This is a genomic window from Planobacterium oryzisoli, from assembly GCF_015354315.1.
GTDB classification, from domain to species: Bacteria; Bacteroidota; Bacteroidia; order Flavobacteriales; family Weeksellaceae; genus Planobacterium_A; species Planobacterium_A oryzisoli.
Window position 1 is genome coordinate 1 of the sequence record NZ_JADKYY010000004.1, and the last position, 201,441, is coordinate 201,441.

193 protein-coding genes, 5 tRNA genes and 1 pseudogene are annotated in these 201,441 nt (G+C 46.0%); 117 read left to right on the plus strand and 82 right to left on the minus strand.

Features of this window, described 5'->3' with window-relative positions; genetic code table 11:
* Positions 1–149: 149 nt before the first annotated feature.
* The 30 genes from IC612_RS03870 (at position 150) to IC612_RS04015 (ending at position 29,917) form a co-directional block, all read left to right on the plus strand.
* On the plus strand, positions 150–1,316 hold the full coding sequence (locus IC612_RS03870; RefSeq protein ID WP_194738865.1) for a nucleotide sugar dehydrogenase: 1,167 nt from the start codon (positions 150–152) through the stop codon (positions 1,314–1,316).
* 23 nt (positions 1,317–1,339) lie between these two features.
* Positions 1,340–2,536 carry a glycosyltransferase family 4 protein gene (locus IC612_RS03875; protein WP_194738866.1) on the plus strand — a complete coding sequence of 399 codons (1,197 nt, stop codon included), beginning with the start codon at positions 1,340–1,342 and terminating at the stop codon, positions 2,534–2,536.
* Between the two features lie 315 nt (positions 2,537–2,851).
* Complete coding sequence (locus tag IC612_RS03880; RefSeq protein WP_194738867.1) at positions 2,852–3,748, plus strand: O-antigen ligase family protein; 897 nt, start codon at positions 2,852–2,854, stop codon at positions 3,746–3,748.
* 9 nt (positions 3,749–3,757) lie between these two features.
* Entirely contained in the window at positions 3,758–4,366 is a 609-nt protein-coding gene (locus IC612_RS03885; RefSeq protein WP_194738868.1) for a sugar transferase, read from the plus strand.
* Complete coding sequence (locus IC612_RS03890; protein ID WP_317173992.1) at positions 4,366–4,977, plus strand: acetyltransferase; 612 nt, start codon at positions 4,366–4,368, stop codon at positions 4,975–4,977. Before IC612_RS03885 ends, IC612_RS03890 begins: the two co-directional genes overlap by 1 nt.
* The gene (locus IC612_RS03895) at positions 4,967–6,100 is read left to right on the plus strand and encodes a DegT/DnrJ/EryC1/StrS family aminotransferase (RefSeq protein ID WP_194738870.1); all 1,134 of its coding nucleotides are present in this window, start codon (positions 4,967–4,969) and stop codon (positions 6,098–6,100) included. Before IC612_RS03890 ends, IC612_RS03895 begins: the two co-directional genes overlap by 11 nt.
* A gap of 4 nt (positions 6,101–6,104) precedes the next feature.
* On the plus strand, positions 6,105–6,650 hold the full coding sequence (gene rfbC, locus IC612_RS03900) for a dTDP-4-dehydrorhamnose 3,5-epimerase (protein ID WP_194738871.1): 546 nt from the start codon (positions 6,105–6,107) through the stop codon (positions 6,648–6,650).
* A gap of 11 nt (positions 6,651–6,661) precedes the next feature.
* Positions 6,662–7,762, plus strand: coding sequence for a dTDP-glucose 4,6-dehydratase (gene rfbB / locus IC612_RS03905; protein WP_194738872.1), 1,101 nt, complete (start codon positions 6,662–6,664; stop codon positions 7,760–7,762).
* Between the two features lie 21 nt (positions 7,763–7,783).
* Positions 7,784–8,641: a glucose-1-phosphate thymidylyltransferase RfbA gene (gene rfbA / locus IC612_RS03910; protein ID WP_194738873.1), complete on the plus strand. Its 858-nt coding sequence runs from the start codon at positions 7,784–7,786 to the stop codon at positions 8,639–8,641.
* Positions 8,642–9,005: 364 nt separating this feature from the next.
* Positions 9,006–10,427, plus strand: coding sequence for a relaxase/mobilization nuclease domain-containing protein (locus IC612_RS03915; RefSeq protein ID WP_194738874.1), 1,422 nt, complete (start codon positions 9,006–9,008; stop codon positions 10,425–10,427).
* Positions 10,424–11,029 (plus strand): ParA family protein, encoded by a 606-nt coding sequence (locus IC612_RS03920; RefSeq protein WP_194738875.1) that lies wholly within the window; start codon positions 10,424–10,426, stop codon positions 11,027–11,029. Before IC612_RS03915 ends, IC612_RS03920 begins: the two co-directional genes overlap by 4 nt.
* Positions 11,030–11,041: 12 nt before the next feature.
* Positions 11,042–11,902, plus strand: a complete 861-nt coding sequence (locus IC612_RS03925) for a hypothetical protein (RefSeq protein WP_194738876.1) — start codon at positions 11,042–11,044, stop codon at positions 11,900–11,902.
* A 103-nt stretch (positions 11,903–12,005) separates the two neighbouring features.
* On the plus strand, positions 12,006–12,332 hold the full coding sequence (locus tag IC612_RS03930) for a DUF4134 domain-containing protein (RefSeq protein ID WP_194738877.1): 327 nt from the start codon (positions 12,006–12,008) through the stop codon (positions 12,330–12,332).
* Entirely contained in the window at positions 12,332–12,616 is a 285-nt protein-coding gene (locus IC612_RS03935; protein ID WP_194738878.1) for a DUF4133 domain-containing protein, read from the plus strand. The genes IC612_RS03930 and IC612_RS03935 overlap by 1 nt, the downstream gene beginning before the upstream one ends.
* The gene (locus IC612_RS03940; protein WP_194738879.1) at positions 12,613–15,606 is read left to right on the plus strand and encodes a TraG/VirB4 family ATPase; all 2,994 of its coding nucleotides are present in this window, start codon (positions 12,613–12,615) and stop codon (positions 15,604–15,606) included. Before IC612_RS03935 ends, IC612_RS03940 begins: the two co-directional genes overlap by 4 nt.
* Before the next feature lie 226 nt (positions 15,607–15,832).
* Positions 15,833–16,489 (plus strand): hypothetical protein, encoded by a 657-nt coding sequence (locus tag IC612_RS03945; protein WP_194739044.1) that lies wholly within the window; start codon positions 15,833–15,835, stop codon positions 16,487–16,489.
* Positions 16,489–17,181 carry a hypothetical protein gene (locus IC612_RS03950; RefSeq protein ID WP_194738880.1) on the plus strand — a complete coding sequence of 231 codons (693 nt, stop codon included), beginning with the start codon at positions 16,489–16,491 and terminating at the stop codon, positions 17,179–17,181. Before IC612_RS03945 ends, IC612_RS03950 begins: the two co-directional genes overlap by 1 nt.
* 4 nt (positions 17,182–17,185) lie before the next feature.
* Positions 17,186–17,860, plus strand: a complete 675-nt coding sequence (locus tag IC612_RS03955) for a hypothetical protein (protein ID WP_194738881.1) — start codon at positions 17,186–17,188, stop codon at positions 17,858–17,860.
* 4 nt (positions 17,861–17,864) lie between these two features.
* Positions 17,865–18,710 carry a hypothetical protein gene (locus tag IC612_RS03960; protein WP_194738882.1) on the plus strand — a complete coding sequence of 282 codons (846 nt, stop codon included), beginning with the start codon at positions 17,865–17,867 and terminating at the stop codon, positions 18,708–18,710.
* Complete coding sequence (locus tag IC612_RS03965) at positions 18,707–19,861, plus strand: hypothetical protein (protein ID WP_194738883.1); 1,155 nt, start codon at positions 18,707–18,709, stop codon at positions 19,859–19,861. Before IC612_RS03960 ends, IC612_RS03965 begins: the two co-directional genes overlap by 4 nt.
* Before the next feature lie 42 nt (positions 19,862–19,903).
* Positions 19,904–20,518 (plus strand): conjugative transposon protein TraK, encoded by a 615-nt coding sequence (gene traK / locus IC612_RS03970; protein ID WP_194738884.1) that lies wholly within the window; start codon positions 19,904–19,906, stop codon positions 20,516–20,518.
* Entirely contained in the window at positions 20,518–20,886 is a 369-nt protein-coding gene (locus IC612_RS03975) for a hypothetical protein (protein WP_194738885.1), read from the plus strand. Before traK ends, IC612_RS03975 begins: the two co-directional genes overlap by 1 nt.
* Positions 20,861–22,045: a conjugative transposon protein TraM gene (gene traM, locus IC612_RS03980; protein WP_194738886.1), complete on the plus strand. Its 1,185-nt coding sequence runs from the start codon at positions 20,861–20,863 to the stop codon at positions 22,043–22,045. Before IC612_RS03975 ends, traM begins: the two co-directional genes overlap by 26 nt.
* Positions 22,046–22,254: 209 nt before the next feature.
* Positions 22,255–23,079, plus strand: a complete 825-nt coding sequence (locus IC612_RS03985; RefSeq protein WP_194738887.1) for a DUF4138 domain-containing protein — start codon at positions 22,255–22,257, stop codon at positions 23,077–23,079.
* Positions 23,080–23,094: 15 nt separating this feature from the next.
* Positions 23,095–25,089, plus strand: a complete 1,995-nt coding sequence (locus IC612_RS03990) for a TraM recognition domain-containing protein (RefSeq protein WP_194738888.1) — start codon at positions 23,095–23,097, stop codon at positions 25,087–25,089.
* 69 nt (positions 25,090–25,158) lie between these two features.
* The gene (locus IC612_RS03995; RefSeq protein WP_194738889.1) at positions 25,159–26,100 is read left to right on the plus strand and encodes a M23 family metallopeptidase; all 942 of its coding nucleotides are present in this window, start codon (positions 25,159–25,161) and stop codon (positions 26,098–26,100) included.
* A 160-nt stretch (positions 26,101–26,260) separates the two neighbouring features.
* The gene (locus IC612_RS04000) at positions 26,261–26,947 is read left to right on the plus strand and encodes a hypothetical protein (protein WP_194738890.1); all 687 of its coding nucleotides are present in this window, start codon (positions 26,261–26,263) and stop codon (positions 26,945–26,947) included.
* An 18-nt stretch (positions 26,948–26,965) separates the two neighbouring features.
* On the plus strand, positions 26,966–28,267 hold the full coding sequence (locus IC612_RS04005) for a JAB domain-containing protein (RefSeq protein WP_194738891.1): 1,302 nt from the start codon (positions 26,966–26,968) through the stop codon (positions 28,265–28,267).
* 82 nt (positions 28,268–28,349) lie between these two features.
* A complete protein-coding gene (locus IC612_RS04010) occupies positions 28,350–28,994 on the plus strand; it encodes a hypothetical protein (RefSeq protein WP_194738892.1) in 645 nt (214 codons plus the stop codon).
* Complete coding sequence (locus IC612_RS04015; protein ID WP_194738893.1) at positions 28,991–29,917, plus strand: toprim domain-containing protein; 927 nt, start codon at positions 28,991–28,993, stop codon at positions 29,915–29,917. Before IC612_RS04010 ends, IC612_RS04015 begins: the two co-directional genes overlap by 4 nt.
* 74 nt (positions 29,918–29,991) lie before the next feature.
* On the opposite strand, the gene IC612_RS04020 is transcribed toward IC612_RS04015, so the two are convergent.
* Positions 29,992–30,312: a DUF3853 family protein gene (locus IC612_RS04020; RefSeq protein ID WP_407676049.1), complete on the minus strand. Its 321-nt coding sequence runs from the start codon at positions 30,310–30,312 to the stop codon at positions 29,992–29,994.
* Between the two features lie 464 nt (positions 30,313–30,776).
* Here IC612_RS04020 and IC612_RS04025 point away from each other — a divergent pair, with 464 nt between their 5' ends.
* Together IC612_RS04025 and IC612_RS04030 are read left to right on the plus strand one after the other, a co-directional pair.
* Complete coding sequence (locus IC612_RS04025) at positions 30,777–31,154, plus strand: septal ring lytic transglycosylase RlpA family protein (protein ID WP_317173988.1); 378 nt, start codon at positions 30,777–30,779, stop codon at positions 31,152–31,154.
* Positions 31,155–31,384: 230 nt separating this feature from the next.
* Positions 31,385–31,915 (plus strand): GNAT family N-acetyltransferase, encoded by a 531-nt coding sequence (locus tag IC612_RS04030; protein WP_194738894.1) that lies wholly within the window; start codon positions 31,385–31,387, stop codon positions 31,913–31,915.
* A 31-nt stretch (positions 31,916–31,946) separates the two neighbouring features.
* Here IC612_RS04030 and xth read toward each other — a convergent pair whose 3' ends face one another.
* Positions 31,947–32,708 (minus strand): exodeoxyribonuclease III, encoded by a 762-nt coding sequence (gene xth / locus IC612_RS04035; RefSeq protein ID WP_194738895.1) that lies wholly within the window; start codon positions 32,706–32,708, stop codon positions 31,947–31,949.
* A 237-nt stretch (positions 32,709–32,945) separates the two neighbouring features.
* Between xth and IC612_RS04040 the strand changes: the two genes are divergently transcribed.
* The 10 genes from IC612_RS04040 to sucD all read left to right on the plus strand — a co-directional run bounded on the left by IC612_RS04040 (position 32,946) and on the right by sucD (position 44,101).
* Complete coding sequence (locus tag IC612_RS04040; protein ID WP_228512863.1) at positions 32,946–33,707, plus strand: DUF3575 domain-containing protein; 762 nt, start codon at positions 32,946–32,948, stop codon at positions 33,705–33,707.
* A gap of 343 nt (positions 33,708–34,050) precedes the next feature.
* Positions 34,051–35,265: an HD domain-containing protein gene (locus tag IC612_RS04045; RefSeq protein ID WP_194738896.1), complete on the plus strand. Its 1,215-nt coding sequence runs from the start codon at positions 34,051–34,053 to the stop codon at positions 35,263–35,265.
* Positions 35,266–35,493: 228 nt separating this feature from the next.
* Complete coding sequence (locus IC612_RS04050) at positions 35,494–36,627, plus strand: SEL1-like repeat protein (RefSeq protein WP_194738897.1); 1,134 nt, start codon at positions 35,494–35,496, stop codon at positions 36,625–36,627.
* Between the two features lie 154 nt (positions 36,628–36,781).
* Entirely contained in the window at positions 36,782–37,897 is a 1,116-nt protein-coding gene (locus tag IC612_RS04055; RefSeq protein ID WP_194738898.1) for a tetratricopeptide repeat protein, read from the plus strand.
* A gap of 345 nt (positions 37,898–38,242) precedes the next feature.
* Positions 38,243–39,277, plus strand: coding sequence for a UDP-3-O-(3-hydroxymyristoyl)glucosamine N-acyltransferase (gene lpxD / locus IC612_RS04060; protein WP_194738899.1), 1,035 nt, complete (start codon positions 38,243–38,245; stop codon positions 39,275–39,277).
* Positions 39,270–40,667 carry a bifunctional UDP-3-O-[3-hydroxymyristoyl] N-acetylglucosamine deacetylase/3-hydroxyacyl-ACP dehydratase gene (locus IC612_RS04065; RefSeq protein ID WP_194738900.1) on the plus strand — a complete coding sequence of 466 codons (1,398 nt, stop codon included), beginning with the start codon at positions 39,270–39,272 and terminating at the stop codon, positions 40,665–40,667. The genes lpxD and IC612_RS04065 overlap by 8 nt, the downstream gene beginning before the upstream one ends.
* A gap of 6 nt (positions 40,668–40,673) precedes the next feature.
* The gene (gene lpxA / locus IC612_RS04070; protein WP_194738901.1) at positions 40,674–41,462 is read left to right on the plus strand and encodes an acyl-ACP--UDP-N-acetylglucosamine O-acyltransferase; all 789 of its coding nucleotides are present in this window, start codon (positions 40,674–40,676) and stop codon (positions 41,460–41,462) included.
* A gap of 34 nt (positions 41,463–41,496) precedes the next feature.
* A complete protein-coding gene (gene efp, locus IC612_RS04075; RefSeq protein WP_194738902.1) occupies positions 41,497–42,060 on the plus strand; it encodes an elongation factor P in 564 nt (187 codons plus the stop codon).
* Between the two features lie 105 nt (positions 42,061–42,165).
* A complete protein-coding gene (locus IC612_RS04080; RefSeq protein WP_194738903.1) occupies positions 42,166–43,068 on the plus strand; it encodes an LpxD N-terminal domain-containing protein in 903 nt (300 codons plus the stop codon).
* 160 nt (positions 43,069–43,228) lie between these two features.
* Positions 43,229–44,101 carry a succinate--CoA ligase subunit alpha gene (sucD, locus tag IC612_RS04085; protein ID WP_194738904.1) on the plus strand — a complete coding sequence of 291 codons (873 nt, stop codon included), beginning with the start codon at positions 43,229–43,231 and terminating at the stop codon, positions 44,099–44,101.
* A 128-nt stretch (positions 44,102–44,229) separates the two neighbouring features.
* Here the strand turns inward: sucD and IC612_RS04090 are convergent, their stop codons facing one another.
* From IC612_RS04090 to dusB, 4 genes are all read right to left on the minus strand, one after another.
* Positions 44,230–45,354, minus strand: a complete 1,125-nt coding sequence (locus IC612_RS04090; RefSeq protein WP_194738905.1) for a DUF4886 domain-containing protein — start codon at positions 45,352–45,354, stop codon at positions 44,230–44,232.
* A gap of 34 nt (positions 45,355–45,388) precedes the next feature.
* A complete protein-coding gene (locus tag IC612_RS04095) occupies positions 45,389–46,708 on the minus strand; it encodes an ABC transporter permease (protein ID WP_194738906.1) in 1,320 nt (439 codons plus the stop codon).
* Positions 46,709–46,712: 4 nt separating this feature from the next.
* Complete coding sequence (locus IC612_RS04100) at positions 46,713–47,627, minus strand: ABC transporter ATP-binding protein (RefSeq protein WP_194738907.1); 915 nt, start codon at positions 47,625–47,627, stop codon at positions 46,713–46,715.
* A gap of 64 nt (positions 47,628–47,691) precedes the next feature.
* A complete protein-coding gene (gene dusB / locus IC612_RS04105; RefSeq protein WP_194738908.1) occupies positions 47,692–48,690 on the minus strand; it encodes a tRNA dihydrouridine synthase DusB in 999 nt (332 codons plus the stop codon).
* A gap of 197 nt (positions 48,691–48,887) precedes the next feature.
* Between dusB and IC612_RS04110 the strand changes: the two genes are divergently transcribed.
* A complete protein-coding gene (locus IC612_RS04110) occupies positions 48,888–50,333 on the plus strand; it encodes a hypothetical protein (protein ID WP_194738909.1) in 1,446 nt (481 codons plus the stop codon).
* Here the strand turns inward: IC612_RS04110 and IC612_RS04115 are convergent.
* The 7 genes from IC612_RS04115 to pyrF form a co-directional block, all read right to left on the minus strand.
* Positions 50,302–50,925, minus strand: a complete 624-nt coding sequence (locus tag IC612_RS04115; RefSeq protein WP_194738910.1) for a DUF7225 domain-containing protein — start codon at positions 50,923–50,925, stop codon at positions 50,302–50,304. The genes IC612_RS04110 and IC612_RS04115 overlap by 32 nt on opposite strands.
* Before the next feature lie 10 nt (positions 50,926–50,935).
* Complete coding sequence (locus tag IC612_RS04120; RefSeq protein ID WP_194738911.1) at positions 50,936–51,295, minus strand: DUF7225 domain-containing protein; 360 nt, start codon at positions 51,293–51,295, stop codon at positions 50,936–50,938.
* Between the two features lie 158 nt (positions 51,296–51,453).
* Positions 51,454–54,276 carry an aminopeptidase gene (locus tag IC612_RS04125; protein WP_228512865.1) on the minus strand — a complete coding sequence of 941 codons (2,823 nt, stop codon included), beginning with the start codon at positions 54,274–54,276 and terminating at the stop codon, positions 51,454–51,456.
* Positions 54,277–54,467: 191 nt separating this feature from the next.
* Positions 54,468–55,040 (minus strand): YceI family protein, encoded by a 573-nt coding sequence (locus IC612_RS04130; protein ID WP_194738912.1) that lies wholly within the window; start codon positions 55,038–55,040, stop codon positions 54,468–54,470.
* Between the two features lie 102 nt (positions 55,041–55,142).
* Positions 55,143–55,844 carry a DsbA family oxidoreductase gene (locus IC612_RS04135; RefSeq protein ID WP_194738913.1) on the minus strand — a complete coding sequence of 234 codons (702 nt, stop codon included), beginning with the start codon at positions 55,842–55,844 and terminating at the stop codon, positions 55,143–55,145.
* 85 nt (positions 55,845–55,929) lie between these two features.
* Positions 55,930–56,832 (minus strand): AEC family transporter, encoded by a 903-nt coding sequence (locus tag IC612_RS04140; RefSeq protein ID WP_194738914.1) that lies wholly within the window; start codon positions 56,830–56,832, stop codon positions 55,930–55,932.
* A 69-nt stretch (positions 56,833–56,901) separates the two neighbouring features.
* Entirely contained in the window at positions 56,902–58,260 is a 1,359-nt protein-coding gene (gene pyrF, locus IC612_RS04145; protein ID WP_194738915.1) for an orotidine-5'-phosphate decarboxylase, read from the minus strand.
* A 184-nt stretch (positions 58,261–58,444) separates the two neighbouring features.
* Here pyrF and IC612_RS04150 point away from each other — a divergent pair, with 184 nt between their 5' ends.
* Together IC612_RS04150 and IC612_RS04155 are read left to right on the plus strand one after the other, a co-directional pair.
* Positions 58,445–59,992 (plus strand): serine hydrolase, encoded by a 1,548-nt coding sequence (locus tag IC612_RS04150; RefSeq protein ID WP_194738916.1) that lies wholly within the window; start codon positions 58,445–58,447, stop codon positions 59,990–59,992.
* Between the two features lie 28 nt (positions 59,993–60,020).
* On the plus strand, positions 60,021–60,221 hold the full coding sequence (locus IC612_RS04155) for a hypothetical protein (protein WP_194738917.1): 201 nt from the start codon (positions 60,021–60,023) through the stop codon (positions 60,219–60,221).
* 86 nt (positions 60,222–60,307) lie between these two features.
* On the opposite strand, the gene IC612_RS04160 is transcribed toward IC612_RS04155, so the two are convergent.
* The gene (locus IC612_RS04160) at positions 60,308–60,559 is read right to left on the minus strand and encodes a hypothetical protein (protein ID WP_194738918.1); all 252 of its coding nucleotides are present in this window, start codon (positions 60,557–60,559) and stop codon (positions 60,308–60,310) included.
* A 172-nt stretch (positions 60,560–60,731) separates the two neighbouring features.
* Between IC612_RS04160 and IC612_RS04165 the strand changes: the two genes are divergently transcribed.
* Positions 60,732–61,520 carry a type IV toxin-antitoxin system AbiEi family antitoxin gene (locus IC612_RS04165; RefSeq protein ID WP_194738919.1) on the plus strand — a complete coding sequence of 263 codons (789 nt, stop codon included), beginning with the start codon at positions 60,732–60,734 and terminating at the stop codon, positions 61,518–61,520.
* A gap of 3 nt (positions 61,521–61,523) precedes the next feature.
* Positions 61,524–62,444 carry a nucleotidyl transferase AbiEii/AbiGii toxin family protein gene (locus IC612_RS04170; protein ID WP_194738920.1) on the plus strand — a complete coding sequence of 307 codons (921 nt, stop codon included), beginning with the start codon at positions 61,524–61,526 and terminating at the stop codon, positions 62,442–62,444.
* A 185-nt stretch (positions 62,445–62,629) separates the two neighbouring features.
* On the opposite strand, the gene IC612_RS04175 is transcribed toward IC612_RS04170, so the two are convergent.
* Positions 62,630–63,109, minus strand: coding sequence for a SixA phosphatase family protein (locus IC612_RS04175; protein ID WP_194738921.1), 480 nt, complete (start codon positions 63,107–63,109; stop codon positions 62,630–62,632).
* A 186-nt stretch (positions 63,110–63,295) separates the two neighbouring features.
* Here IC612_RS04175 and ruvX point away from each other — a divergent pair, with 186 nt between their 5' ends.
* The 4 genes from ruvX to mazG all read left to right on the plus strand — a co-directional run bounded on the left by ruvX (position 63,296) and on the right by mazG (position 65,764).
* A complete protein-coding gene (gene ruvX / locus IC612_RS04180) occupies positions 63,296–63,709 on the plus strand; it encodes a Holliday junction resolvase RuvX (RefSeq protein ID WP_194738922.1) in 414 nt (137 codons plus the stop codon).
* Positions 63,706–64,278 carry a peptide deformylase gene (def, locus tag IC612_RS04185; protein ID WP_194738923.1) on the plus strand — a complete coding sequence of 191 codons (573 nt, stop codon included), beginning with the start codon at positions 63,706–63,708 and terminating at the stop codon, positions 64,276–64,278. The genes ruvX and def overlap by 4 nt, the downstream gene beginning before the upstream one ends.
* Before the next feature lie 27 nt (positions 64,279–64,305).
* Positions 64,306–64,896, plus strand: a complete 591-nt coding sequence (locus IC612_RS04190; RefSeq protein WP_194738924.1) for a DUF5606 family protein — start codon at positions 64,306–64,308, stop codon at positions 64,894–64,896.
* Positions 64,897–64,999: 103 nt separating this feature from the next.
* On the plus strand, positions 65,000–65,764 hold the full coding sequence (gene mazG / locus IC612_RS04195) for a nucleoside triphosphate pyrophosphohydrolase (RefSeq protein WP_194738925.1): 765 nt from the start codon (positions 65,000–65,002) through the stop codon (positions 65,762–65,764).
* A 2-nt stretch (positions 65,765–65,766) separates the two neighbouring features.
* Here the strand turns inward: mazG and IC612_RS04200 are convergent, their stop codons facing one another.
* The 17 genes from IC612_RS04200 to IC612_RS04280 all read right to left on the minus strand — a co-directional run bounded on the left by IC612_RS04200 (position 65,767) and on the right by IC612_RS04280 (position 81,053).
* Positions 65,767–66,156 carry a hypothetical protein gene (locus IC612_RS04200; protein WP_194738926.1) on the minus strand — a complete coding sequence of 130 codons (390 nt, stop codon included), beginning with the start codon at positions 66,154–66,156 and terminating at the stop codon, positions 65,767–65,769.
* A 232-nt stretch (positions 66,157–66,388) separates the two neighbouring features.
* Positions 66,389–67,768 (minus strand): NADH-quinone oxidoreductase subunit N, encoded by a 1,380-nt coding sequence (locus IC612_RS04205; protein ID WP_194738927.1) that lies wholly within the window; start codon positions 67,766–67,768, stop codon positions 66,389–66,391.
* Between the two features lie 12 nt (positions 67,769–67,780).
* On the minus strand, positions 67,781–69,274 hold the full coding sequence (locus IC612_RS04210; RefSeq protein WP_194738928.1) for a complex I subunit 4 family protein: 1,494 nt from the start codon (positions 69,272–69,274) through the stop codon (positions 67,781–67,783).
* A gap of 2 nt (positions 69,275–69,276) precedes the next feature.
* Positions 69,277–71,190, minus strand: a complete 1,914-nt coding sequence (gene nuoL, locus IC612_RS04215) for an NADH-quinone oxidoreductase subunit L (RefSeq protein ID WP_194738929.1) — start codon at positions 71,188–71,190, stop codon at positions 69,277–69,279.
* 5 nt (positions 71,191–71,195) lie between these two features.
* The gene (nuoK, locus tag IC612_RS04220; RefSeq protein WP_194738930.1) at positions 71,196–71,525 is read right to left on the minus strand and encodes an NADH-quinone oxidoreductase subunit NuoK; all 330 of its coding nucleotides are present in this window, start codon (positions 71,523–71,525) and stop codon (positions 71,196–71,198) included.
* A gap of 2 nt (positions 71,526–71,527) precedes the next feature.
* On the minus strand, positions 71,528–72,025 hold the full coding sequence (locus tag IC612_RS04225) for an NADH-quinone oxidoreductase subunit J family protein (RefSeq protein WP_194738931.1): 498 nt from the start codon (positions 72,023–72,025) through the stop codon (positions 71,528–71,530).
* Complete coding sequence (locus IC612_RS04230) at positions 72,025–72,573, minus strand: NuoI/complex I 23 kDa subunit family protein (RefSeq protein WP_194738932.1); 549 nt, start codon at positions 72,571–72,573, stop codon at positions 72,025–72,027. The genes IC612_RS04225 and IC612_RS04230 overlap by 1 nt, the downstream gene beginning before the upstream one ends.
* A gap of 97 nt (positions 72,574–72,670) precedes the next feature.
* Complete coding sequence (nuoH, locus tag IC612_RS04235; RefSeq protein WP_194738933.1) at positions 72,671–73,732, minus strand: NADH-quinone oxidoreductase subunit NuoH; 1,062 nt, start codon at positions 73,730–73,732, stop codon at positions 72,671–72,673.
* Positions 73,733–73,806: 74 nt separating this feature from the next.
* On the minus strand, positions 73,807–74,823 hold the full coding sequence (locus IC612_RS04240) for a 2Fe-2S iron-sulfur cluster-binding protein (RefSeq protein ID WP_194738934.1): 1,017 nt from the start codon (positions 74,821–74,823) through the stop codon (positions 73,807–73,809).
* A gap of 59 nt (positions 74,824–74,882) precedes the next feature.
* Positions 74,883–76,238, minus strand: a complete 1,356-nt coding sequence (gene nuoF / locus IC612_RS04245) for an NADH-quinone oxidoreductase subunit NuoF (protein WP_194738935.1) — start codon at positions 76,236–76,238, stop codon at positions 74,883–74,885.
* A gap of 13 nt (positions 76,239–76,251) precedes the next feature.
* Complete coding sequence (locus tag IC612_RS04250; protein ID WP_194738936.1) at positions 76,252–76,761, minus strand: NADH-quinone oxidoreductase subunit NuoE family protein; 510 nt, start codon at positions 76,759–76,761, stop codon at positions 76,252–76,254.
* A 73-nt stretch (positions 76,762–76,834) separates the two neighbouring features.
* The gene (locus IC612_RS04255) at positions 76,835–78,058 is read right to left on the minus strand and encodes an NADH-quinone oxidoreductase subunit D (protein WP_194738937.1); all 1,224 of its coding nucleotides are present in this window, start codon (positions 78,056–78,058) and stop codon (positions 76,835–76,837) included.
* A gap of 31 nt (positions 78,059–78,089) precedes the next feature.
* Positions 78,090–78,584: an NADH-quinone oxidoreductase subunit C gene (locus IC612_RS04260; RefSeq protein WP_194738938.1), complete on the minus strand. Its 495-nt coding sequence runs from the start codon at positions 78,582–78,584 to the stop codon at positions 78,090–78,092.
* A 42-nt stretch (positions 78,585–78,626) separates the two neighbouring features.
* Positions 78,627–79,184 (minus strand): NADH-quinone oxidoreductase subunit B, encoded by a 558-nt coding sequence (locus IC612_RS04265; protein ID WP_194738939.1) that lies wholly within the window; start codon positions 79,182–79,184, stop codon positions 78,627–78,629.
* Between the two features lie 60 nt (positions 79,185–79,244).
* Complete coding sequence (locus IC612_RS04270) at positions 79,245–79,616, minus strand: NADH-quinone oxidoreductase subunit A (protein ID WP_194738940.1); 372 nt, start codon at positions 79,614–79,616, stop codon at positions 79,245–79,247.
* Positions 79,617–79,734: 118 nt separating this feature from the next.
* Positions 79,735–79,926, minus strand: coding sequence for a hypothetical protein (locus IC612_RS04275; protein ID WP_194738941.1), 192 nt, complete (start codon positions 79,924–79,926; stop codon positions 79,735–79,737).
* Entirely contained in the window at positions 79,923–81,053 is a 1,131-nt protein-coding gene (locus IC612_RS04280) for a GNAT family N-acetyltransferase (RefSeq protein WP_194738942.1), read from the minus strand. The genes IC612_RS04275 and IC612_RS04280 overlap by 4 nt, the downstream gene beginning before the upstream one ends.
* Positions 81,054–81,200: 147 nt before the next feature.
* On the opposite strand from IC612_RS04280, the gene IC612_RS04285 reads away from it, so the two are divergent.
* Positions 81,201–81,890: a zinc metallopeptidase gene (locus tag IC612_RS04285; protein WP_194738943.1), complete on the plus strand. Its 690-nt coding sequence runs from the start codon at positions 81,201–81,203 to the stop codon at positions 81,888–81,890.
* Here the strand turns inward: IC612_RS04285 and IC612_RS04290 are convergent.
* Complete coding sequence (locus tag IC612_RS04290) at positions 81,887–82,492, minus strand: IMPACT family protein (RefSeq protein WP_194738944.1); 606 nt, start codon at positions 82,490–82,492, stop codon at positions 81,887–81,889. The two genes, IC612_RS04285 and IC612_RS04290, sit on opposite strands and share 4 nt — an antisense overlap.
* Before the next feature lie 142 nt (positions 82,493–82,634).
* Here IC612_RS04290 and IC612_RS04295 point away from each other — a divergent pair, with 142 nt between their 5' ends.
* The gene (locus IC612_RS04295; protein WP_194738945.1) at positions 82,635–83,570 is read left to right on the plus strand and encodes a cation diffusion facilitator family transporter; all 936 of its coding nucleotides are present in this window, start codon (positions 82,635–82,637) and stop codon (positions 83,568–83,570) included.
* Positions 83,571–83,637: 67 nt separating this feature from the next.
* On the opposite strand, the gene IC612_RS04300 is transcribed toward IC612_RS04295, so the two are convergent.
* Entirely contained in the window at positions 83,638–83,958 is a 321-nt protein-coding gene (locus IC612_RS04300; protein ID WP_194738946.1) for a hypothetical protein, read from the minus strand.
* Positions 83,959–84,407: 449 nt separating this feature from the next.
* On the opposite strand from IC612_RS04300, the gene IC612_RS04305 reads away from it, so the two are divergent.
* Positions 84,408–86,132: a tetratricopeptide repeat protein gene (locus IC612_RS04305; protein WP_194738947.1), complete on the plus strand. Its 1,725-nt coding sequence runs from the start codon at positions 84,408–84,410 to the stop codon at positions 86,130–86,132.
* On the opposite strand, the gene ribD is transcribed toward IC612_RS04305, so the two are convergent.
* From ribD to rbfA, 5 genes are all read right to left on the minus strand, one after another.
* The gene (ribD, locus tag IC612_RS04310; protein WP_194738948.1) at positions 86,129–87,157 is read right to left on the minus strand and encodes a bifunctional diaminohydroxyphosphoribosylaminopyrimidine deaminase/5-amino-6-(5-phosphoribosylamino)uracil reductase RibD; all 1,029 of its coding nucleotides are present in this window, start codon (positions 87,155–87,157) and stop codon (positions 86,129–86,131) included. The two genes, IC612_RS04305 and ribD, sit on opposite strands and share 4 nt — an antisense overlap.
* Positions 87,158–87,280: 123 nt before the next feature.
* Positions 87,281–89,209: a DUF349 domain-containing protein gene (locus IC612_RS04315; RefSeq protein WP_194738949.1), complete on the minus strand. Its 1,929-nt coding sequence runs from the start codon at positions 89,207–89,209 to the stop codon at positions 87,281–87,283.
* A gap of 142 nt (positions 89,210–89,351) precedes the next feature.
* Positions 89,352–90,080: a shikimate dehydrogenase family protein gene (locus IC612_RS04320; RefSeq protein WP_194738950.1), complete on the minus strand. Its 729-nt coding sequence runs from the start codon at positions 90,078–90,080 to the stop codon at positions 89,352–89,354.
* A gap of 57 nt (positions 90,081–90,137) precedes the next feature.
* Positions 90,138–91,343 carry an ABC transporter permease gene (locus IC612_RS04325; RefSeq protein WP_194738951.1) on the minus strand — a complete coding sequence of 402 codons (1,206 nt, stop codon included), beginning with the start codon at positions 91,341–91,343 and terminating at the stop codon, positions 90,138–90,140.
* 15 nt (positions 91,344–91,358) lie between these two features.
* Positions 91,359–91,721 (minus strand): 30S ribosome-binding factor RbfA, encoded by a 363-nt coding sequence (gene rbfA / locus IC612_RS04330; protein WP_194738952.1) that lies wholly within the window; start codon positions 91,719–91,721, stop codon positions 91,359–91,361.
* Positions 91,722–91,812: 91 nt separating this feature from the next.
* Between rbfA and mce the strand changes: the two genes are divergently transcribed.
* Together mce and IC612_RS04340 are read left to right on the plus strand one after the other, a co-directional pair.
* The gene (mce, locus tag IC612_RS04335) at positions 91,813–92,214 is read left to right on the plus strand and encodes a methylmalonyl-CoA epimerase (protein ID WP_194738953.1); all 402 of its coding nucleotides are present in this window, start codon (positions 91,813–91,815) and stop codon (positions 92,212–92,214) included.
* Between the two features lie 61 nt (positions 92,215–92,275).
* Positions 92,276–92,349, plus strand: a tRNA-Ile gene (locus IC612_RS04340).
* 467 nt (positions 92,350–92,816) lie between these two features.
* Here IC612_RS04340 and IC612_RS04345 read toward each other — a convergent pair.
* The 11 genes from IC612_RS04345 to IC612_RS04395 form a co-directional block, all read right to left on the minus strand.
* Positions 92,817–94,055, minus strand: coding sequence for a PepSY-associated TM helix domain-containing protein (locus tag IC612_RS04345; protein ID WP_194738954.1), 1,239 nt, complete (start codon positions 94,053–94,055; stop codon positions 92,817–92,819).
* Positions 94,056–94,122: 67 nt separating this feature from the next.
* Positions 94,123–96,294 carry a TonB-dependent siderophore receptor gene (locus IC612_RS04350; RefSeq protein WP_194738955.1) on the minus strand — a complete coding sequence of 724 codons (2,172 nt, stop codon included), beginning with the start codon at positions 96,292–96,294 and terminating at the stop codon, positions 94,123–94,125.
* 116 nt (positions 96,295–96,410) lie between these two features.
* A complete protein-coding gene (locus tag IC612_RS04355) occupies positions 96,411–96,977 on the minus strand; it encodes an SCO family protein (protein ID WP_194738956.1) in 567 nt (188 codons plus the stop codon).
* A 12-nt stretch (positions 96,978–96,989) separates the two neighbouring features.
* Positions 96,990–97,850 carry a formylglycine-generating enzyme family protein gene (locus IC612_RS04360; protein ID WP_228512867.1) on the minus strand — a complete coding sequence of 287 codons (861 nt, stop codon included), beginning with the start codon at positions 97,848–97,850 and terminating at the stop codon, positions 96,990–96,992.
* Positions 97,851–97,884: 34 nt separating this feature from the next.
* Positions 97,885–98,919, minus strand: a complete 1,035-nt coding sequence (gene nirK / locus IC612_RS04365; protein ID WP_194738957.1) for a copper-containing nitrite reductase — start codon at positions 98,917–98,919, stop codon at positions 97,885–97,887.
* Positions 98,920–99,016: 97 nt separating this feature from the next.
* The gene (locus tag IC612_RS04370) at positions 99,017–99,346 is read right to left on the minus strand and encodes a metal-sulfur cluster assembly factor (protein ID WP_194738958.1); all 330 of its coding nucleotides are present in this window, start codon (positions 99,344–99,346) and stop codon (positions 99,017–99,019) included.
* A complete protein-coding gene (locus tag IC612_RS04375) occupies positions 99,343–100,605 on the minus strand; it encodes a hypothetical protein (RefSeq protein WP_194738959.1) in 1,263 nt (420 codons plus the stop codon). Before IC612_RS04375 ends, IC612_RS04370 begins: the two co-directional genes overlap by 4 nt.
* 3 nt (positions 100,606–100,608) lie before the next feature.
* Positions 100,609–101,436, minus strand: a complete 828-nt coding sequence (locus IC612_RS04380) for a DUF2249 domain-containing protein (RefSeq protein WP_194738960.1) — start codon at positions 101,434–101,436, stop codon at positions 100,609–100,611.
* Positions 101,433–101,921 (minus strand): hemerythrin domain-containing protein, encoded by a 489-nt coding sequence (locus IC612_RS04385; protein ID WP_194738961.1) that lies wholly within the window; start codon positions 101,919–101,921, stop codon positions 101,433–101,435. Before IC612_RS04385 ends, IC612_RS04380 begins: the two co-directional genes overlap by 4 nt.
* Before the next feature lie 148 nt (positions 101,922–102,069).
* A complete protein-coding gene (locus IC612_RS04390) occupies positions 102,070–102,996 on the minus strand; it encodes a DUF2249 domain-containing protein (RefSeq protein ID WP_194738962.1) in 927 nt (308 codons plus the stop codon).
* 10 nt (positions 102,997–103,006) lie between these two features.
* Positions 103,007–103,471, minus strand: a complete 465-nt coding sequence (locus tag IC612_RS04395; protein WP_194738963.1) for an RrF2 family transcriptional regulator — start codon at positions 103,469–103,471, stop codon at positions 103,007–103,009.
* 156 nt (positions 103,472–103,627) lie between these two features.
* Here IC612_RS04395 and IC612_RS04400 point away from each other — a divergent pair, with 156 nt between their 5' ends.
* From IC612_RS04400 to IC612_RS04410, 3 genes are read left to right on the plus strand one after another with little or no spacing between them, the layout of a single operon-like run.
* Positions 103,628–104,050, plus strand: coding sequence for a hypothetical protein (locus tag IC612_RS04400; RefSeq protein ID WP_194738964.1), 423 nt, complete (start codon positions 103,628–103,630; stop codon positions 104,048–104,050).
* 58 nt (positions 104,051–104,108) lie between these two features.
* Positions 104,109–104,672, plus strand: coding sequence for a YeeE/YedE family protein (locus IC612_RS04405; protein ID WP_194739050.1), 564 nt, complete (start codon positions 104,109–104,111; stop codon positions 104,670–104,672).
* A gap of 1 nt (position 104,673) precedes the next feature.
* Positions 104,674–105,171 (plus strand): DUF6691 family protein, encoded by a 498-nt coding sequence (locus IC612_RS04410; protein ID WP_194738965.1) that lies wholly within the window; start codon positions 104,674–104,676, stop codon positions 105,169–105,171.
* Positions 105,172–105,494: 323 nt separating this feature from the next.
* Here the strand turns inward: IC612_RS04410 and IC612_RS04415 are convergent, their stop codons facing one another.
* On the minus strand, positions 105,495–105,995 hold the full coding sequence (locus IC612_RS04415) for an FKBP-type peptidyl-prolyl cis-trans isomerase (protein ID WP_194738966.1): 501 nt from the start codon (positions 105,993–105,995) through the stop codon (positions 105,495–105,497).
* 109 nt (positions 105,996–106,104) lie between these two features.
* Positions 106,105–108,201, minus strand: a complete 2,097-nt coding sequence (locus IC612_RS04420; protein WP_194738967.1) for a type IA DNA topoisomerase — start codon at positions 108,199–108,201, stop codon at positions 106,105–106,107.
* 349 nt (positions 108,202–108,550) lie between these two features.
* Here IC612_RS04420 and katG point away from each other — a divergent pair, with 349 nt between their 5' ends.
* The 7 genes from katG to mqo all read left to right on the plus strand — a co-directional run bounded on the left by katG (position 108,551) and on the right by mqo (position 116,231).
* Entirely contained in the window at positions 108,551–110,983 is a 2,433-nt protein-coding gene (katG, locus tag IC612_RS04425) for a catalase/peroxidase HPI (RefSeq protein ID WP_262892249.1), read from the plus strand.
* A gap of 158 nt (positions 110,984–111,141) precedes the next feature.
* Positions 111,142–111,774, plus strand: coding sequence for an NAD(P)H-dependent oxidoreductase (locus IC612_RS04430; RefSeq protein WP_194738968.1), 633 nt, complete (start codon positions 111,142–111,144; stop codon positions 111,772–111,774).
* 163 nt (positions 111,775–111,937) lie between these two features.
* Positions 111,938–112,357, plus strand: a complete 420-nt coding sequence (locus tag IC612_RS04435) for a hypothetical protein (protein WP_194738969.1) — start codon at positions 111,938–111,940, stop codon at positions 112,355–112,357.
* Positions 112,358–112,455: 98 nt separating this feature from the next.
* Positions 112,456–112,875, plus strand: a complete 420-nt coding sequence (locus IC612_RS04440; RefSeq protein ID WP_194738970.1) for a hypothetical protein — start codon at positions 112,456–112,458, stop codon at positions 112,873–112,875.
* Between the two features lie 48 nt (positions 112,876–112,923).
* On the plus strand, positions 112,924–113,985 hold the full coding sequence (locus IC612_RS04445) for an NAD(P)H-dependent glycerol-3-phosphate dehydrogenase (protein ID WP_194738971.1): 1,062 nt from the start codon (positions 112,924–112,926) through the stop codon (positions 113,983–113,985).
* Positions 113,985–114,626: a PAQR family membrane homeostasis protein TrhA gene (trhA, locus tag IC612_RS04450; protein ID WP_194738972.1), complete on the plus strand. Its 642-nt coding sequence runs from the start codon at positions 113,985–113,987 to the stop codon at positions 114,624–114,626. The genes IC612_RS04445 and trhA overlap by 1 nt, the downstream gene beginning before the upstream one ends.
* Positions 114,627–114,728: 102 nt before the next feature.
* A complete protein-coding gene (gene mqo / locus IC612_RS04455; RefSeq protein ID WP_194738973.1) occupies positions 114,729–116,231 on the plus strand; it encodes a malate dehydrogenase (quinone) in 1,503 nt (500 codons plus the stop codon).
* 42 nt (positions 116,232–116,273) lie between these two features.
* Here mqo and recO read toward each other — a convergent pair whose 3' ends face one another.
* Genes recO through IC612_RS04470 form a run of 3 tightly spaced genes read right to left on the minus strand, consistent with a single transcriptional unit; the run spans position 116,274 to position 118,688 of the window.
* A complete protein-coding gene (gene recO, locus IC612_RS04460; protein WP_194738974.1) occupies positions 116,274–116,963 on the minus strand; it encodes a DNA repair protein RecO in 690 nt (229 codons plus the stop codon).
* Between the two features lie 9 nt (positions 116,964–116,972).
* Entirely contained in the window at positions 116,973–117,926 is a 954-nt protein-coding gene (locus IC612_RS04465) for a bifunctional metallophosphatase/5'-nucleotidase (RefSeq protein WP_194738975.1), read from the minus strand.
* A 15-nt stretch (positions 117,927–117,941) separates the two neighbouring features.
* Positions 117,942–118,688 carry a 5'-nucleotidase C-terminal domain-containing protein gene (locus tag IC612_RS04470; RefSeq protein WP_194738976.1) on the minus strand — a complete coding sequence of 249 codons (747 nt, stop codon included), beginning with the start codon at positions 118,686–118,688 and terminating at the stop codon, positions 117,942–117,944.
* Between the two features lie 117 nt (positions 118,689–118,805).
* On the opposite strand from IC612_RS04470, the gene dapA reads away from it, so the two are divergent.
* The 8 genes from dapA to IC612_RS04510 all read left to right on the plus strand — a co-directional run bounded on the left by dapA (position 118,806) and on the right by IC612_RS04510 (position 124,655).
* Entirely contained in the window at positions 118,806–119,681 is an 876-nt protein-coding gene (gene dapA, locus IC612_RS04475; RefSeq protein WP_194738977.1) for a 4-hydroxy-tetrahydrodipicolinate synthase, read from the plus strand.
* A gap of 82 nt (positions 119,682–119,763) precedes the next feature.
* Positions 119,764–120,267 (plus strand): GNAT family N-acetyltransferase, encoded by a 504-nt coding sequence (locus IC612_RS04480; protein WP_194738978.1) that lies wholly within the window; start codon positions 119,764–119,766, stop codon positions 120,265–120,267.
* A 74-nt stretch (positions 120,268–120,341) separates the two neighbouring features.
* The gene (locus tag IC612_RS04485; RefSeq protein WP_194738979.1) at positions 120,342–120,602 is read left to right on the plus strand and encodes a hypothetical protein; all 261 of its coding nucleotides are present in this window, start codon (positions 120,342–120,344) and stop codon (positions 120,600–120,602) included.
* 124 nt (positions 120,603–120,726) lie between these two features.
* On the plus strand, positions 120,727–121,290 hold the full coding sequence (locus tag IC612_RS04490) for a helix-turn-helix domain-containing protein (protein ID WP_194738980.1): 564 nt from the start codon (positions 120,727–120,729) through the stop codon (positions 121,288–121,290).
* A complete protein-coding gene (locus IC612_RS04495) occupies positions 121,287–121,733 on the plus strand; it encodes a response regulator (RefSeq protein ID WP_194738981.1) in 447 nt (148 codons plus the stop codon). Before IC612_RS04490 ends, IC612_RS04495 begins: the two co-directional genes overlap by 4 nt.
* Before the next feature lie 3 nt (positions 121,734–121,736).
* Positions 121,737–123,935, plus strand: coding sequence for a PAS domain-containing protein (locus IC612_RS04500; RefSeq protein ID WP_194738982.1), 2,199 nt, complete (start codon positions 121,737–121,739; stop codon positions 123,933–123,935).
* Between the two features lie 271 nt (positions 123,936–124,206).
* Positions 124,207–124,407: a DUF5670 family protein gene (locus IC612_RS04505; protein ID WP_194738983.1), complete on the plus strand. Its 201-nt coding sequence runs from the start codon at positions 124,207–124,209 to the stop codon at positions 124,405–124,407.
* A gap of 17 nt (positions 124,408–124,424) precedes the next feature.
* Positions 124,425–124,655 carry a hypothetical protein gene (locus IC612_RS04510; protein ID WP_194738984.1) on the plus strand — a complete coding sequence of 77 codons (231 nt, stop codon included), beginning with the start codon at positions 124,425–124,427 and terminating at the stop codon, positions 124,653–124,655.
* Between the two features lie 81 nt (positions 124,656–124,736).
* Here IC612_RS04510 and recG read toward each other — a convergent pair whose 3' ends face one another.
* The 6 genes from recG to IC612_RS04540 all read right to left on the minus strand — a co-directional run bounded on the left by recG (position 124,737) and on the right by IC612_RS04540 (position 134,532).
* The gene (gene recG / locus IC612_RS04515; protein ID WP_194738985.1) at positions 124,737–126,830 is read right to left on the minus strand and encodes an ATP-dependent DNA helicase RecG; all 2,094 of its coding nucleotides are present in this window, start codon (positions 126,828–126,830) and stop codon (positions 124,737–124,739) included.
* An 85-nt stretch (positions 126,831–126,915) separates the two neighbouring features.
* A complete protein-coding gene (locus IC612_RS04520) occupies positions 126,916–127,485 on the minus strand; it encodes a thioredoxin family protein (RefSeq protein ID WP_194738986.1) in 570 nt (189 codons plus the stop codon).
* A complete protein-coding gene (locus IC612_RS04525) occupies positions 127,475–128,986 on the minus strand; it encodes a peptide MFS transporter (protein WP_194738987.1) in 1,512 nt (503 codons plus the stop codon). Before IC612_RS04525 ends, IC612_RS04520 begins: the two co-directional genes overlap by 11 nt.
* A gap of 82 nt (positions 128,987–129,068) precedes the next feature.
* A complete protein-coding gene (locus tag IC612_RS04530; protein WP_194738988.1) occupies positions 129,069–130,565 on the minus strand; it encodes a peptide MFS transporter in 1,497 nt (498 codons plus the stop codon).
* A gap of 126 nt (positions 130,566–130,691) precedes the next feature.
* Complete coding sequence (locus tag IC612_RS04535) at positions 130,692–132,356, minus strand: peptide MFS transporter (protein WP_194738989.1); 1,665 nt, start codon at positions 132,354–132,356, stop codon at positions 130,692–130,694.
* Between the two features lie 40 nt (positions 132,357–132,396).
* Positions 132,397–134,532, minus strand: a complete 2,136-nt coding sequence (locus IC612_RS04540) for a S9 family peptidase (RefSeq protein WP_194738990.1) — start codon at positions 134,530–134,532, stop codon at positions 132,397–132,399.
* A 125-nt stretch (positions 134,533–134,657) separates the two neighbouring features.
* Here IC612_RS04540 and IC612_RS04545 point away from each other — a divergent pair, with 125 nt between their 5' ends.
* The gene (locus tag IC612_RS04545) at positions 134,658–135,155 is read left to right on the plus strand and encodes a hypothetical protein (protein ID WP_194738991.1); all 498 of its coding nucleotides are present in this window, start codon (positions 134,658–134,660) and stop codon (positions 135,153–135,155) included.
* Between the two features lie 87 nt (positions 135,156–135,242).
* Here the strand turns inward: IC612_RS04545 and glgP are convergent, their stop codons facing one another.
* Positions 135,243–136,901, minus strand: coding sequence for an alpha-glucan family phosphorylase (glgP, locus tag IC612_RS04550; protein ID WP_194739052.1), 1,659 nt, complete (start codon positions 136,899–136,901; stop codon positions 135,243–135,245).
* 197 nt (positions 136,902–137,098) lie between these two features.
* Between glgP and IC612_RS04555 the strand changes: the two genes are divergently transcribed.
* The 4 genes from IC612_RS04555 (at position 137,099) to IC612_RS04570 (ending at position 141,196) form a co-directional block, all read left to right on the plus strand.
* Positions 137,099–137,353: a hypothetical protein gene (locus tag IC612_RS04555; RefSeq protein ID WP_194738992.1), complete on the plus strand. Its 255-nt coding sequence runs from the start codon at positions 137,099–137,101 to the stop codon at positions 137,351–137,353.
* An 82-nt stretch (positions 137,354–137,435) separates the two neighbouring features.
* The gene (locus IC612_RS04560) at positions 137,436–138,017 is read left to right on the plus strand and encodes a cysteine dioxygenase (protein ID WP_194738993.1); all 582 of its coding nucleotides are present in this window, start codon (positions 137,436–137,438) and stop codon (positions 138,015–138,017) included.
* A gap of 148 nt (positions 138,018–138,165) precedes the next feature.
* The gene (gene mtaB / locus IC612_RS04565) at positions 138,166–139,521 is read left to right on the plus strand and encodes a tRNA (N(6)-L-threonylcarbamoyladenosine(37)-C(2))-methylthiotransferase MtaB (protein ID WP_194738994.1); all 1,356 of its coding nucleotides are present in this window, start codon (positions 138,166–138,168) and stop codon (positions 139,519–139,521) included.
* Positions 139,522–139,681: 160 nt separating this feature from the next.
* The gene (locus IC612_RS04570; protein WP_194738995.1) at positions 139,682–141,196 is read left to right on the plus strand and encodes an FMN-binding glutamate synthase family protein; all 1,515 of its coding nucleotides are present in this window, start codon (positions 139,682–139,684) and stop codon (positions 141,194–141,196) included.
* A gap of 80 nt (positions 141,197–141,276) precedes the next feature.
* On the opposite strand, the gene IC612_RS04575 is transcribed toward IC612_RS04570, so the two are convergent.
* The gene (locus IC612_RS04575) at positions 141,277–141,990 is read right to left on the minus strand and encodes a hypothetical protein (RefSeq protein WP_194738996.1); all 714 of its coding nucleotides are present in this window, start codon (positions 141,988–141,990) and stop codon (positions 141,277–141,279) included.
* A 42-nt stretch (positions 141,991–142,032) separates the two neighbouring features.
* Between IC612_RS04575 and IC612_RS04580 the strand changes: the two genes are divergently transcribed.
* A complete protein-coding gene (locus tag IC612_RS04580) occupies positions 142,033–142,479 on the plus strand; it encodes an RNA-binding S4 domain-containing protein (RefSeq protein WP_194738997.1) in 447 nt (148 codons plus the stop codon).
* Here the strand turns inward: IC612_RS04580 and IC612_RS04585 are convergent.
* Positions 142,451–142,975: a shikimate kinase gene (locus IC612_RS04585; protein WP_194738998.1), complete on the minus strand. Its 525-nt coding sequence runs from the start codon at positions 142,973–142,975 to the stop codon at positions 142,451–142,453. The two genes, IC612_RS04580 and IC612_RS04585, sit on opposite strands and share 29 nt — an antisense overlap.
* Before the next feature lie 101 nt (positions 142,976–143,076).
* Between IC612_RS04585 and IC612_RS04590 the strand changes: the two genes are divergently transcribed.
* The 3 genes from IC612_RS04590 to IC612_RS04600 all read left to right on the plus strand — a co-directional run bounded on the left by IC612_RS04590 (position 143,077) and on the right by IC612_RS04600 (position 143,396).
* Positions 143,077–143,149 (plus strand) — tRNA-Lys (locus IC612_RS04590).
* A 38-nt stretch (positions 143,150–143,187) separates the two neighbouring features.
* A tRNA-Leu gene (locus IC612_RS04595) sits at positions 143,188–143,270 on the plus strand.
* A gap of 53 nt (positions 143,271–143,323) precedes the next feature.
* Positions 143,324–143,396, plus strand: a tRNA-Lys gene (locus IC612_RS04600).
* Positions 143,397–143,483: 87 nt separating this feature from the next.
* Here IC612_RS04600 and panC read toward each other — a convergent pair.
* On the minus strand, positions 143,484–144,332 hold the full coding sequence (gene panC / locus IC612_RS04605; RefSeq protein WP_194738999.1) for a pantoate--beta-alanine ligase: 849 nt from the start codon (positions 144,330–144,332) through the stop codon (positions 143,484–143,486).
* 173 nt (positions 144,333–144,505) lie between these two features.
* Between panC and IC612_RS04610 the strand changes: the two genes are divergently transcribed.
* The 11 genes from IC612_RS04610 to IC612_RS04660 all read left to right on the plus strand — a co-directional run bounded on the left by IC612_RS04610 (position 144,506) and on the right by IC612_RS04660 (position 158,679).
* The gene (locus IC612_RS04610) at positions 144,506–145,276 is read left to right on the plus strand and encodes a glycogen/starch synthase (protein ID WP_194739000.1); all 771 of its coding nucleotides are present in this window, start codon (positions 144,506–144,508) and stop codon (positions 145,274–145,276) included.
* Between the two features lie 16 nt (positions 145,277–145,292).
* On the plus strand, positions 145,293–146,840 hold the full coding sequence (locus IC612_RS04615; protein ID WP_194739001.1) for a DUF4270 family protein: 1,548 nt from the start codon (positions 145,293–145,295) through the stop codon (positions 146,838–146,840).
* Positions 146,841–146,845: 5 nt separating this feature from the next.
* The gene (gene glmS / locus IC612_RS04620; RefSeq protein WP_194739002.1) at positions 146,846–148,699 is read left to right on the plus strand and encodes a glutamine--fructose-6-phosphate transaminase (isomerizing); all 1,854 of its coding nucleotides are present in this window, start codon (positions 146,846–146,848) and stop codon (positions 148,697–148,699) included.
* An 88-nt stretch (positions 148,700–148,787) separates the two neighbouring features.
* A complete protein-coding gene (locus tag IC612_RS04625) occupies positions 148,788–149,810 on the plus strand; it encodes an NAD(P)/FAD-dependent oxidoreductase (protein ID WP_407676050.1) in 1,023 nt (340 codons plus the stop codon).
* Positions 149,811–149,823: 13 nt separating this feature from the next.
* Positions 149,824–151,227, plus strand: a complete 1,404-nt coding sequence (locus IC612_RS04630; protein WP_194739004.1) for an MFS transporter — start codon at positions 149,824–149,826, stop codon at positions 151,225–151,227.
* A gap of 101 nt (positions 151,228–151,328) precedes the next feature.
* Positions 151,329–152,378: an LLM class flavin-dependent oxidoreductase gene (locus IC612_RS04635; RefSeq protein ID WP_228512870.1), complete on the plus strand. Its 1,050-nt coding sequence runs from the start codon at positions 151,329–151,331 to the stop codon at positions 152,376–152,378.
* Positions 152,379–152,430: 52 nt separating this feature from the next.
* Positions 152,431–152,718: a GNAT family N-acetyltransferase gene (locus tag IC612_RS04640; protein ID WP_194739005.1), complete on the plus strand. Its 288-nt coding sequence runs from the start codon at positions 152,431–152,433 to the stop codon at positions 152,716–152,718.
* 103 nt (positions 152,719–152,821) lie between these two features.
* On the plus strand, positions 152,822–155,089 hold the full coding sequence (locus IC612_RS04645) for a cation:proton antiporter domain-containing protein (RefSeq protein ID WP_194739006.1): 2,268 nt from the start codon (positions 152,822–152,824) through the stop codon (positions 155,087–155,089).
* 100 nt (positions 155,090–155,189) lie between these two features.
* Entirely contained in the window at positions 155,190–156,767 is a 1,578-nt protein-coding gene (locus tag IC612_RS04650; RefSeq protein WP_194739007.1) for a sodium:solute symporter, read from the plus strand.
* Positions 156,768–156,858: 91 nt separating this feature from the next.
* On the plus strand, positions 156,859–157,710 hold the full coding sequence (locus IC612_RS04655; protein ID WP_194739008.1) for a transketolase: 852 nt from the start codon (positions 156,859–156,861) through the stop codon (positions 157,708–157,710).
* 18 nt (positions 157,711–157,728) lie between these two features.
* Positions 157,729–158,679: a transketolase family protein gene (locus IC612_RS04660; protein ID WP_194739009.1), complete on the plus strand. Its 951-nt coding sequence runs from the start codon at positions 157,729–157,731 to the stop codon at positions 158,677–158,679.
* A 126-nt stretch (positions 158,680–158,805) separates the two neighbouring features.
* Here the strand turns inward: IC612_RS04660 and ric are convergent, their stop codons facing one another.
* From ric to IC612_RS04685, 5 genes are all read right to left on the minus strand, one after another.
* On the minus strand, positions 158,806–159,522 hold the full coding sequence (gene ric, locus IC612_RS04665) for an iron-sulfur cluster repair di-iron protein (RefSeq protein ID WP_194739010.1): 717 nt from the start codon (positions 159,520–159,522) through the stop codon (positions 158,806–158,808).
* An 83-nt stretch (positions 159,523–159,605) separates the two neighbouring features.
* Complete coding sequence (locus IC612_RS04670; RefSeq protein WP_228512872.1) at positions 159,606–160,043, minus strand: RrF2 family transcriptional regulator; 438 nt, start codon at positions 160,041–160,043, stop codon at positions 159,606–159,608.
* Positions 160,040–160,429 (minus strand): hypothetical protein, encoded by a 390-nt coding sequence (locus tag IC612_RS04675; protein ID WP_194739011.1) that lies wholly within the window; start codon positions 160,427–160,429, stop codon positions 160,040–160,042. The genes IC612_RS04670 and IC612_RS04675 overlap by 4 nt, the downstream gene beginning before the upstream one ends.
* A gap of 72 nt (positions 160,430–160,501) precedes the next feature.
* Complete coding sequence (locus IC612_RS04680; protein WP_194739012.1) at positions 160,502–160,972, minus strand: Lrp/AsnC family transcriptional regulator; 471 nt, start codon at positions 160,970–160,972, stop codon at positions 160,502–160,504.
* Positions 160,973–161,101: 129 nt separating this feature from the next.
* A complete protein-coding gene (locus tag IC612_RS04685; RefSeq protein ID WP_228512874.1) occupies positions 161,102–165,865 on the minus strand; it encodes a translocation/assembly module TamB domain-containing protein in 4,764 nt (1,587 codons plus the stop codon).
* Between the two features lie 4 nt (positions 165,866–165,869).
* On the opposite strand from IC612_RS04685, the gene tsaD reads away from it, so the two are divergent.
* The gene (gene tsaD, locus IC612_RS04690; protein ID WP_194739014.1) at positions 165,870–166,907 is read left to right on the plus strand and encodes a tRNA (adenosine(37)-N6)-threonylcarbamoyltransferase complex transferase subunit TsaD; all 1,038 of its coding nucleotides are present in this window, start codon (positions 165,870–165,872) and stop codon (positions 166,905–166,907) included.
* 2 nt (positions 166,908–166,909) lie between these two features.
* Positions 166,910–167,608, plus strand: a complete 699-nt coding sequence (locus tag IC612_RS04695) for an RsmE family RNA methyltransferase (RefSeq protein ID WP_194739015.1) — start codon at positions 166,910–166,912, stop codon at positions 167,606–167,608.
* Here the strand turns inward: IC612_RS04695 and IC612_RS04700 are convergent.
* Positions 167,605–168,267, minus strand: coding sequence for a TrmH family RNA methyltransferase (locus IC612_RS04700; protein ID WP_194739055.1), 663 nt, complete (start codon positions 168,265–168,267; stop codon positions 167,605–167,607). The two genes, IC612_RS04695 and IC612_RS04700, sit on opposite strands and share 4 nt — an antisense overlap.
* 41 nt (positions 168,268–168,308) lie before the next feature.
* On the opposite strand from IC612_RS04700, the gene IC612_RS04705 reads away from it, so the two are divergent.
* The 15 genes and pseudogenes from IC612_RS04705 (at position 168,309) to IC612_RS04775 (ending at position 182,673) form a co-directional block, all read left to right on the plus strand.
* Positions 168,309–169,334 carry an asparaginase gene (locus IC612_RS04705; protein ID WP_194739016.1) on the plus strand — a complete coding sequence of 342 codons (1,026 nt, stop codon included), beginning with the start codon at positions 168,309–168,311 and terminating at the stop codon, positions 169,332–169,334.
* A gap of 262 nt (positions 169,335–169,596) precedes the next feature.
* Positions 169,597–169,955: pseudogene (locus IC612_RS04710) on the plus strand (Arm DNA-binding domain-containing protein); the annotation flags it as partial.
* Between the two features lie 32 nt (positions 169,956–169,987).
* On the plus strand, positions 169,988–170,662 hold the full coding sequence (locus IC612_RS04715) for a response regulator transcription factor (RefSeq protein WP_194739017.1): 675 nt from the start codon (positions 169,988–169,990) through the stop codon (positions 170,660–170,662).
* Positions 170,659–171,924, plus strand: a complete 1,266-nt coding sequence (locus IC612_RS04720) for a sensor histidine kinase (protein WP_194739018.1) — start codon at positions 170,659–170,661, stop codon at positions 171,922–171,924. Before IC612_RS04715 ends, IC612_RS04720 begins: the two co-directional genes overlap by 4 nt.
* 242 nt (positions 171,925–172,166) lie before the next feature.
* A complete protein-coding gene (locus tag IC612_RS04725) occupies positions 172,167–173,132 on the plus strand; it encodes a DUF1259 domain-containing protein (RefSeq protein WP_194739019.1) in 966 nt (321 codons plus the stop codon).
* 469 nt (positions 173,133–173,601) lie between these two features.
* The gene (locus tag IC612_RS04730) at positions 173,602–174,345 is read left to right on the plus strand and encodes an RteC domain-containing protein (protein ID WP_456107182.1); all 744 of its coding nucleotides are present in this window, start codon (positions 173,602–173,604) and stop codon (positions 174,343–174,345) included.
* A 365-nt stretch (positions 174,346–174,710) separates the two neighbouring features.
* Positions 174,711–174,797: transfer RNA gene (locus IC612_RS04735), tRNA-Ser, on the plus strand.
* A gap of 650 nt (positions 174,798–175,447) precedes the next feature.
* Positions 175,448–175,648 carry a helix-turn-helix domain-containing protein gene (locus tag IC612_RS04740; protein ID WP_228512876.1) on the plus strand — a complete coding sequence of 67 codons (201 nt, stop codon included), beginning with the start codon at positions 175,448–175,450 and terminating at the stop codon, positions 175,646–175,648.
* 12 nt (positions 175,649–175,660) lie between these two features.
* A complete protein-coding gene (locus tag IC612_RS04745) occupies positions 175,661–175,852 on the plus strand; it encodes a HipA N-terminal domain-containing protein (protein WP_194739020.1) in 192 nt (63 codons plus the stop codon).
* A 118-nt stretch (positions 175,853–175,970) separates the two neighbouring features.
* On the plus strand, positions 175,971–176,441 hold the full coding sequence (locus IC612_RS04750; protein ID WP_194739021.1) for a DUF1905 domain-containing protein: 471 nt from the start codon (positions 175,971–175,973) through the stop codon (positions 176,439–176,441).
* A gap of 803 nt (positions 176,442–177,244) precedes the next feature.
* A complete protein-coding gene (locus tag IC612_RS04755) occupies positions 177,245–178,651 on the plus strand; it encodes a TolC family protein (RefSeq protein ID WP_194739022.1) in 1,407 nt (468 codons plus the stop codon).
* A gap of 32 nt (positions 178,652–178,683) precedes the next feature.
* On the plus strand, positions 178,684–179,643 hold the full coding sequence (locus IC612_RS04760; RefSeq protein ID WP_194739023.1) for an HlyD family secretion protein: 960 nt from the start codon (positions 178,684–178,686) through the stop codon (positions 179,641–179,643).
* 26 nt (positions 179,644–179,669) lie between these two features.
* Positions 179,670–180,923, plus strand: a complete 1,254-nt coding sequence (locus IC612_RS04765) for an ABC transporter permease (protein ID WP_194739024.1) — start codon at positions 179,670–179,672, stop codon at positions 180,921–180,923.
* A 123-nt stretch (positions 180,924–181,046) separates the two neighbouring features.
* The gene (locus tag IC612_RS04770; protein ID WP_194739025.1) at positions 181,047–182,045 is read left to right on the plus strand and encodes an alpha/beta hydrolase; all 999 of its coding nucleotides are present in this window, start codon (positions 181,047–181,049) and stop codon (positions 182,043–182,045) included.
* A gap of 67 nt (positions 182,046–182,112) precedes the next feature.
* Entirely contained in the window at positions 182,113–182,673 is a 561-nt protein-coding gene (locus IC612_RS04775; protein ID WP_194739026.1) for a Crp/Fnr family transcriptional regulator, read from the plus strand.
* 438 nt (positions 182,674–183,111) lie between these two features.
* On the opposite strand, the gene IC612_RS04780 is transcribed toward IC612_RS04775, so the two are convergent.
* The 4 genes from IC612_RS04780 to IC612_RS04795 all read right to left on the minus strand — a co-directional run bounded on the left by IC612_RS04780 (position 183,112) and on the right by IC612_RS04795 (position 188,118).
* Positions 183,112–183,405 (minus strand): putative quinol monooxygenase, encoded by a 294-nt coding sequence (locus IC612_RS04780; protein WP_194739027.1) that lies wholly within the window; start codon positions 183,403–183,405, stop codon positions 183,112–183,114.
* A gap of 383 nt (positions 183,406–183,788) precedes the next feature.
* Positions 183,789–184,565, minus strand: coding sequence for a copper resistance protein NlpE (locus IC612_RS04785; RefSeq protein WP_194739028.1), 777 nt, complete (start codon positions 184,563–184,565; stop codon positions 183,789–183,791).
* A gap of 462 nt (positions 184,566–185,027) precedes the next feature.
* Positions 185,028–186,692, minus strand: a complete 1,665-nt coding sequence (gene asnB / locus IC612_RS04790) for an asparagine synthase B (RefSeq protein ID WP_194739029.1) — start codon at positions 186,690–186,692, stop codon at positions 185,028–185,030.
* Between the two features lie 217 nt (positions 186,693–186,909).
* The gene (locus IC612_RS04795; protein WP_194739030.1) at positions 186,910–188,118 is read right to left on the minus strand and encodes an RsmB/NOP family class I SAM-dependent RNA methyltransferase; all 1,209 of its coding nucleotides are present in this window, start codon (positions 188,116–188,118) and stop codon (positions 186,910–186,912) included.
* 131 nt (positions 188,119–188,249) lie between these two features.
* Here IC612_RS04795 and IC612_RS04800 point away from each other — a divergent pair, with 131 nt between their 5' ends.
* Positions 188,250–188,582, plus strand: a complete 333-nt coding sequence (locus IC612_RS04800; RefSeq protein WP_194739031.1) for a zinc ribbon domain-containing protein YjdM — start codon at positions 188,250–188,252, stop codon at positions 188,580–188,582.
* Between the two features lie 212 nt (positions 188,583–188,794).
* On the opposite strand, the gene IC612_RS04805 is transcribed toward IC612_RS04800, so the two are convergent.
* Positions 188,795–189,739, minus strand: a complete 945-nt coding sequence (locus IC612_RS04805) for an ABC transporter ATP-binding protein (RefSeq protein ID WP_194739032.1) — start codon at positions 189,737–189,739, stop codon at positions 188,795–188,797.
* Between the two features lie 77 nt (positions 189,740–189,816).
* On the opposite strand from IC612_RS04805, the gene IC612_RS04810 reads away from it, so the two are divergent.
* Both IC612_RS04810 and pheS read left to right on the plus strand, forming a co-directional pair.
* Entirely contained in the window at positions 189,817–190,476 is a 660-nt protein-coding gene (locus tag IC612_RS04810; protein ID WP_194739033.1) for a YceI family protein, read from the plus strand.
* Positions 190,477–190,590: 114 nt separating this feature from the next.
* Positions 190,591–191,601, plus strand: coding sequence for a phenylalanine--tRNA ligase subunit alpha (gene pheS / locus IC612_RS04815; protein WP_194739034.1), 1,011 nt, complete (start codon positions 190,591–190,593; stop codon positions 191,599–191,601).
* A 43-nt stretch (positions 191,602–191,644) separates the two neighbouring features.
* On the opposite strand, the gene IC612_RS04820 is transcribed toward pheS, so the two are convergent.
* Together IC612_RS04820 and IC612_RS04825 are read right to left on the minus strand one after the other, a co-directional pair.
* The gene (locus IC612_RS04820) at positions 191,645–194,068 is read right to left on the minus strand and encodes a DUF5916 domain-containing protein (protein WP_194739035.1); all 2,424 of its coding nucleotides are present in this window, start codon (positions 194,066–194,068) and stop codon (positions 191,645–191,647) included.
* Between the two features lie 69 nt (positions 194,069–194,137).
* Positions 194,138–194,908 (minus strand): DUF3108 domain-containing protein, encoded by a 771-nt coding sequence (locus IC612_RS04825; RefSeq protein ID WP_194739036.1) that lies wholly within the window; start codon positions 194,906–194,908, stop codon positions 194,138–194,140.
* Positions 194,909–195,069: 161 nt separating this feature from the next.
* Between IC612_RS04825 and IC612_RS04830 the strand changes: the two genes are divergently transcribed.
* Together IC612_RS04830 and IC612_RS04835 are read left to right on the plus strand one after the other, a co-directional pair.
* The gene (locus IC612_RS04830; RefSeq protein ID WP_194739037.1) at positions 195,070–196,125 is read left to right on the plus strand and encodes an NAD(P)/FAD-dependent oxidoreductase; all 1,056 of its coding nucleotides are present in this window, start codon (positions 195,070–195,072) and stop codon (positions 196,123–196,125) included.
* 14 nt (positions 196,126–196,139) lie between these two features.
* Positions 196,140–196,472 carry a 2Fe-2S iron-sulfur cluster-binding protein gene (locus tag IC612_RS04835; RefSeq protein ID WP_194739038.1) on the plus strand — a complete coding sequence of 111 codons (333 nt, stop codon included), beginning with the start codon at positions 196,140–196,142 and terminating at the stop codon, positions 196,470–196,472.
* 419 nt (positions 196,473–196,891) lie between these two features.
* Here IC612_RS04835 and IC612_RS04840 read toward each other — a convergent pair whose 3' ends face one another.
* The 3 genes from IC612_RS04840 to IC612_RS04850 form a co-directional block, all read right to left on the minus strand.
* Positions 196,892–197,686 carry a cation transporter gene (locus tag IC612_RS04840; protein WP_194739039.1) on the minus strand — a complete coding sequence of 265 codons (795 nt, stop codon included), beginning with the start codon at positions 197,684–197,686 and terminating at the stop codon, positions 196,892–196,894.
* A gap of 401 nt (positions 197,687–198,087) precedes the next feature.
* Complete coding sequence (locus tag IC612_RS04845) at positions 198,088–199,530, minus strand: aminoacyl-histidine dipeptidase (protein WP_194739040.1); 1,443 nt, start codon at positions 199,528–199,530, stop codon at positions 198,088–198,090.
* A gap of 66 nt (positions 199,531–199,596) precedes the next feature.
* Positions 199,597–200,094 (minus strand): hypothetical protein, encoded by a 498-nt coding sequence (locus IC612_RS04850; RefSeq protein WP_194739041.1) that lies wholly within the window; start codon positions 200,092–200,094, stop codon positions 199,597–199,599.
* Positions 200,095–200,165: 71 nt separating this feature from the next.
* Between IC612_RS04850 and recR the strand changes: the two genes are divergently transcribed.
* Positions 200,166–200,771, plus strand: coding sequence for a recombination mediator RecR (recR, locus tag IC612_RS04855; RefSeq protein ID WP_194739042.1), 606 nt, complete (start codon positions 200,166–200,168; stop codon positions 200,769–200,771).
* 86 nt (positions 200,772–200,857) lie between these two features.
* On the opposite strand, the gene secG is transcribed toward recR, so the two are convergent.
* Entirely contained in the window at positions 200,858–201,229 is a 372-nt protein-coding gene (gene secG / locus IC612_RS04860; RefSeq protein ID WP_194739043.1) for a preprotein translocase subunit SecG, read from the minus strand.
* Between the last annotated feature and the right edge of the window lie 212 nt (positions 201,230–201,441).

Genomic DNA, 201,441 nt, shown 5'->3' on the forward strand with positions numbered 1-201,441 from the left:
AAAACGGATTTTGTCGAAAAATGACTATTTTTACTCATCGTATTTTTTATGTCGCAAACACAAATTTACGATGTTTTCAAGAAGCCATTAAATTGGCTTCTTGTTTTATCGGACAACAATGATTATTAATATAAAAACATTATAAAATTATGAAAATCACCGTAGTAGGATCCGGTTACGTTGGTATGTCCAACGCCGTACTTTTATCTCAAAAAAATGAAGTGGTTCTATTAGATATTATACCGGAAAAGGTCGAAATGATCAATGCAGGGAAGTCTCCAATTGAAGATTCAGAAATACATAACTATTTAACCGAGAAAAATATAAATCTAAGAGCAACCACGGATAAAACGGTTGCTTACCAAAACGCAGAATATATTATAATTGCCACTCCTACAGACTACGATCCAAAAGAAAATTTTTTTAATACCAAATCTGTAGAATCTGTGATAGATGATGTCATTAAAATTAATCCCAATACGATAATTATTATAAAATCGACTGTTCCGGTTGGTTTTACAAAACAGATTAAAGAAAAAACCAATTTCCAGAATATTATTTTTTCTCCGGAGTTTTTACGCGAAGGGAAAGCGCTATACGACAACCTCTATCCATCAAGAATTATAGTGGGCGAAAGAAGTGAGAGAGCTGAGAAATTTGCGAACCTGTTAAGCGAGAATGCATTGAAATATGATATTCCAGTTCTTCTAACAGATTCTACTGAGGCGGAAGCTATTAAACTATTTTCAAATACCTTTTTGGCAATGCGTGTTGCCTACTTCAATGAACTTGATAGTTATGCGCAGGTTTATGGCCTGAATACCAGGCAAATTATAGAAGGAGTTGGACTTGATCCCAGAATTGGATCACATTATAACAATCCTTCATTTGGTTATGGAGGTTACTGCTTACCGAAAGATACCAAGCAACTATTGGCGAACTATGAACAGGTTCCAAACAATTTGATAAGGGCTGTGGTAGATGCAAATAGAACTCGGAAAGATTTTATTGCAGACTCCATTCTTTCTCTTAATCCTAAAGTGGTTGGTATTTACAGGTTGGTAATGAAGGCGGGTTCGGATAATTTCAGGGCTTCGGCAATTCAAGGTATTATGAAGCGAATAAAAGCAAAAGGAGTGGAAGTGGTGGTTTATGAACCAGTTTTGAATGAGCCTAGTTTTTTTGGATCTAGAGTTTATCAAAACTTGAACGATTTTAAAGTGGTTAGCGATGTTATTGTAGCAAATCGTGTGACAGATGAAATATCTGATGTGTCTGAAAAAATTTATACAAGAGATTTGTTTGGTAATGATTGATATAACGTATAACTACATTTAATATGCATATATTGTACATTCATCAATATTTTTTAACACCAAAGGAACCTGGAGGTACCCGTTCATATTGGCTTACACAAGAATTACTAAAGAAAGGACACAAAGTTACAATGCTAACCTCTTCAGGGAAATTTGAAGAAAATATTAAAGAAATTAATATAGATGGTATTGATGTAATTTATATTAAAGAAGAATATAACCAAAATATGGGTATTTTTCAACGGTTAAAAGCATTTTTGAGTTTTATGTATAAAGCAACAAATATTGCTTTGAAGCAGAGAAATATAGATTTGGTGTTTGCTACATCAACTCCGTTAACGGTTGGTATTCCTGCGTTAATTTTAAAATGGACAAAAAAAATACCATTTGTTTTTGAAGTAAGAGATCTTTGGCCAGAGGTGCCTATTCAAATGGGCGCGCTTGACAATCCTGTAATGAAATGGGTAGCTGTACTTCTGGAAAAGACAATTTATAGAAATGCTGAACACGTCATCGCGCTTTCTCCTGGGATGCAGGATGGTGTTATAAAGTATATTTCGAAAGAAAAGACATCTATGATTCCAAATATGGCTAAAAAAGATGAATTTTGGCCCCGAGAAAAAAATATTCACTTACAAAAAGAGTTAGGCTTAGAAGCTGATAGTTTTAAAATTATTCATTTTGGCTCGCTTGGATTAGCCAATGGAGCAGATACAATTATTGAATCAGCAAAAATACTTAAAGACGATCCCTCAGTAGAATTTCTATTTGTTGGAGGTGGTTCTACTGAAAATCAATTAATTGAACAGTGTAGAAAACACCAGATGACTAATGTGAAGTTTCTTGGTAAATTTTCTATGAAAGAAACATCTGAAATTGTAAATCTTTCTGATGTTTCCATAATTTCTTTTAAAGATTTACCTATTTTATATACTAACTCTCCAAATAAACTTTTCGATTCTTTGTCTGCCGGTAAGCCAATCATTGTAAATTCAGCAGGGTGGACAAAAGATATGGTTGAAGATCATAATTGTGGATACTATATTAATCCTCATAAGCCTCAAGATTTAGTTGATAAAATTAAATATTTACAGTCAAACTCAGATATTGCATCCCAGATGGGAAGAAATGCACGTAATTTAGCTGAAACTAAATTTGATAAAACTATACAATCAAAAAAATTCTCTGATATTATTGAACAGGTTTATTCTAAGATTTAATATTATCTTATTTTTAAACAAAATGCTTAAGCTTACGAAAGAGGTTTCTTCAATTCACTTAGTTTTTCTTCTAATTGGAGTTTTTCTAGCATCGCTGTTAAGTTATTTTTCAATCAAAGTAATCTTAATTATTTTACTTATCCATTCAGAATAGTTTGTTTAATTTTTGCCAGTATTATTATTTTCAATAACCTAACAATTAAGACGCCTAAGGCTTTGATTGTTTTTTTACTTTTCTTTATACTGTATTCATTTAGAATTTTTTTTGATCTGTTCATTTCGGAGATCAATTATAAGAAACCCCCAATAAATTATTTGGCAACTTTTTATGGAGCAGTTGCATTTCCGATGCTTTCAGTTTTTTTTATTGATTTTAAAACCGTAAAACTAAATATTGTTTTGAAATCAGTTTATATCATTTATTTTATTTTTTGTTTTATAAATATTTTATTTTATGAAATTCCTGCTGTCCCTACAAGATCATCAGGAATTTCAGGATTGTGGCCTATAAGTTTTGGACAGGCGGGAACTACTCTTTCTTTGTTGAGTCTTTATATGTTTGGATTAAATTTGTCTGTGATGGATAAGATTCTACATATTATAGGATACATATTAGGAGTTACAATTGTTTTTATTTCGGGAAGTAAAGGTCCGGTAATTAGCTTAGCTATTATTTCTCTTTTTTATTTACTTTATAATAAAAAGATTATTTTAAAAAGAAATAATGTGATTTATATAGCATTAGGTGTTTTTATTGGAACTTCGATAATATATTTATTTTATATAAATACTAATTCACTTGTTTTAATAAATAGAATCAATTACGTAAATCTGATTTCAGATCCGTCAACCATTCAAAGACTAAATATTCTTAAAGCAACAATTCTAAACATCTATAAAAATCCATTTTTTGGCAGTTCTTTTCTAATCACAGAACATGGTCTAACCTCTTCATATCCACATTTTCTTATTTTAGAAGCTTTTATGACTACGGGAATATTTGGAGGTGTTCTTTTTTTAACAATTAATATAGTTATATTACGTTCTGCATATATTTTAATGCCATTTAAGGAATATCACTGGATAATATTAGTTTTTTTGCAGTATTTTCTTCAAACTTTTGTTTCTTCCTCATTGTATGCCAGTACTTTTTTTTGGATATTTTCGGCTATGCTAATAACAATATCCTTCCAAAAGAAACTTATTGATTAATTTTGTAAAATGTATAAAGTTTTTCTTAAAAGAATTATAGATTTAGTACTAGCTTCAGTAGGGTTTGTGCTATTAAGTCCACTTTTTATTTTTACAACAATTAGTTTATATTTAGCTAACAATGGTAAACCTTTTTTCTTCCAAACCAGACCGGGAAAAGACGGAAAGCTCTTCCGTATCATTAAGTTCAAAACCATGACCGATAAAAAAGATGCTGATGGAAATCTCTTGCCTGATGCCGAAAGACTAACGTCAATCGGTAGTTTTGTAAGAAGAACCTCATTGGATGAGATTCCGCAATTAATCAATGTTATAAAAGGAGATATGTCGCTCATTGGCCCCAGGCCATTATTGCCACAGTATCTTGAACGTTACAACGATTTTCAACGGCGTAGAAACGAAGTAAAGCCAGGAATTACCGGCTGGGCTCAGGTCAATGGCAGAAATACCATTTCCTGGGAGAAAAAATTTGAATACGATGTATGGTATGTAGATCATATCAGCTTTTTATTAGACTTGAAAATTCTTTTTTTAACCATAAAGAAAGTTTTTATTAGAGAAGGAATTTCACAGGAAGGACAGGCTACCGCAGAAGAATTTAAAGGAAATTTACAATGATCGTTTTATTTGGAGCAAGTGGACATGCAAAGCCAATTTTGGATATTTTCTTTCAGAACGGAGAAACAGTGGCTAAAATACTGGATGATAATCCCAAAGTTTCAGAAATCTTTGGTGTAGAAGTTGTGAAAAATAATTTTGATTTAGATTACAATCAAAATGCAGTTATTTCGATTGGAAACAACCGTATTCGTAAAAAAATAGCTAAAGAATTACCTTTTAATTATATCAAAGCTGTTCATCCCAAATCTTCTGTGTCAGATTTGGCTCAGCTAGGAGAAGGAACAGTGGTTATGGCTAATGTTTCCGTGAATCCGGATGCGCTGATTGGCGAACATTGTATTTTGAATACGGGTTGCGTGATTGAGCATGATTGTAAAATCGGTGATTATGTTCATATTTCACCAAATGCATCGTTAGCCGGCGATGTTTCTGTGGGTGAGGGAAGTCATATTGGTATTGGTGCATCAGTAATACAAGGAATTAAGATTGGAAAATGGGCTACGATTGGCGCCGGAGCCGTTATTATAAAAGATATTCCGGATTTTGCTATAGTAGTTGGGAATCCCGGAAAGATTATTAAAATAAAAACAGAAGAAAATGAACTCTAAAATTTGGCTTTCCTCTCCACATATGGGAGGCAACGAACAGAAATATATCAACGAAGCATTTGCTGAAAACTGGGTGGCACCTTTAGGTCCTAATGTTAATGAATTTGAGATTGATCTCAAAAATTTTTTGGGACAGAATTCAGAGATTGCTGCATTAAGTGCGGGAACAGCAGCATTACATTTGGCACTAATCATCCTTGATGTAAAGTTTGGTGATGAAGTCATTTGCCAAAGTTTTACCTTTTCAGCATCCGCCAATCCCATCACTTATCAGGGTGCTACGCCTATTTTCATTGACAGCGAAACCGATACGTGGAATATTTGTCCGAAAATGCTTGAACAAGCAATAGAGGACAGAATTTCTAAAGGTAAAGTTCCTAAAGCAATAATCGTGGTTCACTTGTACGGAATGCCTGCCAAAATGGATGAAATTATAACAGTGGCAGACCGTTACGGGATACCAGTTTTGGAAGATGCAGCGGAATCATTAGGCAGCTCTTATAAGGGCCAAAAATGCGGCACCTTTGGAGAAATGGCTATCTTAAGTTTTAACGGTAATAAGATCATTACTACTTCAGGCGGCGGAGCATTAGTATGTAAAACTCCAGAACAAAAAAACCGCGCAGTTTATTTATCTACACAAGCTAGGGATCATGCGCCGCATTATCAGCACTCGGAAATTGGATACAACTACCGAATGAGTAATATATGTGCTGGCATTGGTAGAGGGCAAATGGAAGTCTTAGACGAGAGGGTTCAAGCAAGGAGAGCGAATCATTTCTTTTATGTGGAATTATTTAAAGAATTTGAAGGAATTGAAGTTCTGTCCGAGCCTAACGAGGATTATTTTTCAAATCATTGGCTATCGGCAATAGTGATTGATCAAAAGAAAGCTGGCTTTGGAAGAGACGATTTACGTCTTGCATTAGAAGCTGAAAATATTGAATCAAGGCCGCTTTGGAAGCCTATGCACTTACAGCCTGTATTTGCAGACTGCCCTTACTACGGGGGTGCTGTAGCAGAAGATTTATTTAATAGAGGCCTATGCTTGCCTTCCGGATCCAATTTGTCAGATGCCGATCGAGAGAGGATAAAAGAAGTAATCTTACGATTTAAAAAGTAAGAATATGCAACTGCAAGAAACTCTTTTAAAAGACTGTTATATTCTCTCACCTACACTGTTTGAAGATTCCAGGGGCTATTTTTATGAAAAATTTAATGAGCGAGCGTTTGAACAGCAAACTAATCTCAATGGTAATTTTGTACAGGATAATATCTCTAGATCCATCTATGGTGTTGTTCGGGGAATACACTTACAAGAAGGCGGGCATGCACAGGCAAAATTAGTATCTTGTTTGGAGGGTAGAGTCTGGGATGTAGCAGTGGACCTACGAAGAAACTCTCCTACCTTTGGACAGTGGTACGGTATTGAACTGTCAGCGGAGAATAAACTTCAACTCTATGTTCCAAGAGGTTTTGGTCACGGGTTTTCCGTGCTTTCCGAAACAGCTATATTTTCATACAAGTGCGATAATTATTATAATAAAGAATCAGAAGGAGGGATCGTGTGGAACGATCCGGATTTAAATATAGATTGGAAATTACCCTTAGAAGATATTATCCTTTCCGATAAGGACAAAATTCTTCCTACTTTTGCAGAAGGTAACTTCTGAAATATATTATTTTGAATCAACTATCCTCTTTTAAAACCATATTCATTACCGGTGGCGCTGGCTTTATAGGATCCCACGTAGTCCGGGAATTTGTAACCAACCTTCCTAAAACCACTATTGTAAATCTCGATGCGCTAACTTATGCTGGAAATCTCGAGAACCTTAAGGATGTTGAGCATCTTCCTAACTACAGATTCGAAAGAGTTGACATAACGAATACTGTGGCGCTTGCTGAGGTATTTAATAGGTATACACCAGATGCAGTGGTGCACCTTGCTGCAGAGAGCCATGTAGATCGCAGCATTACTGACCCCAACGCTTTTATCCAAACAAATGTTATGGGTACTGCCAATCTACTTAATTTGTGTAGGACTATTTGGAAATTCAATCCCGAACATGCCCATGGAAGATTTTCATTAGAAGAGAGACAAAACTTATTCTATCACATTTCCACCGACGAAGTGTACGGCTCTCTTGGTGAAAAAGGTCTATTTACTGAGACCACTCCGTACGATCCCAAATCGCCCTATTCTGCTAGCAAAGCAGCCTCTGATCATCTAGTTCGCTCCTATGGAAATACCTACGGCCTGCCGTATATCCTATCTAACTGCTCTAATAACTACGGTCCAAACCATTTTCCCGAAAAACTCATTCCACTTGCTATCAATCAGATAATCAATGAGAAACCTATTCCGATATACGGTGATGGGGATTATACTCGGGACTGGTTGTATGTGGTAGACCATGCGAAGGCGATATTTCAGATTTTCCATGAAGCTAGAACGGGTGAAACTTACAATATTGGTGGATTTAACGAGTGGAAAAACATCGATTTAATAAGGGAGCTTATTTCGCAAATGGATAAGAAGCTAAGAAGACCAGAAGGGTATTCTTTGAAGCTCATGGAATTTGTAAAAGACCGACCAGGTCACGATAAGCGCTATGCCATTGATGCTAGCAAGTTAAACAGGGAGCTAGGCTGGAAGCCAAGCGTCACGTTTGAGCAGGGACTTTCAAAAACCATTGATTGGTTTTTGGAAAATAGAGAATGGCTGGATAATGTGACGAGTGGTGAGTACCAAAAGTATTACGAATCGCATTACAATAATTAGTATTCCACCAATAACAACTTTATGAAAGGTATTATCCTAGCAGGTGGTTCAGGAACCAGGCTTTACCCTCTTACGATAGCCGTAAGTAAGCAGCTTATGCCTGTTTACGACAAGCCAATGATTTATTATCCTCTTTCTGTGTTACTGCTTGCAGGAATTAGAGAGATTCTGATAATAACTACCCCTGAGGATCAGAAATCTTTCCAGAAATTACTTGGTGATGGTAGTGCTTTAGGATGTACATTTGAGTATAAAGTACAACCGTCTCCGGACGGCCTAGCCCAAGCCTTCATTTTGGGTGAAGAATTCATAGGAAGAGATTCCGTGGCACTCGTTCTGGGCGATAATATTTTTTATGGTTCTGGGCTTTCAGAGCTTCTTGCAAGTAAAACTAGCATCCACGGAGGATGCGTATTTGCGTATCAGGTTTCAGACCCGGAAAGATATGGAGTCGTACAGTTTGATGAAAAATTAAAAGCAATTTCTATCGAAGAAAAACCAGTGAGACCTAAATCCAATTTTGCGGTTCCTGGTCTTTATTTTTACGATAACTCGGTGGTCCAGTACGCTAAGAATTTAAAGCCCTCTCCAAGGGGCGAGCTGGAAATTACCGATATAAATAAGATTTACTTGGAAAAAGGTCAGTTGGAAGTAGGAGTCATGAGTAGAGGTACTGCATGGCTTGATACTGGGACTTTTGACTCGCTACATGAAGCCTCGGAGTTTGTGAAGGTACTTGAAAAAAGACAGGGCTTTAAGATTTCCTGTATTGAAGAAATAGCCTACAAGAAAGGTTTTATAACGAAAGAGCAGCTCTTGGAATCTGCCGAAAAATACGGTAAAAGTGGTTACGGTGAATATCTACGTAGCATAGTTTAAATTCCATTACCTCTTAAAGAATAAAACGCCTCGGATATTTGAATTTCGAGGCGTTTTTTCTTTCGTGTGCATGTGGTTTTGAAGCAATTATAGGCTCTTTCTTTTTTTCACGGGATGTCAATACTTCAGTCTTTAACCTATTTCTTGACTTTTTTAGGACCTATATTTAAGAATCACGATGATTAAAAAATACAATTCGTCCAGATAGTTGGCTTGAAGCACGCAAAATTGTCCATTACAGTCCAGATTTTATGTTTATAGTCCTTGAGCTAGTACATATGACGAATTAGCAAAAGTTTTTAGTGAGATTTGCTCAAGAGATGATTCCAATAGAGGAATTCTTCTTTTTGTAAATCCTACCACCATGATCGTAAAAATTCTTAGTTCTAAAGGTGACTCTTTTCATGCCGTGCGCTATACCACAAGCAAAGTGCAAAAAGGCCAAGGTGAACTGCTCCTAATGGAAAACTTTCCAAAGGGCTTCTCAAAATCCTCTTCTGCTGGCAAAGTACGAGCATACTATAAAGAGCTAGGTGATAGAAACGCACGCTGTAAGAAAAAGCAATTTCATATGGTACTTTCCTCAAGATACCAATCCGAGAAATCCTCTAGATGCTTGGAGGGTGCGCGAAGTGTCATGCAAGGATTAGGGTATAAAGACCAACCGGTTATTTATGTGGAGCATCGTGACACGGAAAACACCCATTTGCACGTAGTGTCTGTTCGTGTAAATGTACATACTGGTAAAGTGATCTCAGATTTCTGGGACGGTATTAGAGCTTATAAAGAACTAAGCCTATTCAAGAATCAAGACCACACTAAGAAAATTAAGGACCTGTTGTCGTATAAAATCCAAAACTTGGAGCATCTTAAAATTCTGCTTTTCCGCGGTGGGTATAAGATATTCCCCTGCAAAAAAGACGAAGGAATTTACAAAGTGTTCCGTGGAGTTGTTCTACATAGTTTTAATCCAAATGATTTGGGCATAAGTAAATCGCCTTCCAAGGAAAGCGCTACAAGAGTGCTTTCTATAGCTAAAAAAAAGGCTATAGAATATTCCCCGCTACTATTTACAGTAAATAGTGACCGTAAAGAACCGGTAGTAAGAGAAGGCGTATCAAGGGCATTTACCAAGGAACTGCAAAGTGAACTTCAAAGCCATTTAAAAAGGAACCTTGGGATAGACATTATTCTTGAGCGAGCAGGAACAAATGCAGATCGCTTACTTGGTGGACTTGTAATCGATCACGACTCCAAGGAAGTGTATCCTCTGGATCAAGTAGTAGGATTACAGAATCAGTTTAATTTGACAAAAGAGGAAATTTCCAAAAGGGAGTTTTTACGACTTCAGAACTACGAAATTTCTTCCATTGCTCAAAGAGATCTACTTCTTTCAGCATTAAAGAATCCTTCTATAAAGCCGTTCATGGTATTTAATTCTAAGGAAAAGAAAAGGCCAGAGACTATGGATTTAATAGCCCAGGATGCGTTAAGCTCTACCGAAGGCTGCTTTATAAAGGGCGCAAAAATAGTACTTGATCTCGAGGGCAGCGAATTCCATTTTTTACACCAACGCCTGCATTTTCTAGGAGAACTCAAGTCTCTTATCGGAAATGACCGTTACCAGGAATTTGAAAAATCACCCAAAGCGATGCAGTTAAGGACTTTGCACGAGTCCCGGAAAATGCTTCCGGTGCAACAACCTAAAGCGCAAGAAAGAACTGCTTATTCCCCGGACGTATCCAACACAGAGTCCAAGCGGCAGCATCAACTTATTAAAAGGTGATTATTTCCTGCACCTCACCCAAAGGAGGCTCAGGAAAAAGTACCGTAAGTCTTTTTCTCTCCAAGTATTTGGCTTTTAAGGGATATAGAGTCCTGCTTTATTCCAGTGATTTGAGCGCTGTGCTCCCTTTAGAACGGGGTACACTTAATTACGAAGTATCGGTAGAAATACAGAGCTTTCCTGAGGTATCGACGCTGCTGCAAGACGTAGAACAGAATAAAACACCACATACGGTTCAAATAGTAGACCTAAAGGATCCTTTACAATTTGAAATCCTAGAGGTTCTGGAATTATCCGATTTAATTGTAATTCCTTGCCCGCCCACTGCGTTAAGTATCCAGAGTAATCTCGTATTTCTTTCGTACTTGAAAGAAATGGAGTTGCAACATAAAGTTTTAGTGCTGTTCAACCAATGTAGTAACATTCGAAAATATTCTCAGATCAAAACGATGGAAATGCACCTACTAGGAACAGTGCAGATTATAAAACAAACCTTGCCCAATCTGGCCCTTTTCGAACACATAGCTCTCCAACCTATAACTGAAGAGGAGTTTAGAATCTTAGAGCCAGTTTTTAGCCCGATTTATTGCCTTATAAAATAAAAGACTCTCCCCATGACAGAAAACAGTATGTCTATTCCAACCTATTTGGTCGCACTATTTGCGCTGTACGGAGCGTACTTTATATCCAACCTGATTTACGATCTGTATTTTAAACTTAAGGGTAGGGCCTCCAACGAAAGTTCCTCCCTATATTCCACCTACGAAATCGAGCAGGAGAAGCCCGAGCAGGTCTTGGTAGAAGAACAGTCTCTGCCTGTGGAGCGCTCTTACGTTTGGGAGGAGGGGGAAGAGATATCTAATGATCTCCAGAACCAGAGGAGTTGCACTCAGACGGATCTCTCTTTATCCGCTGGAAGCGAAGATCAGCCAGCACTGCTACTTCATGAAAGTGAAAATGAGGAAGAATACAATTCCACTCCGGAAACACATGGAAAGGAAGACTCCGCTTTAGAAAAACTTTCGTTTGAGGAGCAAGAATTTGATGAGAAATCTTCTCACCATCTTGGAGAAAAAGCGCCCATTAGTAACGTACTCTCCGGTGAAAGTAACTATATGAAAGCAGAGCCCCAATCTTCTGTAGTATTTAGACCCCCAGTAAAAGAGGCCAGCAATCAGAAATCAGAAATCTCCGAAGAAAATAGAGCTAACGCGCAAAAAACATTGGCCTCTTCCCCGCGCACGCAGAAGGGCTCCATTTCAACTACTAAAAAACCGGTAGTGTCAAAAGAGCGCGCAAAAATGGAGAATCTGTTTTTAGAATCTTCCCTAAATGAACCCGCGCCAAAAGACGTTCTTGAGGAGAAAAAATTAAAATGGAAAAAACTATTGGAGCTTTCTCAAACCTCGGTGGAAATCCAAAATAAGGACGGACAGATAACCTACCGATCGCTTCTTAATGCTAAAGAAGGCTAAACCAACTAAGAGAGAGCGTATCAATCCGTACTTAGCCCCAAGCCTTACCATTCAAAAGATTAACAATTCAACTACTAACAATTAATCCATTAAATACTTTATTATGACACAATTTATTACCTCAAAACGTACGCTATTCAAAATCGCGCTACTTGCTCTATTCTGTTTCTCCTACGCACCGATGATGGCGCAGTACGGAGGCGCTAGTGCCCTGTCGGGAGCCAACACCTCCATACGTGCCTATTGGGAGCCCATGAAGCTGATCATTCAGGCCATAGGCGCTGTGGTGGGTCTTATCGGTGGCGTTCGTATCTATAACAAATGGACCAACGGGGACCAGGATATCAATAAAGAAATCGTCGGCTGGGCCGGAGCCTGTCTTTTCCTTGTAATCGTTCCTCAATTCGTAGGCGCTTTCTTTGGTCTCTAATGCAGTATAAGATCTATAGGGGTCTTAAAAAGCCCCTACTTCTCTTTGGTCTTAAGGACCGATTCATCTATCAGGCGTTGGGAGCAGGCGCTATCGGCCTTCTTTTGGCAGTGCTTCTTTCCACCCTTTTTGGAATACTAGGAATGCTTCTAGGTCTTGCCTTGGGCGCAGGTCTTATAGCGCTTGTCTACAAAAGACAAGATAGCCAAGGCCTGTACCCGAAAACGCGCTCTAATGGGACGCTCTACGTCTTTTCTCCAACCCTTAGTAAACGAAAACTATGAACCTTCAAAAAAAGTCTTTTCATTTGCCCTACCTGGGATGCGATTTAGCAGAGGCCCAAGGCCTTCCCTACGATACGCTTGTGGGCCCGTTTGGAGAGCCCACCGTGGGGCTGGAGATTAGAAATCTGCCCCTGCAGTGGTGCTGCAATTCAAACAGCTATTCCAGTTACCACCGCGTGCTTCTTCAGATCTGTCAGATTCTGGGGGAAGGATATACCATTCAAAAACTGGACGTATTTACTAAGAAAACCTTTAATGCGGCCCCAAGAGAATCAGCCATCGAGAAGAAGTACGATGCCCATTTTAGTGGAAGAGCTTATAAAGAGCTTAGAACGTTTCTGCTTTTCTCTCCTCTTCTAAGCGCTACGAAAAGGAAAGGAATAAATCTCTCTGAGGCTACCGCTTCCCTAACTCCTCTGAAGGAAAAGTTCTCTAAAATCTACCTGCTGCTTGATTCTGTTGGAGCACATCCAAAGTATCTGCGCCTTAAGGACTACGAAAACTACCTTGCCCTACTTTTTCAGGGCAAAGAGACTAGCACTCCCGTAAAGGAAAATATACTTTCGGGTCCGGAGTTTCTTCAGGTAGGAGAGATGCTACTAAAAACTGTCTCTCTGGTAGATCTTGAAGAGCTTTCCATTCCTGTAGATGTCTCTCCCAGTGCGTCTGACGGCAAAAACCTGGGCGCAGCGGTGGATCCTTTTTCCTTTCTGTTTGATCTTAAAGAATCTCCCCTTATAGTCTATAACCAGATCCTTCGAATTCCCTTGCAGTCGAAACTTCACAGGGAACTGGAGCGAAAGAAAAAGCGCCACGAAGGGGTATCCAGCTCAGCTCCTTCCAATTTACTGGTAGCCCGTGAAATAGAATCACTCCTCGAAGAAGTAGCTCGCGAGGGGTCCCTACTCGTAGAAGGGCATTTTTCGGTGCTCTATAGTGCTGAGGATAAACTATCCCAGGAGAAGATCCAGGGATCTCTCGAGACCGGCTTTTTCCGTCGCGGCATTGTGCTTTCCAAAAATGCATACAACCAAATGGAGCTTTTCCGCTCTTTCTTTCCGGGAGGGGCAGTAGAACTTAAGTCCTACGATTTCTTTTTATCGCCTTTGGAGCCTATGCTTTGCTTTTTATTTAAGGAGCATCTTCCCGAAAATGAATCCCGTGGGTTTGCACTAGACTTTACTTCCAGAGAGGGTATTCCTCTTCGTATTGATCCCTCGGACATTCCTATGCAGACGGGAAGGATCTCCAACCGCAATAAGTTTGTCCTAGGACCCTCGGGCAGTGGGAAATCTTTTCTTATGAATTCCCTAGTGGAGCAGTACCTTAGGTACAATTACGATGTGGTCATTGTGGACACCGGGGACTCCTACCAGGGTCTTACACGCTACAAGGAGGGACGCTACATTCAGTACTCCGAAAAGGATCCTATCACCATGAATCCTTTTCAGTTATCTAAAGAGGAACTCGGAATAGAAAAAATGGAGTTTCTCTCCAGCCTTATCTATCTAATATGGCAGGGACAGGAAAAGGAGATGAGTCCGAGTGAAAAATCGGTACTGGACTCCCTTCTTCTTTGCTACTACGAGCTGTACTTTTTAAAGAAAGAGGGAATCGAAAACTACCCAGTAGAAAAAAGGACTGGTTTATACCAAAAATACCTCCCGTACGCCTCTGCGCTTTCCTCGAAGGGCAGCATAAGGAAAAATAACATTGGTGGTAGAAGTCTGCATACTGGATCCTCTACAAGCTACTATGAAGTTTTAGGAATAGAGTCCACTCTTCCCATAAAAGAGATCAGGCAACACGGGAAGCGACTGCAGGGGGAGATGCAGCAAGGAGGATTAGTGGATACGCCAGAGGTGCTCTCTGAGGCACTTACAGTTCTTTCCAATTACACCACCAAAAGGGCCTACGATAAGACGCTTGTTAGTAGCAGAGAGAAGATAGCAGCTTCCCTGCCGCATTTAAAACAAAAGGATCCAGTTACTGCGGAGGAAAAATTTCAGAACCTTCTTTTTCATCTAGCGCCCGAGGCACTCTGTTTTGATTCATTCTATAAGTTCTCAGAGCATTTTTTGCCTGTATTTTTAAATGGGGGGCAGCTTCCTATCTCGGAGGCTTCCTTTAACCAAAGCACCTTCTTTTTGGTGCTTCGGGATTTCTGCTCGGGCGGAAAGTATGGAGAGACCCTGAACCGACCCCAAGAGAAAAGCCTTTTTGAGGAGCAGCTCATAGTCTTTGAAATCGATGCCATAAAGGATAATCCTAAGCTCTTTCCTATTGTTACCCTTATCATTATGGATACGTTCATTCAGAAGATGCGCTATAGAAAGGGTCGCCGTAAGGCGCTCATCATTGAAGAGGCCTGGAAAGCCATCGCATCAAAACTCATGGGAGGCTACATACTCTACCTTTATAAGACGGTTCGAAAATTCTACGGTGAAGCCATTGTAGTAACGCAGGAACTTCAGGACATCCTTTCCAATCCGGTAGTGAAAGACTCCATCCTAAGTAACTCCGATACCTTAGTACTATTAGACCAGAGTAAATTCCAGGAGAACTACCAAAGCGTGGCGTCCCTACTAAACTTAAATGCCGTGGAGCAAAGTAAGATCTTTACCATGAACCGCCTGGATAATAAAGAGGGTAGGGAAAGGTTTAAAGAATTCTATTTAAAACGGGGGGACTCGGGAGAAGTGTACGGTAATGAGGTGTCTCTGATGCAGTACCTTTTATACACCACCGAAAAGCCCGAAAAAGAGGCCCTGGAATTTTACTACGAAAATGCGGGGAGTCTTAATGAAGGGCTGGAGCGGTTCCTTTTGGACCATAAATCGCTTGGACTTTCCCTCTCCGAGATGGTCTCACTTGTGAATCTTTTAAAGAGACCTCTTAAATCGAGCGATGCCCTTAATTTTCAAAACATAAAAAAAGAATATCCTACAATAGACCCGTGGGAATTACTCCGAAAAGAGCTAGCTCAGTAGGGAGTGACTTCTGACTAAACTAACAAGCTGTAGAAGAGTAGTAATCACTTGCCGTTAGTCTTGGTTACCGATCTAATTAAAAAATCTTTTTTAATCCTTACCCCATAGAAAAATGCTTTCGGGATTTGTGCGAATTACCACCAAGCATAGTTGCCATCGAATGCACGTACCTAAAATATTTAATGAGGTACCGCAGTTATCCCTTATGCCCTACAATTTATACACTATGTACTATTACTTGATTCCTTTTCTTTTGGTGTTAAGCGGCTTTTTAAGCGCGCAGAATACCTATATCGATCCCACCACAACTGCAGCGCTACTTCTCTACAGCAGCGAGCTTAAAAAGTCGCAGGAGAAAACGCTTGTGGAGCAAAAGAATCTGCAAAAAGCGCAACTTTTTCTCTCCTCCCAGATGGCGGCCGTCTCCTCCTTACAGCAAAAAGTGTTTAAGGGCCTCTCCGAGGTTTCTACGAGCCTCTCGGGAGGAATTAAAGTAAAAGAAATTTACTCGGATCTTTCCGAGTGCGCAGGCCTTTTACGGCGTATTGGATTGCTCACTGCCCAGGCGCCCCAGTACGCCGTCTTTGGCGCAAAGGCCTCGGAAGAAACCTACCACCGTACACTTGCAATGACCTCTGAGATCTCGGAGCTACTTCAAGGCGGAGAGCTTAACCTAATGCTTGCAGGAGATCGCTACCGCCTTCTTTTTTCCCTTTCAGAAAAAATAAAGACCCTTAAAATGCATCTTTTCTCGATTTCCTTTGCGATGGAACGGGCCGCGCGCCTGGGTTTCTTACGGGCCCTAAACCCCTTCCAGGGATACATCAATACCGACAAATCCATAGTGGAGGAAATCATGCGCCGCTACAAACATTCGTTCTAATGAAAATTACTTATCCACTTTTTACCCTGTTCGCTTTTCTACTGCCTGCAGTGCTGATCTTAAGTTCCTCTTCCGGTCCTGTAGAGGAGCCGTGGGCTCAGGAGAACGTCTCTTTCCCTATGCTCAATATGGAGATCCGCCACAGCCTGGAAGAGCACGAAAGGCAAACGCAGCTGCTACGCTCGGGCGCCACGCTTTCAACCCTAGAAGAAACTAATTCCAGGCTGTGGGAAAAAACGTTTCAGCGCGCAGAGGATATCTCTTCCAGACTCGGGAGCGTATCTATAGCGCTAGAGGCCTCACCAACCGCGTACGGAATCTACCTAGAGGCAGAGAAAATAATACGTAACCAAACGCTGCTCTATAAAGAAATTGAAAAGGCTCCTTATGCAGTAGGGCAGGTGCTTTCAGGTCAGATCCGTTTTGTAAAGGACCTGGAAATGACCCTGCGGCTTATTGTGGGCCTCTCTGCTTCCTCAGGATTGCTCTTAGAGATGGAAAAAACGGACCGCGCTACGCTCTTTTCCTTTGCCCTAAGTGAAGTGCAGTCTCTCGAGCAGCAGTCTTTTCTGTTGCTCTACCGAGTACGGCAGTTTCTGGAAAAACTTGGGAATACACAAAGCACCCTCATGTACTACGTTAATCGGGATAAAGAGATGGTGCGTAGTATTCTTAGCGGACTTAAATTCTAAGGACATGAAGCAACTACTAAAAGTTTCTCTGGGACTAACTCTTTTTACCGCCGCATACCTACCGGCCCAAAGCCTGGTGGTAGTAAATGAAAAATTACTTTTTCAACTATCTAAAAACCAGCTTGCCCGAAAGGCCAGCACCACGCAGTTTGAGTCCTCGATTAAAAAACAGAATGCACTTTTGGAGTCGGCTAGTAAAAAAGCGGCCCTGGTGCTTTATTCCCATGAGGTGCTCTATCAGAAACTCTACGAAGTGGACGCCCTTATTAAAGACTCCCACCAGGTGCTTAAAATAGGAAAACTCCTCGAGGATCTGGGAAAAAGCCTTGGGAAGCTCTCTAGGCACTCTCTAGATAGTCCAGAGTACAGTCTGCTGCTTAGCCGCTTCTATCTTCATTTTTATTCCGAATCCCTGCTTTTAAAGGATTTAATTGCAAAGGAAATCCTCTCTGAGGACCCGAAGCTTCTTCTTACTTCCTACCACAGGGACCTACTGCTCTCTAAGGTAGTGCACCGACTGCAGAGCCTCTACAATACCTCTAGTTATATTCTCTCGGCGCTGGAATTCTCTAAAAAGCGTCCGTACCTGGAGCAGATCCCAGGACTTGAGGACTATATAAACCTGGACCGGGAGCTAGTGCGCTCCATTCTTTCTAAATACCAATCTATAACGCGCTAATGTTATGCAATTCTCTCAAAAACTATCTTTTCAGCCCTTACGATTTTCCTTAGTACTACTCGCTCCCCTTGCACTGGGACAGGCGCCTGTAAAAAAGCTCAATGATCCCTCCATCGTCTCCATGCAAAAGCGAAGGGTCTTTGAGTCCTGGGGCGAGTTCTCTCCGTACCCTAAATACCTACTCGGAGTACAGACCAATCTGGCCTATGCCACCGTGTGGGGAATGTGGTCTCCCCAGCGCAATAGGACCTATCGCGAAGGCAGAGACCTTCGGCCCTTGGGGCCTAGCGGAGAAGAAACCCAGCGGCAGGTTCTGCAAAGGGAAGGGGAAAAGAGCTCTCTTTCGCTTTCCCTTGCAGCGGATTCTTTGTCCCAAGTTTCCCTAAAGGAGCTCTCCCAGGTGCTTCCCGTTACCTTAAAAGCAGATCCCCTGTATCTACTATACTACAAACTCATGCTAAGGCCCTTAAAGGAGTGTCCTGTAGAGCCTTTTGCTCCAAAGGATTGGGATTTAAATCCTAGTCTTAATCTGGAGCTCTTTAAATGGGAAGGAAGGCACCTGCCGCTACAGGAAAAACTTATGGTCTTAAAAGATAGGCTCGAGCTCTCAGAGAATAGCCTGATGAAAAAAGGAGAGCGGCTTTTACTACAGCACCATCTGCTGCTCTCCTTTCGAAAGCTTAAAAAAGAAATGCACTATGCAGCCCTCACTTTTTCCTTGGCCCAGCGAGCGAATCAAAAGCTAATAGAAGCTAAAGAAAGTTCTTCCTCTCCTGATAAGTACTCCAGGCGCTCTGATAAAGAGATCGTACAAGGGATTCTCTCCTATTATAAATCCAAAGAACTATGAAATTTTTCGCTCTTTTTCTTACGTTTTTCCTGATACTGCTCCCGCAGGAGGCCTTGGCCCTAGAGCCTGAGAGCGCTTCCAAGATGCTCGAGTTTTTAAAAGGTGACGGAGCCTTTGAGAAATGGTTTATGGAAGTCTTTACCACGCTCGACCAGCAGGTGGAATCCAGTGCCCTCTCGGCCTCGATGCTCGGAAGATCGATCGGAGGCCTGGGCTCTCTTATCTACCTGGGGTATCTGGGGTTTCAGATGCAGGAGGGGGCGCGGCCCTGGGAAGTAACCCCCATGCTTCGGCCAATCGTCATTGGACTGATCCTTTTAAACTGGGTAGGTTTTTGCCAGCTGATCCAGTACCCTTTGCAAAAACTTGCAGAGCCTTCTAAGGAGATTTTTTTCAGTATTGAAAGGGAGGCGAACCTAGTGCGCACTGAGCGTTTTAAAAAGCAGAACCAGCTCCTGGAATTTCTAATTCGGCAGCAGGCCGAAGAAAAAGCCCGCGAAAGGGAGATGTCGCTTTCGGAGTCCGGCGGCCTTGGCGATGGGATACTTGAAGGGGTGAGCAGTCTTTTTGTGCCTGTGGAAGAATGGGTGATCCGGATGGATTTCCAGTTCCAAAAACTTTTGGCAGAGCTCCTGGAAGCCCTTTCCCTTACGGTTCTTAGAGTATGTACCTACCTTATCTTTTTTATCCAGAAAATCTGGTCCTATGTGCTGATAGTATTAGGCCCCATTGCGGTGGGACTTTCTCTTATCCCCGGCTTTGAACATTCCTTCTCCTCCTGGGTAGCTAAGTTCATTAACATCAACCTCTATACCATTATTTCCTATACGATCATAAATATTGGCCAGCAGCTGATTATCTCCGGCTACCACCTGGAAATAGAGCGCTACGATACGCTTCTTAATGAAGGTACCGTAACGGACCTTGCCATGCTCTCTACCTACATTGCCAACAACGGGATGATTCACACGGTACTTTTTCCCTGCGTGGCGTACCTAGTGACCGGCATAGGCATCCTTCTTACCCCATCCATTGCCGATTCCATAGTCTCTGGCGGTGGAGCAGGTGTAATGAGTAAAGGAAAAGCCGCCGCCAGTAAAATTACCTCCCTGTCCAAAGGCGCCTTTTCTTCGCTTAAGGTGCCTCGGTAGCTCTTTTGTCTTCCCTATACTTTTCAATTTAAAACTTCCTTTATGCTTATAAAAAACATACTTGAGCGCATCGAAATCAACCGCAAGGTATCCCTTGCAGCGATCTTCCTCTCAGCCCTTATTGTTCTTGCCGGATTTTTCCTGTCCTATCAGATCGTACGAGACTCTCGGAAATCCATCTACGTTCTGGACCAGGGAACGCCCATACTTCTGGAGCGCAGCGACTACCTTGTCAACCGGCCCGTGGAGTACCGCTCGCAGGTGGAGCTTTTTCACCGCCTTTTCTTTACCCTTCCCCCGGACGATCAGTACATAAAGGAGAATATTGAAAAATCCCTCTACCTAATCGATGAGACCGGAAAAAAAGAATACACCAACCTTCGGGAGAAGGGCTTTTACAATCAGCTGATTTCTTCAAGCTCGATGCTGAGCGTCTCGGTGGATTCGATCCGAATCGACGTGGAACGAAAAAAATTCTACTACTACGGAAAACAGACCATCAACCGTAAGACCTCCCTTATTACCCGCCGTCTTCATACCGAAGGAAGCTTCAAGGACATGCCGCGAACACCGCATAACCCCCACGGGGTGATGCTACTGCACTGGCAGATTACTGACAACTCGGAGCTTTCCACGCAAAGTAAATCCTCCTACTGATGAAGCCCGCCTCGTTTCTTACTCTTATTCCTTCCTCGTGGAAACTCTGGATAAAATCGAATCCAAAGAAAGTCTTTGTACTCTCTGTCTCGCTTATGATCGCTTCGTTTCTTTTTTCTCTGCTTCAGCATTTTTTCTTTCCACCGGATAACCTTTTTGGAGCCAAGGTCTATGAAGACTCTAAAGAAGTTGTGACTATTTCCGGTAGTAAGCCCACAACCCCGCAGGTGGACCTTAAGAAAGAACATATCCTTAAGGAGATTCTCTCGTTTCGGCAGAAAGCGAAAAACAGAATGCTTTCCTCAAAGGATTCCCTCAAACTTAACCTTCTAATTCAACGTTATGAACAGCTTACTCCTTCGCCTTAAGTCCGTACCTTTTTCTTCCAAGCGCTACGTACTGCCTCTAATTGCCTTGCCGTTTCTACTCTTTATGGGTTTTCAGTTCTCCAGGTTCTCTGCCCAGAGCCCGCAGCCAGATCTTCCTCCCGAACTCTCCCTCTCCCTAGGGGAATCGAGCGATTCTATTCTAACTAAGAATGAGGCCTACGATCATTTCTTTGCCCTGGGCGAGACGCCCAGCTCCCTGATGGGACTCGAAGAGGAACCTGCTACCCAACAGGCCCTGGGAGAGTCGCCTAATCCGTATAACGATAATACGTCGGGGGCTCTGCGGCCTAGGGACAATAAAGGCTATGCAGGTATGGAGGGATCAAGGGATTTAATCCGACGAATCAATGAGGCCAGTAGCCAAAGGCCCGCGGCCAGTTTTTCTTCCCTTCCGCATACTACTGCTCCCTCGTATGGGACATCAGAATATAATAGTCCACCGCCCAGCGCTCCCAAAGAAAGGGAGCTTTCCCCGGCCGAGATGATGCGCGAGCAGATGCTGCTTTTGGATTCCCTGGAAAAGGCGCGAGATCCCGAGCAGAAAAAAAAGGTTCAGGAGGATAAGGAGAAAAAGCAGCAGCTGGAAAGAAAGCAAAAGGAGCTTCTTTCCGTAAAGAAAATCTCCAGCCGGCCCGAAGGAAGCAGATTTAACGGAAGTACTTCCGTAAAAGACTCGCCGTTTCTCTCTGCCGTCCTGGACCAGGGCCAAAGCGGCTATCTGGGCTCTCGGATTTCCATTCGGCTTTTGCAGGATATCTACGTGGGGGATAGAAAGATTCCTTCCCAGAGTCTTCTTTACGCACAGGTGACGGGTTTTACCCAGGAGCGTATCAAGCTCTCGGTAGTATCGCTACTGCTGGAAGGAGAGATTCTTCCCGTCAGGCTTTCTATCTACGATCTGGACGGATTGGAAGGGCTTTACGTTCCCGGAAGCGCCTTTAGGGAGATGCTTTTAGAGATGGGGGAGTCCAGCGTTCAGGGGACCACCCTTGATGCTCCGGGACAGGCCTTTTATACCTCGCTTCTCTCCTCGGCCCTGCGCTCGGCCTCCCAGAGTGCCTCACGAATGCTTCGAAAAAATAAAGCGCACCTTAAACTAAGTACCCAGATCTACCTTAAGGACGTATCGGGAAGTTAATATCCAAAGGGCAGGCCCTTAGGGGAAGCGCTCGGCAGTAATTACGCAAAGCAGCCCTGTGGCAAGGCGAGCCACTGCTTTATTCGTAGGTCTTTCCTTACGCGTTTTATTTTTCCAAGCTTTTTAATTTCCATTCTTTTTAGTGCCAATGGAGCGTTCTGTATTTCAATTCAATTCAATTCTATTCTTTTTCAACCAATATTTTCCTTATGAAAACACCTCTTTTTTACTGTATATCCCTACTATTTACCCTAAATCTCTATCAAAGTCAGAGCCTTCCTGTGCTGAAAATGCGGGAGGGTACCACGGTGCATATTCTCTCTCCCGAGCCCATTGAATTCATTGACCTTTCTTCTGAGCATCTTTACTCAGATCTTCCCAAGAGCCAGATTGCCAGAATTGCCCTAAAAAAGGATACTACCGCAGGAGATTTTTTGGAAGTCCCCCAAAGGGATCTGGGCATTATTACCGTCGGGACCGGTAGTTTTATAGCGCAGTACCGGGCTGTAGAGTCCTTTAACCCGCACGAAGAGATGCCCTCGAGTCTTACCATAGAACCTTTCCATACGCTTCCGATAGAAAAAGGACCTGGAGAACTCTCCCTTTCCAAGCTCCAGGAGCTCTCTCTTCGTATGGCGGCCCTTTCCCCAGAGCGTCCGCTGCAAAAAGAAAAATCCGGACAGTTATCTGCGGCCCTGAACAACCTCTACGTACTGGGGGATTATCTGTTCTTGGACATAAGTCTCTTAAACCACTCGGCGCATTATTTTTCCCTGGATAAGGTGCTGTTCTCCTTGGAAGACAAAAAGGTGCGGCGCCTTACCAACGCGCAGAGCGTTTCGCTTCTTCCGGTGTTTTCCCTTCAGCAGGCGGGAAGTTTTAAAAAAAGCTTCCGCAATATCTATGTGCTTAAAAAACTAAGCTTCTCCGCCTCCAAACACCTTACAATCCGGTTTTTGGAAAAGCAGCTTTCGGGAAGGTCCCTTGAGCTCTCCTTAAGCTACCGGGATCTGCTCTCGGCCGACACGTTTTAATATTCTCTTTCCCCAATGCAAGAACAGGCCCACCAAATACGCATCTACAGTTTCTTTCAGAAAATAGTCTACGCCGTAGTAGTTCTGGAAGTACTTCTCGTGGCGCTCTACGACTCAGAGATTAAAGCGTTCTCGGGATTTTTGCTGAGTTTCTCTCGCATGCCCCTTATTTTTCCACCCCTCCACGCCAAGTTATTTACCTTACTTCTTATCTTCATTGTCTCCCTGGGTACTAAGGCCGAGAAGACGGTGGAACTTCACGTATGGCGCTCGGTGGTCTTTCCTATTACCCTAGGGCTCCTGCTCATGGGAGGGAGTCTTTACCTTTTGGAGCATTTTTTCTGGCGCTCCCCGTGGGAGTTAAGCCTAGAGTTTTCTCTAGTGGAAGGACTCTACGGACTCTTTTCCCTTTTAGGGGCTCTTTTTGTACAGATGGGCTCCGACCAGATCTCGCGCTATATGAAGCAGTCCCTGGGCCGGGACCGCTGGAACATTCAGGAGGAGAGTTTTGAGCAGAACAGGGAGCTCCACCTAAGCCCTACCTCGATTAATCTTCCCTACCATTTTCGCTTGGAGGGTAAGGCCCAGGAAGGTTGGATTAATATCAATCCTTTTCGCGGTACGCTCGTTTTGGGAACTCCGGGAAGCGGGAAGAGTTTCGGGGTCATTGCTCCTTCGATCCGGCAGATGCTTGGAAAAGGGTACTGCATGTGCCTCTACGATTTTAAGTATCCGGATCTAAGCCAGGTGGCCTACGGAGCCTTTCTGCAGCAAAAAGAAAAAAGCAATCAGTACGTCCACCGCTTCCATATGGTGAATCTCGACCGCGTGGAATCTTCCCGTAGGGTGAACCCTTTCCACGAGCGCTATATAAAGAACCTTGCAGGCGCCCAGGAAATCTCCGAGGCGATGGTCTTTGCCCTGCAGCGGGGCGGGGGCGCCTCAGGAGGCTCGGACCAGTTCTTTACCCAGTCGGCAGTGAATTTTCTCTCTGCCTGCGTGTATTTTTTCTCTCGGTACCAGAACGGTAAATACTCTACGCTCCCGCATATCCTCTCGTTTCTTTCCTTAAGCTATGAGGAGATCTTTTCTACGCTCTTTTCCATGGAGGAGCTGGGAGCGCTTCTCTCACCGTTTCATTCCGCCTTTAAGAACAGAGCTTTTGACCAATTGGAAGGACAGGTAGGAACTCTTCGGGTGTTTCTCTCGCGCCTTTCCACTCTGGAGAGCTACTGGGTGTTTTCTGGCGAGGACGTAGACCTGAAACTAACGGACCCGCAGGCTCCCGGAATACTGGTTCTGGCCTCCTCCCCAGAGAGTCAGGAGATTAACTCGGCCCTGTATTCCGCGGTACTAAACCGGGTCCTAAGACTTATCAATGAGAAAGGGAACCTTCCGGGCGCCGTGGTGGCCGATGAGTTTCCCACACTCTATATGCACCGGATTGAAAATGTGGTGGCCACGGCCCGGAGTTCTAAAATCGCGGTGCTTCTGGGCCTTCAGGAAATGCCCCAACTCCGTCAGCTCTACCGCAAGGAAGTAGCCGATACAATTGCTTCACTCGTGGGAAACATACTCGCTGGATCGGTCCGCGACAAACAGACCCTCGACTGGCTCGAGAGGCTCTTTGGCAAGATCAAGCAAAAAAGTCTTTCGGTCTCCATATCCCGGCAGGGAACCTCCCACAGCCAGAGCGAGCGGATGGAGGTACTGGTTCCTGCAGGAAAAATTGCCTCGCTACGCGCCGGGGAGATGGTGGGGCTTTTAGCCAGAGACTCCGACGGGGGCTCAGAGAACTATGAGACGGGGGTTTTCTCCGGAAAAATCAGGGTGCAGACTTCTAAGGAGCAGCTCCATTGGGAAGAATCCCTAAGCCTGCCTGAATACTACGATTTTAAGGGCAGGGACGGTGTCTGTAGAAAACAGCAGTTGCTTCTGGAAAATTTCCGTCGCATTCAGGGGCAGGTACAGGAGGTGGTTCGTAGTAGCGCAACGGTAGTTTCCCTATAGAACGAAAAAAAGAGTACCGTAGTTCGGTGCTAGAAAAACAAAATTTTTAATGCAAACTAAACTTTCTCTATGCTTTTTTCAATAGTAAATAAAACCACTACAGGACCCTTCAGCGCCCTGGATTCCTCACGGTGGGTCCTTGGTGGGGGTGTGCTACCCTTTTTTAAGCTTTTTATTAGTGTTCTCGTTCTTTTCTATTCGCACGGTATTTTCGCGCAGAGTCTACTTGGGCGTAGTCCAGGCACGGGGCTCGCTTTAAAAAATAAGACCCGTAGCGGGATGTTCTTCTCTTCTAAACAGAGCAAAACTAGTAGAATTAACGCCCGCCTGGGGAACCTTGAGGCCAAGGAACTATCCCCTGCGGGAGTTTTATTAACAGAACTCGAAGAGAAAGAAAAAGAGCGGGAGAAGGCGCTCCTGGAGGTTTCCCTAGAGCTCGAGGAGCTTAAAAAAAGAGAGGCAAGCAGGAGCAGCCTTTCCAGGGAGAGAAGACTGTTTCTACTCGCCTATGCTACCCTTGGTACCGCGCATGTTTCCAAAATAGAAAAACAAGATTCTACGCGGGAGCATAGGCTCCCGGCAGCAGGGGAGCCCCTTTCCAACTATTCCCTTCCTCTTAAAGGTCCCCTGGTGCTTACCTCTAGCTATGGACCGAGACTCCATCCAGTACTTGGAAAAAGGATGCTCCATCAGGGAGCCGATTTTAGGGCGCACTTTGAGCCGGTCTATGCGGTCCTTCCCGGAGTGGTCCTTTTTAGTGGAGAGGATAAAAAAGGAGGAGGGCTGATGCTTAAGATAAAACATCCGGGAGGCCTAGAGTCTCTTTATCTCCATCTCTCGGAGCTTTACTACCGCAGGGGAGAGAGAGTAGAAGCGGGCTTTACAATCGCGCGCAGTGGAAACTCCGGAAGGTCCTCCGGACCGCATCTTCATTTCGCAGTCCACCGGGAAGGACAACCTATAGACCCAACCAAATTCTTACTCACCCTGGTCTCTCCTGGGCCCTTATAAAGCGGCTGGGGTATATCGTAGGGCACTATGTACTACACTAATCCTTAATAGACCGATTTTCTCTCTGTCCTTTAAGTGCTTAAGCTTCTGCTCCTTTCCTAAATTAAACGAGCAAACAACTAAACAAGTAAATAATCTAATAACCAAATACTTTTTTATTATGACAGTACTATCCAGAGCCGCGCGCTCTACCCTTAAAGACTACGGGCTACTTCTTCCAGGAGGCAGCTTCCATTCCAAAATATCTCCTGCACACCAGCGCGGCCTACTGGAAGGAAAACCTTTGGTACTTACCTCAGGGAGCCACCGGCTCTATCTCCAACTAAGCCCCGTAAGTGGAAAGCTCCAGGTGCAGCAGGCCCAGCTGAGTCACAAAACCCAGTCGCTGCTGGAAGGACTTTCCACTAGGCCCATTGTTTTTGGCAAAGAGAAAAAAGAAGAGGCCACAGGAGTCTCTACCTCACGCAAAGCCTACCTAAAGGATCCGGGCTCGGGAGCGCTTTTGGAACTTCCTTTACATAGTAGCGCCTTAAAGCTGCGCAGACTCCTTGCCCAGAGCCCTGAGGGTCTTTCCCTCTACCAAAAGGAACTCGAGCGGAGCTACCGAGCACTGAAGGCGGAGCTAAAGTCCGCGCCCGAAAATAAAGTGCTTCTTTCTTCGGCGCTTAATAAAAACCGCAGAGAGCTCTTGGAGCTTCATAAACAAAGCCCCGCACTGGAACATCAGCCTTTGGGTCCTACGAAAGGGGCTCTTAAGGAAAGAGCCGCTATTAAGCAGCCGTGGGCTCTGGACGAGGCTGAAAGTAGAGACCAGTCCTTAGAACCTACCACACGCCGTAAGCGCTAACCTTTTAAATTAACTGCCATGCAAATCGATCTATTTAACTACCAGGAATTTTCCGTTTTCAATTCCAATTTCGGGTTTCCCTTTGATAAGGAGTCCCTCACGCTTCGCGATTCCCTGGGGAAGCGTCTGGGCTACCGGCTCTTTTCGGGAGGAAGGCTCCAGGGAACCCACGATGCTCCGCCTTTCCTACAGGAGCTACCTAATTCCTTTAGGGCCCATCCTTCGGAGGATTTTGCCCTTATGGAGCGGCAGTTTTCTCTAGCTTCGGGCTTTTGCTTTCTTTCCGGGCCCAAGGTACGCTCGGCCGGCGAAGTGGCCTTTCTATTCAAAAGTCTAGAAAGCGAGGCCATAGAACATACCTTTCTTTTGTACCGGTTCTCCTCGGGAGCCTATCTCGTGCAGCACTTATCTTCCGGGGGCATCTCCTCGGCCGTAGTAGATCTGAGGCTTGTAGCCGGAAACGTACTTAGGCTTCAGCCCAGCTCCATTACGCTCGTCCACAACCATCCTTCAGGGCAGCTCATCTCCTCTCCCCAGGACCGGGCGATGCAAAAGCGGCTCGAGGACATTTTCTGCGGCACGGATGTTAGGGTGGAAAAGGGCATCATTCTAAATTTACGTTCGGGAAAGTTTTTGCAGTTTGGCTCTAGTTCGGGAAAGGACCGAAAGGAAAAATTTCCTGAGATAGAGGATAGCCTGGAGCGGGCCCGGATCTACCGTTTTGACAAGCAGGTGTTTTGCAAAAACTACCAGCCGGAAAAAATCACTTCGCCCGAGGAGGCTGCGGCCTACATCGCAAGCCAGAAGCTGGGACTCTCGGACCGCCTCGAAGTACTCAGCCTTAATAATGCCAGTGAAATCGTTGGGAAATTCATTTTACCTATGGAGGGGACGCTCTCTCAGTTAATTGAGCTTCTTACCCTCTACGGGGGAACGTCGGCAATCCTTTACGGGAACTCTCTTACGAAAGAGATCTTTGAATCCTACAAGGATGCCCTGGACCTCATTGGCTTCCATACCTTGGACGGACTCCAGCTAAAGAGCGGAAATTTCTATTCCCTCTACCAGGAGGCCACTATCTCCTTTAAAAAAGAGCTCCGCGCACTCTACGCTTCCAAAGGAAAATCCGCTATTTGCTCAGCTGCGGGAAAAGAGCAGAAGCAAGAGTTTCCCTTAGATAAAAAGGAGGCCTGTGCGAAGGGCAGTAAGGCGCCTTGTACAGCTCCTACAGAGGTGCGGGAGACTAGAGTACGCGAAGCGTCCAATTTTCTAGAGTATTCCCAATTTCCTAAACTACTGCTAGGTCCTGGCACGCCCTAAGTAGGAGCGGACCTTTTCCAGACGCCTGCTAGGAAAAACAAGACCCTTAGCCCTAGCCCAAATATTTTAAAACAGACTTCTTATGAAAACCATCTTTACTAGTTCCATCATTTTACTACTTCTTACTCTTGTGCTGGGATGCAAAAAGCGTCCCGAGAAATCTACGGGAGAAATTAAAGTCCTCTCCGGTATCTACCCCAGCGTAAGTAAGGGCCTGGAGAGGGGCAGGACCTTTCATATCTCCACCCTTTCTTTTTCTCCAAAGGGCCTTATAGAATCTGCCCTGGAGCCCGACGGTTCCCGAGGGTGGCACCACCTGGGAAAAGAAGGCTATTGGACTCTGCCTGTAGTGGGAGGTATTACGGGTGAGAACCTTGCGCCCCATTCGTACCGAACGAAGCAGTCGGGGGCTCCATTTCTAAAGGGGCTTCCTCCGGGGTACGCCAGGCGAGAGGAGCTATCCGATACTCTTCTTTTCAAGAAACGCTACCGCCGTTTCGAGATCCGTACCCCGCACAGCTTTACGCGCTACTACATTTTTAAAACCGATACGCTCTGCCCCTACGAGGTCTATCCCGGGTTGTACGGAAAGTACAAGGGCCGGCTGGAGCGCATTGATTCCTACGATAAGAAACGCGATGTGTTCACCACCTTTCAGCTTCTGCACTACGCTACGGTGTCTTCAGAGGCCTCGCGCGTGCTCTCCCTACTAAAACCTAGGCTATGAGCGAGCGAAAATACTACGACCCGGAGCAGATCCGAGCTCTACACGAGCTCAGGGCCGTGCAGAGTTATTTCTGGCTGCTCTGCCAGAAAGGAGTGGTGAAGTTTCTGTTTCGCTCCGGAGAGCACCTGTACTTTAAATCCCCTACCGGAAAATATGCGGTAAACGAAAAGTACTTCTATGAGTTCAAGGAAGGAAAAGGTGGCGCCCTAATAAGGGCCGTAATGCTTCTGGAAAATAAGTCCTGGTATGAGGCCGTAGGCTACCTCCTGGAGGAATTCTCCGGCCTTAACTTAGGAGCAATCCCTACTAAGTCTGTTAGTGCGCAGGAAAAATCTACCGGGGAGCGTAGTAGAAAGGGGGTAGAAGTATTACTGGAGCGCGCGCCACAAAACGGAGCGCTCCTTTCGTATTTTCTTCGCAGGGGGATTAGTTACCATACCGTTTTACGCTACTGCCGCGAGGTGCACGTGCGGCTTAATGGAAAGATCTACATTACCTTAGGGCTTAAAAACAGTAAAGAGGGTTGGGATCTTCGCAGCCGAAGGCTTAAGATAAAGAGTGGAGAAAATTCTTTTGCGGTAGTAGGCGACCTAGTAGCCTCTACGGTAGTGGTTGTGGAAGGACTATGCGATCTTCTCTCCTACGTGCAGTTCTTTGGGATGCGGGGTCTTGCAAAATCCTGGCAGGTGGTCTCGCTTAACTCGGTCGGAAATCTCTCGCGCTTTATTTCCCAGTACGGGGAGTTTACGGGAAAGGTGCTCTTACTTCTGGATGCGGACGCGGCAGGAGATAAGGCAACCAGCCGGCTGCTCGATCATTTTGGCTGCAGGGCCACGGACATCCGCTCTACGCTCGGACTAAGGCCTGAGGGACCAAGGGATGTAAACGAGCTTCTAAAAAGGCGCGCACCCTTTTTAGTTTAGTAAAAAAAGGCAGCGCCCTTTACGTACTAAAAAGTCGCTGCTTTTTTTATTTGTGGGATTTCGCTCCCGCCGGCTTAGGCCCTAGGACCGCTCCGGTGGGAGCTCATTGGGATAATGGGCTTAGTAGGGGATGGTTTTTTATATTCCATACCCAGGAGCTGCAGGGCCTTTTCGCAGTCAATGATAATGATCTTACCATTCTGGGTAATGGCCTTGTCAATAACACCGGAAGCTTTGATTTCGTAGGCTTTGGAGCGGGAGCAGCCTAAAAGCTGCGCAAGGCCTTTAATGCCGTATTCCATCCGGCGGTCCTGCATCATGCTTCGGTGCAGGTCACGGTACTCGGCCACGGTGAGTTGCCAGAGAAATTTAGCGTCTTCGTTTTGGTACATCATAAGCAAAAAGAGTTTTTTGGGGTTATTAGTGTATACCAATGTACAACTTATTTCCTCTACTTACATCTTAGTAGCTAATTGTACCTGACTATTTTAGTCCATTGCCGGAAAAAAACGGTTGGGACAAATAAAAATGTGCGCGGAGCGTATGAAAAAATTTAGGGGATGCTTCTGAAAAAATTAGCAGCAAAATCCGAACTTTAAACAAACGTTTCATTAGTCTAAAAATCAGTACGTTACAATAAATTTTGAAGCAAAAAAGACCTTTTTTAGTTAATTATGTTAACAGAAGACCCTATTTTTTAACACAAATTAACAAATAGCGGGATTTCCCATAACCACGGGTATTAGAAAGGGTATTAACAAAATTTTAAGAATATGTTAAGAGTATTTAACAATGTGGATTTGGAGCGAATTAGTCCTGGAATACCTTTGCCCCGTCAAAACCAATAAAAATATTCAAAGTGATGAAAAGAGGATTTCTCGTAATCATAATGATGATTTCAACTCTTGGCCTAAGTTCTTTCAATTCCTATGCCAATGAGAACGATGAGGTAAAAACAAGTTATGCGTCGTACTACCACGACAAGTTCAATGGCCGCAGAACCGCGAGCGGAGAGGTGTTTAACAACACCCGTCTTACGGCTGCCCACAGAACCCTTCCTTTCGGAACGAAAGTGAAAGTAACCAACCTTAGAAACGGAGAAAGTGTAGTTGTAGTAATCAACGACCGCGGACCGTTTCACTCTTCAAGAGCGCTGGACCTAAGTAAAGCTGCTTTTGATGAGATCGGAAACCTTTCCAGAGGCACCATGCCGGTACAGTACGAAATTATCGATTAAGACAAAATTTTACGATTTTAAATGATTCAGGGCCGTTTCTTTCTAGAGACGGCCTTTTTGTTTGCCTGTTTGTAGGTGGGGTAGCAGGAAGGAAAGATGTGAAAGTCCCCTTGAGCGTTTTTTATTCTATTTTTTTTAAGGTCGGTATAAAAGGATAGGGGGTCTAGAGACAGAGGATTGTGAATTTCCTGTATATTTAATCCCGAAGTATCCCTAACCTTTTTTTTCTCATGAATCTATCTACTCCTAGACTTGAACTAACCCCACTTTCGGGCGGTGACCGCTCCTTTATTTTTACGCTACTTAATACCCGGGGATGGATAGAGAATATTGGAGATAGAAACATTAAATCCCTTGCGGATGCAGCCGCCTATATTCAAAAGATGCAGCAGATGCCTCAGGCTAGGTTTTATGTGGTCTCTACCCAAGAGGACTCTCTACTCATTGGCTTAATTACTCTAATCAAGCGGGACTACCTTGCTTTCCACGATATTGGATTTGCTTTCCTGGAGCAGTACCATGCAAGAGGCTATGGATACGAGGCCACCGCAAAGGTTGTAGAGAATTTCTTAAAAGAAGCAGATTCTGAAAAAATTATGGGAATTACCCTGGACTCCAACCACAGCTCCACACGGCTCTTAGAGCGCTTAGGACTTTGCCTCCAGGAAAAAATTAATCCGGAGGGCACCGAGCTGCTGCTCTATTCTGGAGGAAGAAAGGAGGTGCTTGCTGCAGTTACTGCTCCCTCATCTAAGTACTAAGTACTACCAGAAGGAAAATAGAAAAGATTTTTTACTGCAATTCCACCAGCACAGGACAGTGGTCTGAATGGAAGACTTCCTTTAGAATGGCTGCTCTAAAAAGGCGCTCTTTTAGCTCGTAGGAAACAAAGTTATAATCCAGGCGCCAGCCTTTGTTACGCTCTCTGGAATTTTGCCGGTAGGACCACCAGGAATAGTTTTCCGGGTCCTGATTGAAATAGCGGAACGAATCAATCAGTCCGCATTCTTCAATAAAACGCGTGAGCCATTCCCGCTCCATAGGAAGGAATCCCGATACGTTTTTAAGTCCCTCTGGATTATGGATGTCAATGGGTTGGTGGCAGATATTGAAATCCCCGGAGATAATAAGGTTGCTTTTAGTTTTCTTAAGCTCCTTTACGTAGAGAAGAAAATCCTCGCAGAACTCCATCTTGTAGGAGAGGCGCTCGGGATTGGAGGCCGAAGGTACGTAGACCGAGATAACGGAATACTCGTCGTAGTCCGCCCTAAGAATCCTCCCTTCAGAATCGTAATTCTCAATGCCGCATCCGTAATGCACCGCTACAGGCTCCTTTTTAGACGCAATGCCTACTCCGCTGTAGCCTTTTCTCCTTGCCGAATGCCAAAAGCTGTGGTAGCCTTCCTGGGTGAAGGAGAGGGTGTCTATCTGGTCTTCTCCGGCTTTGGACTCCTGTATACAGATGATGTCCGGAGAGGCGGCCCTAAGCCATCCTAAAAAGTCTTTACCAAATGCGGCGCGGATGCCGTTTACGTTGTAGGAGATGAGTTTCATATGTAAGGGAACTAGATTTTAGTATCTGCAAAGATAGCCAATCGCGCAAGTATATAGCGGGCGCAGAGCCTAGAAAAGGCTCCCATTTTTTCATAGGGTGGTGGGGTGCTAGTTCAAAGCGAGTTAGCAGACAATAGAGCAAGGTAAATTGTATAACAATTCGGGACTTATGCTGGAAATACTATTTTCAAGAAAAGTGTTAAGTTCGTAGAAGCTAAACCCTTACACTTTTACGCTATGCACAAATCCCTTACGCTTGCCTTTTTATCCCTTTGGGGATTTTTCTCTGCTCAGGTGGTGGAAGAAAAACTACCGCCTGTACCTATAGAAAAAGCAAATATTATTAAAACCAACGCTACGGCCTACGCTTTTCGAAATTTCAACCTTACCTACGAGCGAATATTCTCTAAGACTTTTTCCCTCTCGGCCGGCTACAGTACCATGCCCGAGGGCAAGGTGCCTTTTATAGATTATTTTGCCTCTGCTGAGGAGCAGCTGCGCGACGTAGAAGTTTCGCACCAGGGCCTTACCCTGGAGGGACGGTTCTATGTAGGAAAAAAAGGCTACGGAGAGGGCTTCTACCTGGCGCCCTACGCGCGCCACGGTAAAGTGGATGCCCCGGAATTTATCTACTACTATACCTACTCGGACGCCCTAGTCGGGGAGCAGGAAATTCCTCTTACGGTACGTGGAGACGCCTCGGGTCTTTCGGGAGGTCTGCTTTTAGGAACGCAGTTTCTGATGGGAAAAAAGAAGAACTTTGTGCTCGACCTTTGGATCCTAGGGGTGCACTACGGAGGGGGTAGTGGGGATTTTTCGGCCCGCAGTCCCTACAGCTTAAACCAGGAGCAGCAAAACCAGCTCAAGAGGGAACTCGAGGAGCTCGACATACCAATGGTAAAATACACCGTCACCACCAATCCTAATGGAGCGGACGTTGCGATGGACGGGCCATGGGCAGGTCTTCGAAGCGGCCTTTCTCTGGGCTTTAAGTTCTAATAAAAACAAAAGCGGAAGAAACATTAAATACGTTTCTTCCGCCAGAACCCAAAAACAAATAAACTATGAAAAAAAACGAATTGGGTTAATTTCAGCTCTTTTGGAGCTCTTGAGAACTTCACTGACCTCACTATCGGGCAGATCCGTACTCAATTCTTTTTTTAGTTTTTTTCTCGTGTAGTAAATATCAAAAACCTGACCAAAATTTACTAATTTGATAGGAAATTTACAACCTAAACCGTTAAAATTCAGTTAATTTTCTCTCCCGCGCTGTTAGAGAGCGTTACAAGGTAAAATTCGTACCTTTCAGGCCGTAAATTCAGTCCCCGAAAGACCTCTTCTCATGCAGAACAAACTCAAGATCATTAACGATCCCGTACACGGATTTATCAAAATACCTTTCGAGCTGCTGTTCGATGTGATTGAGCATCCCTTTTTCCAGCGCTTGCGCCGTATTGGACAAACCGGACTCTTAAGCCAGATATTCCCGGGAGCCAACCATACTAGGTTCCACCACGCCCTGGGCGCCATGCACCTGATGTTCTCGGCCTTGGAGACCTTAAAACTCAAAGGGGTAGAGATTTCTGTAAAGGAAGAGCAGTCGGCCCTACTGGCCATTCTTCTCCACGACATTGGCCACGGACCGTTTTCCCATGCGCTGGAAAGTATGCTACTGGAAGACTGGCACCACGAGAAGCTTTCGCTTCTTCTCATGCAGGAGCTCAATAGGGAATTTTCCGGTGAGCTTTCCACGGCTATTGAGATGTTCCAGGGGCGCTACCACCGAGGGTTTTTCAATCAGCTGATCTCCTCACAACTCGATGTAGATCGTATGGACTATTTGAAGCGCGATAGTTTCTTTACCGGCGTATCGGAAGGAAATGTAAATTCCGAGCGGATCATCTCGATGATGAACGTCTGTCGGGACGAGCTGGTAATTGACCAGAAAGGGGTCTACAGTATTGAGAACTACCTTACGGCACGAATGTTCATGTACTGGCAAGTCTACTACCACAAGACGGCCGCACTCTCCGAGCATATGCTGGTAAAAATTCTTCGTAGAGCCAGGGAACTATCCCTTAAAGGGGAGGCGCTTCAGGCCTCCGAGGATCTGTCCTATTTCCTTAAAAAACCCAGGACCCACACCGCCACAGAGGAGGATTTACTGCGGTTCACGCGTCTGGACGATAACGATATCATTCAGGCCATGAAATTCTGGCAGCATGCTGGTGACCCCTTACTTTCCTATTTGTGTACGGCCGTGGTACAGCGACGGATGCTCAAGACCCAGATCTCTTCAGCCCCGTTTCCCACCGATACAATCGATACGCTGGTGCGCAAATCCGGTACGATGCTTCCAAGTATTCCAGGAAAATCTCTGGTAGGGGAGATCAGTAGGACACTTCTTCCCTACAGTAAGGATCTTCAGCCCATTTATCTCCTGCGCAAGGACCAGAGCCTGGTACGCCTCAATGAAAGTGAGAACCAGATCCTCTCTTCTTCCATGGTTCATCCCACCACGAAGTACATCCTGTATTACCCCCGTGAGATTGTCTAAGCGATTTACAAAGTTTTCCCTTTGTGTGCTTAAAACTGTGAAAAAACTACCTAGATATGGGTATGTGTAAGTTATACACATTTTATTTATTTTGGTACCTACCCAATGGGACCGTTTTTTATTTACAAAAGTCAAAGCAAGAGGCTACTAATCCAGTAAATAAACCCGCCCATTCAAAGGTATCCAATAGAAAATTTGATTTACTAATGCCTACTAAAATATAGTTGTATGAAGACACTTTTACTTACTCTATTTTTTCTTTTTTCGGCAACTGCTTCACCTATCCGGGCGCAGCAGGAATTAGCGGACTTAGAGTCCTACCGCCTAGAGCTTCTGGAGAAACAGCTTAATAGGGCCCTGCAATACCATGCTTTTGAGCGGCATTATTTACAAGATTTGGATAGTAAAATAGCGCAAGAATTAGCGAAAAAGCCAGAAAGCCCAGAGCTTCATTATCTTATGGGAAAGCTCCACCGGCATATGATGGACCAGGTTGAGGCTATTTATAAGATCGAGTGGACAAACGAAGAATTTTTGGCATTTCTGGGAGACGAGCTTTCGGGGGAGGCGCTTAGAAAAGCCCAGAGCTATTATACGCTTAAGGCTTCCCATTCTAAGAAGGCGGAGTTGCACCTTAAAAAAGCCTCAGATTCCGGTATGGGGCGCTACCAGTTTGAATATGCAGAGTTCCTGCGCGCAGGATACCATCCCCAACTCTACAAGGAGAAAAGAGGCTACGCCCCGCTGGAAGTACGTGTAGATGAGACCACAATCGGCCTCTTAGAATCTTCCTACCGTAAAGGTATTGTACAGGCAGGTACCCGGCTTGCCACCGTGTATCTAAAAGGAGAGGGCGAGGTAGGACAAGATACGGCGAAAGGAGAAAAGATCCTCTCGGAAGTACTCAAATTCTACGATTCCCCGGCCCCTGTATACTTTGAACTGGGAAAAGGGTTTTTACTGGGCGAGGATCCCAGGTTCTCCACCCTGGACTACCCGCATTCCCTGCAGCTTGCAGAGCGGTACCTAAAGAAATCTTCTGAGCTCAATTACCAAAAGGCGGATCTCTATTTGGGATACGCACATTTAGGAGTACTCGGAGAAAAGGGTTTTACTCCACCGGATCCCTCTAAGGCTGCACAGTACCTGCTTCGTGGCGCACCAAGTGCAAAGCAGGCGCCCTACGGCTATTTTGCATTGGCAGTATTCTACTATAACGGAGAGGCAGGACTCGCGCAGAACCAAGAGAAGGCCCGCGCTATGTTTAAAGAGTTAGAGAATATAACTCCCTTGCCGGACCAACTTGCCGTGATGGACTGGAAAGAAGTGCAAAAGTACATTAAAGAGGTACTTCAGCCCTAGCGTACAAAGAGAACAGGCAGAGTTCTCGGGAATGATTTTCTGTCGGATAAGTAAAAGGAGTGTCTCTTTTTTGGCTAGGCTAAAGGATGTATACACAGAGTAATCCGCTTCCCGCGGCACCTAAAGCAACTTATTAATTAACTAGCATAAAGATATGATGAAAAAATGGATTTTTTTAGTGGCGGTTATCAGTCTTGGTCTACTACCTAGAATTAGCGCACAAAGTCCTGAGGAAATGAGACGTTGGCAGACCCCAGCCTTCGAATTGGCTGTACTTATGATGGAAGGAATTACCAGTGGGCAGGAGTTAAAGAATGCTTCGGTATACACAGAGTTGGAAAGCTACCTGCGCGATGTAATTAAGCAGGACCCCAGCAATGCGCTACTTCATTATTATGCGGGTATGGTCCAAAACCACAAGATGTATCATGCCCACTTGGTAGCCGGGATTGAGAATCCTATAGAAGGAACCTCAGTAAACGATGCCAAACTCTCCATGCAGGAAAAGCTACAGTTGCGCGCTTTTTATCAAGTTCAGGAAGAGAGCTTCCAGCAGGCAGAGCACAACTATCTGAAATCCGCCGAACTGGGATTTTCCGGAGCGCTTATACAGCTAGCCCACATGCTGCGCTCTGGCCATCCCGTGAAGGGATCGCTAAGCAAGCAGGGATTTACGCAGTGGCAAGAGAAAACCGACCCTTTGGTTATGGACTTTCTACAGCGTGCGGCAAAAATGGGAAGTAACGAGGGGAAAGAGCAGCTCGCCTCCCTCTACCTACGGGGGGAAGGGGAAATCAAGCAAGATATCAAGAAAGGCGAAGAGATTGCCCGAACGGTTAAAGACCCGGCCGATTTTTACTTCCGACTGGCTTCGGGATTTCTTTCCGCAAAGACTAAACGTGACTCTGCTACGGAATTTGATTATTCCTTAGAACGAGGAAAAGAATACATGCTGAAGGCCGCCGCAATGAACCAACCCGATGCCCTCTACGAGCTGGCACTTTCTTATCTGCGCTTTCCTGAGGCGGCTCCACTTACCCCAGAGGACCATAAATTAGGGTATGCTACCATGGTTAAAGTGGCCACAAGTGCGAAAGAAGCTCCACAGGCGTATTTCTATCTCTCGCAGCTTCTTCGGCAAGGAAAAGGAACGGAAAAGAATCTTCCAAAAGCCATCGAAATGGTAGAGGAATTAGCCGGCCAGAGCAGCGATGCGGAAGAAAAGGAGTTTCTACAGAAAGAACTCTCTAAAATGAAAGCAGAGCTTTGAGCTGGTTAGTCGTAAAAACTCTGGGAAAGAGACAGGAAGTAGGCCGCAAATTGCGGGACTCTTACCCTTAGCGGCCTAATCATACGCAGTTCCTTATTTAAGAAGGAGATTCTGGGGCTTTAAGGATCTAGGAAAATTTGATCCTACTGCAAAGAAAAACTCCCAGGCGCTACTCTCTCTTCACTTGGGAGCGTGAGTACTTTACTGGTGCGCCCCGACGTTTGAGGCGCATTAGCCCGGCCCCTGAGACCCTGGTTTTCAAAAGTGAGATCTTCCCTTGGTAGATTTCTTCTACGGGCGAATAAAAAAGACGAAATTTTTCATAATTTCCTATCTTTGCAGGATATGGAATTTACAGCTTCTCAGATTGCAAGCTTCATAGAGGGCGAGATCCTTGGGGATCCTTCGGCTCTTATCACAGGGGTCTCTCCGATCGAAAGGGGAGAAAAAGGCCATATGTCCTTTATCGCCCAGGAGAAGTTTGCCCCACACCTTAAGACCTCCGAGTGTTCGGTCTTAATCGTTTCCAGAAACCTTTTAAAGGAAAACGAAACGTATCCCTCCACCATTATTGCCGTAGAGAATGCCTACCTATCCTTTCAGGTACTGATGCACATGTACCAGGAAATGAAAGGCCGCAAAAAAGGCATTGAACCCCATACCTCCATTGACGACTCGGCAGTGTTGGGAGAAGAGGTGTATGTGGGATCCTTCAGCTATATTTCCAAGAATTCCAAAATCGGTGAAGGGAGCCAGATCTATCCCCAGGTATATATTGGACAGAACGTGAAGATCGGTAAAAACTGCCAGATATTCTCCGGCGTGAGAATCTACGATTACTGCGTTATAGGAGATAACTGCACCATACATGCCAATACGGTGATAGGATCCGACGGCTTTGGATTCCAGCCCATGGAAAAAGGCTACAGTAAGATTCCACAGCTAGGAAACGTAGTGATAGAAAACGATGTGGAAATAGGCTCGAACTGTACCATTGATAGGGGAACCATTGGTTCGACCATCATAGGGGAGGGAACCAAGATCGATAATCTGATTCAGATCGCCCACAACGTAGTGGTAGGAAAGCACAACGTGATCGCCGCGCAGGCAGGTATCGCAGGCTCCACCACCATCGGAGACTGGAATATGATCGGAGGACAGGTAGGTGTGGCAGGCCATATCACCTTAGGCTCTAAGGTGCGCATTCAAGCGCAGGCCGGAGTGAACGCCTCGGTAAAGGACGGAGAGACCCTCTACGGATCGCCCGCCTTTGAGGCCGGAAATTTCCGTCGCAGTTACATCCACTTCAAAAACCTAAGCCAACTGGTAGAAAGAATAAATAAACTTGAACAAAACTCAAAAGAATCTTCCAATGAGTGATATGCAGAAAACCCTGAAATCGGAAATTACCCTTTCAGGTATTGGTCTTCACACCGGTAAGAAGGTCAACTTAACGATGAAACCGGCCAAGGAGAACACCGGTTTTGTCTTTGTACGGACGGACCTCGAGGGTCATCCCCAGGTGGAGGCCGACGTTAATTATGTAACGACTACCGAGCGGGGAACCACACTGGAGAAACTCGGCGTTAGAATCCACACCTGTGAGCACCTTCTGGCAGCCCTCGTAGGTTGTGATATAGACAATGCCCTTTTAGAAATGGACAGCGCGGAGCCTCCCATCATGGACGGAAGCTCCAAATTTTTTGTAGAAGCTATTGAAAAGGCGGGAATTGAAGAGCAGAGCGTAGCCAGAGAATACCTGGTAGTAAAAGAGGTGCTTAACTACGTGGATCCTTCCAGCGGATCGGAGATCACCATCATCCCTTCCGATACCTACGAGGTAACTACCATGGTGGATTTTGGAACCAAAGTGCTGGGTACGCAGAATGCGACCATGAAAGATATTTCAGAATTCAAGGAAGAGATTGCCTCGGCCAGGACGTTTTCCTTTCTGCACGAGCTCGAGATGCTCCTAGATGCAGGACTTATTAAGGGAGGGGATATTTCCAACGCCATCGTCTATGTGGATAAGGAGCTGACGGCAGAGACCGCGGAGAAACTCAAAAAAGCCTTCGGAAAAGACGATGTAGCCATTAGGCCCAACGGTATCCTTGATAACCTTACCCTTAATTACCCCAACGAAGCGGCAAGGCACAAACTGCTGGATGTGATTGGAGACCTTGCCTTAACCGGCGTGAAGCTGAAAGGTAAAGTAATTGCCACCAAACCGGGACACTTTGTAAATACCCAGTTTGCCAAGAAGCTCAACCGCCAGTGGAAACTCCAGAAAAGAAAAAATGTGCCGGATTTTGACTTAAGCAAACCTCCGGTATTTGATATCAACGGGATCATGAAGCTTCTCCCGCACCGTCCGCCATTTCTTTTGGTGGATAAGATCCTGGAACTCTCCGACTCGCACGTAGTGGGTCTAAAGAACGTCTCTATGAACGAGCCTTTCTTCGTAGGGCACTTCCCTAAGGAGCCGGTAATGCCAGGGGTACTACAGATCGAAGCTATGGCCCAGACCGGAGGCATTCTGGTTCTTGCCAACGTCCCGGATCCGGAAAACTATTCCACGTACTTCGTGAAAATAGACAACGTGAAGTTCAAACGTAAAGTGATACCTGGCGATACCCTTATCTTCAAAATTGAGCTTATGGAACCTATACGCCGGGGCATCGTGCACATGCAGGGCTACGGATATGTGGGAGACAGCGTAGCCGTAGAGGCCGAACTTATGGCGCAGGTGGCCAAGAACAAAACAGAATAGGAGTTTATGATACACCAACTGGCCGCCGTAGACAAGCGCGCAAAAATTAAAAAGAACGTCATTGTAGAGCCGTTCACCACCATCGCCGCCGATGTAGAAATTGGTGAAGGCACCTGGATAGGTCCCAACGTGACCATCATGGACGGAGCCCGCATAGGCAAGAACTGTAGGATCTTTCCAGGCACTGTGATTGCCGCCATTCCTCAGGACCTAAAATTCGAGGGCGAAGAATCGCAGGTGATAATCGGGGACCATACCACCGTACGCGAATCGGTGACCATCAACCGGGGTACCAAGGCCCTGGGCTATACCCAAATTGGAAGCCACTGCCTTATTATGGCGACCTCCCATATTGCCCACGACTGCGTACTTGGAGACTACGTGGTGATTGTCAACGGCTGCGCCGTGGCAGGACACGTGGAGATAGGGGACCATACCATCATGGGGGGACTCTCCGCCGTACATCAGTTTTCCAAGATTGGAAAACACGTGATGATCTCGGGAGGAACCCTCGTTAGAAAGGACATACCGCCGTACGTGAAAGTGGCGCGTGAGCCCATGACCTACGCGGGGATCAACTCGGTAGGCCTAAGAAGAAGAGGCTTTACCAACGATAAGATCTTTGAGATCCAGAAGATCTACCGCTATATCTTCCAGATGAAGATGAACGTCACCCAGGCGATGGGTCTCATTGAAAAAGAGATGCTTCCTACCGCCGAGCGCGACGAGATCCTGGAGTTCATACGCAACTCCCCAAGGGGAATTGTCAAAGGCTACGGTACCGGAAAAGAATAGAGAAAATACCCAATAAAAGAACTAAACCCAATTAATGGCAACAACAGCTGATATCAGAAAAGGTCTTTGCATCGAGTACAGCAACGACATCTACAAAGTAATTGAATTCCTGCACGTAAAACCAGGCAAAGGCCCTGCGTTTGTACGTACCAAACTCAAGTCCGTAACTAATGGTAAGGTCCTGGACAATACCTTCTCTGCAGGTCATAAGATCGAGGAGGTACGCGTGATCACACGTAAGTACCAATACCTCTACGAAGACGATAACGGATACCACTTCATGAATAACGACGATTTTTCCCAGATCTACATCGGAAAGGAAATGATCGAGAACGCACAGTTCATGAAAGCAGGCGAGGAGGTGACCATCATCCTAAAGGAAGCCGACGAGACCCCTCTTTCTGCAGAGATTCCCCCGTCGGTGTACCTGGAGGTAGTAGAGGCGGATCCGGGAGTGAAAGGAAATACCGCTACCAACGCACTTAAAAATGCGATCGTAGAGACCGGAGCACGCGTGATGGTTCCCCTGTTTATAGAACCGGGAGACAAGATCAAGGTAAATACCGAAGACGGTAGCTACCTGGAGCGCGTTAAATAAATTTTTGACCTGCGGCCGGTCCTTTTTTAAAAGGCCGGCTTTTTTCTCTTTCGGCCTGCACTCTGGCCCCTTTCTTTAAAAACCTCTAATTCAGTATTTTTAGATATGCGATTTTCTACCCCACAGACTCTTGAAAACCTTGCTACACTTATTGGAGCCCGCTACGTGGGAGATTCTTTGCAGCAGGTTCTAGGCACAAACGAAATCCACCGCGTGGAGGCGGGGGAGATCGTCTTTGTAAACCATCCCAAATACTACGATAAGGCGCTAAATTCCAAAGCCACCGTTATTTTGATCGACAAGCAGGTGGAATGTCCTTCGGGCAAAGGTCTGCTTATTTCAGGCGATCCCTTTGGGGACTTTAACCGCATTAATCTGCATTTTGGAGCCCTTAGCCAGTTTAAATCACCCGCGGAAAACACCTCCGTAGGAGAAAATACCTTCATTCACCCCTCGGTAGTACTTGGTCGCGACGTAGAGATCGGGTCGAACTGCTACATAGGTCCCGGAAGCGTCATTGGAGACAAAACCCGTATTGGAAACCACGTGGTGATTCAGTCAGCAACAATCATAGGCGGCGATGCGTTTTACTACCGAAAAACGCCACAGCGCTACGAGCGTCTGGAGTCGGTAGGGGATGTAGTGATAGAAGACTACGTAGAGATTGGAAACGCCTGTACGATAGATAGGGGCGTTACGGCCTCCACCATTATAGGGGAAGGCTCTGTGCTGGACAATCAGATCCAGCTGGGCCACGATACCATCGTTGGAAAACGGGTGCTTATTGCGGCTCAGACCGGAATTGCAGGGTGCTGCAACATAGGAGACGATGTGACCATCTGGGGGCAGGTAGGAATGGCCTCCGGGGTAACTATTGAAGCAGGTACCGTACTTCTGGCCAAGACCGGAGCGCACCGTTCCCTTAAGAAAGGAACCTACTTCGGGCAGCTGGCCAGAGAGTTCAAGGCCTACCTAAGGGATGAGATCAAGGTGAAGAATCTGCCGTAAAGCCAGTTTATTTTAAGAGCCTAGCACAGAAGCGAAAGAGACTGAAGCCAAAGAAAATTTCCCTAGGAATTAAAGCCCCTGTCGTACGTGCGCTTTCACTAATTATTATTAATTTTGTAGGAATTCATAGCAAGCTAAAAATTAAATAAAACAATAAACAATGTCAGTATTAGTAAACAAAGATTCGAAAGTAATCGTACAGGGATTTACAGGCAACGAAGGGACCTTCCACGCCACACAGATGATTGAATACGGAACCAACGTAGTGGGTGGGGTAACTCCAGGAAAAGGAGGCTCTGAGCACCTTGGTAAGCCGGTATTCAATACGGTGGCTGAGGCTGTGGAGAAGGCAGGTGCCAACGTATCGATCATCTTCGTACCGCCGGCATTTGCAGCGGACGCGATTATGGAGGCGGCCGAGGCAGGCATTAAAGTAATCGTTTGTATTACCGAAGGTATTCCTGTAGCTGACATGGTAAAAGTAAAAGACTATATCTCCACCCGCGACACGCGTCTTATTGGCCCGAACTGTCCGGGAATCATCACTTCCGATGAGGCGAAGATCGGTATCATGCCAGGATTCGTTTTCAAGAAAGGTCGCGTAGGAATCGTTTCCAAATCCGGAACCCTTACCTACGAGGCTGCAGACCAGGTGGTACGCGCTGGATACGGAGTATCCACGGCCATCGGTATCGGTGGGGACCCAATCATTGGAACCACTACCAAAGAAGCACTTGAGCTTTTCATCAACGATCCAGAAACCGACGCAGTGGTTATGATCGGAGAGATCGGAGGATCTCTAGAGGCCGAAGCAGCACGTTGGTACAAAGAGAGCGGATCGAAAAAACCGGTGGTAGGATTTATCGCAGGACAGACGGCCCCTAAAGGCCGTACTATGGGCCACGCGGGAGCCATCGTAGGAGGAGCGGAAGATACCGCTCAGGCCAAGATGGAAATCATGGCAGAGAACGGGATTAACGTAGTAGACTCTCCGGCAGACATCGGTGCGATGGTAGCTAAAGTGCTCGGATAACATTTAGTTTATCTTTTCAATTATACAAGCGCCCCTGGCTTTTTTTTAGCCAGGGGCGCTGCTGTTTTTTTTGGGTTCGGAGCGAGGCCTTTTAAGCCTTCAGCGTACTTTTAGAAGGAAGCAGATCGTTACTGCTCTGTAACGGCCCGGTAGGCGGCCTCTTTGATGGCCTGAAGTTCCACTGAAGTATAGCCCTCTGGAGTGAAGGGATTTTTCCGCACGTCTTCTCCCGTTAGGGCCATATACCAGGTGCAGGCGGCCACCAGCATGCCGGTGCGCTCCTCAAGGTGGAAGCCGTCCCGGGTCAGGTCCCTTCCAAAGAGACCGGTCTCTCGAAGGTTCTGCACGGCCTTACCCGAGGGTATAATCCTATGGGTGGGAATGAGCTCCGCGGCGTAGCGGTAGGCGGATTCTATCGCCTGAAACATGGTCTCCTGGTCTTTTCCGTAGTAGAGGAACCCCCCGTGGGTACTCTGGGGCCCGTAGGCCCAGGTCTGGTGCAAAAGGTATTTTGCCGGAGAAGAGCCCTTTAGGGAATCCACCATGCGGTGAAGGGTAGGAAGCTCCGTGGTGAAGGACTCTTTCTTTCCGGAGTCCTGACTCACCTGTTGGAGGGAGATAAAATCCCACTGCTCGCCCTGGAGCATCTGCTTTAAAGGGGCCTGTTTTCTAGAGCGCGACCCGTCGGGAAGTACGGTACGTACATTATAGGCCGGGGCTCCCGATTGTATCTCTTTTATATGCCGCTCAAGGCTTGCTCCTGGGATGTAGCCGTTTACAATATAGATATCGCGGCCACTCTCTTTAAAGAGTCTCCAGAGAAAAGGGTTTTCCAGGGCATCTTCTGAAAAGCTGTTGCCTACGGCGGCCACTTTAATGAGATTTTCTTTTCCTACGTACAGAAAGAGCGACTCCGTGCGGCCAGAAAGTGTCAGGGCAATGGAGCCTTTGCCTTCGTTTTTGGCCAAAAGCTCTAGGGTAGGACTACTTGGCGTAGGTCTTTTTAGAATATTTACCCTAGGATCGCTTTGGACCTTCAGCTTTTGATGCTTTTTAAGGCCGCGGCTCAATTCTACCCTAACGGTATCGCCTCGGGCAATTACCAGGGTATCTTGCTCCAGAAGGGAATAGTCCTCTTTTGCTTCCACGCCGGTTGCTACGCTCACGCAGGAGCAGAGCAGCCCAGAGGAAAGTACCATAAGGACACTTTTTAAGAGCGCCGGAGAAGAAAAAAAACTTTTTAGGGTTGCCATAGGATAGAGTTTTTGAATTGAGAAGAGTGGATCCTTAAGCGCGCAGCCATTTCCAAAGTTCTTTCAGGCTTGCTTTGTTTCCGTGCATGAGAATACCTACGCGGTAGATTTTTCCCGCTATATAGACCATGGCCGCCGCCGAGAGCAGTAGCAGCAGCAGCGATACTGCAATCTGCCAAAGGGGAACTCCGAAGGGAATGCGGGCAATCATAGCCACTGGGGAAGTAAAAGGGATCATCGAGAGCCACAGCGCCAAGGGACCTTCCGGATTGTTGATGATGGTAATCGATCCGTACATACCTAGGGTCAAGGGAAGAATGGCAAATAGGGTGAACTGCTGGGTCTCTGTTTCGTTGTCTACGGCCGAGCCTATCGCCGCATAGATGGCGCTGTAGAAAATATAGCCCAGAAGGAAAAACAGTATAAAGCTCACTACAATAAGCGGCACGTTAAGGGAAAGTAGAGTGGTGGAGATCTCTGCGGCCATTTGCTGTAGATTCCCCGCGTCGCTCTCTAGGTTCTCTGCTCCCGGCATGGAGCCCACGGCTCCTGCGGCAGGGAAAACAGAGGTGTTGAGCAAAAGAGCCGCCCCGATGCTCATAGTGATCCATACGGCAAACTGCGTAAGGGCCACCAGTGTTACCCCTAAGATCTTTCCCATCATAAGGGAGAAGGGTTTTACCGAGGAGATGATGATCTCCACCACACGGTTGTTCTTTTCTTCCAGAACGCTGCGCATCACGCGTACTCCGTAGATGATGATAAACATGAAGATCACGTACATAAGTACCATGCTTAGACCGTATTTTACGCCGAAATTAAGTCCCGAATCTTCCACCTTATCGTCCTTGATGTTTTGGGGGACCAGCGTGAAAGGCTCCTCCAGCTGCTCGATCTGGCTGGCCTTAAGGCCTAAATCCTTAATTTTCTCTTCGCGAACGACCCTCGAGAGGTCCGAGGCAATGGTCGACTGGTGCTCCAAACCTATCTTCTGATTTACGTAGAGCTTTGTTTCTTTCTGTAGGCCTGGGTAGTCCTTTCCCTTAAGGCTTGGAATGACAAGAAGCGCCTGGGCCGTTTCGCTTTCCTTAAGTACCTTAAGAATCTGCTGCTCGGAGCTCTCGCCTACCACCACGTACTTAATGGTCTTAGTGGACTCAAGGTGCGGGGCAAAAAGTCCGCTGCGGTCAATGACATTGACGCTCGTGGTGGTTTCATTGGCCTTGAGCATAAGGGCAATAAGGCCTCCGAATCCTACCAGTAACAGGGGCGCTAAAAGGGTAATGAGAATAAAGGATTTCTTTTTCACCTGGGTTAGAAATTCCCTCTTGGTAATTAAAAGTATCTGGTTCATAGTCTTAGCGGGTATGGTCTTTAACGGCACTTATAAACACTTCGTTCATGCTGGGGATCTTCTCTTCAAAGGAGCGGATTTCTCCTACTTCCATAAGGCGTGAAAGAAGAATGTTGCGGTCTTCTACGGAAGAGATCTCAAAACTGCGAACCGCGCCACGCTGAGTGATCTCTGAAAGGGGGTAGAGCCTAGAGAACGCTTCCAGATTTTCTTCTTTGGGATTTAAAAGAGAAATAGAATAGATATGCCTTTTGAACTGTTCGCGCACCTGAAATACCTCTCCGTCGAGAATTTTCTTGCTGTGGTTGATAAGGGCCACCCGCTCGCAGAGCTGCTCCACGCTCTCCATGCGGTGCGTGGAGAGGATAATGGTGGTGCCTAAATCTTTCAGGCGCAGGATTTCGTCCTTTATAAGGTTGGCATTTACCGGATCAAAGCCCGAGAAGGGCTCGTCCAGGATAAGTAGGTCCGGACGGTGAAGGACCGTCACCACAAACTGTATCTTCTGGGCCATCCCCTTGGAGAGTTCTGAGAGCTTTTTGTTCCACCACTGCTCGATGGAAAGCCGTTCGAACCAGATCTTCGCCTGGGAAAGAGCATCGTGCTTTTTCATACCTTTCAGCTCGGCAAAGTATACCAGCTGATCGCCCACGCTCATATTCTTATAAAGACCCCGCTCCTCGGGCATATAGCCGATGCGCGAAATATGGTGGGGCGCCAGGGGCTCCCCATCAATGAATACCTTGCCGCTGTCGGGGGTAATGATCTGGTTTACGATGCGTATGAATGTGGTTTTTCCCGCTCCATTAGGTCCTAAAAGTCCGTAGATGGAGCCTTTGGGTACTTCAAGGGAAAAATCGTGCAGGGCGGTCTTTTTTCCCTGCTCGTAGGTTTTGGTAAGGTGCAATGCGCTTAGCATGGTAGTGTTTTTATAGTAGATTATTCCTCCCCTTGGGCGCAGCGCCAAAATTGCCGGCTTGCCTTTAAGAGATGTCTAGGGGTGAATTTAAGTAAAATTCGTGGGTTTTGCCAATCTGCTCGCGCATCTGCTCCAAGGTTTCTACCTGCAGAAAAGCTTTGCGGAATTCCTTGAAGTGGGGGATGCCCCGAAAGTAGTTGCTGTAGTGCTGGCGCATCTCCACAAGTCCGGCGCGCTCCCCTTTCCACTCCACGCTCCAATGGGCATGCAATGAAACGGCCTCCAGGCGCTCTTCTATGGTGGGGCCAGCAAGGAGCTCTCCGGTCTCGAAGAAGTGCTTGATTTCCTTAAAGATCCAGGGGTAGCCAATGGCTCCGCGGCCGATCATAATCCCGTCGCAGGCGTATTTCTGGCGGTATTCCAGGGCTTTTTGTGGACTGTCCACATCGCCATTGCCAAAGATAGGGATCTCGATGTTGGGGTTTTGTTTGATCCTAGAGATATGCTCCCAGTCGGCCTCGCCCTTGTACATCTGGGCGCGGGTACGCGCATGGATGGTTAGGGCTTTAATACCGGTCTCCTGGAGCCGCTGGGCAACCTCGTCTATATTGATGGAGTCTGAGTCCCAGCCCAGGCGCGTCTTTACCGTCACGGGAAGATGGGTAGATGAGACCACAGCCTTGGTGAGACGCACCATAAGATCAATATCCTTTAAAACACCTGCTCCAGCGCCTTTGCAGACCACTTTTTTCACCGGACAACCAAAGTTGATGTCTACCAGATCCGGCTGCACCGTCTCTACGATACGCGCCGAAAGGGCCATGGCCTCCTCGTCTCCTCCAAAGATCTGTATGCCTACAGGTCTTTCGTAATCAAAGATATCCAGCTTCTTCCGGCTTTTGATAGCATCCCTGATGAGTCCCTCCGAGGAGATGAATTCCGAATACATCAGATCCGCTCCGTGCGCTTTACAAAGCCTTCTAAAGGGTGGGTCGCTTACATCCTCCATGGGAGCAAGAAGTAGAGGAAACTCCGGTAGGGTGATGGGTCCAATTTTTACCATGGTGCAAAAATACGGCTCTTTGTTGAAACTGCCAATCCAGAGCTTTCGGTTATCTTGCCTAGGGTTTAGATTTATGGATTAGCTGCAAGTGGTATTATTTTTTCAATCTTATGAATTCTTTTTATGACATTTTAACACATTCTTTTTCGCTTTGTGAAAATTTCCTACTTTAGACAGTCCAAAGAAGATGAAAGCCAATGCAACGAATTGTATTTTTGGTGCTTGTGCTATGTGCCTGCACCGAAATAGTACGAGGTGAGGAATACCCAGGAATCAACCAATACACACTGTTTTTAGATGGACGCACCAAAGAGATCCGTATCATTGAGAGGGACTCGCTACTCTATACTGGAAATTTTACCCGACCGGTAAAGCTGCAAAAGGATACCTACCCCGAAACGCTCGGGGCCTACAACTACGCCTATACTATTGGTGGGAAGAACTACTTCGTGCACAGTGGCGCAGGAGTAGTACTGGAGCAGGAGGGTAACAGTCTTCGGCGCATTGACAAATCCTTTCCGCACCAGAACCAGTTTCTGGCTTCTCCCTTTACCTATAAGGAGCAGATGTATCTTTTTGCGGGGTACGGTCTTTTTACCCATAAGAACATTACCACCCGTTACGATTTCAATCGCGGGGAATGGTTTAATGTATTTTATTTGTCTGAGGCGGCGCCTCCACCGGGTAGGTACTATAAAACCTTTGTCCTTGGAAAGTACCTCTATGCCTTCAGTGGCGTTCTGCCCATCCACGGGGGAGACGACACCGAGCGCCCCAAGGAGAACGCGCTGTGGAGACTAGATCTGGAAAGCAGCCAGTGGAAAAACCTGGGAATAATAAATCTGGACGATTCCCATGTAGAGCGGCACCGCTATTTGCAAAGCTTTGTGGTGGGCGGGGTGTACTATTTGATAGACGATGGAACGAGTGTGGCCATCGATATAAAGAACCAGAAAATCCACTACTACCATACCCAGGCCCTTTTTCTAACGCCCAAGGTGGTGTATAACCCTAAGGACAAGACCCTGAATTTTCTAACCATCTCCGGCCAGGACAGAGGCCCAGAGCTCTATACCATCCCCCTGGGACAGTTCCTGGGAAAACCCTACAGGACGGTAGATCTTTTAAAAGAAGAGAAGTCTAGCTCCCTTATAGCGCTGGGAGGCGTAGGTATGCTACTTTTACTGGGCGCCGGAGCCTATTTTCTTTTCTCCAGAAGAAACGACCAGAAGCAAACCGAAAATACCCTCGCGCTTGAAAAGCCGCTCGCTTCCCCGCCGGTCCATACCATTGTCTTTGACCGTTCGAGTGGAAAGATTCTCTATAAGGGCCGGGAGCTCATTGACTTCACTCCGCTGGAGCTTAAGGTGCTGCGTTATCTGCTCTACAGCTATGGGGTCTATCAGCCCATTAATTCCCTCAATGATATTGTGGAAAAGGAACTACAGACTACCAGTATTAATTCCATCCTTCGTAAGAGAGAGTCGCTCATTCACCTGATAAAGACCAAGATTTCCATTCTTTTGGATATCAAGTACGAAGAGGTACTCTTAGAGCGGCGAAGTCAGGAAGACAGGCGCATTAAGGAAATCAAGCTCAATAAAAACTATTTTACCCTACTGCCTGAGAAAGAGCAGTCTTAGTACGGGGAAGGGACTGGATATGCTCGATTCGGTAGAGACCACCCTCCCACTCAAAAGCCCTTCCTTCCGGCTGCAGGTACAGGAGCTTTCCAAGGGCGCTCCCTATAGGGCATACCCTGCTAGAATCCTCGAGAGGCCTAGTTTCCTCTAAAGAAAGCTCGATCGGTAGTCTCTGGTGGGTACTTAGGCAGAGAAGCACTACGCGGTAGTTTTCCCTAGCCACTTCCCTTCCGTAGCGTAGCGATTCGGTAAATCCTTTCCAGGAATTAAAGTTAGGATGGTGCGGAGTCAGTAACGATAAATCTCCACGGTTGTAGTACCCGATAATATAGGTTTTTTCCTCTCTTTTCTCGTAGAGTGGACCGTGGTAGGGATACCCTGGGCCCAGATAGATAAAAGAGGAGTCTCCCTTCCACGCAAAGAAAGGCTCGGGCTCCTGGAGCATCGTTTTCTGCCAGAGGTTGTAGCAGTAGGAGCCGGGATCTTTTGGGAATTGTGGCAGTGACTGTAGTAGTCGGGAGAGCTCCCCGTAGGAATAGGTATGGCCCCGCGTTAAGCAGTGGCCGAGAAGGTTCTGTAATTCAGTGTTCATATGCATGCGGTTAAAGCATTTCAAAAGGTACGGCCTCAATCTCAATGGTATCCTGTAAGGAGGAGTCCGAAAAGCAGAATTTTCCCTCCACCCAGTATCCGGCAAAGACTTCCTCCTGGCCCTGCGCGATATAGAATACATCTCCTGTAAAAGGGTACTGGGGCCCAAGGTAGAGGTAGAGTCCGCGCTCAAGCCACTCAAAGAGTGGAAGGGGCCGGTGCGCACCGTAGGTCCAGCGGTTGTAGGTATAATTGCAGGGGTTCTTGCTTTCTGCCTCCTGGAGAGAGTATAAAAAGGAAGAAATTTCCGAGCGCGTATAGATATGTTCGCGCTGAAAGTGCTTTTCAAAAAGTGGGCTAAGTGACTCCATAGAACGGTGGGTTGTTTCTCTAAAGGCCAAATTAGAATTTCCCCTGCCCAAAGGCAAAAAAAGCATACACGGGTATACTTGTGGATATTTTGTGCCTATTATTTTTGGCTCAAAGTGAGAAATAGCGAAAAAAAATAACTGGAATCCACTCCCTTTGTTTAGAACCAGCCTCTACGGAAATGGTTGATAAGGGCCCCGAAATTTAGATTTAGAGTGTATCGGATGCGTTTGGAGTAGTCGTCTAGCGAGGGTTCAAATCCCAGGGAAGATTGTACAGGAAAATAAATTTCAAGAAAATCCGGGATGAGCTTGAGTTTTACCCCACTGTCCCAGATAAACGCGGCGCGGGTATCGCGGTTTTGGAATACCCCGGCATCGGCGTAGATATTGAACATCTTCCAGACGTGGGCATCGAGGTTCGTGGAGACAATCCACTTATCCACCGAAGAGCCTACGTGGCTCTTGAATCCCCCTTCGGCCGGTACGTACTGCTGGGAGAGAATCCCCTCCGTGGCACTCTGACCCAGAAGATTGTAGGAGAAAGCGTAGTTGGAGACCCTTGAGACTCCAAAATCAAAGAGGTCGTTTCGGGTATTGTTCTTAAAGAACGTACCTGCAAAGAGCCGAAGCGCAATCTTCTTGTTCTCTGCGTACTCGTAGCGGTAGGAACCCTCCACCGAGAGCTTCTGAAAATCGTGCATCATCTGGTAGTTTGCGCCAAAGCTGATCTCATGGATCATCTTGGAATCCACATACCCGTAGCCCAGATTCCACAGGCCGTACTTGTCGTATTCGTTATTTTGCACCATCTCCGGGGTGAGGTCTTTCTCAAAGTGGCTGTAGGAAAAATAGAGCGAGCGGTTGATCTCCGAGCGCAGGACTTTGGAGAAATTTAGACTCGAGGAGAGGGAGAGCTTTTTATAGGTCAAATCCTTATCGTAGTGGAAGGTGGAGCCCGAGGCTCCTATCTGAAGGGTCCTGAAGAAGGCATCCACGGGTCTAAAGGCATAGGATGCCGAGGCCGAGCCGGTGAACTTTCCGGGTCCGGTACTGTAGTACGGCGAGATACTATAGAGGAAATTCTGCTCAAAGAGGGATTTGTTCTGAAGGGTCATTCCCAGCTGCACCTTGTCGTAGGCATTGAAATTCAGCTTCGGGGAAATGTAGATCTCGTTGTACTCGGGATCGGGAATATCTTTAAGAAGCTTGAGCCGTATTTTTTTGGTGTTGGAAAAAAGTCCCTTGGTATAGAGGTAGTTGTCCCGGTAGTTACTCTCTGGGAAGAGGTATCCGTCGTTGAGCTGGATTTTTCTAACATCCTCTTTGGGAATAAGGTATTCTCCACTGTGGCGCCCGTCGTGGGTATCGTACCAGAAGGCTGAGGTCTTTCCCTCGCTGTCTTCCGAGGTGATCTTTAAAGGGATTCCGTACTCGGTGTTCTTAAAGATCTTCACCAAATACCCCTCGTCGGTCTTTCGGTATTTCTTAAGGTTGAAGTTCAGCCGGTTCTCTTCAAAGAGGTGGGTCTGGAGAAAATCAGAGGAATATTGGGAGGCGATGCTTAGCCGGTCTAAAAAATCACCCGCGTCTATTTTCTCCAGGCTGTGGTCCTTCAAATAACTACGCACATAGAGCTCAAAGGTCTCTGGCCCCATCTTCTCGGCGATGTAATTAAAGAGACTCCCCATCTGGAAATGGCTGATGGCCATATCGTTGAAATTCGAGAGCACAGGGAACGGAGTGGCTATCTTCTGGTCCAGGTTCTGGTTCATGATGTACTGGTAGGCCAGACCGTAGCGCTCCGTAAGCTTCAGGCGCGAGACCGTTAGGTATTTTAAGGGGCGAATACCAAAGATGCTGGCCTGCTGGGGAAGGTCCCCGATAAGTCCTGCCTTAGGATAGTAGGTCTTTAGGTACTGCATCTCCAGATAGGTTTTAAGACCGTTCTTTAGCCAGTGGTTGGGAGCTTTCTCGGTGATCAGGCCCTGATTGATTACTTTCTTGGAGAGAATACTGAAATAGTCCATATCGGTTTTTTCCGAGTCCGAGAACATCTGGAACTTGAATTTCCAGAATTTGATATCGTCGTTACCGAAGAATTCTTCTTTTTTTCTGAATTTCTCGCTGATAAGCAGCTTGGGAGAATAAAGCCCCAGTCGGTTTGCTACAAAATTCAAATGGATCGGTGCAAGCATCGAGAGGGTAGAGAGCTCCTCTGTGGGGAGGGGATAGGAGAACACCACATCCGTAGGACCCTTTCCCGTCTCTACCGATAAAGTGGTAAAAGGGCCGTGGCCGATGATAATCTCAGGGTCCTCCCGAAGCAGGCCCTGGAACCTTTCGCCCGAGCGCACAAGGTTACTCTCCGCTACAAATCCCGCGGGAAGTTCAAGCGTGATGTCCCAAGCGGCGCCTCCGCTCTGGGTTTCTTCCGTATCTTTATAGGTCCTGGAATAGTTATCCGTAGCGGCCCTCTCCTCTGGGGAGAAAAATGCATCGGGCGTAAGAAAAAAGTATTTTAAGTGCGCTCCATGCTCTGTGTAGCCGTAGCCGGTGAATTCTGCACTGGGAAGAGTAAGGGTATAGGAAAGCGAGAGGGTAGTACGCGCTCCCGGGGAAAGGGAAGTCTGCAAAGGGATATCGAGCCTCTCCTCATTAAGATCTATCTCCAAGGGGGTGCCCTCCACCAGAAGTTCACTTAAGTAGCCGAGTTTCTCTCCGCCCGCAAAATAAAGTGCCTTCTCCCGGTCTTCAATTTTTCGTTTGGCCAGTGAGGTGACCTCGTTGCGGTAGGCTGCAATCCAGTTCAAAAGCCGGATCTGCTCAAGAGGCTGCTCAAGGGTATTGGTGTATTCGATCTGTTGCGAGACCTTTACGGTGCGAAGGTCCGGATGTACCGTAGCGTCAATGCGCACCGAGTGCTGGGCCTTTATGTAGCCCAAACATCCAAACAACAGACACCAACACAGCGTAAATCTCATCCCTTCCAAAAAAAGCCAGAGCCAAATATAAGCTATAGTTTTTAAATAAGGCAAGCACTCTGAGCGGTAAATATTATGGTTTTCCCACAAAAAAAACTTCGGCCTGTAGGCTTGCGCAAAAGGCAAGGATACAGGCCGAAGAATCGTATTTGTGTTTTGTGTTTTTAGGGAAGCAAATTCGCTACGTGCTTTTACTTCTCGGTAAGCTCGAAATCTCCTTTGATGCGTACCAGATCACTGATGATCGCCTCAGGGAAGTTAGGACCTACACCGAAATCGCTGCGCTTTAAGGTTCCCAGCACCTGGTACCCGTGGGTGGTTTTCTTGCTCATTGGATTCACTGTGGATCCTCTGTAGATAAGGGTAAGTTCTACCGGCTTAGTGACTCCGTGCATTAGAAGGTTTCCGTAGAGTTTGTAGTAGTTCTTTTTCTGTTTTTTAAGCGAAGTACTGTTAAAGACCATGGTAGGGTAGGTCTCTACGTTAAAGAAGTCGGCGCTTTTCAGGTGGTTGTCTCTGGCCTCGATGTGGGTGTTGATGGAGGAAGGCTCCACCTGGAAGTTGATCTTGGAATTCACGAAGCTTTTTTCATCTGCATTGATGGTAAGGTTCGCTTTGTCAAAATTTCCGGTGATGTCGTTAATGCCAAGGTGCATTACAGCAAACTCGATTCTAGAATGTGCAGGGTCGCTTACAAGCACTTTTTGTGCATAGACGGTTACAGTAACCAAAAGCACTGCAAGTAGGGATAGGATCTTTTTCATACGTTTTAATTTATTTTATTGAAGTTAATTGTCTTTAGTTTCTTGAAAGCAAAGCTCGTGTTTATTTTATAGCCTCGCATTGATCTAGGATAAGAAAGTATTTTAGTTGCACTCTCCATCGGTGCTGCAGGCACCCTCCGGGCCCTCTATGGTCTCAAGGGATGATGGGGTATACTCTTTCCAGGCCTTTTCCAGTACTTCCAAAAACAGCTCAGGAGACTGCGCCCCCGAAACACCGTACTTCTCGTTAAAGACAAAAAAAGGTACTGCCCTAACGCCAATGGAGCGCGAGAGCTGCTCGTCCTGCTTGATATGGTAGGCCATCTCCTCGCTCCCCAAAGCCTCTTGAGCCTCTTCTATAGAGAGACCTGCGCGCTGGGAAATACTAAGTAGCTGGTGTTTATCGTCGATGTTCTCGCCAAGAATAAACTGCGCCTTGAAAAGCTCCTCCTTTAAAGAGTCTGCCTTTCCCAGCAGTTTTGCTTTTTGAAGCAGAAGGTGCGCCTTAAAGGAATTTGCTACCTTCTGGTTCTGGAAATTAAAATCGATGCCCACTTCTTTTCCGGCCTCTTCGGCATGGCCGTGCATGGTACGGGTCTGCTCCAGGGTAAGGCCCTTGAGCTCGGAGAAAAATTCGTAGGGGTCTCTCTCGGGCTGCGTACGAAGCGTGGGATCAAGCTGGAAGCTGTGCCATTCAATCTCTATCTGGTCCTTGTATGGAAATATTGAGAGCGCTTTTTCAAACTTTTTTTTTCCTACGTAGCAGAACGGGCAGCGCACGTCACTGAATATATGTACTTTCATAAGGGTATTTTTTCGTACTGCTAAGATACCATCTTAGAAAGATGCCTGCATTGACCTAAGATAAGAATTTTATTGGGGCGGCTTTTTAAAGGAGAAGGTGCCAGGCGTAGAGCGTAAGAAGAGAGAGGGGAATACCTACTCCTATAAAGAGGTTACAAAGCCGTGGAGCGAGCCCGTAGCTCGAGGCAAGGATGGAGGCCGTAATCATAGGACCCATGGCTGATTCCATAATGGCCACCTCGGCCATTTCTGTATCTACGCCCAGGATATGCCGGTACAGGATGAAGATAAAGAGTGGAAAGAGCAGGAGCTTAAAGAGTAGACCCAAAAGCAGGGGCTTTTCGTACGGGTGCCACCGCTCCACTTTCAGTTGTAGTCCTACCGAAACCAGAGCCAGAGGCACGGTGGTAGCACCCAGGGAAGAAAACACCGAGTCCAGAGTCTTTGGGAAACTAAGACCCGAAAGAGCCATTAAAAGCGCTAAAAGAAACATCAGAAAGGGAGGGAAGGAAAATATACGCCTAAGGGACTGTACTACTCCTACGGCTTTGCCGCTGTAGAAGTTCACCAGAAAAATACCCACAGTGGAGAGGGCCACAAAACTGCCCGGCTGGTCCACGAGCATCACGGTCTTTATCGCCTCCGGCCCGTACAGGGCAGAAATCACGGGAATACCCACAAAGGAGGTGTTGCCAAAACCTACACATAAGACTACGGCGCCCGTTACTGCGCGGGAGAATCCCAGGCGGGGTCCCAGAAAATGAAAAATCAGAAAAGCCAGAGCGATATTGATCCATGCCACCGCCACGGGAAGCAGGATCTCGGTTGAAAAGGTGATCTTGGGAATATAATAGAGGCAGAGGGCCGAAAGCGATACGTTGATTACAAACGCGTTGAGGGAATGGTGCGCCCCTGGGGGAAACACCTTACCCCGTCCCAGCACTACGCCCAAGGAAAGGCACACGAAAAGTAAAAGCAGATTTTCCATTGGTAAAAAAGGCCTCCCAGAAAAAGGGAGACCTATGCGCGTATTAAAAGTTCCGTTCTATAGACTTACTTAAAGGCTTTCCAGGTAAGCGTTCCACCCCGCCATCTTATAACTTAGGGCTGCTTTCTCCGGGTTATCACTCTTGAAGATTCCCCTACCAACGATTATAAAATCACTCTGCAGGTTCTTAAAGACATGCTCCGGGGTGTTGTACTGCTGGCCTTTGCCATCGCCTTTGCTCTCCAGGTTCACCCCCGGCGTGAAGAGAAGCAGCTCCGAAGGGAGCGCGTGCTGTGAAACGCCGCCAATCACATTGGGGTGGCTCACTGCTATTTTGGTGGCTTCCTCGCGGTACTGCGCATCGGTAAGTGTTCCACTGGAAGACATTCCGATAATGGCAATAACTCCCGAATTGTGGAAGAAATCCAGCGACTGGTACCCTCCAATGACCTGCGCGGTGATAAGATCCGCCCAGTTGGAGATTTTATAGGTCCCTTGCGAATACTGTAGCTCCTGCGTGGAGCCGATGTCGGCAAACTTGCGGTCCTCCATAAGCAGGAAATTATGCCTAGCCGCAAGGTCAATCAGGGGAAGTAGCGTTTGGTCGTAATCAAAATCCGTAATGATGTCCATGTGGGTCTTTAGGGCCACAATATGCGGACCTACGCGCTCGGCAAGTTCGTGAAGCTCCTTAGTGGTAAGCACATCGGCCGAGGCAATGAGGTTGCTTTGTTTTTCCAGGGCCAGTTCTAGGAGTTTCTTACTCTTGCTGTGGCCCACCGTCTCTATTTTCTGCTCGTAGGAAAGTCTTTGGGATTTTGCAAACTCCACGGTATTGCCTTTCAGGAACTCTCTTATGCGCTCCACCTCGTCCTGGCTGAGTTTGCCTTCCTCACTTAAGATCTTGCATATCTCGGTGATGGTAAAGAGGGTGTGGACGCGGTATCCTTTGGATTCCAGAAGCTCTCGGCCTCCCTGTTCACGGTCCAGTACCACTACGATATCGGAAACCTTGAGTCCTTGGTCCTCTATTTCAGGGATGGTTTCTAGTAGGCTCTGTCCGGAGGTGATCACGTCTTCCACTAGGAGGCAGTTCTGTCCCTTGTGGTAGATTCCTTCAATCATTTTCTTGGTACCGTGCGCCTTGGCTTCCTTACGCTTGATGATAAGAGGCAGATAGCTCTCCAGGCTCATTGCCGTAGCCATGGGAAGGGCCGCATAGGGAACACCGCAAATCAGATCGAAATTATCCAGTGGAAGGATATCGAGCATATGGTTGGCCAGCTGTTTAAGTATTTTAGGATCCGAGGCCAGTGGGCGCAGATCCACATAGAAAGGGCTTTCAATACCGGATTTTAAAGTGAAACGACCGAATTTGATGATGTCCAGTTCGTAGGTTTGCAAAAAGAAGGCTTTTTTTGATTCCATAAGTGGCAAAGGGGTTTGTACAAAGTTAAGGTTTAATTTTTTTCTTTAGCTCTTTCTAAACTCTTAAAAAAAAGGTTTTTTTCCTCCTCCACGCAGCAGTACCAGCAGAAAGCTAAGGCAAAGCGCACGGGGCTATCCTCTTGGAGCGGCAAGAATTGCTATCTTTGGAAAAACCTTCAACACCATGCAAAAAATACGCCTTAGTTTCCTGTTGTTATTTAGTACTGCTCTCCTTTGGGCGCAGATGGATAACCACAAACTTTCCGAGTTAATTGAAAAGACACGCAGCACTTTTGATGTACCGGGCATTTCGGTGGGAATCATCAAAGACGGAAAAGTAGTATATGCCCAGGGGCATGGAGTAGCCTCCTTAAAAGACCAGCGCCCTATGAATGAGAAAACCCTTGTGGGTATCGCCTCCAACTCCAAAGGCTTTACCGCTACGGCCCTGGCTATGCTTGTGGACGAGGGAAAACTTTCCTGGGACGACAGGGTCCAAAAGCACCTGCCGGAGTTTCAGATGTACGATCCCTACGTGTCAAAGAACATCACAGTACGCGACCTTATCACCCACCGCTCGGGCCTTGGCCTGGGGCAGGGAGATCTGATGTTTTTCCCTGAGGGCGGAACCCTCTCCATAAAAGACATAGTACATAATGTACGCTACTTAAAACCACAGAATGATTTCCGCTCTACGTTAGACTACAATAATATCATGTTTATCGTAGCTGGGGAAGTGATTTCCCGGATCTCGGGAAAAAGCTGGGCCGAATTCATTGAAGAGCGCATACTTAGGCCTGTGGGAATGCTTTCCTCCTACGGAAGCTATAACCGCGCCCTAGGGGTAGAGAATAAAATCGATGCCCACGCTCCGGTCGGTGGTAAGGCCGTAGCGGTGCCCCACGACTGGAACGAGACGGCCAATGCCGCAGGAGGTATTATGAGCAGCGTGGAGGACATGCTCGTATGGGCGGATTTTCTAATGAAAGGATTTACCACCAAGGACGGCAAGAAACTGGTAAGCGACCGCCAGATCCAGCAGCTCTGGCAGATCCAGCAGCCTTCCCCCGTGGCGCTTCAAAATCCCTACGATACCAAGTACTACGGATACGGACTGGGGTGGTTTGTAAGCGACGTGAAAGGGGTGCGGCAAATCCAGCACAGCGGAGGACTTATCGGTACCGTAACCCACTTTACGCTGCTTCCGGAGAAGAATCTGGGTATTGTGGTACTTACCAACCAGCAGAGTGGTGCCGCCTTTACGGCTCTTACCAATACCATCAAGGATGCCTATCTGGGTCTGGAAGACCGGGATTGGGTAGGGACCTTAAGTGCGCGCACGACCCAGTCCACTAAGCGCTTCGAGGAGCAAAAGAAAACCGCCTACGAGAAGGCCGCTAATTTCAAGAAGCAAAAAAACCAACAGATTGATCCCTCTAATTTCTTAGGGACCTATAAGGATCCTTGGTTTGGAGAGGTAGTGCTCTCTAATGAAAATGGGAGTTACCGTATAGTCTCTAAAACTTCTCCACGCCTTAAAGGAACGCTACTTCCGTATTCTCCAGTGGCCTTTATTGCCCAGTGGGACGACCGTTCCTACGACGCCGATGCCTACTTTACCTTGGAAATGGACCAGGACGGCAAAGCCACAGGCGCAAAGATGAAGGCTATTTCCGATATCACCGATTTTAGTTTTGACTTTCAGGACCTGGATTTAAAGAAGGTTCCTTAAGTCTTGCCGCTACAGAGGACAAACTAGAATGCACCGACTGCGCGGTGAAAAGTTAGAAACGCTAAAAATAGCTTACAATGAGTTTACGATGTGGGAAAACCTTGTAGGTAACGATCTAGCGATGGTACGTGCTGCATCTAGCTTCACTCGAATTCAAAATCTCGATTTTCTATTGCAGAACAAGGACAAAAAGATTGCCATGTGGCAATACCCGGCGAATGGGAAATAGCTTTGCAGAAAATGGACAACAATTAGGTAGATGCTTCGGATTTTCACCCATCCATGCAAGCCTATGCCTTGTCCGTTACGTAGCAATTATTGAGCAATAGCTTTGTGGATAAAAACCTGCGTATTCTGACCTGTCTCAAATTCCAGGCACATTAACTGTTCATCCGGTATGAAATATTCAACTGCCCCGATGAGGTATGCAATGGTTTTAAGTTCCGCAGTGTTTGCGGTGTGCAGTTTAGACTTACCGAAATTTAAAATCTCCTCAATAAAAGAACGACCAATCTTATCAAAGGAATGAAAAGCAAGGCAGGGAAAAAATTTGGATGCATTCATCATTCTGAAATATGATTGTAAAGGTCCCTTTTAGTTTATAATCTAAAAAAGAAGTAGTTTATTTAAAATTTGTTTACCGGCGATAATCGCCGTCGTTTTTACTTGCATTAAATACAATATTTATATAATTTTGTTTAAACGGCGATATACACCGTCAAATGTAAAAATTGTAAATATGGGGCTTATTCCTGAAAGACGAAAATTGTTGGAACAGATCATGCCAGAAAATATGATAGTTACCCGGAACTGGCTGATAGAACAGGCTTCTCTGGACAAACACGCCATTGATAACCTAGTCAAAAGCGAACAACTGAAATCCCTATGGAAAGGACTTTACATCCGTGGTAAAGTTCAGTTTTCGTGGCAAAGCATGGTTTATACACTGCAAGCTGTTATGAAAACGGATTATGTAGTGGGTGGATTGACCGCACTGCAGCTCAAAGGTTTTTCGCACTACATACCGGCAGCAGAAAAGCAAACCGTGCACCTTTACGGTAATGATAAATTGCCTTTATGGGCGAATAAACTATCGGAAACCATAACCTTTGTACGCCATACTAGAAACGAACTTTTTTCTGGAATGGAAAGAGAGATATCCGACAGATACACTTCCTCTCTTTTTTGGAAGGAGGATTTGGAAGAACTGAAAATCTCCTGTCCCGAAAGAGCATGCCTCGAAATGCTAAATGAAGTTCCCGCTAAAATATCATTGGAGCACGCTGATCAACTTATACAAGGAATGACCGCATTATCTCCCCGGACCCTACAGAAGTTATTGGAAGCCTGTACCAACGTGAAAGTCAAACGACTTTTTCTTTGGTTCGGCTCACGGCACAAATACACGTGGTTTTTAAAGCTGAATACCGAAAATATCGACCTCGGTTCAGGCAACAGGGTAATTGTCAAAGGTGGCGAGCTCAATAAAACCTATAAAATAACCGTACCTAGAAATTTTCAACCTTGACAGATGAAAAAAGACAGCATATATTACAGACAAGTTCAATTATTGGTGCGTGTCCTTCCGCTTTTGGACAGTGAAAAATGCTTTGCACTGAAAGGCGGAACGGCTATCAATCTTTTTTACAGGGAATTGCCCCGGCTTTCGGTTGATATTGACCTGTTGTATCTGCCTTCCGAATCCCGTGAGCAAGCATTGTTAAATATCCGAGAGGCCTTGTCCCGGTTGAGCGAACTGATTAAGAAAACCATTCCGAATGTTCATATTCAAAATACCCATGAACAGAGTAATGCTCTCCGCTTAATCCTGCAATCAGATGATGTGCGGATCAAAGTAGAGCTATCACCAGTTATCCGTGGAACGATATTTCCTGAAGTCCGTATGGAAGTCTGCGAAACCGTAGAACGTGAATTTGGTTATGCCGAAATACAGGTGGCTTCATTTCCTGATTTGTATGCAGGGAAAATTGCTGCTGCATTGGACAGACAACACCCTCGTGATTTGTTTGATGTAAAGTTCCTACTCGAAGATGAGGGATTTACGGAAGATTTGCGCAAAGCATTTCTTTTGTTTTTAATTAGCCATCAGCGACCAATGGCAGAACTACTTGCTCCACACCGAAAAGAGATACGTAAGGTATATGAAGCGGAATTTGCACAAATGGCAGAAGTGGAGGTTCCTGTGGAAGAACTGGAACAGACAAGAGAAGAACTGATAGCCATTATCAACAATGAAATGACCGCAGACGAGCGAAAGTTTCTGTTGTCCTTTAAACAGCGGAACCCGCAATGGGAATTATTGGGTCTGCGCAATATGGAGGAAGTCGCGAATTTGCCGTCCGTCCAATGGAAACTATTCAACCTTTCAAAAATGGAAGACAAAAAGCATAAACGGGCAGTTGAGAAACTTAAAGAGGTTTTAATGCTATAAAAAGTGATTTGCCATTTCCAAAATGGATATTGATGTCAGGATTTTTGCTGACAATTTTAATTCATAAATCATAGAAGCATTTCATCCGCTCCCCCATCAAACCCGTTTCATAACCTACTTTGTCTTAGCGAACTTCTCCGTTTTGCTTATTTTAGCTTTCTTCTAATATTTTTTAAGAAAAAAATTTAAATATCCTTGGGCGTAAAAAAGGCCTTTAGGGTAATTTCCCCCTCTTCGAATGCGCTCCACTGCACTGCTGTGCTTTCAATTACAGCAACGGCGCACGTGGGGAATTCCATAAGGGTTTCCAGAAGTTTGCTGGCATACTGTGAGATCGTGGGGTTGTGGGAAAAAACTGCGACCGAATGTAAGGGCTCACGTAAGGAAGAGAGCACCGTGGAGAAGTCTTCCAAAAGTGGCTCGTAGAGGTCTTCCACTTTTTTAATCTCCGGATTGGAGTAGGTCTCGGCGAAATACCTGCAGGTAGTAAGGGCCCGCTTGGCTGGAGATGAGACGAATTTCTCTATCCCGTAGCCTTCGCTTTTAAGGTGGCGCGCCATGCGTGGCGCATCGCTGTGGCCTCTTTCGTTTAAGGGTCTTTGAAAATCTTCCTCTTGGGTGGTCCAGTCGCTCTTGGCGTGACGTATCAGATACAATGTCTTCACAGGGGTAATTTACGTACAAACGAAAGTATACATTTTTTCTTTTCGGGCGCAATATTTTTTTTCTTCCCGGGCAATCTCCTTTCTGTATAGGGCAAGCAAAAGCCACTATGAGGAGAAGCAAAAGCCCCACCTGTCGCAAACTTTTCGTTCTGCTGCTGTTTTTTAAAAAAGGTGTAAATTTGCGCCATGGGACAAATCCTTGCCATAGACTACGGAAAGAAACGCTGCGGACTGGCCGCCACGGACGATATGCAGATCATCGCCTCCGGCCTGGAGACGGTGCCTACCGAGTCGCTTATGGCTTTTTTGGAGCGCTACCATAGGGAGCACACCATCGAGCGTTTCGTGGTGGGGCTTCCCCGGGACCTACGCGGGGAGATGAGCCAGGTGGAAGAGGATATTCTGCCCCTTATAGAAAAGCTCAAAACCACTTTTCCTTCGGTTCCCGTCGAGCGTTTTGACGAGCGCTTTACCTCCAAGATTGCGTCCTATTATATTTCCCAAAGCGGGAAAAACAAGAAACAGAGAGAGAAAAAGGAACTGATCGATAAGGTCAGTGCCACCCTTATTCTTCAGAATTATTTAGATACCATCCGATGATATACCCAATCCGAGCCTTTGGCGATCCGGTTTTAAGAAAAGTAGCGCGCCCCATTGAGAAAGACTATCCGGGCCTTAAGGAACTCATAGAGAACATGTACGAGACTATGTACGGCGCCAGTGGTATTGGTCTGGCTGCACCGCAGATCGGTCTGGACATACGTCTCTTTATCATCGATGTTTCTCCCCTGGCCCAGGACGAAGATTATGCAGATATCGCCGAGGAGCTTAAAGACGGTAGAAAGGTCTTTATCAATGCGAAAATCCTGGAAGAGACCGGAGAGGAATGGAAATTCAACGAAGGGTGCCTTTCCATACCCGATATCCGCGAAGATATTAAGCGCAAGGACACCATTACCATTGAGTATTTAGATGAGAATTTTGTAAAACATACCGAAACTTTTTCCGATATTCGTGCCCGTGTAATTCAGCATGAGTACGACCATATTGAGGGTATACTCTTTACCGATAGACTATCGCCACTTAAGAAAAAGCTTGTCAAAGGCAAGCTCTCTAAGATTACCCAGGGCGATGTACAGGTGGATTACAAAATGCGTTTCATAAAATAAAGTTATTAACTCTAAAGAGCCTATTATATGCAGTTAGAAAAAATTATTTCCATTTCTGGGAAGCCCGGTCTGTTCAAACTGGTATCGCAGCTTCGCAGCGGTTTTATTATTGAGGATGTCACTACCAAGAAAAAGGTCTCCATTGGCAATTCCAGCCAAGTATCCCTACTGGACAATATCGCAATGTTTACCTTCGATAAGGAAGTTCCTCTCTTCGAGGTATTCCATAATATCGCCAAGGAGAACGGATACACTTCTACCATCAGCCATAAGTCTTCCGAGGAGGAACTAAGGGCATTTATGGAGAAGGCGCTTCCTAGCTACGACCGCGATAGAGTGTATGTTTCCGATATCAAAAAACTGGCCCAGTGGTATAATATTCTTTATAAGGCAGGATATATCACCAGTGAGAGCTTCGTTGCCCTGGAAGAGGAGCATAAGCAACAAGAGCAGGAGCAGCAGCAAGAGAATGAGGAAACGACGCCTGTAGCTAAAGAGAAAGCCGCTTCCAAAGCTAAGACCACGAAGGCGAAAACAGAAAAACCTGCAGCCCCTAAAGCGAAAGCCTCCAGTGGAGCTAAATCCACGGTAAAGTCTACGCAGAGAAAACAAGGCTAAACATTAGCGTATTTTTTACCGCGCCATAGTTGCCCTATCTATACACTTTACCGGAATCCTCCGGTAAAGTTTTTTATTTTTTACCCTTTCAAATTTCCTTCCTATGACCACGCGCCAAGAGCAGTTAGAAGCATTTTCAAAACTACTGGATATTATGGATACCCTTAGGGCAGAATGCCCCTGGGATAAGAAGCAGACGCTCGCGTCCTTAAGGCCCCTTACCCTGGAGGAAGTCTATGAGCTTTCCGATGCCCTTATAAAGGAGGATATGGAGGAGATTTCCAAGGAACTGGGCGATGTGCTTTTGCATCTTGTATTCTACGCCAAGATAGGTGCAGAGAAAGGAAGCTTTGACATCGGGGAAGTCATAAACCGTCTTTGTGAGAAACTCATTTTCCGTCACCCCCACATCTATGGAGAAAAAAGGGATCTTTCGGAACTGGAGGTCAAAGAGAACTGGGAGAAACTAAAACTCAAGGAAGGAAATAAAAGTGTGCTTGGGGGCGTGAGCAAAGCCGCCCCCAGCCTTGTCAAGGCGTATCGTATCCAGGAGAAGGTTCGTGGTGTCGGATTCGAATTTGCTAGCTCTAAGGACGCCTGGGAGAAAGTGGAGGAGGAACTGCAGGAATTTAAAGAAGAAAGCGATCCTTCCAAGAAGGAGATGGAACTGGGTGATGTGCTCTTTTCCCTTACCAACTACGCGCGCCTGGAAGGACTAAACCCTGATACCGCCCTGGAGCGCAGCAACGCGAAATTCATCAAGCGTTTTCAGGCTATGGAACACTTGGCTAAGGAGCGGGAACTTACGCTCTCTGAGCTAACCCTTCCCGAGCTCGATGGATTGTGGGAGGAGGTTAAAAAGAGCTAGAGTTATTCTTGGTGCGGCAAGGCCGAGCGGTGGAGCGGAAACGTACTTATAAGAAAAACGGCCGTAAGTACCAGGCGAAAGGCCATCGCGCCAATGGTTTTGGTCTCGTAGGGAAGGTCTGAGCTGATATGCACGTAAAGGCCTATGCAGCCCAGTGTAAGAAGTCCGAGTGCCCCGTAGAGGGGGTAGCGTTTCCAATAGGTATGCCTGTAGATACCCAGCGCAGAGAGCACATACAAAATCCCACATATAAAATTCAGCCATACGATCCACAGGATATAGGCGCCCTCTCTTTCGCGGGAGCCAAATAGATCAAAGACTACTCCGGAACTTACCAAAAGGGTAATGAGTCCAAAAAGCAGTAAAGCAAAGGATAAGAGTTTGGTTTTCATAACAGTAGAGTTATTCCTTTAGTGAAGTTACGACTATTTTAACTAAAAGAATTGCTACGCCGGCTGCAATTATTTATTTCGGGTTCCAAAAAGGGAGATCCCCCAGTTTCTGTCCCTTCCGGTAGGGCTAAAAAGATCACTTTGTTAATATGCCCCTACAGTTCTGTATAGATAAGAAAAAGCCCCAGGAAAGAAAATTTTCCTGGGGCTATATATGTTGGGCTTGATCCTATTAAGAGGCAAACTGCATAGAGAACAGATCCGGGAAAATACCAAGGGCTATGATAGCTACAATGATAAATACCGAAAGGATCTTGTAAGTAAGCGATACCTTCTCCAGAGTTTGAAAACTGCTTTCCTTAAAGAAGAACATGGCGATGATAAGGCGCAGATAGTAGGCAATCGATACGGCCGAGGCCAGTATGGCGACAAGGACTAAGAACAGTGCGCCGTTCATTGCTTGGGAAAACAGGGCAAACTTACCCATGAATCCTGCCGTTAGAGGAATTCCTGCCATGGAAAGCATCGAGATGGCACTCACCGTTGCCAGTAGAGGTTCCTGTTTGGCCAGTCCTTTAAAGGCGCCGTAAGAGGTTTCTCTTTTGAGTTTTTCCACCCAAACAAGGCTCATCATTACACCTACGGAAGCAAGCGCGTAGGCAAAGAGGTAAAATGCCAGATGGTAGGTAGAGCTGTTGTTTATTCCAAAGAATATGAGGGCTACATACCCCGCGTGGGAGACCGACGAGTAGGCCAGCATACGCTTGGCATTGCTTTGGGCAAGACCCATGGCATTGGCAAGAAGCAGTGTGATAATGACCATTACCCCCAGAATGTTGAACCACTCGTCGTATACCCCCACAAAAGCGAAGGTCATAAGACGGAAAAAGGCGTAGAATCCGGAGATCTTCACGACACTCATCATAAAGGTAGTCACCAGGGAAGGAGATCCTTGGTAGACGTCCGGGCTCCACATATGGAACGGAGCCAGAGCTACCTTAAAGCCCATGGCAGCCATCATCATCACCATACCCATCACCAGCATCAAATTGGAAGGCTCCGCTACTGCAAACGCATGGATCTCCGTAAGGTCAAACGAGCCTACACTACCGTAAATAAGGGTAATACCAAAGAGTAGGAACCCTGTGGCAAAACAGCCCATTAGAAAATACTTAATGGCGGCCTCATTGGAACGAAGGTCGTTCTTTAGGGCCCCTGCCATTACATAAAGCGGTATGGATAGAATCTCAATTCCAAGGAATAAAGTCACCAGGTTCTGGTAGCCAAACAAAATGATACTTCCCGAAAGGGCCAGTAGCATCAGTGCGTAGAGTTCGGACTGGTGGGAACGGTGGTTGGAGAGGGCAAAACCTCCCATAAAGAAGATCAGAAGCGTCACCACGATGGAAATACGGGTGAACAGCGCTGTATTTGCCCCGTACTCAAACATGGATTTGTATTGGGCAAAGAACTCCGCTTCCGGAAGATAACTTACGTACAGGGCAATCAAAAGACCTGCGATACCTATATACCGGGCATATTTACCCTGATTGAACACGCCTGAGAATAATGCCAGGACTGCGGAAAGAAAAACGATAATTAGTACACTCATTTTCTTGATATATTAACTTACCATTGACTGGTAGATAAACTTTAGCGAACTACCCACCAGGTCTAGGACCGGTTGCGGATACACCCCGAAGAGAATAACCAGTACGGAGATCACTCCCAGTACAATGAATTCACTGGAGGATACATCGGATGCCGAGGAGAGCACACGCTCATCCCCCTCTCCAAACATGGCCTTCCCGTACGCCCTGAAAAGGTACGCGGCGGCAAGGATAATGGTGATACCTGCAATGATGGCCCCTAGGATACTGTAATCGAAGATGCTTTTTAAAAGGATGAATTCTCCGATAAAACCGTTGGTTAGAGGAAGTCCCACAGAGCCCAGCACGACGATCATGAAAAGGACCGCGAATTTAGGAGCTACGCGCGCAAGACCACCCATCTGACGGATGTCCCGGGTTTTGAAACGCTTGTAAAGGATATCGGCGCACAGGAAGAGTCCTACAATATTGAATCCGTGGGCAAAGGCCTGGATCAAGGCGCCCTCGCCACCTTCGGTAGTGAACTTGCCATTAAGTACCAGTAGCGCGGAGGCAAAGATACCGGCTACCATCAGTCCCACGTGGGAGAATGACGAATATGTATAGAGTCTTTTGATGTCGTTCTGTATAAGGGCAATCAGGGCTCCGTGCAGTACCCCAATGATGGCCAGGATAAGCACTATCGAACCGGAGATGCCTGCCACTGCCTCGGGAGTTACCGGAAGAAGATAACGTAGGATTCCATAGATGGCCATCTTAAGCATGATCCCGGAAAGTAGCATCGTTCCCTGGGTAGGGGAGAAGGTATAGGTATCGGGCTGCCAGGTGTGGAACGGGAATACCGGAAGCTTCACCGCAAAAGCGAAAAAGATAAACCAGAAGACCACCGTTTGCTGCGAAAGGTTAAGGTCTGCGTTATACATATCGGTAAGGGCAAACGAGGCACTGTACTGGTAGACGTAAATAAAGCCTCCGAGCATAAAGAGCGAGCCTACAAAGGTATAGACAAAGAACTTGGTGGTAAACTCAAAGCGCTTGTCTTCCTGGCCCCAAAGTCCTGCAATAAGCCAGATCGGAATCAGGGTCACTTCCCAGAAGATATAGAACAGAAGACCGTCCAGCGCTGTAAATACTCCTACCAGTCCAAACTGCATAAGCAGAATCAGGCCGTAGAAGGAATTGCGGTACGAGGTCTTTTCATTGAACGAAGAATAAATAATAAGGGGTACCAGAATACCGGTTAAAAGCAGCAGCAGCATTCCCATGCCGTCCACTCCAAAATGCAGGGTGCTTTTTATGAACTGCGACCAAGGGTAGTTAATTTCGTGCTGAAGCACGCTGTCTACCGTTGGGGCGGAGTCAAAGCCCTGAAGCATAAAGAGAGTGATTAAAAGCTGCACTACACTCACCCCGAGGGCGATCTGTTTTCCCAGTTTTCCTTTCAGACCAAAAAGCAGAAGCGCGCCTGCTAGTGGCAGAAGTAATAATGCTAATAATTGATACGACATTATTATTGTAATATAAAGTTAACAATCAGTATAATTCCTACCGCAAGGGCCATGATCAGTACGTAATTTTCTACGTTTCCGTTCTGTACCTTCTTCATGGATTTTCCACTTTCCTCTGCGCCGTCTCCTATAAAGTCTACGAAGCGGTCTAAAACGTTTATATCGAACATGCGTCCGCCGCGTCCTAGTCCTTCGACAGTACGTACGACAAGGGCGTTGTAGAGCTCATCGATATAGAGCTTTTTAGCAGAAAGTTTCTCCCATCCGCTATACTCGTTCTCGGGCTTAGCAGTCCGCTTCCCAGAGGCGTAGAGGTTTCTAGTGACCATCCATACGATAAAGAACATCGCTACGGTAAGGGCAATTAGAATCAGTTCGGTAGAAAGAGAAATTCCCTTCAGGTTAGCCTCCATCTGGCTTTTTGCCGTTTCGGTAAGAACCGGAGAGAGCCAGTGCTGAAGCAGGGAAAGATCCCCATGGGCAATGATGTGCGGAAGGTTTAAAAATCCACCCACAACCGAAAGAACGGCAAGTACCAGTAAGGGAAGAGTCATATTTAGTGGACTCTCGTGCAGGTGCGCCTTCTGCTCTGGTGTTCCCCGGAACGATCCGTGGAAAGTCAGATAGTAAAGTCTAAACATATAGGCCGCCGTCATTGCTGCAATAAGGAAGAGTATAACCCAGAAGATCGGGTTTTTGGCCCAGGCCGCCACCAGGATCTCGTCCTTGGAAATCATCCCTGAGAAAAGGGGCATCCCCGCAATGGCAAAGGTTCCGATGAGGAAGGTAGCGTGGGTAATTTTAATTTTGTCTTTCAGTCCCCCCATAAGGCGCATGTCCTGTTCTCCACTCATGGCATGGATCACCGATCCGCTTCCAAGGAACAGAAGTGCTTTGAAGAACGCATGGGTCATCAAATGGAACATAGCGGCCGTATAGGCACCTACCCCTAGGGCAGCAACCATGAAACCAAGCTGTGATACGGTAGAGTAGGCAAGGACCTTCTTAATGTCGTTCTGACGCATGGCGTAGAACGCGGCAAGAAGGGCCGTTAGAAGACCAATGAACAGGATTCCGTCCTGTACCGTTGGTGCCAGGGTAAAGAGGAAATTGGAACGTACCACCAGGTACACACCCGCCGTTACCATGGTAGCGGCATGGATTAGTGCCGAGACAGGGGTTGGACCCGCCATCGCATCCGGAAGCCAGGTGTAGAGGGGAACCTGTGCGGATTTTCCCACGGCTCCAATAAAAAGCGAGGCGCAGATAAATATAATTATCGGGCTGTCCAGATCAAACATGCCTGCGTTCTGGGCTACAGAAAGATAGTCTACCACGCCGGTTTGCATGGCGATCATAAAGATACCCATCAGTAGACCTAAGTCCCCGATACGGTTCATGATGAAGGCCTTACGGGCCGCCTTTCCGTACTCACTGTTCTTATACCAGAATCCGATCAGAAGGTAGGAACAAAGTCCTACACCTTCCCATCCGATGAAAAGTATGATGTAGTTACTTCCAAGGACCAGAAGAAGCATCATGAAGATAAAAAGATTCAGGTAAGAAAAGAACCTGTGGAATCCCTTATCGCTGTGCATGTATCCAATCGAGTATAGGTGGATCAGCGATCCAATCCCGGTAATGATAAGTACCATCATAAGGGAGAGCTGGTCTACCTGAAAGGAGAAATTTACCTGTACCCCGTCGATACGGAACCATTCAAAGGCCCGCACCACCATAGGCGCAGAGCTTTGAGAGAAGCCCATAAACAGGTACAATGCAATAAGAAAGGATACGGCCACAATTCCTGTGGCAAGGCCACCGACGAGATTCTTTGGCATTTTGCTTCCAAAGATACCGTTGATTAAAAATCCCACCAGGGGTAGCAGTATAATCGTAAATACTAAATTTTCCATCGCTTTTAGCCTCTTAACTTGTTAAAAATACTTACATCCACTGATTTGGTATTACGGTACAGCATGGCAATGATTGCCAGTCCTACCGCTACCTCTGCAGCAGCCACCACCATGATGAAAAATACCAGGATCTGGCCGTGTCCGTCGCCGTTGTAGCTGGAGAATGCGGCCAAAAGAAGGTTTACGGAGTTGAGCATCAGCTCCACGCACCCTAGGATAATGATTGCATTCTTGCGCAGCAGTACCCCAACTACTCCCAGGGAGAAAAGTACACTGGAGAGAATAATGAAGTAATTAAGCGGGACGCTCTGAATAAATGTATTGACTTCGCCCATAGTTATAAATCTCTTTTTCCGATTAATACCGCCCCTACGATACCTGCCAGGATCAGAATCGAGGCAAATTCAAAAGGAAGTACGTACTGATTGAAAAGCAGTCTTCCCAGATTCTTGGTAAGACCCACTGTGTAGTCTATCTGATCGCCCGCAAGGATGTTTTCCTTCACTCCGCGGAAGGCGCCAAGGATACCTACCAAAAGGATTCCTCCGGCAAACACCCCGATGAACTTTAAGGCATTGTGTTTTTTGCTTTCGTCGGCCTTGTTTAAATTAAGCATCATAAGGATGTAAAGAAACAGTACCATGATGGCTCCGGCATAGACGATGATCTGCACGATACCCAGGAACTGCGCATTGAGCAGCACGTAGAGTCCGGCGATAGAGAACATCGTTACGATAAGGGAAAGGATGGAGTAGATCGGGTTTCGGGCAAAGACGAAATAAAAGGCACTTGCCACAGCCAAAAAGGCTACAATAAAAAAGAGTGTCTGTTCCATTATTTTACGGCCTTTTTTTGTTTTTCACTTTGTCTTGCAGTAATGTCGATACGGTTGTTGATATCCTCTACAAGTTTGTCTTTTCCATAGATGAACGAGCCTCTGTTACGCTCCACGTCCACCAAACGGTCCGTGAGGTAGATAGCGGATTTAGGACAGGCCTCTTCGCACATACCGCAGAAGATGCACCGAAGCATATTGATCTCGTACATGGAGGCGTATTTTTCCTCGCGGTACAGGTGTTTTTCTTCCTTGGTGCGTTCGGCCGAAGTCATGGTAATGGCCTCCGCAGGACAGGCTACGGCGCAAAGACCGCAGGCCGTACAGCGCTCGCGTCCCTCTTCGTCCCTTTTCAGTACGTGCAGACCACGCCACACTTTTGCGCGGGGCTTTTCCACTTCGGGGTAGGAAAAAACTTTTCCTTTAGGACCTTCGATGGCATGCCTAAGGGTGATGGACATCCCCTTGATTATGGCCGGAAGGTAGAGTTTTTCCATAAAGGTCATTTCCTTGTTGGAAACAACTTTGGACCTGTTGGTTAGTTTCATCGTTTTCTATTTTTTATCTCCTTGAACTTCTAAGCCAGAGGCTTAAGATCTTTGGATATTTCTAATTACGCTTTTTGTTGTTCTTGTATGCCTCTTGTTAGGATCCGGTAAGCAAGATCACTGCTCCGGTTACCACCAGATTTAAAAGAGCCAAAGGAATCAGTGATTTCCATCCCAGGTGCATCAGCTGGTCGTAACGGAACCTAGGGATGGTCCAGCGGATCCACATAAAGATTAGTATTCCTATGATGGCCTTGAAAAGGATGGCTACGATACTTAATATCCCTGCGATGTTCTCTCCGTAGTTCTCCGTAACCCAAGCAATTCCAGGGTAGTTGAACCCACCAAAGAAAAGCGTGGCGATAAGGGCGTTGGAAATGAACATATTAACATACTCTCCGAACATGTACATACCAAAATTCATCGAGGAGTACTCGGTCATATACCCATTGACCAGTTCCGATTCACATTCAGGAAGATCGAACGGGTGGCGGTTGGTCTCGGCAAGAGCAGCCACCAGGAAAATAATGAAAGCCAGAGGCTGGTAGAAAATGTTCCAGTTCATACCGTCGGCCGGGATTAGCCCCCAAAGAAGACCGCTTCCCTGATCGGAAACAATTTTCTGAAGGTCCAGTGAGCCACTCATCATAATAATGGAAAGAAGCGACAGACCCATGGCCAGCTCGTAGGAAATCATCTGCGAGGAGGCACGGATGGCTCCAATAAGTGAATATTTGTTGTTGGAAGCCCATCCTCCGATCATCATGCCATACACTCCGATGGAAACCATTCCAATAAGGAACAGTACACCTATGTCTACGTTGGCTACCTGAATGGAAAAGCTCTCTCCACCGATGTTAAGGCTCTGCCCCCAAGGAATGACTGCCCCGGTGATAAGTGCAATAAACATGGTGATGGAAGGGCCCAGGATAAAAAGAAACTTTTCGGCTCCATTGGGAATAAATCCTTCCTTGAAAAACAGCTTTCCTCCGTCGGCAAGGGGCTGCAGAAGACCAAAAGGTCCTGCGCGGTTGGGTCCGATACGGTCCTGCAAGAGCGCTGCCACCTTACGTTCTCCCCAGGTGGAGTAGGCCGCAATTCCCAAGGATACGGCAAAGAGGGTTACTACCAGTATGATTTTAAAAGTAAGTAAATCCATAGTATGAGTTTTTTTTCTGCTTTTGGACTCTTAAGTGGATACGCATTAAAAGTCTGAAGCTTTAAAAAAGGGGTTTAAATTTGTTCGTTGGCCTCGGCCTCGTCCTTTTCACTTAGTTGCTTGGCCTGAAAATTATCCAGTAGCACAGGTTCGTCCTGTGGCTTTTGGTAGTGGTTCAGGGAGATTACCGAATGGCGGTCAATATGACGCGGCCCTTCAATAGTCCAGTACGAGAGCTCTTTCTTTTCGAAACGGCAAGAGTTACAGATCCATTCCTCGCTTTCCCCATACTGGTTCTGACGGGTCGTTACGCGGATAATCTCATCGCCTTTCATCCAAAGAACGGCTTTTCCACTGCATTTATCACAGCTGCAGTGCGCATCCATTGGCTTGGTAAACCATACCCTTGAAGCAAAACGTGCAGTGCGGTCCGTTAAGGCTCCGACCGGACACACGTCGATTACGTTGCCAATGAAGTCGTTGTCCAGTGCCTTGTTCAGATAGGTGGAAATCTCTGCGTGGTCTCCGCGGAAGAGAATTCCGTGCTCGCGTTTTTCGGTCAGCTGGTTGGCTGCAATCACGCATCTGGCGCAGAGGATACAGCGGTTCATATGGAGCTTAATGTAGGGACCTATATCTTCCGGCTCAAAGGTCCTTCGTTCAAATTCGGTGCGGGTACGCTCCAGTCCGTGTTCGTACCCAAGGTCCTGAAGGTGGCATTCTCCCGCCTGATCGCACACTGGGCAGTCCAGTGGGTGGTTTACCAGAAGGAATTCAGTCACGGCCTTACGGGCTTCCTGGGTCTTTTCACTCTGTAGGTTCTTTATCTCCATTCCGTCCATCACCGTGGTACGGCAGCTGGCTACCAGTTTGGGCATAGGGCGCGGATCGGCATCCGATCCTTTGGAAACCTCTACAAGGCAGGTTCTGCAACGTCCTCCACTGGTCTCCAGGGGTTTGTAGTAGCACATGGCTGGGGGTACGGATTTTCCACCGATGGCACGAGCCGCCTCCAGGATGGTAGTGCCGGGAGCCACCTCGACGGTCTGTCCGTCTACGGTGACTTTGAATTTTTTCACTTCTTCGCTCATAATTTTATGCGTTGAGTCTGTTTGCTCTAAAGCATCGTTTTTTAGTTCACGTGGGTCTTTTAGCTCTGGCTAAGTACCGGGATGGGATCGGCGTAGCCTGCAAGCCCGTAGTTCTTAGTTTGGGCCAGCTCAGGATTTTTCACATGCCATTCGAACTCGTCACGGAAGTGGCGGATGGCTGCGGCCACCGGCCACGCCGCGGCATCTCCCAGCGGACAGATCGTATTGCCTTCTATTTTCCTTTGGATATCCCACAGAAGGTCTATGTCTTCCATGGTTCCTTCTCCCATTTCAATTTTTTTCAGGATCTTGTACATCCACGGAGTACCTTCCCTGCACGGGGTACACTGCCCGCAGCTTTCGTGGGCATAGAACCTAGAAAGGCTCATGGTGTGTGCCACGATGCACTGGTCTTCATCAAGAACCTCAAATCCTCCCGAGCCCATCATGGTACCGGTAGCGAACCCACCGTCGGCCAGGGATTCGTAGTTCATCATTCGTGGCTCGCCGCTTATCGTCCTAAGCATCAGATTGGCCGGAAGAATAGGTACAGAAGATCCTCCAGGAATACAGGCCTTTAGTTTCTTGCCGTCTTTAATACCGCCACAGTACTCCTCAGAGTAGATGAATTCTTCCACCGAGATGGTCATGTCGATTTCATAGACGCCCGGCTTATTTATATTTCCACAGGCGGAGATCAGCTTGGTACCGGTGGATTTCCCTACGCCAATCTTGGCGTACTCCGCACCGGTGATATTGATGATAGGAACTACCGCAGCGATAGATTCCACATTGTTTACAACGGTAGGACGCTCCCACAGACCTTTTACGGCCGGGAACGGTGGTTTTAGACGTGGATTTCCACGCTTGCCTTCCAGAGATTCGAGCAGTGCCGTTTCCTCTCCACAGATATAGGCGCCTGCCCCACGCTGCACGTAGATTTCCAGATCAAAGCCGGATCCCAGGATGTTCTTTCCTAAGAATCCTGCGGCTTTTGCCTCGTCGATTGCCTGTTCGAGGATGTCCGGTATCCAAGAGTATTCCCCACGTATATAAATAAAGGACGTATTGGCCCCCAGACAATAAGACGATATAATCATCCCCTCAATCAAGAGATGGGGAAGGTATTCCATCAGGTACCGGTCTTTGAAGGTGCCCGGTTCGGATTCGTCGGCATTGACCACAAGGTGTCTTGGTACGCCTTCAGGCTTTGCCAAAAAGCTCCATTTAAGACCGGTGGGGAATCCTGCGCCCCCACGGCCTCTAAGGCCTGAGACTTTCACCTCTTCTAAGATTTGGTCCGGGGTCATGGCAAAGGCTTTTTCCACCGCCCCATATCCGCCTTCTCTGCGGTATACGTCGTACTGGCGGATGCCTTCTATGTGTGCGTCTTTTAGTAAAAGTTTTCTACCCATTTCTAGCTAAGAATTAATCCAAAGCAATGGAACCCTGGCGGCATAGCTCCAGAATCTCATCCACTTTTTCAGTAGTTAAATGTTCGTGATAAAATTTGCCTAGCTGCATCATTGGCGCATAACCACAAGCGCCCAGGCATTCGGCAGGCTTAAGCGTGAACAGTCCGTCCGGGGTAGTTTCCCCGTCTTTTATACCCAGCGTGGTGCGGATATGCTCCAGGATCTTCTCACTGCCCGAAACCATGCACGGTCCGGTGCGGCATACTTCCAGTACGTATTTACCTACCGGCTTCATATTGAACATCGTATAGAAGGTAGCCACCTCATACACCTCAATCGGTTTTATGGAAAGCAGTGAAGCCACATAATCCATCACCGGTACACTCAGCCATCCACCGAACTCTTTCTGCGCTAAGTGGAGCACAGGGATTAGTGCGGACTTCTGACGTCCCTCCGGATAACGTGCGATGATTTTGTTCACCTGCTCCAGCGCTTCAGATCTAAAAGCAATCGTCTCACTCATTTTTGGTATCTTTATTTGGGTTGCTGCGCATTTTTTAAAGGTGCGCTGCGCTTAAATTCGTAACTGTTATTCTCTATGCGTCCAGTTCCCCTGCAATCACATTCATCGAACACATGGTCAGTACCGCATCGGAAATCATACCTCCCTTGATCATCTCTGGATAAGCCTGGTAGTATATAAAACACGGTCTTCTAAAATGCAGGCGGTACGGGGTTCTTCCTCCGTCACTCACTAGGTAAAAGCCCAGTTCTCCATTTCCACCCTCAACGCAGTGGTATACTTCTCCTTTCGGTACGTCGGTCTCACCCATCACGATCTTAAAGTGGTAGATAAGGGCTTCCATATTGTTGTACACGTCGGCCTTCTCTGGAAGGTAGAATTCCGGTACATCCGCATGGAACGGTCCGTCCGGAAGATTCTTATAGGCCTGCTCGATGATCTTAAGACTCTCCCAAACCTCGTGCTGACGCACCATGAAACGGTCGTAAGTGTCTCCTGCCGTACCTATAGGAACCATGAAATCAAAATCCTGGTAGGAACTGTACGGACTACTTACCCGTACGTCGTAGTCCACGCCGGTAGCCCGCAGGTTTGGACCCGTAAAGCCGTAAGAGAGTGCTCTTTCTGCTGAAATAGGTCCGGTATGTATGGTCCGGTCCATGAAGATCCGGTTTCTTTCGTTTAGCGTACAGAATTCACCCCAGATTTTAGGGAATTTCTTCAGCCAGGTAGAGAGAAGCTCGTGGAACTTGTCGTTGAAGTCTCTTTCAAATCCTCCAATTCGTCCCATGTTGGTGGTCATCCTTGCGCCACAAACCTGTTCGTACATCTCGTAAATGGCTTCACGCTCGCGGAAGAGATAGGTAAGACCGGTAATGGCCCCTGCATCCATCGCAATTACTCCATTGCAGATCATGTGGTCGGCAATACGCGCAAGTTCCATCATAATCACACGCATGTAATCCACACGCTTAGGGGTTTCCAATCCAATGAGTTTCTCGACGGTCATATGCCATCCGATATTGTTGATCGGTGCCGAGCAGTAATTCATACGGTCGGTAAGGGTCGTGATCTGGGCAAAATTCCTGCGCTCGGAAATTTTCTCAAACGCGCGGTGGATGTACCCCACGGTTTGCTCGTCGTGTACGATGCGCTCGCCGTCCATGGTAAGCACATTTTCAAAAATACCGTGCGTGGCGGGATGGGTAGGCCCAAGGTTTAGGGTATAGAGCTGTCCGTCGATCTGGTCCTCGGAGCCCTGGTGGGAAATAATATGGGATAGTGCGTTGTCTTTCATAATGGGAAGGCTTTTTTTGTTTTTCTCGCCTCTAGCGGCCAAACATTTTGTCGTTCTTATCCTCACGGGTGCCGTCCTCCAGACGGTATTCCTTCAGCATCGGGTGGTAGCCCAAATCTTCCATGTTGAGTATCACTCTTAGGTCCGGATGACCCGAAAAGCGTATTCCATAGAAGTCAAACGTTTCCCTTTCCATCCAGTTGGCAGCGGCGTAGAGGTCGGTCAGGGTCTCAAATTCCGCACCTTCCTTCTTGGTGAAGGACTTGAGGCGGATCCTGAAATTCTCCTTCATGTTGTGCAGGTGGTAGATCACCCCCAGTTCCTTTTCCGGGTCCTGTGGGTAGTGGATACCGCACACGTCGGTTAAGAAATTGATTTCCAGGGAAGAATCCCTTAGGTGGTGAACCACCTTCTTAAGGTCCTCTTTTTTAATTTCCAGGGTAAGCATCCCGTAGGGTTCTGAAACGTGCAGTACACTTTCCGGAAACTCGCGGGTAATGGCTTCTAATACAAATTCGTTGGTCATGGTTTGGTGGTGCTTGGATACGATATAACCTAAGGTTTTTGTTTACTTAATTCCGTAGGATTCCAGTAGGGCCTTGTACTGCGGCATGTCACGTCTGCGGATGCTCTCGCTTTCGGCAAGGGCCTGGACTTGCATCACGCCCTCGATAATTTGCTCCGGTCGTGGCGGACATCCTGGAACGTATACGTCCACTGGTATGATTTTATCCACGCCCTGGAGTACCGAATAGGTATCGAAAATACCTCCACTCGTGGCACATGCTCCTACGGCAACTACCCAGCGTGGCTCTGCCATTTGGGTGTACACCTGCTGAAGTACGGGACCTAGCTTTTTGGAAATCGTACCGCAAATCATCAGCATATCCGCGTGGCGCGGGGAGAAGGAGTTACGTTCCATCCCAAAACGAGAACCGTCGTAGGTCGGGTTTAAGAAAGCCATATACTCGATTCCACAACAAGAGGTGGCGAAAGGCAGTGGCCAAAGCGAATATTTTCTGGCCAGACCGACCACACTGGAAAGTTTCGTGGCAAAAAAGCCTTCTCCTTCCAGTCCTTCCGGTGGAGTGGCATCCATGCGTATTACAGGTTTATTATCTGACATAATGGTTGTGTTTTAAGGTGAATGTTAAAAATAGTCCATGGGCCTTGCCCCTGGTGCTCTCTAGCGGTCCCAATCCAGAGCGCCACGTTTCCATACGTAGACAAACGCCAGGAAGAAGATCGATACAAAGGTCAGCACTGCCAAAAAGCCTTGCATTCCAAATTCCCTGAAATTCACCGCGTAGGGATAGAAAAATACAATTTCTACATCGAAGAGTACGAAAAGTACCGCAGTAAGAAAATACTTCACAGAAAAGGGAGTACGTGCGTTACCTTCTATTTCAATACCGCACTCAAACGCTTCGTTCTTGCGCGTCCTGTTTTTGTCCATTTTAGGTCCTAAAAAGTGGGTACCCACTACGGACAAAAGGACAAAGCCCAAACCAACGAGCGCTTGGATTATAATCGGAATGTAATTCTCAGGTAAATTCATAGCAAAACATTTGACAATAATGTGCAAATTTAGTGAATTAAACTCCACTGACGAAATTTCCATCCGTTAAAAAAAAGCGCGCCACGAAAGGGCGCGTCCTATTTAGAATGGATATAAACTACTTGTATTGTTGGCGTTTTTTAAGGCCTTTCAGAACCCGGTAGGCAAGAAAGCCAATATAGAGAAAAAGTACGCTTGTATAGAGAATGCTTATGGCCTCATGGATCCGGGGCTCGGGATGGCGAAAAAACAGTTGGTAAGCAATAAAACCTAGTATTAATAGGCCGTAGAGAATTAGTGGTGTTTTCAAGAGCTTAGGGTTTTGGAGTAGGTTCTGCGGCGTTTATGGTTGCGCGGAGCGTAGTCCTGCCACAATAGCTGGATGTTCTTGTTTTCTTCCAGCTCAGGATTGGTCTCCAGGTACTTGACCCCTTTCTTTCGAAAGGTCTCGTAGATTTCCTTGAATATGATAGATGTCACCCCACGCTTTTGGTAGTCCGGATGGATTCCAATCAAATAGAAGTTGGCCCGGTCGTTGGAGCGTGAAGCCTGAAGGAAATGCCACCATCCGAAAGGCCACATTTTTCCTCCCGATGCTTGCAGTGCGCGCGAATAGGAAGGCATCGTTATGGCAAAGGCCACCAATTGGCCTAAGGAATCTGCAATACATATAACGTAGTCCTTGTCGATGAATCCGAAGTATTTTTCCTTGTAGGTTTTTACCTGCTCGGGCGTTATTGGGGTGTAGGTGGAGAGGTGCCGGTAGGTCTTATCCAAAAGATCAAACATAGGTTCCACCAGAGGAAGAAGTTCTTTCTTGCTGGAGAACTTAAGTACCTTGAGGTTGTATTTTTCTTTAATTAGCTGATTGAATTTCTCCACTTTTTCCGGTAGAACCTCAGGGAACACAATCTCGTACTCCACCCACTCCTTTTCCTTGGTGTAACCTAGTTTTTCCAAGTGCTCTACGTAGTAGGGGAAATTGTAGATTCCGATCATCGTTGCAAGCTGGTCAAAGCCCATCACCAGCATTCCGGCCTTGTCCAGGTTGGTAAAACCCATGGGGCCTTCAATCTTTGTGATGCCACGGCTTTGGGCAAAGTCCTGCGCTTTTTCAAGCAGCGCCGCGGAGACTTCCAGATCGTCGGTGAAATCAAGCCATCCGAAACGCACCTTATCAATACCTAAATCCTGTTTCTCCTTATGGTTCACGATCACCGCTATACGCCCTACAACCCTCTGGTCTTTAAAGGCGAGGTAGCGCGTGGCCTCACAATAGGAAAGAGCCGGATTTTCCTTCGGGTCCCAGATCTGCTTCTCGTCTTCTATAAGGGAAGGAACGAAGTTTTTATTATTTTTGTAGAGCTCCATAGGAAAGCGAACGAAACGTTCCAGATCTTCCTTGGATACTACCTCTCGAACCGTAATTTGTGCCATGGTTAACATTTGGGTTTGCAAAGATAAATATAAATTAAAAAAGGCCGTAAATTGGCATGCTTTTTCCATCAAGAGCAATAGTGCATTGTTTTTAATTCGAGACAAGGCGCAGTAGACTAGAATTAATAAGAAATAAACAATAAATCAATGACTTACTATTTAATTATTGGCGTGGTATTTATCCTCAGCATGATTGTCCAGAACAGGCTTCGATCGAAGTTTGCGCATTATTCCAATGTGCACCTTCAAAACGGTATGTCCGGGAAAGAAATCGCCGAGAAGATGCTTAGGGACAACGGGATCTCGGACGTACAAGTGATTTCCGTTCCGGGGCAGCTTACCGACCACTACAATCCCATGAACAAGACCATTAACCTCTCCGAAGGAGTGTATATGCAGCGTAACGCAGCTGCAGCGGCTGTAGCAGCGCACGAGACCGGACACGCCGTGCAGCACGCCGTCGGGTATTCCATGCTCCAGCTACGCTCTAAAATGGTACCGATGGTAAACGTATCTTCAAGACTTCTGCAGTTTGTACTTATGGCAGGTATTGTGGTGATGGCCATGTCCGGATCCAAGACCTTGCTGCTTATTGGTGTGATTCTTTTTGCAGTAACCACACTTTTTGCCTTTGTGACCCTGCCCGTGGAGTACGATGCCTCCAAACGTGCACTCGCTTGGCTTAGAAGCTCAGGCACCCTTGCGAACAAATCGGAATACGAAGGAGCAGAGGATTCATTAAAATGGGCCGCACGCACCTATGTCGTGGCAGCACTGGGATCCCTTGCGCAGCTTATTTACTTTGCCTCCATGCTTTCCGGAAGAAGCAGCGATTAATCTAAAACGCAAAACGTAACTTCATGCATCTGCGAGAAACTCTCGCAGATGTTTTCTTTTTGTAGCGAGGGTACGTGGGCCAAAACCGTGCAGGCTTCCAGCGCCTCAAAAGATTCAATCTGTGCGCCTTTTCGGCTTAAAAGCGCAAAGACCTGGTTTTGGAGATGGTACGGGAAACGAAGGGAGAGGACATAGGTAATGTCCTTAAGCTCTGTGCCCGCCTCATTAAGTGCCAGTTGGGCCGATTCTCTATAGGCTTTGATGAGTCCCGATACCCCCAGTTTCACTCCGCCATAATACCGTACTACAACTACAAGTACATTGGTCAGTTCGCGCGATAGGATCTGGTTGTAAATGGGAATTCCTGCCGTGGAGGATGGTTCTCCATCGTCCGAGGCGCGGTAGGTTGCTCCAAGGGGACCAATCCTATAAGCAAAGCAGTGGTGCGTGGCTTTTGGATGCAGGGTGCGCACTTTTAAGAGTTCTTCCTTGGCCTCTTCAATGGAGCGCACCGGAAGGGCAAAGCCGAGGAATCGACTGCCTTTTTCTCGGTACGGGACCTCGCGTGCCGCATTGGCTAGGGTAAGGTATTGGTGCGCCATCAGGCAAATCTACGAAAAACCCTGCAGCACTTCCTCGAGGGGTAGGATGGGAAAGTGCAGAAAAATTTCGCAAATCGCTTCAAGAATTTCATAGCAACAACGCGGTAAGACTAAAGTATCTTAGCAAAATAACGTACCTCTTATGTCGAGCAACCATTCCCATGTCCATTCCCATTCGCACAGCAGCAATAAAAAAGTGTTACTAGTAAGTCTTCTGATCCTTTCGCTCTTTATGGTTTTGGAAGTCATTGGCGGAATTAAAACCAAAAGTCTTGCGCTTATTTCCGATGCAGGGCATATGCTCAGCGATAGCGCGTCCCTTCTAATCGCGCTTCTGGCCCTCAATTTTGGCAGAAGAAAACCTTCGGAATCCCATACGTACGGATTCAAGCGTTTTGAAATTCTTGCGGCCACTCTCAACGGAGTAACCCTGCTTCTTGTGGCCGGCTATATAGTGTATGAGGCGGTCGGCCGTTTAGTAGACCCCCCGAGAGTTGAGGCCTCCGGTATGCTTTATATAGCAATAGGGGGCCTACTAGTAAACCTACTGGTGGCCTATATCATGGTTCGAGGTAGCGATGTAAAACAGAATCTCAATATGCGAGGGGCCTACCAGCATGTACTTAGCGACTTATTAGGATCCCTGGCGGCGGTAGCCGCAGCGCTTTTAATTATGGGGTGGGGCTGGCAGTGGGCAGACCCCCTATGCAGCCTGCTTGTTGCAGTTCTTATTCTACGTAGCGGCTATTTAATCACTAAAGAGTCGGTCCATGTATTAATGGAAGGCGTTCCCAAAGGGGTAGAGCTAAACAAGATCCGTGCGGCGCTTCTGGGGCATCCCCAGGTGGAGCAGCTCCACCATTTGCATGTATGGAGTCTTTCCAGTGGGCTCAATTCTCTTTCCGTGCACGTGGTAGTTAAGGAAAATAAATCCCTGCGCGAGCTACAGGTCCTGCGGGCTGAGTTGGAAGCGAAATTAATCCAATTAGAGATTGAGCATACTACTGTTCAGTTTGAGCCCATAGAACACGGACATACCGATTCTCTTTTTTGTCAGAGTCGTGCGCTTGGGCACTAGAATCGAAAAGGCCCGCCTGCCTAAAGGGCAGAGGGCCAATCCTCTCTCTCATCATTTACTTGATTCTTTATGCGATGCGTGGCTCGTGTTTGTGCTGGCCACTGATCATCTGCCACAGCGTGGGCTTGGGGGCGATACATAGCAGCCCGTTAGCCTGAAGGTCCTCCGTAAAGGCCTCCTCGCTGGTATTTCTTAAGATTATTTTTTCAAACACTGCCTTTCTGTGGGCGTACGCCTCCATGAACTCGGCGTTGGTTTCCCACTGTTGGATATCGTGCTTACGCATCCAGGTTACAAATTCACGTGGTGAAGAAAGAGTGACGCTGCGTTTGCGGTTTACCAGTGTGAAGACTTTCTTGCACTTACTGGTTAAAAGGTTAGACGACATAGGGTTTTCTTAAATGTTTTTCAAAAAAGTTTAACTTTAGTTCAATTACATGGTTCTTTTCCAATACTTCCAAAAATTGCCTTTCACAAAAAAAGCACTTGGGGAGCTCCACTCCCTTTTCCTTTGCGAAACTCTTCATAAATTCCATGGGAGATAAGGATAAAGAGTTATGCTCCTTCTGCATCAGTTCAATCAGCTCGGTGTAAGTTTTGAACTTGATGCGCCTGTTGTTTTCTTTTAGGATACAAACCATACTCTGGCGCTACAAAAATTACTTGGTCAAATATAAAAGGATAATTAGGAAATTTTCAATAGCAGTAGGGGGACAAAACGGGGACGTTTTTAGTTCAAATTAGTCCAAATAAGCTTTAAAATATACCATATGTATACTTATAGGTTATATTTTTTAAGAATTTACCTACCTTTACTGTATAAAACTACTAACCTCAGTGCACTTTCAGCGCATTATTTTCTTTTTCGTATTTTCTTTATCTCTCCCTTTGGTAGGGCAGAGAATTTCCCTTGATGTAAAATACTCCGAGAGGGCCAACTTGTACGAGAGCCTTTTAAACCAGCAGCAGGACTTTGGGTGCGATACTCTAAAGATGCACCGCTTTCTGGAGCCTATTAAGAATTCCGACGATCCCAATATACAAGTGCTCTACCATGTACTTCTAGGACAAGGTTATGCCCACTGCTTTCAGCGGGTGACTCTTAAGAGCAACCAGCATTATCTTCGGGCTATCGAACTCTCTAAGAAAGGTCCGGTAAGTCTGCAGGTAGTAGCCAATGTGAACTACGCACAGTACCTCTACCACTTTCGTAGCATGAATGCCTCCCTGGCCTATTTCCTTCAAGCGGAAAGTCTTCTCTTGGCCTCGGAGAATTTTCCGCATATCAATCCTCAGGATTCCTACCGGTGGATAGGGTACTACTATGGTACCATAGGAGATAGATCCACGGCAATCCAGATGCTGGAAAAAGCCAAGCAGTTTACTTCGGAAGGAGAGAGCGACTATGCAGGAGTCATTGACAATTTAGGACTGTACCTAATGTACGAGGGCAGGTATGCCCAGGCGCAGAGCTATTTTCACCAGGCCCTTGGCGCTTCGAAGAAAGCGGGTGATTCCTTACGTTACGCAAAAGTCCTTGCCAATATGGGGGATTTGATGTACCGGGAGAAACGCCCGGTGGACGGTCTTAACCTAGTTAAAAAAGGACTGAAGATATCCAGGCGAATGAAGGCGGAGATGAATACCCTCTATACCCTTACTATTCTGGCCAAAATACAATTAGCTCTTGAAGATTACCCGGCTGCTGAGAAATCCCTACTGGAGGCGAGTACCATTTATAAAAGTACGCCACGTTTTGCAACCAACGGTGTGGAAGTCGAAGAGTTAAAAGCGCAGCTTTATAAGGCAACCGGGGATCCACTGAAGGAACTGGAGGCCCACCATGCTATTGATTTTCTCGAGGAGCAGCTTCAGTATACCGACGGGGATACGGCGCTGAACCGTGCAAACTTGCTTCTAAACCGTTCCCGCTCGCAGCGCCTGGCTCTTGAGGTAGAGAATGAGCGCAGAGAAATGCTCTTTATGCGGCTATTATATTTCACTTCGCTTGTGCTGATTCTTGGAATCCTGTACTATATACTTACCACTTCGCGCCGCGCGCTTAAGCAGCGTAAGATGCAGTATACGCAGCACGTGATGGAGCTCGAACTGGAGAAAATGCGTTACGAGCAGTCCCTGAGCAAGACCAAGCTATCGCTTGAAAAGCAGGTGGCACATCTCAGGCATAAAGACAGGCAGATTGCCAAACTCCAATCCGAAATGGAGCAGGTGAGTCAGTCCAATCTTAACGAATTTGAGCAGGAATCCCACGCCCTAAGCAAGCTCTTGGAGTCGCACCTTATGACCGACGAGAACTGGCAGCAGTTTAAAAGAGAGTTTATGAAGCTCCAGCCTGAGTTTTATAAGCAGCTTACCCGGGAGTTTCCAGAACTTAGGGAAAGTGCCCACAGAATCCTAATTCTCAAAAGACTTGGTTTCAGTAATTTGGAGATTGCGCGCCTTTTGGGAGTTAGTCAGGACGCGATAAAGAAGTCACTGCAGCGCGTGAAACTAAAGCTCGCGGAACGCTACGCCAAGTTAAAAGAACTGGTGGGTATCTAGACCATTTGGTATTCCATGCGTACGGACTCTTCCATCCACTCTTTTTTAAAATCAAGGCCTGGGGGCACCCTTGGCGCTAGGGTTCCTTTCTCTAACTCGAGCGACTCGTTTTTAAAGCGCACGATCTGATCGTAGAGCCCCAGGTCCAATAGCCGTTGCAGGGTGTAGGCTCCGCCCTCCACCAGTACCGATTGTATGCCTCTTTGGTATAAGACCTTAAGAATCTGCTCCTCGATATTGTTCTCTGAAAGCTTAATATATTCGGTGCTTCCCCTTGTTTGCTCTTTTATTAAATTGAAAACCCAGGTCGGAGCCTCACTGGAGTAAATGCGGTGCGTTTCTGGCACCTTAAGGGTTCGGTCAATTAAAAGGCGCAGCGGATTTGGTCCCTCCACGAGTCGCGTGGTAAGGGAAGGATTGTCCGAAAGCGCCGTACCGGTGCCTACCAGTATGGCCTCCTCTTTGGCGCGCATCGTATGTACCCACTGGCTTTCTAAAGCAGTAGTTATTTTTGCCGGTCGGAAATTCTTATCGATATAACCGTCCTTGGATTCGGCCCATTTTAAAACTACATAAGGACGTTTCTTTTCATGGAAACAAAAGAACCTACGGTTTAACTCGCGGCACTTTTTTTCCAGTACACCCTCTAATACTTCTACTCCTGCCTGGCGAAGTAATGCAGTGCCTTTTCCTGCAACTAAGGGATTGGAGTCGTAGGAGCCGACCACTACCATCTTTGGTCCAATCTCTTTAAGTCGAAGGGCGCAGGGCGGGGTTTTGCCGTAATGTGCGCAGGGTTCCAGCGTCACATAGAAGACCGACTCTTTTAGGAGGTGGGGCTCCCTGCAGCTGTTTATGGCTTCTATCTCCGCATGGTATTCACCGGCCTTTCGGTGGTAGCCTTCTCCTATGATTCGCCCCTGGTGCACAATCACACAGCCCACCAGAGGATTGGGATAGGTATAGCCCTCGGCACGTTGGGCCACTTCCAGAGCGCGCAGCATATAATGCTCGTGGGTGTACATAATTAAGATAATTTTGTGTTGGTAAAGATACTTAATAGAGGAAATCAACTGCCTACAGCCGTAAAAAATAAAGGCCCTTTCTTTGAAAAAAAAGGCCTTTACCATATATACTACATCATTTACTTACGTGGCTGATCCCCCCTCCGGAGATATAATCTGGTGCAGGGCACTCCTCAGGTGCTCCAGCTGCTGCTTTTTCTCGTCTATCTTGGCATAGGTGTCCTTGAGTAAAGGATTGTCTCTGCTTGGAGAGTTAAAGAATCCAAGATTGTTTTCTAGTGTGGAGATTTCCGCTTCCAGATCCTGAATCTGGTTTTTGATTTTACGGGCCTTATCGGTGAGTTGGGATTCAGAAAGGTTTTCGTCTTTCAAATCGTATTCACTGGCGTTGTTTAGACGCAGCTTCTCGCGTAGGGTCTTGTTGAATTCGGTATTGATGGAGATCTTGTCGCGTGGTACTTTTCCAACGGCATTCCACTGCGCTTTGATCCGTTCAATCTCCTCCATGCTCCCTTCTGAGTTTCCAATGGCTTTCAGGGATTCCAGCAGCGCTCTCTTGGAGTGGTAGTTTTCTTTCCAATTGTCTCCCGCTCCTTGGGTCTTTTCCCTATGATTGGCAAAGAAGGTATTGCATGCGTCCTTGAATTCCTCCCATATCTTATTGGCCTGGCTGCGTGGTACATGCCCAATCTGCTTCCATTCCTCTTGTAGTTTCTTATAAAGAGGTACCATGGTATCCCAGTCCTCTGAATGCATATTGTCGCGCGCCGTCTCTACCAGTTTCTGCTTTTTGCTCAAGTTTTCTACCTGGCTTCCTTTCAGGTTCTTGTAAAAATCGTTCTTGCTTTGGTTAAAGGACTTAAGAACTTCCTTGAATTCGTTCCAGTTCTGATTAGAGAGTTTTCGAGGGACACTTCCCGTCTTTAAAAAATCCTCACGTAGTTTTTCCACCGTCTTGATTGCATTTTGCCAGAACTGATGCGAAGCGTTCTTGCCCTCTTCTGAAAAGCCGCGTATTTTTTCTATTATCGCGTTTTTACGCGTAAGGTTTGCGAACTGCTCCTCTTCCAACGCGGCGGAGAGTTCCGATTTTCTATCATGAATCTGGTTGGAGAGCTCCTTAAACTGCTCCCAAGTCTTCTCCCTGAACTCCTCGGCTACGGGCTCTGCTTCCTCTTTCCAGAGTTTATGCAGGTACTGCAGTTCATTGAGCGCCTTTTGTACAGGCTCTTCCAATAGCGCCTTTGCACGCTCGATGATATGCTCGCGTTTCTCTAGGTTATGCTGGTATTCCTGGTGTAGGTATTCCTTGTTTAAATCCAGCATCTGGTAGAACTGGTTCAGATGGTGGAAATAATTATTGTTTAGAAGTTTGAATTCGGCCTTGGCTACTTGGCCGGCTTCCGACCAGGCTTTCTTAATTTCTCGGATTTCCTTGAAAAAATTCGTACCCGGCTCCGATCCTGTATAGAGGTTTTTAAGGCGCTCGATTATATCCTGGCGCTGGGAGAGGTTTTCCTCTTGGCTGGCCTGCTGTTCTTTCAGGTAGATATCGTGCTTTTCCTTAAAAATACCGCTGAGCCCGGACAGGCGCGCCTGAAGTGGGTGTTCGTAATGAAAGTCACTTTCCATTCCCCCTTCCGCGATGAAACCCGCTCTTCGGTCGTGGATGTCCTTTACGAGCATGCCCTGTACTTTTTCACGCAGCTGAGAGAATTCCCTGTTTTTTTCTCCCGCATTGGGAAGATTGATAAGCTGCTCCATCCGGGAAAGGAGTTCTTCGGGTGAAAGTTCCTCCTTGGTTTCAGGGGTAGGGGCATCTTTTAAAGAGGAAAGGGGGGGGGCTGGAGCCGCATCTGATTCCTTCCGGGTATCGCTACTGTTTTCTGTAGCAGCAGGTTGCTGCTTTACTTCAGCGTTTTCCAAGAGTTCCTCTGCCACTTCCACTACCGGGCTGTAGGGTTGCTCTGTAGAAGCCTCTCTGGTATCGGGATCGTTTATCAGTTTTTTTTCTTCGTGGTTCTCCTTAGGTACGGACTGCTCGCTGCTCATGGCTACTTTATTTTAAAGTTACGGGTCGTTTTCGCTGCACACAGAGAAAATACTCGGGTGCCGGCAATGGTTATTTGCAATAAATATAAAGAATTTTCTTTTACCGCCAGTAGGAACCGCAATTTTTTACAGAGAATCCCAATTATTCTGCATTCCAGATCTCCCAGGCTTTTTCGGCCTGCTGTTCAAGCATGAAGTAGCCGTTCACGCATTTGGCTCCGTGCTCTGCCGCTCGGTCCATAAAGGCCGTAAAGGTGGGGTTGTAAATAAGGTCAATTACCAGATGGTTGGAACTAAGCGCCTCAAAAGGAAAATCCAGGCAGTCGTTGACCATAGGGAAAGTTCCTACAGGCGTAGTTTGGACAATGAGGGTATGGGTGGAGACCAGCTCCTTAGGGAGGGTGTGGTAATTTAATTCCAGGCTGCGGGAAACCGTCTCAAACGCAATACCGTGTTTCTTAAGCACGTACTGCACCGCTTTGGAAGCCCCTCCATTGCCTAGTATTAGGGCATGGGTATGGTGGGGTTTTTTATGAAGAAGCAGGGTCTTTTCAAATCCATAGGCGTCGGTATTGTACCCCACCGCCTTGCCCTCGCGGATTTTAACGGTATTGACCGCGCCGATTAGGGCCGCCTCACTGGAGACTTCGTCCAGAAGGGGGATAATCTGCTCCTTGTAGGGAATGGTGACGTTGAATCCTTTAAGTCGGTCTTCCCTTAAAAGCCCAGGGAGGGATTCCAAGGAATCGATGTCAAAAACCTCATAGGAGTGGTCGTGGAGAAACTGCGTTTTAAACTTTTCGCTAAAATATTTTTTAGAGAACGAATAACCGATGCCGCGGCCTAGTAAGCCAAATATTTTTTTCTTCATAGCTAGAGTAAAGGTACGAAATTGCACCTTGTGTGCCGGGCTGATATCGCTCAGTTTCTACTTCTTCCAGATAAGGGAGCGGTTGATCTTGGAAAAAGCCCACGATACGGTAATTCCAAAGAGGAGGGCGACTCCCGAGACTATGAAGTAATTTTCCAAAGTGATCCGCACCGGAAAGGCCAGTTCGATTCCCGCCTTGAAATACCCGGTCTGCAGCTGTAGGTAGCACATTAAGGTTCCTATTAGAAGACCCGACACAATACCAAAAAGGGTAATGAGAAGACCCGTGTAGAAGTAGGTCCTACGAAGGTGCTCCAAAGGTAGCCCAAGGGAAATTAGCGAGCGCGCCTGCTCTTTTTTATCGAGTTGCAAAATGATGATGGCCCCTGCCAGATTAAAGGTAGTGATGCAGATCACCAGGGAAAAAATCAGATAGATCATCAGCTTCTCGGTATTGATCATCTTCCAGAAGGCGGCATTTTCTTCTTTCTTGGTTTTTATCTGGTACGAAGAACCCAAAGATTTTTCGAGCTCGGATTTGATATTATCGGCCTTTAAGGGATCTTTGAGTTTTACGACAATCTTATAGGCAGTATCCCCGGAAAGTCCCAAAAGGTCCTGCCCTAGTTTTATGGAGGAAATGATGTAGTTGTTAAGCTGGTCGTTTCCAGGAAAAACGCCCGTAACCTGAATCTCCCGCTTGATGAAGATGTCGTCCTCGGTAGTGATAAGGCCGGTGCCCGGTTTAGGCATGTAGAGTAGGGCTGGATTGGGACTCTCTCCCACAGGAATCGAAAGTCGGTTGTCCAGGCTGTTTTCCATAATCACCTGCGTGGGATCCGAAGTGTCGGGGTACGCTCCAAAGAATATGTTTTTGTCTACGGGGTTGACCAGGGTATAGGTGCTGTCCACGGCGCGTAGGTAGGCGATTTCCCCAACGCCATTATAGTTCAGATATACTTTTTCTTCAATAAGTCTTGAGTAGTGCGCCACTTCCGGGTGCTTGCGCACGGTTTCGGTGGCTAATTTAGCATTCTTAAGCTGTTTTTGGTTTTTACTTGAAATGGTAAGGTCCGCATGGAGATTGGATATCATCTCCTTGTTGAGGTCTTCCAGGCCCGTAAAGACCGAAACGATAATGAACATACTGGCTACCGCCGTCATCATGGCAAAGGCCGCCAGCCACGTAATGAACGTAACGGCAGTAGATCCCTTTCTGGCGATAAGGTATCGGGTGGCGATATAGAATGCAGTATTTCTCAAAGGGCAGTACCGGATTTATAGAATGGGATTATCTCCCTCACCGCGAAGTTCTTTCTCTACGCGCTCGGCATCGTCCAGGGTGGTGTCTAGGTAGAAGTTAAGTTCCGGGATGATGCGTACCTGTTTGCCCATCTGCTGTCCCAAGAAGTTACGGTATTGGGATTTGTTCTCTTCAATTTCTTTCATAACAGGCGCTCTGAACTCCTGAGGAAATACGCTCAGGTAGATTTTCGCAACACTCAGGTCCGCAGAGATCTTCACATCCGATACACTTACCAAAATGCTCTGGGCACTTTCCTTGGACTGCTTGCGAAAAAGTTCTGCAAGGTCCTGTTGTATGATTTGGGCGACTTTTCTTTGTCTGTTACTTTCGTTCATAGGGGCAAATTTACTATTTTTGTTTGAATCGCTGCTACCCATTAAGACCGGGACTACGGGAAGGGGTTTGCAAAAAAAATGAAAGACAGACATGAAACTCGAACATATTGGAATTGCGGTTAAATCACTCGAAGAGTCTGACCGGCTTTTTTCCAGGCTCCTAGGTAAAGCGAACTACAAACACGAAACCGTAGAAAGGGAAGGAGTCACCACGTCCTTTTACGCCGTTGGAGAAAGCAAGGTGGAGCTTTTGGAATCTTCCACTTCTGAGGGTGTGATCGGGCGCTATATTGAAAAGCGTGGAGAGGGCGTGCACCATCTGGCCTTCTTGGTTGAAGACCTTGAAACAGAAATTGAGCGCCTCCAGGCCGAAGGGTTTTCCTTTCTTTCCACCACTCCCAAGGAAGGAGCCGACGGCAAACTTATTGTTTTTCTGCACCCTAAGACCACTGGGGGCGTACTAGTGGAATTATGTCAAGAAAAAAGGGGCTAATTGCTTTTTTATTATTAAAAAATAATTTACTTTTGCACACCAATTCGAACGAAAGTTCGTCGGTCCTATAGCTCAGTTGGTTAGAGCACCTGACTCATAATCAGGTGGTCCCTGGTTCGAGCCCAGGTGGGACCACTACTAAAAATGAGACACTTACAGAAATGTAGGTGTTTTTTTATTGCCATCTATTTCTTGGGTCTCACATAGGTCTAACATTTCAACGCTCACATAGTTTGCTTTTCATAATTTTTCATATTTGCATTCTATTGTAAATTAAATATCAATGGATAAATATTTACTTGAATCGCGCACGATTATTTATGTATATGTTTATTGGCAGGGATTAGAAGAATTAGCAAAAAGTGTGGGTTTGTATTTTCGACTCGCATCCATAGAATGAATCATATCACCGATGAGGTGACTGAGGCAGTTAAATTTGGGAAGGCAGTGGCAAAACAAATTGGAATTTCCCGAGCGGATAGAGAACTAATGGCCAGTGCCTTTATAGTGTAGGATCAGGCATTTAAGTTTTTTGAGATTAGTTCCCTTTCCATCAGAACTCGGGCATAGAGAACTTTTCTCTATGATAGATTACTGTTTATTTACACAGAAGATACTAGGGGTACTGTCTTGTTTGCCTTCTTACCGTAGTTCCTTCCATACCAGACTAAAAAGCCTGTTACCGGTAGTGAAGCGCAGGCAAGGGAGCTAATAAAGGCCAGGATTTTTCCCCAAATTCCCAGTATAGCACCCACATGGATGTCGTAATTGGCAGCAACTACTTTTTCTCCAAAGTTCTTTTCATCATGATTGTAGGTTTTTAGTAGTTCTCCAGAGTTCTCATCGATGATTACCGCATGGTTCTTGTGGTAGGAATAGGGTAGTTGCTTGACAAACACATAGAGATTGTGGTGCTCGTGCTCGTCCATATGCTCGTATCCCAAATCAAAGGTGTATCCGTACGCATTGGGATGTAGCTGCTCGGTAATGGCAATCGCCTTATCGTATACGCCATCGGTTTTCGCACTTAAGGGAGCCTTGTTATGGATGGCTTCCAGATCCGTAAATGTGGTCTTTCCTCCAGAAAAGACAAAATACACTAGACCCTGTACAAAAAGGAAGGAATAAAAGAGTCCTGTAATGGTTACAATAACGGCTAGAAAAGAGGCGTAGAATCCAACGATGGTATGCAGATCGTAATTGCGCCGTCTCCAAGACCGTATGTTTTTCCATTGGAACCAGAAGCGCTGCTTGCTGGCTTTACGGTTTTTAGGCCACCAAAGAATAATGCCGGATAGTACCATGACAAGAAAAAGTATGGTGGGTATGCCCACGATGTATTTTCCCCAATCCGAATTTAGAAGAAATCCCCAATGGATGTATTTTACAATATTAAAAAACGAGTTTTTCTGGTCGTAACTTCCCACGATTTGCCCCGTGTAGGGATTCACATAGTAGGTCATAAAGACCGGGAATTCATCGAAATAATGCCAAGCATTCACATCGCGTTCGTAGTAGTTGAATCGGTAGGTCTTGGTTTTGTCCAAGGGAATTTCCACCCAGTGGGGTAGGTATTTCTGTCCGCTTTGGGCATGAACCCTTCGTTCCATCTCTTTGATGGGAAGGATCGTCTTCTGCTCTATATTGGGTTCATGGTGCTCATAGTACTCCGAGAGCATCAGGTTCTCTACTTCAGCTTTAAAGGCATAGAGGGCGCCCGTGATGGATACCAAAAATACAATGGCGCCAATGGTAAGGCCCACATACAGATGGATCTTTCCCACGGCTTTTTTAAATAAAGACTTCTTTTTACTTTTTGCTTTTACGTGGTGGTGTTTCATAAAATACAAGGTATTAAGGCGGCGTTTAATCGTTTTACGAAAGAATTTTTCACCGCCTGGATTGGTCTTAGAATTTATAAGTGAAACTTAAAGCCCCGTTACGAAGTTTCTGCGGATTGGCCGTGGTGTACCCGATCCAGTGTTTTTCGTTTGTAAAATTATTCACACTTAGTCCTATGCGGTAGCGCTCTTGGTCGTAGAAAGCATTGGCGTTAAGTACCAGGTAACTTGGAAGCTCGAACTGCGCAGTAGTGGTATTGAATATACGGTTTGCACTGGCGTAGTTTCCTCCAATGCCCATGCCTAGTCCCTTAAGCCTGCCGTCCAGGAACTGGTAGTTGGCGCTGAAGTTTGCCAGCCATGGGGAAGATGCGGTGTTGGGTCTGCGGTTTAAAATAGTCTCGTCCGCCGTGTCTTTGTAGCGGGAATCGTTGTAGGATAAACCGGCTATCACTGAGAATCCTTTAACCAGGTACGCATTAAGCTCCAGTTCTACGCCCTTACTTTCCAGGGTGGCCATCTGGTCTTGGATGGCAAGGTTCGAAGAGGTATACCCTACCGTCTGGAGTGAATTGCGTACATCAATGTCGTAGTAGCTTACCGTAGCATTAAGCCTGCCCTGGAGAAGATTCGTTTTTAATCCGGCTTCAAATTGATTGGCCGTCTCGGGATCGGAAAGTACAAGGGTTTCGCTGGCATCGGAAATATAGTATCCGTTACTCTTGAAACTGTTTTGGTAGTTTCCAAAAACCGAGAATTTCTCAGGTATTACTTCGTATACCAAGCCCAACTTGGGAGATAAAGCCGACTGATTGTAAGAGGCCACCGGAGTGCCTATAACACCTCCCTTGAAGTCGTTGCTTTCAAAGCGTAGTGCTGCCATTACTTTAAGCTGTTCAGTCACGCTCAGTACATCGGAAACGTAGGCGCTGTAGGTATCCTTGATGGACTGCATCGGGTAAGATCCGTAGGCTCCGGACTCGTAGAAATTTGCAAGGGTTTCTTTGTTGAACCCGGAATAGTCCGCTCCACTTAGTGGCACGAAATCAATAATTCCGTACACGAAGAGTTGGTCGCTATTACTGCGCATATAGTCTGCACCTACCAGCACGCGGTTGCGCATAGAGCCAATTGGAAAATCTAAATTGAAGTTTTGTTGGATCTGAAAGATCTTTTGTTTGCTGTCCCGCGTACTTTGGTCTCCGCGGTAGAGTCCCAGTGGTGTTTGGTCCGGAGTATAGCTTTCTGTAGTGATATAGAAGTACGGATTGTATCCGTCGGAGTAGCTATAGGATGAACTTACAAGGGTTGTAGACTTTACTTTTTCTGAGATACGGTAGTTAATCTGCCCAATGAGATTTCTGCTGCGCCCCGTATTATAGAGTCCTTCACTTATGTAGGACTCGTTATAATTCAGACCTAATTTTTCAATGTCGTACATGTCCTTATATCCGTACAGGGACGGGGAGAATATAAAAAAAAGGTTTTGTTCGGCCTGTGTGCGGCTTTCAAAACCTTCGTAGTCCAAGAGGACATTAAGTTTGTCGCTAACGTTCCAAAGCAGGCTTGGAGCAAAGGCGTAGTAGTGGCTTTTGGCAGCAGCATTCTGAAAACTACTCTCCGTGGTATAGGCTGTGTTTAGGCGAAGCAGCAGAGACCTACTTCTATTAAGAGGTACATTCACATCACTTTGGACGCGTGCAAAATCATTTGAGCCTCCGGCAAGCGAGACCGATCCCTGGAAATGGTCCAGTGGTTTTTTTGTAATACGATTGATAAGCCCTCCATAGGAAGCACCGTTGCTTCCGTATAGGGTGGCGGAAGGCCCCTTGAGCACTTCGACTTTTTCTATGTTGATCGCATCTATAGTAGAGGATACAGGAGATACCATTCCATTACGCATGGAATTGGAAGCTATGAATCCCCGAAGGTTCACATACGAGCCCCCATCGCCGGAGCGGTGTGTAGCGTTCCACATTTTCTGAAGTCCCGTAACGTTGCGTAGGGCCTCATCCACAGTGAAAAGATTTTGGTTTTCCAAAACCGTTTTATCTACCGAGGAATAGACCTGTGGGTTCTCGATAAACTTAAGGGGCATTTTGTGCGAAGACTCGGTGTCTTTCTTTACAATGGTGTTTAGTATGACTGCATCAATGGTATTTTCCTTGATGGAATCGGTAGTTTGTGCGCTTAGAAGTGCAGCGCCTAGAAGCCCTAAAAGGACAGTGGATTTTCTCATAGTTATTTAGAACAATTATAAACAATGACGCAAATGTAATTATTTATATTAATTCTAAATAAAATTAATGACAAAAATCAGTTATTTATTTTTTGGGTTGTTAAGTATACAGGTCCTTACAATGCATTGACCGCAATGGCTAGAGCCGCGTGGTCTACTTTTCCTTCACTTTGTGTCACCATAGAACCTTCCTTATCAAGAACTGTAATGATGTTGGAGTGCGAGAAGACAATAGGGGAGATTTTTTTGTATTTCACTGCCAGTACATTGGCCAGTTCGCGGATCGATTCCTTGTCGGAAACCAGTAGGGTAAAATCCTCATTAAGGCCGTTAGTCTGTGCATAGGCAGAGAGAACTTCCGGAGTGTCGTTTTCTGGATCAATGGATACAAGTACCATTTGTGTATTTTCCTTTGCTTTGGCGCCCAGCCGTGAATGGATGTTTTTCATGTCGGCAACCAGTACCGGGCAGGCGGTCTGGCACGAGGTGAATACCATGGTAAGTACCACATTCTTTCCCTTTAGTTCATCCAGTGTTACGCTTTGGTTTTTCTGGTTTTTCCACTTGGATCCTAAAATATAAAGCGATTGTTCTTGGCTTGTAGTTTCTACAGACTGGCTTTGCGGCTCTTTACAGCTAAAAGCCAAAATGCAAAGTGTCAGTAGGAGTAAGAGGTTTTTCATGACGATTTTTTTTTAAAGGTCTTTCGCACAGCGAAATCCCAAGTTGGCTACCGTAAAGTTTGCCTTTAAACTGGAGCGAAGGGCATAGCGCATATAGGCTGCATAGTTCAAGGCATCGGTAGTGGAGGTAGCTCCTACCGCGCAGTAGAGTCCCTTGTCGTCAAACTCTGTAGTGCGGGAGTCGCTGGTAGTCATAATAGAGTTGAAATCATCGGTCCATTCCCATACCAGATCAAAAAGGTTATACGCTCCGTGGTAGTTGGCCTTACTCTGCATTACGCGGCCTTTTTCACGGTTTTTCTGGTTGTAGAGGTTGATAAGAGTCTCGGAGTAGGACGGCTCACGGCGTGCATTTTTCATCGTCTCATTCGCCATAGCCACGTATTCCCATTCGTCCAGGGTCGGAAGCCGTTTTCCCGCGCTCTTAGCGTAGGCCCGTGCTGCAAACCAGGAGACAAATACCACCGGAGAATCGGGATGTGTTCCTTTGGGAAGGGCTAAGTCCGAAGGCCAGTCCCGAAGATAGGTGTCGTCTGCAAATAGTCTTTGAACATTACTTTTGCGCCACTGTGGATTTTTCTTTACAAATTCCAGGTATTCCTCGTGGGTAACCGGGCGCTCGTCGAGAAGAAAATCCTCTACCTTTACCAGTGTACTGTCCTCGCCGTAAAACGGTTGGTAGAAATCGCCTTTGATGGTAATCATTTTTACCTTAGGACTAATAGATTCTTCCTGCAAATGCGAAGAACTGGGTGTGCGGGTACTCTCTGAGCTCGTCTCTGCTTTGGAGCAGGAGACTAAAAAAAAGAAGAAACCCCACAGCATGGCCACCGTAGTGGGGATCCTCTTCATAGGGTTTCTCTCTAAACACATAATTTAAAACACTTTATTATTTGCCAGTAGTTCTCTACTGAACTTTATGAAATACTTTCGGATTCTTTTCTCCCGTTACTTTCAGCATTCCAATGGCTCCTTTGTTGAAGGCTCGGAAGATGGAGTGGTCCACAAGGACGTAGTCTCCAGGTTCCTCCACAGTGAATTCTACGATGGCAGCGCCCCCTGCAGGAATAACGGTAGTCTGCACGTTGGTGTTGATCTTGCTTCCGCCCTCAATATATACTTTATCAAAGATCTCACCAATCACATGGAAGGATGATACTAGGTTTGGTCCTGCGTTTCCTACGTAAAGACGTACGGTTTCTCCGACCTTGGCTTCGAGTTTGTTCTCACCCATTAGTGCATTCTTACGTCCGTTGAATACGACGTAGGTTGGGTTCTCGTCCACCCCTTTGTCTTGGTCAAAATCTTGGAATCCTTTTTCGTCGGTCTTACCTTTGGTGTAGAATTCTCCCTGCATGATATAGTACTCACGGTCCACCTTCTCCAGTCCACCTTCCGGTTCTACCAGAATAAGTCCGTACATACCGTTGGCAATATGCATTGGCACAGGTGCGGCCGCGCAGTGGTACACGTACAGCCCAGGGTTAAGTGCCTTAAAGTTAAAGATAGCAGTCTTGCCTGGCGCTACGTTGGTAGCCTCGGCACCTCCGCCGGGACCGTTTACAGCATGCAGGTCAATGTTGTGTGGCATCACACTGTTGCTGGCATTCTTGAGATGTAGCTCCACTTCGTCCCCTACACGTACTCGGATGAAAGTTCCCGGTACCGTATTGTTAAAAGTCCAGAATTTATAGGTTACCCCGTCGGCAAGTTCGCCTTCTATTTCGGTGGCTTCCAGATGGACCACCACCTTTTGGGCTTTACGGTCTCCAACGGCTGCAGGAACCGTAGGCGGGTTGGTAATTTTTTGGTTCTGTACCTCAGAGCTGATTTCTATGGCCATATTGTCTTTGGCCGTAGGCTGGGAGGAAGCGGTTGGATTTTCTTTACAGCCGATAGCTAAAGCGGCCAGTGAAGTCAGAAGTAGAATGTGCTTTTTCATTGTCTTATTTTAATAGGACAAATTTATCCTATTTTACATCAAACTTGCAAATCCTTCTTTATGACAAATGTCATGTTTTGCTTCAAGTGACGTGCAGTTACCGGTTGCGTAGTTGCTCGAGTCCCTCTGGTGAAATCAGATCGTAGCTCCAGGGCGGATCAAATCGTAGTTCAATCTCTACGGTGCGGTCAGGGAAAGCGTGCTCCAGAGCGTTGCGCGCCCCGGTCTGAATGGCATCACCCATAGGGCAGAACTGGGAGGTGAGGGTCATTACCAAATACAAGCGGCCGTCTTCTAAAAAATCTACTTGATAAATCAGTCCCAGATCCACGATGTTGACCATCATTTCCGGGTCGATTACTTCCATTAGGGCCTCCATGGCGCGCAATTGGAGGTCGCTGTCTTTATTGAAATCAAATACTTTCATAGTAGTGTGTTTTTATGTCCCAGGAGCTTAAAAACCTGGTAGCAGTATAAAAGGGCGAGCACGACCCATAGGCCAGCGCTTAGTGTAAGAAGTGGTGCAGTGCTTAGAAGTAGGCCCAGGGCCATAAGTACCATGGCAAAGGCGTAGAGGTAGAGCTGGATACGGGCGAGTTTTTCACTGAACAGGTCTTTAGGCATAGGCGTTCTTTTTTTTCCTGCGAAAGACTTGTAGTGGGTGTTCCAAATGATGAAAGGTAAAGTCTTGAAGGTTTTTGCAAGGATAATGCCGCTGATCCAACCCATAAAAAGCAAGGTACCGTAAAGAGAAACTAGCTCCGTGGATGCATAAAACAGTAGGATCCCTGCCATAGCAAAGCTTAGAAGTAGAAAAAGAAAGGAAAATGCGACGTTTCTCATCAGCGGCTCTATTCGTTTTCTAAGGCGTGAGGTAAATACATCACGCAGCAGCAGTAGCCATAGAAGGGTGCCTGAAAATACTAATAACAGTGACAAGAAAAGAATGGTGGTAGTACCTAGAGTAAGACCCAGTACCATAAAGAGTATTAGTCCTAAGTTCTGAAGTATCCATGCCCATTTCAAAAGATAGGTTTTACTGGATTTACCCAGTAGAAACATCGGTACCAGTTTGGAACTCACGCCCGTAATGAGCTGAAGAAACCATCCCGCAAGTCCTGCGTGCGCATGAAATTTCAGAAGATGGAGATGGGAAGCATCAAAAATTGGGGAGTGCAGATTCCATACTAAAAGCAGTCCAAAGCCGGTGGTAAATACCAGCCACAGGGGGGCACTTATAAGAAAGAGCCGCTCGTAGGCTCCTTTTCTAAAGGGGAAAGCCGTTGCAATGCTGTTGATTAAAAAGATAATACTGGATAGAAAAACCAGGCTGCCGCCCACTAGGGTAGCAGTACCAAAGTGCAAGAACCAGAAAGCTACAGAGAGAATGAGTACGCCCGCCGTTAGAAGCACAAAGCTTAGCACAGCGAGTTTCTCACTGTACAGGTTTCTCTCGCAAAGTACAGGAAGGAGTTGGTGTCCTGCTCCGTAAATAACCATCGTGCCCCAACCCAGGGCGGCCAGATGTACCATGGCCAGAACGGGGCCTTGAAAGTGATGGCCAAGGAGCATATCGCTTTTAAGCAGCAAGACGAATGTAAGGAGCAGGAAAAACAGCGCCCCTGCTGCATAGAATGGGAGCGTGGCCAAGTTGGACGGCGCTTTTCCTACGGAGAGTTGGGCCATAGTTTAGCTGCGGTGGTAGATTAGTAATTCCACATCGGTAGGGCTGTTCTCTCGGATAAGTACAGTAAATTCCCTGTCCTGGAGTTCTTCTAATAAATATACAGGCACCCGCTTGTGCGCCACTAGAAGGGCAGTGCCCCTCTTAAGAGTAGCTAAAGTCTCTAGAATAGTCTGCATGGGAAGCGGCATTTCCATGGCTCGTACATCCAAATACTCTATGGCTTTTTCTTTCCAGTGTTCGAGCACCGTGGAAAAGTCGGCCTGCTCTATGCTCGTCGCATCAAGAGATTCTTCCTGCTCTAGGGTAGAATCTTTTCCTGCTTTAAGGAAGTACGTGAAGTAGAGCTCGGGTCCTTTGGGTTCCACAAAGTGTTCTTTGGCCTTATGCTCTGAAAGTAGCCGAATCAGGGGTGTAGGTACAAAAGTGGTCACTAGTCGAAGAACCTGACCTTCGGGCACATTTTTAAAGGAAGCTAGAATTATCTTGAGTGGTTCGGTTCCCTCGTCCATCATCTTGCGAACGTCCAGAACCGTCATGGCCTCCGGTGCGGTATTATCAAGCCAGTCTGGATACGTCAAATTGGTCTGCTCTTGCTCGCTTTCTTTTTCCTCGGGGATAAAACCTAAGGGTTTGAGGATGGAGAAAAAATCTTCTGTAGTGACACCACCCATCTTTGCTGCCTCGTGCACACGCACCCTGGAAGCCATGATTTTGCGAAGCAAAGGATTGCGGAGTTTTTCCAGTGGCCTAGAAAGGGAGGCGATGGCTTCAATGGAGCGGGAATCGGCCTTAATAATGTCACTTATCTTGGTTTGGGAGTCTATTTTCATTGGGATTTGGCATCGCGCCAGAATTCATCGTTATACTGTTCCTCTGCGGTGTGTTCTTCTAAATTGAGTATAGTTCCTATACGGTCCAGCTCGTCCGGTGGAAGGGTTTGTTCCAGATGGGGGAAAAGATCCCGTTCTTCATAGCGTGTATGGGAGCGTAGAAGCGCCGCAAGAGAGAGGTAATCGTTAGGGAAATTGGCCCGACCTTCCTGGATCTTTTCAAAGAACTCGCGGATAGTCTCGTGCTGCATTAGCGCAGTGCGGACTTTGGGGTCCTGACGGTCGGTAAAAAGTAGTTTTTCCTCACTGGCGAAATGCCCCACCACATGCTCTGGATAGAAATACCCCGCATAGCGGTCAATACGCTCCTTTTCTATGCCTCTTTTTACGCCTTCCTCTATTTTCCAGCAGAAAAGAAGGGTTGCGTGGTGTTCCCGGGAAAGTGGTTGGATCTGTTCGCTGCGTTTGATTGGTTTTTTTTCCATACTATTTTTATTTTTTTTGGTGTGTATACTTGGACCCTTGGGGCAGATTGGTCTAAAGAAGGAGTTATATTCAAACATTCTACCATTTGTCCTTCTTCTCCTCTGCCCCTGTAGGGGTCAAGTAAAGTTAGTAAAAAACCAGTGGGTACTATTTTGTACTTGCAAGGTTCTGCTCGTCCAGCGCTATCATGCGGGGAAAGAGTACCTGCTCTTCAAGTCTTAGGTGGGTTAGAAGGTCCTCTTGGAATTCTTCCATCAGTCGGTAGACTAATCTTCTGGAATTGCATGCGTCTTCCGGTACTGAGTACTCATTGGAAAGCTTCTTTAGGTAGTCCATGTCGGTAAAAGCGATGTGGTGCTCTTCTTCCAGTAGGGCTCTTGGTTGGCTTAAGATGCCTGGCTCGTAGTCCCCACCCTGAGAAGGGTCCTTGGAGTAGGCTACTGCTTTTTTAATCATAGGGAAAAGTACTTCTTCTTCCCGTACCTGATGGTCTAAAAGGTCTTGAAGGAAATGGTAGGTCATGGTCGCAAAACGGTAAAGCAGAGGGCTGGTTTGTCCGTGGTGCTCTGCCACTTTCTGAGCTAGATCATTTAGCGGCTCCACGCGCTCCTTTACAAATCGGTGGTGGGTCTCTACGATGTAGTCGCACAGAAATTCCAATGACCATTTGCTCTGTTCCTGAAAGGTAGTGGGTGGCGAGTTTTGAGTGCGGGGCCTAACCGGAGGAAGGGTAGAATCTTTCTCCTCGGAGGCGCATCCAAACTGCACGTTTTTTTCTTTAAGAATCTGTGCCTTGGCTATGTCTTTTCCAGGAATGGTGGCTAAAGGATCCTGTGGCAGAATTTCATTCTTCTTTATCTCTACACGGTACCACTCCGGTCCTTTTTCCAGATACTCCCAAGTGAAAATGGGTCCACGCTCGGCAATAAGTTCATAGTATAGCGGTTTGGGATCGTGGTCGTTGCGTATCATGAAACTCTCACCGGCCTCCAGGCGGTCAAAATATTCAAATACCGTAGGGTGTTTAAGGCGTGGGGCCAGTAAGGTAACGTCTAATAGTTCAGCTGTTATCATGGGTTTATTGTTAAATGTTGGTTTCAAAAAGTAAGGGTTCAAGACTACGCCGAAGGGCAGATGGGTCCTTCATTTCCAGGGAATGCAAATTCAGTAGTGTAAAGGAGCCATATACCTCGGAGAGTTTCTCGCGGGCCTCCTTGTACTTGAAGTGAATAGGGCAGGGTCTTTTCTCCGAGCAGTACTCAAGGCCCAGGCCACATCCTAGGAACATCTGATCCCCATCAGTGGCAATGATGATTTCCTTTAAGGAGATTTCCATCTGCGCAGCAGTGAGAAAAAAACCTCCCGAGCGACCTTTACTGGAACTCACATAGCCCTGCCGGGAGAGGTCCTGAAGGATCTTTGCGATAAAAAGCTCTGGGGAGTCAATCGAGCGTGCAATTTCTTTTATGGGAACCGGCCGGGTGGGCGGATCCTGTTTGGAGATGTAAATCATTGCCCTTAAGGCATATTGGCAGGTCTTGGAGAGCACTTTGTATATTTTCTGAAGGCAAAATTAATACAAATATTTAAATAGGACAAATTTATCCTAATTAAAATGTGTTTGATTTTCGACGTTTGTCTACAGCAAGGCCGTCTTTGGCATAATTCTTTCTCCAGGGTGGAGGTAAAACTTTATTTTTGCTTCATGAAAAAAATAATGACCGTAGGGGCCCTGGCCCTTGGTATCCTTAGCTTTGCTCAGAAAAGTCCCATACGGGCCATGATTCCGTATGCCCAAGACAGTGATATGGCACTAGTGAAAGCCAAGACGGATCTCTTTCTGCTAAATGTGCTTTCCAGTGATAAATTCAAAATGACCACCAATTCTTCTGCCCAGGACCACCTGGACATGGGAGTAGTGCTACCGTTCCAGGGCGGAGAAATTCGCACGCGACTTCGACACGATTTTCTTAAGGAAGGCCATGTGGTTTCTCTATCCCAGACCAAAATTCATAGGGGCTCGGCGGTAGAGGTAGTGGACCAAAGTAAGGAGTCCCACCAGGTGATCTTGGATCAATTGGAAAGACTCTTTATAGACACGTACAAAAAAGAAATCTCAGGCAAGTAGAAGGCGCTATCTAAGTGATTTCACTAAAGGCAAGAATTCAACCCATTTTTCAATGATTATGTTAGACTTTTTTTTAAAGCCTTGGCCCTGGTATGTGGCAGGTCCGCTCATTGGACTTACCGTACCACTGCTGCTTATTCTAGGAAATAAATCCTTTGGTATATCCTCTTCGCTGCGCCATATATGTGCCAGCTGTTTTCCCTCGAACCTTCCTTTTTTTTCCTACAACTGGAAAAAGGAAGTATGGAACCTGTTCTTTGTAGCAGGCATTTTTCTAGGTGGGGTTCTTTCTGCATGGCTTCTTATGCCGGATGCAGAGGTAGTGGTGCATCCTGACCTCAAACAGGATCTTGCCCAGGTAGGAGTCCACTCCTTTGGTAATCTGGTGCCGCAAGACCTAATGAGCTTCGAATCCTTATTTACCCTGCGCGGGTTTCTACTCATGGTAGTGGGAGGTTTTTTGGTGGGCTTTGGGACCCGGTACGCAGGAGGGTGTACCAGTGGACATTCCATTATGGGAATCGCCAATTTGCAGTGGCCGTCCCTTGTAGCTACCGTGTGTTTTATGGCCGGAGGTTTCCTTATGGCCAATTTTATTCTACCAATAATTCTAAGACTCTAGTATGAAAAACCAACCTTCTTCATTTGCCTATTCTTCCCCGGCCCAGAAATCGGAAAATGAAAATTCTAGTACTACGACTCAGCCTTGGTACCAGAATCTTAAGTACCTACTGGTGGGAATCTTCTTTGGAATTGTGTTTGTCAAGTCCGAAGTGGTCAGTTGGTTCCGAATCCAGGAAATGTTCCGTCTTGAGTCTTTTCATATGTACGGTATCATTTCCAGTGCTATTCTAGTAGCACTACTCTCCATACAAGTGATAAAAAGGCTGGGGATACGTACACTTGGTGGAGAACCCATAGCCATTGCTGATAAACGATTCCATAAAGGACAGATCTATGGAGGTCTTCTTTTTGGTTTGGGCTGGGCCATGACTGGCGCCTGTCCCGGCCCATTGTTTGCCCAGATCGGAACGGGTGCACTGGCAGTGGTGGTGACGCTTCTGAGCGCTGTATTTGGGACCTGGTTTTACGGATTTATAAGGGAAAAGCTACCGCATTAAAAATAGTCAGGTCCAAAAAGGTCATAAAGTTAATAGCATAATTAAACTTGAGAGCAACAGGTAAGATTCTACCAACCTACCTTTAAAAGGAAATTAATACGTAGTACATCGGTTGTGGTACGCTGCACTCATCGATGCATACTCTTCTGGCTTCCGGCTGTACTAAATCCATCCGATGACTATTACGAAAAGTCTAGGGCCAGGAATCAAATAGTACATACCTCCTTCCTAGTAAAGTAAAAGACCGCCTTAATTTTTCAATTAAGACGGTCTTTTATTATTTTATTCTCTGGTGCTGCGTGCATTTAAAGGCGCTCTAGTCCTTAGTGCGCTCCATGCCCGTCGGCCCCATGGGCATGACCATGGGCAAGTTCCTCCTCGGTAGCCTCTCTTAAAGCGAGAATCTCGATGTCAAAAGCCAGGGTCTTGCCTGCCATTGGGTGGTTCAGATCCACAAGTACCTGGTCTGCTTCTACGGCCGTTACTACTCCGTGCAGTTGGTTTCCGTTCTGGTCTTGAAGTGGAAGAACTGCACCTACTGGTGGCTCTCCAGACTCCTTAAACATATCCATTGGAAGGGCCGTTACGGCATTTTGGTTGATCTCTCCGTAGCCTTCGTCTGGGAGAATAACGAAGCTTTTTTTATCGCCAGCACTTAGTCCACTGATCTCTTCTTCAAACTTAGGTATCATCATACCTGCTCCGTACAGGAAGCTCAGCGCATTGTCCTGGTTGGTTTCTTCAATTAGCGTTTTGTTTCCCTCACTGTCAAGGGAATTAAGGGTGTAGCTTAAGGTTACTACCTGGTTTTTCTCTACTGTCATTTTTAATAAAGTGTTGTGGGACCGCGTCCCGATTGTTTGGTTCTGGTCCTTACTGGCCAGAGGCCAAAGGTAGTGATTTGAAATTTAGTGCCCAGGTAGCACCCCGCGGCTACTTCAAAGTGGTATCTCCGGAATCACTTAATACCACCACGCCCTGGGTTTTACCTTCGAAGGTGCCGTCGAATCCTTTCAAACGGCCGGTCTTGCCTTTATCTACCAATTGGTAAAGCTGCGTTAAGGAGAGTTTCTTTCCCCACTGCACGAAATCGATCTTAAATCCACAGGTCTGGTAGTTAGGGCATCCAAGAGCTGTTTTCCCTTCCCTAAGTGCTACTTTGCATCGAGGGCACAGGGGCGGAGAAGCCTGGTGCTTTTCCTTAGGTTTTTCTTCCGATGCAAGTGCTTTAGGGTCTGCGGGCAGTTGGATGACTGTGGCTTTTTTGGAAAGCACCTCGCGGACAAGTTCACTTACCATCCCACTGAGTTCCTTTCGGAACTGTTCGGGACGGTAATTTCCTTTTTCAATTTCCCGGAGTTTGAATTCCCAGGCACCGGTAAGTTCCGGACTTTTCAAAAGTTCGTTTTCAATGGTATCCACCAAGGCAATGCCGGTGGCTGTAGGCAGTATGTTCTTTTTCTTTCGCTCTATATAGCCTCTTTTGAAAAGCGTCTCAATAATATTAGCGCGAGTGGAGGGCCGTCCAATGCCACTGGCTTTCATGGCTTCACGAAGGGCCTCGTCTTCCACAAGCTTTCCGGCCGTTTCCATGGACCGCAGCAGGGAGGCTTCGGTAAAGTATTTAGGCGGCGACGTTTTTCCCTGGTGGATGAAAGGCTCGTGGGAACCTTGTTCTGCTTTCTGCATTTGGGGAAGCTGTTTCTCCTTACTTTCCTCATCGCTCTTTGTAGGTTTATTATCCTGGGAATAAACCACGCGCCAACCCAGTTCCAGAGTCTCTCGGCCGGTGGCCTTAAAGTCAATGGTTCCCACCCGTGCAAGGGCCGTAGTCACTGAGAATTTGCTGGGTGGGTAGAAGACAGAGATTAGCCTTCTAACTACCAAATCGTACACGAGTTTTTCCTCTGTCCCAAGGCTACTGGAAGGGAGCTGGTTGGTGGGTATGATGGCATGGTGGTCCGTTACTTTCTTATCGTCAAAGACCTGGGGGGATTTTGCTAAAGGTCCCTCGGGCAGTCCCTCTACCCATTTTCTGTATGGAGTAAGCGAGGCAAGCAGCTCGGGCATTTGCTCGTACATGGCCTCCGGAAGGTAGGTGGTATCCACACGCGGGTAGGTTGTGTGTTTTTTCTCGTAGAGACTTTGTATAAGTTTTAAGGTTTTTTCCGCGGAATACCCCCATCTGCGGTTGGCCTCGACCTGCAGGGAGGTAAGGTCAAAAAGCCGCGGTGCATGCTCCAAGGTCGGTTTACGTTCAAAATCCACAATCTCAAGGGGTTTTTGCCTAAGGTACTCCTTCCCTTTCTCCGCTTTTTCTTTAGAAGTTAGGCGCTCAATCTGCGCTAAAAATTCCACGCCCCGGTACAGGGTTTTCAGCTCAAAATAGATGGTGCTGTCAAAGGCCTGTATTTCCTTATAACGCTCTACGATCATAGCAAGGGTAGGAGTCTGTACACGTCCAATGGAGAGAAGTGATTTTCCCTGCCCAAATTTCTTGGTATAAAGTCGTGTGGCATTGATTCCCAGAAGCCAATCCCCAATGGCCCGGGCCTGGCCTGCTTGGTAGAGCGCGTCGTATTTCTCGGAGTCCTGAAGGTTTTCAAACCCTTTCTTTATTGCTTCCCTAGTAAGGGAGGAGATCCATAGTCTTTTGATTGGTACCTTGCACCGGGCTTTTTGTAAAACCCAGCGCTGGATCAGCTCCCCCTCCTGGCCGGCATCCCCGCAATTTACTACCTCAGTGGCATTTTGAATAAGTGTGCAAAGTACCTCAAACTGCTTTTTCACCGACGGACTGTCGATGAGTTTAATGCCAAATTTTTCGGGTATGATGGGAAGTAGGTACGTATCCCAACTTTTCAGATGCGCGCCGTAGTCGTGAGGCTCTTTTAAGGTACACAAATGGCCGTAGGTCCAGCTTACGATGTAACCACCACCTTCCATATACCCCTGTTTAGAGGTGTTGGCCCCTAGCACCTTTGCAATATCACGCGCCACACTGGGCTTTTCGGCTATACAGAGAATCATAGAGAAAGCTAAGCGGACAAAGTTAATTTATTTTTCCGGCCCGAAGCAAAGCACCTACGTCCCACCAAGGAATTTTCTTAGGATGCGTCCGCTAGCGTTGGATATTATTTTGTATCTTTAAGAGCCTAAGGATTTGAAGGTTACTTATCTACTCTTTGAATGTGTAGTGTAGTGTGTGGGTACGTAACTTAAGTGAGAAGAGTAAAAAAACATTCTACACTTAATAGACATTAAATATTTATTAATTAGAGTTCGATAAATGAAATCTATTTTATGTTTTCATTTTACTCATTAGCATTATAGATTCCCCGTACGCAATTCCGTTTAAATTTGACTAAAACTTTATCATATGACAAATTCAGAAGGCGGCTGTCCTTTCCATCATGGGAAAGCAGGCCAGGGCCCGGAAGGGTCCCACCATTTAGAGGGTTCCAAACAAGAGCAGGGACAAACCGTAGCGGGAAATGGCGATCCGCAGAAAGACGACAAGGGAGCCCAGGAGGCTATGGATCTTGAGAATGCGCCCATAAAGAACGATCCTACGCAAGGAGAAACCATCCACTCACAAAACGAAGAGAATCCTATCTCCACTCCCGGCGCACAGCTTAGTACTGGCGGCTCAAAATGTCCGGTAATGCACGGGGCCAACAGCGCCGAGGGTCAGAATGTGATGAGCTGGTGGCCCAAAGCACTCAACCTGGACATTCTCTCCCAACACGACCGGAAAACCAACCCTATGGGTGAGGATTTCAACTACCGCGAAGAATTCAAGAAACTCGACCTGGAAGCAGTCAAGCAGGACCTTAAAGACCTTATGACCGACAGCAAGTCCTACTGGCCTGCAGACTGGGGGCACTACGGAGGACTGATGATCCGCATGGCGTGGCACTCGGCAGGGACCTACAGGGTAGCCGACGGCAGGGGAGGAAGCAATACGGGAAACCAACGATTTGCCCCACTTAATTCCTGGCCAGACAATGCCAACCTGGACAAAGCACGTAGGCTACTGTGGCCTATCAAGAAAAAATACGGCAACAAACTCTCCTGGGCGGATCTAATGATCCTGGCCGGGAACATGGCTTACGAATCCATGGGCCTAAAGACCTTTGGTTTCTCTGGTGGAAGAGAGGATATCTGGCATCCGGAGAAAGATGTATACTGGGGCAGTGAAAAAGAGTGGCTTGCACCTACCGGCAGTGAAGGAAGCCGCTATTCTGGGGAAAGAGACCTGGAGAATCCACTGGCCGCAGTAATGATGGGACTTATCTACGTCAACCCGGAAGGGGTGGACGGAAATCCCGACCCGCTGCGCACGGCCCAGGATCTTCGGGTGACCTTTGCGCGTATGGCTATGAACGACGAAGAAACGGCAGCCCTTACCGTGGGAGGCCACACCGTTGGGAAATGCCACGGAAACGGGGATGCCAGCCTGCTGGGAGGAGATCCCGAGGAAGCACCGCTGGAGCACCAGGGCATGGGTTGGATCAACCCTAAAGGGAAAGGGCATAGTGAGGATACGGTGACTTCCGGACTGGAAGGTGCCTGGACTACGCACCCTACACGCTGGGATAATGAATATCTGGAACTCCTTTTAAATTACGACTGGGAGCTAACCACTTCTCCGGCCGGAGCAAAACAGTGGGAACCGGTTAATCTGCCGGAACATCTAAAACCACTCGATGCCCATATCCCGGGCATCAGACGTAACCCCATGATGACCGATGCCGATATGGCCTTAAAGATGGATCCTGGATACCGCAAGATCATCGAGCGCTTCTACCAGGATTTTGACTATTTCTCTCAAACATTTGCCCGCGCGTGGTTTAAACTGACCCACCGGGATCTAGGACCTAAGAGTAGGTACTTGGGTGCAGACGCTCCTACGGAAGATCTTTTGTGGCAGGATCCAATACCTACAGTAGATTATACGCTTTCACAGGAGGAAATACGAGACCTTAAGGACAAACTCCTAAATCTGGGACTTCAGGACCGTGAACTTATTGCTACCGCCTGGGACAGTGCCCGAACCTTCCGGGGCTCCGACTACCGCGGAGGAGCCAACGGAGCGCGCATACGTCTTGCTCCACAAAAGGATTGGGAGGCCAATGAGCCGGAAAGGCTGCAAAGGGTGCTCTCTACCCTGGAGGATTTCCAGGCGGGGCTGGAGAAGAAAGTGTCTCTGGCAGACCTTATCGTACTTGCAGGGAGTGCTGCGGTCGAGAAGGCCTCCCGCGCTGCAGGAGTGGACATTAACGTGCCTTTCTATCCGGGACGTGGCGATGCCCTCCAGGAACAGACCGACCAGGAATCCTTTGCCGATTTGGAACCTCTTCACGATGCGTACCGAAACTACCAGAAACGGGATTATGTGGTAACCCCTGAGGAAATGATGCTGGACCGCACGCAGCTCATGGGTCTTACTCCGGTGGAAATGACCGTGCTAATTGGAGGAATGCGCGTACTAGATACCAATTTTGCCCATTCTAGGCACGGGGTGTTTACCGAGCGACCTGGTATCCTATCCAATGATTTCTTTGTGCACCTTACCGATATGAAATATTCCTGGAATCCGGTGGCAGAAAACCTCTACGATATAGTGGATCGGGAGACCGGGGAAAAGAAATTCTCCGCAACCCGGGTGGATTTGGTCTTTGGAAGCAACTCGATACTGCGCTCCTACGCCGAACTCTACGCTCAGGACGATAATAAAGAGAAATTTGTACGTGATTTCGTTGCAGCCTGGACCAAGGTTATGAACAGTGATCGGTATGACCTGAATTAAAAATACCGTACCATTTTTCAAAGGCCCTTCCTCTAAAGAAGGGTCTTTTTTGTACGGTTTTTTTCATTGTATTTTTCAATAGTTGCAACAGAGACGGTGGATTGGAAAAAGGCAGGGTCCTTCGTATTTTTGCCCCCTAATTTTAAAAAACGACCCTTATGGCATTAATTGATAATTTGAAGTGGCGTCACGCTGTGAAGGCCTACCAACCGGAGAAGAAAGTCTCTGAGGAAAACATAGAAAAGATACTCGAAGCGGTACGTCTTGCGCCGACTTCCTCAGGACTTCAGCCTTTTAGAGTAGTGGTGGTTAAGGACCAGCAGCTCAAGGAGCAGATGGTGGCAGGGGCTTTGAACCCTGAGGTGATGCGCGACTGTTCCCACGTACTTGTATTTGCTGCTTGGGAGAGCTACAGCGACGAGAAAATTGATACCGTATACGACTACCATACTAAGGAAAGGGATCTGCCTCAAGGACGATTTGGTTCCTATACCGACCAGCTCAAAAAACTCTACGCCTCGCAAAGTGCCCAGCAGCATTTTGAACATGCTGCGCGCCAGAGTTATATCGCTCTGGGACTTGCCATGGCACAGGCCGCAGAACTTAAAGTGGACTCCACTCCTGCAGAGGGGTTTTCCCCAGAGAAAGTCGATGATATCCTAGGCCTGCGCGCTCTAGGACTTAAAAGCGTTACCCTTTTGTATTTAGGATATAGAGATGAGAAAAACGACTGGCTTTCTTCTATGAAAAAGGTCCGCATTCCAATGGAAGAGCTTATCATCAAAAAGTAACTCTATAGTGCATCTGTAGGTTTGTATTTTCAATCCGGCGCCCTGGAAGATTTTCTTTCCGGGGCGCTTTTTTTTTGCTCTTTTTCTGCTGCACTTTGTATTAAAAATCAATAGGTTAACATTTGTAGAGCATTACTTATATTTACGGATTAATTCAATTGCTATGTACAAAAAAATACACTTCCTTAGTCTTTTCTTACTGGGTACCATTGCCTTAAGTGCGCAAACCCTTACCAGTGGCGCCTACAAAGTAACCCTCTCCAACCTCTCGGAAAAGAATAGCGAGACGGTATCGTGGGGAGAGAAAATAAAAATCTCGGAGACCACGGGGAACTACCGGGTAGAGAAAAACGGTCAGGTTTTAAAGAGCCAAAAATTTTACTTTTTGAAGAACTCCCAAGGGGAGCCGATGCTTAATGTGAGTCTGACGGACCAGACTGGGGAGAGCATGTTCTATAACAAAAAGGACAAAACATTCGCTCTATACGATAATGAGGTAAAAGTTCTAAAGTTTGGATCGGACAAGGATCTGATCCTAAGCGGAATTCTTATCGTTATTATGGATTGGGAAAAAGGCTATTAAGGATTTTCTAGTTGCGCCTTTGACGGCGGATCCCAGAGCGCGATAAAATCACTGGTGTGTTGGACAGCCTCTTGCTACGAACAATAAAATTAAATAGTATGAACCAGAAAATCTTTCAGCTCTTTACTTTTTTTCTCTTAAGTGTAACGCTAAGTGCACAGTCCCTTTCCAAGGGCCCCTATAAGGTGACTGTTTCCGATGTGAAAGAAGAGAAATCCCAGCTTAGGTCCTTTGGGAAATTACAGACCACCACGGCACTGGTGGGAGAGTACCGACTGGAAAAAAACGGGACGCTTGTGCGAAGAGAAAAATTTGTTTTTAGAAGAAGCAAAGAGTTTATGTCGCTTCTTATTATGCATCTTTCCCCTGATCGGAAAGTTTCTCTGGACTACGATCCTAAAATGAAGCTGTTTTTTATGGACTGGGACCAGTATAAACCGCTTAAGACAGATACAGAAAAAAATATAGTAATGAGTGGAATCTTGATTTTAAACGAGATTTCAGAGAATCAAAAATAACCCCTTAATTTTGATACCTTTGTTTTGTGGAAAAATAATCCTGTAGATATGGCAAAGAAGGCTAAGGAAGAGAAAGGACAGAAAACTGTGGCAAGCAAACTACCCCAAAAGGACCGCGCAGAAAATTGCCGCGTAGGCGTGGTTGGAAGTGGAAGTTTTGCCACCGCCATCGTAAAAATGCTTGTAGAGAACTGCTCCGTAGTGCACTGGTGTGTGCGCAGTGAGTATGTTAAGGGGGCTATTGCCCAGAGGGGGCACAATCCTACGTACCTGACCTCGGTAAGCTTTAACCTAGCGCAGCTTTCCTTAACCACAGACATCAATGAAGTGGTTTCCGAGTGCGATATCATTGTTCTGGCCACGCCTTCCATCTATCTTGCCTCCGCCATGGAGCAACTTACCTGCACGTACGAAGGGAAAGTATTTCTCTCGGCCATCAAAGGGATTGTGCCGGAGCACAACGATATCGTCGCCCATTATTTAAAAGACAAATTCAATATTGGTTTTAGGTGCCAGGGAGTGATCGCAGGGCCCTGCCACGCGGAGGAGGTAGGAATGGAGCGTCTTTCCTATTTGACCATTGCCTGCGCCGAGGAGGTGCTGTCCCAAAAGCTGGACGTACTATTTACCTCCAGTTTCATCAAGGTCAACCACTCCCGCGACATCCTGGGAAACGAGTACAGTGCTATTCTAAAGAATGTCTATGCCATTGGTGCTGGGATTGCCAGCGGACTGGGCTATGGGGACAACTTTACGGCGGTTCTGGTATCCAACGCCATTCGTGAGATGGAGCTCTTTTTGGAAGCGGTCTACGAGGTGCCTCGGGATGTGAACGAAAGTGCCTATCTTGGAGACCTCCTGGTGACGGCATACTCTCTTTTCTCCAGAAACCGAAGTCTTGGAAACCTCGTTGGAAAAGGCTACACCGTAAAGTCGGCAATTCAGTCCATGAACATGGTAGCAGAAGGATACTATGCGGCCGATTCCATCTACCTTACGGCCAAGGAAAAGAATCTTAGTACACCCATTATCGATACGATCTACGGTATTCTCTACGAGGAGAAAAGCCCGGAGAAGCAATTTAGAAAACTTACCTCCAAACTCACCTGATGGCCGATTCTAAAAACCTACTCGGAACCTATACGCCCCTGGAAGAGCGCCTCAATATTTATTCACACCTTCTAGGCGCCCTGCTCTCTGTGGTGGCTACGGTTCTGCTGGTCCTAAAGGCCGGAGAGGACCTCTCCTCCCTTATGGCCTACATAGTGTTTGGGGTCAGTATGGTGCTTCTCTACTGCGCCTCCACGCTCTATCACAGTGCGAGGGACCTTAAAAGGCGCTTTAAGCTCAAAATACTGGACCACGCCGCTATTTATATTCTTATTGCTGGAACCTATACCCCATTTACCGTGATTGGACTTAAGGACCACCAAGGTTTGTGGATCCTTCTTCTGGTATGGAGCCTGGCGCTGATAGGAGTAGTTTTCAAGCTTTTTTTTACCGGTAAATTCAAGCTCTTCTCCACACTGCTTTATGTAGGTATGGGCTGGATTGTGGTGTTTTACTGGCCAGTGCTCTCAGAGGCCCTTAGCGAGAAGGCCCGGTACTACCTGATTCTGGGTGGGGTAAGCTATACCGTGGGCGCACTTTGGTACAGCATCAAGAAACATCCCTTAAACCACGCAGTATTTCATGGGTTTGTGCTCTTAGGTACGTTTTTTCATTTTCTCGCCATCTATCTTTATATTTAGGCCCTTCCTTTAGGTTTTTTCAATTACGACCCACATTGACCTTCTTAGGCATTTGGGCAGAAACTATTATTTTGCGACCTTTACTTGAAAAGTGCCTGATATATGCCCACATCGCATCTAAAGAATAAATTCATTAAAGACCACTACGACGTAGTACTGGTAGGGGGAGGAATCATGAGTACCACCCTGGCTATGCTGCTCCATACTTTAGAGCCCACCCTTAAGATAGCTATATTCGAGCGTCTGGGCCGCTTTGCCAAGGAAAGCTCCTCGGCATGGAACAATGCAGGTACGGGACACAGCGCCTTTTGCGAGCTCAACTATACCCCCATGGACAGTCAGGGACGCATAAGTATTACCAAAGCAGAGGCCATTGCTACGCAGTTTGAGCTCTCCCGGCAGTTCTGGGCCTATATGGTAGAGAGGGGATTTGTCTCTGATCCCGAGGATTTCATTACCCCCTGTCCGCACCAGAGTTTGGTCTTTGGCCCAGAGGATAGGGAATTTCTGCGGAAACGCTTTGAAGCGATGCTCGAAAGCCCGCTCTTTAAGGGAATGGAGTACAGCGAGAATTTTGACAAACTAAGGGAATGGATGCCACTGATTATGGAAGGAAGAAGCCCTAAGGAAGTGCTTGCTGCCACGCGCATGGAGATCGGTACGGACGTGAATTTCGGCGCCCTCACCCGAAAGATGGGCAAGTTTCTATTGCACGAGTCGGAGGTAGAGATTTTCCTTTACCACGAGGTAAAGGACCTCGACCTGATCTCCGGAGGCGATTGGGAGCTGGAAATTCGCGACCGCCTGCATAATACCAACCATTCCACGCGGGCAGATTTCGTGTTCATTGGTGCAGGGGGCTACGCTCTGCCGCTTCTAGAGAGCGCCGATATTGTACAAAGCGAGGGGTACGGCGGATTCCCAGTCTCCGGCGAGTGGCTCGTATCCTTCAGCCCCGAACTTATAGCAAAGCACCAATCCAAGGTCTATACCCTGGCCTCGGTGGATGCCCCCCCGATGTCGGTTCCCCATCTGGACCTTCGCACAATCGGAGGTGAGCAGGCGCTGCTTTTTGGACCGTTTGCGGGATTTTCCACCAAGTTCTTAAAGGAAGGTTCCTATTTGGATCTTCCCGAGAGTATAAATTTTAAGAATATCCGTTCCCTCTTTGGGGCATGGTGGCATAATCTTCCCCTTACCACGTATCTGGTCCAGCAGGTGGCTATGACCAAACTCCAGCGTATGAACCACCTTAGGGAGTTTGTTAAGGATGCCCGAGAGCAGGACTGGGAGGAAAAGGTAGCAGGTCAGAGGGTTCAGATTATAAAGAAAGACCCCGAGATGGGGGGACGATTGGAGTTTGGCACCGAGGTGGTGGTAGGAGCGTCCGGAACTATAGCCACACTGCTAGGAGCCTCTCCCGGGGCTTCGGTATGCGTTTCGGCGATGCTCGAGGTCTTGGAGCGCTGTTTCCCTACACGTATGGAGCAGGGCTGGAAAGAGAAGCTTCAAGGAATGATGCCTTCCTATGGCAAAGACTTGAGTAAGGATCCGGTGCTGCTACATCAGGTGCGCAGTGATACCGCGCGCATCCTTAAACTCTAAGTGTGCTCTACACGCTATTTTACAGTTAAAGCGATACGCTTTTTATTCGAAGAGTTCCTTGAGAACGGCTAAAGAAGCCGGGGTTTTAAACCCTGGGTAGTGGAAGCTAAAGTACAGTATCAGTGAATCCAAAAATGCCGCGCGCTGCCCGGAAGCAACAAGGTGACGGAGTGGGTTCTTGGCGGCGGCCATTTCTTTCCAAAGTAAGGAAAGTTCTCTGGAAAGAAGTGGATGTACCGGGGTATCTTGGTAGGTGCCTTCCTGAGGATTGAGGAACGCAGCAGGCCCTGTAAGAGGCGAGAGACCCTGAAGCTCCAGCATCTGGTACATGAGCCCTAGATGCGCACTGCGGCTCTTTTCTTTCAATGCGTCGTGGAATTCTCCAATGGCTGTGAAAACCTTAGAGTGGTAGGGTTCCTGGCGCAGGATCTGATTTAAAAAGTCGGAAGCAAAAAAAAGCATGGAAGTATCCACAAGATCCCACTCGGTGGGATTTGTGTCGGTAGGTTCCACCTTAAGTGCCGTAGCTAAGGTGCCGCGCGCGCGCTGGTCCCGCAGCCGTACCTCCAGAGGCATCAGGGGCTGCAGATAGGCTTTGCTGCGGCTTTTGGACCCAAAGGCGCCTTTCAGAAAGCAGCTGGTGTAGCCCTGGTCCCGTACGTACAGGCTTAAAATACCATCACTTTCTCCATAGCGCACTGTGGAGAGCAGGTACCCGCGCAGTGATTCCATGGCCATAGCCTAAGACCAGAATCCCTTAGGAGATTCTACCGGAGTGTTCTGATAGGTGATCTGCCGGACCGATCCTTTGCGGTCGAACGTGTAGTCAAGTCTTCCGAGCATGAGTCCTGCAAAACCTACCTGGTTGACTAAAACCTGCTCACCCACGGCATTTGTTAGGTTCTGGGGTTCGGGTAGGAAGGTATGGGTATGCCCCCCTAAAATTAGGTCAATCCCTTTGGTCTTCTCGGCAAGAACAACATCTGAGATCTGTGTGGAATCCCGGTAGCGGTAGCCCAGGTGGGAAAGACATACAACCAGGTCGCATTTCTTTTCCGTTTTCAGTAGCGCCGCGTAGTGGTTGGCCATCTCCACCGGATCGAGGTATTTCGTCTCCCCAAACTGTTTCTTTCCTACCAGACCTTCCAGCTCAATGCCTAAGCCTAGTAGTCCGATGCGAAGCCCGTTTCTCTCCACAACGCGGTAGGGCTCGGTTCTGCCCTCCACTAAGGTGTTGGAAAAATCGTAGTTGGAGGTGATGAAAGGAAACTTTGCCTCGGGGAGTACTTTTACAAACCCTTCCAGTCCGTTGTCAAAGTCGTGGTTTCCCATAGTGGCTGCGTCGTAGCCCATCATGCTCATGAGCTTAAATTCCAGTGCACCCCCGAACATGTTAAAATACGGTGTTCCCTGAAATATATCCCCACTGTCCAGTAGCAGCACCCCTTTCTCTTCCCTTCGGATACGGGAGATAAGTTCGGCTCTGCGTACAAAACCACCCTTATGGGCGTTGCGTCCCGCGTTTTGGTCGAAGGGTTCAATACGGCTGTGCTGGTCGTTGGTATGCAGAATCGTAAGGGTGCGCGCACTGGAGCCCTCCGCACTTGAAACCGGAGAACCGAATAGAAGCCTAGGACTGAGGGACAGGGCCAGGGCCGAGCTTGAAGAGAGTTTTAAAAAGGTATTGCGTTTCATGGGACGGGACGAAAATTAAGGTTGGAATTCTAAACGTAGGTCGGTGGGGCCTATCAGCTCCTTTTCCGATCGGATTTTTTCAATATACAGGTCGCGCAGTTTAAGGCCGGTAGATACCATCTTCCCAAGGGAGAAGAAGGACATCTCATCGCCTCCCAGTGCCAAATAGTCTGAGGTTGCGATCGTGTAGGTCTTGTCTGGATCGATTTCCTTTCCTTGGATAAGGGCTTTTTCAATGCCTTCTCCTTTGGTTTTGATGTACAGTCCCGCCACGGGGTTATTCTTACGGGTTTTAAGGTAGTACGCAAATAAGGCGCCCAAATCGGTGCCTTTCATTTGTACCAGCACCAGCTCGTTCTCAAAAGGCATCACCTCGTAGATGTGGCGCAGCAGTACATCACCCTTTCCAATGGAGGTGCGGATACCCCCAATGTTGATCACCGCAGCCTCCACCTCGGGAAACCCATTTTGCTTGCCCCACTTTTGAGCGCTCTCCAGGGTGTAATCGGCCAGTAGGCCTCCTAAGGGGCTGTTGTCCCCAGCCTTGGAGAGTTCCCCCGGAGCGTACGATATCTTGGTGTTCATTTCCCTATCCATCGTACTCTTATAGGGTGCAATGGTTTGGAGTATCTTAGGGTCTTCAGGGAGCTCAGGGGTGATTTCCTGGTTTTTGGAAGTCTCGACCGATTGCAGGGCAAGGGGCGCCTGACACGAGCTTGCGGCCAGGAGTAAGAGGACAGGAATAAAAAAACGTCGGTTCATAATAAGGCACTTTATGCTGCTGCTACAAATATAGGTATTAATAAAATTCAGGGCCGAAGGCGGAAGGATTTTTACGTATTAATTCCTACATTTACATTTGCTAAAAGACAAAACAAGATGAATCAGTTTAACGGTGTGGGCGTAGCACTAGTTACCCCATTTAAAGAAGACCTTTCCCTGGATCTAGACGCATTGGACAGGTTAATTGAATACAATATTGAGGGAGGCACTTCCTATTTGGTGGTTCTTGGAACTACCGCAGAGGCAGCAACCCTATCCCCAGAAGAAAAACAGGCCGTCATGGACCGTGTAGTAAAAACCAATGCCGGGCGCCTTCCGTTGGTACTTGGGATTGGAGGAAACAACACCATGGAAGTACAGCGCGCTATCGAGAAGGCAGATATGGAACAGTTCGATGCCATTCTCTCGGTTTCCCCGTACTACAACCGTCCTAGCCAGGAGGGGCTCTACCAGCACTACCGCGCACTGGCTCAGACCGGTAAGCCTATTATTATCTACAACGTTCCCTCTCGTACGGGACAGAATCTGGAGGCTGCTACCACGCTGCGCCTGGCCAGGGAGTTTACGAACCTATTCATGATCAAGGAGGCGGCACCAAATATCGCGCAGTATTTCGATATCCTGCGCTTAAAGCCGGAAGGATTTATGCTGGCCTCAGGCGATGACGAATATACCCTGCCAGTGACCCTTGCCGGTGGAAGCGGGGTGATTTCCGTGATAGGTCAGGCCTATCCTAAGGAGTTTTCGCAGATGGTTGCCCTGGCAAAAGAAGGAAAGGTTAAGGAAGCCTACCGCATACACAATTCCCTAGTGGAAATTACCCGTCTCATCTTTGCAGAAGGAAATCCTGCGGGAATAAAGGCTGTGCTTGCTAAAAAAGGAATCATCCAGAACTATCTTCGTCTTCCTTTGGTGGCAGCCAGTACTTCTTTGGAGGAGAAACTCTACGAGCAGATGCAGAAACTCTCCTAAAAGAAGGAGGTATACTATCTAGCGGCCCAAGGTGCCTTCCAAGCGCCCTGCGCCGTTTTTTTCTATTTTTTTCTTTCTTACCATGGTATTTCAAAGAGCACAACCCAGCAGCATCCCACTGCTTGCAGAGCTGGCACGAAAGAGCTGGCAGCAGGCCTATACCGGTATTCTGTCCCAGGAGCAGATTTCCTACATGCTGGAGCTTCTTTACAGTCCGCCTGCGCTTTTGCGCCTGCTTGAAAGTTCCTCTATGGAGTACTACCTTTTGGTGGATCCGGCCCGAGGCGCCGAAGGCTTTCTTTTACTGGAACACGGAGCGGAGAATCTATCCACCAAGATCCACCGGCTGTACCTACTGGACTTAGCCAAAGGATCAGGCAAGGGGCGCAGTGCAGTAGCCTTTGCGGCGCACCGTGCGCTTGAAGCCGGATCCTTGCGTATCACATTGAATGTGAACCGGCACAATCCTGCAAAGCAGTTCTACGAGCATATCGGTTTAAAGGTGCTGAAAGAAGAATGCATAGACATTGGCGCAGGGTTTGTAATGGATGATTTTGTCCTGGGAATGGATTTGATGAAAGTATAAGCCAGCGCAGAAATTCTGTAAAGCGCGGTGCGGTCTTTTTTGGGAGCTTTGGAATATAAACTAAAGCCTTTACCATGGAGCGACTAGACATTCTTGAGGCTTATTTCGTAAAGCTTCACCAGCATTTTGGAATTAAAGAGATAGGATTCAAAGACCGTGCGCTGCAGATCGATGAGAAGTACTTACGCAGCATGGTTTTCTGTTGTCAGGATTTCAACGAGGAGTTCGATAACCTACTCGAACACTGCCAAAAGGTTCACCAGGAGCTTAACCGCGACTTTAGACTCAAGATACGCCGCGACATGAATAATAACTATTTTGTCCTTGTGGCATAAAAAAGGCTATTGTACTTATTCATTGTATTATACTTGCAAAGTTTCCTTCGCTACGCAGAGGAAACTTTGTGTTTTTACAACACCAATTCTTTTTGTATATTTACTTTTGAAAAAATACGACCGTATGAAAATGAACGTGAAGTTCGATTTTAATGCTATATGCAAAAAGGTACTGGAGGAGCAGCTCGATAGCCTTGGAATCCGTTACCGTCTTTTAAACTTCGGCGAGGTGGAAATCCTGGAAAAAATCTCCAAAGAAAAAGAGAGCGACCTTAGGGAAAAACTCGAACACTACGGCATAGAGGTGATTGAAAACCAGAAGACCGTACTGGTGCAGAAAATCAAGGATGCCATCATTGGTATGATTTTTTCCGAAGAGCCTGTACATGTGAAGGCCTCCGTCTATTTGGCCGATAAGCTGGGCCATTCCTACGGGTATATATCCAATATATTTTCTCAGGTTACCTACACATCCATCGAGAATTTCATTATCCTTCAGAAAATCGAGTACGCAAAGCAGCTGCTCATCATGGAAAAACTATCGCTTACCGATATTGCCCACCGACTGAATTATTCCTCAGTGGCGCATTTAAGCACACAGTTCAAAAACACCACCGGAATGACGCCTTCCCAGTTTCAGAAAATCATTTCCAAACGAAGAGAAACCGCCATTAAAAGTACCTTATGACAAAAGAATATACCCATATCATCCTTGCCGACGACGACGAGGACGACAGACTCTTCTTCACCGACGCTTTTGAAGAACTGAAGATTTCCACCAAAGTCCAGACCTTTAAGGACGGAGCGGAACTTATGGAGTATTTGAACTCCGAACAAGCGGTTCTTCCCGAGATCCTTTTTCTGGATTTGAATATGCCCAAGAAGAACGGAATCGAATGCCTGCATGAGATCAAATCCAATCCCAAGTTTGAAAATATGGCCATTGCCATCTACTCAACCTCCTCCTCTGAGGAGCATATCGAGGAGACCTTTGTGAGTGGAGCCAATATCTACATTAAAAAACCAAGCGAGTTTCAGACTCTAAAGAAAGTGCTCTCCGATGTGGTGACCATGAACTGGCAGTACCATACCACCGGTATGAACAAGGATAATTTCCTGCTGCGCTTCTAGACTATGACGTTTTTAAACCGTTCGCTGTTTTTCCTTAGGCTCATCTTCGTGGTGGCCATTGCCTTGGTGTTTTTTTTAAGTGCCCTTTCTTATAAACACCTGGAGAACCTGAATCAAAGCAACGAAATGGTAAACCACTCCTTCGATGTGTCGCTAAAGCTCGAGGAGCTACATGCGCATCTTAAAGGAATTGAAACCGAACGTAGAAACTACATCCTTACCGGAGACCGGCACCACCGAGCCCTTATACCACCGATGGACAAGACCATTCGTCGTGTGGTTGGGGAACTTTCCCTGCTGCTCTATAAAGATCCCACCCAGCAGCACAATATGATGGCCTTGCAGAGTGCAGTGGCCAGGAAGCTGCAGATAGTGGGAGAGACCTACCAAAGGGATAATATCACCTACACCCAACAGGAACTGATTTATTCCCTTACGCAGGGTAACCAGGTAATGGACCAAATCTCCAAACGCATTGACAGTATGCTGGTGCGTGAGAAGGACCTTTTAGAGCGTAGACGCTCTGAACTCCTATTTTCGCAGAAGAATACACCGGTATACCTCTACATTATCTCGCTGTTTTCCCTGGCACTTCTGGCTTTTTCCTTCTATAGGATTAACCGGGACGTCAAGCAGCAAAAGTTAATTAACCGGGAGCTGCAGCTTTCGCTCGATACCTTAAATCTTTCCGAGACAGTGGGCGAATACGGTATCTGGACCTTTATGCCTGACAGCGGGGTGTATACCTTCTCGGACAATATATACCGGCTTTTAGGACTTGAGCCGCAAAGTTTTCCTGCTACAGTGGAGCACTACATGGAGCATGTGCATCCTGAGGATCAGAAGCGTTTCAAGGACAATTTCCACCTTATGGGAACCAAGGACACCGGGCCTTTCAAGTTTCGGGTCATAAGAAGGGACGGGCAGCAGCGGCATTTTCAGGCTACCGGCAAGTATGTAAATACCCTCACAGGGGATCAGGTACTGCTTGGTATTATTACCGACGTATCACACGATATTGAGAACCGGCTGAAACTGGAAGGAATCAACTGGGTTTTAACCGAAAGAAACAAGAACCTCTCCATTTCCAACCAGACCTTTGGAGAGGCAGAAAAGATAGGTAATTTCGGAATATGGCATTGGTTTTCCAAAAACGACCGGTTTGTATTTTCTGATAATTTTATCCGTTTGTTTGGCTACGATCCCAAGCGATTTGAGCACCGACTGAAGAATTTCATGCCGGCTATACATCCCGACGACCGCAGCCTAGTGATCTCCCAGCTCCAGCGTATGCGTAAAGGGGAGAGCCAGGAAGGCTTCATACTGCGTGTGGACCGCCACGACGATCAGCAGCTTCGTTACCTTTCGGTTTCTTCCCGGAAAATAGACGATGCGGCCAACGGACAGTACTATCTGGTCATAGCACAGGACATCACCGAGGAATACCTGGATAAGCAGCTGATCGAGGAAAAGAACATTATTCTGGAAGCCAACAACAAGGAACTCTCCGCGTTCAACTACGCTGCCAGTCATGACCTCCAGGAGCCTCTTCGCAAGATAGAGACTTTCCTTTCACGCCTGAAAGACAAAGACTACACCAAGCTCTCAGAAAGCGGTCAGCAGTACATGGACCGTACCTTGCTTGCTGCGGGTAGGATGCGCGCGCTTATAGAAGACCTACTTCAGTTCTCGCGTTCCACACGCTCGGAAGAGATTTTCGAGAAGGTAAATCTTAACCGTGTCATGCAACAGGTACAGGAAGAACAGGCCCATTCCATCGAGGAGAAAAACGCTCGAATTGTATCGGAAAAGCTACCTACCGTGCGTGCAGTACCCTTCCAGATGCACCAGCTTTTTGCCAATCTTATCGGAAATTCGCTTAAGTATTCTAAGAAGGACCTGGCACCGGAAATCACCATCACAGTCAGTAGGGTGAGCTCCGAGGAGGTCCCTCAGCTAAAACGCAGTGGGAAGCGTCAGTACTATAAGATCGTATTCCAAGACAACGGGATTGGTTTCGAGAACCAGTATGCAGATAAGATCTTTACCCTCTTCAGCCGTCTTCATGGACGCAGCGACTACGAAGGAACCGGGATAGGTCTGGCCATCTGTAAAAAGATAATGGACAACCATAACGGTTGCATTTACGCACGTGGAGAAGAGGGCAAGGGGGCCACCTTCACCGTTCTTATTCCAGCATAGGCCTACTCTTTAATCCTGCCGGTAAGCTTCTTTTTTACAATTCTGAAAACAATAGTAGAAATTCTGTAAGTGCCTCCAGTAGTATTTGGCGGATATTTGTTCTACCAAATCACAAGATATTAATCTAAAAACACAATGAGACCTTGAAAACTTAATGAATTTCTTAAAGTAAAATCTTCCTAATGCCACCGAACATTTTGCATATCTCATTAAGCGGAAAAATTCTGTAAAAGTTAGTTGGAATCACATAAGAAAAGTAAACACTCAAGAGATGAAATTTGCAGAAGGGGAATGTGCCAAAAAGCACTTAAAACACAACACTATGCATTTTTGGATTGCGGGGATTCTTTTTTTAGTATGGTTTTTCGGATATATGTTTTTTAACGCTGAGAAAGAAATTCATTTTGTTTTTTTAACCGCGGTACTTGTACTGGTTATCAAAATTATTAAGGACTACAAAGGAAACAACTAAATCAAAATTAATAAATTATGAAAAAATTCAATGCTTTAACCAGAATACAGTTTTTCTTACTGTCTATGTTTGCCTCAGTGATGGCATTTGCGCAGGAAGCTGCGGACGATTTAAACGTAGACGTCGATGTAGACGATGCGACTGCTGGAGGAGACTGGATGTCCAATCCACTTGTGTGGGTAATTGGAGCCTTGGTGCTTATCCTAATCATAGCGCTTGTAGCCAGAGGGGGAGGAAGCAGAGACTAAAATACAATATTGATTTTTCTCTTCATTACTTATATTACACTTAAATCGGAAATTGCAGCGCCTGGAGCGCTGCAATTTTTTTTACGAGATCTTCATCCATTTGTTCTTTCCCCGGTAGCTCTTTACGTAGTAATTTCGGAGTGCTAGGTGCCGTGGATCGGTAAGTGTAGGATCAAGGGTTAGAAGGTATTGCGCCAACTGCTTGGTGGTGGCTATAAGCTCGCTGTCGCTCAGAAGATCCAGTTTCTTGAAATCCAAAAGACCGCTCTGCTGCGTTCCCATGATATCCCCCGGCCCGCGGAGCTGCATGTCCACCTCCGAAATCTTAAATCCGTCGGTGGTATCCACCATGGTGCGGAGACGGGTTCTGGAATCGCTTGAAAGTTTGTCCTTGCTCATCAGGATGCAGTAACTCTGGGAGCTGCCTCTTCCCACTCTTCCCCGCAGCTGGTGCAACTGCGAGAGTCCAAAACGTTCTGCACTTTCAATGACCATCACACTGGCATTAGGCACATTGACTCCCACTTCAATCACGGTGGTCGATACCATGATTTGCGCCTTTCCCTGAGAAAAGACTTTCATGGCCTCCTGCTTGTCCTCACTTGGCATTTTGCCGTGCAGCATTACAGCCCGGTAGCTTTTAAAGAAGGACTCTACCTGCTGGTAGCCTTCCTGTAGGTTTTTATAGTCCAGCATCTGGCTTTCCTCAATGAGCGGATAGACAAAATATACCTGTCTGCCTTGCTCTAACTGCTCCCGGCAGAACTTATACACCGAGAGGCGGTCCTTTTCCCTGCGGTGCGCCGTAATAATGGCTTTACGTCCCACCGGAAGTTCATCGATCACCGAGACGTCCAAATCGGAGTAAAAGCTCATGGCAAGGGTTCTGGGAATAGGTGTTGCGGTCATAATAAGAATATGGGGCGCCGTAGTGTTCTTTTTGTAGAGTCGTGCTCTTTGGGCCACTCCAAAGCGGTGCTGCTCATCGATGATGGCCAGCCCCAGATTTTGGAAAACCACCGGGTCCTCTAGTAGGGCATGGGTTCCTATAAGTACCGAAATATCTCCGTTTTCAAGGCCCTGCAGTACTTCGCGCCGCTGCCTGGTCTTAATGGATCCGGTAAGAATCTCCACCCGGATACCCATAGGCTCGAGCAGAGTAGAGATACCTTTGTAGTGCTGCTGGGCGAGGATCTCGGTAGGAGCCATAAGGCAGCACTGAAACCCGTTGTCCATGGCAAGCAGCATGCTTAAAAGCGCAACAATGGTTTTTCCAGATCCCACATCGCCCTGAAGCAGGCGGTTCATCTGTACGGGCTTTTTCATGTCTTTCTGAATTTCTTTCAGCACCTTCTTCTGAGCCGAAGTAAGTGGAAAGGGCAGGTGCTTAGAATAGAACGTATGGAAATATTCCCCAACGCGCTTCATCGGATGGCCTTTACTGTACTGATGCTGGTGGTTTTTTTTCAGGAGATAACCCAATTGGAAGAAAAACGATTCTTCAAATTTTAACCGGTGGTTGGCCTTCTCAAGGGCCAGAGCAGAGGTAGGGAAATGCACCTGACGGTAGGCCTCTACGCGGGAAAGCATTTGGGTCTTTTCCAGTAGATAGTGCGGCAGGTTTTCTTCCAGGGGCAGGGCACTGGAAGAAAGGATATTTTTAAGCACAGTACGCATGAGTTTCTGGGTGATGCCCCTTTTGGTCAGTTTCTCCGAGCTGGGATATACCGGCAGTAGTCCCTTCTCCTTGGTGTCGGTCGTTGGGAGTTCAATCTCTGGGTGGGCCATCGAAAGGCTACTTTGGAAGGAAGAAACTTTGCCGAAAATTCGAACCGTCTTTCCGATTGGGATTTGTCCCACGAGCCATTTGGGGTAAGAAAACCAAACGAGTTCCAGAGAATTTCCGCTCTCCTCAAAGCGGGCTCTGAGTCGCCTGCCTCCAGGGGAGCTAAGTTCTTTTAGGTCCAGTATCTTCCCTTCAATCTGCACATCCCCACTTTGGTCCGAGAGCTCTGAGATGCGGTACACCCGGGTACGGTCCTCATAGCGCAGAGGATATAAATGCAAAAGATCTTCCAGTGTGGTGACTCCAAGCACCGAGCGAAGCAGCTTGGCCCGCTCGGGTCCTATGCCTTTGATATATTCCAGGGAAGTATGTAGCGAGAGGTTCTGCACCGTGGGAGAAGGTTATATGGGGGTGAATTTCGCAAAAAAAATCGCAGCATCCAACTTTACCAGTAAGGCGGTTAGACTAATTCCACTAAGGAGTGATTTCCGAGCGCATTTTCTTGCGGTAATGCTCCCACTGCTCCGGAGTGGCGAGTTTCTCATGCGCGCCACTGGAAAAAAATCTGAGATAGGGCTCTAACTCTCTAGCATTAAGCGCGCCCTGCAGGGTAGTAAGAGGCATCAGTTGCTCGTCTAAAAGCACTAGGGTAGGGGTAGAACTCACGTTCATGAATCGGGCGAACTCGTGTACGGTAGAGGATTTGACCGGGGGCGCACCGGAAAAATCCCTTCCGAAGAGACGTATAGGCTCCGTGGAATGAATATCTATCTTTACGGTATAGTAGTGGGCTATTAAACCGGCCTGAATCTGTGGGTGTCCCAAGGTTTTCTTCTCCATCTCCAGACACAAAGTGCAATTGTTCTCTGTGAAAAAAAGAAGTACTTTCTTAGGATGGTTCTGCTGCTGCTCGAGCATCTTAGAGAGCGAGAGCCACTGGCTTTGTGCAGTTAACTGGAAGGGGAGGTACAGGAGAAAAAGTACCAGTACACCGCTAAGATTCCAAGGGGTTTTGAGGGCACTTTTCTTTGTTTTAACGTACATCCTGCATGAGTTTTTTTACCAATGGTGAGAGCAAAATAAGTACCACTCCAGCAACCACGGCATAAATACCTAATTGTTTGTAGCCTTCCGTGTAGGCCAGCAGCGATTCGTAGTTGGAACTTCCCTCACGCGCCTTGGCCATATTGGAGCCAATGATTCCCGCCACATACTGTCCGTAGGCACTTGCTAGGAACCACAGTCCCATCATCATGCCTTGTAGGTTCTGCGTGGAGAGCCTAGTCATAATGGAAAGCCCTATTGGGGAAAGGCACAGTTCCCCAAAGGTTATCACCAAAAGGGCAATGGCAAAGATATTTAGTGAGGTCACTCCTGCGGCATTGGCAAAGAAACGGGTTGCAAAGAGCGCGTAAAAGCCCAGTCCCAAAAAAAGGAAACCCAGTCCGAACTTCACTACCGTATTAGGCTCGATGCGGCGTTTATTAAGCCAAATCCAGAGCAGTCCAGCCAGTGGGGCCAGAAAGATAATAAAAAATGCCCCGCCGGAATTATTCACCCCATTGGGGTCGAGTCCCAAAAGGTCGTTGTTTAAATTACGGGCCGCAAAGATCGAGAGCGAACCGCCACTCTGTTCGTAGATACCCCAGAAAATAACGGAGAACACTATGAAAATGAGTGCTGCCCAAAGTTTCTTTCGCTCCGAAGGACTCACCTTACTCATCTCGTAGAAAAGGTAGAGAAGGGTCACGGGCCCAATAATGTACATAAAGAGATCCGTATACTGGGTCTTGGATACCATGACCATAATAAGAGGGATACACAGTAAAGTGCCAAGATAGACGGCGTACTGGTGCCAAGGTTTAATCGCTACTGTAGGATTCTCTGAAAGAGGATGGCCTGGGGCAAGACCGATGGTGGCCAAATTCCTTTGGGTAAAATGGAAGTTGAACAAGGAGATTACCATCACTACGGCAGCCAGGCCAAAGGCCACGTTCCATCGCAGCGCCTCTGGTATCAGATCGGAGAACAATTCCCCTTTGCCAATGGCAATACAAAGGTATCCGCCCAGTAGTGCGCCAAGGTTTATACCGGCATAAAACAGGGAAAAACCGGCATCCGTGCGGTGGTCTCCTGGTTTATAGAGTTTGCCCACCATGGTGGAGATGTTCGGTTTGAAAAAGCCGGTACCAATAATGGTGAAGGCGATTCCCAGGAAGAAGTTCTTATGGGGATCCATGGCAAGTATAGCACTTCCTACAATCATCAGCAGCCCGCCCCAAAAAAGGGACTTACGAAACCCCAGTATCTTGTCGGCAAAGAGTCCCCCTACAAAGGTAAAAGCGTACACGAAGGCCTGGGTGGCCCCATACTGAAGCTGTGCTATGTCCTCTTTCATCAGAAGCTCAGTAATCATAAAGTAGGTGAGCATTCCCCGCATGCCGTAAAAACAAAAGCGCTCCCACATCTCGGAGAAAAAAAGTCCCCATATCTGCTTGGGGTATTTTCCTTGGAAACTCTGAATGTCCTGTAGTGTCTGTGCCATAGTATTGGATAGAATAGAGGTAAAAATACTAAAAAAACCTCTGAATCTTTCAGAGGTTTTTTTAGCAGTACCAAAAGGTATTCTAATGGATACCTTTCATGAATTTATTTAAGAGCGGGGAAAGCAAAAGAAGCAGTACCCCGGAGATCAGCATTAAATACGTGATGAACGGATAGAGGTCAAAATCGTACGCGGTTAGGATTTGCTCCAGGGTTGCAGCAAAATAGTTACCCAGTGCGAAACTGGCCATCCATACCCCCATCATAATGGAAGTGATTTTCCCTGGGGAGAGTTTGGTGACCATGGAAAGGCCAATAGGCGAGAGCATAAGCTCTCCCACAGTAAGAAGTACATATACCAGTACCAGCCACATAGGACTTACCAGGTTGCCGCCTTCGGCCTGATTGGAGGCCTGGGTCATTATAAAGAACGCAACGGCGCCCACAAACATAGCAAGGGCAAATTTTACCGGCGTGCGCGGATTGAGTTTCTTGGCTGCCAGCTTGATCCAAAGTATGGAAAATAATGGTGCTAGCGTGACGATGGCAATAGGGTTGATGTTTTGAAACCACGTGGTAGGAATCTCAAATCCACCTACATTACGGTTGGTGTTTTCCTGAGCGAAGAGGTTAAACGTTCCCCCAGCCTGCTCGAAACCAGCCCAGAATACAATGTTAAAGAACGCCAGGATAAGTATTACAAAGACCCTTGTCCATTCCGTGGATCCACTGGTTCCCTTGAAAATGGAAAGACCGATGAAGCCCGCCCCGGCAATACCCAGTACCCAAACCATCAGAGTGTGGATCGTATCGGAGGTATTGTTCCAGATAAGCATTACAAGGAACACAAAAGCCACATTGGCTACGGTATAGATGATTACATCCCTCCAGTCCTTAGGCAGAAGCTGAGTAATCCCTTTCTCTTTGTATCCAGGAGGAAGTCCTATGTCTTCAAGTGTGTGGCGTCTTCCGTAAAACCAAAGAACACCGATGAGCATACCGATACCGGCAGCAAGGTATCCGTACGGCCAGCCCACTTTCTCTCCGAGTGTTCCGGCTACAAACGGGGAAAGGAACGCTCCGATGTTGATACCCATATAAAAGATGGTAAAGGCACCGTCTTTACGTGGGTCGTCGTTGTCGTAGAGATCCCCCACGATGGTAGAGATATTGGGTTTGAAAAAACCGTTACCCAGGATAAGTACCCCAAGACCCAGGTAGAAGAAGTTCTTACGCGCTTCCAGATCTCCCAGTAGGTCCGGCGCAGCACTCGCGGCAAGCATGAACTGCCCGATGGCCATAACCAGCCCCCCGATTAGGATGGATTTTCTCTGTCCCAGTACCTTGTCCGCAAACCATCCTCCAAGAATTGGAGTAAGGTACACCAGCGCGGTGAAGATACCGTATACTTTAAGGGATTCTGCCCGGTCCAGACCGAAGCCCCCAGTAGCGAGCTCCGCAGTTAAGAAGATGGTCAGAAGTGCGCGCATTCCATAGTAAGAAAAACGCTCCCACATTTCAGTAAAGAACAGGGAGTAGAGTCCCTTCGGATGTCCTTGAGTCGGTTTTGCCGTATCCATAATTTTTAATTGTTAATTTTTGTTAAGACTAGCAAATATACTTTTTTTTGCTTTTATACCAAGGTTTAGAGCAAAAAAATCGCAGTATGACTGCGATTTTAAAAGATCTCAGAAAATTATGTAATTCTATTGAACACCTTTTTCTTTCATTACCTTATTTAAGCCTTTTAGTATGGAAAGCCCCAGGCCGGTAGCAAGTAGCAAAAGCCCAAAGTTTACCCAGAAAAAGTTAGCTTTATCCTCGTAGCCGTACCAGAGGGAGGCCAAAACTCCAGAGAGTTTGTTTCCAATGGAAGTGGACAAAAAGAAACCACCCATCATAAGGGCCGTAAGGCGTGGAGGGGAGAGTTTAGAAACCAGCGAGAGTCCCATCGGCGAGAGACAGAGTTCCCCAACAGTAATCACTCCATAGGCGGCAATGAGCCACCAGGAGGAGACTTTCTCCAGGCCGTTTCCTCCAGCCCACACTGCACCTACCATCACCAGGCAGGAGAGGGCCGAGATAAAGAGTCCCAGTACAATTTTCGAAGGCGTGGAAGGTTCCTTACCCCGCCGTCTAAGCATCATGAAAAATCCTACCACAACCGGAGTGAGCGCAATGACCCAAAACGGATTGACTGATTGGAACAGTTCTGTATTAAAGAGATACACCGGTTTGGTTGGGTCCGCTTCAAGCTCCGCCTTGCGCTCTGGGGTAACATTTCTAAAATAGATGTCTTTTCCTTCCTGCTTCACCGTTTCTCCTGCCTCGTTTTTCTCGGCGCGGTACTGATCGTCGTAAATTGGAACTTCCTTGCTTTCGTAGGATTTTTCCTCTACTAAATAGAGCGTTTCAAGGGGTTTTTCCAAAACGGCAGGAGCAGTCCGGTCTGTATAGTAGTTGGCCCAACGCGTAAGGGCCGTACCGTTTTGCTTGAAGACGGCCCAAAACATAAGACTCACGGCAAAGATTGCCAAAAGTGCACCAATGGGTCTTTTATCCTCGGCATTGGCCCTAATGTAGAGGTTAACATAGAAGAAAACTACCGGGATACACGCAAAGATGAAGGCATCGGTGCTGTCCGAACCAAAGATGTTTCCTGGGATGATCCAACCAATCAGACCTGCAACGATGGCAGGAACAAACACCTTGAGAAGTACAGTGGAGAGCTTGGTGTCTCCTTCTTGAGCAGGCTTAAGGATGTTGGCCGAACGAATATGCTTCATACCGACAGAGAAAATCACAAGTCCTACCAGCATACCGACTCCCGCCGTAATGAAGGCCGGACCCCATCCGTACTTGTTACGCATGTATGCAGCAACAAAATTACAAACCAAGGCGCCGATATTAATGCCCATATAAAAGATGTTGTACCCTGCGTCCTTGTTGGCCTTATAGGGCTCCTCGGAGTAGAGGTTCCCCAAAAGGGTAGAGATACTGGGCTTGAAAAAACCGTTTCCTAGGATTACAAGTCCTAAAGACGCGTAAAAGAGAGGCATCTCCTGAAACAGACCCACTCCGATGTATCCTGCGGCCATCAGGACCCCTCCGATATAGATAGCTTTCACGTAACCCAGTACACGGTCGGCCAGAAACCCACCTAAAAAGGGCGTTAAATAGGTCAGGGCGATAAAAGTTCCAAAGATGTCGTCTGCGGTTTTATCAAGAAAACCCAGACCTCCTGTGTCTTTGGGGTCAATCATATAGAGCACGAAGATGCCCAGGATCAGATAGTATCCGAACCGTTCCCACATTTCCGTGAAAAACAGGTACGGTAAGCCTTTTGGGTGTTTATTGTTGGTTTTTTCCATAAATCGAAAGAGTTAGTTCTGGGTTTGTAATTTTTTAGGATTAAAGTTTCTCCAGTAGAAAGCGGGTCATCATCTCATAGAGCTGTGGACGGGTGTTGCCCCCTCCAATACCGTGGTTCTTATCTGGATAGGTCATAAAGTCAAACTGTTTCTTGTTTTGGATTAGTGCCTCGGCAAATTGTGCGGCATTCTGATAGTGGACATTGTCGTCGGCCGTACCGTGTACCAAGAGGAAATTCCCTTTCATAAGATGTGCAAAATGAATCGGCGAGTTTTTATCATACCCCTCCGGGTTCTCTTGAGGCGTACGCATGAAGCGCTCTGTGTACACCGTATCGTAAAATCTCCAGTTGGTTACCGGGGCCACGGCAATTCCTGCTTTAAATACGTCGGCCCCTTTGGTTAAGGCAAGGCTGGCCATATACCCTCCGTAGCTCCATCCAAAAATACCTATACGCTCTTTATCGATATAGGATTGGGAACCTAAGTATTTAGCGGCCGCAATCTGGTCCTCTGTCTCGTATTTTCCTAGCTGCATATAGGTGGATTTTTTGTATTTGCTGCCCTTGCCCCCGGTACCTCTACCGTCTACGCAGGCTACAATATATCCTTGCTGTACCAAGTGGTTGAACCAAAGTGCGTTACCACTGTCCCAGCTGTTGGTCACCTGCTGGGATCCCGGTCCGCTGTACTGAAACATGAAAAGGGGGTATTTCTTGTTAGGGTCAAAATCCTTGGGTTTCATAATCCAGGCATTCATCTGATCGCCCACCTCGTTAGGAATAGTTAAAAATTCCTTGGCTACCCAATTATCCGCATTTAGTTTTTCCAGCATTGGTTGGTTGTTCTCGATCTCGCGTAGGACCTTACCGCTGCGGTCCTTTAGCGTAAAGGTATGCGGGGTCTTGGCATTGGAGGCCGTTTCTATGAAGTAATGGAAATTCTTTGAAAAATTGGCCGAGTGCGTTCCCTCAGACTTGGAAAGAAGCAGGCTCTTTCCATTTTTAAGGCTTACCTTGGAAAGCACCTTATGGATGGAGCCGGTTTGGTTGGTCTGCACAAATACTTCCTGGGTTTTAGGGTCGTAACCGTAGTAGCGCGTTACGTCGTAATCTCCTTTGGTGATTTGTTTCTTTAGTTTTCCCTCACTTGAATACCAGTACAGATGGTTTCGTCCGTCCCTTTCGCTTAGCCACAGAAAAGAGTTGTCCGGTAGAAATTCCATGGTCGCCTGATCGGTATCCACCCATTTCTCATCACTTTCGGTAAAAAGCTTTCGTACTTCTCCTGTACGCGTGTTTACCTTCAGTACGTCGGAGGCGTTTTGCACGCGCTGTGAGGTGATCAGAATGATTTCCTCGCCTGCCATGGTAGAGAGCACGTTCGGAATGTAGTAATTCTTAAAACCCGAGAGGTCGATTTTCTTAATCGAAGCAGAGGCAAGATCGTACAGGTGTGCACTTACCGTGGAATTTTCTTCTCCCGCTTTAGGGTATTTGAAACGAAAATCCTTTGGGTAGAGGTCCTTTCCGTAAATCTGCATATTCATTTCAGGAACCTTGGATTCATCAGAACGAACAAACACCAGCGCGGTGGAAGCTTTGTTCCAGTCGTAGAGGCGCGCGTGACCGAATTCCTCCTCGTATACCCAATCGGCCAGACCGTTAAGGATGTGGTTTTTCTTGCCGTCCTGGGTGATTTGTGTGATGTTTCCAGAAGAGAGATCCTGGTAAAATAGATTATTGTCTGCTATGAAGGCTACTTTTGTTCCGTCGGGGGAAAAACGTGGTTCCTGAACGAATTTTCCTTCATTTAAAAGCAGTGTTTTGCCGGTCTTAAGATCGTGGATTTCAAATTTTCCCAAAAAGGAGTGGCGGTAGATTCCTTCACTTTCTTTCAGAAGCATGATTTTGTTTTCGTCCTCAGAGAACTCGTAGCTCTGGAAATTTCCTTCCACCAAATAGCCCTGCTTTCTAGCCGTCTTGTAGTCGTAGCGTGCAATGCCACCGCGCTCTATGGTCAAATAGTACTCCCCACTCTTTAGGGAGTTGATACCGGCGATACCTTTCCCGCGGTAATGACCGCTATAGATTTTATCCAGAGTAATGGTCTGTGCGTCCACGGATCCTAATACTCCCAGAGACACCAATGCGATGTAGGTTAAAATTCTTTTCATACCAATTTTTTCAAAGTGCACCAAATATATTAAAATTTCTTAAAAAGTTTTAATCATTACGATATGTATAGCCCTTGGCAAAAGAATTGGTACTATTTCTACCAAATATTCAAAAACAATAAATTATGGAAAACAAAAGTGACTACGATGAGAAGCTAAAGAAATATACATTAGAAGATTCAGTGCTCTATACGGGGTTCGCCAATTTTTCGGATGCGGAGCTTTATGCCCAAAGCAATGGAGGGCAGCTTGTGGAGGTTGGATTCAAAGATGGAAACGACAACCCGGTACTAACCTCTGAGGCCCAACTGATAGAAACGCAGAACCACTACGCAGTGGATGCAGGGCAAGAATATACATATCTGCATTCTGCAGACCCGCGTTTTAGAGATTTTGCCGACGAGTTGCAACGCTTTAAGTCAACGGAAATTGAGGAGCTCTCCCCGGAGGAAAAATACATTACAAACGCTGAAATCGAAGTCTCTGAGGATCCCATCATCGTACTAAAAAACGGAGAATTTGATTCGGTGACCTCGCGGGAGCGTAGTAAATACCTCCGCCAGGCCAATGTCTACGAAATCGCAGTACGTTGTCCCTTAAGCTCAGAAGAATCTAAAGACTAAGCACCAAAGACCAAAAACGGATTCTCTATAAATGCGAGCGCCCTCTAGAAATCTAGAAGGCGCTCGCTGTTATGGAAGTATTACCTCTTACTGGTAGATAAGGGTATAGTACTCTGCGGCCATACGGTCGCTCCCAAACTTGACTTTCACATCGTCCATTGCTTTCTGGGTAAGCTTTCTCCACTGGTCCGGCTTCTCGTAGTACATAGGCAAGATTTCCTGTTCCAGAATCTCATAGAGTTTCTCTAGATCGTAGTTGTCCTGATCGTATACGCTCATGTTCTGGTAGTCCGCCTTGGGAACTACAAAGGCGTTTGCACCGTGCTGCGCAAATTCCGGTATCCATCCATCGTCCGTGGATAGATTCACCGAGCCGTTCATGGCTGCCGTCATACCGGAGGTGCCGGAAGCTTCCCTAGGTACGCGAGGATTGTTTAGCCAAAGGTCGGAGCCTTGTTTTAAGAGCTTACTAAGGGCCAGTTCGTAACCGGTTAGAACCGCCATGTTTTTCTGGTATTTACTTTCCTCCACGAGGGTATTGAATGTGGAAATAGCGGCGTAATCCATAGGGTAGGGTTTACCTGCCCAGATGATCTGTACCGGATACTTGGGATGGTTTAAAAGCCGCAGGAAGCGTTCTTTGTCTGCAAGCAGTAAGTCCGCACGCTTGTACCCTGCAAAGCGCCGCGCCCAGACGATAGTAAACACTTTGGGATCAAAGAGTTTTCCACACTGATCGGCCACGGTCTTAAAGAGTCTTTTCTTGAGGTGCTTCTTACGGAAGTCAAACAGCGTATCGTCGTTCTCGTCTTTGGCGTCGTAGAGGGGTTTGTCGGCCCAATACTTGAATTCCTGGGCGTTGGTGATGCTCTTTATCTCACAGATTCCCTCGTACTTGCCCCACATAGCACGTGATACGTGGCCGTGCAGCTCAGAGACCCCGTTGGCAATGCGCGCCATATGCAGCGCACAAAGGGAGTGGTTAAACATATTAGGGTCGTCGCCTCCTTCCAGGGCTTTAACCTCTTCTTTGGAAAAGCCAGAGAAATAGGACATGTTGTAGCACATCTCAAAGCTGTGTTTCTCGTTTCCGGCTTCCTCAGGGGTATGGGTAGTAAAGACCAGTTTCTCCTTGACCTGGTCTAGATCTCCGCCGTATTTTCTTAGCAGATAAAACGCGGCAGGAAGGCCATGGGCTTCGTTTAGGTGGTATACCTCACGGGAGAAATTCATCATATCCAGCATCTTGGCGCCTCCTTTACCCAGAAGTATGTATTGGGCCAGCTTGGTAGATTCGTTGGCATCGTAGAGACGGTGGCAAATGGTCTTGGAAATGTGGTCGTTCTCTGGTACGTCGGTGGAAAGAAAGAACATTGGGGCCGTATGGAAGACTTCCGGATCCAGATACCATACCTTTACCCACACCGGTGCGCTGTGGATATCGATCTGAAATTTAATGCCGGTGTCCTGCAAGTAGCTGTAGATCTTTTTTGTCCAGGTAGGCTGGAGTGTCTGGTCGTGGTTACGCGCCTGGTCGTAGTACCCGAATTTCCAAAGAATGCCGATACCAACCAGGTCCTGTTTTAGGTTGTACGCACTGCGCATGTGGGAGCCTGCCAGAAAACCAAGGCCTCCGGAATATATCTTTAGCGACTGGTCGATGGCAAATTCCATGGAAAAGTACGCGGCTTTCTTTGTGTACTGGGGATTGATGCTGTAAGGCATCTGGAAGTTTTTAAAGTCCATAGTTTCTCTTCTTTTCATTTTTTACCCTGCAAAAGTAGGTATTTTTATTTCTTTAGCTCATGGCTCCTTACCTGCTAATCCCTAAAAGGTAAGATATATCAGCCTCTGACTGTTATGGCATCTCTATTGCTTCTTCTCCAAGGAAAGATACCCTTGGCGCAGGTGCTTTTTTTTTTCGTTAATAGTAATGGTAAACAATGCGTAAAATCCTTTGTGCTCCCTGCACCTTTAAATCCCTGCGCCCTCAGGCGCCATTAGGGAGCTCCCTTTCTCGGGATCTGCCCCTGGGTAAAGAGTTATGCCAAGGGAGAGGAGAGGTTCTGGTTCTGCCCCTTGCTCTTCGGCGGGCAAAAAAAACCAGTGCGCTGCGCTCCCCGGTATGCTACCGCGATTTGCTGCCCTTGATAATTACTATACCTTTCCTTGCAGCGGCTTTGTTTGGAACATTTTGATTTCGTGACATTTATCACGCAGGTTAATTTATCTCTCTTTTCACTTGCGTTGTAACTTTGTACAAGCCAAACACAAAGCCCCATGAGAACGCCAAGAAAACCCCGCCCCTTACTTCTAACCCTCGAGAGCTTAAGTGCCAGTCCCAAGCATTTTTCTAAAACTGTAGAATCACTGTTCCGCTACGGCTACGAAGATTATAATGAAGTGTTTCACCTCGACCAGCATTTAGAAGAACTGAAGGACTACCGAAGACTAGAAGTGCTTAAAGGCATTGGATGCTCGGCAATACTGATGCTTTGGGGTAAGGACAATCAGACCGCCATCCACGACCACCGTACCAACCACGTGAAAATAAAAGTCCTGCAAGGAACCCTTACCCAAGTGTGCTATAGGGAGAATCCTAATTTCATAGAGTATAACGGAGTGGATACGGCCCATAAAGACCAGAGCTTTTCCAAACAATGTGAGGGGATCCATTCCATAATTAATATGGAAGAAGGACCTTCGGTAAGCCTGCACGTCTACCGCACTCAGGACATCAACCTCAAAGGCGTTCGTCTTTTCGATACCGTGAAACGCAGGATTGCCTACTTAAGCGCTTCGGCCGATTCCTATTCCTGGAGCCTGCCCTCCGAAGCCTACGAGAAAATCATCGATTTGTAACGTATAGCATTCCAAAAGAAGAGAAGAGTGGCGGTAGGAATTTTTTTTCTGCCGCCTTTTATTTTTCACTCCCGGTTTTATGAAACTAGCTCTGTGGTAAAGCAGTTAAAATTTTGTAAATTTGCAGCCACAAACCCATACCTTTTCTATGAGTAAAACTGCTGCCTACCATACACTTGGATGCAAACTGAACTTTGCGGAAACCTCTACCATAGCACGCCAGCTAACTGCAGCAGGATATGCCAAGGTGACTTTTGACGATCCAGCCAGTGTATATATCATCAATACCTGTTCGGTGACCGAGGCGGCAGATAAGGAATGCCGAGTGCACGTGAAAAGGGCCCGTAAAGCAAATCCGGAGGGACTAGTGGTGGTGGTAGGATGCTACGCGCAGCTCAAGCCCGAAGAAATTTCCTCCATTGAGGGAGTGGATTTAGTGCTGGGAGCTACTGAAAAATTCAACATTCCTTCCTATCTCCAGCAGCTTTCCAAATCAGGTAGTAAAGCCGCGGTGCACTCCTGCGAGATTGGGGACGCCGACTTTTTTGTGGGGAGTTATTCCATCGGCGATAGGACCCGTGCCTTTTTAAAAGTACAGGACGGATGCGACTACAAATGTACCTACTGTACCATCCCGCTGGCGCGTGGTATTTCCAGGAGCGATACTATAGAGCATATCGTTGCTTCGGCAAGAGAAATAGCCCAGCAGGGTATCCGGGAGATTGTGCTCACGGGAGTAAATATAGGCGATTTCGGTAAAGGCGAATTCGGAAACAAAAAGCACGAACATACGTTTTTGGATCTGATTACCTCGCTGGATCAGGTGGAAGGAATAGAGCGCATCCGAATCTCCTCCATTGAGCCGAACCTGCTCAAGGACGAGAGCATTGAACTGGTCCAAAAGTCCCGCTCCTTTGTCCCACACTTCCATATTCCTCTGCAAAGTGGCAGTGACACTATCCTAAAACTAATGAAACGCCGTTATCTCACGTCTCTGTACTCCCAGCGCATTGAGAAAATTCGTCAGGTTCTGCCCGATGCCGCCATTGGCGTGGACGTAATTGTAGGATTCCCAGGCGAGACCCACGAGGAATTTTTAAAGACCTACCGTTTCCTGCAGTCTCTTCCTATTTCCTACCTCCATGTATTTACCTACTCCGAGCGCGCCGACACAGAGGCGGCCCTAATGCCCGGCGCAGTGGATCCCAAGGAAAGGAAAGAACGTAATAAGATGCTTAGAATCCTCTCAGAGAAAAAGAAAATGGAGTTCTACCACGCCCAGCTTGGGAAAGAGTATCCCGTGCTTTGGGAGCACGAAGAGCGCGCAGGAAAAATGTACGGCTTCACGCCTAACTACATACGCGCTGAGGCGCCGTACGATTCGCTACTTGCAGGAACTACCCAACAAGTGCGCCTGGAGAAACTCTCCGTAGAGGGTAATGTGGAAGTTTCTGCGCTACAAGAGAGTATAAGTGCCTTCGAGTCTTTTCTCTCCCGGGTATAGAATCGCAGCAGTAGCTTTTTAACTCGGGAGCCTGAGGGAATCAATCTGTTTCCCAGACTTTTCGTGGAGCTTTTTTTCCTTTGTCTTCTTTTAAGATAAATTCAGTAATTTAATCGCTTAAAACGTTTAAAGCAATCGGCTGTTGGCCTTATTTTGAATCATGAGAAATCAGTTTATTACATACGGAGCGGCCCTGGTGGTCTTTACCTGGGTGGTGGCACTACTGATAGGTACGCACTATTGGATTCCTATTCTTTTGAGTCTTTTGTACCTTCTAGGAATTTACAATGCAACGCAGAAAAAGCACGCCATCCTTCGGAATTTTCCCGTGCTAGGGTACTTTCGCTATTTCTTTGAGGGCATCTCTCCAGAGATGCAGCAGTACTTCATTGAAAGAGAGACCGACGGAAAGCCTTTCCCAAGGCACCAGCGTTCCTCTGCGTACCGCCGAGCCAAGAATCTAAGCGATACGGTGGCTTTTGGTACTCAGCTGGAGATCAACCACAGAAAATACGAAGGAATCAAGCATTCCATCTACGCCAAAGCGCCCAAGGAGGAGCTTCCTAGGGTCACCATCGGGAACGAGCAGTGCAGCCAGCCCTACAGCGCCTCGCTTTTTAATATCTCGGCGATGAGTTTTGGTTCCCTTTCCGACCGCGCACAGATTTCCCTCAATAGAGGCGCTAAGAAAGGAGGATTTTACCACAATACCGGGGAAGGCGGCATTTCGCAGTTTCATCTGGAGGGTGGCGATTTGTGCTGGCAGATCGGAACCGGTTATTTTGGATGCCGCGATGAGGAAGGAAAGTTTAGCGCTACGCTCTTCAAGAAATATGCGCGCCTGGAGAATGTAAAGATGGTGGAAATAAAGCTATCGCAAGGTGCCAAACCCGGTCACGGAGGTGTGCTTCCAGCAGTGAAGAACACCCCTGAGATTGCAAAGATCCGCCACGTCACGCCGGGAATGACCATTATATCGCCGCCTTCACACTCCGCTTTTTCTTCTGCCCAGGGGCTTTTGGAGTTCGTTCAGCAGCTTAGAGATTTGAGTGGTGGCAAGCCTGTAGGATTTAAATTATGTATTGGGGACACCAAAGAGTTTGAAGAAATCTGCGCGCAGATGAATGTACTGAAAATCTATCCCGATTTTATTACTGTGGATGGAGCCGAGGGAGGAACCGGTGCGGCGCCGCCTGAATTTTCCGATGGGGTTGGAATGCCTTTGGAGCCTGCCCTGATCTTTGTAAACCGCACGCTTCAGACCTTTAACCTCAGAAGCAAGGTCAAAGTGATTGCCAGCGGGAAGGTGCTCACTTCCCTGGATATCCTACGGGCCATAGCCATGGGGGCCGACCTTTGCAACAACGCCCGAGGATTTATGTTTGCCCTGGGGTGCATACAGGCCCTTAGATGCAATACCAACAACTGTCCCACGGGAGTGGCTACGCAGGATAAAATGCTAATCAAAGGTCTGGACGTCACCGACAAGAGTGAGCGGGTGTACCATTTTCATAAGAATACGCTGCATACCTGCAACGAGCTTATTGCGGCAGCAGGAAGGGAATCCTACGATCAGGTGGATGCTTCCATGTTCATGCGCGGAGATGAGTTTGACCACCTTTCCGATCAGTATTTTCCCGACATTCTGGGCTCTTCCCAAGTGACTAAATACTGATACGCGCGGGGCCAAAAAAAAAGAACCGAAGTGCTTTTTCAAGCGCTTCGGTTCTTTTTTTATTGGGCATCGGACCAGAGTTACCTTGGCTCGGATCCGTAGAGCTGAAAATTAAAGACAAAGGTGCGGTTTCTCCAGTTAAGGCCTCCGTACGAATAGTGTTCGTCGCGCGCAAATGCCGCGCGGGAAGGTACGATGATCACCCCTTGCAGATTATAGTTCTCTTCATTACTCTTGGTAAAACTCTTGAATTTCCTTATTCCCTCCTGGAACCCTTCAATCTCGTAAAACGAGCGGGATTTCTTACTCTCATCCAGTACACTCTGTGGTGCATAGTAATAGAGAGGATCGGAATCCGGAACGCCCGAGCCCTCTACGTTGTTGGAAAAAGGATACGGGGAGGAGAGCTTAAGGCCCGATTCGTCCACCGAAAGATAAGAAAGGGTGTACTGCATCAGGCGTAGTTTGTCGGTAGCTCCCACAGCCACACCTGGGTCGGGCTGCGCTCCAGGACGCATGATGACAATCACTCCGGAAGGTAGTTTTTCCATGGCCATGTCAGCGAGCTTGATTTCGTTGTCGTCGGCAGTAGTGGTGCCACTAAACGAAGTGATCTTACCCTTGGAGTTGAGGTAGTTGTCCTGCAGGAACATCTCAATGGCTTTGTCGTCGTTAGAATTTTGCGTAGCGATGTTCTCTACCTCAGGAATGGCATAGGGATCCTGAAAGTCATCGTCCGAACAAGCGGCGAAACTCACGGCTGCGGCCAGGGCATATATGAAGGTTTTTTTCATTTATTTCGTTAATTTTACGGTTAGGCAAAAGTATAAAAAAATATGAGAATAGATAAATACCTCTGGAGCATCCGTTTGTATAAAACAAGGACCTTGGCGGCTGAGGAAATCAAGAAGGGACGGGTTAGTGTGGAGGGCCGCACAGTGAAGGCTTCCAAGGAAGTGAAAGAGGGGGAGATTCTTCAGGTGCGCAAGAACCAGATCAACTACCAGATCAAGGTGCTGGGGGTTCCCAAAAGTAGAGTGGGGGCCAAGCTTGTGGCAGACTATGCAAAGGATCTTACCGATCCCTTACAGTACGAGACTCTTAAGTTACGCCGTATGGAGCAGGGGTACTACCGGGCTCTTGGAGAGGGGCGTCCCACAAAGAAAGACCGCAGGGAAATCGAGGATTTTACGGCGCCCTCGCCCGGCATCATTGGAGAGGAGAATTTGGGTGAGGACTACTGGGAGTCGTTTTTTAGCGGGGAACAAGATCCACAAGACTAAGAATCTGCTCTGTGGTCTGCTCCGGGGTCTGTAGGTCCGTGGAAACCGTATGGTGCGCCCTGGAATAGGTAGGCGAGCGCTCAAAAAGATGCTTGGCAATGAATTCAGCAAGGTCCTGCTCAGGGATTCGCGCCAAAAGGGGCCTAGAGCTTCTCTCTGATAGTAGCCGCGAGTTAAGGGTGCCTACTGCGGCGCGTAGGTAGATGCAGGTGGAGAATTTTAAGATCTGATCCATATTGTCGTAGTATACGGGAGTGCCTCCTCCCAAACTTAGCACCAGGTCTTCTTTGGATTGGAGAGTTTCGAGCAGTACGGCTCGTTCCTGTTTACGGAAAGAGAGCTCACCGAATTTTTCAAAGTACTGCGTAGTGCTATACCCGGTGCTCTGGGCAATTATTTCGTCCAAATCCAATGCTGGAATTCCAAGGCGATTGCTTAGTAATTTGGAAATGTGTGATTTACCGCTACCCATGTAGCCCACAAGGGAAACAACCATGATTTTATTTTTAACAAATGTCCAAAAAAATTTTGAGTTTTTAAAAAAACACTTATCTTTGCACCACTTTTTAACAGAGAAATCTGTGAGGTAAAGTGGCCGACCTGGTAGCTCAGCTGGTAGAGCAATACACTTTTAATGTATGGGTCCTGGGTTCGAATCCCAGCCAGGTCACTTCCAAGAAAAAACCGTAGTTAGTACGGCTTTTTTTTGCCTGCGTGGTGAAATTGGTAGACACGCCATCTTGAGGGGGTGGTTTCCTATGGATGTGCTGGTTCGAGTCCAGTCGCAGGCACTTAAGAAAACATTCTAAAGCGCACTGGAAAAGTAATTGGAAAGACGCTTTTAGACCTGGTAGCTCAGCTGGTAGAGCAATACACTTTTAATGTATGGGTCCTGGGTTCGAATCCCAGCCAGGTCACGAAATTTGCTGAAAAGTAAATTTTTTTCATATTAATATTTTGTGATTTGGTGTTCGGTAGCCTTCCCTTGGGAAGGCTACTGATTTTTATTCCAGATGCTTGTTGTCTATCAATCGGATCTCTCCTGCGTAGACGGCAATGAATGCCCGGTAGCTGCGGTCTTTGTAAAAGAAGTCCGTTTCCTCGAGGGTCTGCTCGTCGGCAATCACAAAATATTCCAGATTAAAGTATTTTTCTTTAGCAAAAATATCCTCCACACGCTTTTTGATTTCCTCAATACTCAGGACGCGAAACCATTCGTCCACCCGCTGAAGGGTTTGGTAGATCATGCCTGCGGCCTGACGGACCTCTGAGGAAAGACGCTCGTTTCGTGAACTCATGGCAAGGCCATTTTTCTCCCGCATAATGGGTACGGGATGGATTTTTATTCCCATTTTCTTGGACTGGCTCAAATGCTCGATGATACGCAGCTGCTGGTAGTCCTTCTCTCCAAAATACGCGTTGTCGGGGCGAACCTGCAGGAACAGTTCCTCCACGACGGTTCCTACGCCGTCAAAATGGCCCGTGCGGAACCGGCCTTCCATCTGGTTTTCGAGTCCCCCAAAATCATAGGACTTGCTTTTGGTCCCATGGGGATACATATCCGATACGGCCGGAATATACAGGGCGTCCACATCTCCGGTGCTTTGTAGGAGCTGAATGTCGGCCTCCATAGTGCGTGGATAGTTATGCAGGTCCGCCGGATTATTGAACTGTGTGGGATTGATAAAGATGGAGGCCACCACCAGATTGTTTTCTTTTCGTGCGGCGGCAAAAAGGGAGAGGTGCCCATCGTGGAGCGCCCCCATGGTAGGTGCAAAGCCGATGATCTTTCCCATCTCTCTGTTTCTCTCGATATAGGCGCGAAGGGCCTCTTTACTGCGAAGTATCTCCATAGAGTTTCTTAAAGGTTTCTGGGGGCAAAAATAATTAAATAAATTAATGGTGCCCGTTCTCTAAATTCATTTTATTGATGGGCTTTCATAAAAAATGTTAATAAAATTTTATTAGCTGAAAATTTTGTAATTTTGCATACATTATATCTTTCGAAAAGATAAGAAAAAGAATTATGCCGAATCAAAAAATTTTATACGTTACCACCGAGATGTATCCTTACCAAGAGGAAAGCAGTATGGCGGCGACGGTGAGCAAAATGGCTCTGAAAATGCACCAGGAAGGTAATGATGTGCGGGTATTTATGCCACGTTTCGGACTCATTAGCGAAAGAAAGTTCCAACTCCATGAAGTGATCCGTCTTTCCGGGATGAACATTATTATCAACGATTTGGACCAGCCCCTTATCATCAAGGTGGCCTCCTTGCCAGGAGAAAGGCTTCAGGTGTATTTCATTGACAACGAGGAGTACTTTAAGAGAAAGGCTTACTACCAAGAGGACAGTGGAGAGATTTTTCAAGACAACGGCGAAAGGGCTGTATTCTTTGCCCGTGGGGTGATCGAGACCATCAAGAAGCTTAACTGGGTACCCGATGTTATCCACATCAATGGGTGGATGTCGTCCCTGATTCCGATTTACCTGAAGACTTTTTACAAAAACGACTACTATTTTAAGAATACCAAGCTAATACTTTCGCTCTACAACGAACCGGATCTTCCTTTGAATTCCTCTATAGCACAGGTGCTGGAATTTGACCAGATTTCGGGACTAAAGGTAGCGGAGAATCCTTCCGCACAGCAGTTCCTTATTGACAGTATGGCCTACAGCGATCTGGTACTTAAAGGCGATGAGTTTCTGGAAAAGGAACTGGATGAAGCCTACACTGCTTCCTCAGCCGAAAAAGGCGATTTTGTAGAACCTGAGGCCATCGACCAAGTTTATTAATTTATCAGAACATTCAATGACTAAAAATATCAAAAGTATTTTAAAAACTTCCCTTTTGGCTTTAAGTGGAAGTTTCTTTATGTATAGCTGCGAGGCGGAAGCCGACGATCTAGGTGCGCAGTTCTTTGACCAGACGGCCGCACAGGGAACCCGCCAGAGCTACGACATCACGGCGTACAATATTTCTAACGCAGATACCATCCGTACCGATGCAAGCCGCATTTCCACTGCGAACATAGGAGCGTTTCGTGAAGGGGTTTTTGGAACCCAGAAAGTACACCACGTCTCCCAGGCACGCCTTTCTTCCTACAATCCTGATTTTGGAACCAATCCCGTGGTGGATTCGGTGGTACTAGAACTACGACCTTTGTATCCTGCAGACTCCTCGAAAGTTACTACCGATGAAAATTATATCTTTCCGGATGGAAACGTTCCGGCTAAGAAAGTGGTAACCACCTATCCAATCAATGTCTACGGGAGGGATGAGGCGCAGATCACGCTTAATGTGCACGAAGTGGACGAATTCCTTGGAGCGGCCAGCGATCCGGTGTATTCCAACCGTCAGGTGACCACCTCGACCCTTTTGGGCTCCAAAAAGATAAGTTCCAAGGTATCGAGTATCAAAGTGACAAAGGATTCGGACAACACGGATCTCTTTACCCGGGATGCGCGCCTGCGCATACCTTTGGACAAGACTTTTTTCCAAAACAAGATCATAGCAAAAAAGGGACAAAGCGAGCTCTCTGATGCCGCAAGTTTCATCCGTTATTTTAAAGGAATCCGGATCTCTACCGTAGAGAATGATGGATTTATCATGCAGTTCTCACCTGCGGAAACCCAAATTGTAGTATATTATAAAAGGGATGTGACCGCTAATGGTACTACCACGGCCACGCCTGCTACGTTTGCTATTTCCTTAGGCAGCGGAAATGCCAAGTTCTCACAGATTGAATTTGACCGCAGTGGAACTCCTTCACAGGCTGTGTCCGAGAATCTTTCCGATAACGTGCAGTCTGGAGATCCCCTTCTCTATGCGCAGGGTATGGGAGGACCTTCTCTGGGCGTTCGCATTCCTGCATCGACGGTTGCCCAGCTAAGGGAACTGTTCAAAACCAAGCAAATTAATATTCTTTCTGCCAAGGTACGTCTGTTCTCGGATCCCACCTGGAGTGAGGCCTTCGAGAAGCCTTCAGGCTTTGTGGCGTCCCCGTACGATCCAAACCTAAGGAAGATGAACCTTTCGGAATTCCTCAAAGACCTCTCGGCCTTCACCCCGCTCAACAGTCAGTTCAAACTGGTACAGGGCTACGATCTGACCAAGACGTCAGCATACTACGAGTTGACCATTACACAGACTCTTAAAGACGTAATTGAAAAGTCAGAGACTATTGGCGATATAGCACTTTCGGTGGGTACGTATGAGATCAATGCCTCGACGGGTAACTACGTAGGACCTAGCGCCACGACCCGTGCCTATACGCCACACCGGATCCTTCTGGTAGGAAGTGACGGCAGTTCGCGCAGAAGCCAGCTGCAGATTATTTATTCATCAAAAAAACTATAATAACTATGTGTGGAATCGTTGGATATACAGGCTTTCAGGATGCCTACAACATTGTAATTAACGGACTTAGAAGACTGGAATACCGTGGGTACGACAGCGCAGGAATTGTACTGGACACTCCAGGTGGATCTTTCCAGGTCGCAAAGACCAAAGGTAAGGTAGACGATTTAGTACAGGTCTCTACAGAGCTTGACAAAACAGCCCACGTAGGAATGGGCCATACCCGCTGGGCAACCCATGGGGTGCCTAGTGATAGAAATTCCCACCCCCATATTTCCAACAGTGGAAAGATTGCCTTGGTGCACAACGGGATCATTGAAAACTACGATACAATCAAGACCATGCTTTTGGAAAAAGGCTACAGTTTCCAAAGTGAGACCGATACTGAGGTTCTGGTCAATCTGATTGAATACTTCATGGAGATCAACCGCGATTTTGATTTTCCTACTGCAGTGCGTTTTGCCCTTAATGAAGTCTACGGTGCGTATGCTATCACGGTGATGCACGACGATTATCCTGGACTTCTGGTTGTGGCGCGCCTGGGTTCACCACTGGCCATTGGTCTTGGTACCAAGGAATATTTCATCGCCTCGGATGCTTCTCCTTTTGTGGAATTCACCAAAGAGGCCATTTACCTTGAAGAGGGGCACATGGCTACTATCTCCCTCGAAAAGGGCGTGGAAATACGTACCATAGTGGACAACTCGGTAATAATCCCGGAAGTACAGCAGCTGAAGTTATCCTTGGAGCAGATTGAAAAAGGAGGCTACGAGCACTTTATGCTGAAGGAAATCTTCGAGCAGCCAAAATCTATTTTGGATACCATGCGCGGAAGACTTCTGGTGGAGGAAGGCATTATAAAGATGGCCGGTATCTGGGACCACCAGGAACGTCTCACCAACGCGAGCCGCATTATCATCATTGCCTGTGGAACCTCGTGGCATGCGGGTCTGATTGGGGAATACCTGATCGAGGAGTTTGCTAGGATTCCTGTGGAAGTGGAATACGCCTCCGAGTTCCGTTACCGTAATCCCATCCTTTCTGAAAAAGACGTGGTGATTGCCATTTCCCAATCCGGTGAAACGGCCGATACAATGGCAGCACTGAAACTTGCCAAAGAGAGAGGTGCCTTTATTTACGGAATCTGTAATGTGGTGGATTCCTCCATCGCACGCATAACCGATGCGGGGTCGTACACCCACGCAGGTCCGGAGATTGGAGTGGCCTCCACAAAAGCATTTACTGCCCAGCTGACCATTCTATCCCTTATAGCCCTTAAGCTAGGGAAACACAACGGTCATTTGAGCAATCAGGAATTCATGAAGCTAATAACCGAGCTCGACCAGCTGCCTAATAAAGTTCAGGAAGTACTGGATTCCACCAACGAACATGTAAAGGAAATTGCCAAGAATTATATCGATGCAACGAATTTCCTATACCTGGGAAGAGGATACAACTATCCGTCTGCTTTGGAAGGGGCTCTTAAGCTAAAGGAAATTTCCTATATACATGCCGAGGGGTATCCGGCGGCCGAAATGAAACACGGCCCAATTGCCCTGATTGATGAAAACATGCCTATTGTCATTATTGCACCAAAGCGTGGACACTACGACAAGATTGTAAGTAACGTACAGGAGATTAAAGCCCGTAAGGGTCAGGTGATTGCCGTGGTGAATGACGGGGACGAACAGGTGGCTTCTATGGCCGACCATGTGATTGAGATTCCGGACACTTCCGAGTGCTTCTCACCAATCATCGCCGCCGTTCCGTTGCAGCTTCTCTCGTACTATATAGCTGTATACCGCGGAGCAAACGTGGACCAGCCAAGAAATTTGGCCAAGAGTGTCACCGTGGAATAAATCATGAGATAATTTAGGGCAATCCATTTTGCCAGTACGAAGGACCTGGGTAACTTTACCCAGGTTTTTTTATTTGCTTATGAAAAAAGTGGACACACTTATTGTTGGGGACGGTTTTGCTGCCATGTTTCTTTCTTTGGAGCTTCTGGCAAAGGGCAAGACCGTAGCGCTGTATTCCGAGCAGCGCAAAGGGGCCTCCCGTGTATCGGCTGGAATGGTGAATCCCGTGGTACTAAAGAAGTTCACCACCTTTGACAATGCCTTGCCGCAGATAGAAAAACTCCGTAGCGTGCTGTCCTACCTTTTGGAACTCTCCGGCGTGGATACAATTGTAGAGCAGCCGCTGCATCGCATATTCCACGATGCGCGGGAAAAAACGCTCTGGCTTGAAAAGGCCACGCAGGAGCCTCTTAGCACTTTTTTATCTGAGGAAATAATACAACTTCCAGGCGTTTTGAATCCCCATGGCTCGGGCAAAGTCTTGCATTCGTTTCGCGTGGATGTGGAGGCTTTCTTTTTTGCCATGGAAGTAGTCCTTGGCTCCCGGGACATGCTCTTTTGCGAGCATTTTTCCTACGATGAGCTACATGCCGACCAGAGCTGCTACAAGGACGTATATTTTACTAACCTGGTATTTGCTCAGGGCCACCACGGAGCCTTAAATCCTTTCTTTCCGAATTTACACATCCATCCCAACAAGGGGCACCATCTCAAGGTGCGGCTGGATAGTCCGGTTGATTTACTGGTGAAGAAAAAGCACTTTCTTTTCCCTTTGTCGGAGGGGTACCACTACTACGGGGGCACCTACGATAGGACCGAGCGCATGGAAAAAATCGATGAGAAGGCAGTCGGACAACTCACTGAGGGGCTGAAAGAATTTTATGCGCAGGATTTTTCCGTAGAGGAAGTGGGGTTTGGATTTCGCCCTACCGTGCGCGATCGAAGACCTCTTTTAGGAGCCAGTAAAGAGTACCCCAACTTCTATGTATTTAACGGACTGGGCGCGCGGGGGCTTTTAAATGGCGCATGGTATGCACAGGTCCTTTCCGACCATTTGCTAACGGGTAAGGAAATTCCTTTGCATGCCCGGTGGGAAAGGTTTGATTTTTGATGCAAACTAGGCTATGGCGCCTTCAACCCAAGAATTTTCCACGACCAAGAAAATTCTGCCTCTGATTTTGGCCACGGCCATCTTTATGCAGATGCTGGATTCTACCATTCTCAACACTTCTCTCAATGCTATTGCCCAGGACCTGGGTGAATCGCCCCTGCATATGCAGAACGCGATAATAAGCTATGTGCTTACCCTGGCTATTTTTATGCCCGTTAGCGGCTATCTGGCCGACCGTTTCGGTACACGAAGGGTCTTTGTGTTTTCCTTGATACTCTTCGCTCTGGGCTCGCTCTTTTGTGGCCTTTCTCAAAACCTTAACCAGTTGGTGCTCTCCAGGGTACTGCAGGGTTTAGGTGGTTCGTTAATGACTCCTGTGGGAAGGCTTGCTCTGATACGTACCTTTGACAAGAACGAACTCCTTAAGGCCCTCAACTATGCGGTAGTACCGGCCCTCATTGGACCTGTGATGGGTCCTGTCATTGGGGGGTACTTCGTAGATTATTTTTCCTGGCATTGGATATTCTATATCAATATTCCCATTGCACTGGTAGGGGTAGTACTGGGGCTTAAGTATATGCCGGATTTCAAAGCCACTAATTACCTTTTTGACCTTAAAGGGTTCCTTATCTTCGGAGCAGCTTCCCTGCTTCTTTCCATTGCCTTAGAGCTTTTTGCCAGCGTGAAGAATACTACCCCCGTGCTGCTTGTGCTGTTTCTAGGCTTTCTAATGGTCTATTACTACTACCGCCACGCCAGGCGTGTGGAAAAACCCCTGTTTCCGCTTAATTTATTTCTTATCCGAACCTTCCGCGTAGGGATAGTCGGGAATCTGGCAACCCGTCTGGGGATTTCTGCCTTGCCGCTACTGCTACCTCTTCTCATACAGCTTGCCTACGGGCGCAGCGCCGTGGTATCCGGTTGGATTATTGCTCCCATGGCCCTTACTGCTATGTTTGGAAAGACGGCCGTAGTAGGTATACTCGACCGCATAGGGTACAGACGGACGCTGCGGGTAAATACCACTATCATCGGGGTACTTATCATGTCTCTTGCCCTACCCGGGCTCTCGAGTTCCATCTATTGGTTTGTTCCGATAATTGCTTTACTAGGCTTTTTTAATTCCATTCAGTTTACTTCGATGAATACCATCGCCCTGGCCGACTTAAGGGAAAGCCATACATCCAGTGGGAATTCCCTTCTGGCGGTAAACCAGCAGCTGGCCATCGGATTTGGCATTGCCTTCGGATTACTTGTGTTAAGGCTTTTCCAAGCGCAAAGTGGAGACGACCCCCAGGGTCTGCACCGGGCATTTCGCTATACCTTCCTGTCGGTAGGAGTTTTAACGGTAGTGATGGGAAATGTATTTCGCCGCTTGCACAGCCTGGATGGGGAGAACCTAAAAACGCATGCTTAATAACCTGAGACGAGTCATTTGTTATCCTAGATCAATTCGCAGCATACGCATAAACCGTACCTTTACTATATAAAAAAACACATCTTTCAAGAAGAAGAAAAATGAATACAATAGAATTTGGTCTTATGACCTTTGCCGATATGGCACCTGAGAGCGACCTTTCCAAAGGCCTAAATGCTCAGAAGCGGCTCGTCGACTTGATGGAAGAGATTACTCTTGCCGATCGCTTGGGTGTGGATGTTTTTGGTGTAGGCGAACACCACAGGGACGACTATGCCGTATCTTCCCCCGCTACGGTGCTTGCCGCCGCCGCAGTGCTGACCAAAAACATCAAGCTCACCAGTGCGGTAAGCGTACTTTCCAGTGAAGATCCCGTGAGACTCTATCAGCAGTTTGCCACGGTGGATCTTTTATCTGGCGGAAGGGCGGAGATAATGGCCGGTAGGGGCTCCTTTACCGAGAGCTTCCCTCTTTTTGGCTATCCAATTGAAAAATACCATACACTTTTCGAGGAAAAACTGGATCTACTGCTTAAGATAAATAGTGAGCCGTTTGCTACCTGGAAAGGAACCACCAGAGCTTCGCTGCAAGGTCAGGGCGTTTTTCCTAGAGCCGTGAAAGGTGCGCTTCCCGTGTGGATCGCAGCAGGGGGCAGTCCCGATTCGGCGGTGCGCGCCGCGCGCCACCGGCTTCCCTTGATGCTTGCCATCATTGGAGGACGCGCTGATAATTTTGTTCCTTTCATAGCACATTACAGAAAGCACGCCTTGGCGGAAGGTTTACCGCAGGACCAAATTCAGGTGGGAATAAATAACCATGTGTTTATAGGAGAAAGTGACCAGCAGATTTCTGATGCCTTCTTTCCCTATTACGCCCAGATGATGGACCGTGTAGGAAAGGACAGGGGATGGATGCCAATGACCCGTCAACAGTACGACTATATGCGCGCGCCGGGGGGAGCGCTTATTGTGGGAAGCGTAGACACTGTGGTAAAGCGCATTGTAGAGGAGTACCGTCTGTTTGGATTTACCCGTTATCTGGCACAGGCCTCTTTAGGATTTGTTCCACATGAACTCACCATGCGCTCCATTGAACTCTACGCCACGGAGGTGGTACCACGCGTACGCGAAGCTATTGCAAAACTAGGGTAATCCCTCTATCGTAGAGAATATCGTAAATTTACTTTTCACAAAATAAAACCCTATGAAAGAAATTAGTCACAAGCAAAACGAAAATAGCGGCGCGTTCCATCTGCTACTCGAAGGAGAGAAAATTGGAGAGATCACCTACCGTAAGGACCAAGAAGGAGTGGCTATTATTGACCACACCGAAGTGGATTCCAGTCATTCTGGAAACGGATATGCCAAGGAGCTGGTAGAGGCTGCTTCTAACTTTGCCAAGTCGCAGGGACTTAAAGTTAGGGCTCTTTGCCCTTATGCGGCCAAGACTATGGCTCGTCATGAGCAATGGAAGGATCTGCTGGTGGAGTAAAGACGGTACCATGTAGGATTTGATTTGCAAAAAAATAACCGTAATTTTGAAGAAACGGTCTTTTTAAGTCTACGTTTCCAGCAAAAATCAAAACCTACGTTCTATGGCACATCTTCCGGCACTCATTACCGACCTTGCCCTTATTCTTATTGTGGGGGCTTTTGTAACGCTGCTTTTTCGACGTATCAAGCAGCCGCTGGTACTTGGTTATATCATAGCAGGGTTTTTGGTTGGTCCCCATTTTCAAATGGTTCCCACCGTAGTGGACGAAAAGAATATCGATACACTAGCGGAGATCGGTGTGATTATGCTGCTCTTTAGTCTGGGACTGGAGTTTTCCTTCAAGAAACTCATGACGGTAGGAGGTTCCGCGTCCATTACCGCAGTAGTGGAGATTATTTTCATTGGTCTAGGGGGGTATCTTACAGGCTACCTTTTGGGGTGGAATAAAATGGACAGCTTGTTCTTAGGAGGTATGCTGGCCAGTTCTTCCACCACCATCATCCTTAAAGCATTCGATGAGCTCAATATGAAAACCAGGCAGTTTGCCCAGATTGTTTTCGGAGTGCTCATAGTGGAAGACATTATTGTCATCCTCTTAATGGTACTTCTTTCCACCATTGCAGTGACCCAACAGATAGAAGGCTCTGAGATTCTCTTCACAGTACTGAAGCTTGCCTTCTTTCTTATCCTCTGGTTTTTGGTAGGAATCTATTTGCTTCCAAGCTTTTTAAAAAGAACCCGCAAGCTTTTCGATGAAGAAACCACTCTAATTTTTGCGGTAGGACTCTGTTTCGGAATGGTAATTCTGGCAACGCAGGTGGGGTTCTCTGCCGAACTAGGTGCCTTTGTGATGGGTTCGATCATTGCCGAGACAACGATGGCCGAAAAAGTGGAGCACGTGACCAAACCCCTGAAACAGCTCTTTGGCACTGTGTTTTTTGTGTCGGTAGGAATGATGATAGATCCCTCGGCGATGGTGGAATATGCCGGTCCCATCCTTGCCATAACAGCCCTTACCCTTTTCGGTAAGTTCTTTTTCAGCGCCCTGGGTGCCGCCATCGCAGGCCAACCTCTAAAACAGTCCATCCAGGTGGGAATGAGTATGGCTCAGATTGGAGAATTTGCTTTCATTGTGGCGACTCTGGGGCTTTCCTTGGGGGTAATCTCCGAGTTTTTATTTCCGGTAGCGGTCGGGGTTTCGGCCATCACCACCTTTACTACGCCGTATATGATACGTCTGGCCGATCCTTTCTACGAATGGCTACGAAGAAATCTGCCCGAGCGCTTTGTGCAACGCATCGATAACTACTCTCTGGAAACCGATAAAATAAGCGCCAATCCCAGATGGCAGCATGTTACCAAGGAATATTTGCGCATCCTTGTGGTAAATACCATAGTGCTAATAGCAATTATCCTGCTTTTTAATTTCTTTATTACGCCCCTTATTAGTGGTGCCATCGAAAATACACTCTACCGAAACGCTGTGGTCATCCTACTTGCTACAGTGGTTTCGGCGCCCTTTCTATGGGCTATTCTTACCAAGCAGCCTAAATCAGCAGAAAACACTTCGCTAAGCGAGACAGTAATCGTAGCCTTGAATATCGTGCGTTTCCTGTTAGGGACATTCCTTATAGGACTGTTTATAGACCAGATCACTTCTACCAAATACGCCATACTCTTTGCCCTTCCATTGGTAGTACTTCTGTTATGGATTTTCTCTAAGAAGATTCAGGCGGTATACCAACGGATTGAGGCGCAGTTTCTTTCCAATTTCCATGAGCGAGAGACTGCCTTTTACCAGGACAACAAAACGGCGGTGGATATTGGGGTCAAAAATCAAGAATTCAAGGAGAAACTCAAAGCCTGGGACGCCCATATTGCGGTGATGGAAGTCGACCCCTTGGCAAAGTATGTCGGTGTGCCCCTTATGGAGCTTCGCTGGAAAGAAACCTATGGTATCAATGTAGTATACATTAAACGGGGAGAAAACCTCATTTCTCTTCCCGGGCGCAGTAACCGTTTGCTTCCGTACGACAAGGTCGGCATATTAGGAACCGACGAGCAGTTTCAGAATTTTAAATCCGTCTTTGATGAGCGCGAGGAAGAGATTGTGGAGTTTGATGTAGACGATATTGCCCTTAAAAAGATCCTTATCGATGGGGATTGTAAATACATCGGAAAAAGCATCCGAGAGAGTAAAATTAGAGAAGAACTACTTAGTCAGGTGGTAGGAATAGAACGAGAGGGAGAACGTATTCTTAATCCCGAATCTTCCGTTGTGCTTCGCTCAGGAGATATTCTCTGGATGGTGGGCAACATCAAGAAACTCCGGGAGTTTATACTCTCCAGCGGTAGGGGAGTGCACTAGCCTTTTGCGAGGGGCTGTAGAAGAATGTTGTTTTCTCAAGAAAGCGACCGGAAGCTATTGGTCTGAAAAAACTATATTTGCGAAATTAAATTTTTGTTAAATGAATTCAGCGACCATTCTGCTCCTGTTTGTATTTGTTTATTTCATTGGACTGCTGGTCATAGCCTACTTTACGTCCCGAAATTCTGACAACCAATCGTTCTTTATTGGGAACAAGAAAAGCAAATGGTGGCTCGTAGCCTTTGGTATGATCGGTACCTCCTTAAGTGGGGTCACGTTCATTTCGGTCCCCGGTACGGTAGGTAAGATGACTGCGGGTGAGAATCCCTTTGGTGGATTTGAGTATTATATGATGGTGGTGGGTTTTTTCCTCGGGTACTTTATTGTTGCCTTCGTGCTGCTTCCGCTTTACTACCGCATGAACCTGACTTCCATCTATACCTACCTTGGGCGCAGGTTCAATGTCGAAGCGCATAAGATTGGTTCGGTGTTTTTTATCATCTCACGCTCTATAGGTGCTACGGCAAGACTCTATCTGGTAGTAAACGTCCTGCAAATCTTTTTGTTAGAGAGTCTGGGAGTACCCTTCTTTGTGACGGCGGGGGTGATTCTTCTCATGGTTCTTCTCTATACCTTTGAGGGTGGGGTAAAAACCATAGTCATTACCGATACCCTGCAAACCTCCTTTATGATCCTTTCGCTGGTGGCCTGTATTGTATTCATTCTTTCCAGTCTGGACCTTTCTATGAGTGAGGCCTATGCGGTACTTTCGGAAAAACAGTATACCCACCTAATTAATACCGACTACAATTCCAAGACCTTCTTCTTAAAGACGGTACTGGGGGGTATGTTTATTACTATTGCCATGACGGGGCTTGATCAAGAGATGATGCAAAAGAATATTTCGGTGGATAATCTTCGGAATTCCATGAAAAACATGCTCACCTTTGCCGCAACGCTCCTGCTAGTGAATTTTGCCTTTCTTTTTCTGGGAGGACTGCTCTATTTGTTCGCTATGGAGAACGGGGCAGTATACGGTCATTTAGTACAAGTGATCGAAGGAAAACAAACCATAACCAATGCGTTTGGCTTTGTAGGCACCGAGGGTACCATTACCAACATTATGGGGGATGATCTCTTCCCTGCGCTTTCGCTTCAAGGGTACCTTCCTCTGGGGATTTCCATTATTTTCCTTATTGGACTTATCTCGGCACTGTTTCCTTCTGCCGACGGTGCACTGACCGCTGTGACCAGTTCGTACTGTGTGGACCTTCTTAGACTCAACGAGGATACCACCCGGACCGAAAAACAAAAGAAGGCAGCGCGTATGAAGGTGCATCTGATCTTTACCGTAGTATTTTTTATTCTGATCATGGTTTTTAAAGCTATTAACGACAAGTCGATTGTCTATCTGATCATGGAGGTGGCCGGATACACCTACGGCCCGCTGCTAGGACTGTTCGCCTTTGGTATCCTAACCCGTCAGCAGATCGTAAGAAAAGGCGCCATACTGGCTGTCACTCTCATAGCCCCAGTGCTCACCTATTTGTTTAATACCTGGGTTTCCTCTGTCAGCAGTTATCAGATAGGGGTCGAACTTATTCTCATCAACGGTCTGATAACGTTCCTGGGCCTTTGGCTTATAAGGGATAAATCAGCGCCCCTTTATACGAGATAGAACACTTTCGTCCGCGGCCCAAAAAGCCTCGGACGTTTTTTATGGAACCACTAAAAAATTGTAAATTCGCAAGCAACGTAAAACCACTATAATGAGTAAAAGTATTCAGGAGCTCAAAACACTTACTACACAGATCCGAAGGGACATTCTTAGAATGGTCCATGCGGTTAATTCCGGACATCCAGGAGGAAGTCTTGGCTGTACCGAATTCTTCACCGCCCTCTATGGGAAGGTTATGAACTACAATCTGCCTTTTTCCATGGAAGGGAAAGGAGAGGATCTGTTCTTTTTATCCAACGGTCATATCTCGCCGGTATTTTATTCTACCCTCGCGCGGTTTGGCTTCTTCCCAGTGGATGAACTCCGTACTTTTAGGAAACTGGATTCCAGACTGCAGGGGCATCCTACCACCCACGAAGGACTTCCCGGAGTGCGGATTGCCTCCGGATCTCTTGGTCAGGGTCTTTCCGTAGCTGCAGGAGCAGCGCTAGGTAAGAAACTCGATGGGGATGGGTCTTTGGTTTATTCCCTTCACGGTGATGGAGAGCTTCAGGAAGGGCAGATTTGGGAAGCTCTGATGTTTGCAGCGCACCATAAAATCGACAATCTCATTTCCACTATAGATTACAACAACCGACAGATCGACGGAGACGTGGACGATGTAATGAGTCTGGGGAACCTGCACGCCAAGCTCGATGCGTTTGGATGGGAGGTCTTGGAAGAGAAAAACGGAAACGACCTTGAAGCAGTGGTAGCCATTTTGGAGAAGGCAAAGAGCATGACAGGACAGGGTAAGCCTGTAGTGGTGATCCTACACACGGAGATGGGTCAGGGCGTGGATTATATGATGGGTACCCATGCATGGCATGGTAAGGCACCGAGCGACGAGCAGTTGGAATCTGGTTTAAAACAACTTTATTTGGAGGCTCCAAGCGACTACTAACCTTAAGCGAAAGAAACAATGAAATATACTTACACAGAGAAAAAAGATACGCGCAGTGGATTTGGAGCAGGACTTGCGCATTTGGCTGAGTCCAATCCCAATGTAGTGGCCCTTTGTGCCGACCTTATTGGGTCACTAAAAATGGAGAAGTTCATTGAACTCGCACCCGAGCGGTTCTATCAGGTAGGGATTGCCGAGGCCAACATGATGGGCGTGGCGGCTGGTCTTTCCATTAACGGGAAGATTCCTTTTACCGGTACATTCGCGAACTTTTCTACCAGTAGAGTTTACGATCAAATCCGTCAGTCCATAGCATACTCGGGAAAAAATGTAAAAATTTGTGCTTCCCACGCGGGTCTTACCCTAGGGGAAGACGGTGCTACCCACCAGGTGTTGGAAGATATCGGAATGATGAAGATGCTTCCCGGAATGGTGGTTATTAATCCTTGCGATTACAACCAGACCAAGGCTGCAACTATTGCTATAGCCGAGTACCAGGGTCCGGTATATCTTCGCTTTGGAAGACCTGCAGTGCCGGTGTTTTTACCTGAGGATACGAAATTTGAAATAGGCAAAGGAATCCTTCTTCAGGAAGGAACGGATGTAACCATTGTGGCTACCGGCCATTTGGTTTGGGAAGCCCTGGTAGCTGCCGAGGAACTTGAGAAAGAAGGTGTTTCTTGTGAGGTGATAAACATTCATACCATTAAGCCTTTGGATGAGGAGATCATCTTAAAGAGTGTGGAGAAGACAAATCGCCTCGTGAGTTGTGAAGAGCACAACTATCTGGGTGGTCTGGGAGAAAGCATTGCCGGAATGCTGGCGCGCAGAAGGCCAACGCCTCAGGAGTTTGTGGCGGTCAACGATACGTTTGGAGAGTCGGCAACGCCTGCAGAACTAATGAAAAAGTACGGAATTGATTCTCAGGCCGTGAAACAGGCCGTTAAAAGAGTCATGGCACGGATGTAGCATGCGCTTAACTTATAACAATAAAGTGGTAGGCCCTTTGGTCTGCCACTTTTTTTGTTGAAGGGGAGAAATGGAAAAGGCCCTGTTCGTAGGGCCTTTAAGGAAATAAACAATATGGAAGTGAATTTAGTTTCTTAGTTTGGCTTCCAAAGCGATGGCGCCTGGGAAGAGGATGTTGTTTTCTAGGTGGATATGCTTATGCAGGTCGTTTTCAAAATCTTCGAGCATTTTGAATGCTACCTGATAGGTGCTGCATGCATCCGATGGGAACTGGTAATTGCTCGTAAGCTCTGCAATCTTTGCAAAACGTTCTCCCTCGACTGCGTGCTCGTGCTTCATCATCTCCACGGGATTTTCAACCGATCCGAAGTGTACCTGCTCTAGTGGTGCTCCAGAGCGCTCAGCCTCTGTTAAGGTCTTGATGAATGGGAAAAGAATCTGTTCTTCTTTTTCCAGGTGTTCTCCTAGATCCCTTGCGGACTCTTCAAATAGCTCGTATACCTCAAATAGCTCAGGGTGTCTTGCTCCGTGCACCTTACAGATTTTATTGAGGAACTGAAGCAGGACTGGGGTTTTCTCACGTACGTAATTATGGTGCATACTTACCACATACTGAGCGAGTAGGTCCAAGGGCCAGCTTTGGTAGTCGGTGTTTTCACCCTGCACCTGATTTAATTTTTCCAGGTCTTGATACACGTGGGAAGGGGAAATTTTCTTTCCTTCGCACGCCTCTTCAATAGAGCGGTTGCCTTTACAGCAAAAGTCGATACCGTATTTTTTAAATACTGCAGCAGCCTTATAGTCTTGTGCTACAATTTCTCCGATGGTTTGGTCAAGTGTCATTGTTGTTTTTCTTTTATTTTACTTAGCAAAGATACGCAAAGTTTTAAATAAGACAAATTTATCCGAATTAAAAATAAAAAAAACTACACCTTTAGCCGGAAGAGTCCCTGTTCGGTTTTTTGCGCCAGATCGTAGAGTGAAAATTTCTGCGCCATCGCAAACAGGTTTTCCCTAACGCTCTTGTAGTCCTGATGCACGGGGCAAGGGTTGCTATTGGAACATTCCCTAAGACCTAAACCACAGCGCGAAAATATGCCTTCGCCGTCTATTACGCGGATGATATCATAGATCTTGAAATGGTGCAGCTTTTCTTCGAGAAAATAAAAACCACCCTGTTTTCCACGGACCGACTCGAGGATTCCTGCCTTACAGAGTTGTTGGAGGATCTTTGCCGTGAAGGCCTCGGGAGCACTGACGGCCCGGGAAATCTCACCAACATTGACTTTTTGCAGAGCCAGGCTACGCTGTCCAATGTAGACAGAAGACTTGATTGCGTATTCACACGCCTTGGAGAACATCATAATCCTTTAAAAAACTGCCATTTGGGAAGGATGACTAAAAGTCCGATACCCACAAAGAGAAACAGCGATGTGACGTCTGAGTAGAGGAACGTGTCGAGATAATACAAATGGAAATAAAAATGCAGGGCAGTACCTAGAGGGAACAGTAGCACTCCCGACTTGCGGTAGAGGTAAATAAGGACAATGGAAAGTATGATCAGTAGATCCACTCCAAAGATTAGATAAAAATACCAGCCCGGAATGTCTATGTGGTTTTCCTTGCTCTGAAGAAGTTCGTCTGCATCGACGCCTACGCCCATTACAGCAAAGAGAAGCATTGCTGCCAGGGCAAGAATAAACCCCCAGCCTTTGTCCGGAGATTCCCCTCTGAAGTAGTTAGTTTCCATGGTGTAAAAATACACAAAACTTATGAGATTCCCTCATAAGTTCTGTGCTCGCTTGGTATCGTACAGGGCAGATTATATAGAAATCGCCTTGATTAGTCGGTTCTTGTCCGAGAGATATTCCTCCATTGAAATCATACTTTCAGTACGCATTACGTCCTGGATATCGTCAATCTGGTAAATGATGCGTTTGGCATCTTCGGTATTCTTGGCGCGCACTTTACAGAAGATATTGTATTTGCCGGAAATTACCGACGCTTCAATTACGTTTGGAATCTCAGCCAGTTCCTTTAACACGTCCTGGGTACGGTTGCTCTTGGTGAGAAGAATTCCTATGAATGCGGTAAAATGGTAATCCAGTTTGCCGTAGTCGATGGTAAGGGAAGATCCCAGGATAATTCCCGCATCCTCCATTTTCTTTACCCGAACGTGAATGGTTCCTGCGGAAACATCCATTTGCTTGGCAATCTCAGTGAAAGGCATTCTGGTATTCTCCACAAGGAAGTCCAGAATTTTCTTGTCTATTTCGTCTAGTTGGTAGTTCATTATCTTGATTGTTGTATTAATAAGGTTTACTTGTTTTTTTTGCAAATTTACAAAAAAAACTGATAATGAAAAATCCTGATGTTATATTAACAGGTTTTAACAGACGAGGTGATAATTGTCATAAATTATCTATTTAACTGTATCAATTTTTGCGGAATCAATTTTTATAGCCGTAGAGTCCGCCTTTGGTTTTTTCTTCTTTCTTTTGAAAATGGTATTGAAACTCTTACTGTAAACAACACCCACTCCGTAGGACTGGTTCGCGCTGGTATTGGCATTTCCGGCCACAAGACCAATGTTTGAAGGTTTACTGTAGGCTCTGAAAAGACGGGTACCGTCGTTCTTTTTGCTCCAATCGTACTCAATGATTCCTTCACCTGAGAGGTAATTGTAAGATGTTCCTTCGCTACCCCTGGAAAGCGGCACACCAAGACCTGTTTTCACCGTCACTCTTGGCGAGAGCGCAAAGCTCACGCTTGCGTTCGCGCGGTCTCCCGTATTGGATGCCTGATCGCCCTTAAGAAAGTTCAGATCGACTTGTACCTCATTACTTATCGTATTAAAGACCGAACCCAGCTGTTTGAAAAGAATATTGTATCCGGAACTCTCCAACGTGCTACCTACGTCTAGATCAAATCCTCCGCTGTTTGCTACATTGAATGAGTTCATCACCAGAACCGATCCGAACTGGATTACTTTCTCATCCTCATTCATCATCTTGCCGGACAGAGTTTCTTTCAACTGGGAAGACAAATCGGGCGCGCTTAGTCCTAAGGCAATTTCAGGATCATTTAGCGTACCGGTAATATTGACGGCCAAAAGGACATTGATCGGAGGGAGCGTGCTTACGCCCAGATACTGACCAGCATTAGTCACCGCGCGCATGTAGTTGGCGGTGATGTCCAGAGCAGGTGTCATAGCATCCCCGTCCCAGCGCATGCTACTGCCGCGGGTTATCTGAAAGGTGCGTTCCAGTATAGCTCGTGACACGAAGGTTCCATTATCAACGATATAGCTGCCGTTCATAGTAATGTTACCGTTGGGGAACATTCTAAAGCGTAGCGGATTGGCCGCCCCGCGCACGGTGATACTACCCACATCCTCAGGGAGCATCACGTTTACGGTGGTACCTTTGTCCACTGCGATGTTAAAATCCAATGCCATACCGGTACCCCGCTCAGGCCGTTCTTCAATGACGATTTCACCGGATTGGTTTTCTTTTAGGAACCTAAGCATTTTAAATTCATCCACTCCCGAGGTCGAGCCCGCATTGAAGGTAAAGACACTGTTGTTAAGGGCGCGGAAAGGTTCGTTTAAATCGGTTGCGATACTAAGACCTGAAACCGGTCCCGAAACGTAGAGGTTACCCTGTCCGTATACCCGCCCCCAGAACAGATCATAGTCTTTTTGCTGCGTATTGAGTACCATTAGGTTGTCGGCACGCATGATGAGGTTGACTGCCATGGAAGCGAGCGTCTCAAACTGGATTACCCCCGAGATGGTGCCTCCAGAATTACTGCGGCCGTCTTTTAGGCGTACTTCGTTGAGCACGGCAAGGCCGCGGGAAAGTGGTATTACGGTATCTTCAAATTCGTAGTCTACCCCCGTGAAATTAAGCCGCATCCCAAAATCGCTCAGTGCAATGTCTCCGCTGTAGTCAATATTGTTCAGTGGTCCGGAAATGGAGAGTATGCCGTTGGCTTTTCCACGCATGTTGCCAAAAACCCCTTTTACAAATTCTTGTGTGAAGGCCAGGTCAAAATCTTTCATATCGGCCTGGATGTCCAGGGTAGGGGTAGGAGTATTGTTATCGACCGTACCCTGGACAAGCAGACTGTTACCTCCCAGGATTCCCGCAGACTCCACACGCGCATTGACGTCAAAAACGTTGGCGCGGCCACTCTTTGAGGCCTCAAGAATCACTGTGCCCATATCTTCGCCGTTCATTGTAATCCCTGCTATGGAAAGATCAATGAGCGGTTCCAGATTGCTTTGGTTCATACGTATAGCAAACTCTCCATTAGCAACTCCTTGGATATCCATGCTGTTGCCTCCTGTTTGCATTTCCAAAAGTTTGGCAATCTGGAGATTTTGTACACTGCCCTCAGCAAAGAAGTCCTTTGCGGATTTGAAAGTAGCTTGCTTAAGCAGTACCGAACTCTCGTCCGAATAGAGGCGCAGGTTCTCGATAAAGAAGTCTTTCTCGCCTTTACGGTAGGTGATGGAATGGCCAAGTTCTGGGGAAGTATCCACCCTCCAGGCTACCGATCCGATTTTAATCTCGGTTGGCTCAAATTGTACTACGTAGTCTCCACGGGAATTCGTAGTCTGATTCAGGTTGATGGCATAGGATTTGAGTTCCTGGGCAATCTCCTGTTCCCTGGTTCCATGAAGGAAATTGGTAGAGAGATGTAGGCGTTGGTTGTTTTCATTTCTACCGGTAAGGACCAAATCCCTTACCACTTGCTCGTTAAGTTGTATACGGTCCACACGTGCAAAGATTTGCTCGTCGAGTTCCGCTGTATTGATCCGGACCACGACATTGTCCACAAGGACATTTTCATCCGGCTGAAACACGTCTTCCATTGAGTACTCTCTTCCTAAATCGGAAAGCACTTGTTCTGCTTGGGTATACTGCTTCTTGTTTTTCATGCGGTATACCAGTTGAGCGGCTTCGACATTTAAAACCAGATTGTTGCTGGTGCCTTCGTACGAGCCTGAGACGCGAGCGCCCTGGGGTATCTTCAGATCGGGTAAGAAAAAATTAGCCAGACCTTGCTCCACACTAAACTCCATATTAAAGCTTTGGCCTCTGTAGAGGGTCCGGGGTGCTGGTCCCACAAGGATGCGGCCCAGACCGTTCTGTACCATACCTGCCAAATCACCAAGACGGTAATTACCGGCAATTCTACCGCGCAGAGCTCCTGGGGCATCCACCTCTGCAACACGTACGCCCCCCTGGGTATAAATCTTCACGTTTGCGGAGGGAATCTGGTAGTCACTGCCTGAAGCCATGAAACGAAGTGCGCTTACATCGGCGTTAAGTTGTAGATCGTTCAGGCTGGACATGGATATTTTTCCGTCTATGTTTCCACTGATAATTTGTGGCGAAGAAGCGCCGGTAAAAAAGCTCAGATTAAGCCGCTCAATGGCGGCATTGATGTCTGCCTTGATCACGGACGTTCTAAAGTCTATCAGACCTTCAACCCGGGCCATAGCCTGAGGATCGCTGATTCGGATAAGACCGTCGTAGGTTTTTTTGTTAAGCAGTCCGTCGAGTTGCAGATTGGTAAGGGTACGGCCTAGGATCTGGATCCGGTCGATGCTGGCTTTGGTCCTTATAACCATTTGATTGACATCAAAACTCTGTCCCTGGAAATTGATGCGGCCAGAAATAAGTCCTACCTGCGGCATCTTGGTTATCACTGCAGCATTCAGATCGTTAACTTCTGCAAACCCACGGTACTTGGGCGATGGAGAACTGTAATTTTCCAAAAAGAAATTTTGAAGGCGTGCCTGACCTACCCCGGTGAGTAGACGAGCCCGTGGAACGTATATCTGCTGGGGTGTTACCCGTAGCGCTCCGGTATAACGTAGGCGTCCAAAATCGTCCGCGAAATTCTTCATCTTAAGAGCGATGAAGCTCGGCAACATGGCTTTTAAGTCCCTGTAGGTGAAGTCTGTGGAGACATTATTAGTTTCAATCAGGAAATTTCCCTTCAAGAGATTTCGAAGGCGCATAGTGGATGTGGCAATGTTTACGTTGCGGTTACCCATGACGAAATCCTCCAGATAAAAATTATTGAGAGGTCCGGAGAGTTCTCCAGATAAACTAATGGTGCTTGGATTGTCCCACGAGGTCATGAAATAGCCCAGATCATAGCCGCTAAGCTGACTTCCAGGCATAAGGTTTATTTCAAGTCGCACCTTATCTGCGAAGTCTTGCCAGGAACCGTTGTTAAGATTGAATTTTAAATCACCCTGCAAAAGGGAGTGGCTGGTATTGAAGGTGAGATCCTTTAAGGACAGGTAGTCCTTAGTCATGGCTATCTCAGTGGAGAATGTATCTACATAATGGGTCTTTCCGTAACGCGTGGTGGTAAACGAAAGGTTATTTACCTGCGCGCTCACATTGGAGCCGTTGACCTTAACGGCAGGAGCCAGGAGATTTACGCCAGTAGCAACGAGCCAACGCCCTTCATCCCCAGCTTTATTACGGTTTATGATCGAGACTTTTGAATCCACAAGTTCCACCCGCGAGTTAAGCTGAAATGGAGGGCGGTTGGGATCCGAGGGTTTGCCTGTCTGGAAATTATCTAGATAGCGCACAAAATTGGAGATACTGTCGCCTTCGTAGGTAATTACCTTCACATCGGCATTGGTGAGCTGCAAGGAATTAAAACTAAGTGCATTATTTTTTCCTACATTGGTCAGTAGTGAGAGCCAGTCGGAATTGGCACGAAACTCCCGTGCTTTTATAAAGTCCATGCCTTTGTAGTCCTTTATAGTAAGTCCTTTGACGGTCACATCGCCAAAGTAGTCCACATGGATGCTCTGGGTAGTCATCTTGGCTTTAAAATCCTGATTTAACACCTCCAAAGCCTTTCGCGCAGCCCATTGTTTGGTTACGTTAAGATTAATGGCAATTAATATGGCGATAATCAGCGATAGGCCAATCCAGAATACATAGAGGATGAGTTTCATCCACCATTTTACACTGGTCACGTCCTTGCCAGCTTGTTGGGCGAATTCCCCGGCAACCTCAACTGGGTTTTCGATGGCATCCTTAGCGAGCTCTTTGGCTTCTTCTACAGCCTTTCCCACCTTTTTAGGGATGGACTCGTTTTGCTCCTTTGAATTTTCGTTCTCGTAATTATTATCTAAATTTGCCATTCTAATGAGCGAATCAACAGTAATTTTGGGTATTGAGTCGTCCTGCGACGACACCTCTGCAGCGGTTATCCGGGGCAATAAGATCTTGTCCAATATCGCAGCCACCCAACAGGTGCACAACGAATACGGTGGAGTAGTTCCTGAATTGGCATCGCGTGCCCATCAGCAAAACATTATTCCTGTAGTTTCAAAGGCCCTTATTCAAGCAAATATACAACAAAAAGACATTTCTGCAGTAGGCTTTACCAGAGGCCCTGGCCTCTTGGGATCTCTACTGGTGGGAACGTCTTTTGCCAAATCCCTGGCTATGAGTCTACAGGTTCCTCTTATTGAGGTGAACCACCTTCAGGCGCATATCCTAGCCCATTTCATCGAGGATGCAAATATTATGCCTCCAAAATTCCCTTTTTTGTGTCTGACGGTAAGCGGGGGACATACGATGATTGTTTTGGTTAAAGACTATTTCCAGATGCAGATCATAGGCAAGACTATTGACGATGCCGCAGGAGAGGCCTTTGATAAGATTGGCAAGATCCTTCAGCTGGATTATCCGGCAGGACCCATAATTGATAGAATGGCCAAAGAGGGCGATCCGCTACGGTTTTCGTTTTCCAAAGCCAAGATGGAGAACTACGACTACTCCTTTAGTGGGGTAAAGACATCCGTTCTGTATTTTATTCAGAAGCTGCTCAAAGAGGACCCAACGTTCATTCAGAGTAATATCTATGACCTATGTGCCTCGGTGCAAAAGACCATCATTGATTCACTAATGGTAAAGCTTGAAAAAGCATCGGAAGAATTAGGAGTAAAAGAAGTGGCTATTGCTGGAGGGGTCTCAGCCAATTCGTTTTTGCGCGCAGAGATGAAAAAAAGGGAAGAGACTTTAGGATGGAATACCTACATCCCTAAATTTGAATACACCACAGACAATGCGGCAATGATAGCCATGGTGGCAAGTCTGAAATTCGAGCGGGGAGAATTTTGTGATCTGGATGTTTCCGCCGCCGCCCGCTACGATCTTATACAGGATTTTACAAAATAGATATGAATCTTTTTTTTGGTGAAATAGACACAGAGGTGCGTATCGCTCCTGAAGAACAGCAGCATATACTAAAGGTCCTACGCCTTGGTTCGGGAGACCCTATTGCAGTTACCGACGGTAAAGGGCAGATAGCAAGTGGACTTCTTAGAGTAGAAGGAAAGAAAGCACTAATAGAGCATACTACCCTTCGCAAGGAGCCCTTTCCATTTGTGCCGGCACTGCACCTTGCAATTGCTCCAACAAAAAACATCGATCGAACCGAATTTTTCCTTGAGAAGGCTACCGAAATGGGAGTGGATAAAGTGACTTTTATTCAGTGCGATCATTCCGAGCGGAAGCAAATCAACATTGAAAAACTGCAGCGCCAGGCTATTGCGGCGTGTAAACAGTCCCGTAGGGTCTATTTTCCTGAAGTGGAGGGGCTTATTTCTTTTAAAAGTTTTATTGAAACAATCATACCAGGGCGCACCTTTGTAGCGCATTGTAACAATCAGTTGGAGAGACATGAGCTCAGTGGTTTGCCTTTACTGGAGAAAATCACTATTCTGATCGGACCCGAAGGTGATTTCAGTGCTGGAGAAATTGCGCTTTTACAAGAGAAAGGAGTAGGAGGAATTTCTCTCGGTTTCCAAAGGCTACGAACCGAGACCGCTGGATTGTATGTGGCCGCCTGGAATTACCAGCGCATGTCCTTGGATTAGTGGTTATTTTCTGCGTAGGCACGTAATATAGCCTCTCCACTGGGGATGGAATTCTTTGCCCAACGTATTTTAAGTTCGAGTTTTTTTTCTTCCGAAAGCAGATAAGGCAGCTCCGAATGCCTTAGCTTTTCGCGCAGCTGGTAAAAACAAATTCCTGCAGCCACCGAGACATTGAAACTTCGCGTGAGGCCATACATTGGAATTTTTACGGTTAAGTCCGCTGCATCCAAGATCTTTTGTGATACTCCTTCTTTCTCCGTTCCAAAGAATAGGGCCATAGGTCCAGTAACTTGCATGTCCGGAAGATCAAGTGCGTCCCGCTCCGGTGATATTGCCAGTATCTGATATCCTTTTTTCTTCAAGGTTTCTACAGGATCTAGCTCCTGACCAATACGCTCTACTTCCACCCATGTTTCCGCTCCCTTGGTGACGGTTAAGTTGGGGTCAAATACATTTCTATTTTCCAGGCTTAGTACGCGGTGGATTCCGCAGGCCTCGGCGCTGCGCACCACCGCAGCGGCATTGCGGAATTGGTACACGTCTTCCAGTACCGGAAGGACATAGTCTGTGCTTTTTTCGGCATGCTCGAGGATGGTTTGTAGCCTTTTGGGGGTAAGAAATGTACTTAAATAGGAAAATGTTTCTTCAAGGTGGTTCATAGCATTGTACAGATGCTGCAAATTAACGTATTTTTGGGTACATGAAGCGCAAGGTACTACTCATCTATACCGGTGGAACGATAGGAATGGAAAAAGACTACGTATCGGGAAGTCTAAAACCTTTCAACTTTGAGCACATTGCCAAAAAAATTCCAGAGATCAATCTTTTGGAATGCGAGGTGGCAATTAGTTCCTTTCCAGAACCTCTAGACTCTTCGGATATGGGTCCTGAGGAATGGAAACAAATCGCAACCATTATAGAAGAGGAGTATACACACTACGATGGTTTTTTAGTACTCCACGGAACCGATACTATGGCCTACAGTGCATCTGCATTAAGCTTCATGCTTAAAGGACTCCGTAAACCGGTAATTTTTACCGGATCTCAGCTTCCTATTGGGGATTTGCGTACCGACGCAAGGGAAAATTTTCTTACCGGTCTTTACTATGCAAGTCTCTATGAGCACGATGAGGCGGTAGTGCAAGAGGTAGCTATTTACTTCGAATACAAACTTCTTCGGGCCAACCGTACTCTTAAGTACTCGGCGGAGTATTTTGACGCGTACAGTTCTCCTAACTACGAAATTCTAGGTCAAAGCGGCGTGCATTTAAATGTGGATAAGGAAGCGCTTTTTCGGAATTCTACGGACGAATTATTTAGGGTAGACTACCATCTCTCTTCTGATATTCTGTTCTGGCGCATATTTCCAGGTATGCCGATGGATTATCTTTTAAAACTTCCTCAAGTGAAGGTATTAATCCTTCAGGTTTTTGGATCGGGAACTATTTTTCACAGTGCAAAATCGGAAAAGGTGTTGCGCACACTAAGAGAGCAGGGTACCGACATCGTGGTAGTGAGTCAGTGCGTATCGGGAGGAATCAGTTTTGGAAAGTACGAAAACAGTAATGTATTCAGTGCTGTAGGAGCAATCAGTGGACACGACCTTACCGCGGAAGCGGCAATTACCAAGGCGATGCATTTACTAGACAATCCTAATTACAAGGGTTCTTTTGCTGAAAATTTCCAGCAGGTACTATGCGGAGAAATGAGTGCTGAAGAGTTTTAGTAAAAAATAACGACAAAAAGCAAAAATAAGCAAAACGGCGAAGTCCGCTAAAACACAGTAGTTTATAAAACGTGGGTCTAAAATTGGAAGTCTCTGTACTTTGGTTTTTGGGCTTAATAAGACAGGGTTAGGTTACTAAATCGTTACTGGTTACAGTCCGACCTGCCTTAATATAACTGATTATATTTCAGTCTTTTGCACTCCTTTTCATATCCCCCTGTAACTCATTGATTTTTAATTTTAAACATTAAACAATTGAGTTATGGAACAGACGAAAAGGTCAACGTTTAAGCTGCTTTCTACCTAAAGAAAAACGAGCCAAAGAAGAACGGAGCGGTTGCTATCATGGGGCGTATTACCGTTGACGGAAAGCCCGCATCATTCAGCACCAAGCTGGAAATTCACCCTGACAATTGGGATTTGAAGTATGGCCGTGTTTTGGGTAAGAGCAGCGTTGCTCTTACTGTTAACGCCAAGTTGGACAAAATACGGACACGTATCGACAAGATTTACGAGGACATGATGAAAGACGAGGGTTTTGCCACCGCTGATAAGGTAAAGCTCACGTTTCTCGGTGTTGGCGTGATGGATGAAGCCGACATTTATACAAAATTCTCCAAAGTTTGTTATTACTTTTACAGTAAAAGAATGAGATGAAATTGTTAATAATCGAAGACGAACCGGATTTGCTGGAAAGTATTCTACAATATCTCACACAAGAGGACTTTCGTTGTGAAGGAGTAGCTACGTTCTATGAAGGATTGCAACGAATAGAGTCCTTTGAGTACGACTGTGTAATTCTGGATATTAACCTGCCGGATGGCAATGGACTTAAACTTTTAAAACTTCTTCGGGAGGAAAGAAAACAGGATGGCGTAATCATTATTTCTGCCCGTAATTCCCTGGACGATAAAATTGAGGGATTATCCCTTGGTGCCGATGATTATGTGACAAAGCCTTTTCATCTCTCTGAACTAAACGCGCGGGTTAGGGCGCTAATTCGCAGAAAATATAGTAATGGAGCTAATCTGCTTGAAATACGCAACTTACAGGTTGATCTCGCCTCCCGCCTGGTAACCTGCAACCAGCAACGCTTATCGCTTACAAGGAGCGAGTTTGACCTGTTGGCTTACCTGCTGAACAACGCAAACCGTGTAGTAAGCAGACAGGCCATAGCCGAGCATATATACGGAAACCGTACCGACAGTATGCCTTCGTTTGATTTTGTGTACTCCCAGATAAAAAACCTAAAACGTAAACTGAAAGAATGCGGTTGTGATGAACTCATACAAACAATTTATGGATTAGGATATAAGATTTCGATATGAGCAAACCTCTTTTACAGCGCAATACCAATGTCCTCCTGATATGGCTGCCCATTATCCTGCTGGTCAGTTCAGGAATATTTTATATTATTTTGAAGAAACATGCACACCATGCCGAAGAAAAATACCTGTTACTTAAGCAGCAAAATGTTTGGGGAAGATTTATTGCTACGTCCGGCGCTCTGGAAAAGCATATTGCGGGGGAATACGATATTTCAGAAAGTGATGCATCAGCCCCCGCCATAGTCAATGTCCCAAGTGATACTGTTATTTTCTATCCTGCGGAAGGGAAAAATCTTCCGTTTAAGGTATTGACCAACCGATATCAATGGAATGATCAGTCTTATCTTGTGTCTACCTATATTTCCTCGACCGAAACCACCCACCTGATCATTAAGGTATTTGCTTCCGAAGCAGTAATTCTACTGGTATTATTGATTGCAATCATGGTTGTGAGCAGGAAGAGTTCAGCAAGACTATGGCGACCATTCTTTTTAAGCATAAGTTCTGCTGAAAATTTTGATATTGCCCGGAACAGCCATTTTCAACTTCCCGAGGAAACCGGAACCACAGAATTTGACAGGCTTAATAGCACACTTAATAAATTAGTCAAAAATGTAAATAAGGCCTACTACAATCAAAAGCAATTTGTCGAAAATGCATCCCACGAAATCCAAACCCCTCTCGCGATTATCCGTGCCAAAATCGAATTACTCATTAACCAGCCGGATATTAAGGAGGAGGAAGCGTTATTGTTGGGCGACATAGCTAATGCTACAAACCGTCTTAGCGAAATGAACAGGATATTACTGTTACTTGCCAAAATAGAAAATAGCCAGTTTCCCGATAGGGAAAACATAAGCATAAACAATGTTGTCCGTAAAATATTGGACGACTGTTCAGAATACGTAGATAACTGTCCACGGATAAAAAGTAACATGGAGGAAGAGATTACCGTAACAGCTAATCTACTATTAATAGAAATCCTGATTTCCAATCTCATCAATAATGCCATCGTCCATAATAATAACAAAAAGGAAATCGCCGTAATCATCAACGACGGTAAACTCATAATTGAAAATACGGGAGACCCTTTGTTTGTAGATCCGGAGGTACTGTTCGAGCGATTCAGGAAAAATACCCATCAAAAACAGACTACAGGTTTAGGACTGGCTTTGGTCAGGCAAATTAGCCAACTATACCAATATAATATAGAGTACAACTACAAAAATGGCTGGCATATAGTAGAAGTATGTTTTAGGTGACAACCCCTTCAGGTCATCTCCAAAATATCTCCAAAATCGGTTTATAGCTTTGTATCAAATTGAGGATATCGAAAATTGATACATAAGATGTTGTACACCATTGTTAAAAAGAAATGCCTGCCGGTTTTAATAGGAGCCTTTTCTATATTTCAGGCATCGGCACAGAAGAATTGAAAGCTGACATTCGGGTAATACCGTCAGTCGCTAAATAAATTAGAGTATTAAACAAATATAATAGAATCATGAAAAAATCAATCAGTTTTTTAAGGGTGCTTACATTCTCGGCTGTTGTCGCTGTTGCTGGCAGCAATAACGTGAGCGCACAATCAAAGGGTCAAACCCAGATGATGCATAATACTGTGAGGGGAAAGCTCGATATAGCCAAAATAGAGTCTATATTGGGCATGAAAGGTGTTGAGAAAAATGGGGAATTTAAAATAACCGTGCCACAAAATGATCTGGATATAAGGGTTGATAGCTTTAAGATTATCCCTCCTATGGGACTTGGCACCTGGATAGCATTTACGCCCACCAGTGATGGTGCAATGATAATGGGGGATATTGTGGTCACAGAGACAGATTTGAAACCTGTCCAGCGTGAGGCAATTAAACAGGGGCTTACCATTACTGCCATACATAATCATTTCGTGAGAAATCACCCAAATGTCATGTATATGCATATAGGCGGAAGTGGCAGTACTGAGCAAATGGCATCCAAGGCGAAGGCGGTACTTGACAAAGTGAAACAAATACGTGGTGGAGATCCGTCAAAAGGTTCATTTGCCCACAGAGTTGTTGAAAACACAATAGATATCAAAAAACTGGACAACATATTAGGAATAAAAGGCGAAATGTCCAAAGGGGTATATAAATACACTATTGGTCGTCCGGATGCACCTATTACGGAACATGGTATCTCTATTTCCACATTTTTTGGATATAATACATGGATCGCAATTCAAGGGACTAACGAGAAAGCTGCGATCGCGGGAGATTTTGCCATGCTTGAGGACGAAGTAGCACCGGTCATTAAGGCACTGATTGAAAATGGCATCGAAGTGGTAGCAGTTCATAACCACATGGTACAGGAAAAACCACACGTCTTCTTTTTGCATTATTGGGCAGTAGGAAATGCGGAGGAACTTGTCAAATCTTTGAAACTTGCGCTTGACAAGACGGGTAAGGGACAAATGGAGATGAAACACTAAAAACACATTTATTAAGCTAAAGTGTGCAGATATTATTGTCCTACCAAAATAATATAACTCTATTTGAAATTCCTGCGGCATTCTTTGTTTTGAGAATGAGTCTTGATGTCACTATTGGAACGACGTTATTCTGGATTGCAATTTTTCAGGTGCGAAAGTATGTATACTTGAGCGTCGGTTACCTTTGGACAACAGTAATATGGCAGCAACACCGTTAACAAGAGTGGTTGCAATCTCTTTTAAAGCCTTTAAAGCCTTGTAAAAGCAATTTAACAAGGCTTTATTCAATTCATCATTAATTCTGTAAGGGATGCCTTGTGATATGGTAAAGCTCAGTATTACTCATCTTAGATCAATGTAGATCAAGCATTCGGCACATTGTCGTTAACTCATATGGTAATGGATAATACTTATATCATTTTCTCAGCCTGTGTGGGTGCAGTATTCTGGAATTTCCAAAAATAATCGGATGGACAAATTTTTCAATCAAACATTACAAAAGCTGGAAACGGCAATCAACGACATAGAGATTGAAACACCTTGTTCAATTGAAAGGATTGAAGCTGTTATTCACCTTATTATTGACTGTTTGCTCGAAATAAAGGAATATGTGCTGGAAAATGGATTTAAGAATGTTGCTGAAGAAATTCGCTTTTTCAAATATCAGAAACCAGTAATCGTAGCAAAACTCATCTATTACAACGAAATCTATAAAATCGAGACAAAAAAACCAAACGCAACGAAATCTATAAGGAAGTACCTTAATGCTGAATTAAAGAAACTTAAAAAATTCTTTGATAATAATCTTGAATTTTACAGGTATTATCGTACCAATAATTCGTTTATTGATGACAAGCTGTTTGTGAGAGGAAAATATGATATAAAGTTGAGTTTAGACACAGTTTATTTTGAAACTGACCATCGGTTTTCTACGTCCCATGATTATAAAGCAGCAAAGGTTATTGCCAACGACCTGATACAAATCTATATCGAAGACCAACTGTATTGTTGCAGCACCCAGATAGATAAAGCAGTAGAGATACACCAATTAAAGTGGACGGGCAGTAAAGCCTCTATGATTGAGCTGATTTATGCCCTGCACTATCAGGGTGTCTTTGATAACGGCAATGGGGATATAAGGGTAATAGCGAAATATTTTGAAGGTTTTTTAATACGGAATTGGGCAATTTTTACCAAACGTATTTATAGTTGAGAAACCGAAAGATGAGCCGTGCCAAATTCCTTGATTCGCTCCGTGAGGGGCTTAAGTCAGGTAAGATTTTTTTGACCAGAGATGTAAAAACGGCAAGTGGAACCCCTTAAAAAAGAATGTACGACTGAGACACAAAAAAGCGGATAAACTCAATAGATTTTTTTATATTTGCTACTGATTTACAAGGAAATTGAGTGAAGATGAATGCAGTAAGCACCATTACTAAATCGTTACCTACAACGATAGCCCACCTCGTAAACTACTCATTATAAGCTGTTTTTGGCTTTTCCGTTATTTTTAATAAAAAAAAGTGCGGTATATTTTCATTCCTAAGAATAATATACTATTTTTGCCAACGCTAATAAAGAGAGGTGCTCGAGTGGTTGAAGAGGCCAGCCTGGAAAGTTGGTATACGGGTAACCGTATCGAGGGTTCGAATCCCTTCCTCTCTGCGAAGTAAGAAAACAAAACTTACCAGAACCCTTTAAAACGTTGTGTTTAAAGGGTTTTTTCATTTTTTAGGAGTTACAAAAAACACCGAAGAATTACATATTCGAACACCGTAATTCAGTGAGTAGTAAGTCCGACACCGACGTGCTCATCGAAAATCGCCGGAAACGTCCTGTTTATCGTGATCTACACTTTTTGAACATCTTGCGAGCCCTAAGATTCCAAATTAATTATAAGAAGCAAGTTTCCGCGCCTTAAATGTTTTGCTCATTTACTTCTAATTTTGTGGTGATCTCGTAACATTTGGACATAAAAAAACCTCCTGATTATGGACAGGATGAACCCCAAATGATTTCACAACTTCTGCCACTTGGGTGACTTAGACTTTTCCGTTGTGTCGTGTCACGACTTTAATATAATTTAAAAGCAATTCACAACAATCCACCTTAAATAGTATCTAAAACTTGTCTTGTGTCGTGTCACGAATTTAATAAAACTTGAAAGCAGTTCACAAAGACCTAAGGATCCTTTGTATATTATTTTTGTTATAGATGCTTTATCAAATTTATAAATGTGTATTTAATCGCACTTTTCTGTTTTTTATTTCCAGTGAGCCGTGTATCTTTGTCCAAAAGTGCAGTATATTAGGCTATTGAGTTTAATCGAGTCTATCAAAGAACGACGAAAAATTCTGGATGTCACTCAGGAAACGCTCTCGGAAATATCTGGGGTTAGCTTGCGCACGCTGAAACAGTTTGAAAGCGGAAAAGGAAATCCCACTTTACAAACGCTTCAGAAACTTTGTGACGCACTCGGTTTAGAAATAAAACTGGAAACTAAAAAACCTGAATGATGCGCGCTGCAAATGTTTTTTTATAAGGGAGAATTAGCCGGAGTTTTGACACAAAATAATGACGGCAGTTTTTACTTCACATATGATGAAAAATGGCTTTCAGATCCTTCAAAAACGTCTATAAGCTTGACATTCCCTAAAAGTGAAATTGCATTTTCAACAGATTCACTGTTCCCGTTTTTCTATCATCTTTTGCCTGAGTGAACAAGTTGGTCTTCCGTTTGCATTCTGGGGGCAAATTAAGCTAAAGAGCACGTTGGAAAGACGCTCTTGAAGTAGTTGTGAAATGGGAAATAGTAAATAATTGAGGAATGCCTAAGTAATGAATTACCTAGTTAAGAACAGAAAATTAGAATTAAAGTATGTACCTGGCAATGGTGCCTGGACTTACCACCTGGTTATTCCAAATACTAAGAATCTGGTAGGAAAGTGGGGTTCACTGAAAGTAGCGGGCACTATTGACAACTACCCAATCGAAAGCTTGAATCTTGCTAAAATAGGAGAAGGAGATAAACTAATATCGATCAATGGGAAGATTAGGAAAGCAATCCAGAAAAAGGGTGGAGACAGCGTTACGGTGAGTTTGTATCTGTTGCACCAGGAGAAACAGTGGACAAAGGAAGATATTATAGAATCCTTTCACGCTTTAGGCGTTATCGAAGCGTTCCTGCAGTTATCCCGGGACGAGCAGCAGGATATCACACAGGACATACTAAGTCAGAAATCCCAAGAATTACAGTTAAAAAAACTTACTTCCTATGTAGATTCTCTTACCGCGAAACGCGGTGATTAAAAATCCACCAAGGGCTAAACTCTCATCTTTTTGTATAATCCGCCTCTTTTCAGCACCACCTAAAAGTAGAGTTTCTCGGTGTCCTATAGTGAAGTGCGCTGTGCAGTGTTTCGTTGTTGTACTTCCATATCCATATTCTGAATAATTTCTCATCTGCACAAGAGATGGGTTGATGATTAATTTTTTACCCAGGCCTTTAATACAGTGTGCAATACCTTCTGGATTATTATTCCTAAATGCTGTTCATCATCCCTTTACGTTCTATTTGCAAAGGCCTTATTATTCCAAACATGCATAAATGTAAGCAACGTCATTATTCTTGTCCCTTGGCGTTACAACCAAATTTGTAAGATCTACATTATTATTTTTCTGATTTTCCCTTTAAACTGCAGTTGAATTAAATAGTTTATCTAAAATTCCTATCAGCCAAAGCTCCTACGCGCCTGCGATGGTGATGCCGGTAGCTTGTTGTGTTTTGTTACCAAAATTCCCAACATCTTCTACTAACTCGCTTCCTACAAGAACATCAATAATTAATGTCGCAATCATACATTGGCAATTTGATCGGCATTATTTACAATAAAACGGCTCGCGTTAGCTGCTGAATATTTGTCTGGATAATGTTGGAAAAAGAATTATTTGACTTCAATAATCTGAAAATGTTTTTCCCAAAACAATTTCATGATTTTAAATTGTACTACTTTGACCGTAACATTTGAGGTTCGTGTTTTTTTGACATTTGTCAAAGGAATCTTTCTCCAGCGGTCGGAAATTTGCACGTTCAATTTTACAAACAAACATAAATGAAAACTATTCACAAATTCCTTATGGGCGCAGCTTTTTCGTTGCCTCTCACGCTTTATGCGCAGCAGGCACCTACGCTGCAGGAACTCATCAGCCGTGCGCTGCAGAATAATGAAACGCTGAACCAGCAGGTTTTAGAAAATAAGTATACGAAACTCGACGACGAAAAACTGAATGATGTGTTTCTTCCAAAAGTGGAGATTACGGGGAAAACCGGTTATATGTACACTTCCGCGCATATTAATTCACCGGAAATAAAAGTTCCGGCAGTTCCCCCGGTTTTTATGGGAGCAGTGGTACCTGAAGGACAGCTGAGCAATAATCTCAATATTTCCGGTCTTTCTGCCTCGGCAAAAGCAGAAGCAAGTATGGTGATCTATTCCGGCGGAAAGGTAAAATATCTGAAAGAAGCCAACCGCGAGAAAAATCTTTCGGAAGAAGTGATGATGCAGAAAACCAAGGATGACGTCATTAGCGAAATTTCCAAAGCGTACGACCAATTGGCGCTGGTTTACGAATCCAAAAAAGTTCTGAATCAGTCCAAAAAACGTTTGGAAATCAATAAAAAAACTGCCGACAAAGCTTTGGGTTATGGTTTGATTACGCCTTACGACCATAAAAAAATAGAACTTGCACAGGCCACTTTGGATTCCAAAATGGTGGAATATGAAGGCAAAAAGGAGCTTTTGGTCACTCAGATCCATCTGTTGACAGGCATTGAAAGAGAGCGCATTGCCCTGATTGAACACGACCTTCAGCCGATAAACTACGAAGTTCTGAACGAAACCGTAGAAAACAGGGCAGAGGTGAAAGCGCTTCAGCATGGTATGAACGCGACAGATTTTAAAATTAAAGCCGAAGAGAGATGGTGGGTTCCGAAAGTTCAGGCACAGACTTCGCTGTCGTATTTCGGACTTTACAACAACCACATTACAACCTCGGATGAAATTTTTCCCGGCACCGGAAAAAAACTCGATTTGCATCCCAGTGCCATAAACGTATTTCCCATGTTTACCGCAGGAATTGGCTTTAAATGGGAGGTTTTCGACGGTAATGAAGGTAAACACGCCATTGAAAAAGCCAAAATTGATAAAGAAATTCTAGAGAGTAAACAGAAAGACGCGATTAAAAAATTGAACTTGAACCTCGCCAACAATCAAACCAATTACAACATCGCGAACGCTCAGATCAAACTGAAAGAAAAGGCAAGACAGATCGCAGCAAAAGGTTTGGAACAGGTGGAAAAGGAATTCAGATACGGCACTAAAACCTCCGCGGCACTTATCGACGCAGAAACGGATTTACAGAATGCCGAACTGGAGCTGCAGACCGCGATTTTCAATGAGAGAGTTTCCGCCATTGAACTGATGAAATCTACACAAAACCTAAATCCTGAAAGTCTTTAATTAATTAAAAAATTAAAAAACAAGCAAACGAAATGAAATCTACATCATCAAAAATACTTTCTGTTCTTACACTTTTAACTTTAGTCAATTGCAGCCAAAAGCCCGCAGAACGTACCATTGAAGGCAAGACGAGAAAAGACCTCGTCACTTTTTCACCAAAAGTAACCGGGCGAATCCTGGAAATTTATGTGGAAGAAGGGCAAACCGTAAAAGCCGGGGATACGCTTGCAAAACTTGATGTACCTGAGGTTTCTGCAAAAATAGCACAGGCAAAGGGTGCAACTTCCGCAGCCAAAGCACAGGCTCAAATGGCAAGGAACGGTGCTACAGCGGACCAAATGAGGCAGTTGAAAGCCAAGCAAAAGGGGCTTCAGGAGCAGTACCAGTACGCGCAGAAAGCCTACAACAGGGCAAGAAATATGTACCGCGATAGCTTGCTTTCGCCACAAAATTATGATGAAGCCTTTGCGAAATATCAGGGCGCTAAAGCACAGTTGGATGCTGCAAATGCCGAAGTCCACGACGTTCAGATCGGTACGCGCTACGAAAAAATAGAAATGGCGGAAGGGCAGGCCAATCAGGCGATGGGTGCACTGCAGGAAGCGAATGTGGCTTATTCCGAAAGATATGTGATCGCTACAAATGATATGGAAATAGAAACAGTTTCTTTGAACAAAGGCGAACTCGCGACTGCCGGTTTTGCACTTTTTTCAGGCTACATTCCGGATACGACTTATTTTAGATTTACCGTTCCGGAAAGTAAAATTTCAGCTTATCAAAAAGGGAAAATCGTAAAAATGGTCGTTAATTACAACCAAAAAGAAATTACCGGGCGCATTGTTTCAATCAAACAACTGGCAAAATACGCCGATATTACGACGGCTTTTCCGGATTATAATCCTGAAGATGCGGTTTATGAGATTAAAGTAATTCCAGATAATCGGGCCCAGTTGGGTAATATTCTGGTGAACTCCAATGTGGTTTTAAAATAAGTGACGGAATTTTTATTCTATTAAAAATGAAACAGTTAACATATTTACTGAGTAGAGAATTTCGGCTCTTTTTTACCAATAAAACCATGCTTTCGGTGTTTTTTATGGCACCGGCATTCTACGCATTGCTCATTGGGTTCACGTATGAAAAAGGGAAGGTGGAAAATATTCCGGTAATCCTCATCAACCACGATAAAACACCGCTTTCCGACCAGGTAACCCAAATGTTTGAGGACAATCACACCATAAAAGTCCTGAATTATATCGATGAGCCGGCTCCCCTGAAAGATGAGGTAATCAAAACCGAAGCGGCCGCGGTTGTCATCATCCCGGAGCGATTTGAAGCGCTGATGCTGCAGAAAAAGTATCCGGAAATTACGGTTTACGTCAATACCTCCAATGTTCTCACCGCGAATTTTGCTACGAAAGCGATTCAGCAGATCCTGGGAACATTTTCGGCAGGGGCAGAGATCAAGGCGCTGCAGAAAAGAGGCATGAATGCAGAAATTGCGAAAACGCAGTACGAACCGTTTAAAGCCAATTACATCACGCTGTTCAACACTACGAGCAATTACCTGATTTTTATGTGGCCCGCGATGATGGCGGTGGTACTGCAGCAGGTGATTTTGATGGCAATGGCCGTGACTTTTGCTGAGGAGTTCAAGCGCGACAGTTTTAAACGTGACTTTGCCGGTAAACACAAATATGCAGTTTTGGTGATGGCGATAAAATGCCTTCCGGTATGGATTTTTGCCAATTTCAACATCCTGTTTTTCTACCTGTGCAGCCTTTATTTTAAAATTCCGTCACCGGTGAATGTGCCCAACTTTTTCCTGCTGACCGCAATTTTCGTAGTGGCATCAACCAATTTGGGCGTGCTGTTCAGTATTTTGGTTCCTGACGCGCTGAAGGCCACACAATATTTGATGGTGATTGCTTCTCCGGCGTTCATTGTAAGTGGATTTACGTGGCCAACATCGGCGATGCCTCAGTTTGTGCAGTATTTCAATTCCATTATTCCGTTAACGCCTTATCTCGAGGCATTGAAAATAATGATTGTGGAGCGCGGTTCGGATTATTTAACTCAAAAATACTTCATCCATCTGTTGATCCTGGCGTTAGTGTATTTTGTATTAGGCTGGATAGCGCTTAAAATTAAAATCAGTACACTCTACAAAAAATACCATATTTCAGAAGATGATGAAAGCGATGATTTTGATGAAATTACAGCATCAGAAAATAACCTCAAAGAAAACGGCTCAACACCGCAAGTAGTATAAAGTTTTCATTTCTTTATAGTTTGTTTGTTCGTCCGGGAAGTAATTTCCGGGCGTTTTTTTTGATAAATGTCAATGCCAAATTTCAAAAGAAGCCGGAACTTTGCGTTAACAAACAACAGGACAATGAAAAAGAACTTTTTACTGCTGTTGATTTTCCTTTCGGGGTTTTTCTTCTCGCAGGAATATACGTCGGATATTTTGGGAAACGGTTTTGAGCAGAAAACATTGAATTTTCCCAATGATTACGAAGGAAAAGTTACCGCAACTATCATTCGCAAAAAAGCGGAAAGACCCACCCATAAAGCAGTGTTGTATATTCACGGGTTTAACGATTATTTTTTTCAGGCGGAAATGGCTGAAAAATTCAATGAAAAGGGATTTAACTTTTATGCTTTGGATTTAAGAAAATACGGGCGTTCATATTTACCCCATCAAACTTTCAATAATGTCAGAAATCTGGACGAATACAATGCCGAAATCGATGAAGCTTTAAAAATCATTGCTGCTGAAAATCATAACAAAATTCTTTTGGCAGGGCACTCAACCGGCGGCTTGATTACGACACGGTATATGAAATATCACACTGAAAATCCCAATATTGCCGGACTTTGGGTGAACAGTCCGTTTTATGATTTCAATATGGGGTTTCTGGTAAAAAAAATTGGGGTCCCCGTCATCAGTGGTCTGGGAAAACACCATCCTGACACGAAAATTGGCGGTGGATTTTCCACTTTATACGGTGAAAGCTTGCATAAAAATTTCAAGGGCGAATGGAATTATGATTTAAAACTTAAACCCAATGCAAACGGGAAAGTGAATTTTGGCTTTATCCGAGCTATTCACCGCGCACAGAAAGACATCCGCAACGCAGAACTCAAGGTTCCGGTATTGGTGATGCATTCTGAAAAATCGGGCTATCCAAGAGTTTGGAATGAGGAAGTGACTTCCACTGATATCATCCTGAACGTGAATGATATTCATAAAAATGCTGAAAATTTTAAGGGGAATGTCACGATAATTCCTGTAAAAGGCGGCATTCACGATTTGGTACTTTCCAAAAAACCGGTGCGCAAAAAAGTGTATGACGAACTTTTCACTTGGCTACAAAAGAATGATTTTTAATGTTCAGTTTGTGAATAATGCCTCATTTTTAGGGCATTATTTTTATTTTTGTACAAATTGAATCCTGATGACTTTTCCCGAAATGCTTGCCACATACATCACCATCGACGATGATATCCGCAGTTTTCTAAACACCCAGACCGAAAAAATTTCTGTGCAAAAGGGAACCGTTATCAGCGACCAAAACACTTTAAACCGCACGGTGTATTTTGTAGAAAAAGGGCTTCTGCGCTCGTTTTATTTTGAAAAAGGAAAAGATATCACCACCAATTTTTACCCCGAAAACAGCATTCTCGCCAATAAAGATACCATTTTTGAGAAAATTCCGGCAAGGCATTCCATTGAAGCCATAGAAGACAGTGAGATTGTCTTTTTTCGTTACTCTAAAATGGAAGAACTCTGCGAAACTTCCCTAACCATTGCCAATTTCAGCCGCCGTGTTTTGGGACTTCTGATGACGAATATGGAAAGGCGCATCAATTCCTTGCAGTATATGACGGCAAAGGAAAAATATATTCAGCTTTTAGAAGATAATTCTGATATCCTTTTGCGTGCTCCGCTTGGGATGATAGCTTCTTATCTTGGCATATCTCAGGAAACTTTGAGTAGGATCAGAAGTGAAGTTTAGAAAAGTTATCAAAGTACAGACAGAGATACTGCTTGAGTGGCAGTGTGAAAAATAATTGTACATTTTGTAAAGATTTTATTCTTCAGGCGGGTAAAGGAATAAGCATTCACAAAAAAAGAGACTTTTTTTCAAAATCTCTGCTGATAGTCAAACTGAAAGGTTCCAAAAGCTTACAGGACTTGCTTTCAACAGGAGCCTCATGTTGGGTTTGCAAGTGCATGGAAACTCTGGTTATCAGCAGTTGGTCTTTTTCTTCTCATGATCCGCTTTTGATACTCTTTTTATATAAGCACATCATTAGAAATCGATAAGGAAACATTTCAGGATTAATGCTGTTCACATAGCGCAGCTTCAACCTTTCATAAAATGATACAAAAAAATGGAGCTGGGGAAATGCCTTGCTCCATTTAACTGAATGAATAACTTGTGTTCGACTGCTTACTTTACTGCTAGTAGATCTACCATTTCAAGTACAGGTTCTTTAGCAAGTAATTCAGAAGCGTTGGCCATTAAAGCCTTTGCAATCTCACCATTTAAGTGAGACTCTCTTGCATCTGTAGTTTCGAACGTATCGAATATACCAAAAGTAGAAGGGCCGATTTGTAAAGCATACCATCTTACAGTTCCTGGCTCACCTTCGGCAAGCGGCAAGGCGGACTTCAGGAATTCCAATACGTCATTTTCTTTACCTGGTTTTGCTTCTACTCTTGCTAATATTGCAAACTTTTCCATAATTTAAAATTTTTAATGTTATAAAGAGTGTTGTTACACTCTTTATAACAAACATAAGTTTTTGTAATCAAACCAGAAATACAAAAGATGTTAAATATCATTATGTATAACATCGCAGGTCAGTATCAATTTGTTCAGCCACGGAGTATTTTTTACGATCCCTCGGATAGGTTAAAGTCCTTTGTAAAGTTACATAACAAGATGGATGAAAACGACCCGCAAAAAAACAGAACTTTCTACAAGTCTCTTCCATTTTTTTAAAAACTTTTTAGGGTAAAATATATAATGCTGAATAACCTTATGTTCAGCAACACTTTCGTTAATGGACTTCCATGCATCAACCGAAGTTTTTTACCGAGGCTATTGATAAAAACTTTATAATGCTATTTCTTATGATAATCTCCGGCTAAGCTTGCACCCCCACCACAAAAGTAATTTAATGCGAATCTATCTTCAAATTTGGAAGTAAATACTTCAGCTGTATTTTCCTTAAATAAAATAGTTATCGTCCCTTTTAAATCTTTATTGATGGTTTTTAAATCAACATCAATCTGATTATTCACTAACTTTCCTTTTCCTTCAAACTTACACCCTTTCGCAGCACCCGTAAATGAAATTTTTACTGAGTAAATACTGTCGTTTTCAGATGTCAATGTCAGGATTTCGTTGTATCCTTTCTCACTGGTGTTGCTATGATACGTACCATTCAACTGGGCCGGCGTATATGCTTTTATTTGTTTAAAAATATAATTTTTGGCTAATTCTCCGCTTACTTCTTTCTTATCAGCATTGAGTCTTACCAAGGTTTTATTGGGTTTTACCAAATAATATTCTGTGGGCGAATTTGCGATGGATAGTTCAATAATATCATCATTCTTTGTCCAGGTACCATACTCGTTCTCAGAAGTACCATCGCTGTCTAAATACGAGGTGCTTTTAACCGCTTTGTTGTCTTTTTGAAAGGTAATATAGTTTTCGATTCCCATACAATCTGCGCAAGGCAATGTTGCCGTGTAGATTCCTGTCGAAAAATCATTATTTTGCTTTGCCTCTGTTTTTGTCTGCTCTTTATTGCCATCATCTGCGGTCGATTTGCTGTCGCTGCAAGAAATAAAAAAGGTGGTCAGTGCTGCTAAGGATAAGAATTTAAATGAGTTCATTGAGATTAATTTAAAATTTTTGATGATCTAATTAATGAATTTAAAAGACCAAATAAGGCATTGCGGAGTATTAAAATGGAAGAATTTAAAGTAATTTATTTCTGAGATAAGATCAAAATTTCCATCGAAAAACCACTGTTATGGTTGCAGGTGATTTCCGATATTGCCAAAAATAACCAGCTGAACTTTAGCCGGCTTCTCTACCCGGACAACTTAGTAAGGATCAATTAAATGAGGCTACAACTCACTTACAAAAAAGAGACCAATCTAGAGGTCTCTTCAGTATTTTCAAAAATTGTTTAGTATGAACCCAGAATGTTGAAAACTTCCGTTCAATAGTGGACTGTCTCTGCGTTTTTATTATTTATTTTGATTCGATGATTTTCAATTCGCTGTTGGCCTTGAAAGACCAAAGGAACTCTGGTTATTTGGAAAAAGAAAAAAAGATCGCTTTCTTGATAGCTAGTAACTTTGAGCATGTACCCCTACAGCTCTACCGGAAGGATCCTGCATTGTTTTAAAACTCTCGTCCCATTCCAGTGCTGCTGGAGAAGAGCAGGCCACCGAAGCTTGTGAAGGTACCGTCTTTGCTGCTGCATCGCTTGGAAAATGCGATTCAAATAGAACTCGGTACCGGTATTCTTCTTTGCTTTTAGGAGGGTTTATAGGGAACCTCTCTCCGGCCCTGGAAAATAATTCATCGCTTATCTGTTTCTCGGCTTCCGCCTTTAGAGAATCGATCCAGAGGTACCCCACGCCGTCGCTGAATTGCTCTTTTTGTCTCCAGGCAATTTCCTGTGGAAGTAGATCTTCAAAAGCTTTTCTTAAGGCATATTTTTCAATTTTTCCATTCTTAGAATCAATGAGTTTTGCGTGGGTATTCAAAGACATGGCCACGTCGATAAATTCCTTGTCCAGAAACGGGACTCTGCCTTCCACGCCCCATGCCATGAGCGCTTTATTGGCCCTGAGACAATCGTAGAGATGCAGTTGCTCTAATTTACGAACCGTTTCCATATGAAAATCCTTTGCACTTGGAGCTTTATGAAAATAGAGGTATCCTCCGAAAAGCTCGTCTGAGCCTTCGCCGGATAGTACCATCTTGATACCCATGGATTTAATTACGCGTCCCAGTAGGTACATCGGAGTGGCTGCACGTACGGTGGTGACATCGTAGGTTTCCAGCTGATAGATGACATCACTGATGGCATCAAGACCTTGCTGCACGGTAAAATGGATTTCGTGATGAACCGATCCGATATGATCAGCCATTTTCTGGGCGGCTTTAAGGTCGGGAGATCCTTGGAGTCCCACTGCAAAACTGTGAAGCCGAGGGTACCATGCTTCCTGCGTATCGCCACTTTCCACGCGGCTTCTGGCGTATTTGGCCGCCAAAGCAGATGTTATGGATGAATCCAACCCTCCAGAAAGCAACACACCGTAGGGTACATCGGTCATTAGTTGCCTGTGGACCGCGCTTTCCAGTGCGTCGCGAAGTACTCCGTGGTCCGCAGCATTATTCTCCACGTTTTCATATGAAATCCATGGTCTTTTGTACCACTTTTGTGGAGCTAGATCTGGGGCGTAGAGGTAGTGCCCGGGAGGGAACGTCTCCATGCGTTCGCAAATGCCTTCCAGAGCCTTTAACTCGGAGGCAACATAGTATTGTCCCATTGAATCCCACCCGTGGTAGAGGGGGCAAATTCCCATATGGTCACGGCCAATTAAATAGCGGTCCTTTTTAATATCGTACAGACTGAAGGCAAATATTCCGTTCAGCATGTCCAGGAAAGAATCCCCGTATTTTTGATACAAAGGAAGGAGTACCTCACAGTCGCTCTGTGTCTGAAATGCATACTCCGGGAATTCCGCCCGTAGTTCCTTGTGGTTATAAATTTCACCATTGATGGCAAGAACGACCAGGCCGTCTGCGCTGTACAGCGGTTGACCTCCTGAGCTGGGATCCACAATGGAAAGGCGCTCATGGGCCATAAGAGCTTTGGAATGCTGAAAGATACCGCTCCAGTCCGGGCCGCGGTGACGAATTTTCTTTGCCATGGCTAAGACCTGTTCCCGGATTTCCTCCGGAGTTTGTACTATGTTAAATACGCTTACTATACCGCACATATATTGAAATTTTAGTTAAAATAATAATGCAATACTCCAACATTAATACCTAAAAAGAAAGTATAAAACATTAATTGCTTAATTTTATACTTAAATTATCTGTTAAAACGAAATAAGTTAATCGAAAGGGGTGTTAAGAGCCAGATTTGTGAAAATTTTTCACAAATAAGAAAGCAGCCATGTGGGCTGCTTGGATGTTTTCTAATAAAAACCCATACTAGGCACTGTCTCTTTCTATGAGTGCCATGTAAAACCCGTCGTACCCTTCGCTAGGCATGATGTGCTCTTCTTTGAGAAGGGTAAATCCAGGGGTGTTCGCTAAAAAAATTGCTACCTGCTGGGAATTTTCTGAAGGAAGTATAGAGCAGGTGGCATAAATCATTTTACCACCTTTTTTGAGCATTTTACTATAATCGCTAAGGATCTGCTGCTGCTCTGTCTTTATGCGGTCAATGAAATCCTGATCGATCTTCCACTTGGAATCGGGATTTCTTTTAAGAACGCCAAGGCCTGAGCAGGGTGCATCGATTAAAAGCCGGTCGGCCTTCTCGTGCAGCCTTTTGATTACTTTATTGTCGGAGATCATACGGGTCTCAATGTTGTGCGCTCCGGCACGTTTGGCCCGGCGCTTGAGCTCGGCGAGTTTCCATTCGTAGATGTCCAGGGCGATGATTTGTCCCTTGTTTTGCATAAGGGCAGCCAGGTGCAGCGTCTTTCCTCCTGCACCGGCGCATGCGTCTACTACGCGCATTCCTTCCTTAACATCCAGCAGCTCCCCAATCCGCTGGGAACTGGCGTCCTGCACCTCAAAAAGGCCTTCTTTAAAGGCGGAAGTTAGAAATACATTTTTCTTCTCCTCAAGTTGTACCGCACTGGGATATCCTTGGACTGTAAAGCTCTCAACATCTTCCTGTTTAAGTTCTTGTACTAATGATTTTGCAGTAGTCTTAAGTGTATTGGCACGAAGTACGGTAGGAGCCTGCTGGTTTAAGGCAGCCATCTCCTGTTCCCATTTTTCTCCCAGTTCTTTTTCTAAAGTGGAAGCCAGCCATTCGGGAACGGAATGTTCGATGGCTTTATTTGGAACCGTATTTTTTTCCAGTTTCTTCAGTACGTCACCAATTTTAATGCCGTCAAATTCTTCAAATTTCTTGTACCGGCTCTTACTCCACAAAAGGTAGGTGAGAATAAGTTTGTACACGTTGGAAGGCTTTACCCCTTCACCCATATAGTATTCGAGCCGCTTTTTCCAACGGATTATGTTATAGAAAATCTCTGATACAACAGCGCGGTCTTGGCTGCCCCATTTACGGTGAGCTTTTAGAAGCCTTTCTATAACTTTATCTGCGTACTTGTTTTTTTCAAAAAAGGTTTCCTGTAAGGCATCGTGTATTCCTATAAGGAGATTTCGGTGAATTAATTCCATGCCGCAAAAATACAGATTTTCAGGCAGATTGCATTCATGCGGTTTGTATATAGCCTTTAGAGCCAGTAGGTACGGTTTTGCCACTGGTTCAAGACAAGTATTAATCGTATCTTTACACAAACGATTTTATTATGAGCGATGCTGTGATCTGTCCTAAGTGCCAGAGTGAATTTACTTATGCCCAAGACCATCTTATGGTGTGTTCGCAATGTTTTAATGAATGGGATCCTAGTGAGGTGGAAAATTTGGACCAGGTGCTGGATATGAACGGCAATGTGCTTACCGACGGAGATTCGGTAGTAGTAGGGAAAGATTTACCAGTGAAAGGTATGCCCAAACCAGTGAAAGCAGGAACCAAGGTAAAGAACATTCGACTGCGCCCTGGAAGCGACCATAATATAGACTGTAAAATCGAGGGTTTTGGTTCAATGGCTCTGAAAAGTGAATTCGTCAAGAAGGCATAAACTGCAGTGTAACCAATATATAAAAAATAAGGAAAGATTTGGACAGGGTTCCAATTCCAGAACTTCATTGCACAAGTGCTAATTTCAGTTCTTCAAGGCAGAAAGAGAATTAACCAAAAATTTCCTTAAGTTGTTAATAGATGCAAGGCCTTGAAAATCAATCAATATCCTTGCCAAAATAATGGCCAAAGGAAGGATAGTTATCCACTATTTCACAAACTTCTTTTAAATTGTATTTTAAGCTGACCAGATAAAGCAGTAGGATGGTAAAGTACTATCTCTGCGTCCGCTAGTTTTAGTTTGTTCCAATAATGACTTCCAGCAAATCGGCTTTCCAAAACCAGTGCCGGTATCCCACTAGAGGCGAGTTCTAATTGCTGTGGAAAGCAAAAATCTCTAGGTGCGTGGAGCGCGGATTTCTGCATAGGTGTAAGGGAATTCACCTCACCCAGGAGCCTTGCGACGTATTCGTTATATGGTTTTTTGTAGGTTTCTATAGGGCTATCGTTTTGAATGAGGCGCCCGTCCTGAAGAATCACGAGTCGGTCCAGCCATGGCATAACTTCCTCTATTTCGTGCGTGGATATTATAAGGGATATCCCGTGCCGCTCCACGTAGGAAAAGAGCTTGCTACGGAGTTCTATCTTTCGCGAGTAATCCAGATTACTGAACGGTTCATCGAGCAGCAGAAGATTGGGGACAACTGAGAGACTGCGAGCAATGGCTACTCTTTGCTGCTGACCGCCACTCAAGAACTGGGGTTTCACATCCGCGTATTCACTTAGTCCTACCACATCCAGTAGTTCCAAGACCTTTTCTTTTTTAGCTTTAAGATTAATATTGGAAAGAAATTTACCTACATTATCGTGCACGGTAGAATAGGGCATCAGATCGTAGTTCTGAGCTACCATTTTCATCTCTTTTTCTCCGGGAACAATGTTTCCTTTAGGACCCAGGAGCTTTTTTCCTTTAAACCAAATCTCTCCCTGGTCCCAATCGGTCAGACCGTATATGAGATTTAAGAGAGTGGATTTTCCGCACCCTGATTCCCCTGCTAGAGCAACAGTGCGTCCCGGCTCAAGGCGCAGATTCAGATTCTCAAACAATCTTTTGTCCTTTGTATAGGAGAAATACAGGTTTTTTATTTCAAGTAGCATTAAACAAATTTAGTGTATTGTTCCTCTGGAATCCAAATACTTTTGCTATTTTAGCCTACTATCAAATCCCAAATTCTATGAAAAAAAAGATTGTAAACTGGAGCGCTGCTGCGCTATGTTTCTCACTAGCTTTTACGGCATGCCAGAAAGAGGCTAAAGTGGAAAGTACCGCAAACGAAGTTTCTACCACGGCGGAGGGTAAAGCCTATGTAGTGGATACACTAAGCAGTGCCATCGAATGGAAAGGCTATAAAGTATTTAAAAGTGAAAATACCAGTCATTTTGGTAAGATCCGATTTGAGAGTGGGAATCTCACCGTGAAGGATTCTCTTCTAGAAAGTGGAGTGTTTGTGGCCAATATGCATTCCTTGGACAACGAGGACCTTGCTTCTGATCTGGAACAAAAGCAGAAACTGGAAGGCCATTTAAAATCCGCGGACTTCTTTGAAGTGGATAAATATCCTACTGCTACCTACCAGATCACCAAGGTAACCCCTCTGGCAGAAGGCGATTATAATACGCTACTTGATGGAAATCTAACGCTAAAGGGTGTAACCAAGCCTGTGCAGATTAAAGCCAACGTTAGCGTCACTCCCGACCAAGTGAGCATCTCCAGTGAGCCTACCGATATTAAGCGAGAGGAGTTCGGAGTAAAATTCCAGGTCCCAGCGGAAAACGGACTTATAAAGGATGAGGTAACATTGCAGATTGTGGTGAAAGCCGTTCCACAGCCATAAACTATATATGCACAATTGAGTGCAGTAAGTATCTAGGCAGCGTGGAGCAATCTTCGCTGCCTTTTCTTTTTGCAGGGAAAAGTGTAACTTTGCACGATATAAATACCGAGAGGGATGTTAGAGAAAATTGATGAATTACTGCTGCAGGTTCAGTCTTTTAAGGCAAACAGTCCAGAGGAACTGGAGCAGTTCCGAATACAATACAACGGCAAGAAAGGCATTCTAAACGACCTCTTTGCACAGTTCAAATCGGTACCTGCACAGGAAAAGAAAGAATTTGGACTTCGGCTTAACACACTTAAGCAGGCAGTTGCCCAAAAGCTTGAGTCATCCAAAGCCACAGAATCTGCACAAAACGATGCAGATTTTAAGGATTTGACAAGACCCTCGTATCCAAGGCCTCTTGGAAGCAGGCATCCTATCAGCTTAGTAAGAAACAGGATACTTGAGATATTCCAGTCGATTGGATTCTCAATAGCAGACGGTCCAGAGATTGAGGACGACTGGCACAACTTCTCCGCGCTGAACATGCCGGAGTACCATCCTGCCCGAGACATGCAGGATACGTTCTTTATCGAGACCAATCCCGACATTCTATTAAGAACACATACTTCCTCTGTGCAGATTCGTTATATGGAGCAGAACCAGCCTCCAATGCGCATTCTTTCTCCAGGAAGGGTGTTTCGTAATGAGGCCATCTCTTCCAGATCACACTGCATCTTTCATCAAATAGAAGGTCTTTACATCGATGAGAATGTGAGTTTTGCGGATCTGAAGCAGACACTACAGTTTTTTACAACCGAGCTTTTTGGAAAATCCAAGATTCGACTTAGACCATCCTATTTTCCATTTACCGAACCTAGTGCGGAGGTAGATGTGTACTGGGGTCTGGAAACTGAAACCGATTACAGGATCACCAAAGGGACCGGATGGCTTGAAATAATGGGCTGCGGAATGGTGGATCCCGCGGTACTGGAAAATGTAGGAATTGATTCCAATCGTTATTCTGGTTATGCATTTGGTATGGGAATCGAGCGTATTGTAATGCTGCTCTACCAAATGGGAGATATCCGCATGTTCTTTGAGAACGATAAAAGAATGCTTGAACAGTTCAAAGCGCTTTAATACAGCGACTCATACCTTAGCCTTCACGCCACGTGAAGGCTTTTTATTTCTTAAAAGCTTGCTTGATACGGTTGTAATCTAGGAAGTATGTGATTTTAAGGGATAAGTTGTTGAGCATAGGCTGCTGAAAGAAAGCGTCAAAATTATCCTTTATGCCACCTACCACGTAGGGTAGGTAATTTTCTGCAGCGTTTCGGTAGAGAAGTGTCAGTTGGCTGCCCGGCGCAAACCACCAACTGTAGCGAAGATCGATATTCCAGAAATTAGAAGATCCGTCGTGGTTCATCCCGTACGTACTAGGTTTGAGGGAGCCGTCCTGGTTTAAAGTGAAAAACTTCTCGTAGGATACACCGGAGTAATAATGTCTGAAGTCCAAAGAAAGGCTCATCTTTTCATTGAAAGCATACTGTGAGGAAAGCGTATTGACAAAGGTATGAATATCGCGCTCTCCCATATAGATCTGCGTGTTTTCACGCGACACGAAGCCCTGGTCCTGCAAGTGGATGTCGTAGTCAAATTCGTATCCCACGGAGAAGCGCTCTGATAGTCTAAGGCGTGCGTTGAGTTCACTTACATACCGGACTCTTCCGCTTTGGTCGTATACGTAGATTTCCGTGTACCCTCCATAACTAAACTTTTTCCTCTCATCACTGTTATAGAAAATCCAAGGATTTACCATGGCTGGAACCCTTAGGTGCCGGCCAAAGGTGCGTGGCTCGTAGATGTTATTTTGGCCGTAGGGGTGGAGTAATAGGCCCATGCCGTAGTTCTGGAATTTCTTGTCGGTGAAGCTAAGGGTCTGATGGATAGAAAAAATACTATATAATGCAGGCTCGAGGCGGTTGGTAAGAGTGAGCTTGAGATTGTAACTTAAGTTATTAAACCTTGCGCTGGGCTTTAGAATTCGGTACGAATAGTTTCCAAAATAGCTAATAAAGTTGTTCCCACCGGTGAAACCTAGATCGTCAATGTTGTATTCTTTGGTCCTTAAATTAACACTGGCATTATAGCGATGCTCTCCAGAGACCTTTCCTGCTCCTAGTAAGGCTTCCGTGCCGTACGTGGCCTCTCCGTTACGTACGATACTTTGCTTGAGATTACCAAAGTAGTTCCACGTATTGGTGCGGTCGGTAATGTCAGCCAGTAAGGCCGTTACGTTGGCATCCCTGAAATTGCCTTCCCGCAATACGTTGGTGTTCACCAACGATACGGAGGAATTGGATCCGAACCTCTGGTCGAGGACCAGTACATTGTAGTTAGACCATGGCTCGGTAACAACTTCACGTTGGGTCTTGGTTGAGGGATCGTATAGCACAGCTTGCATTTTTTCTGTGATACCGTTAAAAAGGCCAATGCCTAGACCTTTCTTAGTACGGCCCGAGATTTTCACCGCATTAAATAGCTTTACTTTCTCTGGGTTTTCTACTACTTGCTCCTGCCCTGAGATCTGTGGTTGGGTGGAGGGTCTTCCTCCCACCCTGCGCGAATAGAACAAATCCCCTTTATTAAATAGTTCTGTACCTTCCGTGAAGAAGGATCGATTTTCTTCGAATTGCTGTTCAAAAGGACCTAAATTCAGCACCGATTCGTCAAAATTGGCCTGACCAAAATCCGGAATCAGCGTCACATCCAAAGTAAAGGCGTCGCTTAAGCCGTATTTTAAATCCATTCCCCCATTAATATTGGTGGTGGTTTTATTCTGGTAATGATTTACATAGGAGGAAAAGTAAGGGAGCAAGGAGAGGCGTACCGGCGGGCTAATGTTGGTGAGTCCTGTCATTTCCCCATCGTAAAGCATAAAGCTTCCCGTGGTGTTGTCCACAAAATTCCACGTGTACTGGGACTGCAGGCGCTGATTTTGGCTTATAAAATTAACCCCCCACACGCCGGAACTTTCCTTAGGAAAGCGTAGTTCGGAATAAGGGATACGCATCTCTACATTCCAGCCCTCAGCATCCATCGCTACCGCACTGTACCAGACGGCATTCCAGGAAAAATCATCATTGGCATTGATTATCAGCTTGGCATCTGCCTGCGCGCCGGATGCCTGGACAACAAACATCATGCTTTGCTGACGGTCATTATAGGGATTGAGCGTGACGGCAAAAAAGTCGCTATTTCCTATTTGGTCCCTTTCCTTAAGTTCCCTGGCAAGTGTGGTGACCGAGGGGTCAAGCGTGCGTGCTGCAATGTAGAGTCCGGTATCGTCGTATAAAACCTTAACCGTAGTTTGGTAGGCGAGGGGTTGGGGTTTGCCATTGTCGGGTGTGCGTTCCGTGAAGCCTGTAACCATAGAGGCATTCTGCCAGGACGCCTCGTCAAAACTCCCGTCAATCTTTATGTTCTGTTGCAATCTGCTGGTATGCACGGTCTTGCGTTCTATTTCAATACTTTTTTGTTGGGCGAAAAGCGGATAGGCAAATAGAATAAAAGTGCTTAGTAGTAAACAAAGACTCAGAGAACGCATCGATAGTTTCTTTATAAGACAACCAAACAGGCATGGATGTTACAGATAAAGTACATTTAGCAAAAATCTTTATGGTCTGAAAGCAATGGGGTATTGAATACTTGTGTAATTCTCAAGGCTTGCCTTCAGGGAACCTACGGCGAGTTCGGCTTCTACCATTACTGGTATATGATTTTTATCGTCGGTGATCCACATGGTGACTCCTTCCTTTGCCTTGAAGACCCTTCCGCTCATAACCATAGGAGTGATACGAAGTGTATTTACTCTTCCGAATTTGGTGCGTACCACTTCTTTTCTGTCTACACGTAGTTGAAAAGGGAACATTTCGTCATCAATCCAGATATTCATGCGAATGGTGCGCCCAGGACGAAGCTCCAGGCTATCGAGATTTCTCAGGTGGTAAAAAGCAGAGAGCATATCCTGGATCCCACGAACCGATTGCAGTCTTTTGGAACCGTTGCTTGGCGTCTTTTTATCAGTCAAAATCAACGTATGGTTCTGATGGTTAAAGGCCGTATGAAGGTGCTGGCTATAGCCTCCTTCCTTGACATTGCGTACGTAGTAACTGGGAAGACCTGTCCGCAGATTGATATAACTCTCATAAAGGTCGTCCACACGGAAAAACGCACGTACTGCTCCGGTCGATCGCCCAATGCCACGCACATACAGATGGGGCGCACCCTGATAGGTGGTACGGTGTGCAGAGAGGGTTGCTGTTCCGGCATTAAGTACACCGTAATGGATTCGGTAGTGCAGCCTTTCACCGGATTTTATATTCTGAATTTGGGCCTCAAGAAAAAAAACGGCCAAAAGGGCCAATAGGCTAAGACATTTCTTCATGCGCATACATTTGCAAAATCTTTGCCACAAAGATACGGCATTAATTAACTGATATTTATCAGTTTGTTAACCCTGTGTGCTGGGGTCGGCAGTCCGAAAGGGTTCGCTAATTTTTTAGTATTTTTGCCACGTTTTGTAAACTTTCAAAATTGTAACTAGACATGATAACCACTGACATATTGATCATAGGAGCAGGACCCACAGGACTTTTTGCTGTGTTTGAGGCGGGACTTTTAAAGCTGAAATGCCATCTTATCGATGCCCTACCACAGCCAGGCGGGCAGCTTGCGGAGCTCTATCCAAAGAAACCTATTTTTGATATTCCAGGGTTTCCTTCTATAAATGCCGGAGAACTGGTGGATAACCTGATGGAACAGATCAAACAGTTCCAACCAGGTTTTACACTAGCCGAGACCGCCGTAAGTCTTACCAAAGTAGACGAGGATTGGTTTGAAGTGGTAACCAACAAAGGTACGGTACACCGTGCGCGCGCCGTGGCCATTGCAGGGGGTCTGGGTACGTTCGAGCCTAGGAAGCCAGAGCATCTTGAAAACCTGGAGTTCTATGAAGAGAACGGAGTGGAGTATTTTGTGAAAGATCCTGAGGCCTTTCGAGGAAAAAAAATTGTAATTGCCGGAGGAGGCGATTCGGCACTGGACTGGAGTATCTTTCTTTCCAATGTGGCCAGTGAGGTCACTCTTATCCACAGGAGAAATGAATTCCGTGGCGCACTGGACAGTGTGGAGAAGGTACAGGCTTTGAAAGATGAGGGCAAACTCAAATTAATTACTCCGGCAGAAGTAACGAAGCTCTCCGGGGAAAAGAAGCTAGAATCCATCTCAGTGCAAACTGAGGATGCCACGATAGAGATACCGTGCGATGCGTTTATTCCACTCTTTGGTCTTACTCCTAAACTTGGTGATATCGCCAATTGGGGACTGGAAATAGAAAAAAATGCAATAAAGGTGAATAATGCACTGGATTACCAGACCAATATTGAAGGGGTATATGCTATAGGGGACGTAAATACCTATCCAGGCAAACTAAAGTTAATTCTTTGTGGATTCCACGAGGCCACATTGATGTGTCAGAGTGTATACAACCGGATGAACCCAGGCAAAAAGTACGTACTTAAATACACCACCGTAAGCGGTGTGGATGGTTTTGATGGCAGTCGCAAGCAGGCAGAAAAAGCGGTAGTTAAGAAAATGGACTAATTTAAGGTAAAGCTATGAGTGATATAAACCTGTTTATTACCGATCGACAAGGTACCGAGCACCAGGTAGTTGTTCCCACCGATATGTCCATGAACCTCATGGAAGTTATCCGATCCTACGAGATCGCCGAGGAAGGCACCGTGGGTGTATGTGGAGGAATGGCCATGTGTGCTTCGTGTCAGGTGTATATAGTAGATGGTGCAGCAACTACCCCAGAGATGGGAGAGGAAGAGGAAGCAATGCTTTCAGAGGCCTATCATGTGAAGGATAATTCCAGGCTTGGGTGTCAAATTCCGATCACTGAGGAATTGGAAGGACTGAAAGTTGTGCTCGCTCCCTACCCTTAAATAGCACAACGCAGAAAATACAAAGCCGCTTTCCTTTTATGGAAAGCGGTTTATTTATTTTAAAGTTTTCAGGAAAAAGCTGTATCGGTTGAATACTAAGCTTTTATAAAGATTATCAAAAAAGTCCGGTAACGATTTGGTAACGGTGCTTATTGCTTTGTATTTCAACGTGTTTCCGTTAGCTCAAAGCAAATATACGAATTTTTTGTTTCTCAAAAACAAATAAATATTTTATTCCCTATCGGGATTACAGGACAAGAGAAAAGGGCTTGCAAAGCCCTTTTCACATAATACTGATAGAATAAACTCTGTCTTTCGTCCTTGTTCTTCCGTTTTATTCAAATACGTTCACAACAGCTTAATACCTGTATTTTCATTATCCTGTCTGTTTCTATTAGTTAAAATAGGGAACTTAACGACTACTTTGCCAATTTCAATATTCTATATGCCCCTCTTGCCACTACTACAAATACAATAGCTCCGATAATCAAATCGGGATAGCTCGAGTTTAACCAATTGACCAAAATTCCTGCAACGATAACCCCCGAATTGATTATAACATCGTTTGACGTGAAAATCATCGAAGCCTGCATATGGGCTTCTTTACTCTTGTTCTTTTGCAATAGGTAAAGACAAAGTACGTTTGCTATCAATGCCAAAACAGAAACAATAATCATTGTTTTGAAATCGGGCATCGCTTCTATTCCGATAAAACGTCTGATAACTTCAACGAAACCGATAACGGCTAACAGGATTTGAAAGTAACCTGCAAACTTGGCGATATTGTTTTTTCTTGCAATCGTACCCCCAATAGCAAACAAAGCCAATGCGTAAACGATGCTATCGGCAAGCATATCCAAGCTATCCGCTACCAATCCCATTGAGTTGGAAAAAATACCGAACAACATTTCCAATCCAAAGAAAACGAAATTGATAATCAATACCGTCCATAGTAGTTTCCGTTGGCTATTGCTTGTATCTGTTTCAACAACTGCGTTAGTTTCTTCGGTTGAAATCAGCGTTGTATTTAGGTTCAAGGTTTCCAAAGCTGAAAAAATCGGCTCTGGGTTTCCACTATGGTAAACATTTAGTTTTCTATTGGGAATATCAAATTCCAATGACTTTACCGTATCAAAGTTTTGCAGTTTCATACGGATTAATTGCTCCTCACTTGGGCAATCCATTTTTGTTATATTAAATATGGTTTTATTCATCTTCTTAAAGTCTAAATTTTATTCCTCCGTTAATTACAAATCCGTCTAATGGTGCATAGATGTCTTTAAAAACAGGGTTGGTTATTGTACCTGTATAAACGTTGATTTTTTTGTCGTTTCCATACTCACAATTCTTAATGATAAAATTAAACCTATGTGAGCTACGGAACAATATGAAAAACTATGCAGAAAGCTGAAATACAGTGTTTTAAAACGATTGTTTTCAGTTTTCAAAAGTAACGTTTTAGTAACCGCACTTTTGCCAACAGTTGCTTTTTACTGCTTTTGACCGCATTACCAAAAAATCATAAAACGGCTGTAAATCCTTTATTTACAACCGTTTTACCTGTCTTTAATCTTTGATTTATTTTTACTGAATATTTATTTTAAAGCGGTCTTTTCTATCGTGAAGGTATCTCTGCCAGAATTTCTTTGAAAAATTCCCAGAATTTCTGCGCTGATGAAATGCTGGCGCGTTCGTCCGGTGAGTGAGCCCCCCGGATGGTTGGACCAAAACTTACCATCTCCATGTCGGGATAATTTGCTCCGATAATACCACACTCCAGTCCGGCGTGGCAGGCCACTACGGCCGGTGTAGCATTGAATTTCCGCTGGTAGATGCTCTCCATTATCTGGACAATCTCTGAGCCGGGTCTGGGTTTCCAGCCAGGATAGGATCCGCTGAGGGTTGTATCTAACCCCGCAAGAGTAAATACCGACTGCAGTTGCTGCGCAACGGCGGTTTTGGTAGATTCTACCGAGGAGCGCGCCAGACATAAGATTTTAAGTGATCCGTCCTTTAACTCTACGCGGGCGATATTGTTGGAGGTCTCCACCAGGTCCTTCACATCAGGACTCATTCGGTACACACCATTGTGCGCTGCATTAAGCGCCAGAACGACTTTGCGGGAATCCTCAACGCTGATACCTTTTTCTTCCCAAGTGTAGTTTTCGATATGTATTTCCATATCAGGCTCCAAGGATTCGTATTCTTGCAGGAGTTCGCTCTTAAGGGCTGTGAGATTCTCGATGAACTGCTGTGCATTACGCACGCTTACTACGGCTCTGGCCTCACGTGGAATGGCATTACGAAGCCCTCCAGCATCAATGTGCAGGAGTTCTATATTTTGATCTTCAAGCCCCTGGTAGAGCAAGCGGCCTAACAGTACATTGGCATTTCCTAGCCCTTTTATAATATCCATGCCGGAATGGCCGCCTTTAAGTCCTTTGATTTCAAGCCGTACCACCATCCCTGAAGGTTCTACTAAAGGAAAGTTGCCTGTTGCCGTCACATCCACGCCTCCTGCACAGCCAATATCTATTTCGTCGTCTTCCTCGGTATCTAGGTTCAGCATTATTTCCCCCGTTAAGGTACCGGGCTCCAGACCCATGGCGCCTGTCATTCCTGTTTCCTCATCAATGGTAAAAAGGGCTTCAAGCGCAGGATGCGCTATGTCGGTGCTTTCCAGCACGGACATCATTGCAGCTACTCCTAGTCCATTGTCTGCACCTAGGGTTGTGCCTTTGGCTTTTACCCAATCCCCATCGATCTCCATTTCGATTCCCATACTTTCGAAATCGAATGCTACGTCCGCGTTTTTTTGGTGTACCATATCCAAATGCGATTGCAGCACTACCGTTTTACGGTACTCCATACCTGCAGAAGCGGGTTTCTTGATCAGTACGTTACCTACCTTGTCCACGGTCGTTTCCAGACCTAGTCCTTCACCAAAGGCTTTGATGAAGGCAATTATTTTTTCTTCTTTCTTGGAGGCCCTTGGTACGGCATTCAGTGCGGCAAAATTTTTCCAGAGTGCACGCGGCTCGAGCTGTGTAATATCCATAGTAAGGTTGTTTTTTCAAATTTACGCATTAAATGACGGGTTGGCAAACTTCCTTCCCGGCGGGTTCTAGCATCCACATTCCCCATAGACTTCTTGCGTGGTAGTATTCCCTTTCCTATCTGTAGCGGTGAGGGTTCCTTGGTACAAGGCCGTTTCAATTTCACCTTTTTCTACTAATTCTGCCTGCAGCACTACATTTACCTGCTTGTTCTGCGCCTCAATGTGCAGCATAGTAGTGGCCTCTGGGTTTAAATGCTTAAAGGATAGGATGTGAAGCTGGTCCTTGAGTTTTACATAGGCCTTTCGCTGGTAGTCATCCACATAGAGGTAATTTTGCTTTACGAACTCTTCTCTGGAACTTGAGAAATAACACGAACAGCCTTCTATATCCTGCGGATAAGCGAATGCACTGAATTTAAGTGCAGTACTGTCTTTTTCTATAGTTTGTGCTGTTGTATCTTTTTCTTTTTTGGCTTGAGGTGTTTCTAAATGAGTAGATTCTTTTTGGGTGCAAGCTGAAAACAGCAAAAGGCAGCTAGATAGTGCAACGACGATGGAGCGCATAATAATGTTTTAATTGTTTAATTGCGTTTACTGGCAGGTAGATTTAAAGGACTTTAATTATCTTTGCCCTTATGCAATATCCCAGCAAAATACTCTCCAAAGCAGTGGAAGAAATTGCTTCTCTGCCAGGAATTGGTAAAAAATCGGCGCTTCGTCTCGCCCTACATCTTCTCAGGCAGCCAGCCAGCCACGCCCAAAGTCTTTCCAGTGCTTTAAGTAAACTTGTAACCGATATCCAGTACTGCCAGGAGTGCTTTAATTTCTCCGATTCTTCCCTTTGCGAAATATGCAGTAGTTCCCAGCGCAATTCCCAGCAACTTTGTATCGTGGAAGATGTTCGCGATGTGATGGCTTTGGAAAACACGGGCAAGTATCAGGGAAAGTACCTTGTACTGGGAGGCAGAATCTCCCCCATGGAAGGAATAGGTCCTTCCCAACTACGGATTTCCGCTATAGGACCCAAGGTGGAGACTGGAGCGGTGAAGGAAGTGATTTTTGCTTTAAGCGCTACTATGGAAGGGGACACAACTGCCTATTATATTTATAAGAAGTTTAAGAACTTACCTTTGGTATTTTCTTCAATCGCCCGCGGCATAGCGGTAGGAGATGAACTGGAGTATGCAGATGAGATTTCTTTGGGACGCTCGATACAGCAGCGAGTACCTTACCAGCAGTAAAAAAACAGCATCATAGTATTCTTCTCTCAAAAAAAATGGCCTGCTTACCAGCGGGCCATTGTATTTGTAGAGGGTTAACCTCGTAATTACGGAGTCGTCACAGGGGCCGCTGGTGTGGTACCCTGAGGTTGCGCAGTACTTGGAGCACTTTGCACTGGAGCACTTTGCACTGGAGCGCTTTGCGCCGGAGTGTTTTGCAACGCAGGTGCAGTGCTACGAACTGGTTTTGCAGTAAGCACCACACTTAAGACAATAAGTACTACAATAGTTATCCCCAGTGTCCAGGTTGCTTTTTCCATGAAATCGTTCGTACGCTGGACGCCAAACTGAGCGGCTCCGCTTCCCCCGAACGTTCCAGAAAGACCTCCTCCTTTTGGATTCTGCGCCATAATAATGATGATCAGAAGAATCGAGGCGATAATGATCAGGATCATAAATAAGGTAAATATTGTACTCATGTGCTTAATGCATTTTTATAAGGTGCAAATATAGTGATAATGTTTAATTCTGCAAAGTACTGGGTAGGTATGCTCCCTTCTAGATTAAGAAAAAAGAAGCCGTCTCAATACTAAATTGAGGCGGTTTTTTCATTTTAGGAGGTTTTAGTGTTGTATAATTAGGAGGTATTTTGTATCTTTATTACTGATAATCAACAAGATGCGACCTACTT

What these genes read in the sequence shown, in the direction of transcription:
- IC612_RS03870 (WP_194738865.1), top strand. Translation starts at nt 150, where the DNA reads ATGAAAATCACCGTAGTAGGATCCGGTTACGTTGGTATGTCCAACGCC.
- IC612_RS03875 (WP_194738866.1), top strand. Translation starts at nt 1,340, where the DNA reads ATGCATATATTGTACATTCATCAATATTTTTTAACACCAAAGGAACCT.
- IC612_RS03885 (WP_194738868.1), top strand. Translation starts at nt 3,758, where the DNA reads ATGTATAAAGTTTTTCTTAAAAGAATTATAGATTTAGTACTAGCTTCA.
- IC612_RS03895 (WP_194738870.1), top strand. Translation starts at nt 4,967, where the DNA reads ATGAACTCTAAAATTTGGCTTTCCTCTCCACATATGGGAGGCAACGAA.
- rfbC (WP_194738871.1), top strand. Translation starts at nt 6,105, where the DNA reads ATGCAACTGCAAGAAACTCTTTTAAAAGACTGTTATATTCTCTCACCT.
- rfbA (WP_194738873.1), top strand. Translation starts at nt 7,784, where the DNA reads ATGAAAGGTATTATCCTAGCAGGTGGTTCAGGAACCAGGCTTTACCCT.
- IC612_RS03915 (WP_194738874.1), top strand. Translation starts at nt 9,006, where the DNA reads ATGATCGTAAAAATTCTTAGTTCTAAAGGTGACTCTTTTCATGCCGTG.
- IC612_RS03925 (WP_194738876.1), top strand. Translation starts at nt 11,042, where the DNA reads ATGACAGAAAACAGTATGTCTATTCCAACCTATTTGGTCGCACTATTT.
- IC612_RS03930 (WP_194738877.1), top strand. Translation starts at nt 12,006, where the DNA reads ATGACACAATTTATTACCTCAAAACGTACGCTATTCAAAATCGCGCTA.
- IC612_RS03935 (WP_194738878.1), top strand. Translation starts at nt 12,332, where the DNA reads ATGCAGTATAAGATCTATAGGGGTCTTAAAAAGCCCCTACTTCTCTTT.
- IC612_RS03940 (WP_194738879.1), top strand. Translation starts at nt 12,613, where the DNA reads ATGAACCTTCAAAAAAAGTCTTTTCATTTGCCCTACCTGGGATGCGAT.
- IC612_RS03945 (WP_194739044.1), top strand. Translation starts at nt 15,833, where the DNA reads ATGTACTATTACTTGATTCCTTTTCTTTTGGTGTTAAGCGGCTTTTTA.
- IC612_RS03950 (WP_194738880.1), top strand. Translation starts at nt 16,489, where the DNA reads ATGAAAATTACTTATCCACTTTTTACCCTGTTCGCTTTTCTACTGCCT.
- IC612_RS03955 (WP_194738881.1), top strand. Translation starts at nt 17,186, where the DNA reads ATGAAGCAACTACTAAAAGTTTCTCTGGGACTAACTCTTTTTACCGCC.
- IC612_RS03960 (WP_194738882.1), top strand. Translation starts at nt 17,865, where the DNA reads ATGCAATTCTCTCAAAAACTATCTTTTCAGCCCTTACGATTTTCCTTA.
- IC612_RS03965 (WP_194738883.1), top strand. Translation starts at nt 18,707, where the DNA reads ATGAAATTTTTCGCTCTTTTTCTTACGTTTTTCCTGATACTGCTCCCG.
- traK (WP_194738884.1), top strand. Translation starts at nt 19,904, where the DNA reads ATGCTTATAAAAAACATACTTGAGCGCATCGAAATCAACCGCAAGGTA.
- IC612_RS03975 (WP_194738885.1), top strand. Translation starts at nt 20,518, where the DNA reads ATGAAGCCCGCCTCGTTTCTTACTCTTATTCCTTCCTCGTGGAAACTC.
- traM (WP_194738886.1), top strand. Translation starts at nt 20,861, where the DNA reads ATGAACAGCTTACTCCTTCGCCTTAAGTCCGTACCTTTTTCTTCCAAG.
- IC612_RS03985 (WP_194738887.1), top strand. Translation starts at nt 22,255, where the DNA reads ATGAAAACACCTCTTTTTTACTGTATATCCCTACTATTTACCCTAAAT.
- IC612_RS03990 (WP_194738888.1), top strand. Translation starts at nt 23,095, where the DNA reads ATGCAAGAACAGGCCCACCAAATACGCATCTACAGTTTCTTTCAGAAA.
- IC612_RS03995 (WP_194738889.1), top strand. Translation starts at nt 25,159, where the DNA reads ATGCTTTTTTCAATAGTAAATAAAACCACTACAGGACCCTTCAGCGCC.
- IC612_RS04000 (WP_194738890.1), top strand. Translation starts at nt 26,261, where the DNA reads ATGACAGTACTATCCAGAGCCGCGCGCTCTACCCTTAAAGACTACGGG.
- IC612_RS04005 (WP_194738891.1), top strand. Translation starts at nt 26,966, where the DNA reads ATGCAAATCGATCTATTTAACTACCAGGAATTTTCCGTTTTCAATTCC.
- IC612_RS04010 (WP_194738892.1), top strand. Translation starts at nt 28,350, where the DNA reads ATGAAAACCATCTTTACTAGTTCCATCATTTTACTACTTCTTACTCTT.
- IC612_RS04015 (WP_194738893.1), top strand. Translation starts at nt 28,991, where the DNA reads ATGAGCGAGCGAAAATACTACGACCCGGAGCAGATCCGAGCTCTACAC.
- IC612_RS04020 (WP_407676049.1), bottom strand. Translation starts at nt 30,312, where the DNA reads ATGATGTACCAAAACGAAGACGCTAAATTTCTCTGGCAACTCACCGTG.
- IC612_RS04030 (WP_194738894.1), top strand. Translation starts at nt 31,385, where the DNA reads ATGAATCTATCTACTCCTAGACTTGAACTAACCCCACTTTCGGGCGGT.
- xth (WP_194738895.1), bottom strand. Translation starts at nt 32,708, where the DNA reads ATGAAACTCATCTCCTACAACGTAAACGGCATCCGCGCCGCATTTGGT.
- IC612_RS04040 (WP_228512863.1), top strand. Translation starts at nt 32,946, where the DNA reads ATGCACAAATCCCTTACGCTTGCCTTTTTATCCCTTTGGGGATTTTTC.
- IC612_RS04045 (WP_194738896.1), top strand. Translation starts at nt 34,051, where the DNA reads ATGCAGAACAAACTCAAGATCATTAACGATCCCGTACACGGATTTATC.
- IC612_RS04050 (WP_194738897.1), top strand. Translation starts at nt 35,494, where the DNA reads ATGAAGACACTTTTACTTACTCTATTTTTTCTTTTTTCGGCAACTGCT.
- IC612_RS04055 (WP_194738898.1), top strand. Translation starts at nt 36,782, where the DNA reads ATGATGAAAAAATGGATTTTTTTAGTGGCGGTTATCAGTCTTGGTCTA.
- lpxD (WP_194738899.1), top strand. Translation starts at nt 38,243, where the DNA reads ATGGAATTTACAGCTTCTCAGATTGCAAGCTTCATAGAGGGCGAGATC.
- IC612_RS04065 (WP_194738900.1), top strand. Translation starts at nt 39,270, where the DNA reads ATGAGTGATATGCAGAAAACCCTGAAATCGGAAATTACCCTTTCAGGT.
- lpxA (WP_194738901.1), top strand. Translation starts at nt 40,674, where the DNA reads ATGATACACCAACTGGCCGCCGTAGACAAGCGCGCAAAAATTAAAAAG.
- efp (WP_194738902.1), top strand. Translation starts at nt 41,497, where the DNA reads ATGGCAACAACAGCTGATATCAGAAAAGGTCTTTGCATCGAGTACAGC.
- IC612_RS04080 (WP_194738903.1), top strand. Translation starts at nt 42,166, where the DNA reads ATGCGATTTTCTACCCCACAGACTCTTGAAAACCTTGCTACACTTATT.
- sucD (WP_194738904.1), top strand. Translation starts at nt 43,229, where the DNA reads ATGTCAGTATTAGTAAACAAAGATTCGAAAGTAATCGTACAGGGATTT.
- IC612_RS04090 (WP_194738905.1), bottom strand. Translation starts at nt 45,354, where the DNA reads ATGGCAACCCTAAAAAGTTTTTTTTCTTCTCCGGCGCTCTTAAAAAGT.
- IC612_RS04095 (WP_194738906.1), bottom strand. Translation starts at nt 46,708, where the DNA reads ATGAACCAGATACTTTTAATTACCAAGAGGGAATTTCTAACCCAGGTG.
- IC612_RS04100 (WP_194738907.1), bottom strand. Translation starts at nt 47,627, where the DNA reads ATGCTAAGCGCATTGCACCTTACCAAAACCTACGAGCAGGGAAAAAAG.
- dusB (WP_194738908.1), bottom strand. Translation starts at nt 48,690, where the DNA reads ATGGTAAAAATTGGACCCATCACCCTACCGGAGTTTCCTCTACTTCTT.
- IC612_RS04110 (WP_194738909.1), top strand. Translation starts at nt 48,888, where the DNA reads ATGCAACGAATTGTATTTTTGGTGCTTGTGCTATGTGCCTGCACCGAA.
- IC612_RS04115 (WP_194738910.1), bottom strand. Translation starts at nt 50,925, where the DNA reads ATGAACACTGAATTACAGAACCTTCTCGGCCACTGCTTAACGCGGGGC.
- IC612_RS04120 (WP_194738911.1), bottom strand. Translation starts at nt 51,295, where the DNA reads ATGGAGTCACTTAGCCCACTTTTTGAAAAGCACTTTCAGCGCGAACAT.
- IC612_RS04125 (WP_228512865.1), bottom strand. Translation starts at nt 54,276, where the DNA reads ATGAGATTTACGCTGTGTTGGTGTCTGTTGTTTGGATGTTTGGGCTAC.
- IC612_RS04130 (WP_194738912.1), bottom strand. Translation starts at nt 55,040, where the DNA reads ATGAAAAAGATCCTATCCCTACTTGCAGTGCTTTTGGTTACTGTAACC.
- IC612_RS04135 (WP_194738913.1), bottom strand. Translation starts at nt 55,844, where the DNA reads ATGAAAGTACATATATTCAGTGACGTGCGCTGCCCGTTCTGCTACGTA.
- IC612_RS04140 (WP_194738914.1), bottom strand. Translation starts at nt 56,832, where the DNA reads ATGGAAAATCTGCTTTTACTTTTCGTGTGCCTTTCCTTGGGCGTAGTG.
- pyrF (WP_194738915.1), bottom strand. Translation starts at nt 58,260, where the DNA reads ATGGAATCAAAAAAAGCCTTCTTTTTGCAAACCTACGAACTGGACATC.
- IC612_RS04150 (WP_194738916.1), top strand. Translation starts at nt 58,445, where the DNA reads ATGCAAAAAATACGCCTTAGTTTCCTGTTGTTATTTAGTACTGCTCTC.
- IC612_RS04155 (WP_194738917.1), top strand. Translation starts at nt 60,021, where the DNA reads ATGCACCGACTGCGCGGTGAAAAGTTAGAAACGCTAAAAATAGCTTAC.
- IC612_RS04160 (WP_194738918.1), bottom strand. Translation starts at nt 60,559, where the DNA reads ATGATGAATGCATCCAAATTTTTTCCCTGCCTTGCTTTTCATTCCTTT.
- IC612_RS04165 (WP_194738919.1), top strand. Translation starts at nt 60,732, where the DNA reads ATGGGGCTTATTCCTGAAAGACGAAAATTGTTGGAACAGATCATGCCA.
- IC612_RS04170 (WP_194738920.1), top strand. Translation starts at nt 61,524, where the DNA reads ATGAAAAAAGACAGCATATATTACAGACAAGTTCAATTATTGGTGCGT.
- ruvX (WP_194738922.1), top strand. Translation starts at nt 63,296, where the DNA reads ATGGGACAAATCCTTGCCATAGACTACGGAAAGAAACGCTGCGGACTG.
- def (WP_194738923.1), top strand. Translation starts at nt 63,706, where the DNA reads ATGATATACCCAATCCGAGCCTTTGGCGATCCGGTTTTAAGAAAAGTA.
- IC612_RS04190 (WP_194738924.1), top strand. Translation starts at nt 64,306, where the DNA reads ATGCAGTTAGAAAAAATTATTTCCATTTCTGGGAAGCCCGGTCTGTTC.
- mazG (WP_194738925.1), top strand. Translation starts at nt 65,000, where the DNA reads ATGACCACGCGCCAAGAGCAGTTAGAAGCATTTTCAAAACTACTGGAT.
- IC612_RS04200 (WP_194738926.1), bottom strand. Translation starts at nt 66,156, where the DNA reads ATGAAAACCAAACTCTTATCCTTTGCTTTACTGCTTTTTGGACTCATT.
- IC612_RS04205 (WP_194738927.1), bottom strand. Translation starts at nt 67,768, where the DNA reads ATGAGTGTACTAATTATCGTTTTTCTTTCCGCAGTCCTGGCATTATTC.
- IC612_RS04210 (WP_194738928.1), bottom strand. Translation starts at nt 69,274, where the DNA reads ATGTCGTATCAATTATTAGCATTATTACTTCTGCCACTAGCAGGCGCG.
- nuoL (WP_194738929.1), bottom strand. Translation starts at nt 71,190, where the DNA reads ATGGAAAATTTAGTATTTACGATTATACTGCTACCCCTGGTGGGATTT.
- nuoK (WP_194738930.1), bottom strand. Translation starts at nt 71,525, where the DNA reads ATGGGCGAAGTCAATACATTTATTCAGAGCGTCCCGCTTAATTACTTC.
- IC612_RS04225 (WP_194738931.1), bottom strand. Translation starts at nt 72,025, where the DNA reads ATGGAACAGACACTCTTTTTTATTGTAGCCTTTTTGGCTGTGGCAAGT.
- IC612_RS04230 (WP_194738932.1), bottom strand. Translation starts at nt 72,573, where the DNA reads ATGAAACTAACCAACAGGTCCAAAGTTGTTTCCAACAAGGAAATGACC.
- nuoH (WP_194738933.1), bottom strand. Translation starts at nt 73,732, where the DNA reads ATGGATTTACTTACTTTTAAAATCATACTGGTAGTAACCCTCTTTGCC.
- IC612_RS04240 (WP_194738934.1), bottom strand. Translation starts at nt 74,823, where the DNA reads ATGAGCGAAGAAGTGAAAAAATTCAAAGTCACCGTAGACGGACAGACC.
- nuoF (WP_194738935.1), bottom strand. Translation starts at nt 76,238, where the DNA reads ATGGGTAGAAAACTTTTACTAAAAGACGCACACATAGAAGGCATCCGC.
- IC612_RS04250 (WP_194738936.1), bottom strand. Translation starts at nt 76,761, where the DNA reads ATGAGTGAGACGATTGCTTTTAGATCTGAAGCGCTGGAGCAGGTGAAC.
- IC612_RS04255 (WP_194738937.1), bottom strand. Translation starts at nt 78,058, where the DNA reads ATGAAAGACAACGCACTATCCCATATTATTTCCCACCAGGGCTCCGAG.
- IC612_RS04260 (WP_194738938.1), bottom strand. Translation starts at nt 78,584, where the DNA reads ATGACCAACGAATTTGTATTAGAAGCCATTACCCGCGAGTTTCCGGAA.
- IC612_RS04265 (WP_194738939.1), bottom strand. Translation starts at nt 79,184, where the DNA reads ATGTCAGATAATAAACCTGTAATACGCATGGATGCCACTCCACCGGAA.
- IC612_RS04270 (WP_194738940.1), bottom strand. Translation starts at nt 79,616, where the DNA reads ATGAATTTACCTGAGAATTACATTCCGATTATAATCCAAGCGCTCGTT.
- IC612_RS04280 (WP_194738942.1), bottom strand. Translation starts at nt 81,053, where the DNA reads ATGGCACAAATTACGGTTCGAGAGGTAGTATCCAAGGAAGATCTGGAA.
- IC612_RS04285 (WP_194738943.1), top strand. Translation starts at nt 81,201, where the DNA reads ATGACTTACTATTTAATTATTGGCGTGGTATTTATCCTCAGCATGATT.
- IC612_RS04290 (WP_194738944.1), bottom strand. Translation starts at nt 82,492, where the DNA reads ATGGCGCACCAATACCTTACCCTAGCCAATGCGGCACGCGAGGTCCCG.
- IC612_RS04295 (WP_194738945.1), top strand. Translation starts at nt 82,635, where the DNA reads ATGTCGAGCAACCATTCCCATGTCCATTCCCATTCGCACAGCAGCAAT.
- IC612_RS04300 (WP_194738946.1), bottom strand. Translation starts at nt 83,958, where the DNA reads ATGTCGTCTAACCTTTTAACCAGTAAGTGCAAGAAAGTCTTCACACTG.
- ribD (WP_194738948.1), bottom strand. Translation starts at nt 87,157, where the DNA reads ATGTACACCCACGAGCATTATATGCTGCGCGCTCTGGAAGTGGCCCAA.
- IC612_RS04315 (WP_194738949.1), bottom strand. Translation starts at nt 89,209, where the DNA reads ATGAGCAGCGAGCAGTCCGTACCTAAGGAGAACCACGAAGAAAAAAAA.
- IC612_RS04320 (WP_194738950.1), bottom strand. Translation starts at nt 90,080, where the DNA reads ATGAAGAAAAAAATATTTGGCTTACTAGGCCGCGGCATCGGTTATTCG.
- rbfA (WP_194738952.1), bottom strand. Translation starts at nt 91,721, where the DNA reads ATGAACGAAAGTAACAGACAAAGAAAAGTCGCCCAAATCATACAACAG.
- mce (WP_194738953.1), top strand. Translation starts at nt 91,813, where the DNA reads ATGAAACTCGAACATATTGGAATTGCGGTTAAATCACTCGAAGAGTCT.
- IC612_RS04345 (WP_194738954.1), bottom strand. Translation starts at nt 94,055, where the DNA reads ATGAAACACCACCACGTAAAAGCAAAAAGTAAAAAGAAGTCTTTATTT.
- IC612_RS04350 (WP_194738955.1), bottom strand. Translation starts at nt 96,294, where the DNA reads ATGAGAAAATCCACTGTCCTTTTAGGGCTTCTAGGCGCTGCACTTCTA.
- IC612_RS04355 (WP_194738956.1), bottom strand. Translation starts at nt 96,977, where the DNA reads ATGAAAAACCTCTTACTCCTACTGACACTTTGCATTTTGGCTTTTAGC.
- IC612_RS04360 (WP_228512867.1), bottom strand. Translation starts at nt 97,850, where the DNA reads ATGTGTTTAGAGAGAAACCCTATGAAGAGGATCCCCACTACGGTGGCC.
- nirK (WP_194738957.1), bottom strand. Translation starts at nt 98,919, where the DNA reads ATGAAAAAGCACATTCTACTTCTGACTTCACTGGCCGCTTTAGCTATC.
- IC612_RS04370 (WP_194738958.1), bottom strand. Translation starts at nt 99,346, where the DNA reads ATGAAAGTATTTGATTTCAATAAAGACAGCGACCTCCAATTGCGCGCC.
- IC612_RS04375 (WP_194738959.1), bottom strand. Translation starts at nt 100,605, where the DNA reads ATGGCCCAACTCTCCGTAGGAAAAGCGCCGTCCAACTTGGCCACGCTC.
- IC612_RS04380 (WP_194738960.1), bottom strand. Translation starts at nt 101,436, where the DNA reads ATGAAAATAGACTCCCAAACCAAGATAAGTGACATTATTAAGGCCGAT.
- IC612_RS04385 (WP_194738961.1), bottom strand. Translation starts at nt 101,921, where the DNA reads ATGGAAAAAAAACCAATCAAACGCAGCGAACAGATCCAACCACTTTCC.
- IC612_RS04390 (WP_194738962.1), bottom strand. Translation starts at nt 102,996, where the DNA reads ATGATAACAGCTGAACTATTAGACGTTACCTTACTGGCCCCACGCCTT.
- IC612_RS04400 (WP_194738964.1), top strand. Translation starts at nt 103,628, where the DNA reads ATGAAAAAAATAATGACCGTAGGGGCCCTGGCCCTTGGTATCCTTAGC.
- IC612_RS04405 (WP_194739050.1), top strand. Translation starts at nt 104,109, where the DNA reads ATGTTAGACTTTTTTTTAAAGCCTTGGCCCTGGTATGTGGCAGGTCCG.
- IC612_RS04410 (WP_194738965.1), top strand. Translation starts at nt 104,674, where the DNA reads ATGAAAAACCAACCTTCTTCATTTGCCTATTCTTCCCCGGCCCAGAAA.
- IC612_RS04415 (WP_194738966.1), bottom strand. Translation starts at nt 105,995, where the DNA reads ATGACAGTAGAGAAAAACCAGGTAGTAACCTTAAGCTACACCCTTAAT.
- IC612_RS04420 (WP_194738967.1), bottom strand. Translation starts at nt 108,201, where the DNA reads ATGATTCTCTGTATAGCCGAAAAGCCCAGTGTGGCGCGTGATATTGCA.
- katG (WP_262892249.1), top strand. Translation starts at nt 108,551, where the DNA reads ATGACAAATTCAGAAGGCGGCTGTCCTTTCCATCATGGGAAAGCAGGC.
- IC612_RS04430 (WP_194738968.1), top strand. Translation starts at nt 111,142, where the DNA reads ATGGCATTAATTGATAATTTGAAGTGGCGTCACGCTGTGAAGGCCTAC.
- IC612_RS04435 (WP_194738969.1), top strand. Translation starts at nt 111,938, where the DNA reads ATGTACAAAAAAATACACTTCCTTAGTCTTTTCTTACTGGGTACCATT.
- IC612_RS04440 (WP_194738970.1), top strand. Translation starts at nt 112,456, where the DNA reads ATGAACCAGAAAATCTTTCAGCTCTTTACTTTTTTTCTCTTAAGTGTA.
- IC612_RS04445 (WP_194738971.1), top strand. Translation starts at nt 112,924, where the DNA reads ATGGCAAAGAAGGCTAAGGAAGAGAAAGGACAGAAAACTGTGGCAAGC.
- trhA (WP_194738972.1), top strand. Translation starts at nt 113,985, where the DNA reads ATGGCCGATTCTAAAAACCTACTCGGAACCTATACGCCCCTGGAAGAG.
- mqo (WP_194738973.1), top strand. Translation starts at nt 114,729, where the DNA reads ATGCCCACATCGCATCTAAAGAATAAATTCATTAAAGACCACTACGAC.
- recO (WP_194738974.1), bottom strand. Translation starts at nt 116,963, where the DNA reads ATGGAATCACTGCGCGGGTACCTGCTCTCCACAGTGCGCTATGGAGAA.
- IC612_RS04465 (WP_194738975.1), bottom strand. Translation starts at nt 117,926, where the DNA reads ATGAAACGCAATACCTTTTTAAAACTCTCTTCAAGCTCGGCCCTGGCC.
- IC612_RS04470 (WP_194738976.1), bottom strand. Translation starts at nt 118,688, where the DNA reads ATGAACCGACGTTTTTTTATTCCTGTCCTCTTACTCCTGGCCGCAAGC.
- dapA (WP_194738977.1), top strand. Translation starts at nt 118,806, where the DNA reads ATGAATCAGTTTAACGGTGTGGGCGTAGCACTAGTTACCCCATTTAAA.
- IC612_RS04480 (WP_194738978.1), top strand. Translation starts at nt 119,764, where the DNA reads ATGGTATTTCAAAGAGCACAACCCAGCAGCATCCCACTGCTTGCAGAG.
- IC612_RS04485 (WP_194738979.1), top strand. Translation starts at nt 120,342, where the DNA reads ATGGAGCGACTAGACATTCTTGAGGCTTATTTCGTAAAGCTTCACCAG.
- IC612_RS04490 (WP_194738980.1), top strand. Translation starts at nt 120,727, where the DNA reads ATGAAAATGAACGTGAAGTTCGATTTTAATGCTATATGCAAAAAGGTA.
- IC612_RS04495 (WP_194738981.1), top strand. Translation starts at nt 121,287, where the DNA reads ATGACAAAAGAATATACCCATATCATCCTTGCCGACGACGACGAGGAC.
- IC612_RS04500 (WP_194738982.1), top strand. Translation starts at nt 121,737, where the DNA reads ATGACGTTTTTAAACCGTTCGCTGTTTTTCCTTAGGCTCATCTTCGTG.
- IC612_RS04505 (WP_194738983.1), top strand. Translation starts at nt 124,207, where the DNA reads ATGAAATTTGCAGAAGGGGAATGTGCCAAAAAGCACTTAAAACACAAC.
- IC612_RS04510 (WP_194738984.1), top strand. Translation starts at nt 124,425, where the DNA reads ATGAAAAAATTCAATGCTTTAACCAGAATACAGTTTTTCTTACTGTCT.
- IC612_RS04520 (WP_194738986.1), bottom strand. Translation starts at nt 127,485, where the DNA reads ATGTACGTTAAAACAAAGAAAAGTGCCCTCAAAACCCCTTGGAATCTT.
- IC612_RS04525 (WP_194738987.1), bottom strand. Translation starts at nt 128,986, where the DNA reads ATGGCACAGACACTACAGGACATTCAGAGTTTCCAAGGAAAATACCCC.
- IC612_RS04530 (WP_194738988.1), bottom strand. Translation starts at nt 130,565, where the DNA reads ATGGATACGGCAAAACCGACTCAAGGACATCCGAAGGGACTCTACTCC.
- IC612_RS04535 (WP_194738989.1), bottom strand. Translation starts at nt 132,356, where the DNA reads ATGGAAAAAACCAACAATAAACACCCAAAAGGCTTACCGTACCTGTTT.
- IC612_RS04540 (WP_194738990.1), bottom strand. Translation starts at nt 134,532, where the DNA reads ATGAAAAGAATTTTAACCTACATCGCATTGGTGTCTCTGGGAGTATTA.
- IC612_RS04545 (WP_194738991.1), top strand. Translation starts at nt 134,658, where the DNA reads ATGGAAAACAAAAGTGACTACGATGAGAAGCTAAAGAAATATACATTA.
- glgP (WP_194739052.1), bottom strand. Translation starts at nt 136,901, where the DNA reads ATGGACTTTAAAAACTTCCAGATGCCTTACAGCATCAATCCCCAGTAC.
- IC612_RS04555 (WP_194738992.1), top strand. Translation starts at nt 137,099, where the DNA reads ATGCGTAAAATCCTTTGTGCTCCCTGCACCTTTAAATCCCTGCGCCCT.
- IC612_RS04560 (WP_194738993.1), top strand. Translation starts at nt 137,436, where the DNA reads ATGAGAACGCCAAGAAAACCCCGCCCCTTACTTCTAACCCTCGAGAGC.
- mtaB (WP_194738994.1), top strand. Translation starts at nt 138,166, where the DNA reads ATGAGTAAAACTGCTGCCTACCATACACTTGGATGCAAACTGAACTTT.
- IC612_RS04570 (WP_194738995.1), top strand. Translation starts at nt 139,682, where the DNA reads ATGAGAAATCAGTTTATTACATACGGAGCGGCCCTGGTGGTCTTTACC.
- IC612_RS04575 (WP_194738996.1), bottom strand. Translation starts at nt 141,990, where the DNA reads ATGAAAAAAACCTTCATATATGCCCTGGCCGCAGCCGTGAGTTTCGCC.
- IC612_RS04580 (WP_194738997.1), top strand. Translation starts at nt 142,033, where the DNA reads ATGAGAATAGATAAATACCTCTGGAGCATCCGTTTGTATAAAACAAGG.
- IC612_RS04585 (WP_194738998.1), bottom strand. Translation starts at nt 142,975, where the DNA reads ATGGTTGTTTCCCTTGTGGGCTACATGGGTAGCGGTAAATCACACATT.
- panC (WP_194738999.1), bottom strand. Translation starts at nt 144,332, where the DNA reads ATGGAGATACTTCGCAGTAAAGAGGCCCTTCGCGCCTATATCGAGAGA.
- IC612_RS04610 (WP_194739000.1), top strand. Translation starts at nt 144,506, where the DNA reads ATGCCGAATCAAAAAATTTTATACGTTACCACCGAGATGTATCCTTAC.
- IC612_RS04615 (WP_194739001.1), top strand. Translation starts at nt 145,293, where the DNA reads ATGACTAAAAATATCAAAAGTATTTTAAAAACTTCCCTTTTGGCTTTA.
- glmS (WP_194739002.1), top strand. Translation starts at nt 146,846, where the DNA reads ATGTGTGGAATCGTTGGATATACAGGCTTTCAGGATGCCTACAACATT.
- IC612_RS04630 (WP_194739004.1), top strand. Translation starts at nt 149,824, where the DNA reads ATGGCGCCTTCAACCCAAGAATTTTCCACGACCAAGAAAATTCTGCCT.
- IC612_RS04635 (WP_228512870.1), top strand. Translation starts at nt 151,329, where the DNA reads ATGAATACAATAGAATTTGGTCTTATGACCTTTGCCGATATGGCACCT.
- IC612_RS04640 (WP_194739005.1), top strand. Translation starts at nt 152,431, where the DNA reads ATGAAAGAAATTAGTCACAAGCAAAACGAAAATAGCGGCGCGTTCCAT.
- IC612_RS04645 (WP_194739006.1), top strand. Translation starts at nt 152,822, where the DNA reads ATGGCACATCTTCCGGCACTCATTACCGACCTTGCCCTTATTCTTATT.
- IC612_RS04650 (WP_194739007.1), top strand. Translation starts at nt 155,190, where the DNA reads ATGAATTCAGCGACCATTCTGCTCCTGTTTGTATTTGTTTATTTCATT.
- IC612_RS04655 (WP_194739008.1), top strand. Translation starts at nt 156,859, where the DNA reads ATGAGTAAAAGTATTCAGGAGCTCAAAACACTTACTACACAGATCCGA.
- IC612_RS04660 (WP_194739009.1), top strand. Translation starts at nt 157,729, where the DNA reads ATGAAATATACTTACACAGAGAAAAAAGATACGCGCAGTGGATTTGGA.
- ric (WP_194739010.1), bottom strand. Translation starts at nt 159,522, where the DNA reads ATGACACTTGACCAAACCATCGGAGAAATTGTAGCACAAGACTATAAG.
- IC612_RS04670 (WP_228512872.1), bottom strand. Translation starts at nt 160,043, where the DNA reads ATGATGTTCTCCAAGGCGTGTGAATACGCAATCAAGTCTTCTGTCTAC.
- IC612_RS04675 (WP_194739011.1), bottom strand. Translation starts at nt 160,429, where the DNA reads ATGGAAACTAACTACTTCAGAGGGGAATCTCCGGACAAAGGCTGGGGG.
- IC612_RS04680 (WP_194739012.1), bottom strand. Translation starts at nt 160,972, where the DNA reads ATGAACTACCAACTAGACGAAATAGACAAGAAAATTCTGGACTTCCTT.
- IC612_RS04685 (WP_228512874.1), bottom strand. Translation starts at nt 165,865, where the DNA reads ATGGCAAATTTAGATAATAATTACGAGAACGAAAATTCAAAGGAGCAA.
- tsaD (WP_194739014.1), top strand. Translation starts at nt 165,870, where the DNA reads ATGAGCGAATCAACAGTAATTTTGGGTATTGAGTCGTCCTGCGACGAC.
- IC612_RS04695 (WP_194739015.1), top strand. Translation starts at nt 166,910, where the DNA reads ATGAATCTTTTTTTTGGTGAAATAGACACAGAGGTGCGTATCGCTCCT.
- IC612_RS04700 (WP_194739055.1), bottom strand. Translation starts at nt 168,267, where the DNA reads ATGAACCACCTTGAAGAAACATTTTCCTATTTAAGTACATTTCTTACC.
- IC612_RS04705 (WP_194739016.1), top strand. Translation starts at nt 168,309, where the DNA reads ATGAAGCGCAAGGTACTACTCATCTATACCGGTGGAACGATAGGAATG.
- IC612_RS04715 (WP_194739017.1), top strand. Translation starts at nt 169,988, where the DNA reads ATGAAATTGTTAATAATCGAAGACGAACCGGATTTGCTGGAAAGTATT.
- IC612_RS04720 (WP_194739018.1), top strand. Translation starts at nt 170,659, where the DNA reads ATGAGCAAACCTCTTTTACAGCGCAATACCAATGTCCTCCTGATATGG.
- IC612_RS04725 (WP_194739019.1), top strand. Translation starts at nt 172,167, where the DNA reads ATGAAAAAATCAATCAGTTTTTTAAGGGTGCTTACATTCTCGGCTGTT.
- IC612_RS04730 (WP_456107182.1), top strand. Translation starts at nt 173,602, where the DNA reads ATGGACAAATTTTTCAATCAAACATTACAAAAGCTGGAAACGGCAATC.
- IC612_RS04745 (WP_194739020.1), top strand. Translation starts at nt 175,661, where the DNA reads ATGTTTTTTTATAAGGGAGAATTAGCCGGAGTTTTGACACAAAATAAT.
- IC612_RS04750 (WP_194739021.1), top strand. Translation starts at nt 175,971, where the DNA reads ATGAATTACCTAGTTAAGAACAGAAAATTAGAATTAAAGTATGTACCT.
- IC612_RS04755 (WP_194739022.1), top strand. Translation starts at nt 177,245, where the DNA reads ATGAAAACTATTCACAAATTCCTTATGGGCGCAGCTTTTTCGTTGCCT.
- IC612_RS04760 (WP_194739023.1), top strand. Translation starts at nt 178,684, where the DNA reads ATGAAATCTACATCATCAAAAATACTTTCTGTTCTTACACTTTTAACT.
- IC612_RS04765 (WP_194739024.1), top strand. Translation starts at nt 179,670, where the DNA reads ATGAAACAGTTAACATATTTACTGAGTAGAGAATTTCGGCTCTTTTTT.
- IC612_RS04770 (WP_194739025.1), top strand. Translation starts at nt 181,047, where the DNA reads ATGAAAAAGAACTTTTTACTGCTGTTGATTTTCCTTTCGGGGTTTTTC.
- IC612_RS04775 (WP_194739026.1), top strand. Translation starts at nt 182,113, where the DNA reads ATGACTTTTCCCGAAATGCTTGCCACATACATCACCATCGACGATGAT.
- IC612_RS04780 (WP_194739027.1), bottom strand. Translation starts at nt 183,405, where the DNA reads ATGGAAAAGTTTGCAATATTAGCAAGAGTAGAAGCAAAACCAGGTAAA.
- IC612_RS04785 (WP_194739028.1), bottom strand. Translation starts at nt 184,565, where the DNA reads ATGAACTCATTTAAATTCTTATCCTTAGCAGCACTGACCACCTTTTTT.
- asnB (WP_194739029.1), bottom strand. Translation starts at nt 186,692, where the DNA reads ATGTGCGGTATAGTAAGCGTATTTAACATAGTACAAACTCCGGAGGAA.
- IC612_RS04795 (WP_194739030.1), bottom strand. Translation starts at nt 188,118, where the DNA reads ATGGAATTAATTCACCGAAATCTCCTTATAGGAATACACGATGCCTTA.
- IC612_RS04800 (WP_194739031.1), top strand. Translation starts at nt 188,250, where the DNA reads ATGAGCGATGCTGTGATCTGTCCTAAGTGCCAGAGTGAATTTACTTAT.
- IC612_RS04805 (WP_194739032.1), bottom strand. Translation starts at nt 189,739, where the DNA reads ATGCTACTTGAAATAAAAAACCTGTATTTCTCCTATACAAAGGACAAA.
- IC612_RS04810 (WP_194739033.1), top strand. Translation starts at nt 189,817, where the DNA reads ATGAAAAAAAAGATTGTAAACTGGAGCGCTGCTGCGCTATGTTTCTCA.
- pheS (WP_194739034.1), top strand. Translation starts at nt 190,591, where the DNA reads ATGTTAGAGAAAATTGATGAATTACTGCTGCAGGTTCAGTCTTTTAAG.
- IC612_RS04820 (WP_194739035.1), bottom strand. Translation starts at nt 194,068, where the DNA reads ATGCGTTCTCTGAGTCTTTGTTTACTACTAAGCACTTTTATTCTATTT.
- IC612_RS04825 (WP_194739036.1), bottom strand. Translation starts at nt 194,908, where the DNA reads ATGAAGAAATGTCTTAGCCTATTGGCCCTTTTGGCCGTTTTTTTTCTT.
- IC612_RS04830 (WP_194739037.1), top strand. Translation starts at nt 195,070, where the DNA reads ATGATAACCACTGACATATTGATCATAGGAGCAGGACCCACAGGACTT.
- IC612_RS04835 (WP_194739038.1), top strand. Translation starts at nt 196,140, where the DNA reads ATGAGTGATATAAACCTGTTTATTACCGATCGACAAGGTACCGAGCAC.
- IC612_RS04840 (WP_194739039.1), bottom strand. Translation starts at nt 197,686, where the DNA reads ATGAATAAAACCATATTTAATATAACAAAAATGGATTGCCCAAGTGAG.
- IC612_RS04845 (WP_194739040.1), bottom strand. Translation starts at nt 199,530, where the DNA reads ATGGATATTACACAGCTCGAGCCGCGTGCACTCTGGAAAAATTTTGCC.
- IC612_RS04850 (WP_194739041.1), bottom strand. Translation starts at nt 200,094, where the DNA reads ATGCGCTCCATCGTCGTTGCACTATCTAGCTGCCTTTTGCTGTTTTCA.
- recR (WP_194739042.1), top strand. Translation starts at nt 200,166, where the DNA reads ATGCAATATCCCAGCAAAATACTCTCCAAAGCAGTGGAAGAAATTGCT.
- secG (WP_194739043.1), bottom strand. Translation starts at nt 201,229, where the DNA reads ATGAGTACAATATTTACCTTATTTATGATCCTGATCATTATCGCCTCG.